This is a genomic window from Burkholderia sp. Leaf177, assembly GCF_001424345.1.
In the GTDB taxonomy this organism is placed as follows: domain Bacteria; phylum Pseudomonadota; class Gammaproteobacteria; order Burkholderiales; family Burkholderiaceae; genus Caballeronia.
Map to the genome: position 1 here is coordinate 57,672 of NZ_LMPF01000022.1, position 230,686 is coordinate 288,357.

Annotated in this window: 181 protein-coding genes and 12 pseudogenes (2 of these 193 only partly in view); 102 read left to right on the plus strand and 91 right to left on the minus strand. The window is 54.7% G+C overall.

From position 1 onward, the window contains the following. Both ASG35_RS19160 and ASG35_RS19165 read left to right on the plus strand, forming a co-directional pair. On the plus strand, nucleotides 1-446 hold the end of the coding sequence (locus ASG35_RS19160; RefSeq protein ID WP_056361100.1) for an efflux RND transporter periplasmic adaptor subunit. Its footprint begins 622 nt before the window's first position; only the last 446 of its 1,068 coding nucleotides appear in the window; the start codon falls outside the window, past its left edge; it ends in the stop codon at nucleotides 444-446. Then, nucleotides 443-3,493: an efflux RND transporter permease subunit gene (locus tag ASG35_RS19165; protein WP_056361103.1), complete on the plus strand. Its 3,051-nt coding sequence runs from the start codon at nucleotides 443-445 to the stop codon at nucleotides 3,491-3,493. Before ASG35_RS19160 ends, ASG35_RS19165 begins: the two co-directional genes overlap by 4 nt. A gap of 288 nt (nucleotides 3,494-3,781) precedes the next feature. Here the strand turns inward: ASG35_RS19165 and ASG35_RS19170 are convergent, their stop codons facing one another. From ASG35_RS19170 to ASG35_RS19180, 3 genes are all read right to left on the minus strand, one after another. After that, entirely contained in the window at nucleotides 3,782-4,870 is a 1,089-nt protein-coding gene (locus ASG35_RS19170) for a hypothetical protein (RefSeq protein ID WP_156393259.1), read from the minus strand. Between the two features lie 886 nt (nucleotides 4,871-5,756). After that, nucleotides 5,757-6,911, minus strand: coding sequence for a cyclic nucleotide-binding domain-containing protein (locus tag ASG35_RS19175; RefSeq protein ID WP_056361106.1), 1,155 nt, complete (start codon nucleotides 6,909-6,911; stop codon nucleotides 5,757-5,759). A 357-nt stretch (nucleotides 6,912-7,268) separates the two neighbouring features. Further along, entirely contained in the window at nucleotides 7,269-8,654 is a 1,386-nt protein-coding gene (locus ASG35_RS19180; RefSeq protein ID WP_056361110.1) for a sigma-54 dependent transcriptional regulator, read from the minus strand. A 565-nt stretch (nucleotides 8,655-9,219) separates the two neighbouring features. On the opposite strand from ASG35_RS19180, the gene ASG35_RS32775 reads away from it, so the two are divergent. Continuing rightward, a complete protein-coding gene (locus ASG35_RS32775; RefSeq protein ID WP_162244422.1) occupies nucleotides 9,220-9,831 on the plus strand; it encodes a hypothetical protein in 612 nt (203 codons plus the stop codon). 350 nt (nucleotides 9,832-10,181) lie between these two features. Here ASG35_RS32775 and ASG35_RS19190 read toward each other — a convergent pair whose 3' ends face one another. After that, on the minus strand, nucleotides 10,182-10,622 hold the full coding sequence (locus ASG35_RS19190) for an SET domain-containing protein (RefSeq protein WP_056361116.1): 441 nt from the start codon (nucleotides 10,620-10,622) through the stop codon (nucleotides 10,182-10,184). A 605-nt stretch (nucleotides 10,623-11,227) separates the two neighbouring features. Between ASG35_RS19190 and ASG35_RS19195 the strand changes: the two genes are divergently transcribed. From ASG35_RS19195 to ASG35_RS19205, 3 genes are all read left to right on the plus strand, one after another. Beyond that, entirely contained in the window at nucleotides 11,228-12,124 is an 897-nt protein-coding gene (locus ASG35_RS19195; protein ID WP_056362099.1) for a hypothetical protein, read from the plus strand. A gap of 69 nt (nucleotides 12,125-12,193) precedes the next feature. Continuing rightward, a complete protein-coding gene (locus ASG35_RS19200; RefSeq protein WP_056361119.1) occupies nucleotides 12,194-12,439 on the plus strand; it encodes a hypothetical protein in 246 nt (81 codons plus the stop codon). 871 nt (nucleotides 12,440-13,310) lie between these two features. Then, the gene (locus ASG35_RS19205) at nucleotides 13,311-13,778 is read left to right on the plus strand and encodes a hypothetical protein (RefSeq protein WP_235527617.1); all 468 of its coding nucleotides are present in this window, start codon (nucleotides 13,311-13,313) and stop codon (nucleotides 13,776-13,778) included. A gap of 402 nt (nucleotides 13,779-14,180) precedes the next feature. Here ASG35_RS19205 and ASG35_RS19210 read toward each other — a convergent pair whose 3' ends face one another. Then, nucleotides 14,181-15,062, minus strand: coding sequence for an H-NS family nucleoid-associated regulatory protein (locus tag ASG35_RS19210; RefSeq protein ID WP_056361125.1), 882 nt, complete (start codon nucleotides 15,060-15,062; stop codon nucleotides 14,181-14,183). Between the two features lie 494 nt (nucleotides 15,063-15,556). Here ASG35_RS19210 and ASG35_RS19215 point away from each other — a divergent pair, with 494 nt between their 5' ends. Next, nucleotides 15,557-16,186: a hypothetical protein gene (locus tag ASG35_RS19215; RefSeq protein WP_056361129.1), complete on the plus strand. Its 630-nt coding sequence runs from the start codon at nucleotides 15,557-15,559 to the stop codon at nucleotides 16,184-16,186. A gap of 254 nt (nucleotides 16,187-16,440) precedes the next feature. Here the strand turns inward: ASG35_RS19215 and ASG35_RS31485 are convergent, their stop codons facing one another. The 5 genes from ASG35_RS31485 to ASG35_RS19250 all read right to left on the minus strand — a co-directional run bounded on the left by ASG35_RS31485 (nucleotide 16,441) and on the right by ASG35_RS19250 (nucleotide 24,721). Next, complete coding sequence (locus tag ASG35_RS31485) at nucleotides 16,441-17,766, minus strand: hypothetical protein (protein ID WP_156393260.1); 1,326 nt, start codon at nucleotides 17,764-17,766, stop codon at nucleotides 16,441-16,443. A 196-nt stretch (nucleotides 17,767-17,962) separates the two neighbouring features. Next, nucleotides 17,963-18,235, minus strand: coding sequence for a DUF1488 family protein (locus ASG35_RS32780; RefSeq protein WP_056361138.1), 273 nt, complete (start codon nucleotides 18,233-18,235; stop codon nucleotides 17,963-17,965). Between the two features lie 137 nt (nucleotides 18,236-18,372). Then, nucleotides 18,373-18,648, minus strand: coding sequence for an HU family DNA-binding protein (locus ASG35_RS19235; RefSeq protein WP_056361140.1), 276 nt, complete (start codon nucleotides 18,646-18,648; stop codon nucleotides 18,373-18,375). A gap of 3,930 nt (nucleotides 18,649-22,578) precedes the next feature. Continuing rightward, nucleotides 22,579-23,541: a ParB/RepB/Spo0J family partition protein gene (locus ASG35_RS19245; RefSeq protein ID WP_056361146.1), complete on the minus strand. Its 963-nt coding sequence runs from the start codon at nucleotides 23,539-23,541 to the stop codon at nucleotides 22,579-22,581. 10 nt (nucleotides 23,542-23,551) lie between these two features. Further along, nucleotides 23,552-24,721: an AAA family ATPase gene (locus ASG35_RS19250; protein WP_056361148.1), complete on the minus strand. Its 1,170-nt coding sequence runs from the start codon at nucleotides 24,719-24,721 to the stop codon at nucleotides 23,552-23,554. Nucleotides 24,722-24,807: 86 nt separating this feature from the next. Here ASG35_RS19250 and trfA point away from each other — a divergent pair, with 86 nt between their 5' ends. From trfA to ASG35_RS19270, 4 genes are all read left to right on the plus strand, one after another. Continuing rightward, entirely contained in the window at nucleotides 24,808-25,782 is a 975-nt protein-coding gene (gene trfA, locus ASG35_RS19255) for a plasmid replication initiator TrfA (RefSeq protein WP_056361151.1), read from the plus strand. A 1,365-nt stretch (nucleotides 25,783-27,147) separates the two neighbouring features. Further along, on the plus strand, nucleotides 27,148-28,299 hold the full coding sequence (locus ASG35_RS19260) for a PDDEXK nuclease domain-containing protein (RefSeq protein ID WP_056361154.1): 1,152 nt from the start codon (nucleotides 27,148-27,150) through the stop codon (nucleotides 28,297-28,299). Between the two features lie 664 nt (nucleotides 28,300-28,963). Then, on the plus strand, nucleotides 28,964-30,754 hold the full coding sequence (locus tag ASG35_RS19265; RefSeq protein ID WP_327019653.1) for a phage integrase family protein: 1,791 nt from the start codon (nucleotides 28,964-28,966) through the stop codon (nucleotides 30,752-30,754). Nucleotides 30,755-30,853: 99 nt separating this feature from the next. Beyond that, nucleotides 30,854-31,144 carry an HU family DNA-binding protein gene (locus tag ASG35_RS19270; protein WP_162244423.1) on the plus strand — a complete coding sequence of 97 codons (291 nt, stop codon included), beginning with the start codon at nucleotides 30,854-30,856 and terminating at the stop codon, nucleotides 31,142-31,144. 842 nt (nucleotides 31,145-31,986) lie between these two features. On the opposite strand, the gene ASG35_RS19275 is transcribed toward ASG35_RS19270, so the two are convergent. From ASG35_RS19275 to ASG35_RS19295, 4 genes are all read right to left on the minus strand, one after another. After that, the gene (locus ASG35_RS19275) at nucleotides 31,987-36,177 is read right to left on the minus strand and encodes a CheR family methyltransferase (protein ID WP_235527618.1); all 4,191 of its coding nucleotides are present in this window, start codon (nucleotides 36,175-36,177) and stop codon (nucleotides 31,987-31,989) included. 1,864 nt (nucleotides 36,178-38,041) lie between these two features. Further along, nucleotides 38,042-38,983 carry a LysR family transcriptional regulator gene (locus tag ASG35_RS19285; RefSeq protein WP_235527619.1) on the minus strand — a complete coding sequence of 314 codons (942 nt, stop codon included), beginning with the start codon at nucleotides 38,981-38,983 and terminating at the stop codon, nucleotides 38,042-38,044. 28 nt (nucleotides 38,984-39,011) lie between these two features. Then, a complete protein-coding gene (locus ASG35_RS19290; protein WP_156393261.1) occupies nucleotides 39,012-40,019 on the minus strand; it encodes a quinone oxidoreductase family protein in 1,008 nt (335 codons plus the stop codon). Continuing rightward, nucleotides 39,997-41,415 carry an amidase gene (locus ASG35_RS19295; RefSeq protein ID WP_056361168.1) on the minus strand — a complete coding sequence of 473 codons (1,419 nt, stop codon included), beginning with the start codon at nucleotides 41,413-41,415 and terminating at the stop codon, nucleotides 39,997-39,999. The genes ASG35_RS19290 and ASG35_RS19295 overlap by 23 nt, the downstream gene beginning before the upstream one ends. 917 nt (nucleotides 41,416-42,332) lie before the next feature. Here ASG35_RS19295 and ASG35_RS19300 point away from each other — a divergent pair. The 5 genes from ASG35_RS19300 (at nucleotide 42,333) to ASG35_RS19320 (ending at nucleotide 53,152) form a co-directional block, all read left to right on the plus strand. Then, a complete protein-coding gene (locus tag ASG35_RS19300) occupies nucleotides 42,333-43,868 on the plus strand; it encodes a hypothetical protein (RefSeq protein ID WP_056361171.1) in 1,536 nt (511 codons plus the stop codon). Between the two features lie 309 nt (nucleotides 43,869-44,177). Beyond that, nucleotides 44,178-49,562: a hypothetical protein gene (locus tag ASG35_RS32195; protein ID WP_056361174.1), complete on the plus strand. Its 5,385-nt coding sequence runs from the start codon at nucleotides 44,178-44,180 to the stop codon at nucleotides 49,560-49,562. A gap of 650 nt (nucleotides 49,563-50,212) precedes the next feature. Then, a complete protein-coding gene (locus ASG35_RS32200; RefSeq protein WP_056361177.1) occupies nucleotides 50,213-50,758 on the plus strand; it encodes a hypothetical protein in 546 nt (181 codons plus the stop codon). After that, nucleotides 50,751-52,661: a phage integrase family protein gene (locus tag ASG35_RS19315; RefSeq protein ID WP_056361181.1), complete on the plus strand. Its 1,911-nt coding sequence runs from the start codon at nucleotides 50,751-50,753 to the stop codon at nucleotides 52,659-52,661. The genes ASG35_RS32200 and ASG35_RS19315 overlap by 8 nt, the downstream gene beginning before the upstream one ends. 215 nt (nucleotides 52,662-52,876) lie before the next feature. Continuing rightward, entirely contained in the window at nucleotides 52,877-53,152 is a 276-nt protein-coding gene (locus ASG35_RS19320; RefSeq protein ID WP_056361184.1) for an HU family DNA-binding protein, read from the plus strand. A 244-nt stretch (nucleotides 53,153-53,396) separates the two neighbouring features. Here the strand turns inward: ASG35_RS19320 and ASG35_RS19325 are convergent, their stop codons facing one another. Next, nucleotides 53,397-53,813, minus strand: coding sequence for a very short patch repair endonuclease (locus ASG35_RS19325; RefSeq protein WP_056361187.1), 417 nt, complete (start codon nucleotides 53,811-53,813; stop codon nucleotides 53,397-53,399). Between the two features lie 787 nt (nucleotides 53,814-54,600). Between ASG35_RS19325 and ASG35_RS19330 the strand changes: the two genes are divergently transcribed. Genes ASG35_RS19330 through ASG35_RS19340 form a run of 3 tightly spaced genes read left to right on the plus strand, consistent with a single transcriptional unit; the run spans nucleotide 54,601 to nucleotide 65,145 of the window. Continuing rightward, nucleotides 54,601-57,135: a hypothetical protein gene (locus ASG35_RS19330; RefSeq protein WP_056361190.1), complete on the plus strand. Its 2,535-nt coding sequence runs from the start codon at nucleotides 54,601-54,603 to the stop codon at nucleotides 57,133-57,135. Continuing rightward, nucleotides 57,132-59,282 (plus strand): hypothetical protein, encoded by a 2,151-nt coding sequence (locus ASG35_RS19335; protein ID WP_056361194.1) that lies wholly within the window; start codon nucleotides 57,132-57,134, stop codon nucleotides 59,280-59,282. Before ASG35_RS19330 ends, ASG35_RS19335 begins: the two co-directional genes overlap by 4 nt. After that, nucleotides 59,275-65,145 carry a DEAD/DEAH box helicase gene (locus ASG35_RS19340; RefSeq protein ID WP_056361198.1) on the plus strand — a complete coding sequence of 1,957 codons (5,871 nt, stop codon included), beginning with the start codon at nucleotides 59,275-59,277 and terminating at the stop codon, nucleotides 65,143-65,145. Before ASG35_RS19335 ends, ASG35_RS19340 begins: the two co-directional genes overlap by 8 nt. Before the next feature lie 1,466 nt (nucleotides 65,146-66,611). Here the strand turns inward: ASG35_RS19340 and ASG35_RS19360 are convergent. From ASG35_RS19360 to ASG35_RS30880, 5 genes are all read right to left on the minus strand, one after another. Then, entirely contained in the window at nucleotides 66,612-67,550 is a 939-nt protein-coding gene (locus ASG35_RS19360; RefSeq protein WP_082508477.1) for an HNH endonuclease, read from the minus strand. Nucleotides 67,551-68,143: 593 nt separating this feature from the next. Then, a complete protein-coding gene (locus ASG35_RS19365) occupies nucleotides 68,144-68,866 on the minus strand; it encodes a GIY-YIG nuclease family protein (RefSeq protein ID WP_056361210.1) in 723 nt (240 codons plus the stop codon). A gap of 10 nt (nucleotides 68,867-68,876) precedes the next feature. Continuing rightward, entirely contained in the window at nucleotides 68,877-69,740 is an 864-nt protein-coding gene (locus tag ASG35_RS19370; protein WP_056361213.1) for a hypothetical protein, read from the minus strand. Further along, nucleotides 69,737-70,885 carry a DNA cytosine methyltransferase gene (locus ASG35_RS19375; protein WP_056361216.1) on the minus strand — a complete coding sequence of 383 codons (1,149 nt, stop codon included), beginning with the start codon at nucleotides 70,883-70,885 and terminating at the stop codon, nucleotides 69,737-69,739. Before ASG35_RS19375 ends, ASG35_RS19370 begins: the two co-directional genes overlap by 4 nt. After that, nucleotides 70,878-71,093: a ribbon-helix-helix domain-containing protein gene (locus ASG35_RS30880; RefSeq protein WP_082508478.1), complete on the minus strand. Its 216-nt coding sequence runs from the start codon at nucleotides 71,091-71,093 to the stop codon at nucleotides 70,878-70,880. Before ASG35_RS30880 ends, ASG35_RS19375 begins: the two co-directional genes overlap by 8 nt. Nucleotides 71,094-72,647: 1,554 nt before the next feature. On the opposite strand from ASG35_RS30880, the gene ASG35_RS19390 reads away from it, so the two are divergent. The 3 genes from ASG35_RS19390 (at nucleotide 72,648) to ASG35_RS31810 (ending at nucleotide 75,701) form a co-directional block, all read left to right on the plus strand. Next, nucleotides 72,648-73,034, plus strand: coding sequence for a hypothetical protein (locus ASG35_RS19390; protein ID WP_056361225.1), 387 nt, complete (start codon nucleotides 72,648-72,650; stop codon nucleotides 73,032-73,034). Between the two features lie 838 nt (nucleotides 73,035-73,872). Then, nucleotides 73,873-74,787 (plus strand): hypothetical protein, encoded by a 915-nt coding sequence (locus ASG35_RS19395; RefSeq protein WP_056361229.1) that lies wholly within the window; start codon nucleotides 73,873-73,875, stop codon nucleotides 74,785-74,787. Nucleotides 74,788-75,317: 530 nt separating this feature from the next. Continuing rightward, a complete protein-coding gene (locus tag ASG35_RS31810; RefSeq protein ID WP_162244424.1) occupies nucleotides 75,318-75,701 on the plus strand; it encodes a glycoside hydrolase family 19 protein in 384 nt (127 codons plus the stop codon). 735 nt (nucleotides 75,702-76,436) lie between these two features. Here the strand turns inward: ASG35_RS31810 and ASG35_RS31490 are convergent. Further along, nucleotides 76,437-77,357 carry a hypothetical protein gene (locus tag ASG35_RS31490; protein ID WP_156393262.1) on the minus strand — a complete coding sequence of 307 codons (921 nt, stop codon included), beginning with the start codon at nucleotides 77,355-77,357 and terminating at the stop codon, nucleotides 76,437-76,439. Nucleotides 77,358-77,562: 205 nt separating this feature from the next. Next, nucleotides 77,563-77,832: pseudogene (locus tag ASG35_RS19410) on the minus strand (Ku protein); the annotation flags it as partial. A 199-nt stretch (nucleotides 77,833-78,031) separates the two neighbouring features. Here ASG35_RS19410 and ligD point away from each other — a divergent pair. Beyond that, nucleotides 78,032-80,002 (plus strand): DNA ligase D, encoded by a 1,971-nt coding sequence (gene ligD / locus ASG35_RS19415; protein ID WP_056361240.1) that lies wholly within the window; start codon nucleotides 78,032-78,034, stop codon nucleotides 80,000-80,002. A 391-nt stretch (nucleotides 80,003-80,393) separates the two neighbouring features. Here the strand turns inward: ligD and ASG35_RS19425 are convergent, their stop codons facing one another. Further along, complete coding sequence (locus ASG35_RS19425) at nucleotides 80,394-80,705, minus strand: hypothetical protein (RefSeq protein ID WP_056361244.1); 312 nt, start codon at nucleotides 80,703-80,705, stop codon at nucleotides 80,394-80,396. 89 nt (nucleotides 80,706-80,794) lie between these two features. Here ASG35_RS19425 and ASG35_RS19430 point away from each other — a divergent pair, with 89 nt between their 5' ends. From ASG35_RS19430 to ASG35_RS19440, 3 genes are all read left to right on the plus strand, one after another. Next, nucleotides 80,795-81,238, plus strand: coding sequence for a LexA family protein (locus ASG35_RS19430; RefSeq protein WP_056361248.1), 444 nt, complete (start codon nucleotides 80,795-80,797; stop codon nucleotides 81,236-81,238). Further along, the gene (locus ASG35_RS19435; RefSeq protein WP_056361251.1) at nucleotides 81,235-82,506 is read left to right on the plus strand and encodes a Y-family DNA polymerase; all 1,272 of its coding nucleotides are present in this window, start codon (nucleotides 81,235-81,237) and stop codon (nucleotides 82,504-82,506) included. Before ASG35_RS19430 ends, ASG35_RS19435 begins: the two co-directional genes overlap by 4 nt. A 90-nt stretch (nucleotides 82,507-82,596) precedes the next feature. Further along, the gene (locus ASG35_RS19440) at nucleotides 82,597-83,556 is read left to right on the plus strand and encodes an SOS response-associated peptidase family protein (RefSeq protein WP_056361253.1); all 960 of its coding nucleotides are present in this window, start codon (nucleotides 82,597-82,599) and stop codon (nucleotides 83,554-83,556) included. 64 nt (nucleotides 83,557-83,620) lie between these two features. Here the strand turns inward: ASG35_RS19440 and ASG35_RS19445 are convergent, their stop codons facing one another. Continuing rightward, nucleotides 83,621-84,022, minus strand: a complete 402-nt coding sequence (locus ASG35_RS19445) for a hypothetical protein (RefSeq protein WP_156393263.1) — start codon at nucleotides 84,020-84,022, stop codon at nucleotides 83,621-83,623. 376 nt (nucleotides 84,023-84,398) lie between these two features. Between ASG35_RS19445 and ASG35_RS32785 the strand changes: the two are divergent. Then, nucleotides 84,399-84,515, plus strand: a pseudogene (locus ASG35_RS32785) (H-NS family nucleoid-associated regulatory protein); the annotation flags it as partial. 138 nt (nucleotides 84,516-84,653) lie between these two features. On the opposite strand, the gene ASG35_RS31495 reads toward ASG35_RS32785, so the two are convergent. From ASG35_RS31495 to imuA, 3 genes are read right to left on the minus strand one after another with little or no spacing between them, the layout of a single operon-like run. After that, nucleotides 84,654-84,791: a hypothetical protein gene (locus tag ASG35_RS31495; protein ID WP_156393264.1), complete on the minus strand. Its 138-nt coding sequence runs from the start codon at nucleotides 84,789-84,791 to the stop codon at nucleotides 84,654-84,656. 21 nt (nucleotides 84,792-84,812) lie between these two features. Beyond that, the gene (locus tag ASG35_RS31500; protein ID WP_156393265.1) at nucleotides 84,813-84,983 is read right to left on the minus strand and encodes a hypothetical protein; all 171 of its coding nucleotides are present in this window, start codon (nucleotides 84,981-84,983) and stop codon (nucleotides 84,813-84,815) included. Between the two features lie 20 nt (nucleotides 84,984-85,003). After that, a complete protein-coding gene (gene imuA / locus ASG35_RS19455) occupies nucleotides 85,004-85,714 on the minus strand; it encodes a translesion DNA synthesis-associated protein ImuA (RefSeq protein WP_056361261.1) in 711 nt (236 codons plus the stop codon). Between the two features lie 286 nt (nucleotides 85,715-86,000). Here imuA and ASG35_RS19460 point away from each other — a divergent pair, with 286 nt between their 5' ends. Continuing rightward, the gene (locus ASG35_RS19460; RefSeq protein ID WP_056361264.1) at nucleotides 86,001-86,399 is read left to right on the plus strand and encodes a response regulator; all 399 of its coding nucleotides are present in this window, start codon (nucleotides 86,001-86,003) and stop codon (nucleotides 86,397-86,399) included. A gap of 280 nt (nucleotides 86,400-86,679) precedes the next feature. Here the strand turns inward: ASG35_RS19460 and ASG35_RS19465 are convergent, their stop codons facing one another. From ASG35_RS19465 to ASG35_RS31505, 3 genes are read right to left on the minus strand one after another with little or no spacing between them, the layout of a single operon-like run. Further along, complete coding sequence (locus tag ASG35_RS19465; protein WP_056361267.1) at nucleotides 86,680-86,928, minus strand: hypothetical protein; 249 nt, start codon at nucleotides 86,926-86,928, stop codon at nucleotides 86,680-86,682. A 2-nt stretch (nucleotides 86,929-86,930) separates the two neighbouring features. Next, nucleotides 86,931-87,161 carry a DUF3717 domain-containing protein gene (locus ASG35_RS19470; RefSeq protein ID WP_056361270.1) on the minus strand — a complete coding sequence of 77 codons (231 nt, stop codon included), beginning with the start codon at nucleotides 87,159-87,161 and terminating at the stop codon, nucleotides 86,931-86,933. Then, complete coding sequence (locus ASG35_RS31505) at nucleotides 87,142-87,453, minus strand: hypothetical protein (protein WP_156393266.1); 312 nt, start codon at nucleotides 87,451-87,453, stop codon at nucleotides 87,142-87,144. The genes ASG35_RS19470 and ASG35_RS31505 overlap by 20 nt, the downstream gene beginning before the upstream one ends. A gap of 181 nt (nucleotides 87,454-87,634) precedes the next feature. On the opposite strand from ASG35_RS31505, the pseudogene ASG35_RS19475 reads away from it, so the two are divergent. After that, nucleotides 87,635-87,930: pseudogene (locus ASG35_RS19475) on the plus strand (type II toxin-antitoxin system MqsR family toxin). Then, the gene (locus ASG35_RS19480; RefSeq protein ID WP_056361273.1) at nucleotides 87,927-88,334 is read left to right on the plus strand and encodes a type II toxin-antitoxin system MqsA family antitoxin; all 408 of its coding nucleotides are present in this window, start codon (nucleotides 87,927-87,929) and stop codon (nucleotides 88,332-88,334) included. Before ASG35_RS19475 ends, ASG35_RS19480 begins: the two are co-directional and overlap by 4 nt. Before the next feature lie 26 nt (nucleotides 88,335-88,360). Here ASG35_RS19480 and ASG35_RS19485 read toward each other — a convergent pair whose 3' ends face one another. Next, a complete protein-coding gene (locus tag ASG35_RS19485; RefSeq protein WP_056361276.1) occupies nucleotides 88,361-88,852 on the minus strand; it encodes a hypothetical protein in 492 nt (163 codons plus the stop codon). Nucleotides 88,853-89,514: 662 nt separating this feature from the next. Beyond that, nucleotides 89,515-90,093: pseudogene (locus ASG35_RS19490) on the minus strand (flavin reductase family protein); the annotation flags it as partial. 996 nt (nucleotides 90,094-91,089) lie between these two features. On the opposite strand from ASG35_RS19490, the gene ASG35_RS19495 reads away from it, so the two are divergent. The 4 genes from ASG35_RS19495 (at nucleotide 91,090) to ASG35_RS31510 (ending at nucleotide 95,065) form a co-directional block, all read left to right on the plus strand. Beyond that, the gene (locus ASG35_RS19495) at nucleotides 91,090-91,959 is read left to right on the plus strand and encodes a hypothetical protein (RefSeq protein WP_156393267.1); all 870 of its coding nucleotides are present in this window, start codon (nucleotides 91,090-91,092) and stop codon (nucleotides 91,957-91,959) included. Nucleotides 91,960-92,015: 56 nt separating this feature from the next. Beyond that, entirely contained in the window at nucleotides 92,016-93,443 is a 1,428-nt protein-coding gene (locus ASG35_RS19500; RefSeq protein WP_056361285.1) for a caspase family protein, read from the plus strand. A 300-nt stretch (nucleotides 93,444-93,743) separates the two neighbouring features. Beyond that, the gene (locus ASG35_RS30890; protein ID WP_162244425.1) at nucleotides 93,744-94,658 is read left to right on the plus strand and encodes a GH25 family lysozyme; all 915 of its coding nucleotides are present in this window, start codon (nucleotides 93,744-93,746) and stop codon (nucleotides 94,656-94,658) included. Between the two features lie 233 nt (nucleotides 94,659-94,891). After that, nucleotides 94,892-95,065 carry a hypothetical protein gene (locus ASG35_RS31510; RefSeq protein ID WP_156393268.1) on the plus strand — a complete coding sequence of 58 codons (174 nt, stop codon included), beginning with the start codon at nucleotides 94,892-94,894 and terminating at the stop codon, nucleotides 95,063-95,065. A gap of 232 nt (nucleotides 95,066-95,297) precedes the next feature. On the opposite strand, the gene ASG35_RS19510 is transcribed toward ASG35_RS31510, so the two are convergent. The 11 genes from ASG35_RS19510 to ASG35_RS19565 all read right to left on the minus strand — a co-directional run bounded on the left by ASG35_RS19510 (nucleotide 95,298) and on the right by ASG35_RS19565 (nucleotide 109,096). After that, the gene (locus ASG35_RS19510) at nucleotides 95,298-97,043 is read right to left on the minus strand and encodes a zinc ribbon domain-containing protein (protein ID WP_056361291.1); all 1,746 of its coding nucleotides are present in this window, start codon (nucleotides 97,041-97,043) and stop codon (nucleotides 95,298-95,300) included. Continuing rightward, entirely contained in the window at nucleotides 97,043-97,759 is a 717-nt protein-coding gene (locus tag ASG35_RS19515; protein ID WP_156393269.1) for a hypothetical protein, read from the minus strand. The genes ASG35_RS19510 and ASG35_RS19515 overlap by 1 nt, the downstream gene beginning before the upstream one ends. A gap of 521 nt (nucleotides 97,760-98,280) precedes the next feature. Further along, on the minus strand, nucleotides 98,281-101,157 hold the full coding sequence (locus tag ASG35_RS19520) for an LPD7 domain-containing protein (protein ID WP_235527620.1): 2,877 nt from the start codon (nucleotides 101,155-101,157) through the stop codon (nucleotides 98,281-98,283). Nucleotides 101,158-101,179: 22 nt separating this feature from the next. Next, nucleotides 101,180-101,599: a plasmid mobilization protein gene (locus ASG35_RS19525; protein WP_082508481.1), complete on the minus strand. Its 420-nt coding sequence runs from the start codon at nucleotides 101,597-101,599 to the stop codon at nucleotides 101,180-101,182. Further along, nucleotides 101,599-102,162 carry a PH domain-containing protein gene (locus ASG35_RS19530; protein WP_056361299.1) on the minus strand — a complete coding sequence of 188 codons (564 nt, stop codon included), beginning with the start codon at nucleotides 102,160-102,162 and terminating at the stop codon, nucleotides 101,599-101,601. The genes ASG35_RS19525 and ASG35_RS19530 overlap by 1 nt, the downstream gene beginning before the upstream one ends. A 36-nt stretch (nucleotides 102,163-102,198) precedes the next feature. Further along, entirely contained in the window at nucleotides 102,199-102,819 is a 621-nt protein-coding gene (locus ASG35_RS19535; protein ID WP_235527621.1) for a phospholipase D family nuclease, read from the minus strand. After that, a complete protein-coding gene (gene ssb, locus ASG35_RS19540) occupies nucleotides 102,816-103,253 on the minus strand; it encodes a single-stranded DNA-binding protein (protein ID WP_056361302.1) in 438 nt (145 codons plus the stop codon). The genes ASG35_RS19535 and ssb overlap by 4 nt, the downstream gene beginning before the upstream one ends. A gap of 458 nt (nucleotides 103,254-103,711) precedes the next feature. Next, complete coding sequence (locus tag ASG35_RS19550) at nucleotides 103,712-104,158, minus strand: hypothetical protein (protein ID WP_056361307.1); 447 nt, start codon at nucleotides 104,156-104,158, stop codon at nucleotides 103,712-103,714. A 2-nt stretch (nucleotides 104,159-104,160) separates the two neighbouring features. Then, nucleotides 104,161-104,865, minus strand: a complete 705-nt coding sequence (gene stbB, locus ASG35_RS19555) for a StbB family protein (RefSeq protein WP_056361310.1) — start codon at nucleotides 104,863-104,865, stop codon at nucleotides 104,161-104,163. 63 nt (nucleotides 104,866-104,928) lie between these two features. Continuing rightward, nucleotides 104,929-107,310: an LPD7 domain-containing protein gene (locus ASG35_RS19560; protein ID WP_056361312.1), complete on the minus strand. Its 2,382-nt coding sequence runs from the start codon at nucleotides 107,308-107,310 to the stop codon at nucleotides 104,929-104,931. Beyond that, on the minus strand, nucleotides 107,303-109,096 hold the full coding sequence (locus ASG35_RS19565) for a type IV secretory system conjugative DNA transfer family protein (protein WP_082508524.1): 1,794 nt from the start codon (nucleotides 109,094-109,096) through the stop codon (nucleotides 107,303-107,305). Before ASG35_RS19565 ends, ASG35_RS19560 begins: the two co-directional genes overlap by 8 nt. Here ASG35_RS19565 and ASG35_RS32205 point away from each other — a divergent pair. After that, the gene (locus ASG35_RS32205; RefSeq protein WP_235527662.1) at nucleotides 109,025-109,300 is read left to right on the plus strand and encodes a hypothetical protein; all 276 of its coding nucleotides are present in this window, start codon (nucleotides 109,025-109,027) and stop codon (nucleotides 109,298-109,300) included. The genes ASG35_RS19565 and ASG35_RS32205 overlap by 72 nt on opposite strands. 19 nt (nucleotides 109,301-109,319) lie before the next feature. On the opposite strand, the gene ASG35_RS19570 is transcribed toward ASG35_RS32205, so the two are convergent. The 15 genes from ASG35_RS19570 to ASG35_RS19640 all read right to left on the minus strand — a co-directional run bounded on the left by ASG35_RS19570 (nucleotide 109,320) and on the right by ASG35_RS19640 (nucleotide 123,061). Continuing rightward, nucleotides 109,320-109,667 (minus strand): hypothetical protein, encoded by a 348-nt coding sequence (locus tag ASG35_RS19570; protein ID WP_156393271.1) that lies wholly within the window; start codon nucleotides 109,665-109,667, stop codon nucleotides 109,320-109,322. Between the two features lie 29 nt (nucleotides 109,668-109,696). Further along, on the minus strand, nucleotides 109,697-110,848 hold the full coding sequence (locus ASG35_RS19575) for an ATPase, T2SS/T4P/T4SS family (protein ID WP_082508482.1): 1,152 nt from the start codon (nucleotides 110,846-110,848) through the stop codon (nucleotides 109,697-109,699). Next, nucleotides 110,826-112,109 carry a type IV secretion system protein VirB10 gene (virB10, locus tag ASG35_RS19580; RefSeq protein ID WP_235527622.1) on the minus strand — a complete coding sequence of 428 codons (1,284 nt, stop codon included), beginning with the start codon at nucleotides 112,107-112,109 and terminating at the stop codon, nucleotides 110,826-110,828. The genes ASG35_RS19575 and virB10 overlap by 23 nt, the downstream gene beginning before the upstream one ends. Then, complete coding sequence (locus tag ASG35_RS19585) at nucleotides 112,109-112,969, minus strand: TrbG/VirB9 family P-type conjugative transfer protein (RefSeq protein WP_056361322.1); 861 nt, start codon at nucleotides 112,967-112,969, stop codon at nucleotides 112,109-112,111. The genes virB10 and ASG35_RS19585 overlap by 1 nt, the downstream gene beginning before the upstream one ends. After that, the gene (locus ASG35_RS19590; RefSeq protein ID WP_056361325.1) at nucleotides 112,966-114,030 is read right to left on the minus strand and encodes a virB8 family protein; all 1,065 of its coding nucleotides are present in this window, start codon (nucleotides 114,028-114,030) and stop codon (nucleotides 112,966-112,968) included. The genes ASG35_RS19585 and ASG35_RS19590 overlap by 4 nt, the downstream gene beginning before the upstream one ends. A 66-nt stretch (nucleotides 114,031-114,096) precedes the next feature. Continuing rightward, the gene (locus ASG35_RS19595) at nucleotides 114,097-114,420 is read right to left on the minus strand and encodes a hypothetical protein (RefSeq protein ID WP_056361328.1); all 324 of its coding nucleotides are present in this window, start codon (nucleotides 114,418-114,420) and stop codon (nucleotides 114,097-114,099) included. Between the two features lie 49 nt (nucleotides 114,421-114,469). Next, nucleotides 114,470-115,129, minus strand: coding sequence for a type IV secretion system protein (locus ASG35_RS19600; RefSeq protein ID WP_235527623.1), 660 nt, complete (start codon nucleotides 115,127-115,129; stop codon nucleotides 114,470-114,472). 49 nt (nucleotides 115,130-115,178) lie between these two features. Then, nucleotides 115,179-116,063: a type IV secretion system protein gene (locus ASG35_RS19605; protein ID WP_162244427.1), complete on the minus strand. Its 885-nt coding sequence runs from the start codon at nucleotides 116,061-116,063 to the stop codon at nucleotides 115,179-115,181. A gap of 44 nt (nucleotides 116,064-116,107) precedes the next feature. Next, nucleotides 116,108-118,549: a transporter gene (locus ASG35_RS19610; protein WP_056361332.1), complete on the minus strand. Its 2,442-nt coding sequence runs from the start codon at nucleotides 118,547-118,549 to the stop codon at nucleotides 116,108-116,110. Further along, a complete protein-coding gene (locus tag ASG35_RS19615; RefSeq protein WP_082508484.1) occupies nucleotides 118,549-118,962 on the minus strand; it encodes a VirB3 family type IV secretion system protein in 414 nt (137 codons plus the stop codon). Before ASG35_RS19615 ends, ASG35_RS19610 begins: the two co-directional genes overlap by 1 nt. Then, nucleotides 118,959-119,264, minus strand: coding sequence for a hypothetical protein (locus ASG35_RS19620; RefSeq protein ID WP_056361335.1), 306 nt, complete (start codon nucleotides 119,262-119,264; stop codon nucleotides 118,959-118,961). Before ASG35_RS19620 ends, ASG35_RS19615 begins: the two co-directional genes overlap by 4 nt. 59 nt (nucleotides 119,265-119,323) lie before the next feature. Continuing rightward, nucleotides 119,324-119,992 carry a lytic transglycosylase domain-containing protein gene (locus ASG35_RS19625; protein ID WP_056361338.1) on the minus strand — a complete coding sequence of 223 codons (669 nt, stop codon included), beginning with the start codon at nucleotides 119,990-119,992 and terminating at the stop codon, nucleotides 119,324-119,326. Further along, nucleotides 119,989-120,195: a hypothetical protein gene (locus ASG35_RS19630; protein ID WP_056361341.1), complete on the minus strand. Its 207-nt coding sequence runs from the start codon at nucleotides 120,193-120,195 to the stop codon at nucleotides 119,989-119,991. Before ASG35_RS19630 ends, ASG35_RS19625 begins: the two co-directional genes overlap by 4 nt. Further along, nucleotides 120,195-122,306, minus strand: a complete 2,112-nt coding sequence (locus ASG35_RS19635; RefSeq protein ID WP_056361344.1) for a DNA topoisomerase — start codon at nucleotides 122,304-122,306, stop codon at nucleotides 120,195-120,197. Before ASG35_RS19635 ends, ASG35_RS19630 begins: the two co-directional genes overlap by 1 nt. Before the next feature lie 125 nt (nucleotides 122,307-122,431). Then, a complete protein-coding gene (locus ASG35_RS19640; protein WP_056361346.1) occupies nucleotides 122,432-123,061 on the minus strand; it encodes a hypothetical protein in 630 nt (209 codons plus the stop codon). Between the two features lie 289 nt (nucleotides 123,062-123,350). On the opposite strand from ASG35_RS19640, the gene ASG35_RS19645 reads away from it, so the two are divergent. Beyond that, the gene (locus ASG35_RS19645; protein ID WP_056361348.1) at nucleotides 123,351-123,743 is read left to right on the plus strand and encodes a helix-turn-helix domain-containing protein; all 393 of its coding nucleotides are present in this window, start codon (nucleotides 123,351-123,353) and stop codon (nucleotides 123,741-123,743) included. Between the two features lie 486 nt (nucleotides 123,744-124,229). Further along, entirely contained in the window at nucleotides 124,230-125,597 is a 1,368-nt protein-coding gene (locus tag ASG35_RS19655) for a helix-turn-helix transcriptional regulator (protein WP_162244428.1), read from the plus strand. A gap of 994 nt (nucleotides 125,598-126,591) precedes the next feature. Here the strand turns inward: ASG35_RS19655 and ASG35_RS19665 are convergent. Both ASG35_RS19665 and ASG35_RS19670 read right to left on the minus strand, forming a co-directional pair. Next, complete coding sequence (locus ASG35_RS19665; RefSeq protein ID WP_056361358.1) at nucleotides 126,592-127,962, minus strand: hypothetical protein; 1,371 nt, start codon at nucleotides 127,960-127,962, stop codon at nucleotides 126,592-126,594. A 365-nt stretch (nucleotides 127,963-128,327) separates the two neighbouring features. Continuing rightward, nucleotides 128,328-128,912 carry a DUF7713 domain-containing protein gene (locus ASG35_RS19670; RefSeq protein WP_056361360.1) on the minus strand — a complete coding sequence of 195 codons (585 nt, stop codon included), beginning with the start codon at nucleotides 128,910-128,912 and terminating at the stop codon, nucleotides 128,328-128,330. A gap of 317 nt (nucleotides 128,913-129,229) precedes the next feature. On the opposite strand from ASG35_RS19670, the gene ASG35_RS19675 reads away from it, so the two are divergent. Then, nucleotides 129,230-129,559, plus strand: a complete 330-nt coding sequence (locus tag ASG35_RS19675; RefSeq protein WP_056361363.1) for a nucleoside 2-deoxyribosyltransferase — start codon at nucleotides 129,230-129,232, stop codon at nucleotides 129,557-129,559. A 205-nt stretch (nucleotides 129,560-129,764) separates the two neighbouring features. Here the strand turns inward: ASG35_RS19675 and ASG35_RS30900 are convergent, their stop codons facing one another. The 4 genes from ASG35_RS30900 to ASG35_RS19690 all read right to left on the minus strand — a co-directional run bounded on the left by ASG35_RS30900 (nucleotide 129,765) and on the right by ASG35_RS19690 (nucleotide 133,756). Beyond that, complete coding sequence (locus ASG35_RS30900) at nucleotides 129,765-129,917, minus strand: DUF2256 domain-containing protein (RefSeq protein ID WP_200945756.1); 153 nt, start codon at nucleotides 129,915-129,917, stop codon at nucleotides 129,765-129,767. Nucleotides 129,918-130,305: 388 nt separating this feature from the next. Continuing rightward, nucleotides 130,306-130,938 carry a 3-isopropylmalate dehydratase small subunit gene (gene leuD, locus ASG35_RS19680; RefSeq protein ID WP_056361365.1) on the minus strand — a complete coding sequence of 211 codons (633 nt, stop codon included), beginning with the start codon at nucleotides 130,936-130,938 and terminating at the stop codon, nucleotides 130,306-130,308. 14 nt (nucleotides 130,939-130,952) lie between these two features. Continuing rightward, nucleotides 130,953-132,365 carry a 3-isopropylmalate dehydratase large subunit gene (gene leuC, locus ASG35_RS19685; protein WP_056361367.1) on the minus strand — a complete coding sequence of 471 codons (1,413 nt, stop codon included), beginning with the start codon at nucleotides 132,363-132,365 and terminating at the stop codon, nucleotides 130,953-130,955. Between the two features lie 8 nt (nucleotides 132,366-132,373). Beyond that, the gene (locus tag ASG35_RS19690) at nucleotides 132,374-133,756 is read right to left on the minus strand and encodes an MFS transporter (RefSeq protein ID WP_056361370.1); all 1,383 of its coding nucleotides are present in this window, start codon (nucleotides 133,754-133,756) and stop codon (nucleotides 132,374-132,376) included. Between the two features lie 182 nt (nucleotides 133,757-133,938). On the opposite strand from ASG35_RS19690, the gene ASG35_RS19695 reads away from it, so the two are divergent. Further along, nucleotides 133,939-134,895: a LysR family transcriptional regulator gene (locus tag ASG35_RS19695; RefSeq protein WP_235527626.1), complete on the plus strand. Its 957-nt coding sequence runs from the start codon at nucleotides 133,939-133,941 to the stop codon at nucleotides 134,893-134,895. Between the two features lie 185 nt (nucleotides 134,896-135,080). Here the strand turns inward: ASG35_RS19695 and ASG35_RS32210 are convergent. Beyond that, nucleotides 135,081-135,343: pseudogene (locus ASG35_RS32210) on the minus strand (IS3 family transposase); the annotation flags it as partial. A 1,263-nt stretch (nucleotides 135,344-136,606) separates the two neighbouring features. On the opposite strand from ASG35_RS32210, the gene ASG35_RS19700 reads away from it, so the two are divergent. The 14 genes and pseudogenes from ASG35_RS19700 (at nucleotide 136,607) to ASG35_RS19760 (ending at nucleotide 151,800) form a co-directional block, all read left to right on the plus strand. After that, the gene (locus tag ASG35_RS19700; protein WP_235527653.1) at nucleotides 136,607-137,452 is read left to right on the plus strand and encodes an amino acid ABC transporter permease; all 846 of its coding nucleotides are present in this window, start codon (nucleotides 136,607-136,609) and stop codon (nucleotides 137,450-137,452) included. 12 nt (nucleotides 137,453-137,464) lie between these two features. Next, nucleotides 137,465-138,229, plus strand: coding sequence for an amino acid ABC transporter ATP-binding protein (locus ASG35_RS19705; protein WP_056361376.1), 765 nt, complete (start codon nucleotides 137,465-137,467; stop codon nucleotides 138,227-138,229). A gap of 48 nt (nucleotides 138,230-138,277) precedes the next feature. Continuing rightward, nucleotides 138,278-139,114 carry an ABC transporter substrate-binding protein gene (locus ASG35_RS19710; RefSeq protein WP_056361379.1) on the plus strand — a complete coding sequence of 279 codons (837 nt, stop codon included), beginning with the start codon at nucleotides 138,278-138,280 and terminating at the stop codon, nucleotides 139,112-139,114. 51 nt (nucleotides 139,115-139,165) lie between these two features. Then, nucleotides 139,166-140,488 (plus strand): MFS transporter, encoded by a 1,323-nt coding sequence (locus ASG35_RS19715; RefSeq protein WP_056361382.1) that lies wholly within the window; start codon nucleotides 139,166-139,168, stop codon nucleotides 140,486-140,488. Between the two features lie 3 nt (nucleotides 140,489-140,491). Then, nucleotides 140,492-141,733: a Zn-dependent hydrolase gene (locus ASG35_RS19720; protein WP_056361387.1), complete on the plus strand. Its 1,242-nt coding sequence runs from the start codon at nucleotides 140,492-140,494 to the stop codon at nucleotides 141,731-141,733. Nucleotides 141,734-141,820: 87 nt separating this feature from the next. Continuing rightward, nucleotides 141,821-143,299, plus strand: coding sequence for an aldehyde dehydrogenase family protein (locus tag ASG35_RS19725; protein WP_056361389.1), 1,479 nt, complete (start codon nucleotides 141,821-141,823; stop codon nucleotides 143,297-143,299). A 100-nt stretch (nucleotides 143,300-143,399) separates the two neighbouring features. Then, nucleotides 143,400-144,785 carry an aspartate aminotransferase family protein gene (locus ASG35_RS19730; protein WP_056361393.1) on the plus strand — a complete coding sequence of 462 codons (1,386 nt, stop codon included), beginning with the start codon at nucleotides 143,400-143,402 and terminating at the stop codon, nucleotides 144,783-144,785. 255 nt (nucleotides 144,786-145,040) lie between these two features. Beyond that, nucleotides 145,041-146,195: a porin gene (locus ASG35_RS19735; RefSeq protein ID WP_056361397.1), complete on the plus strand. Its 1,155-nt coding sequence runs from the start codon at nucleotides 145,041-145,043 to the stop codon at nucleotides 146,193-146,195. Nucleotides 146,196-146,288: 93 nt separating this feature from the next. Beyond that, entirely contained in the window at nucleotides 146,289-147,545 is a 1,257-nt protein-coding gene (locus tag ASG35_RS19740; RefSeq protein WP_056361400.1) for a M20/M25/M40 family metallo-hydrolase, read from the plus strand. A 108-nt stretch (nucleotides 147,546-147,653) separates the two neighbouring features. Next, nucleotides 147,654-148,673: a LacI family DNA-binding transcriptional regulator gene (locus ASG35_RS19745; protein ID WP_056361403.1), complete on the plus strand. Its 1,020-nt coding sequence runs from the start codon at nucleotides 147,654-147,656 to the stop codon at nucleotides 148,671-148,673. A gap of 197 nt (nucleotides 148,674-148,870) precedes the next feature. After that, nucleotides 148,871-149,881: pseudogene (locus tag ASG35_RS32215) on the plus strand (UvrD-helicase domain-containing protein); the annotation flags it as partial. Nucleotides 149,882-150,144: 263 nt separating this feature from the next. After that, the gene (locus ASG35_RS32220) at nucleotides 150,145-150,576 is read left to right on the plus strand and encodes a 3'-5' exonuclease (protein WP_235527627.1); all 432 of its coding nucleotides are present in this window, start codon (nucleotides 150,145-150,147) and stop codon (nucleotides 150,574-150,576) included. A 47-nt stretch (nucleotides 150,577-150,623) separates the two neighbouring features. Continuing rightward, nucleotides 150,624-151,064, plus strand: a complete 441-nt coding sequence (locus ASG35_RS19755) for a hypothetical protein (RefSeq protein WP_056361407.1) — start codon at nucleotides 150,624-150,626, stop codon at nucleotides 151,062-151,064. Between the two features lie 88 nt (nucleotides 151,065-151,152). Next, entirely contained in the window at nucleotides 151,153-151,800 is a 648-nt protein-coding gene (locus ASG35_RS19760; protein ID WP_156393273.1) for a hypothetical protein, read from the plus strand. A 453-nt stretch (nucleotides 151,801-152,253) separates the two neighbouring features. Here the strand turns inward: ASG35_RS19760 and ASG35_RS19765 are convergent, their stop codons facing one another. The 4 genes from ASG35_RS19765 to ASG35_RS19780 form a co-directional block, all read right to left on the minus strand. Further along, nucleotides 152,254-152,574, minus strand: a complete 321-nt coding sequence (locus ASG35_RS19765) for a DUF4148 domain-containing protein (protein WP_056362130.1) — start codon at nucleotides 152,572-152,574, stop codon at nucleotides 152,254-152,256. A gap of 254 nt (nucleotides 152,575-152,828) precedes the next feature. Beyond that, complete coding sequence (locus ASG35_RS19770; RefSeq protein ID WP_056361412.1) at nucleotides 152,829-153,011, minus strand: CsbD family protein; 183 nt, start codon at nucleotides 153,009-153,011, stop codon at nucleotides 152,829-152,831. A gap of 163 nt (nucleotides 153,012-153,174) precedes the next feature. Beyond that, nucleotides 153,175-153,390 carry a hypothetical protein gene (locus ASG35_RS19775; RefSeq protein WP_056361416.1) on the minus strand — a complete coding sequence of 72 codons (216 nt, stop codon included), beginning with the start codon at nucleotides 153,388-153,390 and terminating at the stop codon, nucleotides 153,175-153,177. A 99-nt stretch (nucleotides 153,391-153,489) separates the two neighbouring features. Then, on the minus strand, nucleotides 153,490-153,963 hold the full coding sequence (locus tag ASG35_RS19780; RefSeq protein ID WP_056361419.1) for a bactofilin family protein: 474 nt from the start codon (nucleotides 153,961-153,963) through the stop codon (nucleotides 153,490-153,492). 740 nt (nucleotides 153,964-154,703) lie between these two features. Between ASG35_RS19780 and ASG35_RS19785 the strand changes: the two genes are divergently transcribed. From ASG35_RS19785 to ASG35_RS19805, 6 genes and pseudogenes are all read left to right on the plus strand, one after another. Continuing rightward, nucleotides 154,704-155,252: a hypothetical protein gene (locus ASG35_RS19785; protein WP_056361429.1), complete on the plus strand. Its 549-nt coding sequence runs from the start codon at nucleotides 154,704-154,706 to the stop codon at nucleotides 155,250-155,252. Continuing rightward, nucleotides 155,240-157,561, plus strand: coding sequence for a nuclease SbcCD subunit C (locus ASG35_RS19790; protein WP_056361430.1), 2,322 nt, complete (start codon nucleotides 155,240-155,242; stop codon nucleotides 157,559-157,561). Before ASG35_RS19785 ends, ASG35_RS19790 begins: the two co-directional genes overlap by 13 nt. 71 nt (nucleotides 157,562-157,632) lie before the next feature. Continuing rightward, complete coding sequence (locus tag ASG35_RS31515) at nucleotides 157,633-157,803, plus strand: hypothetical protein (protein WP_156393274.1); 171 nt, start codon at nucleotides 157,633-157,635, stop codon at nucleotides 157,801-157,803. Nucleotides 157,804-158,123: 320 nt separating this feature from the next. After that, nucleotides 158,124-158,675, plus strand: coding sequence for a phospholipase D family nuclease (locus tag ASG35_RS19795; protein ID WP_056362133.1), 552 nt, complete (start codon nucleotides 158,124-158,126; stop codon nucleotides 158,673-158,675). Nucleotides 158,676-158,757: 82 nt separating this feature from the next. Further along, the gene (locus ASG35_RS19800; protein ID WP_056361432.1) at nucleotides 158,758-158,973 is read left to right on the plus strand and encodes a hypothetical protein; all 216 of its coding nucleotides are present in this window, start codon (nucleotides 158,758-158,760) and stop codon (nucleotides 158,971-158,973) included. A 280-nt stretch (nucleotides 158,974-159,253) separates the two neighbouring features. Continuing rightward, nucleotides 159,254-160,952, plus strand: a pseudogene (locus tag ASG35_RS19805) (phage integrase family protein). Between the two features lie 7 nt (nucleotides 160,953-160,959). On the opposite strand, the gene ASG35_RS19810 reads toward ASG35_RS19805, so the two are convergent. The 5 genes from ASG35_RS19810 to ASG35_RS19830 form a co-directional block, all read right to left on the minus strand. Further along, nucleotides 160,960-161,268, minus strand: a complete 309-nt coding sequence (locus tag ASG35_RS19810; RefSeq protein WP_235527628.1) for a hypothetical protein — start codon at nucleotides 161,266-161,268, stop codon at nucleotides 160,960-160,962. A 61-nt stretch (nucleotides 161,269-161,329) separates the two neighbouring features. Next, complete coding sequence (locus tag ASG35_RS19815; RefSeq protein WP_056361435.1) at nucleotides 161,330-163,396, minus strand: hypothetical protein; 2,067 nt, start codon at nucleotides 163,394-163,396, stop codon at nucleotides 161,330-161,332. Continuing rightward, nucleotides 163,389-164,549 carry a hypothetical protein gene (locus tag ASG35_RS19820; protein WP_156393275.1) on the minus strand — a complete coding sequence of 387 codons (1,161 nt, stop codon included), beginning with the start codon at nucleotides 164,547-164,549 and terminating at the stop codon, nucleotides 163,389-163,391. The genes ASG35_RS19815 and ASG35_RS19820 overlap by 8 nt, the downstream gene beginning before the upstream one ends. 540 nt (nucleotides 164,550-165,089) lie before the next feature. After that, a complete protein-coding gene (locus ASG35_RS19825; RefSeq protein WP_235527629.1) occupies nucleotides 165,090-166,190 on the minus strand; it encodes a tyrosine-type recombinase/integrase in 1,101 nt (366 codons plus the stop codon). Nucleotides 166,191-166,270: 80 nt separating this feature from the next. Then, nucleotides 166,271-166,603, minus strand: coding sequence for a hypothetical protein (locus ASG35_RS19830; protein ID WP_056361443.1), 333 nt, complete (start codon nucleotides 166,601-166,603; stop codon nucleotides 166,271-166,273). 266 nt (nucleotides 166,604-166,869) lie between these two features. Between ASG35_RS19830 and ASG35_RS19835 the strand changes: the two genes are divergently transcribed. The 8 genes from ASG35_RS19835 (at nucleotide 166,870) to ASG35_RS31815 (ending at nucleotide 172,089) form a co-directional block, all read left to right on the plus strand. Then, nucleotides 166,870-167,424, plus strand: a complete 555-nt coding sequence (locus ASG35_RS19835; RefSeq protein WP_235527630.1) for a hypothetical protein — start codon at nucleotides 166,870-166,872, stop codon at nucleotides 167,422-167,424. Between the two features lie 245 nt (nucleotides 167,425-167,669). After that, on the plus strand, nucleotides 167,670-167,948 hold the full coding sequence (locus ASG35_RS19840; RefSeq protein WP_056361449.1) for a type II toxin-antitoxin system RelE/ParE family toxin: 279 nt from the start codon (nucleotides 167,670-167,672) through the stop codon (nucleotides 167,946-167,948). A 6-nt stretch (nucleotides 167,949-167,954) separates the two neighbouring features. Further along, a complete protein-coding gene (locus tag ASG35_RS19845; RefSeq protein ID WP_442854850.1) occupies nucleotides 167,955-168,257 on the plus strand; it encodes a HigA family addiction module antitoxin in 303 nt (100 codons plus the stop codon). A 716-nt stretch (nucleotides 168,258-168,973) separates the two neighbouring features. Then, on the plus strand, nucleotides 168,974-169,168 hold the full coding sequence (locus ASG35_RS31520) for a hypothetical protein (protein WP_156393276.1): 195 nt from the start codon (nucleotides 168,974-168,976) through the stop codon (nucleotides 169,166-169,168). Between the two features lie 78 nt (nucleotides 169,169-169,246). Continuing rightward, a complete protein-coding gene (locus tag ASG35_RS19855) occupies nucleotides 169,247-169,441 on the plus strand; it encodes a YqaE/Pmp3 family membrane protein (RefSeq protein WP_056361454.1) in 195 nt (64 codons plus the stop codon). Between the two features lie 851 nt (nucleotides 169,442-170,292). Further along, nucleotides 170,293-170,571 carry an H-NS histone family protein gene (locus tag ASG35_RS19860; protein WP_056361462.1) on the plus strand — a complete coding sequence of 93 codons (279 nt, stop codon included), beginning with the start codon at nucleotides 170,293-170,295 and terminating at the stop codon, nucleotides 170,569-170,571. A 114-nt stretch (nucleotides 170,572-170,685) separates the two neighbouring features. Further along, complete coding sequence (locus tag ASG35_RS19865) at nucleotides 170,686-171,267, plus strand: hypothetical protein (RefSeq protein WP_056361465.1); 582 nt, start codon at nucleotides 170,686-170,688, stop codon at nucleotides 171,265-171,267. Nucleotides 171,268-171,798: 531 nt separating this feature from the next. Beyond that, on the plus strand, nucleotides 171,799-172,089 hold the full coding sequence (locus ASG35_RS31815; protein WP_056361469.1) for a hypothetical protein: 291 nt from the start codon (nucleotides 171,799-171,801) through the stop codon (nucleotides 172,087-172,089). Here the strand turns inward: ASG35_RS31815 and ASG35_RS19880 are convergent. Together ASG35_RS19880 and ASG35_RS19885 are read right to left on the minus strand one after the other, a co-directional pair. Next, a complete protein-coding gene (locus ASG35_RS19880) occupies nucleotides 172,086-172,412 on the minus strand; it encodes a hypothetical protein (RefSeq protein WP_056361472.1) in 327 nt (108 codons plus the stop codon). The two genes, ASG35_RS31815 and ASG35_RS19880, sit on opposite strands and share 4 nt — an antisense overlap. Before the next feature lie 2 nt (nucleotides 172,413-172,414). Next, the gene (locus tag ASG35_RS19885) at nucleotides 172,415-172,735 is read right to left on the minus strand and encodes a hypothetical protein (protein WP_056361476.1); all 321 of its coding nucleotides are present in this window, start codon (nucleotides 172,733-172,735) and stop codon (nucleotides 172,415-172,417) included. 268 nt (nucleotides 172,736-173,003) lie between these two features. Between ASG35_RS19885 and flhD the strand changes: the two genes are divergently transcribed. After that, a complete protein-coding gene (gene flhD / locus ASG35_RS19890) occupies nucleotides 173,004-173,303 on the plus strand; it encodes a flagellar transcriptional regulator FlhD (protein ID WP_082508528.1) in 300 nt (99 codons plus the stop codon). Nucleotides 173,304-173,369: 66 nt separating this feature from the next. Beyond that, entirely contained in the window at nucleotides 173,370-173,594 is a 225-nt protein-coding gene (locus ASG35_RS31530; RefSeq protein ID WP_156393278.1) for a hypothetical protein, read from the plus strand. On the opposite strand, the gene ASG35_RS19895 is transcribed toward ASG35_RS31530, so the two are convergent. Further along, nucleotides 173,566-174,180 carry a hypothetical protein gene (locus tag ASG35_RS19895; RefSeq protein ID WP_056361483.1) on the minus strand — a complete coding sequence of 205 codons (615 nt, stop codon included), beginning with the start codon at nucleotides 174,178-174,180 and terminating at the stop codon, nucleotides 173,566-173,568. The two genes, ASG35_RS31530 and ASG35_RS19895, sit on opposite strands and share 29 nt — an antisense overlap. A gap of 128 nt (nucleotides 174,181-174,308) precedes the next feature. Here ASG35_RS19895 and ASG35_RS31535 point away from each other — a divergent pair, with 128 nt between their 5' ends. After that, nucleotides 174,309-174,527, plus strand: coding sequence for a hypothetical protein (locus tag ASG35_RS31535; RefSeq protein ID WP_156393279.1), 219 nt, complete (start codon nucleotides 174,309-174,311; stop codon nucleotides 174,525-174,527). 592 nt (nucleotides 174,528-175,119) lie between these two features. Here the strand turns inward: ASG35_RS31535 and ASG35_RS19910 are convergent. The 4 genes from ASG35_RS19910 to ASG35_RS32235 form a co-directional block, all read right to left on the minus strand. Next, nucleotides 175,120-175,338 (minus strand): hypothetical protein, encoded by a 219-nt coding sequence (locus ASG35_RS19910; protein WP_056362139.1) that lies wholly within the window; start codon nucleotides 175,336-175,338, stop codon nucleotides 175,120-175,122. Nucleotides 175,339-175,727: 389 nt separating this feature from the next. Then, complete coding sequence (locus ASG35_RS32225; RefSeq protein ID WP_235527654.1) at nucleotides 175,728-176,249, minus strand: DUF4113 domain-containing protein; 522 nt, start codon at nucleotides 176,247-176,249, stop codon at nucleotides 175,728-175,730. 27 nt (nucleotides 176,250-176,276) lie between these two features. Further along, the gene (locus ASG35_RS32230; protein WP_235527631.1) at nucleotides 176,277-176,714 is read right to left on the minus strand and encodes a Y-family DNA polymerase; all 438 of its coding nucleotides are present in this window, start codon (nucleotides 176,712-176,714) and stop codon (nucleotides 176,277-176,279) included. 100 nt (nucleotides 176,715-176,814) lie between these two features. Then, nucleotides 176,815-177,240 carry a LexA family protein gene (locus ASG35_RS32235; protein ID WP_327019660.1) on the minus strand — a complete coding sequence of 142 codons (426 nt, stop codon included), beginning with the start codon at nucleotides 177,238-177,240 and terminating at the stop codon, nucleotides 176,815-176,817. Between the two features lie 605 nt (nucleotides 177,241-177,845). On the opposite strand from ASG35_RS32235, the gene ASG35_RS19920 reads away from it, so the two are divergent. The 3 genes from ASG35_RS19920 (at nucleotide 177,846) to ASG35_RS19930 (ending at nucleotide 182,683) form a co-directional block, all read left to right on the plus strand. Continuing rightward, on the plus strand, nucleotides 177,846-179,483 hold the full coding sequence (locus tag ASG35_RS19920) for a hybrid sensor histidine kinase/response regulator (RefSeq protein ID WP_056361493.1): 1,638 nt from the start codon (nucleotides 177,846-177,848) through the stop codon (nucleotides 179,481-179,483). 103 nt (nucleotides 179,484-179,586) lie between these two features. Further along, a complete protein-coding gene (locus ASG35_RS19925; protein WP_056361496.1) occupies nucleotides 179,587-181,194 on the plus strand; it encodes a hybrid sensor histidine kinase/response regulator in 1,608 nt (535 codons plus the stop codon). Nucleotides 181,195-182,470: 1,276 nt separating this feature from the next. Beyond that, nucleotides 182,471-182,683, plus strand: coding sequence for a hypothetical protein (locus ASG35_RS19930; RefSeq protein WP_056361497.1), 213 nt, complete (start codon nucleotides 182,471-182,473; stop codon nucleotides 182,681-182,683). Between the two features lie 490 nt (nucleotides 182,684-183,173). Here the strand turns inward: ASG35_RS19930 and ASG35_RS31540 are convergent, their stop codons facing one another. Then, entirely contained in the window at nucleotides 183,174-183,497 is a 324-nt protein-coding gene (locus ASG35_RS31540) for a hypothetical protein (RefSeq protein ID WP_156393280.1), read from the minus strand. Between the two features lie 137 nt (nucleotides 183,498-183,634). On the opposite strand from ASG35_RS31540, the pseudogene ASG35_RS32530 reads away from it, so the two are divergent. Then, a pseudogene (locus ASG35_RS32530) lies at nucleotides 183,635-184,445 on the plus strand (nucleotidyl transferase AbiEii/AbiGii toxin family protein); the annotation flags it as partial. A 334-nt stretch (nucleotides 184,446-184,779) separates the two neighbouring features. Here the strand turns inward: ASG35_RS32530 and ASG35_RS19945 are convergent. Then, a complete protein-coding gene (locus ASG35_RS19945) occupies nucleotides 184,780-185,793 on the minus strand; it encodes a LacI family DNA-binding transcriptional regulator (RefSeq protein WP_056361499.1) in 1,014 nt (337 codons plus the stop codon). 192 nt (nucleotides 185,794-185,985) lie between these two features. Here ASG35_RS19945 and ASG35_RS19950 point away from each other — a divergent pair, with 192 nt between their 5' ends. The 6 genes from ASG35_RS19950 (at nucleotide 185,986) to ASG35_RS19975 (ending at nucleotide 194,802) form a co-directional block, all read left to right on the plus strand. Beyond that, a complete protein-coding gene (locus tag ASG35_RS19950; protein ID WP_056361500.1) occupies nucleotides 185,986-187,125 on the plus strand; it encodes an ABC transporter ATP-binding protein in 1,140 nt (379 codons plus the stop codon). A gap of 100 nt (nucleotides 187,126-187,225) precedes the next feature. Continuing rightward, entirely contained in the window at nucleotides 187,226-188,491 is a 1,266-nt protein-coding gene (locus tag ASG35_RS19955; RefSeq protein WP_056361501.1) for an ABC transporter substrate-binding protein, read from the plus strand. A 65-nt stretch (nucleotides 188,492-188,556) separates the two neighbouring features. Further along, nucleotides 188,557-189,462, plus strand: coding sequence for a carbohydrate ABC transporter permease (locus ASG35_RS19960; protein WP_056361502.1), 906 nt, complete (start codon nucleotides 188,557-188,559; stop codon nucleotides 189,460-189,462). 16 nt (nucleotides 189,463-189,478) lie between these two features. After that, entirely contained in the window at nucleotides 189,479-190,330 is an 852-nt protein-coding gene (locus ASG35_RS19965) for a carbohydrate ABC transporter permease (RefSeq protein WP_056361503.1), read from the plus strand. Nucleotides 190,331-190,363: 33 nt separating this feature from the next. Continuing rightward, on the plus strand, nucleotides 190,364-192,337 hold the full coding sequence (locus ASG35_RS19970) for a beta-galactosidase (protein ID WP_056361506.1): 1,974 nt from the start codon (nucleotides 190,364-190,366) through the stop codon (nucleotides 192,335-192,337). Continuing rightward, the gene (locus ASG35_RS19975; RefSeq protein ID WP_235527632.1) at nucleotides 192,313-194,802 is read left to right on the plus strand and encodes a beta-galactosidase; all 2,490 of its coding nucleotides are present in this window, start codon (nucleotides 192,313-192,315) and stop codon (nucleotides 194,800-194,802) included. Before ASG35_RS19970 ends, ASG35_RS19975 begins: the two co-directional genes overlap by 25 nt. A 485-nt stretch (nucleotides 194,803-195,287) precedes the next feature. On the opposite strand, the pseudogene ASG35_RS31550 reads toward ASG35_RS19975, so the two are convergent. Then, a pseudogene (locus ASG35_RS31550) lies at nucleotides 195,288-195,459 on the minus strand (IS66 family transposase); the annotation flags it as partial. A 494-nt stretch (nucleotides 195,460-195,953) separates the two neighbouring features. Here ASG35_RS31550 and ASG35_RS30935 point away from each other — a divergent pair. After that, nucleotides 195,954-196,187, plus strand: a pseudogene (locus ASG35_RS30935) (transposase domain-containing protein); the annotation flags it as partial. A gap of 112 nt (nucleotides 196,188-196,299) precedes the next feature. Here the strand turns inward: ASG35_RS30935 and ASG35_RS19990 are convergent. Then, nucleotides 196,300-198,399 carry a hybrid sensor histidine kinase/response regulator gene (locus tag ASG35_RS19990; protein ID WP_082508490.1) on the minus strand — a complete coding sequence of 700 codons (2,100 nt, stop codon included), beginning with the start codon at nucleotides 198,397-198,399 and terminating at the stop codon, nucleotides 196,300-196,302. 817 nt (nucleotides 198,400-199,216) lie between these two features. On the opposite strand from ASG35_RS19990, the gene ASG35_RS19995 reads away from it, so the two are divergent. Both ASG35_RS19995 and ASG35_RS20000 read left to right on the plus strand, forming a co-directional pair. Then, on the plus strand, nucleotides 199,217-201,586 hold the full coding sequence (locus ASG35_RS19995) for an ATP-binding protein (RefSeq protein ID WP_056361519.1): 2,370 nt from the start codon (nucleotides 199,217-199,219) through the stop codon (nucleotides 201,584-201,586). A gap of 2 nt (nucleotides 201,587-201,588) precedes the next feature. Continuing rightward, the gene (locus ASG35_RS20000; protein WP_056361523.1) at nucleotides 201,589-202,038 is read left to right on the plus strand and encodes a response regulator; all 450 of its coding nucleotides are present in this window, start codon (nucleotides 201,589-201,591) and stop codon (nucleotides 202,036-202,038) included. An 8-nt stretch (nucleotides 202,039-202,046) separates the two neighbouring features. Here the strand turns inward: ASG35_RS20000 and ASG35_RS20005 are convergent, their stop codons facing one another. The 5 genes from ASG35_RS20005 to ASG35_RS20025 form a co-directional block, all read right to left on the minus strand. After that, nucleotides 202,047-203,177, minus strand: coding sequence for a sensor histidine kinase (locus tag ASG35_RS20005; protein ID WP_056361525.1), 1,131 nt, complete (start codon nucleotides 203,175-203,177; stop codon nucleotides 202,047-202,049). 13 nt (nucleotides 203,178-203,190) lie between these two features. Continuing rightward, the gene (gene ehuB / locus ASG35_RS20010) at nucleotides 203,191-204,075 is read right to left on the minus strand and encodes an ectoine/hydroxyectoine ABC transporter substrate-binding protein EhuB (RefSeq protein ID WP_056361529.1); all 885 of its coding nucleotides are present in this window, start codon (nucleotides 204,073-204,075) and stop codon (nucleotides 203,191-203,193) included. Nucleotides 204,076-204,157: 82 nt separating this feature from the next. Further along, nucleotides 204,158-205,327 carry a mandelate racemase/muconate lactonizing enzyme family protein gene (locus ASG35_RS20015; protein WP_056361532.1) on the minus strand — a complete coding sequence of 390 codons (1,170 nt, stop codon included), beginning with the start codon at nucleotides 205,325-205,327 and terminating at the stop codon, nucleotides 204,158-204,160. Nucleotides 205,328-205,594: 267 nt separating this feature from the next. Beyond that, nucleotides 205,595-206,974 carry an MmgE/PrpD family protein gene (locus ASG35_RS20020; RefSeq protein WP_082508492.1) on the minus strand — a complete coding sequence of 460 codons (1,380 nt, stop codon included), beginning with the start codon at nucleotides 206,972-206,974 and terminating at the stop codon, nucleotides 205,595-205,597. 83 nt (nucleotides 206,975-207,057) lie between these two features. Continuing rightward, nucleotides 207,058-207,981, minus strand: coding sequence for a LysR substrate-binding domain-containing protein (locus tag ASG35_RS20025; RefSeq protein WP_056361534.1), 924 nt, complete (start codon nucleotides 207,979-207,981; stop codon nucleotides 207,058-207,060). A gap of 89 nt (nucleotides 207,982-208,070) precedes the next feature. Between ASG35_RS20025 and ASG35_RS20030 the strand changes: the two genes are divergently transcribed. The 14 genes and pseudogenes from ASG35_RS20030 to ASG35_RS20095 form a co-directional block, all read left to right on the plus strand. Beyond that, the gene (locus ASG35_RS20030; RefSeq protein WP_156393282.1) at nucleotides 208,071-208,988 is read left to right on the plus strand and encodes a LysR family transcriptional regulator; all 918 of its coding nucleotides are present in this window, start codon (nucleotides 208,071-208,073) and stop codon (nucleotides 208,986-208,988) included. 523 nt (nucleotides 208,989-209,511) lie between these two features. After that, on the plus strand, nucleotides 209,512-210,651 hold the full coding sequence (locus ASG35_RS31820; protein ID WP_162244429.1) for an ABC transporter ATP-binding protein: 1,140 nt from the start codon (nucleotides 209,512-209,514) through the stop codon (nucleotides 210,649-210,651). After that, nucleotides 210,651-211,535, plus strand: coding sequence for an ABC transporter permease (locus ASG35_RS20040; RefSeq protein ID WP_082508493.1), 885 nt, complete (start codon nucleotides 210,651-210,653; stop codon nucleotides 211,533-211,535). The genes ASG35_RS31820 and ASG35_RS20040 overlap by 1 nt, the downstream gene beginning before the upstream one ends. A gap of 12 nt (nucleotides 211,536-211,547) precedes the next feature. Then, nucleotides 211,548-212,339, plus strand: coding sequence for an ABC transporter permease (locus ASG35_RS20045; protein WP_056361546.1), 792 nt, complete (start codon nucleotides 211,548-211,550; stop codon nucleotides 212,337-212,339). Between the two features lie 81 nt (nucleotides 212,340-212,420). Further along, on the plus strand, nucleotides 212,421-213,482 hold the full coding sequence (locus tag ASG35_RS20050; protein WP_056361549.1) for an extracellular solute-binding protein: 1,062 nt from the start codon (nucleotides 212,421-212,423) through the stop codon (nucleotides 213,480-213,482). A 93-nt stretch (nucleotides 213,483-213,575) separates the two neighbouring features. Beyond that, on the plus strand, nucleotides 213,576-215,648 hold the full coding sequence (locus ASG35_RS20055) for a hydantoinase/oxoprolinase family protein (RefSeq protein WP_056361552.1): 2,073 nt from the start codon (nucleotides 213,576-213,578) through the stop codon (nucleotides 215,646-215,648). 3 nt (nucleotides 215,649-215,651) lie between these two features. Beyond that, entirely contained in the window at nucleotides 215,652-217,403 is a 1,752-nt protein-coding gene (locus ASG35_RS20060) for a hydantoinase B/oxoprolinase family protein (RefSeq protein WP_056361555.1), read from the plus strand. A gap of 323 nt (nucleotides 217,404-217,726) precedes the next feature. After that, the gene (locus tag ASG35_RS20065; RefSeq protein WP_056361558.1) at nucleotides 217,727-218,866 is read left to right on the plus strand and encodes a porin; all 1,140 of its coding nucleotides are present in this window, start codon (nucleotides 217,727-217,729) and stop codon (nucleotides 218,864-218,866) included. Nucleotides 218,867-219,085: 219 nt separating this feature from the next. Beyond that, the gene (locus ASG35_RS20070; RefSeq protein ID WP_056361561.1) at nucleotides 219,086-220,084 is read left to right on the plus strand and encodes a D-2-hydroxyacid dehydrogenase; all 999 of its coding nucleotides are present in this window, start codon (nucleotides 219,086-219,088) and stop codon (nucleotides 220,082-220,084) included. Nucleotides 220,085-220,446: 362 nt separating this feature from the next. Next, nucleotides 220,447-222,009, plus strand: a complete 1,563-nt coding sequence (locus tag ASG35_RS20075; RefSeq protein ID WP_056361564.1) for a methyl-accepting chemotaxis protein — start codon at nucleotides 220,447-220,449, stop codon at nucleotides 222,007-222,009. 222 nt (nucleotides 222,010-222,231) lie between these two features. Further along, entirely contained in the window at nucleotides 222,232-222,531 is a 300-nt protein-coding gene (locus tag ASG35_RS20080; RefSeq protein ID WP_056361567.1) for a DUF4148 domain-containing protein, read from the plus strand. Between the two features lie 136 nt (nucleotides 222,532-222,667). Continuing rightward, nucleotides 222,668-222,991: pseudogene (locus ASG35_RS32790) on the plus strand (methyl-accepting chemotaxis protein); the annotation flags it as partial. Beyond that, nucleotides 222,958-223,260: a methyl-accepting chemotaxis protein gene (locus tag ASG35_RS32795; protein ID WP_442854851.1), complete on the plus strand. Its 303-nt coding sequence runs from the start codon at nucleotides 222,958-222,960 to the stop codon at nucleotides 223,258-223,260. The pseudogene ASG35_RS32790 and the gene ASG35_RS32795, both read left to right, overlap by 34 nt. Before the next feature lie 7 nt (nucleotides 223,261-223,267). After that, nucleotides 223,268-225,163 (plus strand): annotated as a pseudogene (locus ASG35_RS20095) (FAD-binding and (Fe-S)-binding domain-containing protein); the annotation flags it as partial. A gap of 339 nt (nucleotides 225,164-225,502) precedes the next feature. On the opposite strand, the gene ASG35_RS20100 reads toward ASG35_RS20095, so the two are convergent. Continuing rightward, nucleotides 225,503-226,408 carry a LysR substrate-binding domain-containing protein gene (locus tag ASG35_RS20100; RefSeq protein WP_056361575.1) on the minus strand — a complete coding sequence of 302 codons (906 nt, stop codon included), beginning with the start codon at nucleotides 226,406-226,408 and terminating at the stop codon, nucleotides 225,503-225,505. A 148-nt stretch (nucleotides 226,409-226,556) separates the two neighbouring features. Between ASG35_RS20100 and ASG35_RS20105 the strand changes: the two genes are divergently transcribed. The 5 genes in view from ASG35_RS20105 to ASG35_RS20125 are tightly spaced (at most 28 nt apart) and all read left to right on the plus strand, a layout consistent with a single transcriptional unit that may run on beyond the window. Then, on the plus strand, nucleotides 226,557-227,321 hold the full coding sequence (locus ASG35_RS20105; protein WP_056361578.1) for an ABC transporter permease: 765 nt from the start codon (nucleotides 226,557-226,559) through the stop codon (nucleotides 227,319-227,321). Further along, complete coding sequence (locus tag ASG35_RS20110; RefSeq protein WP_056361581.1) at nucleotides 227,318-228,346, plus strand: ABC transporter ATP-binding protein; 1,029 nt, start codon at nucleotides 227,318-227,320, stop codon at nucleotides 228,344-228,346. The genes ASG35_RS20105 and ASG35_RS20110 overlap by 4 nt, the downstream gene beginning before the upstream one ends. Nucleotides 228,347-228,374: 28 nt before the next feature. Next, nucleotides 228,375-229,448 (plus strand): extracellular solute-binding protein, encoded by a 1,074-nt coding sequence (locus ASG35_RS20115; RefSeq protein WP_056362147.1) that lies wholly within the window; start codon nucleotides 228,375-228,377, stop codon nucleotides 229,446-229,448. A gap of 2 nt (nucleotides 229,449-229,450) precedes the next feature. Further along, nucleotides 229,451-230,272 (plus strand): ABC transporter permease, encoded by an 822-nt coding sequence (locus tag ASG35_RS20120; RefSeq protein ID WP_056362150.1) that lies wholly within the window; start codon nucleotides 229,451-229,453, stop codon nucleotides 230,270-230,272. Between the two features lie 10 nt (nucleotides 230,273-230,282). Continuing rightward, nucleotides 230,283-230,686: the 5' portion of a TIGR00725 family protein gene (locus tag ASG35_RS20125; RefSeq protein WP_235527656.1), read on the plus strand. 103 nt of this gene lie beyond the right edge of the window; 404 of the gene's 507 nt are visible here — the first part of the coding sequence; the start codon lies at nucleotides 230,283-230,285; its stop codon lies off the right edge, out of view.

The window sequence follows — 230,686 nt, forward strand, 5'->3', positions numbered from 1 at the left end:
GCGCCACGTGGGTCCGTGCCGGCGACGCCGTGACGCTGCATCCCCTGTCAGCTTCCCTCGCGGACACCGCCGTGACCGGCCGCGTGGTGCTGGTTGGCGCGGCCATCGATACCCAGACGCAGTTGCTCGATATCGGCGCGGCCGTGCCGGTCAACGGTACGCCGCTGATCCCGGGAACGAAGGTTTCCGCCGATATCGCGACCCGCACGGGCGTCCACTGGATCGTTCCGCGCGCTGCCGTGCTGAAGGACGACAAACACACGTACGTCTACCAACTCGCGAGAAACAACAAGGCGCACCGGATCAACGTCGCGACGGTGATTGAAAACGGCGATCGATACGGCGTTGACGGCGCACTCGACGCCACAATGCCGCTCGTTGTGAGCGGCAATTATGAGTTGAAGGACGGCATGAACGTCCACATTGCCGGGGGCGCCGCCCAATGACGTTTGGCTCCTGGATGCAAGCTCACAGGCGTTCGCTGCTGTTCGTGATCGCCCTCGTGGCTATTGCGGGCACGTTGACGGGGTTGCAGTTGCCCACCTCGCTCTTTCCCAACGTTGCGTTTCCGCGCGCGGTGGTTTCACTCGATGCCGGCGACCGTCCCGCCGAACAGATGACCACGCTAGTCACCACGCCAGTAGAAGAAGCATTGCGACGCGTGCCCAACGTGCGCGATGTCACATCGAAAACGAGTCGCGGCGCAGCCGAAATCTCAATCAACTTCGACTGGGGGACGGATATGGCCCAGGCAACCCTGCAGGCGCAATCGGCGATCAGTGAAATCCTTGCGACGCTGCCCCCGGGCACCTCGATGCAGGTTCGCAGGATGGACCCAACCGTGTTCCCGGTGCTGGCATACAGCCTGACCTCGCCCCAGCAGTCGCTGACCGTGTTGCACGACCTGGCGCAATTCCAGATGCGTCCGATGTTGTCGTCGATTGAGGGCGTCGCGCGCGTGGAAGTCACAGGTGGTGCGCAAGACGAACTCGAAGTCGCCATCGATCCGGCGCGGCTGGCAGTCTACAAGTTATCCGCGGCGGACGTCGCCCGGGCGATAGGCGCGAGCAACGTGCTGATGGCGACCGGCCGTATCGAGGACCACGACAAGCTATATCTCGTCATTGCAACCTCGACCGTCGCAAGTGTGGACGCGTTGCGCAATGTGGTCGTGTCGAGCCCCGGCGCCAGCCAGATCCGTCTCGGTGAGATTGCATCCGTCACGCAGGGCACGTTGCCGCAATGGTTGCGCGTGACCGCGGACGGCCATGATGCAGTTCTGCTAAACATCTATCAGCAGCCCGGGGCGAACAGCGTTGCGATGGCCGCCGCAGTCCGCGCCCGTCTTCGGTCATTTCGGCAACAGATGCCGTCCGGTGTCAAGCTGGCAAACTGGTACGACCAGAGTGAACTCGTAGTGGCCTCGGCAACCAGCGTGCGCGATGCAATCCTGATCGGCGTGGTGCTGGCAGCGCTCACGCTGTTCGCCTCCCTGCGCAACTGGAAGATCACGGTCATCGCGGTGGCCCTCGTACCGGTCGTGATGGCGTCGACCATCCTGTTGCTCGACGTTTTCGGCATGGGCTTCAACATCATGACGCTCGGTGGAATGGCGGCGGCGGTTGGGCTCGTGATCGACGACGCGATTGTGATGATCGAGCATATCGTGCGGCGGATGCGCGAAGGCGGCGGACGGCCGTTCCAGGGCCGCGTGATGGCCGCCGCGACGGAGTTCACGCGCCCGCTCGCCGGATCGTCGTCGGCTACGCTGATCATTTTTGTTCCGCTCGCGTTTTTGTCGGGCGTAACCGGAGCATTTTTCAAGGCGCTCTCGGTCACCATGGCAAGCGCCCTGTTCATTTCTTTCCTCGTCACTTGGCTTGCCGTGCCGATACTATGCGATCACTGGCTCACGGCAAAAGACGCGGAAGAACATCGCGAAACCCTTTTTTCACGGTGGATAAAGCTGCGATACGACAAGCTCGTGAAACGCGTGACGACGCGCCCTTTGTTTGTTCTCGCCGGATTGATCCCGCTTGTGGTTGTGGCTGCATTGGCCTTTACGCGGGTCGGCAGCGGTTTTATGCCGTCCATGGATGAAGGCGGATTCGTGCTGGACTATCACACTGAACCCGGAACCTCGATCACCGAGTCGGACCGGCTGATAAAACAGGTCGAGACAATCATCAGCGCGAACCCCAACGTTGCAACTTACTCGCGACGGACCGGCGCCGGGCTTGGCGGCGACCTGCAGGAACCCAACAAGGGCGATTTCTTCGTAAAGCTGAAGCCGGGCAAGCGGGAGCCTATTGATACGGTCATGGAAGAGATTCGTACGTCCATCGAATCACACGTTCCCGGCGTTTCGTTTGAACTGGCGCAACTCATGGACGACCTGATCGGCGATCTCACCGCCGTGCCTCAGCCAGTGCAGATCAAGATCTTTTCCGATGACCAGACTACGCTTGACGCCACGGCCAGGAAGGTCTCCACGGCCATCGGCAAAGTACAGGGGATCGTGGACGTCAACGACGGCATCAATCCGGCTGGGGACGCGCTGGAATTGCATATCCTGCCCGAAGCTGCGGCCGCCGAGGGCATGGACATCCAGAGCATTGCGCAGGCTGTGTCGGACATGGTGGAAGGAAACCTGGCAACGCAATACCAGGTTGGACCGAAGACCATTGGTATCCGCGTGCGCGTGGCGGGTGCTCTGCACATGACCGATACCGCGCTCGGCCAGCTACAGATCCGTGCGCCCGATGGTCATCTCTTCGCGCTGTCGCGCGTGGCCAAGCAAGTGGTGGTCACAGGTCAGCCCGAGATCAGCCGCGACAACCTCAAGCGCATGGTCGCGGTGACGGCTCGTATCGATGGACGTGATCTGGGCTCGACCGTCGCCGACGTGCAAAAGCTGCTCGATGGCAAACAACTATTGCCCGCTGGCGTGTATTACGAACTGGGCGGGCTTTATCAGCAGCAACAGACCGCGTTCAAGGGTCTGATGACCGTGTTCAGCGCTGCCGTGGCGCTGGTGTTCGCCCTGCTTCTATTTCTCTACGAGCGTTTCGTGATTGCGCTCTGCGTGCTCGCCATGCCTCTGCTTGCGGCGGGCGCGGTGTTCATCGGCTTGTGGCTGACAGGCATCGATTTGAATATCTCGGCCATGATGGGGATGACGATGATCATCGGCATCGTGACCGAGGTTGCGATTTTTTATGTCTCGGAGCTGCAGGGATTACTCAAGGAAGGTATGTCCCTGAGTTACGCCATCGTGACGGCAGGCGGAAACCGTTTGCGCCCGATCGCCATGACAACGATCGCAGCAATCCTTGCGCTGCTGCCGCTTGCGTTTGCACTCGGCCAGGGCTCGGCCATGCAACAGCCGCTCGCGATTGCGATCATCTCGGGGCTGATCATCCAGATGCCGCTTGTGCTGTTGCTGCTACCGGCGTTGCTGAAGCTGTTTTTAAAAGAGAAGACTGCCTTCTGAGTTGAATCCGCAATATCAAACGGACTGTTCAAAACTCGAAGAAGCCGAGTCGTTCAGCCGCAGGATTCACCGACACTCGGTTTGGAAATAAGACCGTGGGCTGCAAGCCGCTGTGCTCATCGGGCCAGCGCGATCCGACCGCTAACAATTAGATGCGGATCGCATCAAGGACAAAGCTATTTCAGCAAGATCGCTAATCACGCTCGCCTGCCGGTACTTGCGTGACGGATCGGGTCAGGTCAAGTGCGTCGCCCACATACAGCGCGAGGCGACGCACCCACGTTACATTCAATGCACAGAGAACACTGAGATACCGCCGTTCGGGAACGCCGCGCTGCCCGCTTGGAACGGCACATAGACCTGTCCTGACGGACCATCGACCGCGACCGAATGTGCACCTGTGCCAACAGCGACCTGAGCGACGATCGTCCGACTCGTGCCATCTACAATTGCCATCTCCGGGGTAAATCCCGATGCCGCCGCCGTGCCGTTCGTCACCCAATGTCGCGCGGGCAAGAAATAGCGGTTCAATGTTTTGTCATAGGCGATCTGGTCCACGCCGCCGAACGGTAATTTGGCCAGCACGGCGCCACTCGTGCGGTCGAGGATCAGTGTTATCAGCGGATCGCCGGCGCCAGGATCGCAGCCCACCATGACATCCTGATTCGGTCCGAATGCAAGTCCGGATGGTGCGCACGCGCCGAGGGGAAAAGCTTTGGTCACAGCTGGTTGTCCCGCGGTCACCGAGCTCAAGGGAATGACGTCAAGCTCGCCGTCCGGATTGACTGCGGTACCATCGTTGTTGATCAGGAAGCTCTTCGTACCGGCGTCGTACTCGCACGCCTCGAGGCCCGACGAACCGTTGAAGTTCAGCTTCGACACGACAGCCTGCGTATCCGTGTTGATGAACGTAAGGAATGGTGGCGTGTCTGCCGGATTCGCTACTGCAACGAGGTGGTCGTCCGGATCCAAGCACCCTTCATCGGTGCGATTACCCGTGATCGCGATCGGGATGGACTTAGTAAGAGTCTGACTAGAAGTATTGAAAACCTTTACGCCATTGACGTCACCCGCATACAGCGTGCTTGTCCCAGGCAAGCCAATCAGGCCATCCGGCCCGGAATCCGTGGTTGTTGCGCCATTGCCAGCGAAACCGCCCGGTATCTGTGCGATGAGCTTGTTCGTGGTCGTATCCACAACATCTATGGCCTTGTTGTTCCGGTCGGCCAAGAAGTATTTGCCTTGGTCTGCGTAGCTGATGTCGAAACTGAACGCAGGGCTTGCTGAATTGGGCACCGCAATGTTGGTTATCAGATGGGGCGTCGAACCGTCGCCGTTGTCCGAGCCACCGCACGCGGCGAGCAGCAGAGCGACCATCGATCCGGCGGCGACTAATGCGCCGTATTACTTTATCCGTCTTTTCATTTTTGTCTCCTGAAATGGCAATTGGGTATTCTCAGCTGACCGGCATGCGCGCCTGCCGTCAAATCGATTAACTGGAAGCATTGGATCAACACTCAGAAAAAATGCTCATGGTTATTTAAAAACTTCGTGACGTTAATGCGTTTGATACATCAATCGCTTATCGCCGATCAGACCCGACAATTAAAAATCCGGGACAATCCTCTGGTTGTCCGGAAAAAGACCATCTGATAGACGTCACGCAAGTTGATCGGATCAGGGATGTTGAAGCAGCGCAATAGACAGTGCGCCGACGTACGATGCTTGAGGCTCCCTTAAGGAATGCTTAGCTCAATACGGGGGCGTTAATGTTGCGATAATCAAGCTGAAAGAACACGACACGCGCACGTAACCGGACGTCCCTGATTCCCGGTAAACAGACGACGTCGACGCTCGCATCATCGATGCCCGTCACGGCCTTTCGCAAGTAGGATATGCAGTCAAAAGCTCTCTTGTTGTAACGCTACACACACCACCTTGGATGCAGCGCCATGACTCGAGTCTAAAGATGCGCCTACGGATCATCCCCGTAGTCCATAATGCCGACGGTCCGTTTGAAGTGATTCACCGGCTTCTGAGTTGCTCATGGCCTCTTCGACTCGCCCAAGCAAGATTCGACGACGAAGCACACTCGACTTAGTGAATGCTAAGGGCCGGGGAATATACCCACCGGCAGCAAAAGGACCACAGAAAAACGGCGTGCATTTTCCACAACGAAACGTGTTAGCCGAACTGAGAGGCGCGGACAACTGAGAGAAAACAAGTCTAGAGATTTTGTTAGGGTTGCGATCGCGCTTCTCGCCTAAGTGGCAACCCTCATTGAAGAATCAACGCGTCGGGATTTCAACAGTTTCAGCAAGCGAATAAATTGAAGCTGGATATCTGCACCATCGTTGGCTTCGACTACGATCTCACCTTGTATTATTCGGGATACTTCCAGTTGCTTGGCCCGACTCATCACAGACAGCAGGCGGTCCGAAACTGCACGGTGCCTGGATGAGACCAACATCTTTGCGAGGTCATAGGCGTCAGTCGCCCTTACAGTATCAAAAAGGGTAAGGTCGTCAATCAGCAATAGATCGGCAACGGATTCGATCTGGTCTGCGCGCTGCCCCGTTATTCTTGGTGCGGTCAAACCAGGGATGTCGCCTTGCAACAGCTTTTCGCTCAGCAGTACCCTTTCAAGGTTGATCAACGTGTCAGCAGCGGTCAACTCCGCACAGTTTGTTTCTTTCGGAGTGTGGCCATTCAGGTAGTACTCAACCCAACGTCGTGCGTGCTCAACGATATGCAAATGACTGAACACGAGCGCTTGCCGCACGCCAGCGTCGCTCGTTAGAGTAGGCGCATCCTGATAGATTAAATCGTTTCCGGATTTAACATGCACAAGCCCGAGCGTTTGCATGCATCTCAGCATAGCCATAATTCGCATTTCTGCGTGCCCGGTGATGCCCTGACATTGCCGCAGGAAGTCCTCAATACTAACGCTTACGTTCTGAACGTCTTCGACATCATGTTGTTCAGGCTGCGCCATCAAGCTTAAGATGTGCGAATACGAAACAATGTCGGATTGAGCACCACCCCGACCGTCCATCGAGTAATGGTGTTCGGTGCGGTTATTTTTGCGAATTAAATACCGCGTTAGATAACGAAGCACCGGCGATACGCGATCAAGCTCGTCATTAAGCGTTTGGGGATCGATGACCAACAGCCGACAAAAAGACAAGGCTCGAGCCGTCGACCCGCGCGCCTTCGACACGAGAAGCGCACCTTCGCCGAAGTAATCGTCTTTTCCCAGGACGTCGACTACGACTGCTCCCATCCCATCGCGCTTGGTTGTGATCTTAACTCTACCTTCAGCGATGACATAGATGCATGCGTTTCCCACGTACCCCTCTTGGTAAATCACCTCGCCCGCTTCTACGTTCTGAAACGTCGGCGTACCCTCGTTGATCAATTTGATCCTCTCATTATCGTTGTGCCGCGCGGCTTAATTTTTTTTAACTCGCTGCAAGGCCTGACCCACACGATCTCTCCCACGATATAACGGCGATTTCCAACCTTCCTTTAACGGACCGAGATAGAAAAACGCCCCCGCTATGATTCGCGAGTGCTTCAGTACGCTTGACTATATTGTTCCGGCTGCGGTCGCCGCCGGTTGTTCAGCTAAACGCCGCTAAGAGGGGATCGCACAAATGCCAAGTAGAGCCCTTTTGGTTTAAAGCGTGACGCTACAAAAGCAGCGTTATACCCACCTAGAACCACCTCAAGGGACGGCAGACGCCCATGCGCCCAATTTTCAAAGCAAAATAATTTAATGCGAAGTGTTAGCAGTTGGCCGCGCACCGGTCAGCGGCGCGTCGCTTACGTCCGCGCGCAAACCGTGTGCTGTCAGCAAACGATACAGCGTCACCCGTGAGATGCCCAGCTCCTGCGCAGCATCCCCGAGACGTCCACGATGACGCAAAAGGGCCAGTTCGATCGCCTGCCGTTCCGCAGATTCGCGCGCCTGCGCGAGCGAGACTGGCGCAACTTTCACATAATCGGCGAGTTCGAGATCGCTTGCGCTGATCTGCTGTCCTTCGGACATCACGATCGCGCGACGAATCCGGTTGATCAGCTCGCGCACATTGCCAGGCCAGCCATAGTTATGGAACGCGGCGATCGCGTCAGGCGCAAAACCGCGCACTTTCCGACTTGCGTCCTTCTTGAAGCGATGGAGCATGTGCTTCGCTAGCAATTCAATGTCCTTACCGCGCGCACGCAGCGGCGGTTCATCGAGTTGCAGCACGCACAAGCGGTGGTAAAGGTCGGCACGAAAGCGTCCTTCGATCATCGCCGTCTGCATGTCGACGTGCGTGGCCGAAATGATGCGCACGTCCACGGGCGTTGACGCATGTCCGCCAAGCCGCTCGACCTTGCGTTCCTGCAGGAAACGCAGCAGGCTCGCCTGGCTTTCGAGCGGCAGGTCGCCGATTTCATCAAGGAAAAGCGTGCCACCGTTCGCCGCTTCCACGCGTCCAATCTTGCGTTGATTCGCGCCGGTGAAAGCACCGCGCTCGTAGCCGAACAATTCCGATTGCAAGAGATGTGCGGGAATCGCGCCGCAGTTGATCGCAACAAAAGGCTGGTCTCGACGCGTCGAACGTTCATGAATGGCAACGGCCGTCAGTTCCTTGCCCGTGCCCGATTCGCCCGAGATGAAAACCGGGGCGTCGGTCATTGCAACCTTTCGGATCGAGCGGAACAGGCCAAGCATGGCATCGCACGATCCGACCATTTCGCCTTCCAGATGTCCGTCGCGCGCATCGTCTGCCGTGTTCACCTGCAACGCCACCATGCCGAACGCACAGCCGACGGCATCGACCACGCGGTCATCCGATGTTGGCAGCGTGATGTAGTCGAAACAATAGTCGCGAATCAACCCGCGCGCGGTAGCGTCTTCGAGGTCTTCCCGATAGCCCACCGCAACCCATCCCGTGAGCGAGCTTGCCAGAAGTTCGTGAAGGTAACGAAGATCCGCCGAAAACTCAAGCGATGAGAAGTCGAGGATTCCCGCCGAGAGTTGCCCCCGCCTCCTTCTTGGCACCGCGCCTGGTTCGAGCACCTCGACTTGCCACGAACGCTCGCTAAGGCTCGCCTGCAATGACAACAGCAGCGCTCGTCCGACGTAGTAGAGCGACCTTTTGTCTTGGTGCATTTTCGTCTCTCAATGCCTTATTTAGAATATCAAGTATGCATTTGACCGGTTGCTGCGGGTATCGTGGGCAAACGTTTCATGACGCAATTCTTTAGATGATTAACCAGATCTAAAAGAAATAGAAGTGGCACGTATTACGCACTGAAAGAATCCTCAATGAACAACAGGTAATTGCTGCGCTATGCCCGCTTTCAGACATCTGGTCGCTTAAATCGCACCTTATGTTGCATCGACAAAAACGTGACGTACTGCGAAGTCCTTTCGATTAACGGAGTATGGCCACACGCAGCGTCCGTCACAGGAAAAAAACGAATGTCAGGTTCACTCATTAGTTATCGGCAGTAAAACATCAAACTTGAAATTGTTGAACACTGCGCGGGTGTACAGGCGCGGTCATGTTTCGAATTCTCGACATCACTTTATTGCCTTGCAAGTCGATACACAACCTAAAAAAGGGAAGGATCAACATCAATAAGCATTTTCTCGGTCCATGAAGCATGGTTCGCTGAATGCAGTAACTATCGAACAGTAACTGCGTCAGACGATCGCTGCCCTCCAGCAGAGCTTGAGCATTCGTACTTTTGAGATCGAACATCTGAAGCTGCAAATTGCCAAGCTCAACCGCGTACAATTCGGCCGTAAGTCGGAGAATCTGGACTGGCAAATCGGACGGCTCGAAGCGCGCCTCGAGGATTTAGTGGCGGAAGAAGGTATAGCGGATGCCAACGTTCGCAGTGATCCACCTAGCGCTTCAACAGAACAACAAGGTCGACTCACCAGCCTTTGTTGGAACACCTGCCGCGTGAGGACTATGTGCTCGATTCCGTCGAGGAGAAGTGTCCTGCGTGCAATCGCCATCTCGAGCCGTTGGGCGAAGATGACTCGGAGCATCTGGATACATTGCGACAGCATATGCTCCCATAAACCGATCGTGATCCGCAGGAAGCGCATCCGTGACTATGTCGGTCATACCACTATCTTTTTTGCTGGTCTTCACCTACTACCCCTGCCTCTGAAGGCTCTTGATGACAGTGCTTGCGCTCCGTCAACTTCGGCCAAGACCGAGAAAACGCTAGTCTTTAGTAACCCAAAATCATTCGGAGCTAATGGCGAGCACAGGCGTTGCGATGAACTGCCTTGCCCCCTTTTTCCGCGACACGTACGCTTCGATCAATAAGACTTGAATATTGATACGCTCTAAAGTCAGCACAAGCAAGAATCCGCAATTGAGACTTGAGACGACGAATCCTCAACGAACATGGTAACGCTCATTTCTAGTCCGTAAGAAGCAAATGAGCAGCGGATGCAAAATGATCGGAGTGACTGCTACAGTGAGATTGGTTTAAACCGATAGTGGTGTTCACTGATTGCCGTAAAGCTTTTCCAGACGAGCACGCAATTGCGTGCAGGAAACCTGACGTAAGATGCCAATATGCTCTCTACTAGCTTTGCAAGCATTTTCACAACAATCCAAGAAACAGCTGGAGCAGACGCGCGTAATCAGAATCCCTTGCATCGAACTCCCATTCATTTTACATACAGCATTGTGGACCGGCAATTCTTCGCACCGCACCGGCATGCGTAGGTTGCTTTCAGTGCTTTGCTGGGTCGGCTTCCAGCATCCAGACGATAATCAATGAAAATTTCGTCGCCAACTTTGATCTTTTTGATCGCACGGATATAGACGCGGTCGTTGTCCTGCTCGGCCTCGCAGTTCGGTGCGCAGCTGTGATTAATCCAGCGCGCGGAGTTGCCGGCAACAGCACCGTCGATCACGCGGCCATCGCCGATCCCGAAAAAGAAAGTGTGCCCCGCTTCCGCTTCTGATCGCGCAAACCGTCGATTTGCTTCGCGTTCAGACAGTACCTCGCCCTTGTATTCAAGCAAATAGTCGCCACGCGTCATGACCGCCGAGGCGAATACCCCGCGCCCGTGAATAGCTGACCGTCGTACGTAGAACCTGCGCATGCCCTGCTCCGAAAAATGATGCTTGACGAATGTCCCTCCGATGCAAAATCATACCGTTCCAGACGAGATCACAGCATGCGGCTCATGCGAAAGCGCACCTATTATTTGAAACGCCAGCCCGCTCGAGGTACGCTGGTTCGTTACGACGACCGTGTGGCTGAGGTATTGGGTGGTGCCAGGGGCAATCGGGTCATGATTAGATCCGTGCACGGGGACGGGACGACGCGGATCACCGCGGTGAAGTGGCGAAATCTTGCAGCGCTGGGCGCATCCCTTTTGAGTGACCCGGGATTGACGCATTGTTCTCGCAAGTTCGCAAAGGCTCGTTCATCATGCACAAGCTCCCATCCGAAGCATCGATTAGGGCGTTATTTCGGAACATACGTCGACTCTGGTTAGGTAAGTCACTCAGCCGTTGTCAGCTCTCACCTGCTCCCCAAATCGTGCCACATCTAAAGTTCACCTATGGTCTCAGGGTCAGCACGCGTCGGCTAGATAATCCGCGTTTTTGGGAAATTAATCCGGAGGGTATGCGCTCACCAACGAGGTACGCTGCGACGCGCGGACTCGCTTATCGCATGCTCGATTCAGGGAGGCAAAACGGTATGTTGGAAGCGAAGACAGCAGCGCTAGAGCAGATCGGCACGCCTCAGTGGACAGACAGCGAGGTTGAACGATATTTGCGGACAGGCGAATACGACAGTTTTTTCATAGGATGGCCGGGGTCTAACTTGGCTGATATAGCGACACGTGCGTCCCAGCGCCTTCGAAGCGCCCTTTTAACAGAGACGTTGCGCCGCTCAAGAGGCTCCGAGTCTGTCTCGCGTCTCCCTGTCGACCTCCACGCATGGAGGAGTGAAAAACTGAAACCTATGGTGGATGGTATTTTCGACCCGAGTGAACGCGCAACCGTCATTCGCCTGCTTTCAGATAACGTTGTATTCGTCACCCGATCAAACCTACAAAAAATTCTGCTGACTGAACGGTGGCTCTCTACAGCTTGGGATGTGGCCAACATATTTTTGGAGAGCGTTAAGGCCCCAACGCTATCTGGACAGCCCTGCAATATAGTCGGCTTGAGCCAAGAAACGAGGTGCTACGTGTCAATGGTTTACTTCGACGAAACCGACCCATTTGCCGATTTCGTCGTTCACGAGGCCGCGCATGTCTTTCACAACTCCAGACGCGTGGCTTGTGGGCTAGCCGCAAGCGCTCGCACCGATTACATTCTCAACATTGACTATCGTATGCGGGAGACGTTTGCATACGCCTGCGAAGCGTGGAGCCGGATCAGTTCGGCCGCCCATCGTCGTGATGATAGAAAGGCGTTGATTTTGCAGCATGCCGATAGGGGGTTGCCGAGCGACGACCGAGTGAACCATGACGAATACCTCGATGTCCTTTTTGACGCCGCTCGCGCTCATAACGGTTGGCAACGGATCGCCAAGCGGTGCGAACCAAGACAGCGAGCTTCCAAATCGTTTCAATCCGCTGTCGACTGACTTGGCAAGCTTCTCGGACGTCGGCAGCGCCTAGCAACCTAGAGCCACCCGGCTTAGGAGAAAAACGTAGTGGCTGCTCCAGCATATGTTTATACGATTGCGTGCGTTGCCGTGATGCTGGGCGAACCGGAGGCCTGGTTGGAGGAAATCGCGCTCATGAATCTGGAACCAGAAGACGGGTGTCTACAGATCGTTGATAAACTCGGTCCAGATCGCGAGGAATCGAACACGGTAACCGCTCTTACAGAAGCGGGTATCGAAGCTTTGAGAGAGGCGATCGCAGAGGTGAAGCATGGTCAACGCCGCACGCTTTAGTCGCGCTTGGGATGTTAGCTGACGGGGACGTTACTGGCGTTTCAAAGCGACCTTCGTCCCGCTTTCTAGCTAAAGATCGCGATCCCGACGGTCGTATTGCTTGACAATGCTGAGCTTCGCTTTCCCGTCGCGCCGCGTTTGCTGCGTCGATGACAACCGCTAAAGTTCTCCGCGCATCTTCAAGCTCTTGAACAGCGGCGGTCAACCGGGCAAGCTCAAGCGCAGAGGCTTGTCGTTCACCCGCTTTAGCGAAATGCGCTTCTATGGCAGCAGACGCCGCCTGTACCTCGCGTGCAGCTTCCGCCATCCTTTTGAGCGCCTCCGCTTCACGTTCATTAAAACTCTTGTTTGCCACGGGTTATCAGCCTTAAGACGTGTAAGAGGCTAGCGGGTGCTGTCCTGCATGATCAGCTCGACAGGTGTCAGAGCGATATGTATCGGTACATGCTACTTTTGGTTATTCTATCTGCTGGAAGCGTTCATGGAGGCCAACGCGACACGTCATTATGCCGCTGCGGCCGTTATCTTGGCACCAGGGCGCGACCAAATGGCAGTCGTGCCAAGGCTCTCCGAGACGGTTCTAACTAGCGGACGCCAGCACGGTGACGCTGTCCCTAAACCAACGTACGAGTGATCATAACGAACGACAGGCCGGAATATATTGGCCCGCTTACGACTCGACTTGACTCGCCGCGCCTGCCTGCCTGCCGGCGACCAGCGTCAGATACGCATGACCACGACGGTACGAAGCTTAGTCAATCGCTTCCGCAGTCACACAGTTCCAATCGCTGTTCCGCAATTCGACAAAATTTCGTGATTTGCGTGTCTGTAGAAGCTGCCGCATCTCTCCCAAACCTTGTCGATCCGAAATATGGCCGGAACAAAACGTAAGTCCACCCGCCTGAGTGTTATTCGTAAGCCACTGAGCAAGTCCGCGCTTTTGCCGATGTCGGCACAATCAGCACGGGAGTTGTCGCTCGCTCACCATCTTGCGTTGGTTGCCTGCCGCGGCGACCATGCGAATCGGCATCAAATCAACGAATTGGTCCGTTCGGTCTATATGGCCTACTACCTTCAACGCATGGGGTTCGGTGAGGTGCCGTTTGAGTGCTATGAACACGCAGAAGCGGCGTTCGAAAATGCACTAGCAATTGCTGAAAAAAGTGCCAAGTGGACAATTAGCGAGCAGGACGCGCCCGTCATCGAACGCGTGCTCGCGCTTCACGACAAGCAATTGAGTGAGGCGCCGATGCACCGGGTGGTGGAAGCTGAAAAACAACTGCGCCAGTTCTTGGCCGGCGAGAGCGCTTCGCCGCTGGTTCGCCCGAGCCCGAAATAGCAGCTGGTTTCCTTTTTGATGCGCGTTGAGAACTCAGACACGCCGAACACTAACGTCTTGGTTGCAGTAGACGAAAGTTAAAGCCGTTACTCCTACAGGAATGGATTTGACACTCGAAACCATTTTTTGTGGGCTGTTCTGGCTGACTTCTAAACCCTTCATCCAACGGAACCAATCGATACCTTTGCTGTCAAGAGGAAAGAGAGATCGCAGAGATTGGGCCTTCAGCTGCACAGGGTGTGTTTCCGTCCATCTACGGATTGGTAATGTCCTCGTTCGACCTCGAAGGTACAAGAACGGCAACTATTGACGACGCCTGGTCGACGGGAGCTCTTTACGGGCAATGTTGCGCTCTGCATCGGGGACGAGCGGCCAAGAGGCCGCCCTACTACTCTAGCGCGATTAAACTGCGGGCGCTTCAATGGCTGCTTGGTTAATGCCATTGTCGTTGGCTACAGTCGCTGCCTTCGCAGCATTGCCTGAAGCACTCACCTTCTTTGCAACTCTCTTTTTCGCAGCTGGTCCTGTCTTCTTCGCAGCAACCTTCTTGCTAACAGCAGCGGATTGTATTGGCGTTGATTCCTTCGCCTCATTTTTTGTGGCGGCGGCCTTTTTCACGGTGATTTTCTTCGCTGCAACTTTCTGCGTCACCTTCTTTGCCGCATTCGCCTTCTTGGCTACAGCAGACGCTTTACTCGCCGCTTTGGTCGCGACTTCAGCAACGGGCGATGCACCCTCTTCCTCAATCAGGAATTTGGTGCGATCTCTGACGTTCGCAAGCCATGTTGGCGCGCGTCCTTTGCCGCTCCACGTTGCACCTGACTTGCGGTCGCGATACTTAGCCGGCTGCGGTCCCGTTCTGTACCCACGCGGTTTCGCTGTTGTCGTTGCATCCGCGTTCTCAATTTCGGGAGATGCGGCGTGAGCCACCACCGCATTACCTTGAATCAGGAACCGAGTGCGGTCTTTCGCTTTAGCGATCCAAGCCGGTGCGCTTCCACGCCCGGTCCACGTGGCACCGCTCTTTGGGTCTTGGAACTTGGGCGCGACTTTGGTGCCAAGGGCTTTGGATGCTTTGCGCTTTGTCGCAATACCCAAACCGCTGTCCCCTTTTGCTTCCGGCCTTGCTTTCGCTTTTTCTTCGATATCTTCTGTCGTCAATCCGTGTTCCACCATCAGGCGACGGATTAGATCCAACGCGGACTGCGCTTTCTTTGCTATGAGCACGTCGGCTTGCGCCTGCAACTTCTTAAGCTTTTCTTGAATGACTTCGAGTGTGGGCATAGTGGCCTCCAATAGTGAATGCTTGCACTATGCCACGACGCTTGATTTACGCAAACAAACTTGTCAATTCAAAGCATTACATCTGCGTTCAGCACTACTTTCGGTCCGCAGAGACACCAATCATTTGCCAAGCTCTAATACTTGGGCACGAAGTTGATATTGATTGTCAGTCAAAAAAACAGCGGCACCGTGTCCACTATTCGACACCTTATTTAGACTTTGTGGTTCATTCCTTTGTAGACGCGAGATACGTTGCGCAATCTCAAGGCTTCTTCTTACGTCTATCCTGAATCGAGGATGCGCACATTCGCTGCTGTCCTTCGGATAATATAGGCAAAAGAAGCCTGCCCTGGAGCTTTTGCCGCCGTAAGACCAGACGTTTTTGGGAAGGGTCATCCGGTGAATTAGGTAAGTCGTAACAGAGACCATCATTCACTCAAGCACCGCTTAATCGAGAGTAATATATCGCGCATCTGTTACGCGGGGAAATTCATATGGCTGAATTGAGTTGGTTTAACCAGATCCATCGGGAGTGGCAAGCGCTTAAGGGTCACGATGCTACGCTCGACATCGAACAGTTCTATCGACATGTTGTATCCGCGTACAAATCGGGCTTTGCCCCGCTTGAGTCAATTGCCACGACCGCCAACGCCCTGCTCCTATCTCCAATCCCCGGCGCTCCGTATTTGGGCCGTAAGCTCCTCATGCAGATCGGCATCGACAAGCATCCCGCATTGCGCGTCACCTATGCGCTATCGCTCTTTGCAGGCACGGGCGGAAACAGCGACCCGGAATTGGCCAATCGCATCCTCGTCGATGTATTGAAGGATGAAAACGCGCAAGACAAACTAAAGGGACTTTCAGCAGCGGCGCTGGGCGATAGTGCCCGGCTCGGGCGGGGCGAAGCACTTGATGTCGAGCTCGCGAAGGCAAGATACGAGATGGCATTCGGTTTTGGCCATCGCGACGCTGCGCAGACACTTGCTCTCTACTGGGAGAATCGCTGGGGATGTACGGCGTCAGGGGACTCGGTTCCTAATCGCGCCATTGCCCAGAAGTGGTACAAGCGCTGCGGTGAAAACAATCAAAAGATCTTGCAAACAGCGAGCCCCGTCGGTTCATAGTTGGTGAGCTGAGGTAGAATTTCGGCTCCGCATACTTCGTCGCGCGATGCTGGGTTTGAATGCCATACCGCGAGCCGACTATATCGCTGCTGGTCTTCAATTAGCCCTGGATGCGACGCATCAATCAATAACGGCGTCTGATCCGGCGCAGATTTGCATCAATCTATTTGTGCCGCCCCACACCGCATCCGGTCCATCTAAACGAACCTCATGTCATGATCAATCGAACAGTTGGTCCTTGACCAAAGATTCAATCAGAGCAAAATTATTTGTTGCAAGAGCTCCAACGCCTTGCTTTCGTTCAGAAGCCCAGTGCGCGCCTTCGCAGCAATTGTCTTCAGCAATGCTTCAGCGATGGGTGGAATCCCACGCAAATGCGCAAGGTCGCTCGCCACTGAAATCGAAAGCGCTTTATCGGCCAAGTCTTTCCCGATATTCGACGATTGGCTGTTCTGGTTGGCACCATCAACCGCATCAACAGGTTTGTCGGGTAAGTTTGCAGCGTTCACTACAGTGCTGACATTTTCCATTGGCTTACTTGTAACGTCTTGCTCTGGGACGCTGACGGTTTGCGGTTGAGGCACCGCGCTTGTTTCGTCCACAACATTTTTCGCTACCGCCGCTTGTGGTTTATAACTAGTTGCTGTGGGCGTCGCAGTCTTGCGCTTTCTTGCGGTCGGTGCGAGGAGCTCGTTCACGTGGTCAGGCACATCGTCCGTCTGTCGTGGCGTGTCGAGCCACCCCACCGGGAGCTCCAGTACATCGGTAAAGCGTTTTGCCTCGACGTCGTCCAAACGCTTTTTCCCGTGCAACCGATGCGCCATGTTTGACTGGCTTAGGTTCAACATTCGGCTTAGCAGCGCTTTCGATCCATTGCGGGCAGTCAAGATATGAAGGTTCGCCTGCCGAACCTCAGGAATTGAAGGTGTGCTTGCCAGTTCAAGCGACTGTTGATGCGCTGCCTTGGCCGCTCTCGAAACGCCCTTTGACTGATCGGTCTTCGCCATTGCGCCGGTACCTTTCGGCTCGATCACCTTGCCCTTCTTGCTGGCTGGTGCGGGTGCAGTGCTGGTCTTTCTCGGCATATCGACATCCTTGGCTGTTACAGCTCCGCTCAAAACGGGGTGTTTTGTTGGATCGGCCGACTTATGAGTTGGCGAAGGGTCCGCTGGGTCATCAAATACGCTGTCCGTCGGCCTATTTTCCAGCGGAGAGCGCAGTCGTGCGATCACTTCTGGTGGCAACATGGGGTTTGGATGATCGAAGAAACCATCGGGAAGACCAAGCGTCGTTTCCATGTGAAACGCTGTCTCGGGTGTAAAACGCTCTCCGCTGACCAATTCTGCGATGCGGGCCAGATTCGAGTCGAGACCCAACGCTACATTTTCTGCACCAACAGCGTCGACCAGTACTTTGAACGCTCGAGTCTTGAATATAGATGCCGTCTGGGCGGGATCCTTTGACTGAACGGGTTTCCGGTAATGCTTCTTTTGCGTCTGCGATGCGCTGGTTGGCGGGTGCTGGCGCGCTGGACGTGGACCGCTGCCTCGCGAATCTGGACGTCCAAATGTACGACTCATAGAATTAAACTCCGAATGTTGCGCTCGCAATTGCAGCAGGAGCGAGAGTCCAGTAAGCAGTCAGACTGCTGCCAGGAATCTAGAGATGGCTACAGCAATAAATCGCATCTAAAATTCGCCGAGCCTAAGCATCACAGCTCAACGATTAAACACTCAAACTTATAAAAATTTGGGCGGATTGGAAAATGTAAGCGCCCTACGACGCAAACTCCTCTGCATCAAGGCGGACTTCGGTCGCGCCGCTGCGTAAAGCCACGCGCTGCGTGACGGCCGTTATACGCTGGCGGCCGTCAGCAAATATACGCAGCACGCGGCCTTCGCTTGCATCAGGACCCAACCAGAAGTACTGCTCTAGCGCCGTCCTCGTAATTAGGGCCTTCACCTCGCGACCAGCGGTCACTACCGTGAACATAACGGCTTGGCCATTTTCCACGAGGGATGGTTCATGTGCGTGTTGCGCGCCGTCCATTTCTTCGTCACTTGTCAGATCTAACCCGAATCAACCGAATTATAGGTGCAAATGTATCAAGCTCCGAGTAGCACTCTAGACTGCGAAATGAGCACACACGGAGTGACCAGCAATGATGAACAGTCGAATACGGAGCGTTACTGATTGACGCTGTCCTTGAACGCTTTTCCTGCAGTGAACTTTACCGTCGTAGCGGCCGCAATCTGGAGCGCTTCGCCGGTTTTCGGATTGCGCCCCGCACGAGCGGCACGTGCTCCCGTACCGAACGAACCAAAGCCAACTAATTGAACCGTATCGCCGGACACCACCGCTTGCGTGATCGCTGCCAGCACCTCATCGATGATTTCGCTGGTCAGGCCCTTGCTCGCGCCGGTTTGTGCTGCGACTGCATCAACAAGTTCTTGCTTGTTCATCAGAGGTCCTCTCAACAGTTAAGTTACGTTGATCAAACTTTACCATCATGTATTCGGTGGGCACCACAAGCAGCCTTAAACTCGTCCTTTTTCCTGCGCAGCATTGTCGCCTCGAGTCCTCGCCACCCGTGACATTACAAATTTCATTAGGAATACTATCAATAGCGCTGCAGTCATCAGATAAGGGACCGAGCACTACTTTTAGTCCCCGCTGACACGGCTTAGAAGCTGGCGGAATCTGCTCAATCAGGACAATATTAGAACCCTTAACTTCTCAACGTAATCATTGCGATTGCCGGAATGTGGACAACGACGCTGCAGCGTTCCAACAGATGTAGCAAGCAATGATTCAAAAGTGAAGTCGATGAATTTTTGCCCTCCGTTCCCAGCGACTACAGGATCTATTGGAAGAGAGTGTAAGACCGTAGACTGCAACGGGTCGGGTCAATTATCTGCTTGCCTGGTCGATGGTCGCTTGTTTCAGCGTTCCAATAACGACATTGGTCAGGACTACCGAGGCATGCTGTGGCGCGCGTTTAATTTTGTGGAGGCGTTGAACTCGCATACTCGCCCCTTCGCTCAAATTTTCTGCGACCCGTTGCACATGGAGCATTTTCAGCCAACGACTTTTAGCACGAACGACACCTACACGTCGCTTCAACTCCTTGGTCGGACCGCTACCGGTCGATCGGCTAATCTATTATTTTTTTCTTCATCTGGTCTCATTTTCGCAATGGCCCAGATATATTTGATCACGGTCGTGTTCGGATCTACTGCTTGATGCACAACTGTGATCGATCGAGCTCGGTGCATCCAACCACGGTGCCATCAATCATTCAACCCACACTTAAGCCAAAACGGAACCTGTCGCCCTCCACTGCTTTCATACACGCAAACCGACGATTTACCTCGCGTTTAGAAAGCACTCGCGCTTGTATTCCAGCAAATAGTCAACATACGGTACAACAACGGCAGCGGCCGTTATTCAGCGTCCGGGAAATCGAGGATTGCCATACGCAAGATCTGTTTACGGGTTTGATTCTTAAAACCTCACTGACCCGCATTACTCAAACGCACAACCACGCAAACGGACACGCGTGGCTTTTGACCGAAAGTACAACACCTTCCTGGTTAAGCGACAGCTGCGTTGTTAGATGCTAGTGCGTTCTGACGATCGCATTGCCGGGGCGCGAATTGGTCAATACAGATTAGTGCAGTCGAATACCAAATCCTGGAATCGCCTCGCGGAACGCTTTTTACTGGTGTAATTCAATCGTTCGACCGTCACTGTTTGCTTTTGCACCATTACCCAGTCAGCCAGCCTCGAAACACGGCGGTACGATTCATCAAGACGTTGATGCCACACGTGCTCGATCTGCGATTTTCGTCGTCGAAACAGGGGTTCACAGATGTACGACTCAGTCTCTGTTCGGAAATCGGCGGTACACGCTTTAAAGCCTTCCTCTGTTTCGGCAACTGAGCGGCAGCGGTTAGATTAGTTGAATGGCATCTAGTATGCGGGAAGAGTAGGAACAACAAACCCTACTGTTCCAAGAGCGTGGGTAAATGCTCCGCCATGCTTTGAGCTCGCGACGACGTGGACACATTCTCCCTTGCTGGATCCCACTGGCTCCCGATAGCCAAGATAGGCGACCAATCTTATTGCTCGCTGAGATTAGGCTGATGAATTGAGACAATCGATCAGGCGAAGTCATCAGAGTAATGATATCGATTTGTACACATTGCCTAAAAAATGTATCTTTTGATACGAATTGGGCTTCTTGGCACGGTTAGTAAAATTAACATCTTTATATTTGCTTTTAAAACCGCTTTGCTGGAATCTCGATTTATATTTGCGTGAAACAAACTCAAAATTTTCCGATAACTAATTGATTATTATAGATTTAATTATATTTTTGTCCTCTCGTGTATGTTCCACGGATTTGCCAAGGCTTTCTCTGACCCAGCGCGGCGCCATGTTCAGTCGCTGAGCAGCGTGTTCTTCTCTACCGCATTCCTTAGGTTTTCCAAAATGCGCATTGGTACTTTTGCGGATCTCTAGAGGATGCGATCAAAAAATACCAGCGTGCCAAGGCATTCTTTACTTAGAATGCGGCGCAGGCTACGCAGGCGTCGTGTTTCATCTATATGCGTCATCGAAGCGGTGTGTTTGAGGTAACTTTACCTCGATACTCACGTCGTTTCTGGGACTGATTTGTTTGTCGGTGGTAGCTGAGCTCAGTCACCGGGAGTCTGCGATAACACCGGCTTTTTCGCAGCAAGTTGCGTTATCGTTCTTATCGGCTATTCATTGACGCGCTGAGTCATACCTTCGACTTTTCCTACGTATTAGCTTAGTTATGAGAAGCAGAGCTAGCAACATCCTCGTGACACCAAACCTATAGTCCAATTTGGCACCAATACTTCGTCAAGGTGGTATCGATTGCGGGTCGAAGGACCGGGCAGGCGCGCGTTGGTCGTTGTTGACAGACACTACCTGCGCAGGTTGGCGCCGAGCTGCCCACTCCAGCTTTTACACGAACGTAATCTTTCTGGAATGTACTTGGCAATTACACGATTGAGTGCACATTACAGGTAGTGCCCTTCTCCGAAATGCGTGCTTCTGGTGTGGCTAAACGATCCATTGGTTTGCCTCAGGAGGCGCCAAATTTCTCTGTAACAACTTTTCGCATGCACCGATTCCCCGCATTTAATCTCGGGCTCTTGAGTGCAATGTAATTTGCTCTTCGCCGTCTAATTGCCACCACACAACCGGGCTGCATTACTTCGATCAGTCTTGATATTTTTGTCAGAATCGGTGGGAGACGGATACAAACATCCTGCACAACCGGATTGCCGCATGAGGAAGTGCGCGAGCACGTCTGACTTAAACGCTGTACCTGACCGCCCTCATGGCGTGTCGTCGCCCTTGAGCGATGATAACAAGTCCTGCAATTGTCGTTGCCGCGAGTTACAGAAGTCAGAGTTGGAAAAGCTATACAGAAGGGATCTAGCCGCTCATCGCTGATAAGCGCTGAACAAGATTGGCGGCCACGAACGGTCTGCCCTACGCCGCTGCAGTGGAGCATGCCCCTCCTTTCGATGTCAACTGCATGCCGGCCACGCCTAACGCGAGGCGGCAACTGTTTTGATTTTTGCATCCGTCGGCCTGAACGATGTGCTGTTTTGATACTGATTTACCGCCTTGCCCCAAATTAACGGGACTGGACCGGCCCATTGCCCCTGGTGGGACATTGCCGATTGACACTGTTCAGAAAAATCACGGCGCCAGGAGCACCTTTTGGCGTTCTAAAGGGATCGAGCGGAGTCTGTCTATTGGTTTGCTGTCTGTTTAACGCGGCCGGCTCGGATTAAAAGAGTCGATGGATGGCTTGCGGCAGATGATCTGATTTTCCTGCGCAAGCGCGCAGGCTGCCTTACGAGTCACGCGTCCTACCTGTCGTGCTTCTGCCGAGCACAATAACGGCACTGGTCGCTCATATAGCTGCGACAGACCATTCTACGCGATTCAAGAATTCAGCATCGCGGTCCGGCTTGTACAGGCAACCTCTATTACCGCCTGGGTGGCTGCACTGGGGTGCCGTCGATGCCAAGAGTTGCGCGACAGCTATCTAATTATTGATTGCCCGTGTGCCCCGTCGAAATTCGACTGCGGGAATCTGAGCACGAAATACTAAGCAATCGTAGGGGGTCTGAATAAAAACAGGTTCGCCGGCCTGCAATTGGTTACTCATCGGCAACCGTTGTACCAGCAAACCGGAACCGATCAACTGTGATGCTCATCAAGTGATTGTGCTTTGGCGGGGCGCGTATTCATATTTCTAAGGATTGTTCTAGCTGCAAACCGCGAATCATACATTGGTTTTTGCACCCTAATTGTGAGTTGCCTGATCAAGTCCCAGAAAGAGTTCACCCGGGTGAACCTGCATTCGAAAGCGACCCTATAAATTGTCGAAGAGCTTTTATCTCGGCATCAGACAACGACGTCTTCGCTATCTCGATAGTTATACGTTGAGTGGATTCCGTCCACACGGCCGCTGGAAAGTTCACCCGGGTGAACTCTTCAGCCTGGCGGTTTATCAGCGATTCGAATACCGCCCGAGCCGACATCTTCTTTCCTTTGAGGCTCTTAGCAGCCTCAAGCACGGCCGCCGCGTCAGCTTCAATTACTCTTCGCAATTGCTCCGCCCATTTCGGCTGAATGTCGTTAGGCGATTCAAAAGAATCCACCACGGCTTTAGGCAATTCCGCCAACGCGCTATATCGACTAACAAGGCTTTTGGTCTTGCCCAAAACGGCAGCGATTTCAGACCAGTTTTTGTACAGCTTCAGATCGATCCCGCGCTTGTAGTGCAACGCTAATTCATAAGCCGAGAGATCCTTGCGCAGCTCATTTTCGCGGCTCATTTCTTCGAACAACGCCTTGTCCGTCATTCCGTCTTGAATAAGCGCAAGCACCTCGATCCCAAGCTCAAGGCAAGCACGATGACGCCGATGACCAAACACTATCTCAAATAATCCATCGGCTGCAGGCCGGACCTTTATTGGCTGAACGTTCGTTCCTGCGCTCGCAATCTCTTGCTTGAAAGCAACGAAGGAAGCGTCATCAAACGAACGTTCCGTGCGATTCGCAAACCTAGAAGGTCTAATTAATTCAGGCCGGATTTTTCGCGTAGGAAGAGAACCTTCGTACAGTGCCAATTTTTGTTGTGTATCCGCAAGGTTCTTTTCAACCTTCCCAAGCTCGCCAGTAAAGTCGGTGACTGCATTCATCGCAACGCGAGGTGCCCTTCGTCCAATGCGCGGCAACATATCCGGATCCAACGCGGCCGCGGCCAACTGCATCGCCTCTTCCTTTTTGCTTGTCATCATTTCGTGTCCTTTATCCTAACGCCCAAACGCGACGGATCTGAGCTTCAACCTGGTCAATTGCGGCGTCATACGCGACGCGCGCCGTCTGGTAAGTTTTTGCGCTTCCCGTGTATTTTGTTATGTCGTAAACAGTCGAAAATTTCGTTCCTGAGGAACTAGAAACAACAGTTTTAGGGATCTCGCCCGTCATTAATTTGTCGCCGTAAGCGACCTTGATCCACTCACGCACCACGCTTTCATTGACGTTGCCTTGGCCTTCAGTCATGCACAACAAAACGTTTATAAACTTCCAAATTTTTTCTCCACCCGCTTGCTCCGCGATCGAAGTTGCCAGCCCCGAGAATAGCGTCCAAAATTGACTCGAACTCGCGAAATCCATTCCCCGTGGTGGAATAGGCATAATTAATCCGTCAGCCGCGAAAAATGCGTTTAGCGACAGATACGACAAAGTAGGGGAGGTGTCGATCAGAACAACATCGTATTCAGCCCGGAGGTCTTCAAGTCCCTTGTTTAGCACGTCGTAAAAGCGGAATCCAGATTCTCGTTTTGATTGCCGACTCGGGATGTGAAATTCCGCGGCAAAGGCTACAGGACTGCAGCCGACCACATCCAATCCGTCCCAGTAGGTCGGCTTGATTGCGTACCGAAGTGAAGTCTCGTCGCCAGCACAAAGAGGCAACACGGTATCCTCCTCCTGCACCTGCGTATCTGGAAGATAGCCGCACAAACTAGTCAAAGACCCCTGCGGGTCTAAGTCAATACACAGCACCTGGTATCCCAATAACGACAAACCTTGGGCCATACACATCGTCGTGGTAGTTTTGCTAACACCACCCTTACTGTTGCCCGTAGTCACAACAACGGCACGGTCATCTGGCTTACGGCGATACGATCTGCCATACGCCCGCGCCCATAGACGGGCTTCCGCAAGCGTAAAATCACGTTTAGCCTTATTGATTTCTTTTCCTGCTGGAAGATCTCCTTTCGCGATGCGTCGCATCAACGCGCTTCGATCGATCCTGCATAGTGCAGAAAGTTGCGTTACAGAAAAAGTCGGCGCTTTCTTTAAGTAGTCAGGTGAAAATATACTGTTTCTGACCCGTTCAACGACATCTGCAACCCGATTTGCCTGGTCCTCAATGTCGCTAATTGTGTAGCCGATGCGTAGAGGATCTATCATTAGTTAACCCGATCAAAAATTGTTGTTGTCGCTTTAAAAAGTAATCGCCACTAGAATACTCGATCACGAGCACCTATCAAAGCCAAATGAGCCTAAAAAAGACTTCCAGCCTCATCTCAGCCGAGTTTTTCGGGGATGCTCAGGCGATCGAAACAAACTTGCCGAAGGAAACGGCATTGGATATCGTTGCGCGGCTGGAAAAGTCGATGGTTCAACGCAGAGCGATGCCGACCGAAACGCCGCGGGTCCATACGCGCGTACAAATTCCGTTGTGGTCCGAAGAGCATCGTCCAGTGCTTCATGACCTTGTACGGTCCGCGCTTTTTACATGCGGACAAAAAGATGCACGCATGGACCTGAAGGCCAAGCCCATTTATGCCTTAGAGCACATTCGCATTACCTATACTGGCGAAGAACTTCGGCAGCGAGACTATGACGTCTACCTGCAGATCCTTCACTTGTCGCGTGGCATAACGGTTGATAGCCGGCAGGAATGGGTTGAATTCGATGCTCGGGCGCTCATAAAACTGCTCAGATGGACGCAAAACTCCCGAAGTCTTCTCGAACTGCGGGAAACCATCCGGCGTCTAACAGCGTGCGCCCTTGAAGTTACGCGTGCCCGCACAAAAACCAGTGTCCCCGTGGTGTACGGTGGCCCACTCTTGCTTAAGTACGCTGGAGCTCAGGAAGGCAGCTTCGACGAGGTAACATTTTGGAAGGTTCAAATCAATACCGAGGTTGCTGCCCAACTTAAACCCGGTGACTACACTCGAATTGATTGGAAGATACGTTCTCAGTTGTCGCCACTCGAGAAATGGCTCCATGCCTTTTACTCAACAAATCAGAATCCTTATCCCATGAAAGTCGAAACGATCCACAAGCTCTGCGGATCGCGAATGGCCGAGATCAAATTCTTTCGACGCGCCATTAAAACAGCGCTTACGCACCTAACTGACGTCGGCTTCCTCAAATCTTGGCAAATAGACGACACCGACAAAGTGAAGGTTACTCGTAGTCAATTAGTCACCGCGGAAGGCATGAGCGCTGTCGACCCCGGCTAAGTGAACAATTTCCCCCCGCGCTGTTCAAGTCAACTTCAAGTCGAATGGTCACTACAGATGTAATGGCAGGTGAGCATTTGACTCGGTGATCCCCTGAAAGTAGCGGACAAGCTGTATATTTCTAGTCAAATACTCACCAAAACCCACACCTTGACGTTCAAATGGAAAAATTTCGTGCAGATCCACGTGGCACGTCGCAAATGGCGGGCGCTAACAGCAGCTACGAATCGAAACTTATGTTATCCACAAGCTAATTAGTCGGATGGTCACCTGATTAAGTCAGATGAACACCTAAGCCAGTCAAATGGACACCCGGGCCAGTCAAATAGACACCCACGCGAGTCAAATACACACTGAATAATATTCTAACCAATTGATTATTAAGTATAAAACAAGCAGTTTCTACGCAGCTAGAAGGTTTTAAGAAGGTTCTAGAAACTCTTAAGTTCGCTACGCGATTTTTTAAAGATATACGAACATGCTCCAACCCATGGTGCATGGCTGCACTATTGCTGTGTCCTGCAGTAGCCTGCTGCACAGTCTCGCTACCGTACTCATTTTGCGCAGGTTATCTTGCTATTTGCCGTCGCACTTGATCGACGCTGCCGGACGGTACCAACACTCTGTACAACAGCCGCTTAGTGTGATTGCTGTACATGAAAGGAAAGCCGCAGCTTATGCAGATCTTGCGACCACTTGGCGGCGCGTTCGTTGCTGGCTGCCGGTAGCCACAACCCGATGAACACCGACGATAATCTGAATAAGCGTTCACTTCGTGCGATCGTTTCAAGACGGATCGCCGCAGGACTGCAACGTGACGACTTGACGATTGCGCGTCGAGAAGGGCTCAATGGGCCTAGGAATACCCATAGGCCTCAAGCCGGTAGGCAAGGGCAAAGACAGACTTCGAATGGCCCCGCTATAAGGGTATTGCGGAGTCACATCACACGGGTGCTCACCGGCATAGTCAGTGTCGAAACGCAAGGGTAGATAATCTGCAACTAACGGTCTGACGCACCTTTCGCTGACTAACAGCGTTTCAGAACGACTAACGGGGCGGCCTGCTAAATTAAACAGCAACATCTGCCCCATTGCTGATCCCGTTAACGCACGGCTCTAATTTGTCGAGATCCAAGGGCAGACGATGTCGAGCAAAAATAACGCCATCGAAGTCGATCGAAAAGATTTCTCGGGGGCCGCGTACGATTCAAATGAGGCCAACATGTACGTGAGATGGGTCGATGAATAAGCAAATAGCGCCGTCAAATCCAAGCAATGGTTACAGCCTCGGAACCGTTATGCTTAAGTTCAGGGGATTTCTAAGCCGGCTGCCGGACATTCTTTTACAACAGTATATGACCATCAATGACTGAGATCGTTTTAAGCGGCGCTGACTACAAAGGCATTCACAGCGATATCATCGCGATTCTGGAGAGTAGCCGCCGAGCCGCAGCACGCAGCGTGAACGCGGTGATAACCGCAACTTATTGGGAAGTTGGCCGACGCGTTGTCGAATTTGAACAAGGTGGAGAGAACAGGGCAGCGTATGGCCAAGCGCTACTTGTTCGACTATCTGGCGATCTAACCAAGCGGTTCGGCCGCGGTTTCGGGGTAGACAACCTAGAACTGATGCGCCTGTTTTATTTGACCTATCCACCATTGGCAATTTCCGAATCTCTGATTCGGAAATCCAAAGATAAGGGTGTAGGCACAAATTCCGAGTTGATGATTCGGGAATTCGACCTTGAGCAATTGGCAACGGTCTTCCCTCTCTCGTGGACGCACTACGTGCACCTGATGCGACGCACTCGTTCGACTGACGAGCGCACGTTCTACGAAACCGAAGCGCTTCGAGGCGGGTGGAGCGTGCGTCAGCTCGACCGGCAAATCGCCTCCCAGTTTCACACCCGCGCCATGCTGTCGAAAAACAAGCGAACAATGTTAGAAAAAGGGAGCAAGGCACAACCGAGCGACTTCGTCACACCCGAAGAGGCGATTAAGGACCCCTATGTTCTGGAGTTCCTGGACCTAAAGGACGAATACTCGGAATCCCAATTGGAAGACGCGCTCGTCCATCGCCTCGAAGATTTCTTGCTCGAGTTGGGCGGCGACTTTACGTTCGTCGGACGTCAGCGTCGCTTGCGAATTGGCGAAAGTTGGTTTCGGGTCGATCTACTGTTCTTTCATAGACGCCTGAGATGCCTGGTCATCATCGATCTGAAACTAACAGAACTGAACCACGCCGACGTAGGGCAAATGCACATGTACTGCAACTACGCCCGTGAGCACTGGACTTTACCTGGGGAAAATCCGCCGGTCGGATTGATCTTGTGCGCTCGCACCAATGCTGCAGTCGCACGGTACGCGCTAGAAGGGCTTCCAAATAAGGTTCTCGCCGCGGAATATCACACAGTGTTACCGGATGAAAAGCTCCTTGCAGAGGAACTTGCGAAGGCGCGCCTCGAATGGGAAGCGCGACGTGTGAACGAACTTGCGAACCTAAGAGCTGGAAATTAACCTTTTCATCATGATTTCTTGGTCCTGTCATACGGCAGTGACTACAAAAAGACTTGGGTCACGCCGAGTAAACTCGCACGAGGTGCGATAGATGCTCGCCATAGATCGCGCGCGTCTTATTCAAGGACCCACGTCATCAAAACTGCAGGCTGTAGGTCTACTGCAGCGCTGGCAGAACGTGTGTCAGATTCGAACATAAACACGGTTGGCATTGGTGACGTAGGGTGCAAAGTAACTAGCTTTAATAGTTATTGAGTGCTGAAGCGAATCTGCCTGTACAGGCCAACACATACAATCCTAGACGCGCGAAGTCACATCTCTTGATGCCGGGCCTCACGACAAAAAATATGGACTGCTAATTGATATTAGCAGACAAGCGTTTAATGCGTAAAATTAAGGTAAATTCACTTCGCGCCTCTCTCAGAGCTAATGATCTGCTTTAATTTGCGGGTTTTCCCGAATTCGTCGGCTGATGAGCAGACGGGGAGGGCGCGTGGCTAATCAGGCACAACAACTCCCGCTGCCGACGCCGCGGACCTATACGCGCACCGATTTCGCCGCACTGCGCGCGTTTGTACAGCACATTGCGCCCTCGGTCATCGCGCACCGGTACTACGATCCGGATGATCGAGCGGTCTCGCCGCAAGCGGCGAGCGCCGATGCAATGGAGCGTTTTCTGCGCGCCATGCTTGACGACCTCGTGCACCTTGCACTGCGCAACGGCTCAGCTGCGCTCGCCGCGCACCTGAAAGCATCGATCAAGCAGCACGGCAGCGCGAAGCTCACTGCAGTTACGTTACGCATGGTCGAGCAGGCCTCGGTACTCGCGGCCGCGGCTCCCGCGGCGGATCATCACGTTGGCCTCTGGCTGCGACCGCTGGTGACCAAACGACTGACGGCCGAGCGGATTACGACACTCGGCGAACTCGTTGCGTATTGCAATTCGCACGGCGGCAGTTGGTGGCGCTCGGTGCCGCGCATCGGCGCGCACCGAGCGAGCGTCCTGGTTGCCTGGCTGCGTCGTCACGAGCCGGCGCTCGGAATGCGAGTTGATGACGATGTAGATGCGGGTCCGCTTATGCCGGCGATAGGTCTCGGCAACGTCGTTGTGATCGGGGGATCGATCGACGCGCCACTTCTGGCACCGTTCGAACGCCTTGCCATTCCGACCGTCTTTTCGGGTGCACACGGGACCAATCGCGCGCGTGAGTTCGCGTTCATCCGGGCGGACCACGACCTCGCCGCAGTCCATGCTTATTTGAATCGTTACCGCGATCGGCCGCCAACTTTGCGCGCGTACACGCGTGAACTGGAACGCCTGGTCCTGTGGCTCGTGATTGTGCGCGGCGTCGCGCTCTCGTCGATGACGGTCGAAGACTGTGAGGCGTACAAAGATTTTTTAAAGGCGCCGAGCGCGACCTTTGTTGGGCCAAAACGGCCGCGGTCGAGCGGGCGATGGCGACCGTTCGCATCGAGCAGCTTGTCGCCCGACAGTCAGGCGTACGCGGTGCGTGCGATCCGATCAGCGTTCGCGTGGCTGACGTCGGTCCGCTACCTGGGCGGCAACCCGTGGAGCGCAGTGACGGATCCGGCGACCCTCACGCGTGAGGTCGAAGTGCAGGTCGAGCGAGCGCTGCCCACCGATCTCTGGACGCGGTTGCGCGCAGAGTTGGATGCTCGATGCAACGACGAGGAGCTGGGGGGTCTTACACCAACCAAGGAAGGAGCGCGCCAGTGGCGCATCGCGCGCGCGGCAATTTTATTAATGGGAAACTCGGGCGTGCGCCGTGACGAAGCAGCCAATGCCCGGCGTGAAAATCTGAGTGTTGCTATGGTTACGGCGACTGGCTCGTCGATCGACTCGTCAGCCAACTCAGCGAACGAGCAGCGCTCGGTGTGGGCTCTGACCGTCGCAGGCAAACGCCGCAAGCAACGCACGGTACCCGTGAGCGTGACAACCGTCGCAGCGCTACGCGCGCACTGGGCAGACCGGGGACTGGACTTTAACGAAGCGTGGGCCGAGGGTCCCTTGATCGCTCCGGTGGTGATCAATGGGACTGATGCGTCGATAGCGAAGCATGGCGACGCATCGCATGGCAAGCGCGCGGTTGATCACGAAATTCATGTCCCCTACGCGGCAGACGCACTGGCGAGACTCGTGCGCGAAGCGATCCGACGCATCGCGGAAGCGTTGTTGCGAGAAGGTGCACTGTCACACGGTGCGCACGTCAAACTCATGGCCACCTCGGCTCACGCGTTTCGGCATACCTTTGGTACCCAGACGGTTGCTCGAGGTATGCCAATCGATGTAGCGCAACGGATTTTGGGACACGCGTCACTGCAGACAACGTCGATCTATGTGCGGGCCGAGCGCCAGCGGATGCTTGATGAAGCGGCGAAATATTATTCGGAAGACGAGGGCGAGTACGCTTTGGCGAATTTTGCGACGAAGTAAATACGCCGCGGCTTCCAAGAGCGGTGCCGCTGCGAACAACGCGGTTGTTTGGGTAATGTATCCTGGTGCTCGGCACGCATTGCGGCTCCCACTCAATCAATGGAGAAGACGGACATGAACAAGCAGGAACTGATCGACGCAGTAGCAAATCAAGCGGGCATCGCGAAGTCAGCAGTAGAAGAAACGATCAACGCATTCTTAGAGACCGTGACCAAAGCGGTGATCAAGGGTGATGCGGTCCAGCTAATCGGTTTCGGGTCGTTCGGCACGGGCTCACGCGCTGCGCGAGCCGGACGCAACCCAAAGACCGGCGAGCCTCTGCAAATCGCTGCGTCGAAGACCGTCAAGTTTACCGCCGGCAAAGCGTTCAAGGACGCGGTGAACAAGTAGGGCAATGAGCAGGTGTTCTCCCTGCGCCGATGCGGACCACCCCATTAATTGAAGCCTTGGGTCTTCTCTCACTCGTGTTCGGTGAAATATAAAGAGACCAGGCATACGGCCTGATCTCCTGAGTCGCAGTTGCTTAGTGACAGGAATTCCCAGTACTTGCTTGCTATTGCCATTTCGGACACTGCAACCAGCAGGACCATCAACCAGACTAACCTCATATTGTTCACCATTGGAACGAGTGGCTAGGTTAGCAACATAGCTGGCAAAAGGATTCGTTTTTTTAGCGAAGTCCTTGTGACTTGGTGGTGGCAGTACCCTTGTCTGAACGCGACTCTTCACCATTGGTGAGCGCACCGAGATCGATCTTTCTTGCCAACAGTTCGAGCGCTCGTGCTTGATGCAGACCGTCTCGACCCAAACAAATGCCCTCTCGACCAGTTACGCAATTGTAGTCACCCTAGAAGGGAGCGTGCTGTCATCATTTTCTTGGATCTTTTACGCCGTTTCCGCAGTCAGCTACCCCTGCCCATATCAGCTTGATGTTTGTCTTCGTCCACCAACTTGGTCTCGTCGTAGGGGTAGGTCGATACATCGATACATAAGTCGGTAGGCATGGGTCCAGAATTAGAGCGGCAAGGGCTGCATGGCGTCCTACGCGGTCCTTTAGGTCCTTTTCAATGCGTCATTGATAGTCGTGGCTTTCGGCACAGAACATTGTGTGCTTGCAGTAATGAATCGGATATCCAGGATTCGTCCCTCTAGTTTTGAAAGCAAGAAAGGGGCTTTTAATCTTTTTATAGCCGTTTAGCAAATGCAATTCATAACGGTTCAGGTGCGCTCGCTTAACGACGCGCTTTATTCGACAAGAGCAATCCTATCGCCTTGATGAGAGCGGGAAGCGGGACAGGTTTGCCAATATGCGCATTGAATCCGGCCTGCAACGCTTTCGCCGCATCTTGCTCGCGTCCGAATCCAGTTAGCGCAATAGCGGGGACCGCGGCATTGCGTTCCGATTTACGAAGCGCGGCGATGAATTCGTAACCGTCCATCGTTGGCATGCCAATGTCTGACAATAAAAGGTCGAAATCCTGCACTGCAGCCTCGGCAAGCCCCTCTATTGCAGATGACGGTGCGCAGATGTGTGCGCCCTCGAGCTCGAGAAGTGCACGAAATGCTTCCAGAGCTTCAGTCGAGTCGTCAACTAGGAGTATGCGCAAACCCTGCAAGATGCGCGTATCCAATACCGTCGTCACGAAAGCAGAGATAGAACCTTTTGAATTTGTTGGAAGCACAAGCCGGAAAGAGGCACCTTTGCCAACGCCTGCCGAAGTCCCGTCGACTTGGCCGCCATGCATTTCAGCCAACTGCTTAACCAGGGAAAGGCCGATTCCCAGCCCGCCATTGTTTCGTCGGCCTCCGCCATCCGCCTGGCTGAACATGTCGAAAATATAAGGTAGAAAATCCGCTGAGATGCCTTGGCCGGTATCAGACACTTCGATGCACACTGCCTCAGGCAACAGACTCAATTCGACGTTGATCTGACCGCCGCGTGAGGTGAACTTAAGAGCATTTCTTAACAGATTCCATAGCATCTGTTCGAAGCGCACGCCGTCAGCGTGTATGATCACTGGGTTAGCTATACCCACTACGTTCAATTTAATATCGCTTTCCAACGCATCACGCAAACTCGCCTCGATCACTGATTGTACGCAGGCAGAAACGTCTACCGGTCCCAACTGCAGGGCAAGCTTGCCCGTCCGTACTCGCGAAAGATCCAGTAAATCATCAATGATCTTTGCCTGACCAACAACTGAGCGTTGGATTGCATCGGCAGCGTCTTGCACAACCGCGATTGAACGGACCTCAGGTGAGCGTGCAAGCAATTCCGCCTTCACGTGGATCAGATTTAATGGGTTCTTAAGTTCGTGCGAAAGGACTGCAAAAAACTCATCTTTGATGCGTAACGATGCCTCCGCTTGTGCACGCACTTCCCGTTCCGATGTTAGAAGCCGGAGCTGTTTGCTATCGGCAATTTTTCGTTCGGTGAGGTCACGTAAAATTTTCGCATACCCTTCAAAGTTATTCGCCTTGAGCAAGGTACTGACACCCGCACAGTAAATCTTCGTGCCGTCACGACGGACATGCCAGCGCTCGTCTTCTGCCCGCCCATGAAGCGCCGCATGGCGGCGTTCGGACGACGGCACACCGTCAGTGACATCGCCAGGCAGAAAAATCAGATCAATGGGTCTTCCCACGACTTCAGCCTCTTCGTACCCGAACACGCGAGCGGCGCCTTTGTTCCAGCTGACGATCATCCCATCGAGCGACTGGACTATGATCGCGTAATCGTCGGTCGTCATGGCTGCGAGCTTTAAACGGTCTTCGGCCGAGCGGACATCTTGCTCCGCTGCTCTGCGCGCTGTTATATCAATCAGTGTAAGTACGGCCCCGTCGATGTGATCATCTGAAGTCCGGTACGGAAGAAGACGCGCAAGATACCAGCCTCCTGCTTTCGTACTGACTTCCCGCTCTATTACCATGAGGGTTTCGAAAGCAGCAGCGGCGTCAGTTGCAAGCTCCGGATAGTTGAGGCGATGAGTGAGATCGAGCAAGGGACGGCCAATGTCGGAATCGATTAGATTGAAGAGGCCAACAGCGGGCGCCGTGAATCGTTTAATACGCATTGACCGATCCACGAAGATCGTCGCAACACCGCTCGAAGCAATCAAATTACCAAGGTCATCGACGGCCTTAGCAGTTTCTACGACCTTGGCTTGTAGTTCGCCGTTCACGGTCAACAATTCTTCGTTTACCGATTGAAGCTCTTCTTTGCTAGTTTCCAGCTCCTCGGTCGCTGACCATAACTCTTCATTGATGGCCTGCAGTTCTTCGTTGGATGCCTTTAGCTCTTCAGTTGATACATTGGCATGTTCAAGCGTTGATTGTAATTGATCCCTAGCCTGTTGAAGTTCGCTTTCCAGATTGCTTACTGTTGCGTTCTCGGTCGCTGATAACACCGAGAGCTCCTCAAACTTTGGTTCAGTCTGCTCATCGAATGAAACAAGGATAACGTCAAGGGCCGACTTTGTGTCGCGATATGGGCGTGCCGACATAGTGACGAAAGTCCATTCTTCACGATATGAAAAGCGCACCTGCGGCGTGGTGACTGTCTTGCCTTCCTGCTGCGCCTGAAAAAGCGCCGTTCGCAGCTCCAGGCGCAACTGAGGGTTTATCAGTATCAACGCGTTTTGCGTCGGCTCTCCTGCCACGTGCGACAAAAATCGTCCTACGGCCTCAGATGTATGCAAAATTTTTGCATCGCGATCGACGAGCAAGCTTGGGGCTGCGTGTTCGCCGATCACGCGCAAATGGATCGCGGAGAATGGGTCGGATGACGCGGAAGGAACATTTGGCAACGTAGCGTTGTTCTCAAAGGCGAATGGACCAAACGATCTAAGTCGTGGTGTCGGCCGCTGTCTAATGGCAAGCGCCTTCGCCTTAAAAATTCGGTGCTTCTTGTCGATGGGCGTGAACAGATCGTTGGCGATCTCAGCGGATTCGGAACTTCCGAGAAACAAATATCCGTTTGGTCTTAGCGCAAAGTGGAAAGTTTCGAGAACTTCCCGTTGTACCGATCGGTCGAGATAGATGAGAAGGTTGCGGCAGGAGACCAAGTCAATCTGAGAAAACGGGGGGTCGCGCAATACATTGTGCTTAGCGAACAAGATCTTTTCACGAAGCTCAGTGTTTGCAACGTAACGCGACTCACGGTGATTAAAGAACTTGTCCACGCGCGCCTGAGTAACATCCGTCAGGATCGAATCAGCATAGTTACCGGCGCGCGCAAACTGGATGGCGTTATCGTCAATGTCTGTAGCGAACATCTGGATCAACGGTCCATTGGAAGCCGCCGCCACGAGCTCGCCGAGCACCATTCCCAACGAATACACTTCCTCACCGGTCGAGCACCCCGCTACCCAAACCCGCAGACGATCATCAGCCGATTTTTCGGCAAGGATCTTGGGGAAGAGATTGTGCTCAAGCGCGTCGAAAGCAGCGCGATCTCGAAAAAAGTTGGTCACGCCGATAAGCATGTCCTTTAACAGCGCCGCCGTTTCGCCAGGATTTTGGTCAATGTAAGTTTTATATGCGGGCAGGTCAGTTAAGGAATTGACATGCAACCGCCGCTCAATCCGACGCAGAACCGTTGCACGTTTATAGTGATGAAAGTCGTGGCCCGTGCTGGTCCGAAGCTGCTCCAGCACTTGACGCAACGTGTGTTCATCTTCTGTCTTCGAGTAATTAGGCGCGAACCGCTGATCTGGGCCTTCATTCTCGATCGGCGGCAACTTCATCGCATGCGAATTTTCCTTAAGCTCGACAAGCTTTGCCGGAATACGGGCGACAGGAAGAATAATATCGACGGAACCCGTAGCAATAGCGCTTAGCGGCATTTCGCTGTATTCCGCGTCCTCCGGTGCTTGTACAATAGTAATGCCGGCCTGCTCCTTGATGCGTGCGATGCCAAGAGCGCCATCGCTCCCGGTTCCCGACAGAATGATGCTAATCGCTCGTGACCCGTGGGACTCGGCAAGGCTACGGAAGAGAAGGTCAATCGCGACTGGACGCCCACGCGGACGATCATCTGCAGAAGCAACGAGAAATTCTCCGTCAATGGTCAAGTCACTTGCCGGCGAGATCAAATACACGTGATTTGCCTGCACTCGCGTGCGAGCAACAACCTGCAGCACCGGCATAGCAGTCACACGCTGGAGAACCTCATCCGCTTTGCTGTCGTGTGTCGGCGAAAGATGGATAACTAATACGAAAGCGATGCCTGCATCCGCCGGCATGTGCTCAAAAAAACTCAGCAACGCTCCAAAACCTCCGGCTGACGCACCTATACCTACTACGGGAAAATCGGGGTCTGGCTTCGCCAAAATTACAGAGCCTGGCTCGGGGGGATCAAGTGTCAGCGAAGACTGGGAGGTCATCAAAATTTTCCCGCGGAACAAATGACGAATTTGCTTCATACGAACATTCACGGCACGTAGAGCAAAAACAGGTATCGCGACTCACGAAGATCGCGTCAATTAAAGCCTTTAGACAAAAGGGTGCACATTCTCGCAGCCAGCATAGTCTGTTGGCGGGTCTTAAGGAACAGGAAGATGCATTCATTCGATGCGGCTCAAGTTAATCGGTCATTCATTCTTACTTAAGCCGCGCATGTTGGATTTAATATGGCGTTATCGGTCATTGTGATGCCATCCAAACTCAATCAAAGTCTGAGTGCGCGACCCAAGCACTATGTCCGCGCTCACTGTCGAGTGTCGACTATCCTTGCCGGCCCTCGACCGTTCGGTGATAGTGAACAACGAGCTTCAAGTGGCTAACGTCCTTTGCACTCGCATTCCAGGAGTATTGAAGGTTTAAGAGAATTCGCTGCGCTCGCAACGGCTTATCGGTCAGCTCACCGAATTCGGCGACTCGGTCATACGCGAGTTTTGAGAATGGTGTTCGTGTGCGCATAAGACCAGCGGGGATTGTGGTCAACAGGTTTGGGTACCTCTATCCGTTGATTTTCTGGCTTTTCTAATCCGACGATGGGTAGAAAAAGCGCAATATGAAAAACGTCATGGTCTAGTGAAAACGAGCATAGCTAACGATGATCTGATTTGCCTGATTCTACGCCGCCCTCCGGTTAGTCGACCGCGAACGATGCAATTTTGCTTGACGAATAGGCGAACATCTCTTTTAAATTAAAGTTACTAAGTCGCATTGATCATCGAGAATTACCGATATGGAAAGTCGGGTAGCTGCAACGGCGTTTCGAGGCAATAGATCGAGCGCAGCTGTCGGACGTAGGCGGAACAAAATAGCTACTAGGCTCAGAAATAAAAAAATGTTTTAATGGAAAATCGATTTTCAGCAAGTAGCATGGATTGAAAAAATCAACAATGTTATTTTTGATGTTATAAGCTTAAAAAGCTTTTTAACCGACGAACACCTACTCGAGCTAGGATGAAGATAAGTATTTGCTTATAAAACTATAATTACAACACTAACCACCGAATAAGCGCTAAAGTGCTTCTGGGGTGCGTATAGAGGAAGGCTAATTCATTGCTCGCTGACAAATCTTGGCCAAATCATGGCTATGATGTCTGGCCGCTTTTACGCGTCGATAGCAAATTTTCGTAAAGTACGGATACGGCATGTCTACGATGGGTATAAGTTTAGTCCAAAGTTAGAAAACAAATTGGTAGATTAGATATAAAACTGTTTCTATAAACAATGAACATTTAAAAGTACTTACATGTTGGTTATATGGGGCCGTCCGTTCCTTAAGAGATTAAATGGTTACAAAGTATTTAAAATCTGACTTATTGGTGTTTCACTTATTATTCTTGTTTTTGGATTGATTTTTCAGTTTGTTGAGGTTTAGCGCTAATAGCTAAGATTCAATCTAGCTATCAAAAGGTGAAAGTCCACATAAGATTTCTGATAAAGAGGTCGACGAAACTATGAGCCCTATTAAGCCTAAGATGACGGCGCTCAGTGCCGACGCCGCTCTCGATCATCTTGCACTGGCCCTACGACATTTGGAGCGCCGTGGGCTTAAGATAGAGCTGAACCAAGGGATGGACTTGAACTATTGGTCAAACAGGATCATCAGAGTGATTGATGAAACTTCGCATTTGTCGATGCAGCATGGACGTGCGCAAAACTTGTTAAAGCAGCTTACAGCCGCTAACAAATAGGCTGCTTTCATCGCTCGTGGTCGAAGTTCCAACCTCACCATGTCCGAAGACCTTTAGCAGCGCCTTATTAGTGAATCAGTCATTCGGCATTCGCCTCCGCAGCGTCAGACGTGTTACAGACAAGCGCTCGCCTCTTTTGCTAGGACGGCTGGTCGGCGGAATCCAGTTCACCGAACATCTCCACGAGCCAATCGATGAAGATGCGCATACGCTGGCTGAGATGCCGGTTGCGCGGATATACCACATGGAATGGATATGGCGGCGGCTGCAACCCGTCGAGGAACGCTACGAGCTGACCGGTTGCAAGATAAGGCCGGACCTTGAACGAAAACAGGTGAATGACACCGACTCCCGCCAGACCCGCTGCAAGATGCGCATTGCCTTCGTTCACACTCAAAAACGCGTTCGGCTGCACTTCAATGGCGTCCGTTCCCACGCCGAACGGAGAAGGAACAACACGCCCTGTTCGTGGCGAGATATACCTCACGAGTTTGTGGTTGCGTTTTAGATCGTCGATGCTGGATGGTATGCCGTAGCGGCGCACATATTCCGGCGATGCACACGTCGTCCATCCTGCCCGGCCAACTTCTCTGGCCACGAGTGATTCGTCGAGCATTGGCCCCCCACGAATCGTGCAGTCGATGCCGTCCTGGATCATGTCGTTAAAGCTGTCGCGCACGCACAAGTCCACTTCAACATTCGGATATCGCGCGTGGAACCGGGGAAGGGCTGGAATGAGAAAGCTACTTGCCAGCGAGGCACTTATGCCGATTCTGATCGTTCCCGCAGGATTCGCGTTCTCGAACGCGAACGAACTGTTGACTTCATCCAGGGCCTGCATGATCGGTAACGTTCGATCGTAATAAGCGGCGCCTTCGTGCGTGACCGCGACTATGCGCGTCGTTCTCTGCAAGAGCTTGACGCGTAGCTCCGCTTCAAGGTCCTGTATTAGCTTGCTGGCTGTGGCAAGAGGAATGCCCAGGGAATCTGCGGCTTTGGTGAAACCACCGGTCTCCACCACTCTTGCGAAGACCCGGATCGCCAACAGGTTATTCATCGGTAGCCCCAAAATGAGGTGCATGCCAGTTCATCGAATCACCGGCGCGATTTTAAGGAATTAACGCCAGCTTGCCTTGTGTACTGCGGCTCTCGATTGCGCGATGAGCCGAGCTTGCATCATCAAGCGGAAACCGCGTGGTCGGCAGCGCACTGAGCCAACCCTCTTCGATGCCGCAGATCACTTCCGCCGCGCGTTGTTGCATTTCAGCAGGGTCCTGGATGTAGGTGAAAAGCGATCCGCCCGCCACGCGCGCGCCTTTGAGAATTAACGGATAGATCTGCACGTCGGGCGCGACGCCCGATGCCTGGCCATAAGCGATAGCTGTGCCGCGAGGAGCAAGCGCCTTTACCGTTGAAGAGAACGTCGTTGCTCCGACGGCGTCAAAAGCAACGTCTACTCCACGACCTTTGGTGATCTCGAGAACTGCATCGAGAAAATTACCATCGCTATAGTTCACCGCATGATCAACGCCCAGTGACCGAATCGTTTGCAGCTTGGCCTCGGCGGAGGCCGTCCCGATCAGGACCGCCCCTAGGCGCTTCAGCCACTGGACCAGGAACTGGCCTACTCCTCCAGCCGCCGCGTGCACAAGTACGATGTCGCCCGGCTTGACCTGGTGATACTCGGCCAGCAAATACTGGGCAGTCACGCCCTGGAACAGCAATCCTTCGTCCGCCGTAAAGCTTGATGGTATCCGGATTGCCCGATCAGCGGGCAAGACGAGTTGCTGCGCATAGGAACCCGGGACGTTAATCCATGCAACGCGGGTGCCTATTGGAAGTGCCGACACTCCGGGACCGGCCTCGCGCACCGTACCGACCCCCTCATACCCTGGCACGAACGGCACCGGTTGGTAGTCCACGGCGCCGTTGCGCTGATAAACGTCCACATAGTTGACGCCTGCGGCCTCCACATCGACAAGCACCTCGCCGCGCCCGGGAGATGGCGGCGGCACTGAGACCATCTCGAGTACTTCAGGGCCTCCCGTTCTGCTGACCAGAATCTGCTTCATCTCGCACCTCTGTTTGACGACATCAAAGGGGAGGGCGTCGATCACCGAGGCCGCCAGTGCGTTCCAGGAGTGCACCCAGGCGAAGGATCGTTGCTTCGTCGAGCCACTTCGCGACCAGTTGGATTCCAATAGGAAGGCTTTCCGAGCTAAAGCCGTAAGGCACTGAAAGCGCCGGGAGTCCTGTCACGTTGAATGGCGAGGTCGCGCGCATCACGTGCATCCATGACACCGTTTCACCATTGACGACGAGCTCCTCCGCGCCATGAGGCGTGGCGGTCATCGGATTCACGGGACAAAGCAGGACGTCGTACTTCTGGAAAAATCCGGCGAATGCCGAGCGCAGCGCTTCGGCTCTTCCTTCTGCGGCCAGGTAATCACGAAATGAAGGATCGGGAAACGAGACAATGCCTTTACCGATGTCGTGCAGCTCGCTCTCACGTCCTGCGGCAAGCTCTTTGATGTATGGCACGATTTCTCCATAGACCGTCGTCATCAACGTGGCAAGCGGGTCTCCAAGGAACGGCAGGGTCACTTCCTTGACATCGCATCCAAGCTTCGCAAGCTGTGTTGCAGCTGCCTTCACGGCGGCTGTGATCTCAGGATCGACGGGACCGAACGCGGCATCTGAGACCCAGCCGACGCGAATCGGCTGACCGGCCCGACTGACGTCGCCAGAGTCGGCGTTGCGTGTGTGTACCGCGTAACCGTCGACGCCGTCGGGTCCCTTGAGAATCGAATAACCTAACGAGACGTCGCGAATGGTGCGGGCCATCGGACCGACATGCCACCACTTCGAGATCACCGCTGGATAGTGGCCGGTGTAGGGAATGCGGCCGTGCGTTGCCTTGAGTGCAGCGATCCCGGTGAACGCAGCTGGTCCGCGAACGGATATTGCCACATCGCTGCCAATGCCGATCGGCGACATACCCGCAGCGATTGCTGCCGATTCTCCTCCGGACGACCCACCCGGCGTGCGGTCGAGGTTCCATGGGTTGTTGCTGCGTCCTGTCACAAGGTTGTCGGTTTCCGTCCATGCGGAGAATTCCGGAAGGTTGGTTTTCATAAGCGGGATACCGCCGGCCGCCTTGAACCTTGCGACAGCCGTGGCGTCTTTCGCGGGGATGTTGCCGGCAAACAATTTCGAGCCACGCTGTGTGAGGACGCCTTCGGTATCGAGCGCGTCCTTGATTGAAAACGGCACACCGTGAAGCGGCCCCAGCACTGCGCCATTCAGTACTGCAGCCTCGGCGGTTTTAGCAGCTTTGATCGCATCATCGCGCATCAAGGTCACGACGGCATTGACCTTTGGATTGACCGCTTCTATGCGGTCAAGATGCGCCTTGACGACCTCGACTGGCGACAGCTCCTTCGTCCGGATCAAGCGGGCGAGTTCGGTTGCATCGCGATAAAAAATCTGAATGTCACTGTTTGAAAAGCTCATGGTATCCACCTGTCCGGTTCGTTCGTTCGAGGGAAATATGCGCGTTGTCCGGCGTCGTCGTGCAACGCATGTTGCGTTTATCTTGTTGAGTCGGACGAAGTGTAGGAGCGCGGTGGACGAAGATAAACGCGATTTAGTGGAAACACTCTCCAGTCATCTGGATAGTCCGAACTAAGGCTTCTCGGCGGTGGGCGAAGTCCCCAAGGATTGTTGTAGGCGGCGGTATCGTTGCCTCGTGTCTGCACATGAAAGTACGGAGATTTATGTTTTTTTTGGAGAGTGGCGTACTTCGAGCCAATGAATTTGCCACCTCGTGGTAGTGACCACCCCTGGAGAGTTGCTGCTCAATCCATTCGTAGATCGACTAGCAGAGGAGACGATCTCTGGTGGGATGACTCGGAGCGGGCGCGGACCGACCGCCGGCCGGAAACATCAAGTTTTCGTTCGCCCGCTTCCGGCCATGAAGCGACATTCACTGGAAGACGCAGTTGGACATTCGAGCGTCGGTAGCACTCTGGAAGCGGCCGCTGAACCTGACAGAGTTGATGGCGGTTCATCGGCCTTAGCCGACGATCGTTGCTCGTGGCTGGGACGGCCGCTCAATGAACGGGACCGGTCTCCCAAAGGCGACCATGTCGGACCGTACCGACGCGGCGGCGACTTATAATCCTGCCACGCCGACGGTTCAGGCTCTAATCGAAGAAAGACTATTGGAGGGGATCATATCTGCACTTGCACCTCGCCTGCCCGACCTTCGTCTAAGGTCACGATTTGCGGTCGCACTGGTCGCTTTAAGATGCGAGTGTTCACGTCGGTCGTCGTCGAACGTGGTTATTTACAGCGCAATGCCAGCGACCACAACGGGCGACACTCCGACCGTTGTGCGCGAACACATCAGACATGGCTCGAGTTGAAAAATGAATAAGGCAGAAGCTAAGGGCTGGCTGAGAAGTCGCTACGGGTCAACGGAGTTGTACGCTCAGACTTCAGCCACAACGATCCCAACGTCCGAATTGCTCGACGTTCTCTCGCACATTCCCTCGATAGTGTGTGGCTCGGAGGCCGACAAGCAGGCGCGTCAAGCTTTCCTCTTTGACTTCTGTGCACGTCAGGACAGGTGGCGGATACCGACGCCGTTCACCGTGAAACTGGAGCATCAGGCCAGCTTCCGCAGATGTGTCTCGATGTTTAGTGGATATGAATCCAAGTCCCCTATGAACTCGCCTGTCTTCGTCCTTCATGCGCTGCGCGACGAACTTTACGAGAAGTTCGCTGGTGTGCCTTTGCCCATGACCAGTGAGCGACTAGCGCTACTCGATGAACTTTCACTCCGCATAGGTGCCATCGTTCGGCCTCATACCTCTATAAAAGCTGCGGAATTCGATTCTGAGATTGCGGTCGTCACGAGCATACTTGACGGATTACGCGACGGGACACTTCGCACGATTTTTCGCACGTCGCTACCTTACGCGATGTCCGCACAAACTATCGAACTCAGGACTATTCATCGCGGAATTCAGCTTACAGGCTCGCTCATTCCAAAAATTTCTCAGCCTTCCAGCGTTTTCAATTCGGGCGGCACCGAAACGGTCGCTGCAGAGATGAACACCTCCAGGTGGCCAAGCGGGGCAACCTCTGTGGATCTCCACTTTGCCGCCCTTGTCGACCCGAGCGTTGAGGCACCCGCGCTTCGGATTCCATCTGCTGGCTCCATCCTAGGAGAATCGTGGCCAAACGGCTTCAATGTGGTTTTCGACGTGATCTACGAAGTCTGTTGGCACGTCCGCTATCAGCAGGGCGAGGCCTTTGGATGGATTCCCTCACCTAGCGATATCGGCCAGCTTGAAAGTCGGATGTCCTGCGGTTCAACAAAGGATTTCGGGCTCATCTGGCGCAACAATCCCGCAAGCTTAATGAAGGCGTTCGTACCGCCGTCCGAGCCGTTGGTCGTCGAAGGTGAGATGCGCGCGATGCCGTGGCACCGCAAGTGCCGTGAACTTGCGCAACAACACGCGCGCGTCGGAGATACACGAGAAGCTCTCTTTTGGCTGAACGTCGGCACGGAGTCGCTGATTAACGATAGGATGAGAACCGAAGTCGCGAAATATGGCTCACCGATCGGCCTTGATAGCTTAGACAGCAGCGACGCATACTGGGACGACGCCCGACAATTGGTTGAGACAATCAACAAGGCAGTCGCTGATCAGATTGATTGGCCTACCGATACTCGAAAGCCAAGTCGCTTCAAGCAACTCAAGTACGTCTGCCGCAAGATCAAGGGGGCACCGTCGTTATCGAGTGTTCAGTCAAGCTACTCGAAGGTATCGAAGGACCGCAACGCGCTTTTCCACGGCGAGAACGAATCACCCGTATCCGTAGAAGCATTTCGCGAGGCGACTGCTGGCTACGACTGGCTCGATCAGCATTTCTTTCCTGACGCTGAAAGGCATTGACGGATCGTATAGCTGTCCGCTTTTTACCTAGCTGGTCCACGCGAACTTTGAGAATCGTAGCGCCCATGGCTCGTTCGTGCCGGAGGAGCAATCATCAGGGCGATTTGTCCATCGCCGCGCGCGAGCGGATCTGCCCAGCTGCTTGTCAGCACGAGCGCATGGCCGGCGGCGGTCGTCATAATTACGGGCAGTTGCGTGCAGTGCGGCGCAGACCGAGCGTCAAGCTCTTGTGTGGCACGACTTAGGCGCATAATCGCCCATGATCTGCCAATCGGCTGACGCCTACTCAACGAATTTTTCCAACTATCGATGGCGCAATCACCCGAACTCGCCGGGGGCGAGGGCTTTACCTTTGAGGGCGACGCGGCTGCGTTCTATCTCACCGCGTTGCTAGCCGAGGCGTATGCACCGGGCATTAACGATCGAACTGTTGTCCGAGTGTCGGTTCAGCAGCGCGATTTCGGCGAACCCCTCGACGATGTGATTGTTGATTTTGAGGACTCCACGAAGGGTCCCGCTCGGCTAAGCCTCCAAGTGAAGCGATCGCTCACTGTCAGTAAGGCGAACACGAACACTGACTTTCGCGACATCATTCGCGACAGTTGGGCCACGCTCAAAAAGTCTGATTTCCGCATCAATACCGACCGCTACGGGGCAGCGGTGGGTACGGTTACCCCTGTCAAAGAACGGGCACTAAAGACGCTTTGTGATTGGGCACGCGAAAGCCTAACGGCTGAGCACTTTGAAGCACGTTTTGTGCCGGGTGGCAGCGCCGGCGTCGACATTAAAGCGGTAAACGAAGATGTCGTTTTTCTGCTGGGAGAAGCGAAAGGGGCGCCGTGCACACGGGAAGAAGTGCATCAGTTCCTTGCACACTTCGTACTCGTCCAATTTGACTTCCTTCGAGAAGGCGCTACCGATCCCCCTGACGCAATCAATCGCATCCGAGATTGCCTAGTGCCCGACGATGCGGGCAAAGCTCCTCTTGTCTGGTCGCGCGTCGTTCAACTCGCCCGTGCATCGGCAGGCAAGTCAGGTCAGTTTGATCGTGCACGGCTTGTACGCTCGATTGCATCTGTCGCGCGTTTGCTCGGCGCGACCTCATTGCGCCGCGACCTCGAGAAGTTGATGGAGGTCGCGAAGAGCTACGCGAGCCTCATTCCGGACGATGTTGGCGGAACAAAGCTTGATCGAATCTCGCTACTTGAGGATTTGGACGCAAAGCTCGCTGCAGCCCGAGTTGTCCAGATCCGCGGTCTTCCTGGCAGCGGCAAATCAGTATTGGTGAAGCGAGCAGTACTCCGCGCGCTCGAGCGCGGGCCGATCCTCTTCCTCAAAGCTGAACAGCTCGAAGGCACCAACTGGATCAGCTACGCGGCCTCGCATGGTCTTTCGGATGTGCCATTAGAGCTACTTCTTGTGGACGTTGGAGCCGCCGGCATTCCCATTTTCTTCATTGATGCGATCGATCGCATTGAGAAAGAACACCAGGCAATCATCCTCGACGTCATTCGCACCATCGTAGAGTCGCCGCTGCTCGATCACTGGCGCATCGTCGTCTCTCTTCGGGATACCGGCATAGAGGTGTTGCGCAATTGGTTGGGCGACTTCCTTGATGAGTTGAAAGTCGAGACGCTCGGCGTTGGTCAACTAAGTGGCGAAGAAGCCGATACGCTTGCAATCGCCAAGCCACATCTGAGGCCACTTCTGTTTGGGTCGGCCCAAGTGCAAGAGATCGTCCGACGCCCATTTTTTGCGAAGGTACTGAATCAAAGTTACATCGCTGCCCCGAGCGAGCCGACTTTCGCCCCACAATCGGAAGCCGATCTAATCGGGAATTGGTGGCGGCGAGGCGGTTACAACGAGACCGGGCAAAGCGCGATTGAACGCCAACGCGCGCTGCTTGATTTGGCACGCGTTCGCGCCCGCCAGCTTAGCCAGCCGATCCGCTTTAGTCAGCTCACCTCGGTCGCACACATCGACGACCTTCGATCGGACGGCATACTTCAGAATGCTCGCGAAGGTATCTCGGTTCGATTTGCGCACGATATCTTCTTTGAATGGGCCTTCTTCCATGTCCTGGCCGATCGCGGAGCACAATGGATGGAAGAGATCAGGGCGTGCGGCGAACCGCCGGCGGTCGCACGCGTAGTCGAACTCGTCTCGCAGTGGGAGTACGCCCACGGAACAGACTGGCGGGCGTTCCTCACGCAAACTGAAGGTTCGGATCTGAGGTCACAATGGCTGCGAGCGTGGTTGGTCGGGCCGCTCGGCACTGGGAGGTTCGAAGTTGACGAAGACCAGTTCGCGACTGCCGTGCTTGCCGACGACTTCCGACTTTTCAGGAAAACGCTCGTCTGGTTTCAGGCTGAGAAGACCTCGTCGAATGCGAGCATCCTCGCTGGTACGCTCCCACTAGAGCAACGTCAACGGGTCGCTGATTTCCTCGGTTGGCCTTCGGACTTCGCCGCCTGGCGCCGCCTTATCGACTTTATCCTCCGGCGCATTTCAGACATTCCGCAGCGACTCTATCCCGAGATCGTCGCGATTTTTGAGGTTTGGCAGAACGCCCTAGCTGGCATTAGCAACCCGACATCTCGCGCGCTACTACAACAATGTGCTGCCTGGCTCGCCGCTATCGATGCAATCAGCACCGCTGACGGGCCTGATGAAAACTCTGCATACTGGAACAGGGTTCCCAGCTTGGGCGATTTCGGAAAATCGCTTGGCCGGCTCCTCTTGAGATCGTCCAAGGCCGAGCCGACCCTTGCGGCTGACTATTTGCAACGGATCACCAATTCTGAGCGCATCCGCGACGACGACTTTCATGACATCATCGCCTACTCACCCATCCTAGCCCAATCGCTTCCTCAGTCGGTTGTCGACCTATCGTTGATGTTCCTGCGAAAGGAGTTACCTGACGACGAAGTCGCCCGCGAAGAGAGCGAGCTTCACGACGCAGCCGAGTGGCGCAAATCTGTTTTGGCAAAACCGGAAGCCGAGCGCTCGCGTCAAGAGCAAAGGGCACTTTCGGTTGGGTTTTCCCTGCGAACCATCGGCGATTTCAGCTATCACGACTGGGATAGACTCTCGATTCACGACGACTACCGAAGTTTCTCGCCACCTTCGCCGCTTCGAGAGCCCTTTCACTCACTATTCCAAGCATCGCCCGGCGAGGCACTGCGACTGCTTCGGGAACTCTGCAATCATGCGATGGCCGCATGGCTGCAGTTGCATCGTCACTCGCGTGAACGTGGCGGCAGCCCTATACCGCTCGAACTTACGTTCCCCTGGGGTACCCAAAGATTCTGGGGCACCGACCGGGAGTACCTTTGGTTTCGGTCGACTAGGGCGCCGAAGGCCATCGGCTGCGGGTTTATGGCGCTAGAGGAATGGTGCTTCGCCGAGCTTGTACGCGATCGGTCCGTTGACGAGCTGATACAGCAAATAGTCGAGGGGAACGACTGCATCGCCATCCTAGGTATCGCTGCGATGGTCACGCTCCACTCTGAGACGGTGTCAGAGGCCACATTGCCGCTAATCACCTCGCAACGCCTATTAGCGGCAGACCACAACCGAATGGTGCAGGACCTCTCGCCGACCGCGAGCCTAATCGGGTTCACGGGGCGGACCGACGAGCCGCACGTTGTGGCAATTCAGTCAGCAAATACCCGGCCAGTCCGTAAAGCACAGCTTAGCTGGATGGTGCCAAGGTTCATCTTCACGACCGAGCCACTTCACGACCGAGCCCGCGAAGCGATCCTCAATTTCAAGAATAATTTGCCCTACCAGTACGAAGAGCATCGCAACATTTCGGAGGCTCGGGAGCATCTCACAGCTCAGGCTCTCGGGTATGCCGAGTTGGTGGAACCGGGGAACTATCAGGCCTACCGCACGAACGAGCATTCAGACGAGATTGCGATCGTGCACGTCAGCCCTTCCGCCGCTAAGCCTGAATACGTCGCCCGAGCTGAGGAGGCCTCTAGGCACCTTAGAGAGGTGGCTCTCTGGACGTGGGCGTCCAAATACCTCGAAGAAAAGACGCTGGGCGAAACCTTCACAGTCGAGGCAGCCATCGCGTTGGCAAGCGAAACTGACGCCGGCAACTTGTTCGAGCATTCGGACAACGAGAACGACGACGGGAGGTTGGGTATGCGTCGAGGTGCGGTCGCCGCTACAGCCGCCGCCGTACTCAACTTCCGAGAAAGGCTCACCGAAGTAGACCTTGAGTGGGCTCGTGACGTTCTAGCGCGTGCAATCCGTCTGCCAGAAAAGCCCGGATTAATGTGGTCGCCTGGCTCCATTATCCCGTGGCACCAAGCGATCTACGTGGCGCGTGGCCTCGCAGCAGATCTTCGCGAAGGCACATCGGTGGAAGGCACGGATCACGACCTCCTTGGGTTGATTGCGCATCCGCTTGAAATCGTCTCGTTAGCCGCGCTCGAAGAAGCCTGCAAACTTTGGTCCAAGGACTCGAAGCTGACCTGGGCGGCACTAATTTTGGCATTTTCGCTCTGCCACGTTTTACCGCGGCCGCAGGATCAGCTTCGTCAACACGACGAAGCTCTCCATTCAGTAAGCGAAGCGCAGGGGGCGATTGGCGCGGCACTTGCGTTCTATGAGAATGCCGATGGATGGTCGACCCTTCCATTGCCACCTCCAGCCTGGGTGAAGGTCGAACCCAGCAAGGACCGACAATGGCATCAGAGCCATGACGACTACAACGAAGATGATGCGGCGGATGCAGATGAGGTTTGGAATGAACCGGATGTTTTCTGGCACTCAAAGCAAGCCGCGGAAATTCTAAAGCGCGTCCCGTTCGATGAGATCCTGAGTAGTAGCGCGAAGAATGCTCTGCTCGATTTCCTCGCCAGAGTCCTCGACTGGACTAATCAGAAGAATGCGCCTCCCTGGGTAAAACCAGGACGTCGAGATCGTTCTTCGACACGTGTCTTTGAATGGACCCGCGCGCTAGGCTCTAGCCTCGGACGAGTGGCTGGGCTGCTCCCGCTCAGCGACTATCAGATCCGCTTCCTTCACCCGATATTGGGGCTCGAGGGCGAAAATTGCTGGGCTCTCCTCTCACCATTCGCGAGCACCTACGTCTGCACCTACGTGTACGATGCCCGGGTCGTTCCAGCTGATGCAGTCAAGATGCTCGATCTCTGTCTTGGTCGACTTCTCGACGACCCAACGTTCGATCGCGACGCCTACCGAAGCGGAGAATTCTCAGGCTTCGATCAGCCGGAACTTGTTCGCACATTGATGTTTGTCTCAGTCGAACGCGCGGATTTAGCCGCTCGCTATGTCAATGGAGACTGGTCGGAAATTAGTCGCATCCTGTCCCTGATTGACCGATTCATTCGCGCCGGTGGATGGGCTGCCTCCGTGATGGCCCCGTTCTTGACGTTGTGTGAGCGAGCAAAGACCAACTACCCCGCCGAAGTCTTCGCGGACCAGATGCTCGCGATCATCAGCGACGGGCCAGACAGCCTGAAGGGGTGGCATGGAACATTTATTCCTGCGCGTATCGCTGAACTTGTGCAGCATTTCGCACATCGCGACGCACCGATGAAGCTTGGTCTTGCTCAGAAGTTTCTGCGAATTCTCGACATGTTGGTTGACATGGGTGACCGGCGAAGTGCCGCGCTTCAACTTGGAGAGGCCTTCCGCGAGATTCGTTTGGCTTCCTAGCGTAGCGGCGCCTAACTAAATGTAAATCCCTTGTGTTGTTGCAGTTGGGTGCAAAAGGTTGGTTCCAACTGAGTGAAAGAAAATGCTTCATGCCTCAGGGGCAGACGTATCGATCGCCGGGCAAAAGTTAGTGGACGCCCCCAGCGAGGAAGCAGACGTCGGGAGCAAGCGCAGCTGGTAATCGCTCACGGTCGAGACTAGGAGTTCGCCCGCGCACAAAGCGGCCATCCTGCTGCTCGATGTTGGCGCCGTCGGCAATCTGCCAGATTGCCGACGTTGAAACTACACTCCTCGACTGTCTGCTTTGGCCGAACTCCTGTCTTCCAATACGACTGACGAGCGTCCGTTGTACCTTGAAACCTGCCCTCTACGTCGCGCTGGGTCGACCGGCCGCAGCGGGTCGGCTACGGGCATTCGGCCCGCTTGGAAACGACCAGGCACAAATTTCTATAAGCCAATGCGATGTCGAATCACGCTGGTTTTCCGGACACGGAAACCTGTCAAAGATCAAACCCGTTGATTCATAAAAAGCCTTTGCATTCAATCAACTAGAAGATAATCAAGCCTGCTCTCTCGTATTATCAGGATTGCATTTGAGAGGTAAAATACGGCATTTTCCCATCGCGCCTCTTTGCAGGCCTTGAGTTTTCATGACCCAGACACCGCCCGCAGCCCCGCCCGATAAGGACGCACCTGTCGATCCGGTGACCGCTCGCATCGTCTTGCGCCTGGACGACGCAATTTCGGCGTTCCGTGCAGGGGAGGGGACGGGTCTGCACGCCTTAGATTCGGCCAGTCGCCTCATGGGCGAGCTGACTGACGATGCAAGTACGACCGCGGCGGCTCGGCGGGGTGAGCGACCCCGCGTTCCTCGACGGCCCGACCGCGTAGAGCTGGCAATCCTTACGGCGCTCGCCGATACGTACGGCAACGAGATCCTGACCAACGCATCGCTCGGCTATGCACTGCGACTAGTCGCGCAACATGGAGGCGTGGCGCTAGTGCAGCGCGTCTTATGGGGCGAGTCCGCGTCCGATGTGCAACTGGCCACGATGCTCGGTGCGGCCCGCGCGGCATTCACCCAGATCGCCTTCGCGTTCAGTGACGATCTCCTCGCAGAAGCGAACGGCGTGCTGTCAGGATTCCGACCGCAGCCACCGGGCGGCCCAAAGTCGACCCGAGGCAAGCGTGGCTGAAAATCTCACGCTCACCTACGGCTACACCGCGAAGGATCTCGCGGCGGTGCGCGCGTATGTGCAACGGGTCACGCCGGCGATCATCGCGCGTACTTACTACGACGTCGATGAGGATAGCTTCGCGGCCACGCCCTCGGCGATGGACCGGCACCTTCGCACCATGCTTGATGGCCTGGTGAAGGTGGCGATCGAGCACGGGTCGGCCGCGCTTGCGGAACATCTGCGCTCGTCGATCAAGAAACACGGGCAGCCAAAGCTCACCACGGTGACGTTTCGGATGGTCACTGAAGCAGCGGCACTGGCGACAGCTTCCCCCGCGGCGAACCACGCGATCGGACGATGGTTTCGCCCGCGCATCGCATCGCGCTTGAAAGGGGAGGGGATCACAACGATTGGCGAATTGATCGCGTTCTGCAATCGGCGCGGCGGCAGCTGGTGGCGCTCGGTGCCGCGCATCGGAGCCGGGCGCGCGGCCGTCGTCGTGGCTTGGCTGCGCCGGCACGAATCGCACATCCAACTGCGCGTCGACGCCGACGTGGACACGCGCGATCCGCTGGTCGCCGATGAAGTCGTCCAGGTGTGGCCGGCCGAACCGGTTCTGACTGATGGGGATGGGGTAGGGCAGTCGGAAAAACCTCAGAAGAGGTTGTCGGATCGGCTCACCCTAGCGCCGCTCGAACGGATGGCCGTGCCGCACACGCTGTCGGGCGCCGAAGGTGAAAACCGCTCGGTTGCCTTCTGTTATATCCAGGCGCGCCACGACCTTGAAGCCGTGCGCGCATACCTGAATAAATACCGCGATCAGCCGAAAACGCTGCGGGCCTACACCAAGGAAGTCGAGCGCTTTCTCTTGTGGTCAGTGGTCGTGCGGGGCAAGGCGCTGAGCTCGCTGGTGGTTAATGACTGCGAGGCGTACAAGGATTTCTTGAAAAGTCCGGATCCGCGTTTTGTTGGCGAACGGTTCAGCCGCAACTCGCCACGTTGGCGCCCATTCGCTTCTGACAATCTGTCGCCCGAGTCGCAGCGGTATGCCGTGCGCGCGCTGCGTGCGGCCTTCACTTGGCTGGTGGACGTCCGCTACCTCGCGGGCAATCCCTGGAAAGCGGTCAACGATCCGAAGATCGTTCAGCGTGAGACGGCGATGCAAATCCATCGTGCGTTGCCGGCGGACCTGTGGCGGCGCCTTCGCAATGAGCTCGATACACGCTCCGACATGGACGGCGATACCAAGCTTGCGGTGCAGTGGCGCGTGGTTCGCGCAGCTCTTTTGCTCATGGGTGACTCGGGCCTGCGCCGCGAAGAAGCCGCGGATGCGCAGCGCGGCAAATTGCGGGTGTCGATCTACGGTACGCTCGAACGGCCGGTGTGGGAGCTGACTGTCGTCGGCAAGCGCAACAAGGAGCGGACGGTGCCGGTGAGCGTCTCGACGCTCGAGGCGCTCAAAGCGCACTGGTCGGATAGGGGGCGCGACTTCATGGCGCGGACGGATCTGCTCAATCCGTCCGCGCCGTTGTTGTCGCCGGTCGCCATCCCCCAGACGCCCGCCTCACGCGTCAAACATCATCAGCGCAGCACCGAAGGCGAGCAGGGCTATTCGGCCGACGGAATTAACCGCCTGATCTCACGCATGTTGACGATCATCGTCGAGACCATGGATGATCTGAGTTTGGATGAGCGCGTGATCCTGGGCTCCGTGAATGCCCACGCGATGCGTCACACCTTTGGTACCCAGTCGGTCGCCGACGAGGTGCCGGTCGATGTCGTCCAAAAAGTGTTGGGTCACGCGTCGCTGCAAACGACGTCGATCTACGTGCAGGCCGAAAAGAAGCGCGTGCTCGAGGAGGTCGCCGGCTACTACGCTCGGCGCTCGGAAGTGCGCGCTCCATCCGGACGAAACGAGTAACCCGCTGTTTGCTTGTTCCCCACAAAGGAGACAGCAGTCGAATGAATGGTGGTTCAGATCCGGATGGCTAAGCTACGAGCAAGAAAATCCCCTCAAGAGGACAAACTCACGTTCGTCCCAACAGGTTGGTTTGCGTCGCAGCGAGTGTTCGGTAAGGTGGGGATCATGCATTTGCCGGATGTTTATGCCAGTTTGATTAATGTGAAGGGAATTAAATGAACAAACAAGAACTTGTCGACGCCGTTGCAGCCAAAACCGGCGCGAGCAAGGCGTCCACTAATGAAGCAATCGATAAAGTATTTGCGGCCATCATCCGCGCGGTCGTTGCCGGTGATACCGTTCAGTTGATCGGTTTCGGTTCGTTCGGCACTGGTGCACGTGCGGCTCGCACCGGTCGGAATCCAAAAACCGGCGAGGCTCTGCAGATCGCGGCGGCCAAAACGGTGAAGTTCACTGCGGGGAAAGCCTTTAAGGACGTCGTCAACAGCTAATGCACAATGCGTTTGCCGTTCAGGATAAAGCGTCGCTGAATGAATTGGACGTGGCCTGTCGCTTCATCCGGAATGGGTGGCGTCAGAGTTAAAAAGCTCGCGGTCGAGCCCTGCGGTAGCGGTCCATTTCCGCGGGCCGATCGGCTCCAAATTATTTTACGAACAGAGCGAATCATGAGTCTAGGATCTAAATCCTCACCGAGGAGCTCGACGACGCGTCATCCGTCTTATACTTGGCTCAATCTTAGAGGGGGCGTCCCTCTAAAAAATTTTCCACCTTAATGGATACCACGTCATATCCGGTCTTGGTCAGCTCGCATTCCCACAAAATTAAGCATTCCCATCCCATCGCTTCGAGCGCAGTGACGGCTCTTTGGTCGCGAATTTGGTTTTTACTGACCTTACGAGACCAATAGAGCGTGTTACTTTTTGGGATCCTTGCGCCTCGGCGGCAAGTGTGACTGTGCCAAAAGCAGCCATGCACGAAGATCACTTTTCGGCGGCCCGGGAAGACAATGTCCGGCGATCCAGGCAGGTCTTTACGATGCAGCCGAAACCGGTAGCCTCGCGCGTGCAAAAGACGCCGCACGAACAATTCCGGGGCGGTGTCCGTGGAACGAACCGCCTGCATGATCTTTCGGCGTGACTCGTCGGTCATCATCTTTGTAAAGGGGCTGCTGATCGAAGAGGTTTTTCGATTCGGTGACGCGGCTAGTTGTCCGGCCAAACGCAAAAGTCAACAAGGCCATAAATTGCGCCAATGTTGCAAGGTATCGAATAACTGTAAACCCGAGGGGGCAACTACTCGACAGTCGCCGGGCGATTGGACCAAGAAGTCAAAATGCAAGGGTGCCGTTTGTTGTACGCCCGGGTGATTTTTTTGGCGCAACCGTAGATTGCCGCCTCACGGGCATCGCCTAGATCGACCATCTTGACCAAGGGCGCTCATAAGCCATTGCGGCTGCGAGCTTCTATCGGTTCGGCGGCGTCCAAGCCTCGATTTTGCAAAGTGCTTACCGCCTGAATAAATGAGCCTCTTGGCCGTCGAGGCGATCCTCACGCGCTGAGCTTATTTTAAGTTTCCGGCATGTCTGCCGATAACTGGAATGGAGGTAGTCTTACGCTTCGTTTGAACATACGTGTCTCGTTGGTCGATCGGGATCCCAATATCCCGTTTCGTCCCTATTCGACATGGACGCATCGACAGCCCGCCGGCTTAGTCTTACACTAAATTCTGCGGAAGAAAATCGAGGAAAGTGACCGAGCTGGCTTTCGAGACGCGCGCGCGTGAGACGTGCGCGGGATTTGGACTAAACGTTTTATCTGGAAATGGATTGCCAGGTTGCATCGCAATTCACGAGAGTATTTGGGGCGATCGATGCCGGACTGAGAGCGGCGTCAGATGACGGAGTTAAAAGACAGCAGGACAACCGTGTGCTCTAAAAATAATGACTTGGCAGCCACCAATCACGTTCGACGCGTGGGAAAAGCATTTAGTTGAGCGGTTTTTAAAGGTCGATGACAGCGGCGATTCGACTGACATTCGTTCCTTCGAAGTAACGGCGACGACTCTGGCGGATGCGCTAGGAGCGCCCCCGAATTCTGAAGCCGCTGTCGTTGACGCATTTCAAAAACTGCTTCACCGCGATCCACTTCTCGTAACATCGCTCTCGACGCAATCGCAGCGGGTTTCGAATGCAAACGTACCCTGTTGCTTCGTTTATCTTGCCGCGACGCTTTTCGTCGACAGCATGCTCGACGGCGAAGATCTCGGAGTAGGCGCATTTCGCGAAAAACTCGCTAAATGGCTCGACATCGACAATAGTTTTCCTCAACTCAAAGGTATTGCGAGCATGTGGGAGATGTTGCGCGACTGGATAAATCTCAGGTTGAGTCTCGGTGAGCCCTATAGACGGGTGGTCCTCCCCGATCCGGGCGCATGGACTCACATAGGGTATACGCGGCGGTTATCATTTCCAAATCGATCGGATGCTCGGGCGCTTAGACAGTTCATTGCAGACCACCCGACAGTTCGAGACAGGCCGCTCGCGACAATAAACTTATTCGACAATTATCGACTCAACAAGCATATATCGTGGGGATTGAACCGAGCGTTCGAGGACTTTAGGGACGCCTATTTCAAACAGCGGCGTGCGCTCGCCGACCATCGTTTTTGGCGGTTGATGTGCCGAGTATCTAACAACGGCGATGCTAAACAAGGGGTGGCGGTTGAAATTGACATGTTATTCGAGGAGGACGGAAGTCGTCTCTTCGTCAGCCCGGATCAAGGCGTTAAAGATGGGCGAGCTTATCAAAATCTAACTGACGCTTTAGTCGGCGAAAAGGCAGCTCAGAGCATAAATCTCTCGACGGGCGTTAAAAAGGGAATCCTGTTTTTTAGAGCTTCGGGCCTTGGTCGTTGGTCTATCGAAACGGACCCTCGCGAATCGTATACCGGTATCTATGTCGCCTTAGCCTTGAGCCATGAAGCGAAGATCGGTACTCGATTGGGGCCGCTACGCTCAGAGAAGAAATGGCTTGTCACCTCCGACCCAATTTCGGTAAGGAAGGCCGTAGACGCGCTCATTTCAGCTCGCCTGCTTACCTCCTCAAACGACCACGTCTTTCGAACATCGGCATCTGACGGAATCCGGGTTGGAGGCGCTTGGCTCGGTAGACCTCGCTTCCTTCCCCGGCTCGACTCCGACACGGAACGCTTCGCTGTTACGTCGAATGATCGCGAATCGGAACTACGTGTATCTGCAGACGGGCAATTTTCGTCCGAAGGAAGCTTGAACGGATCGTTCACCATTCGGCCGGCACTTGTACACGGTGAGTCTCAGCCCCAGTGGAGTCTTCGACTCGCCTTCACATCAAAAGCAACTCCACATGCAAAAGCGGATGGAGCTCGATATCGGCTTGATCTTTTGAAGGATTGGCCCTCTGAGTCCAAGGCGTTGCGCTCGATCGGAATCAATCATCCGCTCACTTGGGAAGAAGGTGAGATCGAGTGTGGGGATTTGATCGAAGCTTTGTATGCCGACGGCGCTAGTGGATGGGAAGAGGCGGCTCTGATCCAGCTACTAGTGCGAGCCTGCGACAGCCTCGACGGCTGGTCTTTGTTACGAATTTTGCACGATGCGGGGCTTGTCGAGCCTCGCTTGCGAGGCGGATGGCGAGGCCGGAATTGGACTCTGATTGCACCGCATCTTCTTGTCGTTCCCTCGGATGCCGGAACCTTAATTGTTATCGAAGGCGCCGTGTGTGAAAGCCTCGTGGATAGCTTTCGCTCAATTGTTGATGCGGAGGGCGGGACATGCTTCCGACGCTTAGGCGTGGGACCATGGTCCCCACCCACGTTCGGCGCGGTTGATGTTTCGGCCGAGAGGATAGCGGAACGCCTGGACTGGCCGATCGTCACGCGGCCCGCGTTTGCCTCGGCTTATCCCCTGGGATTTGAAAAGACGGAACGTCTGGCTTTAGCGTACGAGCCTGCCGATTTCTGGGATTGGAGAGCGAAGCGATTTCTAAGTCGACCCATTGAACCTGGAACAACAACACTGTCTCGTCTCGTGCACGTTTCCCGACGAGACCACGACTTGTTCAAGGTGGCGAGTGACAACCGGACTGTTCTATATCTATCTCGTACCGCGGCGATAGTGGCGGCGCATGCGGCGGCAGGCATTCCTCTATTTCGTCAACGAGGCGAAGTGCTTGTTCGTATTGCAAATGACGGAGGCCTTCCTGACGCACTTGCGAACGATTTAAGACGTCGACAGATGCGGACTGCCGGTATCGTAGAGGGCGTCTACGCTTACCCGTCAGCAAACGAAGATGTGCAACTATTAAGGCGGCTGCTTCCGAGGTGTATTGAAAGCATCGAAACGGTTAGTGAGATATCGGCAACGCGATTACTTGGGGCGTCTCGACGTTCTGAGGGGCGGACTCGGCCTGTTTGGCGCAATGGAAAAATAATTTTATGATCGACAATAGGCTGAACCGGCCCACGGACTCATCGTTACAGGTCTACGCCGGTCGGTGCACAAATCGACACGATATCATCGCGAATATCGCGATTACCGTCCGCCGCACAGATTCCGTATGGACCGCAATCGACAATCCGCAAAAGCTTTTTCCGAAATCGGGAGAGGTCGAGATACGTGGTGCCGAAACGAAATCAATTCGCTTGCATGATTGGGTCGCACTACAAGTTTCAAAGATAGGACTAGGTGGCCGCGCGCAATGGAGGGGCATTCATCATTGGCGCCTTTTCCCCATTGTTGACCTGTCACATCTATCGTCCTTAGACGACGTTCGCCGGGTTTTAGTAGTTGACGGACTGCCTATTTCTGGAAACACAGGGTCCTGGATCGTTCGCACCCGAGAAGACGCGGTCACGAAGGTAGAGCTGGTTCGCGCCGGAAACGTCATGCGGCTTGCGGCAAACACAGTCGCCTTAACCGTATTCGCATTTGATGCGGAGTGCCAGATTCAAATGCCCGACGTTGGGACAGAGGTGTCGCTGTACGGCATCGCCCCGGATGCGCCTTCGATCGCAGTCTACGACTGGACTCCGGACAATGGACATGTGTCACGCATAGTCCAAGCGCTATCGGGAGCGAACGACGTACGTATTGACGAAATAATCAAGTGGCTCGAACTGTATTCCGATAGGCGAAACGGTCGCTTATCGGTGAACGGGTCAGATTTGGCGGAAGCTCATGAAGCGCTACGGTCCGGAGAGCTCGCAAAGCAATTGTTAGCAAACAAACAGTTGCTCAGAGCTTACGCTAACGCGCTGCGAGCGACGCCTTCCGTTGCGTTTCTGATCGACGAAGAGATAGCTGCGATTGCCGACGAAGAACGTTCGTTAATTCGCGCACGCGCGGAGAAAGAGCTTGCCGCCGAGCTCACCAACGCGCGCAAAGCGCGACTCGTAGATCTAGGAAAAGAGTTGGCAACATATGAAGAAGAAGCGAAGGCGGCTCTTGAAGCCAAGCACGAAGCGGCGATCGGAGAAGTCGAAAAAGAAATTGCCGAAATGCGAGCCGCGAAAGAGAAGCTTATCGACAAAGATTTGCGAGCGGTTAAGAAATCCTTAGGCCAAGACATTGAAGCGATGTCACAGCAAAGTTCTCTTCTTAAAGAGGGTATTGATCGGCTTACGCTCGAAGAAAGGAACATTGAGGAACAGCTCAGGGCACTAACGGATCTGCACGCTATAGCATCGACCAGATTGCAGGAAGCGTTGATGGCGGAAGGCGCGATAAAGGCATTAACGAAAGTGGCGAAGCCAACGGGATACGTTACGGCGAACCTTCCCCACCGTGCAAATCCAGTAGCAGGCTCGCAAATACGCGATGTCATTGACGCTTGCGTGCTCTTGACGGACGCGGGAAAAACTCTCATGGCTCACTTTGTGGCGCTGATCATGGCTGGAGATGTCCCAATTTTGACTGGTCCAGAGGCCAAAGATTTCATCCGTATAGCGGAAGCGCTGATTTCTTCGGGTAGGTCGGCAAGGTTGGTCGCTGACCCAACAATGATCTGTTTTGAAGATCTATGGACGCGCGCTGGATTACATGTGTCAACGACACTTGGTCAGGCGCTGGAGATGTCATCCGGAGAGAATCCGGTCACCGTATTGGCGGTCATTGAAAACGCGGAAGCATCCGGCGCGCGATTTTGGTACCCGGCTCTTGCGGATAACGCGCGCGGAGGCAAGTTGCCTCGACATTTTTTCGTCTGCATTACTGTCGGAGACAGCGCGTGCGAGGAAGCCAAAGTGATTGGTGACGAAGGCGTGCAGCTGGATATTCGGAAAGCTATAGTTCCGAATGCCGCCGCGATTTCGCCAGCGTTATTGGGACCGGCACTGTTTCGCGAGGTTCGGCCAGCGGAGTGGATAGTAGATATCGCCCCGGGGGTGGGTGCGATTGGCTCGATCACGGCACATCTCGATATCGACACTGCCATCCGAGCAGCTCGGGCCGCCCTAGAGGCAATGCGCCTAACTAGTTCAAGTGCCGCAGAGTCGGCCGCAAAATCCGTCGTAGCGTTGTTCGCACAAGAAGAGTCGCGCGGTAATTCATCGCTCTCGTTACTTTCCCGAGGAAATACAGGTGCTTGATCCAATCGGCGGTTTCGCCCGCATTAAGAACTTTTTTATCTCCTACGTTGAGACGAACTTCCGCATCTCCGACGCCGACGCCGCCGATCATCGACGGACCCTCCTGGAAACGGTCAACGTTCTTGCTACTGAACCGTATCTAGAACCTGTCCTTCGATATGAATCGCATGAAGAGAAGCTTGAGGAAATGGCGGCACGAGCAGACGGGCCGCTTGCCCCTCTTTCTGGCGAGGGCCGCTGCGCGTTTGCGGAACTAGCGCTTTCCGGGTTGTTCGAAGGAGAGGATCAAGACGGGCCGATCCGACGCCGGTCCAATTACGCACCCTACCGGCATCAAGTGGAGATGCTCGCGCGTGGACTGCAATCCGGTCGTCCCGGCATCGTCACATCAGGCACCGGTTCAGGAAAAACCGAAAGTTTCATGCTACCCGTGCTTGCTGCGCTTGCGAATGAAGCGGTTAATTGGAAAGCGCCCCACGATAAATACCTTCAAGATGACTGGTGGAAAAAGCCAGGCTCCAAATGGTCCGGGAGGCGAGCAGGCGAGACGCGTCCTGCGGCAATTCGAGCGCTGGTGTTATACCCCATGAATGCGCTAGTCGAGGACCAAATGGTTCGTCTACGAAGAACTTTGGATTCCGAAGACGCGCGACATGTAATGGCCGATCGGTTCTTGGGAAATAAGATATTTTTTGGTCAATACACCAGCGCAACGCCGGTGACGGGTCATGAGACCCATCCGCGACTCGCGTCTGATAAAAAAGAGAAGGAACGACGCTCCCGTCGGGGAACTAAGCTGCGTGCGGCCATGCATGAAATCGAGCGTAACCAGTCCGCGGCTCGAACGCATGACGAACGGCAAAGGATACAGTCGCAAGAAAGCGGAGATCGAAGACCGGATCTCACACGATACATATTCCCGTCCGCGGACGGAGGTGAAATGTCCTCGCGCTGGGACATGCAAGAGGCACCTCCAGACATATTGGTAACGAATGCGTCGATGCTTGGGGCAATGCTCTCACGCGAGGTAGAAGATCCTATCTTCGCTAAAACGCGCGATTGGCTTCTCTCGGGCGACCAATCCTATTTCTACCTGGTGTTTGACGAACTGCATCTTGTAAGAGGCTCCTCGGGGACCGAGGTTGCATTCCTCATCAAGGCGCTTATTGAGCGCCTAGGCTTGGATGCTCCGGAGCACCGCTATAAGCTTAGAATCCTTGCGTCATCGGCGTCGCTCCCGATGGACGGTGATAGGGGCACACAATCGCGCACATATTTGCGTGACCTATTCGCTCCCTTTGGAACGAGTCGAAATGCCTTGGACGCGGGATCAACGTCGCCAGATTTTTGGGCCGATTGTGTTGTGCGAGGTGTTGCATCAGTTCCTGAGTGGTCAAAAGGCAAACTCGACGCAAGCCCATTCGCAAAACTTTACGAGTCCGCGGCAATCGGTGCAGACGGATTTGTGGGGCGAATTAAGGATAGCCAACAGCTTGACCAGCCCATCCGTGACGCCGCGCGTGCAGTTGGCATCGTAAGCGAAACAATAGAGGACGTCGTAAAAGAGCTCGCGGTGGTCGCCGCCACGGTTTTAACGCAGGCATGTAGGGACGGCGCGGGCGTTCGAGCTACCGCCACTGACATCATAGCGAAGAGTATCTTCGGTGACGAAGTTGGTGAGCGTGCTACCGCGCTACGTGGTCTGATGCTCGCGCGCGCGCTGCCTGAATCGGATCTTTGGTCCGCACGGATCTCGGCCGAAACGCCGGCCTTCCGAGTTCACACATTTATCAGGAACATTGAAGGATTGTTTGCTTCTCCCCAAGAAGTCGGTGGGAAAGTCGAATTTATCAATCTGACCGTTGAGCGAGGCATTTCGCACGCGGCACGCTCAGACGATACCAAGCGTGGAAAGCGACTCTTTGAGTTGCTTTACTGTGAAGCGTGCGGCGACCTCTTTATCGGGGGACAGCGCGGTCAGAAGAGTGCATCTACTGCCGCCACGGAATTGCTGCCGGCGTCAGCTGATCTGGAAAATCTACCCGAAAAGGCTGCGTCGGAATACTACGACAGCATGAAGTTGGACGAATTCGCAGTTTTTTGGCCAAGGCGTAGTGATTGGGCACCTTCTGAAAAGGACTTCGACAAATGGGAGATGGCTCATTTGCATCCTGAAACAGGGGTCGTAAGGCGAGGCATTCCTATCCCCGAGGGAAACATCGGTGGATATTTGTATTTTCAAAACGACTCGGCTGTGACCGAGAAGGGCAAGGTCGTAAGACGCCCGTCAGCGCAACCGTTCTGCTGTCCAAAGTGTGGGACTGACTATTCCAATCGACCAGCGTCGAGCCGGTCTCGCTCCCCCATCCGCGCATTCAGGACCGGTGTGACAAAAGCCTCTCAGCTCGTCGCAACCGAGCTGTTCGAGCTGCTACACGCGATTGGCGCAGAGCCGAAGGGCATCGTATTTTCAGACAGTCGTCAAGACGCAGCGAATCAAGCATTGGAAGTTGAGCGTTTGCACCTAAGAGACCTCCGTCGAGAAGTGCTTGTCTCCGTCGCTCGTGAGGCGGTAAGAAGGAACGCAGACGAATGGATGACGGCCGAAGAATTCACCGCGCGTTTTCAACAGTTCGCGATCGCGAACAAGCAAAAAGAGATGGGTGAGCTGGCAGGTCAGTTCGCAAAACAGGGCGGTGGCTCTTCCAGGCATAGCTCCAAGGTCCGACTCAACCAATTGCTCCAAAACGACGACGGAAGCCAAAGAGTCGGCGATCTCGTGGGCGAATTCATCAGAATGGGGATCCACCCGTTCGATGAAGCAGGACTGGAAAATTTCGAACGTAAGCCATGGCATCGGCTTTTTGAAAAAAACGAGAACGGATACTCTTTTTCGGGAACTCTCTCCCATGCATCGAGAGCGACTCTAAACGGAAAATTGCTTGAAAAGCAATACGAATTAACAGACGACGTTATCTTCGCAAACACGTTCTTTGCATTAGAAGAGACAGGTCTCGCCTATCCGTCGTCCTCGAGCGAATCCGGAAATGAGATAGATGAGCTTGATGCCTGGCTACGCCTGTTCGCAAGCGCAACGCGGGTCAGGAACAACAAGTTTGTAGATCACGACCGCCTTGTAGAGTGGACATCAGGAAATGACGTTAAGCACAAGCGGACAATTCGATTTGCTCAAAAAATCTTCGGTAATCTTGATTACGTCGACGGACTGTCTTCGGTTCTTCAACGTTTGTCAGATAAAGGTCACAAGAGCGGATTGTTTGAGATTGGCGACTTGTATCTGAAGGTGGCGAAAGAAAACGATCCGTTCTGGAGGTGTCAGAATTGTGGCCGAGTTCACATGCACTTGGGCTTAAGGCGATGCACTCGTTGTGCTGAAGACCTCGTATCAGAGCCATCAGGCACGGTTCAAGAGCTTTGGAAAACTAACTTTCTTGCGAGACGCATCGTTCGAAGCGACGACGAGAATGTGGGCAGGTTTAGGCTCAGGGTAGAAGAACTTACTGGGCAGACCAACGATTTCGCAGCCCGACTACGTCGATTTAAGGGAATCTTCGTGGACGGTGAAAGTGATATCCAAAGACTGGCCTCCGAGATTGATATGTTGTCTGTCACGACGACAATGGAGGTCGGTATCGACATCGGTGCATTGCAAAGCGTTTATCAGGGAAACATGCCGCCTCAGCGATTCAACTACCAACAACGAGTTGGTCGCGCTGGTCGTCGGGGGCAAGCTTTTTCGTTCGTTGTGACCTTCTGCCGAGGCCGCAGCCACGACGCATATTATTTCGCTCATCCCTCCGCCATAACCGGCGACGCGCCTCCGCCTCCGTTTCTTGCCGTCAGTCACGATCCGATTCCGCTTCGGTTACTCAGAAAAGTTTGGCTCCGGGCCGCATTCTCGGAACTACGCGAAGAGTGCAAAGCGAAGGGACTTTTATATCCTGGCGATTTGCTTGTTCCACCCGATGTGCACGGGGAGTACGTTACGACAGGTGACTACTATTTTGATTTGTCGGGGAATTGGCCCGCCCGGTTGCGAAATGCGCTCGAAAATACGATTGGACACCGCGACAACTATCTGCAAACAGCGACCTTCAATTCTCACCAACGCGAACGATTACTTTCACGAACATCCGTCGACGAGATATTGCGCGAGATCGATTTGCTCAAGCCGCAAGCTCCTAGCGCACCGTTCGGATTGGCTCGTTTCTTTGCCGAGCAAGGGCTTTTGCCCATGTACGGAATGCCGACTCGCGTCCGTGAACTCTATCTGGGACTGCGATCAGACGACGATGGTTCTTCCTCGGACTATGAATGGTCGACGATGGACCGCGACCTAGATCTTGCCGTCTTTGAATTCGCACCAGGTTCGATATTGGTCAAAGATAAGCTTAAACATCGCGTTGTCGGATTCACGGGAGCTCTGACCGAACCACAGCGGCGCAAAGGCGGTGCCGCGGAGGTGCGAACAGTTTCATACTGGAAGGAGTCCGAAAACTACGTAGCGGTATGCCGCATGTGCGGCTCCGCGAAGCATACCGACCATATGCCACCGGCTGCGTTGACCTGCGACGATTGTGGTGAGCAAATTGAAGCTGACCATTTTCAACTCTACGTGACGCCGGCGGCCTTCCGAACGGACTTCCATCCGAAGAGTGATTTTGAAGATGGAGGTCGAATGGCCGTCCGTACTGTTGCAACCGTGTTACACGAAGGGGAACGGATCGATTGGGGAGGAATAACGATTAGGCGTGGTGCAGACGCGACCATCATGCAACTGAATGACGGCGTACTGGGGGAAGACGAGGTTGGTCTACGCTTCGATATTGACATTGCCGAAGACAACGCGGTTCCTACCCCATTTGGCACTCGCCCGATTACGATAAGCGGGGATCAGGCAATCGACACCGCCTTCTTGGAGAAGCAACGCAATGGCCGATGGGCAGTACAGCCGAATTCGCGCGAGAGATTCGGGTTAGTTTCAAAGAAAAAAACCGAGGCCTTATATCTCGAGCTTCGAGAATTCGATCAACGCTTAACGCTCGATATGGTGGCTCGCCTCGGACCTTTGTCGCATCTTCCGACCCGGGCGGCGGCAATTAGCGCGACTCAAATTCTTGTACAGAAAGCGGCACTAGAGCTCGACGTCTCCGCCGAAGAATTCGAGGCGCTGGAACCTCGATTGCGTTCGGGGCGTCCAATGCTCCAGATGGCCGACGCGCTAATCAACGGGTCTGGGCTTTGTCGTCGGCTCGGTGAGTCGGTTAGTACTGGCCGACCACCACAGATTGTTGAGATGCTAAGTGCAATCCTAGCCAATGAGTCTGCGTGGCCGCTACAAGATTTTCTTAAGATAGACCATGACGGAGCGCATGCGGAACGCTGCCGCTCATCTTGCTATCGCTGCATTCAGCGTTACGGCAATCGTCGATATCACGGTCTCCTTGATTGGCGTTTAGGATTATCCTATCTAAGAGCAATGACGCTTCCATCTTATAGCTGCGGGCTCGATGCAAGCGATCGCGACTACCCGGAAATCAAAGGCTGGATGAACTGGGCCCATGAGATAGCGCAGACGGTGACCGATATGCGTAAAGGCGCACTTGCCTACGAGTCGCTAACGCGTTCAGGGTTACCATGCCTCATTGAGAGTGATCTGCAGGGCAATGAAACGGCGAGAATTGTCGTCGTGCATCCGCTTTGGCGAATTGATGAGGCTAACATGAAGGCGTTGCTTGCAGACGACTGGTCCTGCACCTTCAAATATGTCGATACCTTTAATCTGGAACGTCGTCCCTTGAGAGCGCTAGCAAAAATTTCCAACAACGCTTCTTCAGTTTGAAGGGCCGTTGTATTATGCAGATCCCGGCAGTGACATCGCTCGCAACAGCGGTGTCACTGCCGGATTTTTTTAGGGTCTTGTCATCGTTGTGCAAGTAATAAAATGTCATTAACCGATGCGTCTCGCAGCTTCGTGGCGAACATCCCTATGACAATATTTGCGTAATTCGCGATGCTTAAGACCTTTGTTCACCCGTCGAAGACACCCTCTACGAACCTGACCGCACGTGGGAACAGCGACACTCAAGACCAAGTTCGATGCAAGCCCCGGAACATGATCTATGGCGTTGGCTTCTATGGCATGGAGGCAGTTCGCATCCTGGCTAAAAAAGGATGGCCGATCGTCGCGGCCGTTAACCGTGCGCGTCCCAAGATCGGACATGATCTAGGACGCCTCGCTGGTCTGAACGAAGATCTAGCGATCTTGTTTAGGATTGCGAAGTTACCGACTATGCCGCGTTAGGGGCGGACATCGCGCTCGTTGTTCAGCCTGAAAGGCTGAGTCTGAACTTGATGGCCTACCAACGTCTTCCAGGCGCTGGCATCAACGTTATCTGCCACGGTTCCCATTCCTACTTCCCACATGGCGCTGGTCCGAAACTGGCCGAGAAGATCGACGCCTTGGCCAAGCAGGGCAGTGTCACGTTCACGGTCACCGGTATCTGGGACTTCTCGAGTATCTGGCCGGGCATCCTAATAGTTCCTAATAGCAGGGCCTTGCAGTGAACTTCGCTCGCTCAAACATCACAGCCTCACAAACGCTGAGCCAGCGAATGAGCGAATGAGCGGATGATGCGAGCCGATGGCGTGGACATGACGCAAGCCGAGTTTGCGCAAAAGGTGACCAAAGACCAAAGTGCCTGGCCAACTAGGTGAATTGTACAAAGGCATTCCGCACCACGTGATGCACGCGTTTGGCTTCACCATTACGAACGTGGTCGAACGGTGCGAGCCGGTGCTATCCGATCAACCAGTGTGGTGCCGCATTCTGAATAGGTTGCTAGACCCCGGCACCTCGCTTGGCCTAAGGATCGTCGCGTCAGTCGAAACCGCCGCAGGTCCAACGGCAAGCGCGCATATCGAATTGCGCATCCTGGCAGAGGGCGAGGCCGAACACTTGATGTGGGCGGTCGACGGAAGACCGTCATCAAACATCCGGGTCGACCGCGCGGACGGAGTGCACACCTCGGCCGCATGCATGGTGAACCGCATCCCCGAAGTTATAGCCGCTCCGCCACTCCGCCGGGTGTGAGATTGATCTCGCAGCATGGTCCCTTGCGGCCTTCGCTCACGTGGCTGCGGCCATCCGGCCCCTCGCTGTAGCGTCTCGCGCGCTATAGCGAAGGAAAACGGCCGGTTTTTTTGCGAAGTCCGGATGCCGTTGAACAGAGCTCGGAGAGCGCTAGAAAGCCCGTTGCGGAAATGAGAGCGAGATTGCAGGCTAGGCATAAACTTGGATGGTTACTACTATTTTGCATAGCCGGTAGCCGCCTGGTCTACGTCCAACGCGAAACTGGTAGGCTCTTCACGCAAACGAAAAAGCTCGCGATGCCTTGCAAGAAACTTCGGATTTGGCCAGTCCTCACGCTTTGCGGGAAGATGAATAATCTCGCCTTCTTTCACGAAGAGGGATCGAAGCTCCTGGGGTATTTTGTCCCTATGTGAGGTGATGCGGTAATCGTCCGACAACGTCACCAAATGCCTGTCGAATAGCCAGTGCACCGTTGCGGATAGCGCTAGTCCATTCTGCACTATGTCTGGACCACCATCAGCAACTGGCCAAATATGCGCCGCTTGGGCCTCCGATCGCCCGTAATGGTCAGTTATGCGGAGGCCTGAGATGGCGCAGCGGTGACCATAGCTTAGGCATACAGAACGTCTGAAATTGGCATCCCGGACAATCCTATTGGTAAGGGCTGTCTCGATGCGCCATATCCGCTCTTCAGCTTCGCCTTCGGTGTTGGTAACAGTTTCTGCAAGTACGCGCGGAAAATCGCCAAGACTTTGAAAGAGACCCGTACTAACGATGACGATGAAGTCTTCCTCATCCAAAAGACGGACCGAACGCCCTCGCAGGTAAACGCCTACCTCGGCTTTCGGCAATGCGCGGAGAGCTTGTTCTGCGTACGCACCCTTACTCATCCATGCCACTGGAGCGTCGAACGGTAGGTAGTCGGCCAAAAAGGCGTAGCTCATGCCAGCCTTGCTCGTGTCGGGCTTGACCGCCGTGACCTTAGCCGTGGCGAAATAAGCCAGATCTCCACCATCTGCGCGAGGTCTTCTAAGTATGATCCAGTCGCCGACACACTTTTCGACGGTGGCAAGATAGCGCCGAGGAAAATGGTAATGCTGCGACGTATCGTCGTCGTACGATGAAGTCGGTTTAGTATCGAATATAGCTTTCATTTACGAACGAATTTAGAACGTACGTTTTTATAGCAAAGATTTTGGCAGCCTTGTGTTTAGCGCACTCGACTGCCTAGTCTCGCGCTCCTAGAGCACCTCAACACTCCACGCCGCTTAGTTCAGAGCATTGCTATCGCATCCGACGCTCTTGGCGAAATCTTGGTTCCCGAACTCAGACCATGATTTTGCCGTTAGCCATGCATTCAGTATCGTGCTACCAATTTCCGGTACGGGAACCTCGGGCGGTGAATGTGCGATGCGTTGCAGTATGCCCCCCAAATTGGCAACGATCGCAAGAGAGCGTGCGAGCCGGTTTGCTTGGGGGGATGTGCGCCGTGCGAGATGCAAGAACTGTCCATGTTCCGGAAGGACGGCTGTCGCGAACTGCTCATCAAGGCCGTAACGGCCGCCGAGAATCTGCCGGAGGTGCGCAGACCGCACGACGTTGCGGTCTCAATGAACCCGCTCATGTCAGACACGGCGATTGGTGGCGAAGAACGGACGTTCACAACTTGGAATATCGTGTTCGTGACTGAAAGCCCGCGAACATGTTATTTTCACACTTGTAGCTTAGTCGGGCGATGTCAGCGTGATCATACATCTTCGTCGGTGTCTTTCCCCTCCTTACTTACGGACGTTGCGCCGCCCAGCGCTTCGTATCTACGCTGCGCTAACCATTGAAGTCGTCGAGCTTGCGCGAGTAGAACGCGCCGCAACCCGCCCTGAACCTTCCGCTCGGAAATAACTTGAGCGAGCCGGGAGATGATTAACGCGCGGCGAGCAAGCCGAAAATCAGGATGCGACCTGAGTTCCCACACCCTTGGCGAAACTATCCGGTCCCGATACGAGGGAGGGATTTCGGTCGTATCGATGCCAGGTGGAGGATCCTTCTCATTCAATATTACCTTGAACTTCGACATCTCGACCGCTCTTGCTGTGATGACGCGCTCTAGCGTGTTGAGATGGTGTCGGGCAGCAGAGTCACCGCTCGGTGTCCTTTGGAATTGTGGAAGCGGCCAAACTTCAATTTCGAAAACCTCAAACGGATCAAGGACGGACATTGCGACAGCGTCGGTCCGTTGATTAGTGAGATGACGTCGAATGCGAGTACGCAATGCTTCGTTCGTTTGGCCAACATAGATTGGCTCGCCGTCGTAGTCGAAGAATGCGTAAACACCCCATTTATAATTCCCGACCTTTATCAAGGTACCTGAGGGGTCGGGAAACGACGCGTCGAGAAAGCGCACGAGGTTGACGCGAAGGTCCTCAGTCTCAAACGGAGGCAAATTTACGTAGTCTGGATCGAATAAAGTCACTGCTTACCTTTTAGACGCGACGGATAGCAACCATCTTCGATTCTCTCTGGATAACTCCCGCTCGCCGTACGGTTGTTTTGCGAACTACCCCACTGCCCCGGGACGATAAATCAAAGTCGACATAGCTTAGTTCTTCTGCTCTTCCAAAAAAGCAGGAACTAAATGCGCCGAGCAATTCGACAGAAGAGAGGGCCTGCGCTCTCGCGCTCGGAGCATCTTGAGTAGGTATGGATGCGGGGAAAAGATAGATGCAAGGCGGCGGTGTTCTAAAGGGACCGACCTCTGTCATGCGCGACGACGAGGGTCCTTCGTTGACAACCTTTGGGCATGGGCGTCCGATGGTGCCGCACATCATGTCCCAGACCACTAAGCCGTCTACTCGTTGATTACGAGATAAAATTTCTGCGCTCAGACGCGTGTGTATTCCGGACCAAGCGTTGCGTCGTGGATCAGCACCCGGATTCGTACAGATGCTCCAAATGACGAACTCGTCAGCGATCGCCGGTCGCTCAAAGATGTTGGTGTTGTTTCCGTCAAGGCAACCCTTAAGGTCGATGATCGCTATCTTTCCGCTTGCTAAATTGACCAAATAATCATTTCGATTAGCATCTTCCGTCTTTTCCCATCCGGCGATGAACTTGCCATCTTCCATGTGGTTGAGAACGTGCTGGACAAACTCGCGCTTGCTGCGCATCGTTGCCGAAAATTGTCCGCGCACGCGCTCAACAGCTCCCCGAAAAAGCCCGGAGTTATAGAAATCTTTTTCATCGAGGCCGTGCTTGCCGAGCTTGTGAGCTTCAGTTTTCAATACCTCGGCAAATGCTTCGATTTTAGCCGTCAGCGCCTTATTTTGATCGCAAGGAGTAACACTCATGCGGCAGCTTGTTGCTGAACTTCGACCGAAACACCCAAGAGAGACTCAAAGATATGGTGGGAGAGGTGGCGGACGACAGGAACGGCAACACCATCACCTGTGAGGTGGTAAGCCTCGTTGTAGTTTTTTGGCAATTTATAGCTCTCGTCCAGGCCCATCAAACGAGCCGTCTCACGAGCGGATATCAGCCGCGATCTGACACGATTGCCATCAACCACGACAATGACTTGTCTGCTAGATCCCCCGGACGGCGTCCGTAAGCATCCGGCAACATCGTCAAAACGAATCTCCGCACGTTGAAATTTGACGCCACCTTCGACTCTAGTGCGCCGGTAAACGCATCCAACCATCCTTCGACCAGAACGCTTCGCTGCCTCGAGCTTCGCCCGGTGAATCGGTGCCATCATTCCAATAAGCTGAGAAGTTTCGGCTGCCGTATGCCAGACGACACTTGCGGGGCGTTCTTCAATAAGATCAGCAAACGTTGAATTGCGATGTGCTGGGGTTGGTACATTCCACCACAGCCACTTTTTCTGAGTTTTGGCTGAAATGCAATCGAATGCATTACGGAGCCCACGCGTGTGGAATGGTTCGATTGGTCCGGGCGAAATTAACGCTGGATCAATCTCGATATCTTTTCTAACGCCGATAAAAAAGAGCCGCGGCCTCGATTGCGGAACAAACAGCGCCGCGTCAATGACCATGGCGCCGAATCGGTAGCCGGCTTTAGCAAACGTATCGCAAATCGCTGCGAAGTCCTGGCCGCCGTGGGAAGTGAGGGCACCGCAAACATTTTCGAGCGCGATGATTTTGGGCGCACGTTTGTCCGCAATCAATCCGTTAATTACATCCCAGAAAGGATAAAACGTGCCTGACCGTTCACCTTTCAGACCTGCACCTCCGCCAGCAAGAGACAAGTCTTGGCACGGAAACGAGCCCCAGATGAGGTCGCCGTCACCGGGTATGTCGGCAGTCTTAATCTCTTTGATATCGCCGATTTTTAGCTCGCCAGAGGTGCCCCAATTAGCCTGGTAGGTCATCGCCTTTTTGTGATCGAAATCATTCGCGAAAAGGCAGCTCCAGTTGGTACCCAAGCCGGCCCTTGCCATGCCTGCACCAGCAAAAAACTCATAAAAGCTAGCCATGAGACTTTTGCCCTCCGCTGTGTAGGTTGACTTCGATGTGTTCGCGAGCAAGCTTTTCTCTTATCGCCTCTGCAATCCACGTGTTACGAGAAACGATGCCTGCTCGGTGGGCGCGCGCCGCATCAATCGCTTCAACCGTATCTTCCGGTAATCGAAGGTTCAGACGATCCAAGGTGCACACCGTTAAAGGTCGAGATTCGAGATTCATTGCGCCATTTTGGCGCCATTTTGGCGCACTGTCGAGTAGCTCCGTGCGAATAATCTCACTTAGCGAAACTGTGATTGGGCGGTGGCTAACGATGCCTGCATCAGGTTAGCCGCTTCCATCAAATGCAGACCGCTTTGTAAAGCCGTGACTGGCTCGATAGTGGGTCGACCGGCGCCGGCGACGGATTTACGCGCGGTAGGACGTATCGCCAGTTCGATGCTCGTCTGTGAGACGCGGCCATCCTTCTCGTCGGCGGGTACCTGGGTTATAGAGGGAAGGCTCGCATTCGTTGCCCAAATTGCAAAGGGTTTTTGTCGCTGCGCTCTTTCAATCTTGCAAATGTCTCCTGCTCACCACTCAAAGTAACGACAATGATCGGAATTGGAGGTGGTCGATCTGCCACGCTCTCAATGTTGAACGGTGGAAAATCCCGATGTCTATCGCCGCGCATCCACCTAACATAAAAAGGTTGGTGAGGTAAAAGTGCGATGAATGCCGATGCGGCGAATGTCAAGAATGCTGATCCAATATGGATTCTACCCTGACCGTATTTCGGCATAGCGACTCCGGCATATGCGCCACGCAAATCGGACACAATGTCAGACCATGCGTCTATTGGCTGGGGCCGGGGCAAGACCAGGCGGCCTGCGGTTTCTTTTACGCCAACCTCCGAGACCGCTTCCGTAAAGCCTATTGGTCTCTTGAGAAAGGGGGTCAGCATAGAACTCGGCCAACCCACTTGATAAGGTGGAAATGCGCTTTTTGCATTGCTCTACAACGCACCTTTTGGCGCGAGAAGATAACGAGCGCAGTCGTTCAGGCCGATTGCCGCCCCGGACGCCTCAGCGCCCAGCAAGTAAGTATTGATAAGGTTGGTCCGCGCCGTGTCTCTATGCAAATGAAGAGGTATAAGCCGATTAACTTTTTCAAGAAGTCGCCGCTCAAGCTTTGTAGACGACCCGCTTGTTAGTCGATTAGATTTTGGAGTGATTTTGGCTTGGAGCAGCAGCGCTCGCTCGGATAACAAGGTCCCATTCGTCTCTTCCTTCCTGACAATCAGCAAAAGGTCGGCAAGTTCGCAGTTCGCCACCTTACCCGCTGAGTCAGTGAAAGTCGTCTGAGGGGTCCCATCCACCCAAATAGATTCTGCTTGTACTACGAGACCTGGACTCTGCGCGGCAACGCGGGCTGCAAGGACGGATAGTGACGAGCGTCGGTGAAGAAATTTTAAGGCCTCTCTTTCACGTCCATGAGGCAGAAGACCTGCCACTTGTTGAGTGTGCAGTCGATTCCAGTTGATCCATCCAAAATGAGCCACGAGTTCTTCCAGTTATCATCGACGTTGCAAAAGCAATCACTTTAACGAAAGGATTGCCCGGGAAAATGTTTGGCCTTGAAAGCTGCGGTATCCCCAAATTATCTCGATCGGCAGGAGCGGACAAGCCTAGGCCGTAATACAAAGGCGACGCCGACGAAGGTTCACGGGGAAGTCTATTTGAACGACGTGTCCACAGCACCAGGACCGCACCCCGACGATCTTTAATAGGGAAATCGATGCTTGTCTACAAATACGTCCCCAACGAGCGCTTTTTTGAAAACTTTATGTTTCGCTTTACGCCTGCCGAAGACCTCAACGATATGCGCGAACTCGTTCCTGATATCCGTCTGAGAGACCCTTTTGGTTACGCCAGAAACATAGTAGACAGGAACATACAACACACTTACCTGAAGCTCCAGATTGCGCACCCGCACTTGACTTCTGAGGAGGTGTGGCAGATGTGCCGCAAGCTAACCGACGAGCATATGCAGCGATTCGACGTTGACGCCAATAGGGAGGAGATCTTCGATAAGTTTATGACGGTCACGAATGCAAACGTGGGCGTGTTGTCGCTAACGGATGGATCCACAGAACGATGTAATGTGGGGGAACTACGCTGGTAGCAACCGCGGTTTCGCCATCGCGCTTGACTCTGAAAGCGACTTCTTCCAGCGAAAGCGGCGCTGCTGGCGCGGCTTGCCATTGGTAAGATGATTGACTGCTGGGAGTTTGAGGAGCAAAGCCGCACTGTAGATTAACCAAGGATCAACCAATTTTTGGTCTTCACTCCTTGTCAGTCGTACCGCTTCGTCACCTGTGCGATTCTGTCAACGAACGATCTCGCGAATCAACGCACGAAGTCATCCGTGCGTCTGTCGGCAACAGCACGTTCCAGCCCGGATATTTCTCACAATTCGCTTTCGAAATGTTCTATACCTTAATCATTCGGAAAGGTTACGCGACCTAATTTCTCATACTTCGTATGTATCGTCTCACGTTCGGTTAGTTCGCGACTTGGATAGGAACCCTGAAGAAATTGCGAGCGATCACTGTTTTGCTTTCTGTTCGCCGTGGCGCGGCTCTATCGTGACTGGGCCGCACGGAGTTGTCGGCACAAATGGTGTTTTAATTTCGCTCGCGGTGACGTCTCCCTTCGCACGCGAAATTCGATAACGGTGCGTTGGCCTACCAGAGGCGAGTGTGTCGCCATTACGAGTCTATTTGCGGTGGTCGCAAGCAAGGATGGCTTCACATGGTGGGCCTGCCTGATTGGCGTTCTCGGCGTGGGTCAAAGCGTAACGATGAGGTGGCCCCACGCGACACAATGAGCGGCGTGAGCCTTTCAGTTCGCCACGCGCATTTGCTAAGACTTAAAGATTTGCAGCGCACGGTCGAAGCGCCATTAACGCTCCCAATCTGAGGTTTCCAAAAATCGACTTGGCTGGATCAAGGAAGAAACGCATGCGCACAACGATCTTAATGCTGTCCGTGCTTGTCCTAACCGGCATTTGCACGCAAGCCGATGCAGTCGATTGCTTTGGGCCGCTAAAGACTGATCTGGGTGTTAAAGGCCTGTCCCGGGCGCTCGACGACGGCGGCTATATTGCGCTTTCGACGATGAACATTAACCTCGATGGCGCGAGCAAGGCCTACCAACGCCAAAATAAGGACGGCGGTGCGTTGATCCATCTCTGCAACGCAGGTCGAGTCTACTTGCCTTCGGGCGAGTCTTACAATCCCGCGATGAAGACACACTGCACCGGCCGCTTCATGGACGATCTGGCGCGCATCGAGGCAGCAGGCTGGAACGATCCGTCAGTTGGAGCAATCCACTGGTTCGGAATCGTTGGCGAGGGAAAGACTGTCGTGGCCGGGAAGGTTGTCAGCGACGTCAAGCCTTTGACAAATTCGTCGGGATTTTATGTCTCGCCGACCTCTCTCTTCGATTTGTCAATTGCCAATCGAGGCGATCAGAAGCGTTACGTTGATTCGATCGTCGTGCGGTCAGCGGTTGTCCCCAAATCAATCTTGTTGTACGCCCCGTTGGGAAGCTTCGGCGTCGCGATCGACAACACCAAGCGCATCGCGGTTCCATTTATCGTGGGAGACGTCGGTCCGAGCGTTGGCGAAGGAAGTATCGCGCTAGCGCGCGCGGTCGCGGGGCTTTCGCAGAAATTGGATATCACTTATTCCGAACGCTTGAGCGGCAGCCAAAGCAAACCGAGGGTTCTGTGGGTATTTTTCGGCCCGAAATACGGCATCGGGAAATACGACGGCACTCAGCCTCTCCAGTCAAACGAAGCTGCGCAAGCCGCTTACGATCGATGGGGCGGAGAGCAGCGACTGGAAGCCTGTCTTGTCAGAGTACCCCATTGACGTCGTGACCGGCATGTTCGCTGCGGGGCATTTCGGAGCGGCCAAACGCGCAGATGTATCGGTATTCCTTCGACGAGATCACGCATTTGAGATGGCCCACGAGGTGAAGATGATCTTTACGACAAAACTAGGTAGGGCTCTTGCCAGTCCGGTTCACCACGTTTTAACTTGTTTTCTGTTGGCAAGCGCATCTTGTCTTCATGTCGCCCACGCAAACGCAAACGCTGGGACGTTCGAACCAGATCGAGAATGGTTCTTTAAAAAGTGCAAGACAATACATAACTTCAAGAAAATTTCGGATAAAGAAGCCATTCGGATTTCCGCTAGCCGGCTTGACAACAACGCGATCAAGTCGATCAATGGACTCTTCGACGTCTGGCGCAGTTATGGCGACAACGACAAACGGAAGCTCGCGTACATTCTCGCCACAGCTCGGAGAGAGTCGGACGGGACATGGCAGCCAATCAGGGAAGCACCGGGTTGCAGAACTGACGAGATCTGTCGTGAAAGGGCGATCGGAGCCCTCCTTCATGATCGTGCCGCCGCCAAAGGAAAACCCGACCCCTGATAATTATGCGAAACCGGCGTCGAATGGCAAACGTTACTACGGGCGGGGTTTTATCCAGCTGACTTTCCCAGGCAACTACAAGAGAGCAGATGAACGCCTTGGAACGGGAACCAGTCTCTATGACAATCCCGACTCTGTGATGGAAGAGAACACAGCTCAGACGATTCTAGTGAGAGCGATGATGGAGGGATGGTATGGCGCGAAGAAGCCTCTTTCTCAATGGTTGAATGCGAGTTCGGAAGACTGGCTGAATGCACGGAACAATGTCAATCCGCATTCGCCGAACAAATCGATCACCGCGGAATCCGCAAAAGAAATCAATGGATGCCTCGAGGCGGTGCAGTGAACATGCTCGTCGGCGAATGGCGCGGGCTAAGCGTCACGTCCTTGCGTGCACGACTAAGGGACAATGGATGCGTGCAAGCGGAGGTCGACGTGTCTCGCGTCGCGACTACGGAGAAGAAGAGTTCGAAGCTAGGTACGTTTGGCGCCTCCGCTTGATTTGATCAATCTGTAAGTCTGACTGGGTCCAAAATCGATAAGGTCGATTGTCGACCAGTCCGTTTCGTCGATTGAGCCAACTGTTGAACTGACGGTTCAACGCGGGTTTGAGGTCAGACTCGACCCATACTGCATGAATGTGGCGCGGTCCTTTCCAGCTGTCTGTTCCGGGGTTTCGAAACCAGGCGACGAAGCCTGCATCCGCCAACCGGCCAAGCAACACCCGAATGTTTTCGTCGGACAGACACCGCACGCTAAGGTCGACCGCCGCCGTGTAAGCGACCCCGAGAAATTTACCATCGGGTCCGTGCACGTTCCCGCGATTCGACGAAAGATTGATCGTCTGTGTAATTCGCTGCCGTAATTCCAGTTGGTCGAGGGAGGCTAGCATGGTCGGGTTTAGCCCCGCAGTCCGTGATCGTTGTAGCGCACATTTGTGCTCAGGTGACCATGGTGAGGCGACCTGCTGACTTTGGCTTACGCTAGACCAAGCTAGGAGGAGGGCTACGACGGCAAATCTTGTCAACATACAAGCTCCTCGTCCAAGGCTCCTGAAGGTCACACGCGAAAGCGGCATTGCTCACTGCGCCCAACTGGTAATGCAAGCCTCAACTGCACTCGCTGAAACTGGAGCCAGGGTTACTGCAGGGCGGTGTTCGAAAGCCTCCCGGATCGCTTCAACGCGCCGGCGCTCACTTGATCCATCCTTCTGCGGCACGCGGCACTTGTGAGCGATGTATTGATCGAGTATGCAATCGACCCGCGACTTTTCGTCACCTTTGCTACTGCACGCTGCCAGAAGATCTGTTGCCTTGCAGTGGAACTGATTCAACAGAACAGCCATCGCCACATTGCCGTATTCGGACTCTAGTCCCAGTGCCTTGGCTTTCCCAATGCGCTGGTTAAAAGACTTGATTGCAAAATCGAGTTGTGCTTTCTTGAAATCCGGCTCTGCAAGACCCCGCTTAAACGCGGCCCGGAAAGTCGGATCGCAATTCAGATAGCCATTGCGGTTCGCGTCACATGCCCATTTCGGGTCCACGCAGCCGTCTTTCATCGGGATCCCCACCGGGCCGAAGATCTGCGTATATCGTTCGCGATTCCGTCGCTGGAACTGTTGCAGCACCGTGCCGAGGTTGGTCTGCGTCCAGTCAAGAATTCCAAAAGTCATCCCGTCTAGACCGTAATATCCCTCGAAGGATTTCTGTGTGCAGCTATCGGATACGGCTTGAATAAACGGTCCGAACGCACCGGCTGTGGTGCATTGCGCAATTTGTCTACACACGTGGTCGGTTTCTGGACCATAGCTGTACGGATTTGGAGGGCACGCCGTGATCCACTGACCACCTTTGACGACCAGTTTTCCGTCGGGAGCGGTCGCTTTGCATCGGCTATCGGGGAGGGCAACGCAACTCCTGGCGACCGGAGTCGGCTGCGCAACTTCTGCTGCAAAAAGCGCGCTGCAAAAAATTGCCGATCTCCATCTGGCTAGCGCTCTCATGGTCGGCCTTTCCTTGCGCGGGTCGGCCAAAGTCGCCTACCGTGCGCTATTGATCTCCTTACGGTATAGCAGATGTGGAAAGCAATCAGTCAGGTATTTCCCTGGCGAACTGTTCGGTATAGCACTGACGGAATGAATGTCGTGAAGAAGTGAAAACTGGAAGCGCGATTAAGAAAGCCACCCGTACTTCGCACCACCACGCGCAGTGAGTGGCGCCTTCCTCGAGCGCCTTCAGCTCTTCGGGTGCGAAGACAACGAAGTTGCCTTTTTCAAACTCGTAGCCTTTTTTCATGTCGGCACGAGCGACGACCTCGCCGGTGGCCTCGGAAATGTATTGCTGCTTGACCCTTCCGCCTTCAGGCGTCAGAAGGTTAAAGCCGACCCCGGAGGCGCTCTCGGTCGCTGAATACAGCTTGACCGGGATGGAAACCAGGCCGAAAAAAAGCGTCAACGAAGCAATCGAGCGCGCTGCCATGGTTTTCTCTCCTGGTCGCCGGCGACAGAGCGCGCGGCTGCGGCATACGAGGGACGGGCGAGCAACCGAGCCCGTTGGCTGTTTAGTTTCGATTTTCTTGATTATTAGCGCAACCCGAGAGCATGCAATATGCCCGGCACTGGTCCTGCGCCCTGACGGGCACGGACTGTGCACTTCCCCTGGACCGAGGAGAGCCGCCATGCCAGGACGATGGAGCACGACGCAAAAGCGCGAACGCCCGGTCGCCAACGATCCGCCTGGCGCGATGCCTTCGATCATTGAACCGGAGCTCGCGACACTGGCGAGTCGTCCACCGGCATCCGGTGACTGGTCCTACGAAATTAAGTACGACGGATACAGGATGCTGATTCGCATCGAAGGCGGTTCCGTCAAACTCTTCACCCGGAACGGACACGACTGGACCGATCGGATGCCGAAGCTACGGGCGGCGGTTGAATCGCTTCCTGTCGAAAACGCATGGCTCGATGGAGAGGCCGTAGTGCTGAACACCAGCGGAATGCCAGACTTCAATGCGCTGCAAAACGCGTTTGACCGGAGAAGCACGGCCAAAATCGTCATCTTCCTCTTCGACATCCTTTGGCTCAATGGGGAAGACGTTCGCAGCGAGCCTTTGCGCGCAAGGCGCCAGTTACTCCACGACCTGCTCGAAGAGGTTCACGATCCGCTTATCCGATACTCCGCGGACTTCGCTGAGGATCCGCAGTCGCTGGTCGCCTCCGCCTGCAAAATGAATCTTGAGGGAATCATCGGCAAGCGCGGCGATGCGCCGTATCGCTCTGGACGCTCAACCAACTGGGTCAAACTCAAATGCAATCTTCGCCAAGAGTTTGTGATCGCTGGCATCTCGCGCAACAAAGGCGCGAAATCCGGGGTCCGCTCGCTTTTGCTGGGTGTCTATGACGCCAGTGGTGTACTTCATTACGCGGGCAACGTCGCGCCTTCAGTCAAAGCATCACGCAACGACGCAATCTCCAAGCGTATCGAGCCGTTAAAACAGAAGAAGGCAACATTTTCCGTTGCTCCCGAGCCTGACCAGGACCGTGACTACATATGGTTGAAGCCCGAGCTCGTATGCGAAGTATCGTTTCTGGAATGGACCCCAAGCGGCGAGATCCGGCATGCGGTTTTCTATGCAATGCGCGAGGACAAACCTGCTCACGCAGTTGTGAAAGAGCAGGGCGCGGTGATACCCGGCGAGGAAGCAGCGCCTGACGACTTGAGGTCGTCTCGAGAGCGGACGGGTATGAAAGGGTCTGTCTTCATCGCGAATATCAAAGTAACGAACCCCGCCCGGGTTATCGACGGCACTTCTGGCAAAACAAAGGTCGAGCTTGCTCGATACTACGACGACATCTCGGAGTGGGCGCTTCCCTATCTTCACAACCGGCCACTCACATTGGTACGGGCGCCCGACGGCATCAACGGCGAGCTGTTCTTCCAAAAGCATTCCGAGCGTGTGCGCATACCGGGTGTCGAAGAGCTTCCGGTTGAGCTCCATCCGCGTCATCCGCCGCTGCTCGTTGCAAACAATGCAGAATCGCTTGTAGGACTCGCCCAGATGAGCGTGGTCGAGCTGCATTCTTGGAACGCGGTCGCACCAGACCTAACCCATCCGGATCGCGTCATCTTCGATCTGGATCCTGACCCGTCGCTGCCCTGGTCGGCGATGCTCGATGCGGCCTCGCTCACCAAGCTCGTGCTTGACGAAATCGGACTCAAGTCATTCGCCAAGACGAGCGGCGGCAAAGGGTTTCATATTGTCGTTCCGCTCACACGTAAGCAGAGCTGGGCGGAAGTTAAGAGCTTCTCGCAAGCGCTTGCGCAACACATGGCGAAGGTCTTGCCCGATCACTTCTCAGCAGTCTTGGGGCCGCGAAACCGGGTTGGCAAAATCTTCATCGACTATCTGCGGAACAGCCGCGGCGCAAGTACGGTTGCCCCGTTCTCTGTTCGCGCGCGGCCCGGTCTGGCGGTGTCGATGCCCATTGCGTGGGACGAGTTAAAAGACGTCACTGGTGGCGATCAATGGTCGATGAGCTCGGCACTTGCCCGGCAACGCTCGCTTAATGCTGATCCGTGGGAAGGCTATTGGCGAACCCGGCAGGGCATCACGGTAGCGATGCGCCGCGCCATCGGCATGCAGCGTTGATATGTTTGGTCACACTCGTCGGTAAGCAGTTGCATACGGCTACGAGCGCTGCGCGATCGCATCCGCGCAGATGGCCAAGACGCGCTGCACCATGGTACTTGATAGATTCAATGCCATATCTCCCGTGAATAACGCTTGAACGTGCGCCTGCCGGATCACGACCTTGGCTTTGAACAGGTCGCGTCTCGCGTCGTAACGCGAGCTGCCCCAGGTTGACTCGCTCAAGCCACGGCATCTTTACAGCGTTTTATCTGAGCCAGAGCCGGCAACTCTCGACCACGTGGTCGACCCGCCATTCACTGGTTAAGCTATGCGACGCTGCAGCGGTCACGACCAGGAAGCACAACAATTCGGCGCGCCGTTCATTCTCTACAAACATGCAACTCCTCGTCTAGCGTTTCTGTTGGTCTTGCATCGTCTGGGTCATGCGCTGACTGCATCTGATCGCGGTTCCGATGCAACTTCCGTTACACCCGTCGCAATAGTGACGATCGCGAACGTCCTCGGACGCCTTCCATGCGTTGTGATGGTCGGCTGGCGGCGTACCGACCGTGCGCCCGTTTTCGCGCGCGTAAAACGTCGGCTCGCCGTTCTTCCCGCGAGACACCGCTTCGTCCACCGAATCGCCGAAGGCCGCTCGTAGCTCCGCGACAAAGGCCGCCATCTCCGGCATGGGATGCGTTCGCCGAACAAGCATATCCATAACAGCCTCCACAATCGACTAAAAAGGGGCAATTCAGCGGTTCAAAACCCGATATAGAATACTGTACATCCATACAGTGTTGTCTGTCCATGAGCCGCCCGATCCCGATTACCGCCGACGCAGCAGGCTCATTTCTCATCGAAGTGCTGGCAAAGGTGCCGGCAGGGTTTCCCAGTCCGGCGCAAGACCATACGCAAAAGCGCATTGATCTCAATGATGTGCTCGTCCTGAATCCGATCGCTACATTCCTGTTTCAGGTCGAAGGGGACTCGATGATTGATGCCCGGATTTTTGATGGCGACCGGTTGATCGTAGACCGTTCAATCGAGCCGGTGCATGGTCGAGTGGTCCTTGCCTGTGTCGATGATGAGTTCACGGTCAAGCGCTTGTACAAACGCTCGGGTGTCGTTCGTCTGCATGCCGCGAACCCGCTCTATCCCCCGATCACGTTCGTCGAAGGGCAAGAGATGAGCGTATGGGGTGTGGTCACGTGGAATTTGCGTCAGCTGCTGCATCCGCAGAAACGTCGATGACCACCTTTGCCCTTATCGACGGCAACAACTTCTACGTCTCGTGCGAACGGTGTTTTAAGCCATCGCTCGTCGGAAAACCTGTTGTCGTACTCAGCAACAATGATGGGTGTGCAGTCGCGAGATCACAAGAAGCCAAAGATTTGAAAGTGGGAATGGGGCAGCCGTATTTCCAGATTCGCGACCTCGAGCGCACCAACGGCCTCATCGCACTCAGCTCAAATTACGCCCTGTATGCTGATCTCAGCGACCGCATGATGTCAGTGATCGGCCAGTATTCGCCGGTCCAGGAGATCTACTCGATCGACGAATGCTTTCTCGACCTGGGCGGGTTTCGCTGTGACCTGACAACCTATGGCCTTCAGATCCGCGCGCAGGTGCTGCAATGGATTGGCATTCCCACGTGCATCGGCATCGGTCCCACGAAGACGCTCGCGAAAATGGCGAACCACATCGCGAAGAAGAATGTGGGACGCGTCTGGCATGGTGTATGTGACATCGGAATACTGACGGCAGAAGAGCGCGACAGTATCTTTGCGAGCGTGGACGTTGGCGAGGTCTGGGGCGTCGGCCGCAAGATTGGCGCCCGTCTGCATGAGATGGGTGTCGAAACGGTGCTGCAATTCAAACGCGTGAGCCCCTCGTTCATTTGCAAACAGTTTTCCGTGGTGCTCGAGCGGACTCTGCTCGAGCTCAATGGCATCGCGTGCTACGGCTTTGAAGATGCGGGGCAGCCGCAGGAGCAAGTGCTTTGCTCGCGCAGCTTCGGTCATGTCGTTTATACGCTCGATGAGCTGACGCAGGCCGTCACGCAATTTGTCGCGACAGCGGCCGAGCGATTGCGTCGGCAAGCGTTGCACGCCAATCAGGTCCAGGTCTTCATCCGAACAAGCCCGTTTAAACGCGACGACCCGCAATACAGCCGTGCCATCAATGTTCCGCTCGTTTCACCGACGTCGGACACCCTGACGCTGGTCGACTCGGCGTTGTTCGGGCTGCGTCAGATCTATCGGCAGGGTTTCCGGTATGCGAAGGCCGGGGTGCTGCTTCACGAATTGCAATCGATCTCAATTGAGCAAGGCGAGCTCTTCGGTCGCGATGCCAGTCGGCAAGCGAAGATGATGATTGCACTTGATGCGATCAACGACAAGTACGGACGTGGGACGTTGAAGATCGGCGCCGTTGAGCAGCGCAGAACATGGCACATGAATCAGGACAGGCGCAGTCCCGCCTACACGTCTGACTGGGCAGCACTTCCGATTGTGCGATAGGACCGGTCGATGGAACGGTGATCACCTCTTCGACCAGCGCTGGCCACGCGGGTATCATGATTCTCGAACAGGAGATGGAGAGCATTCATCATGTGTTACTCGGCTCAGATCACTGCAGACTATCGCAAGTACGTGCACGTCTATGGCGCGGACATCGACATCGATGAATTCTTTCGACTGTTTTGGGACCGTCGCAGCGGCAGCAAATCGAAAATCCCGAAGGCCATGGAAGCGCCTTTCCTGACGCCGCAAAACGATGCAGAGGTGCGCATCAAAGAAGCGATCGTCGAGTTTTCGGCTGGCAAAACGGCGAAGCTTGAAGAGGACCTGTTCAAACAGCGCACGCGCTTGGCCGACGCCGAGCGTACGCTGCTGACGAAGACCACCAAAGCAGCGACCGAAAGCCAGCGGATTGCGACCGATAAGATCGCTTGGATCCGCAGCAAGCTGGAAGACTTCAACCGCACCGAACTGAAGGACCGTGATTCACGGATATTTCCTGGCCAATACGCGCCGGTGATGGTTGTCGAAAATGGTCAACTTGTGGTGAAGCCAATGCGGTATCAATGTCGACCCGCCGGCAAGCCGGCGTTCTACGACACCAAGTATCCCGGAACGTACAACGCGAGGCGAGACAACCTTGAAGGGTTCTGGAAGGGGCTTTTCGGATACACACACGGCGTGATGCTGGTGAGCGCATTTTATGAAAACGTACCGCGTCATCGCGTTGAGGCTCGTGAGTTGGCTGAAGGCGAGAAAGAAGAAAACCTCGTCCTTGAATTCAAGCCAAACCCGCCGCAGGACATGTTGATCGCGTGCCTATGGTCGAAGTGGACAGGCAAAGGTGAGCCGGACCTGTTGTCGTTTGCGGCCGTCACCGACGATCCCCCTGCGGAAATCGCGCTTGCCGGTCATGACCGCTGTATCGTGCCGATCAAGCCCGGGAACATTACCGCCTGGCTCAATCCGGACCCGGCTAACCTGCCGGCTCAGTACGCCATTCTCGACGATCGTCATCAGCCGTATTTCGAGTATCGCCTCGCAGCTTGAGCCGAGGACAGTCACGAACGCGTTCGGCGAGTGAGGCAACCAGCAGCGTGGCTGCGGGATAAGTTCAAGAGCGAGCGCGTCTGATTGCTTCCACTGCCGTCGCGCTGGCGAGGTCCGCGTAGAGTTCGGCGCACTTGCCAAGGAGCGATGAATCGTCGATGAGGAACAGGGGGTGTTCAGCCCATACACTGACTATTGGTCCCTTCCAACCCAGTTCGAAAATACGAAGGTCTTCGTCGTCGCTCACGCCCGAATCGACCAGGTCGACGAAGGACGCGAGGTTGTACAGAGAGACTTCGAGCGGCTCGATGTCAAAGAGCGCCGCAAGTACCGATGTCGCCCGCTTGGACGCGGCTTCTCGGCTGCCGGCCATCAGGAAGACGATGCGTTCGTCGTTACTGTTGGGCTTGCCGAATATCACACGGTATAGGGATGTCCTGCACCGATTGCTTAATTGCGTGCTCATTTTAATTTTTGTCCCGACCTAATGTCGAATCGTCCAAGGGTCGATTGCGCTTCGCCGAAACACGGCCTGGTCAAAGTACAATCGGCACAGAGCGGCGCACTTAATTACTTTTGCCATATCTTCGTTTTCGGAACGGCCGGAGCCATGATCGGTCGAACTCACATTACTAATCATAGAAGAAAACACGACCCACATGACGGACACTGGATACCGCGCCCTGCTTGCGCAACGTGAAGCACTGGAAAAGCAGATTGAAGAACTAAGAAACGCCGAGCGCGGTGACGCGATCGAATGGATCCGCGAGCAAATGGCCCTATACGAAGTCAAGCCCGAAGACCTCGAGCCACGCAGTAGCCGCGGCCCGCGGAAGCAATCGGCGCCTGTCGCTGCGAAATACCGTGATCCCGCATCGGGCGCGACCTGGAGCGGTCGCGGAAAGCCCCCTCGCTGGATCGCGGACCAGGATCGCGACCAGTTCGCTATCACTGACTGACCCTTGCCACAATACCGAGCCCACGATGTTGTCCACACAATTTGTGGACAGCGTTGTGGACAACATCACTCGAAAGCCCATAAGTCGTTGTAGTTCCAACATTTATCGAACCCGCCTCGATGTGCGTCATGGGCCCCGTCAGTCGACCAATGCAGGTTCGGGCTCGGGCGGCTCAGATGGCTTCGTTCCCTTGGGCGCCGGCTTGATCTCGGCGAGGACGGTCTGGCGCAGGTGCTGCTTGACCAACACAACCCGCAATTTTTCGATTGCGATCAATTCGCCGAGATTTTCCTGTCGTTATGTGCGATGAATGATCTTGAAGTAGTCGTCGATTTCGTTGATCACACCCCGGCTGAACTGAACCTCCAACACGAGCCGCTCGATATCTTCGTTGCTCCGGTACTTCTTCCAAAGCGAACGCAGTTCCTTCAGGCTCAGTGGCGCAAACTCAGGGAGGGTTTTGGCCATCGCATCGATCTCGGTACGAACTATTCGGTGATCGCGGTGTGCTCGACCGCAGGCACGGGCAATTCGACGGTGCGCCGTTGGACGCGACGATGCTCGCTGATCAAGTTGGGCGACGGAGAGAGTTTGACCATAATCGGCGCCGGCGCCGCGGGACCTTTGCGCTTAATCAGTTCGACGGCGACGCCTTCAGCGACGCCCCGAACAGCAAGTCTAAGGGGCGCCGGCGACGAGTCCTGGGCACGCGCCAGCGGCCGCATGACGACAAACAGCATCTCGGCGCTCTGCGCGGCCAGCAGCAGGCGCCTGAGCGACTCGGCGCGAATATGTTGCTGCCAGAGCACGAGGGCGCCGCAACTGCCTGCCTTAAGGATCTGTTCCGCGGCCCACAGCGCATCGGAAGACTTAGCAGGCTTCAGCCATATGAGCTTGCTCGGATCTATGCCCATAAAGGCGTAGCCGTGCGCATTGGGGATCTGCTGCGGGGCGATCAGTGCAATCGAGCGCTTATCCGATACTGCCGCCATGGCAGGAGCCAGCAGGCGCATTTCGCCGATCCCCGGCTGCTGTAAAAGCAGCTCGGTCGTGGTTCCCAACGGCCAGCCGCCGCCAGGCAGCTCGGCTGATAGCGCTGCGTAACCCGTGTCCACGGTACGCCCATGGGCACGCGCCAATTGCGTCCCTCGCCAAAGGCTTGGATGGATCGATTCGATATGGTTTGGTAAAGCGCTCATGCAAAGTACTGTACATATATACAGCTTATATAGCTACGGGCAAAAATAGGTCCAAATGAGAGTTATCGGCTTGGGGCGCTGCTTTCTCCTGTTCCACACTAATACTTGCCTACAAAGGTTTTGGGCAGATTTGCCTCTAGCTGCGCCCAGCTGATCGGCGGAACGTCAAGGGCGCCTTGTTGAACTTAAGCCATTGATTGTGCAGAAGAAACAGTTGTAGTCTGTTGCATCATTGGCATTCTTTTTGCGTAACGATGCATCTGCTTCCAACAACCAAGGACACCACATGCAAATTCTCATACTGGATGATGACCGCGATCTCGCCGCCAGTCTTGCAGCGCTTGCTGAGAAGCTTGGACATGCTGTCACGGTCGCGCACGATTGTGAAACCGCGCGCGTTCTTGCTTATTCACGTCCATTTGATTTCATCTTGGCGGATGTCGAGCTGCCCGATGGTGACGGCAGAGTCGCGTGTGAGAGCCTGCGTAGCGAAGGAGCCTCCCAAGACGCATATATGATTGCCATTACAGGCCGGGCCGATCTAGGCGACGCCGATTTTGCCCCATTCGACGGGTATCTTCATAAGCCCATTACCTTCGATTTGCTGGCGCGGGTTCTGCAAGAGTGGCAAACAGCAGCAGGTTTGTCTCCCACAGCGCCCGGGGCAGCAGAGGGTTTGATTTAGCCGCAGTGTTGCGCTGCAACCTTCTGAAGATGGAGATCGAGGAGATTAGCGAGGCGGGGCCACTGAAAGTGGCCTGCTATCTTGGTTTGATGGTGGGCCGAGCCGATGCGTGGCAGATGTATGGCGCGACGTGCTTGGTTGGAAGACCTTCCTCGAAATAAAACGAAATCGATCGACGCGCCGTGTGGCTATGGAGCAGTGTGTTTGAACTTGCTGTCGACGCTTCGCTCGTGAATGATAATACCCGACAGCATCTCCAGATACTCATCCAACTGAACTCTCATTCGCTGGCAAATTCTTGTCCTACCAAGCGATGAAAATCGTGGGTGGCGGTCCCTAGGATCGCCTTACACATGGCTTGAAATGATCCGACCGAATGCTTTTGTGAGACCGTTCGGACAGTCCCTATGTCGATCGTGTCGTACAGAACCACACCGTTCGAATCGACGAGGGAGAAATCAAATTGCCAGTGGTCAATATCACTGTCGTTGCCGACGCTTGGATAGGCACGATTAAGTACTGCTCGCATCTTTAGTGCCCTGACGATTGTGCTGCTTGCGTAAGACCCACCTCGACGGCACGAAGTTGTTCTGCGGTGAACGTACCTGCGGAAACCGATGACGCATGGTGGTAGATCATTAGTCCGTAGACATCGGCTAAGACTCGCGCACTTGCGCAGAGCGCGGCATCTTCCCCAGTCGCATCGTGAACACGCCAATAGTTTATCGCTGCTTCGACCTGCTCAATCGTATAAACAGTCATAAGGCACACCGTCAATCTTCATAAATACTGTATGGATGTACAGTACATTATCGAAAAATTCGGGACCTGCATAGGTCGCGGTGAAAATATGATGACAGGTGCAATCTGGCGCGCCTGATGAACCAATTGCCGGTGTATTGAAAGCCCGCATCGTAGAAGTTGTATCGGCAGCGGTTTCCCCCGAAGCCACCGTTTGCTCGCCGCGATAAGGAAGAACAAGGCCGCAGCGAACGCCCAGCTTCGCATTGGCGGTACCAGCTGGCTTCCGAAGGGCTGACAAAGCTAGAAGCATCGGAAAGAACTGCAAATGAGAACCGGATCAAGGAACGGGCATATATGAAGGATGACCAATTCCGTATTGATCGCGTTAGTAGCGTAGTCAACAAGAAAGCACCGTACGCGATTCAGTAGTGTAATACCTTAGTGCCGACTAACCTACTTGCCAAAATTAGCCTATTAGGTTAATGTTCTTCATGGGCAAGAATACGCCCCATTGCAAGCTATCCATCGTCAAACAACTCGTAGAGGCGGATCAGGTTCGTACCACACGGTCGGCGCGTGAAGGCGCAGCAGCTTTAGGTTTTGATTTTGATGAAATGCTGGCTGTGGTTATCGCACTGACGACCAAAGATTTTTTAAGAGCATGACAACATATGATGATCACAAGGTATGGCAGGACGTGTATCGGCCCGTGACGAGCGCCGGGCCGGTGTACCTCAAGTTGACCGTCACCGGCGATGTGCTGATCGTATCGTTCAAGGAGTTATGAGCACGAAATGCCCGTCTTGTGGTGCGGCAAAGCTGGTGCATGAGACTCGCGACCTACCGTATGTGTACAAGGGTCAAACGTTATCCCTTGAGCAGGTGACCGGTGACTTTTGTCCGGCGTGCGACGAGGCAGTTCTCGACGCTGCGGAGTCACGGCGCACGATGGCGCTGATGAAGGAATTCAACGTAAAGGTGAATTCTGAGCTTGCCGATCCTGCGTTTATCTTGAGCGTGCGAAAGAAGCTGAATCTTGACCAGCGCGAAGCAGGAGAGATTTTCGGCGGTGGCACGAATGCATTTTCTCGCTATGAGACCGGAAAAACGAAACCACCTGTTGCATTGGTGAAACTGCTGAAGGTGCTGTATCACCATCCCGAGTTATTGCAAGAGGTAAGGGCCGCGTAGGTTAGTCAGTCAGTTGGCCGCCCAAGTTACTTAGCATCGAGTTTGTCGTAAGGCGTCGGATGAAAAAGCCTGTCACGCGCTTTCCGGCGCTGTTGTTTTTGTTCTGCAGATAATGAGCGCGATTGAGCCGGTGTCAATTCGGCAGTGAGCCAATCGTTCGGCAAGTGTATCGACTCGCTACGCTTCACCAACTCCCCCCGCTGCAAAACCGGTTTTTCCAAGGACTGATTGCGCAACGGCGCATTTTCTAAAATAGCCGTTGAAGATAGGCCGTCTGCGGACGGCCTATCTTTCTTTTCGGCTCGTTCTTTACGAACTCGCATCAGCAACACATTGAATGTGTTTTGTTTAATCTCGAGTCCCAATCTCGCCAGTTCGTCTCGCGCCTGAGCGCGGGTCACGCCTGCCTTTAGGGCGAGTTCGATTCCTTCAAATGCATCTCGAAATCGCGAGGCAGTCGACCGCTCCGTTTTGGCAGCGAAGGCTGCAAAGTGATCGCGATATGCAGATTTGTCCATTGGTCGAGTAGCAAATCAAAGTTAAGTTGTACTCTATCTGAATCTCTCTTGTACTGGAATCAAAACCTCTAGTCGCTGGAATGTACTTGGTCTATGACTGATTTGAATCCGATGTGTACCTCTAGTGCAAACTCTGGATCGGCCGGAGGCACGATGCATGTGTAAACAAAAAATGCTCCGCACTTTTTCTTTCCACATGGTGCCCAAAGGGAGAACCCTTTGGAAACCCCGACGGCTACGCCGCCAGGAGCGCGCCCACTGGTCGCTTCGATGGGCCCATCGGTGTTCTGCAGAACGGCAGCAGACGGCGAGACGGCTATGGATGCAATTCGCTCCCAATAGCGCCTGCGGTACTAAGAACCCGCTTGCGTGGTGGAGATATGCTCGCAGGGAAAGTTAGCAGCGGCGGATTCTGTCGGCAGGGACCTACGCCGCAGGCATTTGCCAACAGCGGAAGTTGGACAGCGTTTTCGAACGCATCCGCATCCGCGTCTGCATCGGGAAATGCATAAGACGGACGGGGTCGATCAGAGCCGGTGGTCGTCCGCCCGGGTTCGGCCAGAAGCGGCCAGTCGCAAACGCCGTTCAAATCTTCGAGACCGCTCTAGGTCGCGATAGGTAATGCTTGACAGAAAAGCCTGCACGGAAGCTACACGCGCAGATCACACCTTGGACAGCGGCGCGTATGCCTGTTCCGGTATTTCCGCGAGTCGGGACGGGCGCACTTGGCCGCTGAGGCCGTAAAACTTTTGAAAACTCATGATTAACGGTGACCACCTGTCCAGATCGATCCGATTGGCATGACCGTCCACAAGCAGATCGGGATGGACGTGAACGCGTTGGATTTGCACCTCGATCAAGCTTATGAAGCCACGCAATTGGTCGCTATCCTCGCCGATGCCGTGGACTGCCGCGACGACAGCCTCGAGTTGAATTGGACATTCAAGTGCCCGTGCGGCCGCTACCGTATCGGATGCCACCCTCGTCATTCCAGCACGGCCGAATTTGTCGGGTTCGTAAACGTAGCCCATCGCGCGCCTGAATTCAGGAACAGGATAAACGCCCGTAGTGCGTGCAATCCGATCGACAGCGCCTACCTCTGTGGCAGAGGGGAGATTTAGCACGCATTCGCGGGTGCGAACCAGGTTGCGCGTGGTCTGTGAGCCGGACGCAATACCAAGCACGCCTCGCCAGCCCAACCAGAACACTGAAGAAATAGGTGCGAGGGAACATGCGATATCTCGAGCGTAGTGCCCAGTCACCAGCAAATCTGGGTCGACTTGGCGAATGCTCCCGACTGGCCGTACCCGACCTGACGCTGAACGAAGCGAGTCGGTCGCTGCAAGTCATTCGGCGGCTGGCGGAAGTCGGCCACCTACGGCCATTGGTTGGTGCTTTCGCGCGACCATCCGCGCGTCGCTTCCTCCCCAGACAACGGACGTTCACACCTCGCTTTTACATGGCACGTCGTCGGTCCATAGCGGTCCCTTTTCTCTAGCCTGCCTTTGAAAGCCACCTCAACCCTTGCGTCTCGCGACATCTGTTCGAACCTGCTGCAAAAGCACGCCCCTTAACGCTCGGTCCGCGAATGAAGCGATGGCAGCGGGAAACGGCAATCCGAGCACCTCGTCGAAACCATAGGGGGATTTGTGTTCGCTAACAAACAGACCGCATACCTTGCCAAGTGAGACCGTTAGACATCAGAGAACGTTTGCGCACGCTTAAAAGAAATTTAAAAAAGATTGTAGATTCGTTCATTTCGACCATCAAAGTTGGCCGCAGTTTGACATCTGTCTTTCAGTGGTGGTATTGGTTCTACCGATTAATGAGCTGTTGACTTAATCAACTATCCAAAGTGCGCGTAACTCAACTTCACCGGAGTACAAAAGCGCACAATCGTACAAAAATTTTATCAGACGCCAAGTCGCTGGTAGCACGCAAAATCTAAATTGTCGTGCATAAAACGCCATGGTGTCGATAGTGAATTGATGAAATGGTTATCGGAAGAGCATCTTTTATCTCCAAAGCTTCTGACGCCCTCAATTTCGCTAGTTATTCGAAAGCCGCACGGCTTTCGAACTAATAATTATTGTTTAACGGACGCTCGCTTGAGGCTGGCTTAATGTTTAGATAAAAAATTTAATGAATTGAAGCTAAGAAAAAAGCGAGGGATCACTATGCGGTATCTAGTCCGTTTAGCCTGCTACTCTTTAATACCTACGACATTGTTGGGATGTGTGAGCATCGAACCCCTTGATTATGTAGATTCGTCGAAAATGGCTGACGTTCTACACGCAGTAAAAGATCGCCAAGAGAAATATCTTACAGCAGCAGCAAGGTATAGGTACGCAACAGCAAGTTACGATGTCCCTCTAATTGTTCTCGCAGTTGGCAGCGTTGCCGCCGCGATTTTTACTCATGGCGCCGCTCGCGGGAACTGGCTTGCCGGCATTGGTATCGGAGCCGGCGGCCTCACACTTGGCTCAAGTTTGGTCAACGCGCAGGCCAAAATGGATGCCTATCGGGTAGGAGCGACCCAAACCAGTTGCCTCTACGCGAGCGCTCTGGCATTTGATCCAAGCGATCAAACAATCATAAATGCTGTGACACGGGTAGAAGGAAAAATAAGCATCATTAACACCGGCATCGCGGATGCATCAAAACAATTGGAAAAAGTAGCACCCGATGCTCTTAGCGAGGGGGAGGTTGTGACTGTTCGCAATGCTGAGTCGGCAATTGCTCTCGCTCAACATGCGATCGCCAGCGGCGAGATAGAACTATCTGCGTACCGCCGCTCCGGTGCAGTTGTGTGGGCCGCACTGACGCAGATTGATGCCACGGTGAGCCAACTTAGCAAGGAGACACCAATTACATGGAACGCGGCGGTGAGTTTAATCACACAATACGCAACCGTACAAGCATTGGTTCCGCAAACGTCGCCGATTCCGGTGGCAAAGTCAACCAGTCGCAACCTTAATGCCGAGCCGATCGTAGAGTTAGAAAGATTAACGTTGCACCTTACTGAAGAAAGCAAATCCCTTGAGGCGGAAAAGCCGTTTTCTATACCGACAGCAAAGATAGCGGCTTGCACGATTCTAAGTAATTAATCTAAGCGAGGCAACCAATCTAATTTCTCGATTGTTATATCGACAGGGAGTACAAAATGAAACACAAGAGTCTGCTTTACCACGACCTGGATATTGGTGGAGCCACGTATAGCCCGGCTCAAAAGATTTTATATATTAAAATAGAATTATTCAAAAAAATCGTAAATATGATAATTGCATGCGGAATATTCTTGATTGTCAAAAACGCCGACGCACAATCACTTAATATGGTAGCGCTTGTGATAGGGAATGGAAATTATCAATCTGTTCCGCAACTTAGTAATCCGACAAACGACGCTGATTTGATTGGAACCACACTGCAACGCATCGGCTTTCGTCTTATAACCGGGGGGGTCGTGCATGATGCGGATCTACAAAATTTTAATGCAGAACTTAACTCGTTCGCGTCTGAAGCGCAAGCTGCGGACGTTGCAATTATCTACTATGCTGGTCATGGCCTTCAAGTCAATGGCACAAATTTTTTGGTACCGATTGACGCGAACCCGAACAACGTCGGGGATGTGGCGGTGCAAATGATTAACGCTGACAAGGTTCTTGATATCTTGGATAAAGCGAAGATTAGACTGAAATTTCTGATTTTGGACGCATGCCGAAATAACCCGTTCGCTACGCGTGACTTATCTTTGTCCGGTAGCGGACTTGCCAACATGTCGAGGGGATTGGCAGCCCTCAATGTCCCTGAAGGAACAATGATTTGGTACGCAACGCAGCCTGGCAATGTGGCACAAGATGGGACCGGAAATAATGGCCCTTTTGCAACCGCGATAAGCCGCAACATCGGTATTCCAGGTCGGGATGTGTATGCTGTCTTTAACGCAACGGGCACCGATGTCGTCAAAGTGACGAAAGAGCGTCAGCACCCGTGGATCGCAGCTTCTTCAATAAAAGGGGATTTTTATTTTATAAATAAAAGCACTGGACGAAGCATATTTACAGACGTAGACAGCGATCAGCCAACAAAAGACCGAATTGCCGATATCTTTCTGAATAACGCGTCTTCGTCTAATCGAGCGTTTTCTTTTGGGGAGAATTATGTCGACGTAAATAAGTCCCTCGACGCGCCATTCGCATTACCCAAATATTCAGGGCTTCCGCAGGCCAAAGAATATCCTGACGCCGACATACGCTATTTGGCCGTCCCAGTCAGCAATCTCCCTTCGTTCGCGAGTGCATTGTTACCAGATGGCGTCGGCACGCATTGCATCGCGCCGGGCAGCTTCTTCATTTTCTTCTTCAAAGACGAAAAACTGTTCCATGTGTCAATAAGGTTTGCAAAGAACAATGCTTGTGCGCCTTACGACTGGGCATGGAATCCATTGTTCCCGGACAACAGCAGATCGCGAAAAATTGACATCGGGAACGATCAAATTTCGATTCTTTCCCATGAGCTTCCCACGTATTCAGTTTTGGAGATAACAAAGATCGGAGTGGCAAACGAATCGGCCTCAATTTTTCAGGAGTGATTTTAGAGTGAGTAAAACAGTGTTGGAAGTTTTTGAATATGCGCCATGAACAAAGACGTGGTCTGTAGCAACGCACAACTTCGCTGTTGCATTAGTATTTTTTGATGAATTTAAAATTTTGACACACCCTTCAATTTTTTGAATAATTTTATGACTACAGCAATGCTTGCAGTGTAACAACCAATATTTTGGTGTATCTGACGTGTTCATAGGAGCGCTGCAATGGGTTCACTCTCATCCAAGTTAGTCTCTGTTTTGATTTTTTGTGCGTCGTCTGTCTCATTCGCAGACGAACCCCTCGTGAATGATTGGTCGCGAGGCCAACTCTTTTCCACATATATTTTACCGACAGCGGCCGGCGGCAAAGCGGTACGCTCGCTCGATAGAGACTTCGTATTCCCAGATGATGTTGCTGTGTACGCAAAAAATGGAGATGCGGCGCAAATCGGTATTGACGTATCGCATCATAACTTGGATGGATGTAATTGTTCGATAAATTGGTCTACTGTATATGACCAAGGCGCACGCTTTGTATATATTAAGGCGTCCCAAGGCATTTCAGGCTATGATCCGCGGCTTGTTGATTACTGGAAAGGCATCGATGCACTGCCCCCTTCAAAAAAGCTTTATAAAGGTGCCTATCATTTCTTGTCGGCAGACGGGAGTGGAGAAATGCAGGCGAAATGGTTTCTCAAAAATCTTGATGCCCGACTCGCTTCGATAGGAAACCAACGCAAGATCGATGACTTACCTGCGGTTGTGGATCTGGAATGGGACCATCGAGTAAATAAAAAGGGACAACAAGTGCCCTGCGCTGATGGGAAGATACATAACGATTGTTGGCAGATCGTTGCTCCCAATGAGATCATCGCCCGCTTGACCGCGTGGGCTACAGTGGTCGAAGCTGAGACCGGGAAAAAACCGGTTATTTACACCGCTAAGTCATGGGTTCGAGAACGTATAAAAGATGAAAATAAATTCTCCAAAATCGGAACCGCAAAAATATGGATTGCCGATTATGTTCCACATGACAAAAATGGCAGAGATACCCTCTTAACTGTAAAACCACGAGTACCGCAAGGAACCGTAGCTTCGCTTTGGCAATTCAGCGATCGAGCTCAATTCTCTAACAAAGCGAAGCCACAAAGGGTTGACGCCAACCTTTTCAAAGGCACGGTCGATGATTTTAAGGTGGCGTTCCAACTACCAAAGTAAAAACCAGGCTCAATGATCAGGGTGCCTACGCTTATCCGAAAAATGTCCTGGCACGCTTACCCGCACAGTCCGCCGGTCACTTCGAGGAGCTTTTGCCTCATCGCTGGTGCCCGGCCTCGCCGTCGTAGCGAACGTTCGAGTTTATTAGGCGCGGACGGGCACGGATCGTCCAGTCGTCGGTCCGCCGAACGGCCGCTGCGGCCAACACTGTGACAGTAGCTGCGGAGGTACGGATGACTGCTGCGGTTCGTTCTAAAGCTGCCGTTCATTTAATGAACATCGAACGGCAGAAGTGGGTCGACTTCCGCCCGACGCGGACCGATCAATCGCCCCTACTCTGCCAGTTCAACGTCGGAACGGGTTCGGCCATCATCAGCCGTTCATCCGGCACCGCCGCATACACCTGAACGTCTTATTCGCATCTCACTGCGGTCATTCGGCTTGAGAACCGTCGGTTTCCTTCCGCGAATTGTCTTGCCGGCAGTCAATGAGATCGCCGCGTACGGGCTGAGTATCTTTTCGCATCCCAGAAAAGCGTCGCGTACAGCAAGGCCGTGGCTTTTTTCGAAGGCGATGGATCTGAAGGCGCGCCGCGGTAAAAATCTAATTCCACTCCTTGAAGTCGCATGCCTCTCGCGGTTATCCCGAAATATACTCATCCGCAGCATTTTTTATTATTCTTGATCGAACATCCTTAATGTAGTCAATAGCCATGAGCTCTTCGCGACTCGCTTGAACTACGTGACCCACTTTCGGGAACCGAGGGCGAATTCGCTTCTTCATACTCGGTGATATCGACAACTCATCAACACCATCCTCTAACAAACCGGATATTACGGAAATGCTGTCGTTGACCTTGCATCCGCATTGTGCACAGAACTTTGCATTGGGCATTAAAGGAGTCGAGCACTGAACACAATTTTCACCCGACGTATTTAGCTCCGTTACGTACGAGTCGAGGTTCGCGTCAGAAGCAGAAAATTCGCGGTAGTCCGTTAAGCTAATAGAATCAAGGTTCTCTTTGAGGCCTCCCATTGAAAACACTCTTTCACTAAGCAACAAAGCAATGTTAACGACGTACCGCTGCCCGGTTTTTTGATTCGCAATTTTCACGGTTCCCTTGCTTAGGAGGGTGCCCGAATAGCATAAAATGTCTATAGCGAGTCGGAGATTTGGCGAGACATCTCGGATCGGTAAGGTAAAGGCCGCTGCTTGATAGCGACTTTTTGTCTCTGAGCGATTTTTTTTCCTGATTTCGGGGATGATATAGTGCCTGAGCATCTCCATTCCGACGCGAACATGAGAGCTGTATTTTGGAAGCCTTTTTTCCAAATTTGAATGATAGGGAAGCAGTTCTTTATCGACATAGTCTTGCGCTGCCAAGGAAATCGCTCGAGCGCTGAAGCCAGTCCGAATTACTTCATTCAAGATGTGCAGGAAAGCGCGTGGGTTTCCGGTCGAAATATCGACACACAGATCCAGCAGCTCTCCGCGGGCAAAAATTTCCTTGCGTTTCTTAGAATGCGGCGGCAGCCGTTTGTCGACTATCTCTCGAAATTGCTGCCTATACAAACGTCGAGCAGTGCCGGCTGGCTCGTAACGGTCCATGGAAAGAATTAAAGCATCGTGCCCAACTTCAAAGTTTCGTCCGTAGGAAGTTACCGTTGGATATACGGCTGCTTTACACGATATCTGCCCGCCCTGCAAATATTTGAACAACTCAAAAAAAATCTCCTGTTGCGACGGAATGAATGTGTGAGCGGCCTCGTCGAACAGCAGAACGGTCCGATTTAACGAAAAGCGCTCGGTAACTTCCTTTAGCACAGATCCTAAGAAAGAAGGATCAAATAAGTTATCGAGAAAATCTTCGCCCAATTCGCGCTCGACCGCTGCCCGGTCCGTTGCAAACGCAAGTTTTTGAATTTGATGTAGCTTTGTGGTAAGGAAGGTGCCTGTCTGTTCTACCCCGGAAATACCAAACACACGCTCGTATGGGTCGTGGGTGTCTTTCCCGCTCAGCAGACTAAAACTGACTAACTTCTCATGAACACTCTGAAGTATTTTCGTATTAACCCAGATTTGGAATGCGTTCTTCTGCCCCGCGGAAATACCCTCAAGGAGGGTACTCGTTTTGAAATTTATGTAAACTGCCAACACCCGACTGTGCGCGAAGTCGAAATCTATCTCCGTTTCCGCCAATCTCAACAATGTGGTCTTTCCGACACCCCGAGCACCCTGAAGCAGATGTGCGCCAGGCCCTTTCAGACTGTCGATAATATCCCGTTCAAACGCTGTTACTACACCCAAATCACGAACCTCTTGTGATTTGAGATCCTCAGATCGGGCGGCTTCAAGATAGTCTGGAGGCGATGAGTTTGTGGCCATTATTTTTTGGGTGCGCTGGTCAATATGTCGTTAAAGTCGGGAAAACGCCAACAAAGGATGGTTGCAATGATTTGTTGCGTCTCCACCGCATAACCAAGGGTCTTTCGCACTTCTTCGGGATCGGCCGTATACATCCGCTCCTGCGTTGTCGAAAAATTGTATGGCTTCGGGTGAACGACGTTGCTGAGAACAGAATATAGCCGCTCTAGCGTTTTGATGGTCGGCTTCACGTCTACCTCTTCCGACTTTCCTTGCTTGCGACACAGCGTCGTGTAGCCGTCGCTCTCAATATAGGCGCACAGTGTTGTGAAGCGGATATCCCCATCGTGTTCGCGCCAATTCCAAAAATCGACCGGAGCATCCCAGTAAGCAGCAACCACCAGACCGAGTTCTAGCGATCGGCGCAATAGCATCCGAGCAGCGACGTCTAATCCGCAGCATGAGAGATAGGTGGCGCACATCGAGTCGCCGAAGATCTCGTCGATATATTTTGCTAGCTCATGCTGATGAATAGCATCGCCAGCCAGGCTATCAAGCCGCTTGCCTGCTAACGACAAGGCGCGGGCACGTGCTTCGAGGGTACCCGCCAGAGAGTGGATCGTGCGGGTGTTGGAGAAATTTGCCGAGAACTTGGAATGAAGCGCGGCCAACAACTCTTCTGCGGAAAGAGGCCGCGCGTCAGGTTTTCCGTTGACATTGTGGGCTTGATGGTCCAAAGCAAACCTCGGTGTCGGATGTTGGGAGGCTGGAAGTATCGCAGCCATGCAAGCCGATCAGCAAGCGTGGTTTACCGATTGCAATCATTCATTGATGCCGTTGTCCGCCGTTACGCGAGCAGTAGCGATAAAGCGCCCATCACTTGCAATCTTCTGCCACTCGTTGCAGAAGAAAGTGAATCCGGTGCGAATGCTGCTAAGCCCGGCGGCATTTGCCTTCAACCGGGTATTGTCAGCGAAGCAGGAGTTATCATATGGCCGAGAATTCTTGAAAGCTGCCACTCGCCCGTCGAGACCTTGCACGGCACCTGTGGGTCGACTTCTGCCAGCCGCTGGCCAAGGGGAACCTAGCTCACAGCAGACTCGAAAAACTTGCCGCTCGCTGTCGACCAGACGACAATGGAGGGCAAAGATAACCTCCTTTGTCGGCGCGCCCATCGTCCCTTGCGCAGCCGATCACAGCAACTCGCGGCAATGATTTGATCGGCTTTTTAAGCGGCGAGCTTGCGCAATCCGTACCGTTATAACGTATGACCAGACCGGCTAGACAGCCGTAAGTCTTCATCCGGCGGTGAGTTCACGCCAAGGACGGGATCAGGCGCATGGTCTTTACCTGCCGGCGTCGGCTTTGCTGGCGCGTCGCGCCTGCGTGAGCGATCTTTCGATCGCGTCTCAAGCACCGTCGCACGGTCTGCTATCAACTCGACGCGCCGGGCGTACATGATGTCGTTAAGCAAATTGTCGGAAAACTCCACGTATAACCCCGCTTCGGCGGCGACTCTCGCTGCTTCCCGCTGCATCTCCACGGGCCCTTGCAACTTAAGCACGGGTCCGAACTTCGCTTGCGAGAGGCGCAATGCCGCTTCGATGGCTGCAGGATCCGTTTTCAGCACGCGAACAGCGGATCCGTGATCGCGAACCACGCTGCGCCCATCATGTTGATAGGTCACGACGCCGTCCCGATGCACTTCGTAGCTCAAGTGCGGCACCCGGTAGATGATTTGGTTGTCATAGCCGGATTCGCTCGCGGTTGCTTTGTCCTCTGCGGTGGGCGCTTGTCGCTTCCCGCGCGCGTGCTCCTCGCCCACTGGCATGATCCAGTTTTCTTCGGGCTGAGGTGGCTCCGGGGTCGTCGGCCGTATCCGGCGCAGCTCGACCAATGCGCGGGTGTCGCCGGCTTGTGCACGTGCTTGCAAGAACTCGCCAAACGACGCGCCTTGACGCGGACCGTACTTCGCTATCAGCGCATCGCGCTCGAGTTGAATCTGACCGCGCAACGTTTGTTCTGCGTCTGCCTTAGTCATTCGGGCAATCGACACCAGTGCGCGTCGGCCGGACGGCCGCAAATCAAGATTGTTGCGTGCTGCGTCGCGAGCAATATTGAAGGTCTGCTTGATCTGAGCGCGGCGTGATTGTTCGCTGGTTTGCTGTGTCGCCATGGCGTCCTGTCGCGCGCGCCTGAATACGTCTCGGTCGGTCGTGTACTCGCGCCAGAGTGCGGCCCGTGGAAGCTCGTGGGTCATGGGGATCGCTGCGCCCGAAATCTGGCGCTGGTACGAACCACGGAGGATATCGGACGCGTCGCGCCAGGGCAGGTGAAGTTCCTTGGTCAGAAAATCCGAGACGTTTAAATGCCGTGCCCCGGCGCGAATCCGGCTCGCGCCATCGCGACCCTGCGTGATCCCGTATTTCTCCGGCCGCACGCCGTGGCTGTGCGAGAGCTCAGCAAGAAGACGACGCGGATCCAGGTTCGAGCGAATGACCGAATACTCGTCGCCGGCGGACCGCTGCACGATCCGTTCGCGCTCGTCGCGCATACGCTGGGACAGCACGCTATCGGCGCGTCGGCCGGTTTTCCTTACGCCTGCTCGCTCGCGATGGCTATTCCGTCGCACGCTATCCGGTGATACGGCGCGTTCGTGCTCCAGCTGGTGAAGTGCATGATGCGGCACCAGCACTGCACGTCGTAGGGTGAAGCGGTCCACAGGGACGCCGGACATACCTCGCATACCGTTGAGGGCCGGGGTCGGCGTTCCTTGGGAATCTGGGAAAGCGCCATGCTGCTGGCGTTCGGTAGCGCCGCGTGGTCCGCTTCGGACGTCGCGACGGGCATCGGGCGGGAGTCCCGCAGGGCTTCCTGATCCGGGGCCGCGTGGGTATTGGGCATCACTCCCGCCATCGAGCAGGGGATCGACTCGAGATCTGATTTTAGGACCTCGGTCGAATTCATGTAGTCGTCCATCGCCGCGAAAACGTCGGTCGCCGGCGCCGTGTTCGTTGACTCTTCGCGGACTGACTCGCGTACTTCCGCCAGATGCGCTGCTTGGCGTGCCACCTGATCGTCCGCTTGATGGTCGTTCTGATCCTGACTCATGAAGATCCTCCAAATGTTTTGAATAGAAAGCGTCGCGCCGTTGTTCGAGCATGGCCATGCGTTCATTGACGGACGCCGCCTGATACGCCGGGAAGCTTTTGGTGTTGCCGTTATTCAGATATTTCACTTCGAGCGCGCGGGTCATATGCCACTGCGCGAGCGTTTTGAGAATCGCCGGCGCCGTCTCACGCGAAGTACCGCTCGACTCGTATTTAGGTTGAATATCGGCCGACAGCTGCATAAGCTTTTCAGCGGTCGGCAATTCGACGAACGCGCGCGAGAACACGTGATCTTTCAAGTTCACGCCTTTCAACGCATCGGCCACTTTGACGTTCGGATACTCGTTTTCGCGCCCCTGGTTGCGCAGGCGCGTCTGTCCATGCTCAGCGAGCAACGCCATGAAATCGTCGTACTGCTCGATCTTCCTGTCGAGCATCGAACCCAGAAGCGTCTCCTTTAGATCACGGCTCGAACCTTTAAAAAGATCACCCTTGTATCGACTGATCATCTCGGACGCGTCCGAGAATTCGATACGACGGTTATCTTTCGGGCTGGCTAGCCCATATTTCGCGTTGATGTGCTCTTGAAACGCATCAATGAAATCGATGTTCGACTTAACGAAGCCCAACGGTTCAAGATGACCGCCAGAGATGAGATTTGTTTTCGGTATCACCACATGGATATGCGGTTTGCGCTCAACAAGCTTTCCCGACGCATCGTCGAGATAGCTTTTGACCTTCGGCAAATGGGCTTCAGCGTAGAAATTGATTTCGTCCGGGCGATAGGCGGCAGAAACGAACGCACGAAATTCCTCGGTGATTGCGAGAAGTGTTTCGCGACTCACTTCGTCTTCCTTGAAGCTCAAGGTGACAGACAAATACCGGTCAACATTTGACGCGACGTTGATCGACTGAATGATCGAATTGGTTAGCTCGAGATCGCCGACGAGAATGACGCGCTCATCCATCTCATCACGTTCGAGCTCGCGGCCAAGTTTGCGCCCGTCCTCAAGATATTTTTTCACGCCATCGTGGCGCCCTTGCGGTCTAATCAACATTCTTCAGGTGCGCCCGTAGCAGCAATTCGATGCTTTCCAACGTATCGAGCGCAGCCAGATACGTGGTCTCAGAAGCACTTTGATCAAGTCGGGCAGCGTTGAGCACGTGAGCGATCTGGTTCAAATTATTTCCCGCCTTGTTCACAACAAATACGGTGCGATTTCGATCGATGCTAGGAGCCGCTCGTGCGATAACCTTCGTGCGATTCGTGAGCACGCACTGACGAAAGAATTCAGCCTGCGTTAATCCCGACTCATGAACCTTCACGAGAAAAGCAGTACGATCCGCAAGTGGCAACCTGAAAGCGATTGGCTTATCAAACTTTGTTTCTTTGCGTGGCCGACCGCGCTTGATCTCAGTCGTCACTCGCTGAGCCGTCACTTGCTCAGCCGTCACTCGGTCGGCCATCACACGCGCCCCATGTTGACTTCGCGAATACCTTTGGCGTCGCGCCGCGCGATCGCTGCAAGATTCATCCATTCTCGCAAAGCCTCGACATCAGGCATGCCACGCAAGATCCATCGCGGATGATTGACGTCGCTGCTCTCGACAACCAGCGTCCCGAAGCCCATCAGCCGTTCCCACCAACTGCTCACGCACTCAACGTTTTGGACCCGGTACATCTCAACGCTTGCGACGCGTCGGCTCAAAATGCCATAGCGCATGGTCATGCGAACGCTATCTATCGCGATGTTCGTCTGGGCTGTCGTCGCCGCACGCAGGCCGATAGCGATAGCGATTTCGATCGTCCCCGCCATCAACAGAAAGAGCGGAACGAGCGTGGGCCACGCGGCTGACTTCCACACAACTGCCAAACCAATGAACAAGGCCAATGCGCACTTCAAATAAAATGGCAGGTTTACGGCCCAGCTTGGCGATCCATGAAACTCGACTACTGCGGGCTGATCGATGGACAGCGGGATTGCGATGCCGCGAACGTTTGAACGACAATCATGGTCGGTTCGTTTCATTGTTTGTTGGTCTTCAAATATGGGGATCAGCGCTCGCTACGACGGTTGGTAATCGACGCCTTGATTCCAACGGCTTTGCCAGTGATCGAGGAACGCCTTCGCGGTCGCAGGGCAATTCCAGATCACCACTGCGTTCTCACTGTTGCACCGTGCGGCCGAGTCGTTAAAGTTGCATGAGTCGGTTTCGACGGTCTCCCCGTCAACGACGAAATCCTTGTCGTGGACAACGCGATAAGCAGCCAGCGCCCGAGTTGGAATGCCAGCGGCAACCAGTGCATTGAGAGCTGCATGGGTGCGGCCCGAACGGTCATACTCGACGTTGCTGCGTTCATCGACCACTACTGCGACATCAACGCCACGGCGCTTTGCATTGATGAGCCGGCGCACAACCTCACGTGAGGTGAACGAGTACGCCGCCAAGCGAATCGAGTGCTGCGCGCTTCCGATTGCGCGATAGACCCATTGCTCGGCACTTCCTTCTGGCGAGAAGCCCGAGTCAAGAAAACAAGCAGGCTTATCAGCGGCCGACACCGGTTTTGAGGCGGCGGCGGGCCAGTCTAAATAGCCTGCCCTCCGCGCAATGCGCTGCACGGTCGCGCTGGTTTGAAGCGCTACACACGCGACCACGGCACCGACACCAGATAGAGGATCTTTCACTTTGCGGTACCCTGGGAAACCGCTGCATCGTCATACGCACGAACCCAGTCGTCATCGTCGCTCGACAGTGACGGGCCCGCGTCGGTGTCGACCTCTGACACCGCTTGACCACGTGGTGCACCGATCATTTCGAGGGATTCGACAACGATCTCAGTTGTATACCTGTCCTGTCCATTGCTGGACCATTTGCGGGTCCGCAAGCGACCATCTATATAAATCCTTGAGCCCTTCACCAAAAAGTCTCGTGCGATCTCGGCGTGACGCCCGAAGAACACAAGGCGGTGCCATTCCGTCGCCTCTTTCATGGTGCCGGTCGCCCGGTCCTTGTAGTAGTCAGTCGATGCGAGCCGGCAATTTGCTACGACGCCCGCGCTGAGGTCTTTCACGTCCGGGTTGGCACCCAGGTGGCCAGTCAGCGTTACTCGATTCACCATGATTTGCTCCTTGTTAACTACGTTGAAAAACTACTTTCGCGTTATGGCGTTATCTTCTTCACGCGGTTCTACCGAGTCCGGGATTGCCCACTGCGGCAGTGGTGCGTTCACGGTCCACGGTTGCAATTCAGCGTATGTGCTGAACTGTTTTTTAGTAAATCGGGTCGTCCAAAAGTCAAGCTCCGGGCGCAGCTGACGTATGTAGATGTACGTCAGGAACCAACCGTCTCCGGCGCGCGCCATATCGGCCCATGGGCTCGCGTGGATATCCGATGAGTACGCTTCCCACGCCACGCCCACCGCATCCACGCCCTAGCCCTCGATGCCGGCGTGAAACGCCTGCAGGGTGGCGATCGTCGCGCGTTGAGCGACCGACCATGCGTGACCCGTGAGGGCCTGCGCGTCAAACTGGAATCCTGCGCGCGTCGCATCGAACTGGAATGGCATAGATGGGTGCATTAACGAAACATCATCCAGACACCGGCAAGCGTGCCCGCCAGCGTAATCGCACCGGTCGCGACGGCGACCACCGACAGCTCGACGAAGCGCCGTTTTGACAGCATGGAGACTGTCCGAGGCACGTCCTGCAAGGTGTTTTCAAGCTTGCCGAGTAGCGCGCCCATCGACTCCTTGAACGCTTCTTGCGCTTGAGTGCGCGCTTGCAAAGCGATTTGCGCGAACGCCGCTTCACGGGCGTGGGAGAGCTCACCACTGATTGCGCGTAGCTCCACGACGCGGGTGGCGAGCCGCTGGTCGGTGTCGCTCACGATTGACGAAAGATCTTTCACGGATTTGTGCAAAGTGAGCACATCGCCCAAGAGTTCGCCAATCAGCGCATCCTTCTGCTGCTGCGATAGCGCTGTCGGACTTTTCGTGTCGTCGGAATGTGTCGGAACCGCGCTCATGATCAGTCCAGCAGGGCGAGGTAAGCGCGATCAATTTGGGCACTGACGCCGGCAGCCAGCGCCGAGTCGGCAAGCAACTGGGTCCACTCGAACCGCTCGTCGGGGTCCGTTATCGTGCTCAGTTTTGCCTTCAGCTCATCGCGGCTCGCGGCGAGTTCACTCACCGTTTTTCCGGCAGCGCCCGCCGCACTGTAGGCGGGGCTTTGCATCAGGACGGCTTGCTGGTTCAGGACAAACGTGCGCGCACGCTTGTGGTATTCGAACAGAGGTGCAAATTCATCGGAGAGCACACTGTTTTTCTTCGCCCGATTAAACAGGAGACGAATTTTCGAAGGTTCGACATCGAATGCGGCAAGCTCTTCAATGGTCGAACGCGTGTCTTTCTGTTGCTTCGCATCGGGCACCGTCGGCACGACGTACAAGTCGAATATTTCCTGCGATCCCGCATAGTCGGACATCAGCCCAATGAAATCCTCTACATTCGATGCGCCGACGTCGACCACGGCATCGTCGACCGACAGCAACCATGCGTAGAGCTTTCCGAATTCTTCACCACGCAGCGTTTTTTGAGTCGCATCCTTCGTCTCATCTGAGTTGATTGACTCGATCGCACGCACTTGCGCGTGCGGCATATGGGGAGCAAGCATGTGACGTACGACGGTGCTTTTGCCGACGTTTCCAGAGAAATTGATGACAGCGATTTTCATTACATGTTTCCTCGTTAGCCAGGCGCCAGAGCTATCTACAGTTGCGCCCGGCGATCATCGGGATTAGCGAGCGACGCTCGGCGCGCTTTGCTTGGCAACGTCGCGCTCTGGGTTGCGTTTTGGTTTGGGCACTTCGGTGACCATTTGACGAGCCTCGCGGTCAACATCAACTTGCGCTAAGCGCGTGTCGATCGCAGGCTTCAGGTCCTGCGCGGCAGAGCCGGCTTTTTGATGCTCAGCCTGCACCGCGACTCCGGCCTGTAGGCGTTCTGCCAGCCGGTCCATCACTTCGCGCACGACGTTATCGGGCTGACCCGCAAGCGCCTTCTCGACTTGCTCGCGCAAGCCTGCGACGTTCATCGCGACGGCTGCTAGGTCCTGGCTTCCGGGTAACTGCTTTTCTTGCTTCTGTATCTCCCAGACGTTCAGGCGCGTATCGATCTGATCGATTCGGATGACCTTTCCGTCGACATCCTTGACTGGCCGGTTGACGGTGACTGGGCGGGAGCCAAGATTTTCAAGTGTCAGTGCATCGCCTGGTTGCACGCCTGAGTCGCGGACTGCTCGCTCCAGATCCTTTCCCCACACGGTCTTCGTTGCCCCGTCGGGATCGCTATAGGAAACGTAGTAGCTGTCAGCGTTGTCCTTGTCATTTTTATATGGCGCGGCACCATGCCCCAACAGCACGCTTTGACCAACTTGCTCTGGCGCGGGGCGCGTTTCGTCAGCGGCGCGTCTGACTGGGGCTTCAGGAACGGTTGCCGCCGCTGCCACTGCCTGCGATGAATGAGCCACAGGAGCCACAGGAGCCACAGGAGTTGCACGGGAGGCAGCAGCGGTCGCGGCATCAGTTGATTGCGGCTCCGGAGATATCGCCGCTTCGGATGTGGCTACGGCTGGCGCGACATTAGAGGGTCCGCTGCGTGCGTCGTCCGGGGCCTGTTTCGGCGCCGGTGTGGGTGTCAGCGCGAATGTCGATGGCGACAACGGCTGGGGGGCTGAAGGCGAGCGCTTGCCGGCCGTGATGATCAGCGCGTCGCGTTCACGCCGTGCCTCTTCAAGCATCGCTCGATCCTGCTCTTGAGGCTCAAATCCGTGCGTTTTCATGCCAGCCAGCGTGGCTTCCATCCACATGTTACGGCGAAACACTTTGGTTCCCTTCAGTGTGACCTGTTGCCAGCCCTTCGCTATCGCGACGGTCACCATGTCAGCTGCCGTACCCCGGTCCTCTCCACCCGTGGCCAAGCGGGGGCCTTTGTCGGTGAACTTCGGCTTGTGGTTATCGGAGTTACCGGGATCTTTTTCGTCGAATCGCCAGAAATCGCCATCGCGCACGACGTATCGCGAGGCAATAGCCTCAGGTATGGCGTAGCCGTCCTTGGTCATGACCGCCGGCGAAAATATTTCGTTACCGCTGTCCGGGCGGTCACGACCAATAAGCGAGCGCGTAAATGCGTCCAGCAACCACGCTCCAGCATTGCGACGCGGCGCCTTGTCTTCCGCCTCACGACGCTTCTCAGCGTCCGACACCTCATTGGGTGACTGTTCGAGCTTCGGTGCCGGTACCGCCTCTATGGCGTTTTCTTCGACTGCCTCGCTGGTGGCCGCGGCCGGAGTTCCGCGCGGTATTGCTTCCGGTGTGGCATCTGTGGCATTTGTCTCCTGCAAATTCGCTGGGACGTCGACAGCTGAGACGGGATCGGAGGACGCGGCGACCCCTAACGGTTCAGCCTGCGGACCGCTCGCATCAGGTGTCAGGGTTTTCGTGGCTGACTCCGACAGTACACCGCTCGGCGTTGTGTCCGCCACTTCACGAGTTGCCTGGGTTGGCGCAACGGGCTCATTCGAGTCGACGCTGTGCACCCCACCGGGGGCGGCCGCAGCAGGTGCTTCCACAACGCCGTCGATCCCCAACGCCGGTCCTTCAACATCGACTTCTCCGCGTGCGATGAGCACCCGCAGTGCCTCGCGCTCAAGACCATAATCGACCAGCGACAACGCTTCGCGGTATTGCGGCATACGCATGTTGTCGACAATCGTTTCAAAAGCTATCTCGCGCGCTTGCGGATCGGTGATCGCCTTCAGATCTTCGGAGTCCCCTGACGCCCACACCCGGTAGGCTCTTTCTCCTCCCAGGTCCGATAACACACCGACGGCCAGCAACCCGTCGCCGCTATTACGCGAAGCGATCCGCTCCTGAGGGGACGCGATAGCGTCCGGCAAGCCGTTCGGATCAGTTTGGCGTGCTGGCTGAAGCGCTGGTGTTACATGTGAATCATCGGGGGCGGCACCTTCAGGTGCTACGCGGCCGTCGCGAGCCCTCGCAAAGAAGGCTTCGCGGGCCTCCCTCACTGCGACCACTTCGGGCGTTTCAGGTGTGTTCGGCGCTGCACCGGTAGCATCGTTGCCTTCCCTCGATGCATTAACAGGATTGTTTTCAGCCATGAGTCAGTTCCTCTTGGATAGGCGAACGCGTGCCATCAGGCGCACTCGCCCGGCTAGCTGTATCCGCAAAGTTAAATTGAATGCCGGTCAGTTCCAGCAAGTCGGCATAAACGCCTTCAGCGAGCGCGGCCGCGAGCGCAACCGACACCTCGGCATCCCGCATCGCAACGAGATCCGTCGCACGCGCGACGCGCGTACCATCCGCACGGCGTGCTACGGTTGCGGTGCGCCGCTTCGCTTGCCATTCGATCGGATCAATGACCGGCACATCGCTCGTGCAGAGCTCGTTTGCGCCAGCGGCTTGCTTGAGCTGCGCCTCAGTTGGCAGTTCATCGCCCAAGGCACGGAGCGATGGGCTCATTTCCTTGAGACGGTCGACAAAGAGGGGATCGGTATAGTAAAAAGCCTTCTTACAGCGAATCGGCTTGCCGAAGCCCATCAGGATCTGCTCGTCCTGCGACATCTCCTCGAGCTCCTGCGGCATCATCAACGCGCGCTTTTGGTCGGAATGGTTTTCGCCGCGCGGCTTGCCCGGGGTTCTGCTTTTCGATACCGAGGTCTCGGTGAAAAACCCAAGGGCGTCGGAAAGGTCCTTCGCTTCGCCATGATCCTTGGGTGGATAGACGACTTTGGCTGCATGGTTCACCACCAGCGTGCGCGTGCCTTCTTTGCCATACAACGAGGGCCGCTCCATCTGCGAAATCGCCTGGATAATCGTCAGCAGCCGCAGGTTAAAGCCCGCGATAAAGGCGTTCGATGTATCGATGATGTTCACCTTGCCGATCGCCGTGAACTCGTCCAAAACCAGCGTGCACTGGTATTTCAGCGAAGGGTCGTGCTCAGGTAGGACCGATGTGTTCAAATCGGTCAGCTGCGAGAAGAACAGGTTCACTAGCAATCCGGCGTCGTCGAGCCGGTTCGGCTGAATGCCGATGTAAATCGTCATGCGTTGGCGGCGCACTTCGTTAATGTCGAATGATGAATGGCTGGTTGCGGCGTCGACGATTGGGTTATCGAAGATCAGCAGCGGCGCATTGAAAGTCGACAAGATCGAAGACAGCACCTCATCGCCCGACGCGAGGAAACGGTTCAATGCACCGGTGCAGGCCTCAGACAGACCTTTGGTGGCCCGCAACTGCGTGATGTGCTCCTTGATCGGCTTGCCCATGCCGGACGACTGACGGAAGATCTCGCCAAGCGTGCAATAGCGCTCTTGGGTCGCGGTCTCCATGAGATAGAGACTCAGACCCACGAACAGATTGCGCGCCAGGTCATTCCAGAACTTGGTTTTAGCCTCGACATTGGTCGGATAGAACTTGAGGCCAATCGCCTGCACATCACCAATGCGAAGATGCTCCGGGCGATGCGCGATCGAGTCGAACACGTTCCACCCGTGCGACTTGCCATCTTCCGCAAAGGGCGCCCACAGGAATACCTTCTGCCCATACTTTTGCCGGTAGGCGGACGTGTACTTATAGTTCTCCAGCTTCAAGTCCAGGACGACCATCGAATCCGGATAGGTGAGGAGATTCGGGATCGCCACTGCCACGCCTTTCCCCGATCGCGTAGGCGCGGCGAGCATGACAAATTGCTGGCCCGGAAAAGTCAGATATTTGCCTCGATACTTGCCGACGATCAGCGCGGGCTTGCCGTCTTCGCCATCGAGTAATCCGGTCTTGCGGATTTCATGCGCCTTCGCGAACCGAGCACTGCCATGAAGCTCGCGTTTGGCCGTACCGAACGCAGCAAAGCAAGCAGCCGTGATCGCACCAACGGGAATGGCCATCGACACAAACGTACATGCGGCAAGCGCTTTCTTGACGGCAGGTACATCGCCATAGGCATGCCAGTAGTCGCGCAACGTAAAGATGCCAACCACCGACGACGGCAAGTGCTGCATTTTTGCGAAGAGCGCAGCGCCCGCGTACTGGCCGCCCACCGCAACGGCCGCTACGCCAACGGCCGCCAGCGCGCTCACGAGGATTCTTGAATGGTTTCTCATAGGTGGCCTAGAAGAAGTTGACGGCCACGCCGGGACCGAACTGGCGAAATTGGCAAGCCGATATGCAAAGCCCGTCAATTTGGTCGACCACGCTGCAGTCGAGGCGTTCTCCCGTACGAACCTGCGCCGGCGTCGGCAGTTCACGATGGCCACCACTACGGAAAGTCAGGCAGAGACCTGAGCGAGTGCCGACGACATCAAATGCGACGGCACCGACCATGCCGGACTGAAACAGGTTGCAGGTGACATTGATTACTAGTCCCACCACCGCTTCGATGCTCGCAGCCATCTCTTCAATTTGAGCGGCCCAATCACCGGCAGCGATCAAACCAATGGCAGCATCGAAATCGAACATGGGCGTTTCGGACGTTTCGCACCGGGTATTCATGCGAGCCCCCTCAGGAGCTTCCACTTCTCCACCGGGTCATAATGGATCTGGGTCAGGCGCTTTTTCTCCATGAAAAGCACGAGGTCAATCGTGGTCTTGACCTCGTGCAGGATGTAGTTCCAGTCGAGCGTTTGACCGACCTGGCTTGCCTTTACCAGCGTCGCGATGCGTGAGAACGCAGACGCGCAGTCGTTGGCGTGAACCGAGGTCATGCCGCCATCCGTACCGGTATTGAGAAGCGTGAGGTAATCCCAGGTCTCGTCGCCGCGCAATTCGGTCAGGAACACGCGGTCGAACTTCATGCGCAGCGTCGAGCGGACGATCTCTTTTGCCGGCAGGTTGTCACTAAAGAACATGTGCACGTGATTGAGGTGATTCGGCAACGACAGCTCATGCGTGTCTTCAATCGTGCCAATGCGCGTCGTGGCTGGCACGAGGTCGGCCAACATTTTCATGAGGGTTGTTTTGCCAGACCCGACGCCACCCACGGTCACAATGTTGAGCTTGTGCTTGATCGCAAGCTCTAATAGCCGTGCGACGTTGCGCGACGCTTTGGCCGCCAGCATCTCCAGTTCAAAGTGCGCGAGGGCGACGCCGGCCGGCACGAAGTCAATCGGCGCGGCATCCTGAAAACTGTTCTCCAGCAGATCCGGCAGTTTTCGCGCAGCGATTCTCGACGAGAGAACGGAAGGGGACATATCGTCAAAGCCAGCCAGCGTTCCCGCACGCACATAATCGTCCATTGAAAATCGAACCGTGCTCGGAATCCGGATAGTCATCGAGACGGTGCCCGACTCGCACGCAGGTGCAATCATGACTTGACCACGTTCGCCATCCGGTAGGCGCACCGGCTTTATCGGCGCTAACACCGATAAGGGCGGCGTCGCCTTGTTGTAGATCGCCAGCGCGTCGGCCAGTTTCTTGCAAAGATCAAGCGAGAGGGCGGGCGCTGCGTGCTGCTGCCAGCCGCTCACTGACTCGGTCCAGATCTCGTGCGGACGGTTGATCGATACTTCAGTGACGCCTTGTGTTGCCATTAAGTTGGCGATGCCGGTCGACGCCAGATAACTGCGGACAGTCTTGCTCGAATCGTAGTGGGTTGTCGGCAGGACGTTACTCACCACGTTACTGTTGATGTTCGAGGTCATAGACGCTCCTGAAGTTCACATCGCGTGCCACGAAAATGTTGAGCGCGGAACCCTGATTCGAATACGCGGTCGGCGGGATATCGACGGTGTTTTTGAGGGTGTCGTCGGCCAGACTCTGGCCCGCAGACGAGGTATTAGAAAATTGGATTTGATTGTTGCCACTGCCGAGCGACCGATTGCTCGCGGCCTGTCCGAAGTCGCCAATGAGGCTCACCATGATGGCGCCGCCGAAACGGTCCCAGAAATGATTGTCGACGTAGGCTTCGAGGCCGCTTGCGCCAAGCGAGTCGGAACCAGGCGAGTCGAGCGGGATCGTGACGCCATTGGGCATATCGATGCGCGACCACAGGACGAAGATCCGCGCCTGACCCTGCATGAGGGCGGTGCGCTGCTCGCCAGTGGCCTCACTGCCACGCTCAACCAAAAGTGTCCGGCCGTCAGCGGAATACACGTCTTGGGTGACGATGCACGAGGTCATGCCAGAGTAGGTCGTGACGATCTTGGTCTTCTGGGCACAGGGAATGATGATGCCGCGCTTGAGGAGATAGTCCAGATCCGGCAGGAAGCTCGCCTTGACGCTGGGCAAGGCCGAAGGGGTGAGCCGGTCATCCAGTCCGCCGGCGACACCGCGCGCGACGACAGGGACAAGGCTTGCGCTTTTGCCTTCGCTATTTCTGGCACCATTTGCCCCGCCTTTGTCGTCGCCGTTGTTCAGCAACACGTCTCCATCGAGGCGGCGCTCCGCAACGGTCTCGATGTGTGGCGCGCTTTGGGCGGCCGCCCCCGCATGACCGCCAGCGCTTGTCACGGCGACAGCGCTTGCTGGTGCACCGCTTGGCACGGGCATCGACGCCCCTGACTGGGTGGCTGAGATCGACGCCTGTTCGGCGGCCGCCGCCTTCTCGCGCTTCAAGCGGTCTGCATCCACGGAAAAGTCATGCCCCGTGTCAGCGCCCATTTCTTTCGGCGCCGTGCGCGCATCGGCCTTCGCCTGGTTGTGCTGGTCCTGCAGTCGCTTGGCGAACATCGCACCGCCTAACGTCACCGTAGCAAGTGCGATTACGGCGATTGCAACGGCCGTCAATTTGTTGACATTCGCTTTCTTGCGCGTCTGCTTGAGGTTCGGCATTCCGCGGTCGCCGGCCATGTTCGCTGCGCCGGCCGCACCCGCCTCATTGGATATCGAAGACATGCCCGATGCATCGCTGTCGTTCCCATGACCTTCGCCTTCATGCCCCGATCCAGCTTCAATTCCGTTCATTACTCGTGCTCCTTCGTAATCCGCACGGTGCCGGGAACCGTGGTGCCGGTCGTATTGAACTGACCATCTGGCGTATAACCGTTGTTGCGAACCCCCAGCACCGATTTCCCCAGCCGCAACATGAATTTGGCCGCCGTCTCGTGCACCACGACCGTGTCGCCATCGACATGCGAATTAACCAACGCTTCGGATCCGTCAGGCAGCACGCGGTTGATGTCGGGTAGGTCGCGGGTGGTGGCGTAACGGAAATACGTGAAGCGACCGTCATCCCACATCGACGTGGGCGCGAGCACTGTGTCGCCCTGCATTTCGTAGTTTTCGTTCGCGTGAAGGGAGGTCGCCGCGCTGCTGCGTGCACGGTCGGCAGCCAGCGCCTGTTTCCTGGCTGCTGCGCGTGCCTCGCGCGAGCGCGTGTCCGGATACGTGAAGTTCAACGACCACACGGCGGCTTCGCCTCGATCAGCACTCACGAGCTCGATTGCATAGCGCCGGCGGTCTGTGACCACGATCAGATTGGTATCTGCATGTGCTTCAGTAGGCTTGAACAGGATCCAGTTGCTCTTTGCGCCCACCTTCCAGGCTTTCGAATCGCCCATGCCCATTCCGGACGCGGGACCATCGATCACTTCACCCGACTCCAGCTGTATAAGCGTCGCGGTACCGGCCCGAAATGGCACGCGGTAGACTTCGCTCGAATCGAACACGGCACATCGGATATGAGCGTCGGCGCCACAGGGCCCAGGCGTGGTCAACGCATGGGCGGGGAGGGTATACAGGGCGGCCGCAATGGCCGACGATGCGGCCAGCGCGTTCGCGCAAAAGCGGCATTTCGATCCGCGCGATTTCAATCTGATGGTCATTGCGCAGTACCTCGCAGACCATTGGTAGCCGCAGCGCCAGCGGCTACCGGGGACACGGGCTGCAGGCCGGTTGAAGCGGGTAGCACAGGGGCAGGGGCGTCAGACGCACGCGTCCAGTCGCGGTCGACGACGTAGCTCGTAACGCGAAAACCTGTCGGATCCAGTTCAAGCTCACTCGCCTTTTCAGGGAGGTGGTCATGCCGGTACGCAATGGTCGCAACCCAATACTCCGTTTTGGGCGGCACGGTGCCGCTCAGCGAGATCAGCTTGCGCGAGAAGAACACTTGCGCTGTGCTCCCGACGAACGTGATTGCACCCACGCGCGCGATGACGCGGTACTGGTCTTTCAGCACCTTTTGCGGGGCGTTAGCCAACGCGTACATGGAGATGAACTGGTCACGCTCCTTGTCGGCCGACATCAGCTTGACGGCATCGAACATGTCCTGAATCGTTTCCCAGTCGTAGCTTTCGCGCATCTCGACATAGCGGCGCAAATCAGCCCGATCGTTCTTCTCGGTGAAGATCTCCCGGGTGTTCGGTGTCACGTTCAACACGTCGACGACACCCGTCGTATCGTTCATGCGCAAGACCGCAGGTGGATTCGGTCTCTTTAGTTGTACTAAAGCAGCCGAGCCAATAATAGATACGACAGCGATTGCACCCATGCCGATCGCAACACGCCACGCGAGTTTGGTTTGCTTGGCTTGTTGCTCCTGCTTAGACGTTTCGAACTTCAACGCCTGCTGCAAGTACCAACGCCCGGTTGCGATCGCAGGTCCGTTCTTGTCGCTCGTCGGAGCTTCCCCGGCGTCGGGTGCGGTAACGGCATCGCTGCTCATCACAAGCTCGGAACCCGGCGAGTGCTTGCGTTTTGAAAACATGGTCATACTCCCTTGGGCGCGGTCGACAATGGCACTGAGGATGACGACGGCAACGACGACGGATGATTGACGGGCACCCATGCCCCCGACGGTTGCGGTGGCTGAGGCGGAGAGCACCCCGCTAGGAACGCGACGACGAGCGCGCTGATCGATAAGGATTTCATAGGTCCAAGACTCCATGGGTGAGCAGAACGAACTTACGGTGACCGGCGAAGGCTAACGGAGTAATCCCTGCCGACTAATCGCTTATTTCGACATGTGTTCCAGCTCCTCGCCGGGGCGAATCAGATGACCATTGGTCTTATCGATAATGAATCGCTCGGTGCTATAGCCCCGGTTTGCAACCAGTACATCGCCGTCCATCTCACCCGCATACGTCGGGTATTCACCGGTCAGCGCCTGCACAGATTCCTTAATGACAAAGACGTTGTCGTGCTTGAGGATCGACAGATCCGGGCCATTTCCTGATACCTTTGTCCAGGTTCCAACGTACTGATCACCGGATTGCTTACATCCGGCGAGCACCAGGGGAAGTGCAACGACAAGTGAAAGGAGGATTTTTGCTTTCATGATGATTGAGTCCAATGTGTTAGAGATGGAGCATGCGAGCCTTCGCTGCTCATTGGGCAGGCGCGGTGTCGCCCATCATTTGCGAGCGAAACGATTCGGCGGCCTGCTTCTGCGCAAGCGTGGTCTCAACGTCCTGAAGGTGCGATGCAAGGTTCAGCCGGGTTTGCTCGTTCTGAATCATCGCGTTTTCGGATTGCAACCGATTTTGTAGATCCGCTTTTGCCGCTGGGTCTTGCGTTAGATCGGATTGCTGCATCAGGTTTTCGATGTTCTGTAACCGGTCTGCCGACGACTGATATGCCTGCATCGTGATCGCCTTGTTCGTGGCCAATACGTCGTTGTAGCGTTGCTGAGTCGGAGAACTCGCCGTCATGCCTTCCTGATTTTCGACCTGCTGCGCGGCACTGGTTAACCCCTGCAATTGCCCTGACTTAACCTGCGTATAGACCGATTGCCATTGCAACGGTAGGTAGCTGGTCAGCGACGGATTGTTGAGGATCTGACCCAGACCGCGATTTCCCACGAGCGAGGTGTACTGGCTTTGCATCGTGACAAGCTGTGACTGGAGGCTCTTCGCCATCACCAGGTCCTGCGCCAACTCGCTCACGCTAATAACAGGGATGCCTTGCGCAAAAGACGGTGCGCCGTGGAGTGCGACCATACACGCCGTAAAAAGCGCAATTTGACGAGCATGTCCAACGCTTTTCAAAAGGTTTTGCCTCATATCCATTTGCCTTTTCGTTCAGTACTTGATTTGGTTAGCCATCGATTGAGCCGCCGCTCCCGCGGCCGGCTCGCATCTTTGCGGCTTGAAATGCCTTCCCGATGCCTTTACCCGCAAGCTTCGCAAACGGCCCAGAATGCTGTGCCATCGCGGATATACCGACACCGCCCGCGAGTGCGGACGCAAGTGCGGGCAGATTCATCGAAACGATCCAGAAAACGATGCCCATCATCGCCATCTTGGCCGTGGTGAGAAGGTCACTGAACGACCCAGCGGGCATATTGTTGAGCGCGAAATTCACCTCGATCGCGCCCGCCGCAGCAAAGAGTGCAGTCAGGATTGCGTAGTTCAGACACTGCGCGGTCCATGCCTCGAAGAACTTACGCGTGCCAGGAAATAGCGCCGAGGCGATGAACATGGGCCCGATCGCAAGCAAAAGCCCTAAGGCAAATTTCGCAAGGATGATGTACGCCGCAGCAATGGCAAGGAATGGCATACCCACCAGCAAAATCACGAGCGCCATAATGGTGGCGGTGATGTACCCGCCGATATCGCTCCAGGTCAACGCCCCGAACATGGTCTTGATCGCGGTGAGGTAAGCGTTTAGCACCGTATCCAACGCCGTGCCCGACGTAGGACTGTTCGTAATCGCTTGCGCGACGTCGTCACCCAATCCATTGAAAAACGGTACGACATACTCGGTGTAGTACTGGATGTTCATGCCGGCAGTGATAATGAGTCCCCACGCGGCAAAGCGCATGAAGAAATCAAGCACCGGCTGGTCGGTCGCACCCCGCCAATACGACGTCATGATCAGCAGCATGTAGACACCAAGCCCGGCCGCGACCAACGGGCTGATGAGCGAGATCAAGTTCGCAGATCCCGTCACAATGGTCTGATTCACCGTGTTGTCGAACATGATGATCAACGGCTGAAAGACGACAACATTGGTCGGAGTGACACTCATGAGGTTGCGTCCTCCTTGATGCCGGCAGGGTGCGCGGGTGTCTGCGAATCAGCCATCGCATGCCGATCGAACCTGGCAGCCTTCTTCTTTCCCTTGCGCCGTATTTGAAAGACCGCCATACACTTGTCGATATCAGGCCCATATTCCGCCCATACTTCATCCCAAATTGGGATGTTGTCCGTTGTGCCGGAGAGAACTGCAAGCGCGTCTGACATGCCGTATAGGTCAAGCGTGGCGAAGACTGATTGATTACTCTGTTTGATGAGAAACGTCCGGGATTCCTTGTCGAGGCTCTTGAGGACGTCGAACTCCTTTCGGTTCATGTTGCACACCTCGTAAGCCTCGAACCGCGCGTCGGGGTTCGGCAGATAGATCTTGGTGGCCGTCTGCTGTTGAATTGCGGCAAAGATCGGGCTCGCAATGGCATCTTCCGGCGACTGCGACACAAGCAGCACGAACTCTTCAATCTTTCGACCGGTTTTGAGCGACTTCAAAATTAACTCTTGCGTCACGGGGTACTGCGCTGGCAACCAGAATTCCTCGACGATCGTCACCAACAAGCTGCCGTTCTCCTGCATCAGCTTTTTCAGGTAGAAGAGGTAGGCAAGGACTGGCTCAGTTGGCTGATAGTTTTTCTGCAGGAAATCGGTGACGTCAAAGCCGATGCGGTGCTGCTTCGTCACATCGATCATCGTGTTCGGCACGTTGTCGAGCGCCCACGCGAATTCGCCGTCGGCCGCATGGCACCACTTCGACAACCGCGTCCAGAGCGAATTGGGCGTGCCGTCATCCGCAACGTTTTCGAGCAGACGGCTGAACACGCGATCTTCGACCCGCTCGATCGCATAGATGGCGTCGACCGCGTTCTTGACTTTGACCGCATCGGCGTCATTAATCTGTCCGGCCGCGTCACGCCCGCACGACCTCACCAAGCTGTACAGGAACTGCAGGTTCGCTTCGGTGGGCGGCAGTTCGAAAGGCGCAAGCCCCGTTTCGACACCGGCCTTCAACGGCAGATACACACCGCCTAAGTTACGAATAAAGATCTCCATGCCTCGGTCGAGGTCGAGTGCGAAAATCTTCGGATCAAACCGCTCGAGAAATCCCACAAGCGACAGCTGCAGCGTGGTCTTACCTGTGCCGGTCGCACCGAGGATCAGGGTGTGACCTGCGAATTTCTCGCCGGTGTTGTCCTGATCAGGCAGCGACGCATGGAAATTGAAATCAAATCGACCTTTGCCGATGGTCGAAAGCGGCATGACCGCAGTACCGTCGCCGATCGGATTGCCTCGTGCCTTGCCGGTCGAGTAGTTGTGCATGGAGGACGTCGACGCCAGCGTGCGCGTAGACCGCGGACTGGGTCGCGGCTTCTTGGTCGCGCCTGGCACCTGACTGAAATAGGTCACTGGCGCCGACAAGGTCGCAGGCATCCAGCTCACACCGCATTCATTGAGCGACTGCGCGGCAACGTAGGTCCCGTTTTCGATTGCCTTCTGCGCACTCGATCCGTATACCACGAGCGCACCATGGTAATCACCGAACGCAAGCTCACGCGCAGCGAGTAGGGCCTGCGCGTGACTTAAGTCGTCAATTTGATGAACGGCCTTGTCTTGCACCGACGTAAGCTTGCCAATCTGTGTTTCGATCTTCGCGTTCGCCTGATGCGTGCCCAGAAATCCGAACGATTGCGTCAAGGTGAACTCGACTGGCACGGTCAGCAGCGAATTCATCTGGCCCCAGCCGCTCTTCGGCAAATCCTTCAAGTCATAGCAAACTGCGTATTTGGTGTTGTTGTCGGAGCGCACTTCCAAAACGTCGTAGCCGAAGTGCATCCACGCATTGGGAATTGCCTGGTAGCCTGGCATCTCGGTCACCGGCACCCGACGCTCGACGCCATTGATCAGCTCGCCGATGAATTCAAAGGTTTCGGAAAACATCACGCCATTGCGCTCGTAAGCGCACAAGATCTCCGGGTCGTACGCGTTCAGGGCCTTTACGATGGTCTGCAAGAGCTCTTCCATCTCGGCCACGCCTTCCGCGAGAGCGTCGTGCTTAAGCACTACGCTCAAAAAGTAAGTGTTTTCGAAATAGTCGGTTTTCTTGAAGCGCGCGAGATACTGTTCGCTAAAGTCCTTCATAAACGACGAGCGAAACCCGTACGTCTGGTCGTGCGCCATGCGCCGGCGCTTGAGCGTCGTAGTGATCGACAGTCGATTGCCTTTGGTCGCGCCGAGAGACGACAAGAAGCGATTGAAGGAGTCGAAGCGGTTTTCCAGAATGGAGTCCGTCACCGACTCGAACGGGATGCCCGGCAGACGAATCACGCCCAACGTTCGATCATTTCCGCAGCTCGTTACATGCTCAGACACCGCATGGCCGACCTTGGGCATCTTGTCTTCGACCGCCGGTTGACGTTTCATTTTTTCGTAAATGGACATCAGTTTTCCTTGTGCTGCGAGAACGCGACGCGAAACTGCTCATGGGCCACCAGCGAAGGCGTGCGCTCAAATGCCGCTCCGAACGTGTCGAGCCGGTAGCCATACTTCATCGGACTGAGCGTGTAGGTGTTGCCAAACATTCGGGCGTTCGTGCGTCCTAGAAAGCAACGCACTTCCAGCAATAAGATGTTGAGCGCCTGATCATCGGTCGCACACACCTGTTTGATGAACATCACGGGTGCGAGGCAGGGGACGAACAGGAGAAATCCTGCTGGCCCGAAGGCAAAGCCGCCAACCATGGCAACGGCGACGCTGATTCCGAAAAGGATCAGGCCGGCCATGAGGGGAACGCCCTTAATCATGGCAACGCGGCCCAACCCCGCGTACGACGAATACAGGGCTTTCTCGCTCATGATCCGAAAACGGTCCAGGCCCATGCGGCGAGAACCGGAACGGAGCCGACGGCCGCGACCTTGGCAATGGCGCCACCAAAGTCATGCACCCAGTCGGCCTTGTTGCTCCAGCACTGAATCCCGACCCAGAGCAGGTAACAAATCGCGAGAATCCCGCAAATCGTAAAGAACCAAACTTCAAAATTGGTGATCGCGCTGGTCCCGGCTGTCAGGCCGCCTGCATGCGCGCTTGCGCTTACCAGCGATACAGCGAAGCCAATCAACGGCGATACAAGCAGGGATAATAGTTTGGTACGTTTCATAGTTGTCCTGATAACAAGTTAGTCAGTTGGTTGCGAAAAAAGAGTGCTGGATCAAACAATCAAAAATCTCCGAATGTGTCCCAGGATGGGTGGGTATGCTCGGATTGCGCACCCCGTGATGTCGAAGGCGTTTTAATTGCTGCCGGTGCCCCTGTATCAGGGTCGAGTCGCGGCACGGTTTGCCGCACCGTCTCGGGCGCAGCGACTGGCACGACAGCAATGGGCCGAACATCTCCCTTAGCCGTTTCCGGGCCTGTCGACGCTACGAAGGAAACAACGCGCTGTACGTAGCTCGATGTTCCGGAATCACGGACAAACCCACGCTTGAAATTCCCGCTGTAGTAGCAGCTGAACGCCGCGCGCAATGCGTTCTGGCCAGCACCCATACGGGCCGACGCACGGCTATAACAGTCCGACAAGATCGCCGAGCCGGCGCGCAGATTTGTGCAAGGATCGAATGCAGCATTCGCGTCCATGCCATAACTCGCAAGGTTGTAGCGATTCACTTGGCTTAAGCCCATGCTGTAGTTCCAGCCTCCCGCGTCGAACGCCTTAACAGTGGCCATCGCTTCATCGCGGTTCTGCGGCTGACGCACGAGGCGACCTCCTACGACACCGATCGCAAAGGGGTTGAAACCCGACTCGGCGTGAACAATCGCCTGTAAAGTCGTCGGATGAACTCCAGGAGCGCATTGCTGCGCGAGGCTATTGAAGTCGGCGGGCATCATTGGGTGGATTCGCTGTCAACGTCCGGATCTTCGTCCGGACGGTCTAGTTCTGCATTCAGGAGCGTGTTCAGAGACGTCGTTTTTTCGACGCCAGCCGCATCCGAAACCATCGTGTTTCCGGTTGCTGGCTTTTCATCATCTGACGGCAGGTAAGCTTCTGTCGCAAAATCCCACACGCGGCCTTTTTTAGGTTGCTCAGCCATTACATCGCTCCCACTTTCTTGAAACCAAAGCCCTTGCTCCTGGGCTTCAGTTTCGACGTGAAGTCTGGTGCTCCGTCACGGTCCGGATAGGACGCGGAGCACTTCGGCTCCGCCTGGAAATTCGAGCAACCCCAAATGTGGTCGTCATTGCCCGGGATTCGCCGCAAGCGGCCCGATGTACATTTCGGACATGCTGGTGCGGGTGCCACGGGCAAGTTCATCTTCGAGGTCCGCAAGCCCGCGATCACTTTGGTAATGAAAGCGACGTTGCGTTCAATGAACTGGTCGTACGTGATTTGCCCGCTCGCTACCGCGTCGAGCGCGATTTTGAACATGCCGGCCATTGTTGGATCCGTGACTGGGCCGGGCAGTGCCGTAAGCAACCCCCGGCCGCTTGCGCTGCACGTCAGCTTGTTTTTAGTGCCCTTGGCGATCTCGAGGAAACCACGCTCGCGCAGGTCCTTGATGATCCCGGCGCGTGTGGCGCTTGTACCAATGCCTTTTCCCTCTTTCAGACGCGCTCTAGCAGCCGGGTCGGTCGTAAATTTGTGAAGGTCAATCATGGCGGTCAACAACGATGCTTCATCAAAGCGGGAAGGGGGCTTCGTCGTACGGCTCGTGGTGTCACATGTCGTGCACATCGCGGGGTCGCCCTGCGCCATGTCCGGGAGTGTCTGTTTGGCATATTCAGTTTCGCCGTCGACCGGCGTTTGCACAGCCGCTTCCTCGTGCGGCGCATAGACCTCACGCCAGCCGGCGGACACGGGCGTCTTGCCGTTCGCAGTCAAGCGCTCGCCGACACATGAAATTTCGATGCGTGTTTGCATAAATACGGCGGGCTCAAAGAATTGGGCGAGATAGCTGCGCACGACCAGGTCGTAGACGTTGCGCTCAATCTCATTTAGCGCGGATAGGTCCGTTACGCATACGGTCGGCACGATGCCGTGGTGCGCTTCACCATTCATCTTCTTGTCGTCGAACGCAGCCGATTTGCGTTTCGTGTCGGCGCAGCTGATCAATGAGCCGAGCCCGGGCAGGTTTCGGCTAACCGACGCCAGAATGGTCGGCGCTTCATCGTGCTGCGCCTCCGACAGATAACGGTTCTCCGTGCGCGGGTAGCTTGTGACTTTGTAACGTTCGTACAGCACTTGCGCCGCGGCCAACACTTCGTCACCCGTGTAGCCAAACTTGCCGCATGCGGCCACCGTCAATTCGTTCAGGGACAAAGGCAGCGGCGGCGCCTCTCGCTTGGGCGACTTGTCATACGCTGATATCTCTGCCGGCTGGTTTCGCATACGGACAACAAGCGCACGCGCAACGGATTCGTCCATCAAACGGCCCGCATCGTCGAGACCGGCTTGGTCTTCGCGCGCCTTCCAGTTGGCGACAAACAGGCCGTTCTCATGCTGCATCTTCGCCGCGATAGTGAAATAGCCGGCCGGCTTGAATGATTCGATAGCCCGATCGCGGCCATATACGATCATGAGAGTCGGGGTTTGGACGCTCCCGACGGTCAATACGCCGTCGAATCCGAGCTCACGAGCGCGTAATGTGGCGGCACGCGTTAAGTTCAGACCGAAGAGCCAGTCGTAACGCGAACGCGCGAGTGCCCACACAAACCACGCGCGAAACTGCGGCTCCTCGTTGCTGTGCATCGAGTCAAGTGCCTGACGGACCTTGGCCGGGTTGTAATCGTTGACGAGCAGCCGTAGGACGGGCTTGGCGTTGCTTAGATAGATCAGAACTTCATCTACAAGAAGCTGGCCTTCCTCATCCGGGTCACCCAGATGCACGACTTGATCGACCTCGGACAAAAGTTTTTCTACCGCGCGGACGTTGCGCTGCAGATCGCCGCGGGGAGCCATTAGCCAGTCGGTCGGCACGATTGGAAGGTCTTGATAACGCCAGATCTTTGAACCGCTCTTGCTGCGTGGTAGGTCATCGGGAAGATACTCGTCTGGCATGGCCTGTTCGAGTGCGTGACCGGCGAGCGGCACGAACGCATCGTCGCCGATATAGGTCACCACGCCGTCGCGACGCGGCGTGCCCGGCAAGACTGCGACCACAGCTTGCACGAGAGATGACTTTTCACCGATGAACAATCTTCGCACCTTGCATACCTTTCAGTTGTACTAATTGCATCATCGAAAATTTGAAGTGCTTGTTCTCAACTTTGAATTACCCGCCGCAGGCCTACTGGTGATGACAACGGCAGTTTGATTCGGAATGTGCAGAGTTAGTGGTTGCCGCCGCTGCCTACGGCAGTCGCGCTACCAGACCCTGGAGCATCTGTTTTTGACAAGAACTGCTGCGCAGATGAGGCCGGGTCATAGGGCACTGTGGTCGATCCTTGCCCATAGAACTCAGTAACGGTGGTTTTGCCATTGATACCCCACCACACGCGCGTAAAAAGCTGGTTGTCGATGGTGATGTTGATCGCTCCACGTGCGCCGCATGTGAGCATGCTTTGCTCGGGCGGACCCCAGAAGAGGAGATTTGGGCTGCAATAGTTTGGCCCTGCGCCTACATTTTGGGCGCCAGTGCCTTGCCCAGCATTACGCGCACTCGCGGGCACCGAGCTCCTGACATCGGGCGACAGATTCGCCGCGCTGCTATTCAGGTCGCAAGTGGGAAATGATTTGCCGTGCTCAAGCGCATTCCAGAGCTTTTCGATGGGGGGCTTGCATTCTGACTCGGTCTCCGGCCCGCGGGGGTCGGCGAGGCACAACAGCACTTGGCAGCCCCACTCATCAGCAAAGACCGGGGAAGGCGACGCAATGTAGATGGCGCCAGACGCCGCAACCCAAAGGAACTTACGATCCAGTTTTTGTGAACGAACGTTCTCAACTATAATGGTTTTAGCCATTTCGATTCCTCAACAGTCCTGCAATGGTCAGGCCGATGGTGGTGTTGGTAGCACTCTCATCGGCCGCTACAACTTATACACGCCTAGGTTCGACTGGGCTGGCGCTGCATGCGCCCCCACGAGTCGCGCTGTAACCCCCACGGATGAGTAGAAGCTCTTCGTCGTTCATCCTCTGCATGAATCTCATCGAAAACTTCCGAGGCATTTCCCGCCTCTTATAATAGCGTTGGAATGGACCATTAAGGCCATTCTGGGTCGTTTTGAACCCAATGTAAATAATAGGTACGTTATGACGCAAAGTATTGGTGCTCGTCTGCTGAGCGAGAGGGAGCGCAAAGGCCTAACACAAGGGAGAATGTGCGAAATCACCGGGGTGAGTCGGAAGACCCAATTCACATATGAGACCGGCGCACGTCTGCCAGACGCGTCATATTTGGCTGCGATTGACGCCGCGGGGCTAGACCTCTTATACATCGTGACCGGTCGCCGCACTAACGGGTCGATCAACGACGCATTGCTGCAGGATGTGCTGACCCGCGTCGATGAAGCGATCAATGGGTTAAAACCTAATATGGCTATCGAGGTCAAGGCGCGACTTATATCGTTGGTTTATCTGACTGCGTCCGAGAGCGGACGGGTGGATCCTGAAGTGCTTAACAAAGCGGTTCAACTGATTTCCTGATTGCTCGCTTGGCGTAATGAAGGCGTGCCGTCAACCACCTCGACACCCTAGCGCACGGACCACACGCATCTCGACCCGCATGGGCATGATCTCTCCAAGTTCGGCGACTGCATCGTCCAGCCGCAACCATTTCCGCGGCTCTTCCCCAACATTCGAGAACAGCATCTGACCGTCTCTTGCGACGACTAGCGCGTGCCATCTGATTCTGTTGCCGTGTCGCAGCTGGAGAAAATCAACATGGGTTATGACGGCCGTTTTACCCCACACGCTTTGAAGCAAACTGAAGTTGCTGAGTGGCATTGTTATGAGCCTCGCGATCGCTGATAACTCATCGTAGATGCGAAGCACCCCCGAGGTGTACCCCCTTGACCTCGGGGGGCGATATGTAGTAAGCGCTGAATGCAACCCTTTGTAACATCGGATGAATTCGTTGCGACTCCGCGTTTACATTGATGCGCAAGTAATCGCGCAAGGGATGAGATGTCGATGTTGAACGCAGAGAGTGTTACGTTTTCGGCTGGCCATGAGACGGTTCATTTAAGGGCACGGCTGTCGCAGTTTGGAGGTCTCCTCGAACGCGAATCGTTATTGCGCCTCGGGCGCAACGGCGAGACGCGATTCACACAGGTTGTCCTAGCGAACGAGGCAAATGTCCAAGATCTACAGCGTACCGAGCCACACGAAAAGATAAGAGACGCTATCCCGCGTATGGCGCGCGAGCCTTTGGCTGCAAGCGCGAAAAAAGTGCCGCTTGGTCACGATGAAGACGTGATCGAAATGATTCGTCATCTTGCCAACGCGCAAGACGAAGCAGCTCTCCTCAGGCAACTTGAAGATGTCGTTCTTCGGCTCGGTGCCCGAACAACATTTTTCTGTTTGACGGAGAAGGGCACAGATGGTGCCCATCAGTCATACCGGGTGTTGTCGGCTTCCGGTGTAGACCTTGTTCAGAAGTATGCGGAAAAAAGGTGGTACGCGACGGACCCCTTCATGACGCATGGGGCACATTCTCAGCAGCCTTTCTTTTCCTCCGACGTCGGTTCGATTAAATACCTGGATGGAAGCCGGCGTGAGATGGCCGAATTCATGCGCAGTTTCGGCGCCTCCAGCTGGATCACCATCCCGGCACACGGCCCAGAAGCGCGTTTCTTCGGCGTGCTCTATGTGGCGATGCCGGACCTGCCTGAAGATGGTGGGGAAGAACCGCTTCGTAAAAACCGCTTATTGTTCAAACTAATTGCTGGTGAAATTTTTGATTGGTACGACCGGGGAGAACGGGCATCCTCCTGGAGCAGTAGCGGATTAACCCGGCTTGAACTCGACATGCTGTACCTGTCGGCACAAGGTGCGTCGTCAGCCATGATCGCTGAATCGCTGGGCCTATCTGCCAATGCCGTAACACGGCGTCACTTTAAGTCGATCAACGCTAAACTCCGCACTAACTCGATCACCGAATCGGTCCGTCTAGCCGCAGCTCGTAACCTTCTGCCGATTGCGAGTAATCGCAAAGTTGCCTACGTTCTACATAGTCCTGTCTACGGCATCTTCTTGGGCTGCGACCATAGCGTGCCATTTTGGTCAGGTGTCATGCCCTCGGGGATGGACGAAGCGGCGGTTTTTGCAGACATCGAATCAGCCGAAGCCGCCTTGTCCGAACTCGGGCTCCCGCATGGGCACGACATAGAACTCAAACGCGTCGATATTCATCAAGCTGCCCAAACGGCAACAATCAATGACTGTTTGCGTGCAGGTTTGCCAGCTTGGGATCCGCTTGTACAAACAAGTGGCGCACCAGCGGATGATTCCGCGACGCCTGGCGAAATCGAAGAAGGACCGCCGCCGTCTTACCATTGATAAAATTTACGACCGAAACTGGCAGTTGCCATGACGTGCCGTCAGTAAAGAATTCGTTGACGGTGAGACATGCGCTCGCAAGGAAATTTTGGTTTAAATTACAACCCTGCTTGCGCCAGCGATTGTAGCTGCTCGTTCGCGTGTTTTTATCACGTGCATCTCTGATGGAAAGAGCGGTGAAATCAACGTTGCCTGTTACTCCGGACAGTCGCTACTTTGTTGTCAGAGGACGCCTCTGGCGATGTACAAACCCGTTCTTATCAGCCGAGGTAAAAAAGGTTTTGGTAGACGAGTTGATGCAAGCCCGCCGCGAAAAGGGTTCAGCATTACGTTGTGGCGATAACGCGGGACGCGAAGTCGCGCGTCACAGAATCGATGAGATCAAAAAGCAGCTGGGTGAGCGAGGTCCCGTTTGGTGGTCGGACGGCGCGCCTGACTGGAATCGGCAAATGGCAAAGAACACCCCATATGCCGATTGGTATGCTGGGCTACCTAGCTGATACCCTCATCAAGTCGTAGGTATGCTCTTGCGAATTTTGTCGTTTATTTCGGGCTGGCCGATCTTGACCGGTTCAGCCGCTTTGCGACTTGGGCCATTTGGGGAACGGCCAAATGACTGCAGCTGGCTCAGTTTTCTTCACGGCAGTGTCGGAAGTGCGGCATCCGCATGACGTTCGGAGGCCGCTCCTTACGTAACTCGATGGGAAGATTTTCACGGATCCGCAATCGCACTGGAAAGACCAACGCGCCCCGTTCTTGCCGTGATTCACGTAATGGGATGCAGTGAGACGGCCAAAGCGTTGGCCGGGCGCAATGTCGATCTGGCGCAAGCAGCCACACGACAAAGTCTTGCGGTACCTTACGCTACGAACCTCGATAACCTTTTCGATGCCGCACGCGCACTTGAAACGCCAACGAGAACCGTCCTCGCGGGCAATCGCAGTGAGCCTGCCAAAGGTCCGACCGGTTAGATCAACTGCCATATCAAATCAGGTCAAAGCAATACGGCTTGCCGCAACAGTTCCAACGCTTTCAGTTCGTCCAAGCGACCGGTACGTGCCTTGCCCGCGAGCGTCTTGAGCAGCGCCTCCGCGATTGGTGCAATGCCGAGCAAATGGTCCAGACTAGTCGCAGGAATGAGAGCGTACGGCTGCCTGCTGCCTTGCGCTTCAGGGGACGCTGCGAACTCCTGCTGAGCAGGGGACGACGAGACGCGACTATCGACGGGTTGCAGAACTGCTGATTCGGCGACGGACGGGACCGCTTGATCCTGGTGCTTAACGACCGCCGCTGTCTCAAAGACTACGCCTGTTGGACGGCCCGTGCCATTCGCATCATCGACCTTGGCGATTCGAGGCTCCGCCTTCCGCGCTTTGATATTCGCAGGCGTCTTCGCCACTAGCGCTTTTGGTTCGGCCACAGGCGGCAGTTCTTCATGACTGACCGCACGACGATCCGACGAAGGGATCAGCAATTCCGACACCGACTTGGGAATGTCCGTTACTGTCCGGGGAACGTCGAACCAGCCAGTGGGCAGACCGAGGCGTTCCGTGAACCGGTTCACTTCAGCATCGTCCAAACGCTTTTGCCCATAAAAACGATTGGCCATGTTGGAGTCGCTAAGTTCCATCACCGCGCCGAGCCGCGCCTTTGATCCTTTGCGGGTCGTGAGCACATGAAGGTTCGCACGACGGATCTTCTCCAAAGCGGCGACATCATTCAACGGCAGTGATTGCTGAGATGCCGACTTGGATGGCACTTTCGTTTTCCCAGGTACCTTCTGCGGTGGCGTGACCTTGCTAGGCTGTGCAGCAGTCGTGTTGCTCTTCGCGACGGCCTTAGGCGACCCGCCATTTGTTTTCTTTGGCATTTCCGGGTCTCCGGGCGGATGATCAGTAAGGGTAGGGTGGTGATTGAACTGTGTAGAAGGAGCTGGCCAAATCACTTCAACGTACGCCGATTCCGGTTCAGCGTTCACGTGAATAAAGTCTAGGGGCGACCTCAAGCGAGCAATGATTTCAGGCGTGAGGACCGGATTGGGTTGATCGAAAAAACCATGCGGGAGGCCAAGCGTCGTTTCCATGTGAAAAGCTGTCTCGGGCGTAAACCTCTCGCCATTCACCAATTCGGCTACGCGCGTTAAATTAGAGTCGAGTCCGAGTGCAATGTTTTCTGCGCCCACTGCATCAACTAGCAATTTAAACGAACGCGTTTTGAAGATGGACGCCGTCTGAGCCGCGTCTCTTGCAGGCGGCGCTTTAACGTAAGGCTTGTTTGTTCGGCGCGGTGTTGCATCTGATTGTTGGCGCGATTGATACTGGCCCTTATCTCGAGATCCAGAGTATCGCCCGTGTGGTTGACTCATAAAGTGGGCTCCCGGTCGTCAAATCACTAACAATTTCCCATTATAGGGCGAGGGTGTACCTACAGCGGATTCCCTATAGGGAAAGAACCCGTCCTCAGGATTTCACTTTCACTGTGCTGCCGTTGGCGCCAGTTGATACCGGATCGAAGGCAGCGCCCCATTAAAGATACAAGATGTCGAACCTCGCCGACGCGGGGCCCAACGTTTAAGGATGAGTCGACTACATACCTGGGAAGGGCGTACGCAGTGTTCGCTGGCGGTCCTGATGCGCTCGCTGGGCTCAGCAACTAAGCGAGACGGGCGTCAAGATACGAACCGTCTAATCTACACGACAGCTATCGGAACTGTTGAGGGAAGCTCCCATCTCAGATTTCGTCACTTGGATCGCGCAGTTCGAGTTTGAACTGCCATCCTTCAAACGTCATTAGCATGCGCCCGAGCTCGTCCCATTCAACACGGCGCCCATCTACGACGACGCATGGCATACGCGAATGCTCGTCACCGTCCCATTCGATTCTGCCGCGGATTGTCTCGTCGACAATTTGCAACCCGAGATCACCATCTCTTACGTGCACAACCGCAAGCAAACGACGCATCTTTTCAATCAGCCTTCCAAGCAAAACAAATTGATCCGCTTCCGCATCTCCAAGAATCTGAAACCGGTAGCCCGATGGTTGATTCTCGCTAGTCGCGTCGAATGCCTCCAGAGAAAGTTTGTCGCCAAACAGCAGACTTCGAAAACGAAACTGGTGAACATTTCCGCTGGCGTCTGACAGGTGCATCGGATCAAACTTTGTTTGTTCAAAATTGTCGATACCGGCGTGCTTTGCCATTTCGCGGTTAAAGCAGGCGGTGCACAGCAATCGGTCGCTGTGCTCGTCGCTTCCAGTATGGATGGTGTCGTACTGTGGCACGGTGGCTTTGCAAGCTGCGCATTGACTGACGGACATGACGGAACTCCACGAAATCAAATGAGCGGCGCGTTTTGCAACCGATGATACTTCGCGGGCCCGATGCGGTACGAAAGATCGGCTTTGTTCGCGACGGGCCCATTTTGTCATGCCAGAACGGCCCTGCAACTATATGCGGCCGATCTATTTTCCTGAGAGCGCTTTTGATGTACAAATTTGTTGTAGCTTAAGTGGCATACAACGTCTCACATCAATCAGGTTCCGCCTTAACAGATTGTCTGACTGCCGAGAGATAATTGCTCATGTTACGAGTTTATTGCGCGGGTCCGCTTTTTAACCCAAGCGAGCGCGCTGAGATGGTCAGCATTTCCAGCACACTGGAGCTGTCTGGCTTTTCAACCTTTCTTCCGCATCGCGATGTCGTTGTGGCGAACTTGAACGGCAGAGTACCCGATGAGGGAACAATCGTCGAGGCGACGCTCGCGTGCCACTCCGGCAAACCGCTTGTGCTGTACAAAACGGACGTACGCTCGATGCTCGGCGGTTCTGACAATCCGATGGTGACAGGACTTGGCGACTTCGAATCAATCAACGATTCGTCCGCTTTGCCGGCTGCCGTAGAGCGAGCCGTCGCCATTCACAGCTCAGAAAATTATCCGAAACCATGGAATTTGGCGCATCCATAGCGACGCTTCGGGACAAAAACGACAGCGTCTGCGCCGTCGCGGCGGTACTTTACCAAAATAAGCTTTCGAAAAAGTAACTCGAGGCACCATACCTATGTTAAGGACCTCTGATAACACTGGCGGTATTTAAGTAGTTATGCAACACGAACCGAACGTTGTTGATCTTTGCAGATCAACTGTTAGTACAACGGCTACAAAAAGAGGATCACCTTACAGCTGTGCCGCGTGCGCTACGACACTTATCCGAGCAGTATTTGACGCTGCTCCAATCGCGCTTCCATTTCTTGCGCCATGTGAATGTGCGCCCACAACTCGCACAAACCTTACTTGGGAGGGTATCTTTTTTCTGCATGCGCATACGGGACCTCCTAAAACCGTTGTTCAATGACACTCATTCTGAATCACAAGTCATGCTTGTGCAAAGAACTGCAATATCCATACGCCCGCAATAGCCAGTCGTTCAACGAAGAAACCTAAGCGAGCCGAGGTCAAGTAAAGTACTTAGGAATACTTATACAAATCGCTAATTATAAGCTTATGTAAAGTTCGAATCGACCTATGTCGTTCTGTTCACGTGCTGCTTGCGCTGGGCGCTGCTTTGAACTGGCGCGTGGTCCGCCGCACTAGTGGCGCGACTGGACAACGTCTAGCAAGAAAGTATGCACGTACGTTGCGGCAAGCGAAGCCAAGACTGTGTCAGCAGTCATAGCAGCTTTGCCGCGGCATGTTCTGATACTCTGAAATCATCAAAGCCACGGTCGTTGACTTATTCTCTTTTCTTCGAACGCTTTTATTTCTTCCGAGAACAACAAGGTAGCACCTACTTCGTCGACGCCTTCCAGAAGATTCTTGCGCAGCATTTCCGGCATGTCGAATGAAACGTGCTGACCATTCGCCCAGCTCACCTGACGCGTTTCCAGATTGACAGTGAGACTAAACCCGAGGGTGTCTTCAATCTCCGCTCTTAATGCCTGTATTTGTTCATCGGCCAATATGACTGGAAGGATGCCGTTCTTGCAGCAGTTATTGAAAAAAATGTCAGCAAAACTGGTTGCGATCATCACCCGAATGCCGAACTGATAAAGCGCCCACGGTGCATGTTCACGGGAACTTCCGCAACCGAAGTTTTTCCCAGCCAGCAGAACCGACGCATGGGCGAAGCGTGGGAAATTGATTGGGCATTTGGGGTTGGGAATGCGCTCGGATGAAGCCTTGCCGTAATAGCCTTCGTCCAGGAAACGCCATTCGTCAAATAGATAGGGACCAAATCCGGTCCGCGCGATCGATTTCATAAACTGCTTTGGAATGATCGCGTCGGTATCGATGTTGTCGCGGTCTAGTGGCAATACAATTCCGGTGTGTTCGGTGAACGGTGTCATGGCTGTACCCTGCTTTACCGGAACAAGGCGCTGACGTCGGTGAAGTGGCCTCGCAGCGCGGCTGCTGCGGCCATCGGCGGACTGACCAGATGAGATCTGCCGCCGGCGCCTTGCCGGCCTTCAAAATTACGATTTGATGTCGACGCAACGCGTTCGCCCCGGTCAAGCCTGTCGGCATTCATTGCCAGGCACATCGAGCATCCCGCTTCACGCCACTCGAACCCGGCAGCCATGAAAATCTTGTGTAGCCCCTCCAATTCCGCCTGGCGCTTAACGGAAGTGGAGCCCGGTACTGCAAGTGCGAGCTTGATATTTGGCGCGATCCGTCCGCCCAGTTTCGTCAATACTTCAGCCGCAGCGCGAAGGTCCTCGATGCGGCCATTGGTGCAGGAGCCAATAAAGATCTTGTCCAGGGCAATGGAAGTTATTGGCGCTCCGGCATCGAGACCCATATAGTTGAGCGCGTTCATATACGACGTGGACTTGGCATGGTGTCCGCCTGCAATGGGATCGGGAATGCGGCCGGACACATCGACTACCATTTCGGGAGACGTTCCCCAGGTAACCTGAGGCAAAAGTGCGGTGACATCCATGCGCACCTCCGCATCGAACACGGCGTCGTCATCTGAATGCAGTGCCAACCACTCGGTTTGCGCACGCACCCAGTCCTCGCCACGGGGTGCACGCGCACGCGTTTCGCAATACGCCAGCGTGGTTGCGTCCGCCGCGATCAGACCGGCTCTCGCGCCAGCTTCAATGGACATATTGCACAGGGTCATGCGTGCTTCCATTGAGAAAGCGCGCACCACCGGGCCCGCGAATTCAATCGCGTGTCCTGTCGCGCCATCGGTTCCTATATGGCCGATTATGGCGAGGGAGACATCCTTCGCTGTGCAACCCGCAGGCAGCGTGCCGTCAACGGTGATACGCATTCGTTTGCTTCGGCTTGTGACCAGCGTTTGCGTACTGAGCACGTGTTCGATTTCCGACGTGCCAATGCCGAATGCGAGAGCACCAAACGCGCCATGCGTACTGGTATGAGAGTCGCCACAGACAATCGTCATGCCGGGAAGGGTGCTGCCAATCTCCGGTGCGACAACGTGCAGGATGCCCTGTTCGGGATGAGTCATGCCAAAGTGATCAATGCTGGTCGCGCCAGTATTTTCCTGCAAGGTTAGGACCTGCGTGCGGGAAGTGGCGTCTTCAATGCCGTGGGAACGGTCGGTCGTGGGCACATTGTGATCTGCCGTCGCGAGATTGGCGCGCGGACGCCACACCACACGGCCCTCCTGACGCATCGATTCGAACGCCTGGGGGCTCGTGACTTCATTCACGAGATGGCGGTCGATGTAGAGAAGGGCGGTGCCATCAGCCCGGCTTCGGACTACGTGAGCGTCGAAGATCTTGTCGTAGAGCGTTCGGCCCATTTTCGCTCCTAGCCTTGAACAGCGTTCGAATTTTCAGGGAGCGCATCTTCTGGTAGACCGAGGTCCTTTGTTTCAGGAAGAAACCAGGGAAGAATCATGCCGATGACATACACCGATCCAAACATTAATGCCGCATGAGATACGCCGCCCAGCGACTTGATCATGGAGCCGGACAGAATCGGGAATACCCAGGCAACCAGGCGGGCAGAGTTGAAAACGAAGCTCGTCGCGGTCGAGCGGACAGACGCATTGAACAGCTCGGCTGGGTAAATGGCCAGCCAGGCGAACGTACACCCCAGGGTGAAGAAGCCGTTGATCGCGGCAATGGCCAGCATGCCTTCGACGGAACTAATCCAGCCGTAAGCCAGGACAGTGGTCGCTAATGACCCGGCAAAACCCAGGAAGAGGAACCATCGGCGCCCCACGCTATCGATGATGAAGCCTGACAGCATGTAGGCAATGATCGCGCCGACCGTGTAGACAATCGATACCGAAGATATCCAGTGACCGGCGTTGACAACATGTTCCTGCTTGGCCAACTCTGCCGTGCGTGCCGGAAGCCAACTGGAAACAGCCCACCAGCCCACGATCGTCACAATGGACAACACGGTTGTCAGGACGATCCGGCGAACCGACTCTCGCTCGCTGAATACCTGCTTGAGGGTGAACGGGCGCTTGGCGTGTTGGTCGCTCACGGCGGCAGAGCCGGTTGCGCTCCATTGCTTGTTGCGCACGGCTTCCTGCCATTGTTCCGATTCGTCCACGCCGCGCCGGATATAAAGAACAAAAAACGCGGGCAACGCGCCAATCACGAATATGACGCGCCAATTGTCTGCACCGAACGGGTCGGCGCTGGTCAAGGCATACCAGGCCACGGCTGCAATCAGCGTGCCCCATCCAAAACCCGACTGCAGAAAGCCGGCGCCCTTTGCCCTCGCTTCACGCGGCCACGTCTCGGCAATCAGCGCGATACCTGTGCTCCATTCGCTGCCCATAGCAAGGCCCGTCAGGAAGCGCATTGCGCACAAATAGACCAGGCTGCCTGAGAACGCTGTGCATCCTGTCAGTATTGCGTATGCGAGAACCGACCACATCATCATCGGCTTGCGTCCGACATAGTCGGCAAGAACGCCGCCCACCAGGCCGCCAATACCCCAGCCGAGCAGGGTGATTCCGATAACCAGTCCTGCGTAGAGCGGCAGTGAACTCATCTGGCCACGCGTCAGCACCGAATGCATCAAAGCGGGCAGCACCATGATGAGCGCGAGCGCCTCATATCCGTCAAAGATCCATCCGAGAAACGCACCATTCAGCGTGAGCCAGTGTTTCCTCGTCAATTTTGCATACCAGCGGGAAGATGGTGCAAGTTGCGTCGGAGAATCGTTCGCCATGTCATTCACGGATTTGTCTCGATTTTATATTTTGAAGGGTTTGCCAGATGTCCGCTCTTTGGTTTAGAGCGTGCCAGCCCTTGGCAGCGTTGGAATTGAATGCGGAAGTGCTTGCCGAGGCTGGATTATAATGTTGACAAATAGTCAAAACTATTGCTCTCTCACGAACAGAGCCATCGTCCATGACGATGCGTGACACTGTTCTTTCCAAGGGATCCATGCGCATCGATATCGAGTCCCTGAGAGTCTTCCTGGCAGTGGTGGAAGAGGGGAGTATTGCAACTGCATCCCGGGCATTGCATCTGGTGCCTTCTGCCGCTAGCAAGCGGATCTCGGATCTCGAGAAAGATGCTGGCTCGGCCCTGTTTTACCGCCATAGCCGCGGTGTTTTGCCTACGCCAGCCGGCATTGCACTGTATGGCCATGCAAAGCAGATTTTCGAGCAGATCAGGCACATTGATACGCTGTTAAGCGAATACTCTGGCGGTATCCGGGGCCATGTGCGGCTGTCCGTGACGTACACAGCCATGGTGCATTACTTGCCGGCAGATTTACGCCGTTTCGCGAGCTTGCATCCGGAAATCAAAATCGATCTGATTGAAAAGCCAAGTGATGTGGTGGTACGAATGGTTGAGAACGGGGTCGTCGATTTCGGCATCTGCGCCATGCCCGACCCGTCCTTGAGGTTGATTTGCTTGCCGTACAAGGTTGACCGGCTGTTCGTGGTGGTGCCAGTCGATCATGCTTTTTCCAAAAGGAAGTCAATTGGTTTTGAAGAGACGCTGGATTGCGACTATGTTGGCATGCAAGAGGGCGCGTCGATTCATACGCTTTGTACACGCGCGGCGGACGCTGCCGGCAGACGACTGAAGCTCCGAATTCAGGTAACGAATTTCGAGGCTGTTCGCAACATGGTTGCCGCCGGTCTGGGGATAGGCATCTTGCCCGAGGTGGGAATACCCAAGCACGCGAAATCACGATTAGTCAGTATTCCTTTGGATGAACTGTGGGCTGAGCGTCCCTTGAGTATCGTATGCCGTGAACTTGAGAACATGCCAGCTCCCGCTCGCATGATGGTTGAGCAATTGATGCAGGAACCACCTGGATTCGGCGCTGCCGGTGCGTTATCGATGATGTAGATTGGGAAGCAGGTCATCGTCTTGCTTTTGTGCAAACGCCTCCGCAAACTACTGGATATCGGTTTTCCGTTAGCTCGGAAACCGTGAAATCGAAAAACCCAATCTACGCTACATGAGACGGTTTTCGTTAACTCACGCTCTTCGCGTCTTGAATTATGCTGGAAACTGACCCACTGGGGTTGCGACTAACATCTCGGACTGGTTTGTATTGCAATTCCATGACATTCACAGTATTCGGGGAGGCTGAAAGAGTTAAGCGAGACCTGATACGCGTTGCGCTGTACCAGCGGATGTCAGAGTCAAGGACCTGGACGTATTGATCAATGGTCGTATCCCGCAAGTCAAGAAAATAAAACAGTTCCGTCTTGAGTCTCCCGAAGAAGCCTTCACAGGCTGCGTTATCGGGCGAGCATTCTTTGCGTGACATCGAGCGAACAGGCCTGACATCGCGCATCCAGATAACAGTGTCGTCGATTTCTGCCGTTGGAGGAGCCGAGAGCAACTTTGACACGCTGCTCTAGCCTTCGCCCCTTGGCACCGCCCACGGCAAAGCAACATTTAACTACGAGTCCGGGAAGTCTCCAAATTTCTGTTTTTCCAGTCTTACCAAAAACGCCTCAGTCTACCCAATTCCGTTTTCCTGCAAATCATATTGTTCGAAAGCGACGATGAGCAACTAACGCGATCACGTTGCGGTCTGCTGGGGCGAAGTCCTATGAGTGCACTTTTCTGGCTTCGTATACTGCCGCGACATTACATCTCTTAGTTATCCTACTAAAAATTGTTAATGTTAGTTACGTTCAATCCGTTGGCTTGCCGAGTTACGTTCTCGTGGACGCGTTCTACGCATTTTTTGTTGGTTCAGATTTAGATGCAGATCAACACACAAGCTAAGCCTCCTGTCCTGTCATGAGGCGTTTGGAGCGTAGGCATCATGGGACGCGGTATAGCTCAACATACGAAGCCCTTTCCGGTCGAACCAAATAATTCACCTTTTAACTGCACACCGCTGCTAGGTATCGTGATCGTGTTCGTCGCGATCGAACGCACAGTTTTGGGAAACATGATGGCGTAGGGGTAATTTACTGGAAGTCGGTCGGCTGGGCACTGTCGAAGTCTTCGCGCTCTTATTGAGAGCGGCATGTTCCGCGTGGCTGTATCGTCAGCTATTCTGCGCGATTCTCCAAGCGACGTGACCGAGTGCGGTTCGGAACCTACAGGAGGAAGTGAGTTGCTCTTGGTCGTCGGCTTTGAACCACACATACAGCGGACTTCGTCTGTAGGAGAGAGAAGGCAGAAGATCACGCAGTGCTTAGCTTTTGATATCGCGTTGACCGAGCCATGCCGAGCCTCAGGCAAAATTTCTAGCGTCAGCACGTTGCGTTGAGGCCGTAACATGATGCACAAAGCCCACAGTGTGTCTGCCGCTCAATAATCGAAGTCATACCTCTACCTCTTAGCTGGTAGGCAGCGGGGCCACATCCAAGGCTGCAGCGTTATCTGTAGCCCCTAGACGGTCTGCGCCAATTTTTTGGTGCGCCTCTGGTTTTCCCTAACCGCCTATTTTTTCGTTGACAGCAATTTTCGAGTTCCGTAAAGTCCAAAGGTAAATCGATTTACCGAGCAGTTTTTGACATTTTTAATGCTGCCAGAAACCTTTTAAAGCGAGTCCGCGATGTTTGGAACAATCATGGAAAAACGGCAAACAGTTATGCCGGTTGGCTTATCAGACGAATCGCAATATCAGCATGTGCCCCGACGTTATTACGGGCGCATCGTTTCGTCCGTGGTCGTCTCGGCACTCCTTGCCTGGTTGGCAGCAGCATTTGCGCACGGCCAAGTCGAATGGTCCTATGTTGGCCGGTTTTTCACCGCGCGGACCATCACGACCGGATTAGTGAACACCATTGTCATGACTGCTTTGGCAATGAGCTTAGGAATACTGATTGGTGTGCTAGTAGCGATTGCCCGGCTTTCACCGAATCCCGTATTACGGACTGTCGCGTCCGGGTATGTTTGGTTTTTTCGCGGCACGCCAGTTCTCTTGCAATTGCTGCTTTGGTTCAACCTCGGACTCATATTCCCAACGCTCGGAATACCGGGGCTATTCCAGGTGCCAACAGTTGACATCATGACGCCCTTTCTGGCGGCCCTATTAGGATTGGGCATTAACCAGGGCGCCTATACGTCCGAAGTAGTGCGGGCTGGTCTCCTCTCGGTTGACCCCGGTCAATACGAGGCTGCGAAGGCCATCGGAATGCCACGTCTGCAGGCGCTGCGCCGAATCATTCTCCCTCAAGCCATGCGAGTTATCGTGCCGCCAATTGGTAACGAACTCATTGGGATGGTCAAACTTACGTCTTTGGCAAGCGTCGTGCAGTACGCGGAAATGGTGCATAGCGCTGAAAACATCTACTACGCAAATCAACGAGTCATCGAATTGCTGATTGTGGCCGGCATTTGGTATCTCGTGGTGGTGACAATCCTCTCGGCTGTCCAAGCGCGTATCGAGCGTCGCTTCGCTCGCGGAGCCGGACGCGCCCCGGCCAAACAGTAAACGGGAGAAATTATGTCGTCCATTATTAAAGCAGTTGATATTCATAAGTCGTTCGGGAGTACTGAGGTGCTCAAGGGTATCGACTTGGAGATGGCCGAAGGCGAAGTCCTTTGTATCATTGGTCCTTCAGGGTCCGGAAAGAGCACCTTTCTACGGTGTATCAATCAACTCGAAACCATAAACAACGGTGCGTTGTGGGTTTGCGGCGAACTCCTGGGTTACCGACGGGTCGAGCGCAAGCTCTATCAACTTTCAGAGAAGCAGGTGGCCCGTCAACGCCTCACGACAGGGATGGTCTTTCAGCGCTTCAATCTCTTCCCACATAAGACGGTCCTCGAAAATGTCGTCGAGGGTCCGGTACAAGTATTAAAGCGCGATAAAAGCAGCGCCACCCGCGAAGCACGGGACCTTCTGGAGCGCGTTGGACTTGCACAAAAATGTGATGCCTTTCCCGTCGAGCTTTCGGGAGGGCAGCAGCAACGCGTGGCGATAGCTCGTGCGTTGGCAATGCAGCCGAAATTGATGTTATTCGATGAACCGACGTCGGCGCTCGACCCAGAGCTGGTGGGAGAGGTTCTCACCGTTATGCGTGACCTCGCTAAGACGGGGATGACGATGATTGTCGTTACACACGAGCTTGGATTCGCTCGCGAGGTCGCTAGTCGCGTTCTCTTTATGGACCAAGGTCGGGTTATCGAAAGTGGGCCGCCCGACCAGGTGCTATCTCACCCGCAGCACCCGCGCACGCAAGAGTTTATTTCGGCGGTTATTGCTTAGCAGCGACTGCCCAGAGCCAAGACTGAAGCTAACTAAGCATGGAGTTTTATGATGCATAAGCATGTCTTTCGAGCCCTTGCTGTGGCTGCGTTTACTTGTCTATTAGCAGGCCCAGGTAGCGCAACGGCACAAACCACAAAGTCGGCTGGCGGGACGCTAGTCGTAGGGACTGCACCCAAATATCCCCCGTTTGAGAGCAAAGACCCCGAAACAGGCAATACGGTCGGTTTTGACGTAGACATTATTGAGGCGGTGGCCGCGAAGATGGGCTCGAAGGTCGAATGGCAGGATACCAATTTTGACCAACTGCTCAGCTCCATCACGACAAAAAGACTAGATTTGATTGTTGGCGGCATGGCGGACACGCAGGAACGGCAAGCCAGCGTAAGTTTTCTTGACTATCTGCGGCTTGACTCCATCTTTTACACGCTGAAGACGCAAGCATCGAAGTTTCCGAGCATGGATGCGTTGTGCGGAAAGAGAGTTGGTACCGCGCGAAGGACAATCTGGCCAGATGCAATCGCGGCTTGGAGCGAGGAGCACTGCGTTAAGCAAGGCAAACCTGCCGTCGTGGTGGTCGGCACCGACGGCTCCCCTGACACCCGTCTACAGCTTAACCAGAGCCGCATCGATGCTGCAGTTCAGGGTGCACCAACTCTCCCATATCAAAATAAGCTGGAGGGCAATAAGTACGTCCAGGTAGGTACGCCCTTTCTGCCTCAGTTGATGGGTATGGGATTCAGAAAGAATGACGCCGAGTTCGGGACGAAGCTGAAGACAGCCTTCAACGCAATCATTGCCGACGGAACCTACAAAAAGATACTGACCAAGTGGGGGCTGGAGGGCAGCGCTGTCGACGCCGCACGTATCAACGGCAAGCAATAGCCGAGGCCGTTTTAAAGTAGCAATTTTTTCGTGATCCGATAAGGAGTACTTATGGATAGGGCGACTGCGAGGAAGCAATCGACGCGCGCAGCTGCGGCTGCGTTTATCGGGACGATGATTGAATGGTACGACTTTTACCTCTACGCGACCGCTTCAGCGTTGGTGTTCGCAGAGCTTTACTTTCCATCTCACGATGTTTTCATAAGCACCATGGCGTCATTCGCAACGTTCGCTGTCGGATTCTTCGCTCGCCCTATCGGCGCAATATTGTTCGGGCACATGGGGGACCGAATTGGGCGAAAGAGTGCCTTGATGACGACGCTTATCCTCATGGGCTTGGCAACCATCGGTATCGGTTTACTCCCCAGTTACGGGAAATGGGGATTGGCGGCGCCTTTGGCGCTTGTCCTGTTGCGCATCTTGCAAGGCATCTCAGCGGGCGGAGAGTGGGGAGGAGCGGTTCTTATGGCTGGCGAGCACGCGCCTACTGGTCGACGTGTGTTTTATGCGTCATTCGCTCAACTTGGAAGCCCCGTCGCTCTCATTTTGTCGCTCGTGGCTTTCCGGCTGGTCATCTCGATGCCGCACGATGACTTTATCCGGTACGGCTGGCGCTTGCCCTTCCTGGTTAGCATCGTCCTGCTCATTGTCGGTGTGCTGATACGGAAAGGTGTCGATGAATCCCCTGAGTTTGAGGAGGAGAAAAACGCGGGCAGTTTGCCTAAGATACCAATTGCAGAGGCATTCCGGGGCTCAAGCAAGTTGATAGCGTTGTGCATTGGTGCAAATACGCTGGGAATCGCATGCTCGTATTTTACGAATACCTTCATGATTACCTATGCGACGCTAACCCTCGGCGTCCATAAGACAATTATTCTTGACTGCCTCTTCGCCGTTGCTATCGTCCAGGCCTTAGTTCAGCCGGTTGCAGCCTGGATTTCAGAAATGGTCGGCGCTACTCGCTTCCTCCTCCTAGCTTCGTTCTTGGCTGTGCTTTCGCCTTATCCAATGTTTGTACTCGTCAGCAGCGGACGACCGAGTCTCATGTTCCTTGGGATATCCATCGCTGTCGTTTGTATGGCGAGCTTTTACTCTGTCATCGCAGGGTTCGTCAGCAGGGTCTTCCCGATAAGGGTGCGTTACACGGCCATTTCCATCTCGTATCAGGTTTGCGGCGCTGTTGCGGGTGGTTTAACTCCGCTCGCCGGTACATGGCTTGCACATGAGGCCGGCGGCAGATGGTGGCCCCTTGCTGTCTTCTACAGCGCACTGGCCGCGACGTCTTTCGTCTGCGTGTGGGCACTCGGCAAACATAAGCATCAGAGAGCGGATGCAACGGACCGCTCCTTTTCCGACATGTACAAAGGATTGTGAACCATGAAAATCAACGATGAACGCTTGTGGGACAGTTTGATGAAGATGGCCGAGGTTGGCGCTACCCCATTGGGCGGCGTTTGCCGGCTTGCACTCACGGACGAGGAACGTCGTGGCCGCGACCTGTTTATCACTTGGTGTCGTGATGCTGGATTGACCGTTCGCATTGATGAAATTGGAAATATTTTCGCCCGGCGTGACGGACGTGATTTGACTGCCAAGGCCGTCCTTGTCGGCAGCCACTTAGACACTCAGCCGAAAGGTGGACGTTTCGATGGAGCGTATGGCGTATTAGCAGCCCTTGAGTTGATACGGACCCTCAACGACGCAAGCGCCGTGACCGATAAGCCCATTGAAATTGTGTCGTGGACCAACGAAGAGGGAGCGAGGTTCACGCCTTCAATGGTTGGTTCGGCAGTCTTCGCCGGAGCAATCGAATTGGGCAAAGCATATGGATTAAAAGATAGCGATGGCGTTTCCATCGAAGGCGCGCTCACCCTTTGTGACTACAAGGGCTCGGGCGCACTAACCAAAGACGATGTGGACTCGTATTTCGAAGCTCATATCGAACAGGGTCCAATCCTTGAGCGTAACGGCACAGAAATCGGCGTCGTCTCAGGCGGCCAAGCGGTGCGTTGGCTCGACATCAACGTGTCGGGCTTCGCTTCGCATGCAGGAACGACGCCGATGGAAGCCCGCAAAGACGCGATGTTTGCAACCGCAGAGATGGCCTCTTCGCTTGAAAGCATCGCGAAACGATTTGGTCTAAAAGGTCTGGCAACAATCGGTGAAATCTCCATAGCAAACGCGTCCCGAAACACCATCGCGGGGCAGCTCTATTTCAGCGTCGATATCCGTCACCCTGAACCCGCGAAAATTGACGAGATGGAGGAGGCCGTGCGGCAGGCGTTCGAGGCGATAGCTAATTCTCGAGGCGTTATCGTCAAAATCGATACCTATCTGTCGATTCCGGTTACTACGTTTGACCCCGTCTGTGTCGAACTCGTCCGGAAGGCAGCGGCGGACCTCGGCTATTCGCACGAGCCGATTACAAGCGGCGCAGGGCATGACGCCATAAACCTGAGTCGCTGTGTTCCGTCCACCATGGTTTTCATACCGTGCGTTGACGGTTTGTCCCATAACGAAGCCGAGGAAGCGCTGCCGAACGATGTCAGCGCAGGAGCGAACGTACTGCTTCACGCAGTCGCTTCAAGGGCGGGCTATCAAAACCAGGCGGGTGCTTAAGTGAAACGACAGCCTTCAGTCGATATAGGCGTTTAGCTAGTCCACGACGCTGTCGAGTTGCATCGTTACCAGTTTAAGGAGTTTGAAATGAATCAGTTCGACCCAAATACTATCAAAATTCCGCGTGGACACTTCATCGGAGGTGAACTGGTTGATGAGGGGGACGAGCGAATTGACGTCGCTCGTCCATCTGACGGCGTTGTGTATGCGTCCCTTCCCATCGCAAATGCTGCGATGGTCGACCGAGCCGTCGAGAATGCGTGGCAGGCATATCAAACGAGCGATTGGGCGCGTATCTCGCCACGAGAGCGCGCAGCAGTCCTACGGCGATTTGCTGACCTCATTGTTAGCGACGTGGAGGGTCTGGCGCCCCTGGAGTCGCTCGGGTCGACGCGTCCGATACGCGATTCCACCGCGTGGGACATCCCCTTCACTGCCGAAGGTTTTCGCTTTTACGCAGAGTTTGCGGACAAGGTCGGCGGAGAGGTTATTGCAACGGACCAAGACCATCTGGGGATGACGATTGCCGAGCCGTACGGTGTGGTTGGAGCAATCGCCCCGTGGAATTTCCCGCTAGTCATGGCGTCTTGGAAGCTTGCTCCGGCATTGGCTGCAGGTAACGCAGTGGTGTTAAAGCCGTCGGAGATGACGCCATTTTCCGCGATTCGGCTGGCGGAGCTCGCTGTGCAGGCAGGCGTTCCAAAGGGCATCTTCAACGTTATCCAGGGCGATGGTCGTACTACAGGCGACGCGCTGGTGCGGCATCCGAAGGTAGCGAAAGTGACGTTCACCGGCTCTACAAGGACCGGTGCGGCAATCATGTCTGCGTGCGCCGAATCGGGAACGAAGCCGGTCACGTTGGAGCTTGGCGGAAAAAGTCCTCAAATCGTATTCGCCGATGCACCCCGACTCGATGACGTTGCGCGTCGGATTGCGGGTGCAATCTCGGCGAACGCTGGACAAGTCTGTGTTGCGGGGTCGCGACTTATCGTGGAGCGTTCTATCGCCGAGTCTCTTGCCGACCGAATTGCTTCACATTTTGCGCTACTGAAAGCCGGCAACACCTGGTCGTCAGAAACGACACTCGCCCCCATCATCTCTGAACCACAAATCGCGCGTATCGAATCGATTGTCGACCGGACGAAAGCGTCGGGTGCATCGGTTCAATGCGGCGGCCTCCGTGTGTCAAATCAAGGTGCTGGTACGTTTTTTATGCCGACCCTGCTAACTAACGTAACGCCCGCTTCGGAAGCGGTGACAGATGAAATTTTCGGACCCGTTCTGACGCTACAGGTGTTCGATAAAGACGAGGAAGCCCTGTCACTAGCGCAGCACCCGGACTACGGTCTGGCAGCGGGGGTGCACACGGCAGACATTGGTCGAGCACTTCGGTTCGTGCGCCGGTTGGAGGCGGGAACCGTGTGGGTGAATCGCTACGGACGTACATCCGACTTCATGATTCCCACAGGCGGTTACAAACGTTCCGGTATCGGAAAGGACCTTGGACGACAGGCGTACGAGGCAAACCTTCGGTTCAAGAGCGTGTTGATAGATATGCGTCAGTGAAGCGCGGGCAACCACTATCCCATCCCCGGGTAAGCACGGGGCAGAGCATTGGTTGAAGCGTTGACACATTTGCTGAAACCGCATTCGAAGACAATCTGAAATGAACGAAATTAACGCATTACTTAGCACGGACCGCAGTCACTTTATGCACCCCTCGACGCATGCGCACGACCATGCGAGCGGAGCCCTTCCGGGACGCATTATCACGGGCGCGGATGGCATCCGGATTCGCGACCATGAAGGACGTGAATTCATTGATGGTTTTGCCGGTCTTTACTGTGTCAACGTTGGGTATGGGCGCGCTGAAATCGCAGAGGCGATTTACGAGCAGGCGAAGAAGCTCGCTTACTACCATACATATGTAGGTCACTCGACCGACACCATCATTGCGCTGTCGGAAAGGGTAATCGAGTGGTCTCCACCCGGCATGAAAAAAGTGTACTACGGCATGTCCGGGTCCGACGCCAATGAAACGCAAGTGAAGCTCGTCTGGTACTACAACAATGTGCTGGGTCTCCCAAAGAAAAAGAAAATTATCTCGCGTGAGCGTGGCTATCACGGTTCGGGTCTGATGACGGGTAGCCTGACAGGCCTGCCTAGTTTCCATGAGCATTTCGACTTGCCGTTTGACCGCGTCAAGCACACCGTATGTCCGCACTGGTATCGCCAAGCGCCCGCTGGGATGGGTGAGGAGCAGTTCGTCAGCTACTGCGTGGACCAACTTGAGCGTCTCATTGCCGCAGAGGGCGCGGAGACCATCGCAGCATTTATCGGCGAGCCGGTAATGGGCACCGGGGGCATCATTGTTCCGCCCAACGGCTACTGGCCGGCAATTCAGTCCGTACTCAAAAAGCACGACATCTTGCTCATTGCCGATGAAGTTGTGTGTGGATTTGGACGGCTTGGCTCCCCGATGGGGTCGCAGCATTTCGATATCAAGCCGGACCTCATTACCGTCGCCAAAGGTTTGACGAGTGCCTATGCGCCCTTGTCGGGGGTCATTGTTAGCGAGGGCGTCTGGGACGTTCTTGAGCGCGGCTCCATCGAAAATGGGGCATTGGGTCATGGCTGGACGTACTCCGGCCACCCGCTATGCGCGGCTGCCGCGCTCGCAAACCTAAACATCCTTGAGCGCGAAAACCTGACACTGAACGCAGCGGATGTCGGCGCTTATCTGCAACAGCAGCTACGTGCGACGTTCTCTGGCCATCCGATGGTTGGCGAGGTCAGAGGCACCGGCTTGCTCGCAGCGATTGAGTTTATGGCGCAGCCGGTCGAACGCATTGCGTTCGACCCATCTATCAAGGTCGGACCCAAAGTTGCGGCGGCATTGTTTAAGCGCGGTGTCATCGCTCGCGCAATGCCACATGCAGACATCCTCGGATTTGCCCCACCGCTCATCCTCACGAAAGAGGACGTCGATACGATTGTGGCGCACACGCTTGGCGCGGTGAACGAAGTCGCGGACGAGGTGTTGGCGAAATAACGCGGTGCGTTTGACGGAAGCGATTTGAGGGGTGGTGCGTAAAACGTTCAACACGACCATGTGCAACGATCTCTCCTCGAGCGCTAGGGAATAAAAGGGGAACGCGCACGTGCTACGCCGGTCTCTTCGACGTTGCATAGGGTACATGCGCATGAACCTCTATGCACCCCAAATCTCTAAATTCATTCAATTAGTACAACAAATAAAAATGCGTTTCTTAGTTAGATAGTTTTTTCGACAACATTGGAGAATGTCATGAAAATAGTCTGTATCGCAGTGTCAGCTTGCGTCGGCATAGTAGGGTCGGCTCACGCTCAAAGCAATGTCACCCTGTACGGAATCGTTGACGCTGGATTCCTATATAGCAACAATAGTGGCGGCCAAAAGCTCTACGAGACAAGCGGCGGTAACATCCAGGGAAGTCGGTGGGGCCTTAAAGGAAGCGAGGACCTCGGCGGTGGACTGTCAGCAATTTTCGACTTGCAGAACGGTTTTAATGCTTTCACCGGGCGTCTTGGACAAGGCGGCGATGAGTTTGGGCGAACGGCATATGTCGGGTTGTCGTCTGCACGATACGGAGCTGTTACGTTTGGTCGCCAATATGACTCCGTAGTGGACTATGTTGGGCCATTCATGGCCGCCGACCAGTGGATGTCGTTCTACGGAGCCCACCCAGGCGACCTGGACAACATGAACAACACTAACCGGGTCAACAATTCCGTTAAATACGCAAATACCATTTTCAGCGGCCTCTCATTCGGCGGCCTTTACAGTTTAGGCGGCGTAGCGGGCCAGTTCAATCGGAACCAGATTTTTTCGCTTGGGGGTAAGTATGCTCAGGGACCGGTTTCTTTTGCCGCCTCTTATCTTAACGTCAAAGACCCGAATTATTCGTTCTTTGGCAACAACGCGGCCTCCAATACCGCCACATCGAACATGACTGGAAGTCGGGTTTATTCCGGCTACGCCTCGGCGAAGACGCAGCAAGTTATCGCTGCTGCGGCAGCTTACAACTTCGGTGCCGCCACTGTTGGCGCTACGTATAGCAACACGCAATTCAAGGACATCGGCACGGAGGTAGGTTTGCCGCGTGTTGGCGCTGGCGGCGCAGCTAAATTTCATAACGCCGAAGCTAACTTCAAGTACCAGTTGTCCCCGGCCCTCGTTCTTGGCGTCGCGTACGACTACACCAAGGGCTATGGCGTGAACGACGCCAAGTATCACCAAGGCATGTTGGGTGCGGACTACTTCCTGTCAAAGAGAACCGACCTGTACCTGAATGGTGTGTTCCAGCACGCGTCTGGGCGTGATTCGAGTGGAACAACGGCGGTGGCCAATATCGCCGGCCTGTCCGCTTCGTCCACGTCCAACCAAACTGCCGTGATTGCTGGCATCCGTCACAAGTTTTAAGCGGGTAATAAGCACCTGATTCCGAGTGAGCACCTTTCGTTTGACGCTACCCCGGTTCAGTGGTATTTTCAAGTAAATCGTTTTACTTCAGCCATGACTAAATCAGAAATGCTTGCGGCTATCGATGCCGACCGAGATGCCCACGTCGCGTTTTTGCAGGAGTTTATTCGCACTCCATCTCCGAATCCGCCAGGAGATACGCGTGACGTTGCGGATGTTGTTGCGGGGTATTTGAAACAGAAAGGTGCTGATTCCTCAATTGTCGCGCCCAATCCCGACATGCCGAACGTCGTCAGTGAATTTAAGGGCGGAAGCGACGGCCGTCGCCTCGTGCTCAATGGCCATATGGACGTGTTTCCGGTAGGGGCAGGTGAGGGTTGGACAAAGGACCCATGGTCAGGAGAGGTCGACGGTGGAAAGGTGCACGGTCGCGGCGCAAGTGACATGAAGTCTGGCACAGCAGCTTCCATCATTGCGTTCACGTATCTTCATCGGTTTCGCGATTTGCTCAAGGGCAGCGTTGGTCTGACAGCGGTATCGGACGAAGAGACCGGCGGCAAGTGGGGTAGTCGCTGGCTGCTTGAGAACGACACGCGCTGGCATGGGGACTGCATGCTGAATGCAGAACCTGGCGGTATCGGCACCATACGTTTTGCCGAGAAAGGCACCCTTCGATTGACGTTTGTTGTTCGTACCGAAGGCGCTCACGGCGCTTACGTGCACAAGACCGAAAGTGCTAGCCGCATCGCCGCCGAGGTCATCTCGAAACTCGGCGCAATTGAGTCCGTCGTGCCGAACTTGCCCATCGACTTGGCCGCATATTTACAGCGCAAGGACGTTCAGGCTGCGGCAGATGGTGCGATGGGTGCAGGTGCCGGCCTGATTCTCGCGCGTCCCACCCTCAACATTGGAACTATCCATGGTGGCTTGAAGGTGAACATGATTCCGAGCTCATGCACATTCGAAGCGGATATCCGGCTGCCAATTGGTTTGGATGCGGACCGTGCGATGGCATTTATCCGCGAAATTCTTAAAGGGTATCCACAAGTCGAAGTATCGGTTCAAGAGGCCGCCAGTAATCCGTCGAATTCATGTGCGCACGACCATCCGATGGTGGGCATCCTTGCCGACAACGCATTTACAATAACCGGAAATAAACCGCTGGCAATCCCTTCGTTGGGTGCCACAGACTGCAAGTTCTGGCGTTACCACAAGGTTCCTGCCTACATCTTCGGCCCGTCCCCGAGTGGCATGGCCGCACCTAACGAAGCCGTGTCTATTGATGAGTTCATGACGGTCATCAAGACGCACGCCCTGTCGGCGTGGGACTACTTGGGAGGGGGGCGATAAGGCGTTGGGGACGTTATGTTCTTTCCGCGTTCTCGCTCAACCAGCTTATGATTGCGGTTTCTGGTTACGAAGGTCCACCGGCGCCTTCTCGAAGCGAGGATTTGAAGTATGGCCGCGAAGCGCGTCACCATCTCAGATGTTGCAAAAGCAACGGGCGTCTCGGCCGGTGCGATTTCGCGCATTCTTAACAATGACCCCAGTCTGAATGTGCGCGAGGAAACCAAGACCCACGTCCGGGAGATGATAACGAAGCTCGGTTATTCTCCGAACCCGCAGGCAAGAGGGCTTCGCATGTCTCGCTCCGGCACCATCGCCATGATTGTGCCGGAAATAAACAGTCCGGCATTCCCTGCCATTATTCTCGGTGCGCAAACAGCCGCTCGAGAGTTAAGCTACTCCATGCTTCTCGGCGGAATCGGCGCGGAGGGCGAAGACCCTACACTTGCCGCAAGAATTCTGGAACGCAATCGAGTCGATGGGTTCCTTGTATCAACAGGGTTCCGGGAAAAAGAGCAGTTTGCCGCTGTAAAGAAGCTGAGCGCACCAGTTGTGCTGGTCAACCGATATGTCGATGATTCGGTGCCTCACGTCATCTTAGACGACGAGGACGGCGTGCGGGCCATGATTGTATATTTATTCAACCTTGGGCACAGGCGGATTGCGTTTTTAGGCGGGACTCTTCGATTTCTTGGAAGCAGACGCCTTAATGGGTACAAGCTCGCGCTGAAAGAACTTGGTTTGCCATTTGATAACAGTCTCGTCATCGATGCCGGTTACGACCGGGAAGGTGGTGAAAAAGCCGCAAGCCAACTTCTACAATTGCGACGACGTCCGACCGCTTTATTTTCAACAAATCAGTTGGTCGCTGCGGGCGCAATGCACGAGGCACACCGGCGCGGATTCAAGGTTCCAAATGACGTGTCCGTGGCAAGCCTCTACGACGGTGCGGTCGCAGAGCTGCTAAATCCAACAGTCACTTCAGTATCCTATCCTCTGGACCGACTGGGCTACGAGGCGGTATCTCTGCTCGTTGCTTTGGTGAATGGACGCTCACCCGGTGAAGCCAGCATAACGATTCGGCACGAGAAAATTATAGAACGACAGTCAACTGGCCCCGCGCCCGAATAACCGAGGCCGAGTTCGTCCCTGCTTAGTAGTATCAAGAGAGGCTTCGACCTCTGCGCATCAGCCAACCCAAAAATCAACGCGCTGTGACCGCCCCCATTGTCTGAGCGGCGGCATAGGGGTCGATCACGGTCAATCATTGCTCGCGTGGAGATCAGCACTCTAGGCACATAGCCAGACCCTCAAGATGCAAACCTCTTATGTATCAACCGCGGTTTAAGAACGAGATACCCTATTATTTAGGTTTCCTACTAAAAAGTGTTAATTCTATTTATGTCAATTTGTTAACGAATCAATCTGGTGGTTCGCGTATTCGCGCAGTCGTGCTCCACACGAAGGATGCCGCACTCGAGTTACGTGAGCGCATCCTGGCCACCGCCGGCAAGGCCGTCAAGAAACGTTTGATTGCCGGAACCTTCCACTCGCTTGCATACAAGCAGTTACAGCGGCCTGGCAGCCGGCCGCTCGATATCGCATCCGACGGCGACCGACTTGGATCGCTCATCCGCGTGATGCAAGAGATAGGGCGGGAAGGAAAGGCAGAAGACGTCATTCCAACGATCGAAAAGATCAAGACGAACTTCGGCGAATTCGATCCGCAAAGTGAAGACGGGCAACTGTACGCGGCCTACCAAGACGCGTTGGCTAGAAACGGCAAGATCGATTTCCAAGACATGCTGCGCTTGGCGGTCGAGGGCATGGAAAACGGCACGATCCTCCCGTATCCCTTCACCTTTCTCCTCGTTGACGAGTTTCAGGATACCGACCCGCTGCAGTATCGCTGGATCGAGCTGCATGCAAAGGCAGGCTCGATCGTGACGGTCGTCGGCGACGACGATCAAAGCATCTATGCATTTTGCGAAGCGCTGGGCTACCGGGGCATGGAAGCGTTCATTAAGCAGTTCGATGCTAAGCCGGTGGTGCTTGGCAGTAACTATTGGTGTCGCTCCGAGATCTTGGCGGCCGCCGACCGCGTCATACGCAACAACGTCGATCGCATCGCGAAGGTGTTGCGCGCGGAGAAGGGCATGGGTGGCCGCGTGACGGCTTCGCGGCACGCCGACGAATACGACGAGGCCGTCGCTGCGGTCGAGACACTGGCACCACTTCTTGCCGCGAAACAGTCGTGCGCCATTCTCGCTCGCACGAACCGCATTCTCGATCCGCTCGAAGCGGTTTGTCGTTCGCATGGCGTGAAGTACTACCGTGCGTCGGGGTCTTCTGTGCTGAGTCGGCCAGAAGGTGCGCTCATGTGCAATTTGCTGGAAATTGTCGAGCGGGTCAAAGAAACCGGGCTGGACTCGGTGCTGGCTCACCTTGGCCTTCGCGCCGAGCAATTGCGTGAGCTCCACGCAAACATGGGCGCTGAGCTGCAGCAGCGCGGCAGGGCTGATCTGGTCGAGTTGGGCTTGCCGGAAGACGTGGCCACGAACTATCGCGAGTTCATGAAGCGGCTCGCAGAGTGGCGTGGCTTGTGCGATCGAAAGTTCTACTCGTTGACGCTTTCCGGGGTCAGCGAGTGGATGTTGAAGTACGCGAAAAAAGAGCAGGCAATCCGCGCAATTCAATCGACGTACGACGTGCTCTCAAGGCTCTCTGGAACGTTCACCGAACGGCTGCTGTTATGCGTCAGGAGAACAACCACCCCACACCCGGCGCACTAATTCTCACGACGATGCATAGCGCGAAAGGCTTGGAATGGGACCACGTGTGGATTGCGCGCGCGGAAGAAACAATCGCGCCCGATGCCAAATCAACTGAGCCCGAGGAGCGTCGGTTGTTTTACGTCGCGATGACGCGTGCACGTGAGTCGCTGATGATTTCGGGTACGGCCAAGAACTTCGCGTCCAGGTTCGTGACCGAAGCACAAATCGAGGCGCCAGCTGAGCCGGCGCTTGCCGCATAGCAAGGGCATTCGAGCAGCGAAGTGCTACACAAAAACACGGGAAAAAAATGAAACAGAAACTAATTTTTGGGCAGAAGGCAATCGGCGCAGCGCTTGTCGTGGTGGCCGGGGCAACCGTGATTAGCTCCGCAATCGCTTTCACGTCCTTTGCCTCGAGTTCGGCCGCCACACTGGCAATTGTTGGCGAGGCGGCCAACTCCTCCCAAGATATGCGCACGTTGCAGATAGTTCAACGGTTGACGGGCGATGAGCGGGAAGCTGTTCTCGCGCAGTACGGTTTTCAATCTCTCGCCGAGTTGAACCAAAAGCTCGAAAAGCGGCGCATAACATTCCAGCAGCAAAGAGAGAACGTCGTACGCGCTCAATCCGCATCGCAGTCGTCGTTAATATTCTTTGTAGCGGCCCTCATCGCTTTGTCGTTCTTGTCGGCGAGGGCCGCTACCCTCTTATTTAAGAATGCAAACACGCGACGTGCGGTCCCCACGTAAACGGCGGAAATGCGCGACAAATCGATTTAAAAATTTCGAGTCAATCGACTCGATCTCGATACCGTAATTGTGGATACAAGGCTACCTGATGAAAAAAAGTTTCTTAATCGCGCTTTCCGTTTGCTACGCGTCGCTTGCCTGCGCGCAGACCTTGCCTTTACAGGACACAACGATATCCGTGACGGGGACGCCCAAAATCGCACCTGCGGACGGGCAAAGCATCCAGGTTGTGAACACCAAGGGAACCGTGACCCAAGTTAAGGTGTCTGCTGGTGATTCGTGCTCAACCACTGGCCTCCTGACGGAAGGTGCGGCCGGGAACGCTTTGCTCACCTGCGCCAGTGGTAGGTGCCGTGACTTCAGGAATCTGGATCAAGCCGCCATTCAAATGACAATCGATGGGCCCGACGAAGGTACGGTTTCCAGACATATCCAGTACGCGTTCGTTGCCCGGGTTGGGATCCCGACCCTCCACACAACCGAGGAAGCCGTAGTTAGGGCATTTCGCTTGCAATCGGGGTTTGTCCAGCCGACCGAGACTGCCAACAGCCTTTATGTGGATACGAATGTATTAACTTTTAATCCGGATAACAGCGCCCACTTGCTCATCAAGCTCACGTCGGTGGACGCTGGTCATGACTGGACGCAACGGGTTGATGTGACGGTGCCGGTTGGCGTCAAAACAACGATTGCGAAAGATGCGCTAGGTGCTGAATACGCCGTTCGGGTGACCTAACAAGCATCGTAAGGCGCAATGGAAAAAGGCCCGGACGATGCCGGGCCTTCAAACCAAGGTGGGAACCCCCGTTACCGCATTGGTGGTATTTCTCTCGTAACTGACCTGTTGCCTCTGCGTATTGGATTTATCGTCGGGCGTTTGTTGTCGGACAGCCAGTACATAGTAATTGGCGCGGAATGGGTGCTATGTGGGTTACCCCACACTGCGTTTACTTTTCGTTACAGGTGTTGCTAAATGTGTACGGAACGCTGGCAAGCACTTCAACGTTTAGTCAGCGTGCTCCTACAGCAGGGCCGAAACCGAGGCGCGGCATAAAAAACGCCCAGGCACTCGCGCTGGGCAATCCACCGGCGTCTAAGCCAATGGGGAGGTCCTAAAAAAGCAAAATGGCTGCTGTCGGTTTCGACAGCAGCCATTTTTTTGCAGTCAAAGCCGAAATGCGGGGTCGCCTTAGTGGGCGCGGTAGACGGGGTCGACCTCGGTAGCACCTGTATGTGCAGGCGCGTGGTAGCTACCTGAAGCTGAGGTGCCGTCAGCAACACCACCATAGCTCGATTGGCCGTTCTGCGCGCTAACCTTGGCTTCAGCCGCCTGAATTTGCGCCGGATAGGTTGTGTGATCGCCCGTGCCCGGGTTGTAGCCTGCGTTTTCCAATTGAACCAGCTCCGACTTCACTTGAGCGCGCGTAACCGGCGCTTGGCTGGATTGAGCGAACGACGACACAGCAGGGATTGCGAGCGCTGCGGCTACGATGATGGATGAGAGTTTCATGATATTTACCTCCGGATCTTGTTTTTCGCGCAAACACCCGTTTGCGTTATAGTGATTCGAGTGTAGGTAAACGCTCGCTTAAGATTAACCGCGAAAATGACAAAGGATTATTGCCGTTTACGTGTTAACCCTTATATCTCTGCCGGTCGTATCGCGAGGCATAAGGATCAGCTAGAGAGTGCGACTTTGCGCAGCGCAGAATAAAAAACGCCGGGAAGCCCGGCGTTTTTTTACGAGCAAACATCCGCTTACGGCTAGCGCTTCTGCGCATCCTTTACGTCTTCCTTCAGATTGCCATATTGTTTCTGCGCCTCGCCGGCACCCTGCTGTAGCTGGCCTTTCGCCTTCTGGCTTGGATCGTCCGTGGCGTTGCCCACAGCCTCGTTGACCTTGCCCTTCACCTTTTCTGCTGTTCCTTTCACTTGGTCCTTATTCATAGCAAACCTCCGATTTGGTTATGCGCCTGAATTTGGCAGCGAGGAGAATGATGCAAAAAGCGATCCCGACGAAGCAGATACGCTAGACAAAAGAAAGCCCGCTCAGGTGGCGGGCACAATCCATATCAGTGGAGACATGGAGGAGACGGGGTAAGTATAAACCCTACTCCTCCAAGTGCAAGGCTTTTTCCAGCAGGTCGGCCAAAAACGTTTCGGGCAGGACGAACGGACTGCGGTGGGCGATTTTGTAGGGCATCGCATGGCGGTTAATAAATCGCCCGTCAGCAAGCATGCAAAAACACACATCCGCGAACGCCGCTTCCTGCGCTGCGGCTTCCCAGGTCTCGCATCGGTAGTCGGTGTCGGGTTTTGTAGTCATTGTGATTGCGACCAGGTGTGAGAGGCCGCGATCCACGGCACATCTTTCAGGCGGATCGTCGCCGACGCGGGCTTACTGGTCCGTTCGACAAGGCACGGTTCAGAACGCTGCGGTGCGGTGGAGCTCAGTCACATTCGAATCGGCTTTTTCTGCGGCGCCGACGATAGGGGCAGTTGGAGACGGTGCTGCGGCCTCTTCTTGTTGCAACGCCGAGTTGCTTCCTGGAGCCGCATTGATCGTCAACATTCGAGTAACGCGCTTGAGCGTGCCGTTAAGCGACGCGTTGGGCCCCAAGCGAATCGTGCCGCTATACAGGATGTCGCCAGATACGTGACCGTTGACCTCGAGCGAATCGCGGGCGTGGACATTGCCGTCGACGCGCCGGTCGATGCGTACGTGCTCGCCTTGCGTGCTGCCCTTGACCAAGCCGCCTTCGCCGATATGCAGCAACCCGCGCGTCGAGATCACGCTGCCCGCGCACAAGCCAAAGCAACTGACGCCATGATCGACAATCATGTCGCCGTTGATTGCACAGCCGGGGGAGATAAGGGTGATGCTAAGTTCTTTTTTCATGTTCAAGCTCCCTAGAACATCTGTACTTCGTTCGATCTTGTCCGGGCCGCCGGAGCGGATGGCGTAACAGCGCGCGGTGACGTAGTCGGCTCAGCGACGCTTTCCTGTTCCACTCGCGGCTTCGAGATCCGATGACGGGCCGGATGCGTCTGTTTCGTTGCGGGTACGGCGGGTGTTGTGCTGACAACTGGAGTCGCCTCGCTCGCCGCAACGGGCGCGACGCTAACCGCTTGCTGAGGCACTTGTTGCACGACGACAGGATCCGCTGGCTTTGCTACTGCAGCAGGAGCGGGTGAAACCATCGGCGCGGCCGAGTTCATCGTTGTACTGGGGATAGACGTTGGGGCGACAGTGGGTGCGCTGCTGGTGCGCGAAGTGCTGCGGTGGATGGGGGAGAGCGCGGCGCGCTCAGACTCGGCTGTCAATTGTGCGGGTGTCGAAACGATTGAATCTCCGGACGCAACCGTCCAGATCGTTTCATCACCGGCCTCGTGGCTCAAGGATGATCTTTTTGCAGCGTGAGCTGCCAATCCAGTGAGAGAGGCCATTACGGCTCTCTCACTTGTGAACACGAGCCGTGTTCCGATAGCCCGCGAGGTTATCGAAACAAGGTTTCACCGCGTCCTGGCCGCATCGATGTAAGCAACACCCTTTCTCAGCAGTTTCAATTTTCTTCACCCTGGCGGGGAGCGATCCCTAACGGGCGCACTCCGTCATTTCTTTCTTAACGGAGTGCAATCATGTTTGGCCTTTATCCTGCCGGATCCGATTGGATTCGTACCTTTGCGTCCGAGCATCGTCCGGCGCGCGAGATTCAAAAGTTGTTAGTCGACCACGCCGGTTTCACCGCGGCGATTTTTCATCAGCCGTTCGGCGACCACCGCGGCGCTGTCATTGCGCAGTCCGGAAAAGTGCTTGTGATGTCTGCAACTGCCCCTGGCATTTGCAACATCGCCGTGACGCCAACGGTAGAGCTGCAGCACCTTCTCTGGTCGTATCGTGAAGGCTACGCAACCCAGTGGTCCGCGATGGAGATTCGCACCCTGACCGGTCACCCGGGCTGGGATGAGCTTCTGATTAGCGCCCGACGCGAGTTTGCGAAGGTCTGCGATTTGGTGAGCGCCTCAATCGATGGCACGTTGAGCGCGCCTCGCTTGCCCGAACCTGTTGCCGCACCTGCCGTTGGGACCGTTCACGACGCGTTTCCGGACGATGACAACGACGGGTTCTATGCGCAATGGGTTGAGATGTCGCAACAAGCATCGGAGATGCCGCCATGCGCCCACTGAAACTCACGTTGGAAGGGTTTTACGGTGTGCGAGATGGTATGCATCGCGACAGCCTCACGCTTGATCTGGAAAGCTTGCCGGAAGGCCTGATTGCGTTGACCGGACCCAATGGGGCCGGGAAAACGACGATCATGGACAACCTGCATCCGTATCCGATCATGCCGTCGCACGCCTCGAAGATGTCGGTCGATGCGTTCTCGTATTGGGACCATATCTGCGCACCCACTGCGCTCAAGGAACTCGAATGGGAACACGATGGCATCCGCTATCGATCCTCGTTTTCGTTTCGAAAGCCCTGGAAGACTGGCAAGGCCGAGTACTACCTGGCTTATCGGTCGATGGACGGCACGTGGCACCCGGTGTCCTTACCGGATGGCACCGTCTCGGACGGCAAAGCGGATACCTACAACCGCTGCGTCGAAGCGATCAATGGCTCACTCGACACGTTCTTCACAAGTGTGTTTTCGGCTCAAAACCGGCGACCGCTTGCGTCCTACGGATCAGGTGAAATCAAGACATTGCTGGCCGAATTGCTCGGGATCGAGAATCTGAAGGCGTTGTCGGCGAAAGCTGCCGACGTTGGGAAGATTTTAGGTCGTGCGCTCGACGCGACCAACGCTGAGATCTCGGCTTTGGTGCTTAAACGCGAACGCGTGTCGGATGTTCAGCGTTTGGCGGACCGCGACTTTGAAGCACTTCGATCTACCCGCGCGGAGCGTGATAAAGCGGTGGCCGTCACAACAAGCCTGACTCAGCAGCGCGCGACGCTTGCCGCCAAGCAAAGTGAGTCGGCCGCAATCGAGGCTCGCCTTCGGCAACTCGGCGTGCGGCGAGACGAGTTGAATGGAGCCCTGAAGACTCTGATTGACGACGACACGGCTGCAAGGACGCGCGCGCAACAACGTGTGTCGGCGCTGAACCGGTCGGTTGCCACCCATCAAGCGACGTTGACCCAACGAGAAGCAATTCTTGGAGCGGCAGCGCAGCGTGATGAGGCGCAACTTTTGATTGGCCGGGAGGCCGCGCGAGTCGAGCCTTTGCAAATCGAGATTGCAGCGCTGCAGGCGAAGCAGGTCCAGCACGCAGAGTTGCAGGGCAAGTTGCAGGGTCTTGAGAAGGAAGGGCCGACCAAAGCGGCTCATTTTGAAAACCTCAGGCAGCAAGCTGCGGTGGTCGACTCCGTTCCCTGTGCTGGCCACGAGATGCACACGAGATGTCCGCTGTTGTCGCAGGCACGTGAGGCGAAGGTACAGGCAGAGGTTCAGCGGATCTCGGTGGCCCAACTACGAACGACTTATTCGGAAACGAGGAAGTTGGCTGTGGAATTGGCGCCGGCGCTCGAGCAGCTTGCTGCAAAGCGCGCTGAGTTGAAGTCGCTAAACGACGCGATTGAAACGACCCGTCAGAAGCTTGAGAAGGCGACCGAACTGGCTGCGAAGAAACCGTTGCTGGAGGCTGCAATTAGTGGCCTCGAGGCGGCGCAAACGGAACTCAAGGCTTTGGCCGAAGAGGAACGGGCACGCCTGCTTCGTGTCGAGGCTGATAGGTCTCGCTTGATGGCGCAGCTCACGGAGATTACCGAGGAGGTTACGCGCCTGGGTGCAGTCGATGTGACCGCCGCGATCGCTGATATCGACCGCCAACTATTGGTCAATCGCGAAGGTGTTGTGGCGCTGGATGCCCGAATTGAAGATCTGATTCGGTCGCAAACGACGTTGCAAGCTGAATGCGAAAGGCTGAAGACGGAAGTGATCCCGTTTGTCGCGACAGAAGTCCGCGCCAATCGCCTCTCCAATGAGATTGCACATTGGAAGCTGCTGGCAAAAGGTCTGGGCAACGATGGTGTTGTTGCTCTGACGATCGACGACGCGGGGCCGGCGCTGACGCAAACCGTGAACGAGCTGCTGTTGGCGTGTTACGGCAGGCGCTTCACGGTTGAGATTCGTACGCAACGAGCGTTGGCCAGCGGTGAAATGCGCGAGGGGTTTCAAATCCTTGTGCACGACGCCGACAACGACAGCACCAAACTGGTCGAGGTGATGTCGGGTGGCCAGAAGGTATGGATTAACGAGTGTTTGACGCGAGGCATTGCGTTATACCTCGCCCAAAAAACCGGGCAGCCGTACCAAACCCTCTTTAGCGACGAATCGGACGGCCCGCTTGATCCGCAACGAAAGCTGCAGTTCATGCGTATGAAGCGTGAAGTGTTGCAACAGGGCGGGTACCAGCGGGAGTTTTTTATCTCGCAAACACCCGATCTTGTCGCGGAGGCTGACGCGATTATCGACGTCCAGGCGCTTGCAGCCTGATCAACTTTTTTAACCCTTGTGGGGAGCTTCCCTGCAAGGGGTGCTCCTCGTTTTCCTTTAGGAGCACCCGCATGCAATCCCTCGAAGGCGGCTGCAAGCTGGAGCCGTCGCTTTTAACTGAAAAGGCTTCCGTCACCGAAACACCTTGCGTACGTGAGTACCGTTTGAACGGCTCTCTCCTGCGGGACGTGATGGTGCAAGGCCAATGGCTCACGGTCGGCGTGTTGCCGTTGCTTAACTAACCGTCGACTCATCGGCGGCATAACCCCCTCTGGCGCCCACTGCGGCGCCATTTTTATTGGTGAAAATCATGGCAAATCTTTTGATGCTGCTCTTGGCTGTGTCCAGTGGTCCCTCGCATTCGCATCCGCCAAAAGCGCCGCGTCCACCCGTTGTTTCGCCGCACTCGGATGCACGCGCGGCGGTACCGCTCCGACACACGCTGGAGCGTGCACATTCATTGGACATGCAGCGACTTCGTCGCTGCTGAGACCTGCCGAAGCCCCGCGATCCATTTGGACGCGGGGCTTCGGCAATAAACCTTCCACTTCAAGGAATGTTTATGAAGAGCTTTCGTTCCTTCTGCGTTGCTATCGCGCTTGCAGCTTGTGCGGTCTTTCCGGCGTCTGCATTTGCGGGCGATGCGGATGTGCAGGTCGCCTTTTCTCCCGATGGCGGTGGCGAGGCACTTGTTCTTTCAACGATACAAAGCGCGCGGCAATCCATTCGGTTACTTGCCTATTCGTTTACGGCGGCGCCCGTGGTCCGGGCGCTTATCGCGGCCAAACGGCGTGGAGTCGATGTGGCCGTTACGGTCGACTATCGAAACAACATTCAAGAGGATCGCAGCGGCAAGGCGCGTGCTGCGCTCGGTGCACTGGTCAATGCCAGCATTCCAGTGACGGTGGTGAGCGCATACCCCGCTCAGCACAGCAAATTTCTGACCGTCGACAGCGCTGTAATTCAGACAGGTTCGTACAACTACAGTCAGCAGGCAGCTTTGTACAACTCGGAAAACGTGATGGTGCTTCGCGGTCGGCCAGACATTGTGCGCGCTTATCTTTCGAACTGGAACGATGTAACCGCACGAGGGCAGCGGTACAGCGTCCAATAACTGGCCATACACCTTTTTAACCTATTAACCCAGCGGGTTCGCAGCCCGTTTGGGGCTGCTCCGCTTTTTTCATGGAGCAACAATGGCTTACTCGTGCAGTGATTTCACAGATGACGTGCTCAACACGCTCATCGGCCTGGGCTTGGTTGATCGTGATGCGATCGCAGACAACGATCCGCAGGCGCAGGCGGAAGTCGCGCTGAAGGCGATCGTTGAGCAGGCTCGTAGGTCTGCACACGCAGATCGCATTCTTGACGGAGCGGGCAAGGATGTTCCGAGGGGACTGTCACTGCCATGACCACCGAACACTCTATTCCGCAGTGGCTTGGGCCTTACGCACGTGGTGAAAAGGCGGGTTGGTCGCAAAATCACATGGCGTACGCTGAGTAACCGTAACCTTTGATGCTGTTACATAACGATCTGAGCCTTAAGCGCGGTTCCGAGCGCAGTAGTTTTCGCATGGTGAGCTGCTATTTCGATAACAGCGGTTATCAGAACAGCGCCGTTGGCGATGCGGGATAGGCAAGGTAGCCGCCATGGCATAGTCTGTGGAACCGCTGTACGCGTCGGAGGCGAACGTGAAGCAGTCCCATCGCATCGATCAACACGGGCAAACGTATGACGCGTTTCCCGACTACGCTTCCCTCGCGGCACTGCGCGCGTGGTGTGAGGGCCTTCCGGCGCGCACGGCCGTCGAACGCTATTTGTCGCACAGGCGAGTTCAGGCGCAATCCTCTCGCGGCATGCTTGGCCGGATCGGACGCCGCTTGATCGATATCGCGGAAGCAAACGGGCGAGACGATCTTGCCGCTGTTTTCAGGGATCGGTACACGAAGCACGCACGACGGGGTATGAACGTTCACCGGGCGATCGAGGCGTTGCGTGAGTTGCAGGACCGCGAGCCGCAGATCAGCGACGATCTCGATCTGTGGTTGGCGCCGCGAGTGAGCCTGGCGTTGAGACGAATGGGTGTCAGGACGTTTGCCGAGCTGACATTGCGCGTACCTCGCCGTAATCGCTGGTGGAGTGAGATGGTGGGCATCGGCCCGGCGTCAGCACACCGTATCGAAGCGTTCTTTTTGCGTTACCCGGCATTGACCGAATCGGCGCGCCGGCTGGTGGAGCGATCGGAACGGACGCAACGCGTTATTTGGAGTGCTGTCATGGTCGCCCGCAGTCGAGATGGTTCTAGAGGGCGATATCGCGCGCCCAGGGCGAGGTGCCTGCTCAGTGTCACGACCGACCGCGAGGCGATCGAAGCATGGCTGTCCTTGCATGAAGCCGCCACAACGTCTCGGACGTATCGCAAGGAAGCCGAACGGCTCTTACTCTGGGCCAATGTTGAGCGCAAGCGAGCGCTTTCATCGTTGAACACCAGCGACGCCATTGCCTACCGAGCGTTCCTGCGCTCCCCGTGAGCCACGAGATCAATGGATCGGTCCGCGGCAAACGCGTCTGTCTGATGGATGGTGCCCGTTCTTCGGACGTTTAAGTCCCTCATCTGTTGCCTACGCATTGTCGGTGCTCTCAGCCATGTTCCGGTGGCTGGTCGAGCAACAATACGTGGTTGCCAATCCGTTCGCCGGCGTGAGCGCAGGTTCCACGCGAGCAACCGTTTCCAGAAGCGTGCGATCGCTTCATGACGATGAGTGGCAATTCGCTCGGCATGTTGCCAATGATCTGTCAACACAACATGGCTGGTCGCTCGAGGCAGCTCAACGGCTGCGCTTCATCCTTGACTTCCAGCTGGCGACCGGCCTTCGTGCGAACGAGTTGATTCACGCGCGGATCGGCGACTTGATCTTCGGGGACGCTGCGGACATCTGGCTTCGCGTGGTTGGGAAGGGTCGCCGCAGCGCACGAGTCGCTTTGCCCCCACTTGCCATGCAAGCCCTTCAAACCTATCTTCATCAGCGAGGACTGCAGGATGACCCGCGCCATCGCAGTCGGAGCCTACCGCTTGTGCCCGCACTCGGCCGCGATCATTCGGTGAGCATTTCCGGGACGCGCCTTTGCGCCGTGCTAAAGCGATTCTTCCGTCTTGTTGCCGAACAGATCCGACCGATGGATTCCGTTGGGGCTCGTAAAATCGAGCAAGCCAGCCCCCATTGGATTCGACATACTCATGCGACGCGCGCGCTCGCTCGTGGCGTGGAACTGCGCAGCGTTCGCGATAACCTTCGGCATGCATCGATCGCGACGACCTCGCGATATGTGCATGGTGACGAGCGGCTGCGCATGCAGCAAGTGAGCATCGCGTTCGCTGCCGAGGGGTGAGTTCGGCTCACTGAGATGCTTTTTTCAGGCGAGCGGTCAGCTGTTCGTTTTCTTTGGCTAAGCGAAGGTTGATCGACTGCGATTTCACCAGATCGCTTTTCAGCTGCTCGATCGCCTGGCGTGCTTCTTTGAGCTTTCGTTGAAGCACATCGGTACTGTCGGGAAGCGATTTTCTCTGGTGTCTGCTAGTCTTAACATGAAGTGCGTGCACGCGTTCAGCGATGTCTGGATATCGGTTGTGTATCGTCGAATTGCTTAACCCGGCCTCTCGCGCAACAGCCGCGATGCTAATCCGTTCACCGGTGCCGGACTGCATCCTGCCAAATTGCAATCGGCGAAGTGCGAGCTCCAGGCGACGCCGGGTTGGGCTCTTGCGCTCAGTTCGCACGACGTATTTTTTTGGGAAGTTTGAAGGGCGGCACTTCGGCACCGAGGTCTGCGAGTACACGTTCGGCTTTACGAAGATGATCGACACTGCGCTCACGTGACGGCCTTCCAAGGTCAGAGCATTGCAGCACGTCAATCTGCTGTTGCCGGATCCCTTTCCAGATCTCAATGGGAGTCGAATCAATCACGCCTTCACCGCACGAGGTACATCGCACTGCATCGTAGAGACCTTGACCCCCGCAACCGTTACCGCTCGCCATACACCATGAATGCCCGGTTCCTCGGATGAAGACACTTTCGCCAAGTTTGCGGCAGAAGTCGCGCATATCGCGAACGGTCTTAACTTCGCCCCGGCTACGGAATGCCATGATGCGTTGACCGCCCATGCCCGAGAGGCCACTGTGCGGATGCATCCAGCTTTGAATGATCATACTTTGCAGTTCATCACGCTCCGTCATGATGTCGTTAATAAGCGTGCGATCTGCGCCGCTGTCATACCGGGCGTAATAGAGGGTCATGTCGAGTGACCAATGCTTGAAGTGTTCGCGCAGATACCGGACGTCGCCGAGCACGTGCCGGGCAACATAGACTGCAAAGGTTCGCCTAAACTCGTGCGGAGTGAGCGGCCATGGATCCCCAGGTCGAATCCGATCTCGCTTGATCACGCCGTCCATGTCCTGCTGTTCGACGAGCATATTTGCCATCTTGCTGAACGCCCTCAAGCTATATCGGGCACTCACACTTCCTACAACAGAAATACTTCCATACTCCGGGTTATATACGGCCATCAAAGCGTTGCGATTACGGCGAGCCCGTTCAAGATTGACTTGGATCTTTGCGCGGGATTGCTCATCGAGGTCAGGTGCCTTCGCTGCGCGCTCCAAGACTTTGATCCGTTTGTCTCCCCGCGCACGTTCGGGCTCGCCACACCGAGTTGCTACGGCAACCGCTTTTCCAACAATCTCAGGCACCATCCACTCGGCCGGCCGCGGTTCATGCTCGTGCTTGTATGTCGTTCCCCGGAGCCAGAAGAACGTCTCACCGTCGAAACCTTTTCTTTTAACGAAACATCCAACTTCGAGCGACGCCAGTTCCGAGTCTCGCATGCCTGAGAAAGCAGCGCATACGATGTAGCAGGCGGTCCGCAGATGGAGGAGGTCGGCCGTTACCTCCAGCCGCTGCTTATAACCATGCGCGGCGATCAGTCGTCGCTCCTCCGGCGAACTTTGATGGTTCGCCTTGCGACGAAGGTATTCAGCTTCAGTGGCATATACACTTGAGAACCCCTTTGGGTGGGTCTTACGGTGAGCCGCTTTGACCCGGGTCAACTTGCTAGCTGCGTGCGCGGCCAGCTGGTCACGCAAGGTCAAGAGTGAATCCGCCCGATTTTCAATGTAGTCAAGCGCCGTACGCACTAGCCTGCTCATCAGCCGCTGAGGAATGACTTCTGTTCTCGCCTGCTTCCAGCTTTGCAGTCTTGGTTGGCGACCGCCCCGGGCAAGACGTGTCGTACCGCCATGTTGATATTTCCATGGGTACTCCGGGATGCGATCAACGAGGTGGTCGCCAAGTTCGTAGTAGCTTGTAATCGTGCCAAGAATACTAGCAGCTGTTGTTGGCTGCAGTGCTCCAACGAGGGTTGACGCAAAGCGAGCACAGTGGTCGGGCGTCAACTCACTGAAGGCAGTCAGGTCCTCATCTGTCATCCACACAAGCAGTTTTTTGAGCTGATTCCAGTTACTTATGAGCGTACCTGCCATTACGGGCCTACCACGCTGTCCACTGGCTGCACGCCATCGCGTGTACAAGAAGCGTTTCGCCGATGCGATCAGCGGCGCGTAAGCGGGATCCGTGAGTCGACCGTCTTTGTTAAGCTTGGAAGAGAACACGATCCGAACGCCCGTCGTATTCTTTTGTGCGACGTATGGCGCGAGATTCCAGACCTCGTCGCCATAGCGGGAAATGATCGTGTTGCCTTGCCGACTGACGATGACCTGATTCAGTTCGTCATCGTTGATTGAAGCCAAGTCTACAAGTTGGTGGGTCGAGTTAGCCATGGTTTTGCACAAGGAGCATTGATCGATCGCGCCACATCGGGTGAGGTTCGACGAGCGCTTTTCCCTTCGCCTGCTTCATGACTGCCGCTGGAAAGCGGGGCGCAATGACCCGGTCGATTTCCCTGATCACCCACCCGTACACCTTCTGCCATTGACTCCTGCCAATCAGATTTCTTTCCTTCACAAGCAGCCAGTAGAAGCTGTACATACGGTAAAGGTCGCTCTCCATCACTACCTGGTTGGGACACCGGAAGCAGTGAAGGAAGGCTGAGCATGCGGTGTGGCCGTCTTTGGGTGCATACCGGCCATCGAGTGGCGAGGAGCATCGGCCAACACCTGTATTGTTTTCTCCCGCGACGATACGTTTTGCTTCGTCGAGGGCGACGTTCATTTCCTTGGCCAGTCGCGCTAGCGTTGGCGCATCCTTTGCGGTCCCGCGCAAATCTATTTCCAGACATTTGCCGAGGAAGTGATGGTTGCGAACCATCTCGGGTGTCACAGCCAGGTAATGGGTATCCGTGACATTAGGTCGGTTGCCGAGCAGGTTCGCAGTCATGGCGACGTCACCCCCGGTTAAATGCCATACCCGAGATGCAAACGTCTTCCGTAGCCGCATGACAGACAGCGCTAGTGGGACTTGGCCACCTGCCCGTTCGTCTGCGTCGTTGACGAACAGTTGATGTCGCCCGACGAACCGTTTGATGGACGTGGAAAGGACTTTTTGGGAGAACACCGACACAGCGCCCCAGCGTGCCAAATGGGGAGAGCGACGATACAACCACAGGTAGTTGCGCAGCTCTGGCGGAGCGAGGACGACCAGCTCGTGAGTGAGGTCCAACACATCGCGTATAAGGGCGCTTGTGTGTGCAGCAAGTACGCTGATCTCTTCGACCTTGTGGGGCTTGCCAATCGACAGCGTCAAGATGCTGTTGCCGCGGCGCTTATAGGTAGTCAGCAGCGAATGCGTCTGCGGTTTCAGAGGATGAGCCCGCACGGCATCGCGTGTCATCTCAAAGAGGGAAGTCGGATTCCGGCCGGTTCTGGCTGCGACGAGAAGGAAGTACACAAGCAACCGATCAGCTTCATTGCCAGAAAAGAACCCGGCCCGGATCGATCGGAGGTCATTTGCTAGCGCACCCAAGAGTTTCTGCATTTCTTCCTTGGTATACGGCGAGGGTGCCTTGCAGGCGCGTCGAGCGTTTGGAAACGGCTGTCGCGGGAAGCAGTCCCTTCGAAGCTCGCCCGTCGCAACACATTGCACGAGCACGGTTTTCAGGCCCCCGTATAGCGATCGTGCAGTTATCGGAGACAGTCGCCCACTCTTCGTGTTGGCGGGTCGACTTTGTAGCCAGTCAACGAAAGCCTGCAGCGAATGACGATCGATATCCGATATGCGGTGCATAGAAAGACGTGAGCCGATGGTTGAGTCGAGGAAATCGAACCATCCTGTTAGACTGTTCCAGTAAATGGCCGTGATAGTGTTATCAGCAAGAATCGGCTGGAGACGTCGCAGCCCTTTTGTCATCGACAGTAAGAGTTCGTCGCGACCAGCGTCGATCTGCGTTCCTGTACGACATCGCCACCGACCGAAGTCCAAGGTCGTCTTCGCTGTAACGACCCGTAGATCATCGTTTGTCGCGCCAGGCGCTGCACGCTGCCTCGGGACCCCGGTCGAGTTGATAATTCTTCCGTTTCATCGCGTATCTCCCGCAAAAAGCAGTTCGTCGATTTCTTGCTCGTACCGGTTCAGATGCTTTTCGCCAAGCATGTCGAGGCAGTGAACGTATGCAGTTGTTGTCCAGATAGATGCATGCCCAAGTCGGTCACGTACCCACGCGAGTGCATACCGAAGGTTACGGTGCTGACTCTCCCCGTACAGCTCGAAGGTAGCGAAGGTGTGGCGCAACATGTGCGGCGTCACCTTGAAGTCGAGCACAGGCCGCGCAGGCGCAGTCGGCTTCCACAGCTTTCGATAGGCGTTACACAGTCCTTTCTCGCTCCAAGGCGCCCCAAACCGGTTGAGAAACACATATGGGGAGGCTGCACCTTGAGCCGTTCGATAACGCTTAGCCCGTACAGCGCCTTCGCCGAAGTTGGCGAAGTCGAACAGATCCTTCATGAGTTGCCCGGATGCGTAGACGCGGCGAGGTCTGCTTCCTTTGATCTTCATATCAGACGGTGACAGGTCGATCGCGACCTTGCGCCAACGCCTTTCGGTCGCTGGGTCGAAGAGGTATTTCATCGGAAACGTTCTACATTCCTCGCTGCGCAAGCCGGTCTGAAGCATCAGCTTCGTCATCAACTGCACAGTGCTGCTATTGCAGTTCTCAAGAAGCGCGCGGCACTGCTCGGTCGTGAGGAACCGGATCGGCTGGCGGGGTACCCGGGGAAGGGTCGATGCCCTGATCGCATCGCGAAGCGATTCGTCTCCAGTGCGCGATAGATGAACGTCCCACGGAACATGGGCGATACGATTGTGCGTCGCGGCCCACTCATAAAAGCGCATGATCTGCGACAGCCGCTTGCGTACCGTACTCGGCTGCATGGAGTGTCGGCTGGAGTTCGCGTCGAGCACGCCGAGCGACCAGTTACGATACAGCGCAAGGTTCGATATTTCGCCGAAATCTTCAGAATCGATTTGCCATGCGTCCCAGTCAAAAAAGTTAGTCTCAAGCCAAGCGAAATAATCGTAAATCGCTTCTGCGTAGCTTTTCCACGTCGCGTGGCTTCGCGTTCGGCCGTTTTCGAGTGCAACCCACAGCAGATAGTCGCTCGCCGGTTTGACGAGTTCCATGCCTTCCGAGCATAGGAAAGGTATGCCCGGGTACGACCGCCCTTTGTAGAAGAAATCGTGCGTCGTGTAGAAGAGTCTCATCAGAGCGTCCCATCGGTACTTTCATGGGCATCGATGCAAATCTTTACGGACCGGACAAAGTCGAGCCCAGTGATATGGGCGGCAAGATCGATCGCTCCCGCACCGCCTCTCCCTCGTTTGGTAGGCGGTGTCAGTTCGTTGACCCATTTTTCGTTCGTGAAGACAAACCGAAAGTCGCGGCCGCGGTGACCGACCAGGACGGGAATGCTGTCGCCAGAGGTGGCGGATCTATATTCGCGATCCAGCTTGTAATACGCGCCTATGAAACGCAGCAGCACATAAAACGGCACCGCTCTGGCTAATTCAATTTCCTCTGCAGTCCAAGGTCCCATAAAAAAGCACTCCTGAACAACACTGTTGCAATTGAATATAGGCGATGGTTGAGCCTTTTGTGTAACTGTTACAAGGTTACAGTCCTGAGTATTATGGAGTTGATGGATCAGCCGACGATGGCGAGTGTGAAGAGCGCATCGCGATGCACCGCCCGCCTATGGTGGGCTATGCGAGCCGTACGGGGACCCGACGGAACCTGGCTGCTTTGCGCGATGCCGGGTGGCGGCTTCTCGTTTCCGCCAAAGGCGAGCTTCGCACCGAGGGCATGCGTTACGCCCTGGACAATGGCGCCTGGTCGGCGTTCGTTCAGCAGCAACCATTTGATGAGGACGCGTTTCTCCTTGCCGTAGATCGGCTCGGTGAGGGTGCAGATTGGATCGTGCTGCCCGACATCGTAGCGGGTGGTCTCGCATCGTTGGAGTTTTCGTTGCGCTGGAAAGAGCGGCTGCGCGGCATGCCAACAAGGATGCTGCTCGCCGTGCAGAACGGGATGCAAATCAACGATGTTGCAAGCTTGCTGTCACCGGCTATAGGCATCTTTATTGGTGGCACGACCGAGTGGAAGGAAGCCACGGCGCAAGCCTGGGGTTCTGTTGCGCGACGGCGGCACTGTCACCTGCACGTCGGGCGGGTGAACTCAGCTCGTCGGATTCGCATTTGCGCGGCCGCCGGCGCTGATAGCTTTGACGGTTCTGGCGTAAGCAGATACGCAAAGGCGTTGCCGCGACTCGACCGTGCTACACGGCAAGGCGATATGTTCGCCGCCGCGGACGATTCGCTTGAGGTAGCACGGCAAGCAACTGCTCAGCTGTTTTTGTAGCAACTTTCGACAATCCCCAAGGCGCTTGCCTCGGGGATTTTTCTTGCAGGCGTAGGTGCGCTGCATGTGCCTCCAGGTACTTTCCGAGGTTCACTGACCCTTCGCTGACCAGCGGGCGGAAAAGCGGCCGTTATTGAGTTTCGCCTCTGAACGCGTACTGAAACCATCGTGTTGAAGAATTGCGCCAACACCTAGCATCCACTAAATTCATTGTAGCACGTAGCGATACGCGCTACAATTCACGCATGATAATCAGTTTTCGCCACAAGGGACTTCAAGTCCTCTACCGAACCGGGTCAGCTCGTGGCATCCAAGCGGCGCACGCTCCGAAGGCGTTACGTATTTTGGCTGCGCTCGATGCAGCCAGTTCGCCGGCGGAGCTTAATCATCCGGGCTACAAGCTTCACCCATTGAAGGGCGAATTGAAAGGATACTGGTCGGCATGGGTCAACGGGAACTGGCGCATAACGTTCCGCTTTGTCGGAGCCGACGTCGAGCTAGTTGATTATCAGGACTATCGCTGAGGGAAAATGAAAAACATGATGAAGAATCATCCGCATCCCGGCGAGCTGTTGCGCGAAGATGTTTTGCTGCCGCTCGGGATTGAAGTTACAGACGCCGCAACTCGGCTTGGAATATCGCGCACGACGCTCTCGCGAGTCCTTCATGGGCATGCGGGTATCAGTCCGGACCTCGCTGTGCGTCTTGAGCGAGCGGGTGTGAGCACCGCGCGATTTTGGATGACCTTACAAAGCAACTACGAACTAAGCCTGGCTGAGCAACGCGGCCAGCCAAACGTGATTCCGTTGCAGTCCGTCGGGTCGTCTGTTTGATCGGAAAGCTTGGAGAATGTATGAGTCGTAAGGTTCTTTTTCGCGTCTCTCTATTCTGCGCGATCCTGATGACCTTTGCCTTAAACGTTAATCTTGTTGCGTACCTCAAAGGGTTCCCTGTGCCAAGTCAATCGTTCGCCGTCGCCTGCATGGTCGTGCTACTGGCGTTCTTCATCTCAGGTACTTGGAAATATCGCTGAGAGGGCTCAGCAATCAGTAGTGCCCTCAATCTGACCTGGACCATCGAACGCATCAGCAACTGGGGCAATCTGTAACAAGGAGAAGAACATGCATAAAGGGTTTCGGTTCGCGTCGGCCATTGTTGCAATGAGCTTATGCAGTTCAGCGAACATCGCAGCTAGCAAACGAGGCGCACATATTGGATGGCAGGTTCGTCAACCCGTGCGTTTCATGATCTCTGCTGTGTTGCGTAAGAACGGAACAACTGACGTTATAAAGCCCGTTCATGGGATTGTTACGGCGGAAACGAATGAGTCTGCTGTGGCAATTTTTGTGAAGACCGCATCTGCGCAATACTCTGGCTATACCTTAATCGCTACTCTGGCATCGCCAGTGCCCGCTACGGGAAGGTGCGAGAACAGCATTTGATGTCAACACGGAAATTACTGTCTTGAATTCGAACTATGTATAGCCTAGATCTGGACAGATAACGGTTCGCCGCAGATAGACCTGCCCACCATAGGGCAAGAGAGGCAATGGCCGAAATGGCAGGTTTTCTCATAGCTTGGGGCGGAATGGTTACAAAAGTTGATGTTGGCTTGGCTACGGAACGATATGTTGTCAAGGATCACAGAGGAATAGCCATTGAGGAGGAGCAAGCGTTCGCCTGCAGAACGCAAGTATCCGGAGAAAACAAGGCGATTGCGAAAAAGATTAAAGGTTTTTGCTAGCTCGTCGTTATAACGAGTCTCACTGACTTACGACCATCGCCACTGCCTTTGATAGGCGTTTTTGACACGGACCGAAAAATGCGTCTCTTACTAGCAATTATCCTTCCTTGGCTCCAGTTCTTCACTATTGGTCGTCCAATCGCCGGAATCATCTGCCTGCTTCTTCAGATTACCCTCATAGGTTGGATCCCTGCTGCGATCTGGTCGGTATATGCTCTGATTCAATATAAAACGGATCAAAAGATTGAACGCGCGTTGGCTGCTCGCGGTTGATCTACCCGCAATTCTCGCAGCGCGCGGCAAACATCGCCGCGCTCATGTCGATGTCCTTGCGGGAGGCGTCGTTGAGCTGAATACTGCTCTCGCGGCGATCTAGTTTCTTCCGGCGAATTAACGAACGGAAAATTTATGGGTGAAACGGATTCAAGTTCGTCTTTGAGCGCTGTGTCTTGGGTGGGGCCGCCGGCGTTGGGCTCTAAACCGAGAGTGTTCAAACATACTGCACAAGGAACAACGGTCCCTACTGGCTGTGTCAAGACGAAAGAAGGGGATCTCACCGAACATAACGCCAACGTTTTGCGTCACCGTGAACTTGCAATGAGCACACGAAGATAAAATCGAAATGGACACGTCCACGGCCCAGCTCTCACCATTAGCTATCGTTCAGCGTCATAGCTCAATGACCGCGTCGACTAGCACATCGTCGTTGACCGCAAAAACCCTGCCGCCTGAGATGGCAGTCACGCACCGGACTACTCTTGCGCCGAACGCAAAGTGGCCAAGCGACGCGCAATAAGTTCCGCAACAACCGAAGGGTGCATTGAGCGATAATTCAGGCTTTGGAAGGTAATTGTCCGGCTACGCTCACAAGGTCGTTGCGTGGGTTGTCATTCGTTGCAGGCTACGGTTTAGAAACGGTCAAAATTCGTGAAGGGATTATTTAAAATGAGCAAGATCGCAAGACTGTTAGCTATTCTAACGGTGGTCAGCCTCTTAGTCCCATTGACGGGTTGCAACACAATCGCGGGGGTGGGGGAAGACATATCCGGCTCTGCAAGGGCCGTTCAGCACTCACTGTAAGTCTGCGCAGTGATTATGAAATACGCATTGAAAAAGGATTTGGATTGAACTACAAAGAACTTTTGGCGCAAGCTGCGGAACTGGAGCGTCAAATTGCTGCGGCTCGTGAAATCGAAGCAGCAGGCGCGTTGGCTGAAATCAAAGCCAAGATCGCCGAATTTGGCTTTACTGTAAAGGACGTATTTTCCGAAAAAAAGACGCGGAAACTGCGCGAAGCAAGTGGCCCGAAATACCGCGATCCTGACACGGGCGCAACTTGGTCGGGCATGGTACTTGAACCCTTGTGGCTCAAGGGCAAGGATCGGGCGTCCTTCGCGATCTAAAATAACTGACGACCGCCCGAGAAACGTATCCGTTTCTCGTGTAACTATGCAATCGTCAGGAGAGCTGGCGCCGAGCATCGTTATGATCGAAGACATTCAGAGAAGAGAGTTCTTATGCGCCGCCAAAGCGAATTTCAAATTGTGTGCGGCTTGTGGTTATCTCCCGACTTCTCTGATGCGCTTGCGGGACGGAAAGAACCACCGTGGGTCAATCATTCAAACGTCGATTTCTCCGCGCTGCATCGTACCTTGTCAGATCTATTTCCTGCAGGTCTTCGCGTTGAGATCCAGGTACCAAACGACACTATCGATCAAGTCGCCGTCCACGTCCGGCAAGACGGCCGAAGAGGGAGGTCGATTCGCTGTGAAGATTTTGGTACCGCACTTCTGCAGGCAGCAAAGCGAGAACACGAGAGCGTCATCGACGTAAGGGAATCCTGGGCGCCGCTGCATGCGCTTAAGACGCGTTCCAAAGCTCCTCCCCCGGCAATCTTTCCTTTTGTTGTGACGGCTCCACATTTTGACAACGCGATGATTTGGGTGGCAAGCACCCGTCCGTCGTTGGGCTTGCCTGCGGTGCCATACCCCGACCAAGAGAACAAATACAACGGTACGTTGCCGACGGCGTTTACTCAACGACTCGGCAAGATCTTTGGTGTACCGTATGAGCCGATGTGCGTCCTCGATTGCATGTGAATGGACGAACCGCCCGCAGGCACGAGCTAGCTTGTCACGGGAGCGCCGAGATCGAATTTCACTGGCTTCCGAACGCAGGCCTGTTCAAAGGGCCGCGTCCGTTTGTGTGTGGCAATGGAACCCGCTCAGAAAGTTAGTATGTCTCGCCTTCGCAAGTCGGTTGGCGCAGGCGTCCCGGTAGATTTACTTTGTTTGATCTCTGACTACAGGCGACTTGCACTGGAACTTGACTCCTTGCCCGCGCAGCGGACTGATGGTATTGCGGTCTAGCCTAATCAAAACATTTCGACGGCCTTCCGAAGGCTCGTCCAGCAGCCTCAAGTAGGAGCTGTTACCAACTCCTTGCCACACGGCGCGGACGTCTTGCGTGCCCCATTGTGAGGTTTCGGGAACGCTGCGGAAGGACACTTGCAGACCGCTAATCCTCGCGGCCGCAGTCAACTGTGTGTGTGCCGAGTCGGAGAAAAGGATCATCTCGCCTGGAACTGAACGTACGCCAAGGTTGACCATGGCCAGGTTCAAAAGCCCGGGGTGAGTCGGGACGAGCAAGGCAAAAATGGAGACCACACAAAATCCTGCGGTAAAGCGCCGCGCACGCGGCTCCACCGTGAGCGGGAGTACCCCAAAATAGTCGTGATGAGCATGCCGGCCGCGATGAAAAATAAGAGTGTCCCTCGAAAATTCATATCGGGTGCGGCTCGTCCGTACAGCAGCATTGCAACAAAAGGTACGGCTACTAAAAATGACATTACCGACAACGACGTGTTGCTGATCGCGCTGTGTAACGTCGAGTTTGCCGACAAGCCTTTCCTCGCTCGCTAACGGGTTTGTATGGTCACCATCAGTTTAACCAGCCAAACGGTTGCGAACGCGCCATAGCCCAATCCGACGATAGCGATCGCTGCGATGGACATCGCAGCGGAAGCAAGGAAGAATGCGTCGCCTGTAGTTAGACCGTCAGGCAAGATGTTTTCAAAGTAGCAATAGGTGACCAGCACTAGGCCACCTAGCACGATGACAGCTTTCCAAGCGAGACCGAACAGATGTGGGATAAATGTAGCGAGTGATTTAAATGGTTTCGCGTAAGCAAAGGCGTGAACAAGGTCGGCAACGACGAGCCGGCGTTCAATGAGCCCATCGACCAAGGCTAGACCATCTCCATAGCCTCGGGGTCTTCCTCCCCGCGGCGATTGGTCGGGACATACAGCCCTTGGAGATTGCCAAAGCGCGAGCGCTCCATCATGTAGAGCAGACGCGTCTTTTCCATCGCAACAAGCTGGCCGCGCCCTTCGGCCTGCCACACCTTGAGGATGGTCTGGAAATAGTCCTCGAGCTCGTGGATGAGGTTGCGGTTGTGCTGGATCTCAAGCAGCAGCCGCTCGATGTCCTCGTTGCCGCGGTATTGCTTCCAGAAGCGGCGCATTTCCTTTAAATCAACCGCAGCAAAGTGGGGAAGCTTCTTAGGCACGCCGGCATCGAAAACCTGTATGGATGAACAGTATGCAGCGGCATGCGGATGTGAATAGACGCAGCATCTGAAATGCACGGAATGTCTACGAGGCCGGCGCACATCCAGCAATACATACCGCTTAAGGGTTCGCTTAATAAGATATATTTTTCAGCGCTGTTGCGTAAAGATCAGACGGAACGGAGAATGAGCTATGTTACGAAATGTAACGAGATACTGGAAAAGTTGCCGGTATGCCCAGGCTGATCTCGAAGTGAAAGGTAATGACATGAACTCCGGAAATGATTCTGCTGACTCCATTCGAGAAATTAACCTCTCGTACGTTCTGCTCGCGCAAAAATTGCTGCGCTTGGACCGTTCGGTAGGCGAGGCTCGACTTGGCCTGTCAGGCCAGGTGGCCGATATCCTCGTTAATTTGACGATGGCACAAATCGTGAAGCTTGCAACAGCGCCGCATTTGCTGTGCGCTTTCCGGTTTGATGATCAGTCTATGCTGTCATCCTTGTCTCGGGCCGACGATCAGATGAAAGCGGTGCCTACCGAATCAATGTTGGAATTCGCCCACTAAGCCCCTGAGAATATGGGGTTCTGCGTGATTTGATTCGTGGGTGGCAGGGCACTAAGCGGGGATGGAATGGACAGTGAGTTGCCATTGTTTGGTGATGCCGAGCTAACCGCGCAGGCGACCGCTCTCGCTGAAACTGTCGTCGCAATTCGCATTGCACAGGGAAAGACCATACCCCGAGATCTGCCGGTTGATTCGCCCGATTGGGAAACAATCGCGCTTGAATTTGCTAAAGACGTCGAACGGGTCTTAACAGCTGAGGCAATCAAGACCAGTGTTGATCGTAGTAGGTGATAGCCCATTGCCGAGCACAGTTCACCGCCTCGTCCAAGGTTGAAAAAATTCCTAAGTCCGGCGCGTACTTTTCCTGCTCAACCATATCGTCCACGCCAACACGCTTAAGTCGAGCGCGCGCACGAAAGCCCGTAGCGGTGATTTGGGGCGACGCATCAATGCTGGCCTTCTCGTACGAAAATTCACGGTCAATCACTGAAAGTTTAGAATTTTTATGCAAGCCTAAAGGTTGCATTACTTTTGCATATTGGCGCTCCTGCTCGGAGCACAGGCGGTGGACTTCTGCCGGCGTCGTCGCTCGCCGCAATAATCCCGCGTCAATTTGAAAGTGCTTAGCAATCGCCTGACAGGCAGTGCTGGCGGGAAAATATACCGCGAGATACCGATCTTCGTCTTCGACGTCATTCCAGACGATGATTGCCAAATCCCACGGGTTAACAGCGTCCAATTCCGCGATCGCGCGCGGATCCATGGCGGCGGCTTCGATTTTCCCCTTGGCAATATCATGCTGCAGGCTCTTCTGGAACACCTTCACAAGGTCCCATTCGGCCGTCATGACTTCGACAGTAACAACATATTGCTTCATCGCAAACCTTTCTCGTTGTGAAAGCGGCGAATCGAATCGCCGCTGGTCCGCCCGCGCCATTGAGGCGACGCGGCCGAGTTAAATGGCGCCAACTATCGCAAAGCGCCTTCAACGGCGGCGCTCAACGCGTGACGCGCCCCTGGCAACGCGATGAAGCCAACGGAGCCCCCGACGACGTCCTTCCTGTCGATGCTCACGGCCTGGGTCGTGCCCGAGCCATGAACAGCGGAAGCGTTGCCGCGTTGATGAAACTCGTTCGCGTCGAAGTCGATCGGGTATTCAACGACGCCATCGTCTGTCTCAACTACCAGATGCACGTGATCCACGCGTACGCCGATGAATTGTAGGTCAATGATCTTGTTCAGCGCGATGTCAATAGCGGCGTCGATCCCTGAGAAGACAACGCAGGGTTCGCGAAACGATCAAGATATGACCAGTCCCCGTTAGTAGGTGGACGATTGACGAGCTTGTTCGGCTGCGGCTCGATCAGTAAAGGAGTTACGCCTGGCGGTTCCTTCGCGGCGCGTCTGGGCGGTTTCTTGTTTGCGTTATTCCATCGCCCGACCATGGACTAGCGCTCCGTGGTTTTGCTCATTCCGGAGTTTGCCCAGGCGACGAGATCCGGGCGTGACAAAAATTCAGGATTTTCGAACCAATGCGTTAGATGCTCGTGGGCATCTCCAAGGAAGTGTTCCTCAAGTTCGAAGCGGCCCTCGAACTACGGATGATCGGCGATCAAATGCGCGCCTACTACTCCTGGCCATCGCAAAAAATCGCGGTATGCTCGGTGATGTCGGCAGTCGTGCCGGGCGGCCGATCTTTGAGGGTTGCCGTAAATTCGTCTTAAACGTGAGCGAGATCCATGTTCAGCGGTGGGCTCCGCAAGCAACAAAAACGATTGTTAACAATGGCTGCAGCAGAGACCCACTACGCTTGCAGTTACTTACCTTCGCTACCCTTCAAATCGCCATGCTTGTGCGAATGCGTTGCACCATATTTCAGCTCAAAGTGAGCACCTTTGCCGCTTCGGGTGGGCGGAAAGTGCTCGCCTTCCACACACGTCACTTCAAACGTTCCCTTTCCGTCATCGTGGACCACCGAGTAAATTCCGGAAACTTTCACGATGTCGCCGGGCTTATAAGAATTGTCGCCTGCCATGATTTGTAACTCCGATAGTTGGTTCAGGGCATCAGCAAGCGCCGTTCCGAGGCCGCTGGCGTTTATAGCGGACACTTCATTGCATGGCGGATGGAAAGAGACAAAAAACATAGCCGCCCGATTTTTATATGCGGGCATGGAAGTCGCTTGGCTACAGCGAACTAAGTGAGGCTTCCATGACACTATTTCACAAGCGCAAAGCGGTTTCCCAGGGAATTGCTAACAGTCGGTCTGATCGATGGATTGCCGTTAAGTTGGTAGGAGCCGGCATGGCTGTACCGATCGCGGCTCTCGCAACGCGGGCCATCGGACACTTATGCTGATGGATAAATGCGGCAGATGAATACCCACGCTTTTATAGTCGTGTGGGGACGGTGGATTTAAGGTCGTCATCGCACTTTCGGAAGCGCGGCCCAGTCGGTTGTATAACAGGGACTGCGCCGGTCTTGATTCATGTGCCACGTCCGGCGCTGCTCAATCGCGCCAATCTTCATGGTGCCTCGGCCATACTTGTCGTTGATCGCATCGAGCGCGACCATTAGCTTGGCCTGACGTGTCGCGTCCCGTCCAAAGAGCTGCCCTTGCTCGACCGACGTCGCCTGTAGCTCATGAAGCAGCGCGCCTGCCTTCGCGTACCGGAATCCTTCGCGGTATATCTGGCGCAGTCCGAGAAGGGCAGAGTCTACGAGAGTAAGGGTGTCGGACGTCGGTGACACAAGCGGAACATTGATCGCGCGGCTGTATTGCGGGTCGTCTTTTTTGAACGGGCTTGTGCGAATGAACACCTGTACCTGGTTGGCCTTTAATTCTTGGCGACGTAACCGTTGCGCGGCTGTCGCGACAAATTGCGTCACTGCCTGGCTAAGCTCGTCGAATGTATAAACGACGTGGCCAAAGCTACGCGAACACAGGACCCGTTTTTGGGGCTGGTTGGCATCTTAGAATCCATAACACGCGATGCCGTTTAGTTCGAACAACGTTCGCTCGAGAACGACCGAGAATTGCTTTCGGATGAAAGACGGGCTCACTTGCTTGAACTGCAAGACTGATTCGATGCCCATTTCTTTCAGGCGCGCACCGATCTTACGTCCCATGCCCCAGAATTCATCGACATCAACAAGTGCAAAGATGCTATCGCGTTCATCGGCGTTGAGCGTACCGATATCAGACACTCCGTTCCAGGCGCGGCCGACGTTTTTCTTGGCTAGGTGGTTCGCCATTTTTGCCAGCGGTTTTGTGGGGCCAATCCCGATGCAGGTTGGGATGCCCACCCGTTGCAACACCTGCGCACGAACTTGAAGCGCGTACGCTGTCAAGCCGAAGCGGAATCCGCCAAGGTCGAGAAAACATTCATCGATCGAGTAGATCTCCTGCACCGGTGAATACTAGCCAATCACCGACATCATTCGATCGCTCAAGTCTGCGTAGAGCGCGTAGTTCGAGCTCAATCCAATCAAACCGTGGGTCCGCTCCAGTTCACGAAGCTGGAACCACGGTTGTCCCATCGTTTCTCGAGCGCTTTGGCTTCTTGAGACCTTGCGACTGTACACCCGTCGTTGTTGCTAAGCGCAACGACCGGTTTTCCGATGAGCGATAGATTGAAGCACCGCTCGCAAGAGACATAGAAATATTGCCGTCAATCAAAGCGAACGTGGTCATCCTTGCTTTCAAGGATGAAGCAACGGCCGCATATTCCACGTGACCACGCCCCAGACCGTCCATCTCTTGACTTTCGACAAACGTAATCGGTGCATACGCCCGGTTCGCGGCGTGCACGCGCACGATCCCAGCCCGTTTGTACAAGCGTTTCACCGTGAACTCATCGTCAATGCATGCAAGGACGATACGTCCATGTGCTGCTTCGACCGATCGATCAACGATCAGACGGTCGTCATCGAAAATCCGGCGTCGACCATCGAATCGCCTTCATCCTGAGATAGAAAAGTCGCGATGAGATTCAGGACCAGCACGTCGTTCAGGTCAATACGATTTTGCGTGTGGTCCTGTGCGGGGCTCGGAAGCCCGCAGGCACCTTGGCGAGCACTTCAATGAGGTATGAGCCGTCAGCATCGTCGGTAATCGGGATAGGGCGGCTAATAGACGAGGATTACTGTATGGATGTACAGTATTCTATAACGACGTTTTGCTTCAACGATTTGGCTCCTATTACAGCGTATTAAAGTTTTTTCATGCATGGAACTGCGCAACGCAAACCATAACTAATGGCCGAAATGACTGCTTTCTTGGCCTATCGGCCGCAGTCGTTCTTGCGTGTTGGTCGACGACGCGGTGGCTTGACTGAAAGCTTGTAAAGCAACTTTTATACGCGGTGAGAAACAAGTGGCACGTGTGGGTCGGATCCGATTTTTCTCAGTCCGAGCCTCTCTTATCGTAATCCCGTCTGTCTTTTCGAGACGGCGCGTGTTGGCATTGCTTATCACTTGCCGGTTAGGAACACAGATTGCGGCTTAGCGATTTACTATCCTTTTACCCTGCAATGCTGCGCTATGTCGACCGTCTCTGTACTTACCGATTTACGTCGGCTTTCGCAATTGAAATCGTTGGACATTCTTGGCAAACCAGCTGAGGCACACTTCGATTCGTTAGTTGAGCTAGTCGCGTCGGCCTTGCATGTACCAACTGCCTTTATCAACTTTGTGGATGACGTGCAGACATGGTGTCACGCTGCATGGGGAACCGAGCGCAAAAACCGCACCAACGCACATTGCCTTTGTCCCGCGGCCATAGAGTCCGACGATGACCTTTTCATTTCTGACACGTTGCGCAATCCAATCACTGCAAATCACCCCATTGTTACCGACGAACGCCAGGTGCGTTTTTATGCGGGAGTGATACTTCGGTTACCGGGCGGTCTGCCGCTCGGCACGCTGTGCGTGACTGACCAGCACGCACGTGTAGTGGGAGACAGAGATATTCAGATTTTGCGCAAGTTCGCGCAGCAAATTATAAAGCACCTTGAAGGTGTTCAGGCCGAACGAGAAATCCGCTCGTTACGCGATCGCCTTGACCACGCCCAGCTTAACCGCGATCAGTTTCTCGCGATGCTTGCTCACGAGCTGCGTGCACCGCTTGCGCCGATACTGACTGCCGTCCAGCTTTTGCAACAGGTTGAGGTGACGATCGATCAACGGATCTGGGCTAAGGCATTGATTGACCGACACGTGCGGTACATGAGCGAGATCGTCGATCATCTGCTTTCAGCCTCTTTGGTGTCGTTCGGCGCAGTGGAGCTTGAACTCGTGCCTGCTTCGACCAAAATGATTGTGGATCAAGCCGTCGAGATGAGTCAGGGATTCATTCTGGACGGCCGCCATGCCTTTTCGTGCACGATCGTGGACGACCCGTGGGTACATGCGGATCTGATTCAGTGTCCGTTGCTCGTTTCGAATTTATTGACCAATGCAGCGAAATACACGCCAGAGGGCGGCAACATCGATCTTACCGTGCAGGCATCTGAAGAGGGCGTCGAGATTCGAGTCCTCGACTCTGGCATTGGCATCGATCCCAAGGACATTGACGAAATCTTCGAAGTGTTTGGTCAGAGCAAGCAGCCCCTTGATCGAGCCAAGGGGGGAATGGGTTTGGGACTGGCGCTTGCACGTCGCTTAGCCGAATGGCACGGTGGCTCGCTAAGGGTAGAGAGCGCAGGGCGCGGACAAGGCAGCGAGTTTATTTTGACACTTAAAGCAGCGGATAAATCGACAAATACATTAACCGAAGTCAATGCCGATTTCACCTACACCCTAGACATTGTCATCGTTGAAGACAATGTTGATACCGCTGACGCGTTGGGGCTTTACTACCGCATCTCCGGGCATTCGGTTCGGGTCGCTTATCGAGCACAGGATGCGTTGGCGATGATGATCGCCAGGCAGCCTGACGTGGTGATTAGCGATATTGGGCTGCCCAGTACGGACGGTTACGAGCTAGTGCAAGAGCTCGCTAAAATAAACTCTATGTCGCGCACGGCGTTTATTGCAGTGACTGGCTATGCGAGTGAGACGGATCGGGAACGAGCATTTAGAGCAGGTTTTGATGCTCATTTTGCAAAGCCAGTCGATCTGAAGGCGCTCGATACAGTCCTCGCGCGCTTGACACAGGCGAAACATGACCACCTCCGATGATATTTCGAGCGTAGTCAACTAGATAAACCAGACAAATCAATCAGTATTCCGCAAATTGGTATCGTACAACCATCTATTTACGCATTTGGCCCGCGCGCACGTCATGACCAGACCGTCCCAAGCAGAACATCCAAACGTTAGCGATACAACCCAGTCAATCGACGATCATCACAACGACATTTTCTTCGCTGCGGTGTCGAAAACACGTATGCCGATGATCGTAACGGATCCTCATCAGCCCGATAATCCGATCATCTTTGCCAATCACGCATTTCAAGCGATGACCGGCTATGATCAAGACGAGCTTATCGGGCACAACTGCCGATTTCTGCAAGGCAAGGATACGGATCACGAGACAATCCGGGAAGTGCGCGAAGCGATAGCCGCAAAGCGAGATGTCTCCACCGAGATCTTGAACTACCGAAAAGATGGTTCGACGTTCTGGAATGCTCTCTTTATTTCACCAGTGCACAACGAAGCTGGCGACGTCGTCTATTTCTTTGCCTCGCAACTTGATGTGAGCCGCCGGCGTGACGCTGAAGACGCTTTGCATCAGTCGCAGAAAATGGAAGCGCTGGGTCAGCTGACGGGTGGAATCGCGCATGACTTCAACAATTTGCTGCAGGTGATGACCGGGTACCTCGACATTCTCGACTTGGGCGTCGATCGCGGTACGCCGGCGTCCACATTACATGGTGGAATTGATAAAATTCGTGGCGCCGTGTCTAAGGCCAGCACCTTGACGCAGCAACTGCTGGCATTTGCCCGAAAACAACGGCTAAGCGGCCGAGTGGTGAATCTCAACGCACTTGTAGGTGGGATGGTCGAACTTGCGAGTCGCACCTTAGGCGGACATGTCACGCTTCATACTATCCTGCAACCGAACTTGCGCAACTGCCGGGTGGACACGACGCAACTTGAAGTTTCACTGCTGAACGTGTTGCTCAATGCCCGCGATGCCTTAAGCGAACAGTCGGATGCGCGCGTCACGGTGCAAACCAGCGATGTGGAACTGGAAAAACGCCAAGTCGTCGGATTTGCAGATTTGCCTGCTGGCCACTACGTGTCGATCGCCGTCTCAGACAATGGCCCAGGCATTGCGCCGGAGATTATCGATCGAGTCATGGATCCATTTTTTACGACCAAAGAAGAAGGCAAAGGAACCGGCTTGGGGCTATCGATGGTGTACGGCTTCGCCAAGCAATCGGGGGGAGCCGTCAATATCTATTCCGAGGTCGGTATCGGTACAACGCTGCGGTTTTATTTTCCCGCAGTTGCGGACGACGAATTAGGCCACGCACCACCTGTCAATTTAATTGAACAAGGTGGAACAGAATCCATCTTGATTGTTGATGATCGGCCCGAAGTCGCGGAGGTTGCCCAGGCGATGCTTGATCAACTCGGGTACGCGACTCATATCGCTTTTAGCGGAAAGGAAGGGCTGCAAATTCTTGACGAGCACCCAGAGATCAACATGGTGTTCACCGATTTGATCATGCCGGGCAATATGAACGGTGTGATGCTCGCGCGCGAAGCCCGTAGGAAGAATCCTGCGATTAAAATCCTGCTGACGACCGGATACGCGGACGCGTCGCTCGAGCATACGGATGCGCGCGGCTCCGAGTTCGACGTTATTCACAAGCCGTATGGTCGTGCTGAACTGGCGCGTAAGGTTCGTATCGTCCTGAACGGACACACAGGTGTCGCGTAGAACAGCAAGTAGCGGATGAGCGGGGCGGATCAGATTGCCTCCTAGCGCGTGTCGAGCAAGAGTGCGCGCAACTGAAAATTGAAATAAACCTAATGACCGAATAAAAACCACCAAAATCATGGGCGGGTAAGCTTCAATGCGTTCTGCCTGACGTCGCGCCCGCCACGACGATCATGCGGAAACGCTCCAGGCGCCAAACAATCGAAAACCGCATTAAAACTTTCGACACACTCTGCTGTACCTTTGTGAGATTAGAATCTGTACTGACAGAACCATTGCGGTACGTGTGCGGGGCTTGGGAAGCCCGCAGGCACCTTAGCGACCGCTCGATGAAGTGTGAGCCGTCAGCATCTTCGGCAATCTGGACAGGGCAGCTCATAGACGGACCTAACTGTGTGGATGTACAGTATTTTAAAACGACGCTTTGCCGCCACGGTTTGGCCCTTTGCTTATCGCAGTTTCTCACGGGTGGATCAGCGCAACGCAAATCACATTCAATGCCTGAAATGACTGCCTTCGCTGCTGGACTATGCAGCGCATTTGGGGCTTCGGTCGACGAGGCAGTGGCTCGGGGGAAAAGCAGGAAAGCCGACCTTCTTTTGCGCGTGAGAACGGCCGTCTCGTGGGTACGCCATCGGTGGAGCGTTACAACACGTGGACTGCCGGTACGGATGTGTTGAACCGCCGCTTCTGCCGACGGTGTAACGGAAGCTCCGTCGGTACCTCCATGCGATGCAGTCGGCGAAACATCCCGGCTAACTGCACCACGTACTGCTGTTATGGGGCAGGCCCCTTTGTTTGTGCTTTTGTGTGATAGCGACAAGCCGGCGCCCCCTGAAAATTGAGAACATACGCAGCCTTGAAAACAAACAAACTCACTACGCCGGACGGTCGCTACTTCGTTGTTAGAGGGCGGCTGTGGCGATGTACGAATCCGTCCATACCGGATGAACTTAGACACACGTTAGTTGATGAGTTGATGCGAGCTCGCCGCGAGAAAGGAATAGCGATTCGCCTTGGCGACCACCCCCGCCGCGAAGCAGCGCGACAGCAAATTGACCTGGTAAAGAATCAACTTGGGGAGCGAGGTCCCGTCTGGTGGTCGGACGGCGCGCCGGACTTAAATCGACATTTGGCTAAAAATACGCCTTATGCCCAATGGTTGGCTGAGCTTGACGTCGAACAGCACGACCGTTAGGGGGAGCACGGTCCGCGACTTGGTGCAGCTCTACAATTACGACACCTTATTCTTTCTATTTCGAGAGGAATTTGTTGGATGGCAAGCAAGATTGAGCTTTACGTGACAGATCATTTGCCGGCGCAAAAAGGTTGGATCATGATCGACGGCAGAAATCGTGGTGAGTGGAGAGTGATCGATAATCAGGTCGTCGCACAAGTCGACCACGGCCCAGTGTTCCAGGGAACGATCAAGGAGGTTATAGCGCAAATTGAAGTTGCATCTAGCAACGCGACAAACACGCTGAATTAAGACCGGATTGACCGGTCTGAGCCCTTCGCGAGACGCTGCTCTGGTGAAAATTAAGCGTCTGGCGCAATCTTGCGGCGGTCCGATGGCTCGACAGCCCGAGCACATTACTGTCTTGCTCGTTGGTGCATCCCGTTGCGATATGCTGGCGCCCATACGTGTTTCGAGGAAGGTGGGGGCTCATATCGGCCGCTGTAACGTTGATCGTACCTAGCGCGCTTTTGACGCACTTTCCTAATGTGTCGTCTTTCATCGGTTTGCTCGTTGCTGTTGCCACGACAAGTAACGAGTCGAGCATGCAAGCAACAGCGGGCTGAAACGTATTCGCGAAGAACATCGACGCAGAATGGCTCGAGTGGCACACGCCGAGCGATGCGCGGTCCACGTTTCTCGATGTACACATCAGATCGAAGACCGGCAATGTCCAGGTCATAAAGGTCAAGTTGCCTGCATTCGGCCGACGCAATACCGGTAGCTAAAAACAGGGCGACGATCACCACGCTTCGAAGCTTTTTGAACGGAGCATCCGCTGGCGCGACACACACATTTTGCGGGCGTTCGTGGTCTTCCTCCGATGGAATACCGGAGTGGACTCGTCTTCTGGCCAAGCCTGGCCAACGAGCATCAACGAAGCGGGGTTGTCTTTGCGCACCTCCATTGCCACCAGATGACGCAGGACGCGGTCAATCAGCTTGAGGCAACGGAGCTGCGTCGTCGTATCTTGGCGCGCTTCACGGACAAGCGCGTTAAATAAACTTCCTAAAAGGAGATCGACGCCCGGTCGAATTATCGTTTTCAAATACGGCGTCAATCGCAAGCACCGCTTCGTCTCTGCCACACCCGTTGTGGCTGAGGCGGTGCGCCGGGCCCCAGAGCTGAATACGAATGACGATGCTGACAGATTCCAGCAGCTTCGCGTCGCTTTTAGAAAACTGAGGGCGGTGTGCCGGGCATATTCGCCCTACGTTGGCAACTGATGCGCCGGTCAGCAAAACTAGGCTTCACGACATTAAGGCCCCGGTCGCCACGCGTGGTGTCGACTTAGCAGTCTGCGCGGTGAGTTGGGAGTTGCACAACACGCTGATCCACCTGCTATTACAAACGCAGCGATTTAGACGTCACCCGAAACAGCAGCAGAAGTTCTTGTTCAAGCGCAGCCGGGACGACTACGAGATCGAGCTCGACGTAGTTCCCTTCGGCCAAATCGAAGGGCCACCCGGTGAGATCCACTGGCCACCGGGCGGCGATATTCTGATGACGGTTCATGGATTCCAGGAGGCGGTCGATACAGCAGAACCCGTGGACGTCGGCGAGGACCTCGGGGCGCCCGCGGTGACACTTTCCGCCTCGTCCTGCTCAAGCTCTTCGCGTGGAAAGACCGTCGTCTGCAGAAAAACACGGACGCTGGGGACATCCTTTTCGTCCTGCGCAATTACATCCAAGCCGGCAATATCGAACGGAGCTTTGAGCAAGCCTGGACCTTCTGGAAGCGGTGGGTTCCGACCCAGCGCTGGCAGTCGCTGAACTGCTCGGGCGCGATGTACGCAATCTTGCAAATTTAGAGACGCAGGCAGCGCTACAAACGTTGCTCCACGCGCCAGAGGACGCAGAAAGCCTGCGGGCGGACCTTAAGGCACGCGCCGCCACGCTGCTGGGCGGCTTTGTCAGTGATTCCGACGCCCTCCTCGCAACGTTCATAAAGGAACTTTTGTCGATGGGCGACGCGAACGGGGACCGCGCAAAAACGAGGAGCCTAGCGGGCCGGCGGCTGGCGCCTGAGAGGCGTGGCGCGGACTGCGCTCGAACCGGCTACCCACTACGCGGTTCCAGACCGACGGAGGTCTTCTCTGAGGGAACGTTTTCCGCACGCACGACGGTCCGTTTAGCGGTCGGAACCAATCATCCATTGTGCAATAATAAGGATATCTGAATAGGGACTATTAACGAGTCTGCTTATTTAAGCTGAAGTCAATTAGAGTCTGCAAGATGTGCTTTGCAACCGGCCCTGAATGCATCAGATGCTTCCGAAGGGTCATTCGTTGCGATTGCCACCGCTGCGAGGACCGCTTCTGCTCCAAGGTGTGCGCATGCTTTTGCTTTCAATAGGCGCGAGGACCTGTCGAAGCCCGCACGACTAGCTTCGGCTGCGGTGCGATCACCATAGATGGCGGTTCGCCGCGCGCGTCGATCAGTTTGATGAGACTCTGGACCGACAACTCTGCAACTGCCTCCGCGTTGATTGCGATCGTTGTTAACGCTGGATGGACTTGATGACACAGTTGAATGTCCGTTATGCCAATCACCGAGACGTCGTCAGGTACGTGCAATCCCTGTGACAAAAGCGCTTGAACTGCGCCAATTGCGAGTAAATCATTGGTTGCGAATAGAGCGGTCAGGTGCGGCATAGCGGTCATAAGTTGCATACACGCGGCGTAGCCTGAGTCAATTGAGTCGCGTATGGTAAGCGTCGCGCGCACGTCGACAGACAATCCGGCTTTATGCAGCACTGCTTTAAATCCGCTTGAACGTGCATCCTGCAGACCACCTGAGCCGTCGCCAACGAGCATGCCAATGGCGCGGTGTCCAAGCTCAAGCAGATGACGCGCCGCGAGCGCTCCCGCATGCGCAAAATCTACAGCGACGCAAGGCAAAGCGGGTGGATCCTCTGGATGCTCCCACATCGAGAGCAGGATCGGGGCACGGTGCATAGCGGAGACACAAAGTTCGTTGATAGCAATGTCCGTGTTCATCACCAATACACCGTCAGCAAGCGTGCCGGCAATCTGATTAAGATAGGCGCGCCCAATATCGGCATTGTCATCCGTGTTGCACACCATCAAAAATCGGCCCGCGCGGCGCGCTTCGCGCTCGGCTGCAAGCACAAACTCAGGATAAAACGGGTTCGATAGGTTGGAGAGCATCAATGCGAGCATCGACGAGCGTCCCTCTGCTAGGGCTCGCGCATTAAGGTTTGGCCTGTAACCAAGTTCATTTATTGCGTTGAGTACACGCTCCACAGTTTCAGGGCGGACCTTGTCGCGGTTGCGAAGGACATTAGAAACTGTCGCTGCAGTTACCTTTGCTAATGCAGCGACTTCTACGAGCGTTACCATTAATTTCCCACATATAGGGATTGCTATTCAAATGTTGCGCAACCGGTGGCGCGTTGCTAACTTTCTACGAAACACATTGGAGACAAAAAACGATGACTTTCCTTCTAAACCTCAAATTTAAGCGCTTAAACTCGCTGTCCGCAACCTAAATTTTCCGCGTCGGTAATTTAAGCGCTTAAATTCGGAGGTGATGTGGCAGCGATTTTTCTTAAAGACGTTCAAAAATCTTACGGAACGAACGCACCGGTGATTAGGCGGCTAACTCTCGACATCGGTCAGCATGAGTTCTGTGTGTTCTTGGGCCCGTCCGGCTGCGGAAAGTCGACACTGTTGCGTATGATTGCGGGCCTCGAGGAGTTGAGCGAAGGCGAACTGCTCATCGATGGTCGGCGAATGAATGAAGTACCTGCCGCCGAGCGTGGGATCGCGATGGTGTTTCAAAGCTACGCGTTGTTCCCGCACATGACGGTGTTCGAAAACATGGCGTTCGGGCTACGGATAGCAAAACAACCGAAGGACTTGATAGAACGCCGTGTACGAGAAGCCGCCCGCGTCCTGCAACTTGACGCGCTCCTTAACCGACATCCGAAAGCGCTATCGGGCGGTCAGCGTCAACGCGTGGCTATCGGCCGGGCAATCGTGCGTAAACCCGGTGCGTTTCTCTTTGACGAACCGCTGTCCAATCTGGATGCGGCATTACGAGGCCAGACACGAGTAGAAATTGCACGACTTCACCAGCAATTCGCGAATGCAAGCGTGGTGTATGTAACCCATGACCAGATTGAAGCCATGACGCTCGCCGACAAGATTGTGCTGTTGCACGCGGGCGCCGACGCGGAACGGTTGGGCAGCATTGCACAGTGCGGTACGCCACTTGATCTGTACCACCATCCGCGCTCAAGGTTTGTTGCCGGGTTCATCGGCTCACCGCGCATGAACTTTATCGACGCGGTCGTGGACGCTACCGAGCCGGGCAGCGTAAGCGTGAAGCTCGCACAAGGCGAAGGCCGCCTCGTCGCGCATGTAAATGGTGAGCGCCTGCGCCGCGGCCAGCCTGTCACAGTCGGCGTGCGGCCCGAGCATCTGCGCCTAGAGGGAGACGATCCCTTGATAAATACTACGGTGGCGCTGGCTGAGCGTCTTGGTGAACATAGCTACATTCATGCCGAGCACGCGAACGGCCTTTTGATTACAAAGGCACCGGGAGATACAGCCGTGCGAGCGGGCGAGCGCATGGCCATTCACGTGCCGCCCCAAGCATGCCATTTGTTTGATTCTGACGGCGTCGCGCACACGCGCGCGTTGCGCACCCCAGCACTGATTGCAGTGTAGAAGCAAACGCATACTAAATTGACAGCCATCCGCCATAGAGCGGGTTCACCCGCCGCGTGCATTCGCAACCGGCAAACAAAGTAGTACAGGAGACAAAAAGATGATTGCAGACCGGATTGAAGGCCGTATTCGTCGCTTAGCCGTTGCGTCGGCCGCAGCGACTGTCCTTTTAGGCTTTGCGCCTATAGCGTCGGTCGACGCTGCTACACTAACAGTGAACGTATCAGCACGCGGAAATCAGCGCTCGACGTGGCAGGACGCGTTCGACAAATTCAAGAAAGCCAATCCTGATGTTGATCTTAAGGTGACCTATATCACCGAAGAAGCATACAAGGTGCAGATGGGCGGTTGGCTCGCTACCGATCCGCCCGACGTGGTTTCATGGCACGACGGCGAACGCATGGCGTATTACGCACAACGTGGCCTGCTCGAAGATCTGACGCCGGACTGGAGCAAAGGCGGATGGTCGGAGCAGTACAAATCAGTCAAAGAGGCATCGACATACAAAGGTAAGCAGTACGCAGCTCCTCTTGGTTACGATGCCTACGGGTTCTTTTATCGAAAGGACCTTTTCGAAAAGGCAGGCGTCAAAAGCGAGCCAAAAACCTGGGAGGAGTTTCTCGACGCTTGCAACAAGCTAAAGGCGAGCGGTGTAGCACCGATCGCCGTCGCCGCGCGCGACAGTTGGACCCTTGCCGCATGGTTTGACTACCTTGACCTACGCATCAACGGCAACGCGTTTCACCAGCAACTCATGGCGGGGGAAATTCCGTACACAGACGCGCGTGTGAAAAAAGTCTATACCGTCTGGAAGACGCTCATTGAGGACCACTACTTCATCGATAATGCGCTCGCCTTCGACTTGGACGCTATCGCGCCGTTCCTGGCCAATGGCAAGGCGTCCATGATGCTAATGGGCACCTTCTTCTCGGCGAGTGTTCCGGCGTCGGTCAAGTCGCAGACTGGATTCTTCCGCTTCCCCGTGATTGACACGAAAGTACCAATGGCGGAAGACGGTCCGGTCAACGTGTTGTTGATTCCCGCTAAAGCGAAGAATAAGGCCGACGCACACAAGCTTCTAGCATTCATGGAACAGCCCGAGATTAACGCCGGCCTCGCCCAGGGATGGGGGCAGTTACCGTCGAACAGTAAAGCGGCGGCGCCAGACGATGCGATCTCCCGCGTGGGCTTCCAGATCTTATCAAGCACGCAGGGTGGCATCGCGCAGTTTTACGACCGCGACATGACGAAAGAAATGGCTGACGAAGGCATGAAGGCGATGCAGCAGTTCTACAGCGATCCGTCGCAACTTGACAGCGTGCTTGCCCGGCTTGAACAGACGCGCAAGCGCATTTACAAGAAGTAGCTCTACGCGCCGCGGGTGTCGTCACGATGCTCGCGTTCACCTTTTGTCCTCCGCGAGGCAAATCTATGTCTGCACCCATGGCCGCCCGGTTGCCGGCGCAACAGCGTCCACGCACGTCCAGTACGCGGCACCGTCAGCACCGTGCCGCGTTTTTATTCTTGTTGCCAGGCTGCTTGCTATTTTGCTTGTGCGTGATCTATCCAATTGTAAGCAGCATCTCGCTTAGTTTTTATAACTGGGACGGCATGACGCCGAAGAACTTTGTCGGTTTAGATAATTACATTGAGCTGTTTCATTCAGACACGTTTTACACGGCGCTTAAGAACAACCTCATTTGGCTAGCGTTCTTTTTGCTCGCACCCCCGCTTGGGCTCATGTTCGCGCTGTACTTGAACCAACAGATACGTGGAATGCGCCTTGTGAAATCGTTGTTCTTCGCGCCCTTCGTGCTTTCGGGCGTGGTGGTTGGGCTTGTATTCAGCTGGTTTTACGATCCAGCTTTCGGGCTCCTACGTGTGCTTGTAGGGCACGGAATCCCAGTTCTTGGCGACCCCCACACCGTCGCCTTTGGCATCATCTTCGCCGCGCTTTGGCCGCAAACACCCTTTTGCATGGTGCTGTATCTGACGGGCCTCACGTCGATTAACCCCGAGGTCGTGGAGGCTGCTCGCATGGAGGGCGCGGGAGGGTTGCGCCTTCTCTGGCATGTAATTTTGCCGCAGCTGCGCCCGGCCACATTCATGGCTGTGGTGTTGACTGTGATCGGTGCGCTGCGCAGTTTCGACCTGATTGCCGTGATGAGTGGGGGTGGCCCCTTCGACAGTTCCACCGTGCTTGCTTATTACATGTATGACCAAGCTATCAAGTACTACCGAGAAGGTTTTTCAGCCGCAATCGCCGTCGTGCTGTTCGCCATCATGCTTGTCTACATCGTGTTCCACCTACGCCGCATGCTGCGCGAAGAACGTTGATTAATGGAGTCATCCTATGTATCCACTTCCTGTTGAACGTTGGAAACCGATCAACCGCACGCTTTACAAGGTGTCGCTTCCGATCGCGCTCGTGATTTGGCTGCTGCCAATGCTCGCCGTACTGGTGACCTCTATCCGTTTGAGCGATGAGTTGACCCAGGGCGACTACTGGGGCTGGCCCAAGCACTTCGCACTGTTTGAAAATTACGGGACAGCCCTGGCGCAGACTCCAATGCTGCATTACTTCGCAAATAGCGTGTTGATCACCGTGCCGTCGGTGATCGGCGCGATAGTGCTGGCGTCTATGGCAGGTTTTGCGCTTGCAACGTACCGCTTTCCTGGCAACACCGCGGTTCTATTCACGTTCGTTGCTGGGAACTTTGTTCCTATTCAAATCCTGATGATCCCCGTGCGCGACATGGCGCTGAAAGTAGGCCTCTTCAACACGGTATGGGCCCTTGTAATTTTCCACGTCTCGTTCCAGACGGGCTTTTGCACGCTCTTCCTGCGTAACTTCATTAAGCAGTTGCCATTCGAGCTGATCGAGGCTGCGCGTGTAGAAGGCGCGAGCGAGTGGACGGTTTACGCGCGCATTGTGCTGCCGTTGATCCGGCCCGCACTTGCTGCGCTTGGCATCCTGGTTTTCACATTTGTGTGGAACGACTACTTTTGGGCGTTATGTCTCACACAAGGTGATGAAGCCGCGCCGATTACGGTCGGGGTGGCCGCACTTAAGGGTCAGTGGACCACAGCATGGAACCTTGTCGCCGCGGGCTCCGTGCTTGCTGCGCTACCTTCGGTATTGATGTTCTTTGCGATGCAAAAGCACTTTGTCGCGGGGCTGACATTCGGTGCGAGCAAGGGTTAAAGGCCAACCTTTTCAATTACTGTGAGATTTTTTATGCAACTTGGCGTGTGCTACTACCCGGAACAATGGCCCCGCTCAATGTGGGCCGACGATTCAAAACGGATGGCCGAAATCGGCATCACTCATGTGCGGATTGCGGAATTCGCATGGAGCCGGATGGAGCCGAAAGCAGGCGAGTACGTGTGGGCTTGGCTTGATGAAGCCATCGAGACGCTTGCCGCAGCCGGCCTCAGAATTGTGCTCGGGACACCAACGGCATCACCGCCAAAATGGTTGATCGACGCATACCCGGACGTCCTGCCGGTCCGTGCCGATGGTACGTCCTGGAATTTCGGCTCGCGCCGTCATTACGACATCACAAGTGCAAGTTACCGGCGTGAATGCTTGCGCATTGTCACAGAGATGGCAGGACGTTATGGCAAGCATCCAGCAGTCGTCGCCTGGCAAACGGATAATGAACTTGGCTGCCACGAGACGGTGCCGAGCTACTCACGACAAGCGCTCACGCGCTTTCAGGCGTGGCTAGAACAACGCTATGAGCGCATTGAAAGATTGAACGAGGATTGGGGCAACGTGTTTTGGAGCATGGAATACCCGAGCTTCGGCGCGATCGGCCTACCAAACCTCACGCCGACTGATGCCAATCCTATTCACCTGCTCGACTTTCGCCGCTTTATGTCGGCCGAGGTCGCGAGCTTCCACCGGGAGCAGGTCGACGTTTTGCGGCGGCTCGCACCGGCAGCGGATGTGCTGCACAATTTCATGGGCTTTTTTACCACGTTCGATCACTACGAGTTCGTCAAAGACAAAGCGATCGACGTGGCCGCCTGGGATAGCTACCCGATTGCGCGCACCGAATCAATCGGCTTGCCTGAAGAGCAGAAGGCGCTTTACGCCCGCACCTCACACCCCGATGTCTCGGCTTTTGACCATGACCGCTATCGCTCGATTGGCGGTGGACGATTCTGGATCATGGAGCAGCAGGCGGGACCGGTGAACTGGGCGCCGTGGAACCCGGTGCCCGCGAAAGGCATGGTGCGGTTGTGGGCCCTTGAGGCGTTCGCTCATGGCGCGGAACTCGTCTCATATTTCCGATGGCGGCAATGCCCGTATGCGCAGGAGCAGATGCATTCGGGCCTTAATTTGCCGAACAACGAGCTGTCTCCGGGCGGATTAGAAGTCCAAGAGGTGGCGCGCGAGATCGCAGCGTCTAGCGTACTGTCGCGCCTTCCTGCAACGACACCAGCGGACGTCGCATTGATCTTCGATTACGAAACGCAGTGGATATGCGAGATACAACGTCACGGCAAAACTTTTGACTATCAAATGTTGGCCTTCGACTATTACGAGGCACTTCGCGAAATGGGACTCGACGTCGACATCGTTTCGGCACACGCGGACCTCTCTGCGTACCGCATGGTGGTCGTGCCGAGCATTGCCGTCATCGACGATGCGCTCGTCGAGCAGATTGAACGCAGTTCCGCGCAATGGGTGTTCGGTCCACGCAGCGGCTCTAAGACGCCACAGTTCGCTCTTCCTGCCGGTCTGCCGCCTGGTGTCTTGCAGCGCGTGCTACCCATGCAGGTACTTGAAGTTGAGTCGCTACGGTCGAGTCTTGCGCCTACAACGTCGATAGGCGCGACGAAGGGCACTGCGGTGCATTGGCGCGAACATGTAAGGGCCAATTCGGACAGCGTAGTGAAAGCACGTTTTGGTGACGAATGGCCGGCGGTCGTTGCGAAAGGACGGATTCGCTACGTAGCTGGTTGGCTCACCCACGCCCTGCATCGCGCCTTGCTGGAACAGGCGGCGAATACGGCAGGGCTACGTGTCACCATGCTGCCCGAGGGCGTGCGCATCCGTCGCCGTGGATCCCTTACTTTTGCGTTCAATTTTGGCGCGAAAACGGTCTCTTCGCTAGCGCCGGACGGAGCGCACTTCGTGCTCGGCACAAATCGCCTCGGCACTGGGGACGTGTGCGTGTGGGAAAACGGATCCGCAACGTGACTGCAAGCCGAGCACGACCTTCCCTGTGTGCGCCGGTTGATGCTTACTCGCTGCCGACGTCCTCCGACGTGCAAACGCTTCTTACGATAGACGTGAGTGCGCCAATCGATCCACCGCGCGCCGGGCTGCTCCAGCTGGGAACAAACCGCGCGCCGGGTGGTGCAACGATTGATATCAACAATCGGTACCTTCTCCGTGACGGCAAGCCGTGGCTCCCCGTGATGGGCGAGTTTCACTATTCGCGGGTGCCTGAAAATTTATGGGATGGCGCATTGGCGAAAGTGAAAGCCGCCGGCATCGAGATTGTCGCAAGCTATGTCTTCTGGAGCCACCACGAGTCCGAGGCAGGCCGCTTCGACTGGCGCGGGCGACGTGATCTACGGCGCTTTGTAGCGGCATGCGCGCGGCAAGGCTTGCTAATGTTTGCACGCATTGGCCCATGGGCGCATGGAGAAGTGCGTTTTGGCGGTGTACCTGGATGGGTTGTTGACCAGACTCCCACGCGATCAAACGACTCGCTTTATCTTGGGTTTGTTGCGCGTTTCTACCAGCAGATTGCGGAGCAATTGCACGGTGAACTGTGGAAAGACGGCGGACCGGTAATCGGCGTGCAGCTCGAGAACGAGTACAACTTGACTGGCCCGGGGCAAGGTTCCGTACACATTGCCAAGCTAAAAAGCCTCGCGCTTGCCGCTGGACTTGATACACCGCTCTACACGATTACGGGCTGGGATCAGGCGGTATTTCCACACGGCGAGGTGGCCCCCGTCTTCGGCGGGTATCCGGATGTTCCCTGGGGCATTTCGCCAACTATATCCGCTCCCAATGAGGTTTATGCCTTCCGATTCACGAGCCGCGTGGGCGGGGACCTGGGCGCGCAGACGCAAGGTGCAGGCGAAGGCGACGCCGACAAAGTCGTCAACGACACGCCGTTCCTCGGCGCTGAATACGGGGGTGGCGTGCCAACGATGTACCGGCGGCGCCCGGTTATCAATGCGGACGACATTGCCGCGATGCTGCCGGTTCAACTTGGGTCGGGGGTGAATCTCTACGGCTATTACATGTTTCACGGTGGCCGCAACCCGCCAGGTGAGCGTGAAGGCCAAGAGTCCACTGCAACTGGCGGATGGAACGATCTGCCAATCATTAACTATGACTTTCAGGCGCCATACGGTGCAAATGGCGAGGCACATCCGGTGCTCGGCAAGCTGCGTCCGATGCATGCGTTTTTGCATGAATGGGGCGAAATGCTCGCGACCTACGCAGTTCATGCGCCCACTAAGCAGCCAAAGGGGGCCAATGACCTTGAGACACTGCGGTTCTCGGCGCGCTCCGATGGCAAGCGCGGGTTCCTTTTTGTGAACAATCACGTGCGGCAGTACGCGATGCCGACTCAACAGGGCGTGCGATTCTCGGTACGGCTGAAAACCCGCACCGTGTTATTACCGAGTTGCCCCGTCGACGTCGGATCGGGTGTCTACTTTGTTTGGCCTGTCGCATTTCAGATGATTGACGCAGAGCTACGCTATGCGACCGCGCAGCCCATGACTCGCCTTGCCACACCGGAGGGCGATATCTTTGTGTTTAGGGCAGTCGAGGGAATCCCGGCTGAATTTGCTTTCGAGCCTGAGACGTTGCACGAGTTGTCACCGGATTTGGAGTCGCGGCTTTTTGATGGCGCTCTAGTCGTGACCCTGATACCGGGTGTTCGCATCAAGGTGATCACGGCGCACGGTCACACCCTTACGCTGCTTCTTCTTTCAGCGCACGATGCCGAGCGCACATCTGTTTTGCCCTTTCAAGGCATGCGGCGGCTCGTGCGAACCAACGCCGAAGCGTTCGTGTTGAACGGTCAGATCGTGCTTCGCACGACGAATACGGCGCTGCAAGTCGACTTTTATCCGCCGCTACAGGTCATACCACCCGCAACGCTTCCGCTTACGCGTGAGGCAACTGGCGACGGGTTCGATAGTTACGCAGCGCAATTCAACTTGAGGTCGTTTGATGTTCAAACGATTGGGCTCCGGCAGGCGCAGAACGTGCCGCCAATAAAGAAGGGTGGCCCAGCGAACGCGAGTGTTGAACCTGCGCCCGAAGCTTTCGGCAGATCGGCGGCATGGCAGATCAATCTGTCCCGAAACGCGCTTGACGGATTGAGCAACGTTTATTTATCGATCCAGTATCGAGGTGACGTTGCACGCCTGTTCGCAGGCGCTACGCTCATTGACGATCATTTCTTTAACGGATTGCCGTGGCGAATTTCGCTTTCAGATATTCCGAGTGACGTGTTGTCCGTACCGCTCATGGTGACCATCCTGCCGCTGCGCACAGACGCGCCGATCTATCTCGACGCGCGTTACGATCCTCGTCCCGAGGCAAAACGTCAAGGAGCCTCTCAAACGGTGGCACTTGACGACGTATGCCTTGAGCCGGAATACGAACTTCTTATCGGCTCGCCTATATAGCACGTGTCATGCACCGGCTTACTTACAGTATGGCTCGCTGTTTCGCATTCATGAGATAGCATGCATTGTGAGCCGTCAGACAGGACGACTGTAAGCGCGCAGTGAAGGCGTATTCAATAGAGGACCGAGAGCCGACGAACGAACGTCCGCAGGGTTACGTGCAGCAGCTAAGCAGCTTGCCGCAGTAACGCCCGGCGATAGTCCGATCGAAGTAGCAGGTCCGGGACGGGTGTCAAGACTTCGGACATAAACAGCAGTTCGACACAGGACGCGACTCCGTGGCGCGGAGCAGCGCGGTTAAACGCACGGCGCGCAGAATCGAGTTGGGACCGGTCGCCTTCAGCCACTGCGCGGATTGCCTGTCGTTCAGCTTCGCTTAGGATTTGCATATCGGGGCTCTTTGCTTGGTGTTCATGGGTGCATTGTACTTGTCGTCTAGCGAGCGGGGACCAAAGAGTTGGGGACGTTACGAACGTGGTCAATTTTCAAGGTACCCATTGCCATATATGCGATAGCAACTGCTCGATACGGCAAGCCGGTTGTGTGGGAAGTCGGTTTAAAACGTCTTTCAGTTAAACATACGTTCAGCTTGGCCGATTGGATCAGACTCATCACTGCGGGCTGACGCCGGCCCGCGCGAGCTGACCCCGCGAAGAGCAGTTTGCCCGTTTATGGAGAACTCTGCATATAAGATCGAAATATCGCAAGCGATTGGATAACGACGTCCCCAACAGGGTGGCGACAGATCAGAATTGACACGCGCCGACTGAACGTAGAATAGTCGCATACCGCACGCAAGCGGCCATCGACTACAAAACACATTGGGGAACCTGGCGTGTCAACGTTACTAGAATGTCTTAAGTCGCTTCCTGACGACTTGGTGATGCGTGATCTTGCAGCCGTGCGCAACGAGGTTGCCACTGTTGCGGAGCACATAGCTCGGCTGCATCGAGATGAAGATGGATACGAAGTGCGCAAAGAATCGCGCAATTACGGGCGAAACGAAATCACAGCGGTCGGCCTTATCGGTGGTCCGGCCATGTATAGGCAGGTTTGACAGTGCCCCGCTTGGCCTAGAAACTCTAAGGAAAAAGCGCGGCATAGTCATCGGGCGTTGAAGTGAGAGGTAACTTCACGAACAGCGAGACGCGAACTATCTGTTTGCCGGCGCCGACCAGAGCGACGAAAGTGCGGCCGCGATCTACAGTCTTACCAGCACGGCAAAACTCAATAACGTCGATCCCGACGCGTATCTGCGTTTCGTGCTCGCCCACATCGCTGACCTCGCGATCAACCGGGTCAATGAACTTCTACCGTGGCAAGTTCCCAAGCTCCACGACGTTCGTTCAAAACAAAGTGTATCGGTTAGAACAATGGCGCCGTGATCAACGCCTCCATCACTGACAAGTCAAGCCGCAATTTTTTTCCCCAAGCGCTTGCGGTTTTTAAAACGATGGGCGCACTGCGGCACAAATCAGCTTCCGATTAGATCTCGAATTAGACTTCTAGAGGCGGCTCGCCCAAGCTTACAAATCGAGCGAGCGCTTCGATATCAAACGGTTTGGCGAATACCTTGAGGCGCATTGCCCGCGCACGGGCCATCTCGTCCGTATAGCCCGTCATCAAGCCAAACTGTTGTGCTGGCCATTTTGCGCGCACTCGAGTCGCCAAGTCGATGCCGTTGAGGTTGCCTGGCATCTGGACGTCGGAAAGAATCACGTCGAACTTCTCCCCGCTCTCGAGCGCAGCGTACGCGGCATCTGCCGTAAGCTGATGCTGCACCAAACACCCGAAGGTCTCCAGTACAGCTTGAATGCCCGCAGCCACACCTTCGTTGTCTTCCACTAGCAAAACCGACCTAGTGGACGGAACAATTTCGGATCCCAAGTGTTCAGTCGTGGGTGATTTGCACAGTGTTGCTGGCTGCCGGCTTTTGGGCAGATATAGGCGAACGGTTGTACCCTTGCCGACCGTACTATCGATTCGAGCAGAGCCGCCCGATTGCTCGCAGGTTGAGAGGACCTGCGAGAGACCCAGTCCAGTTCCCGCATCTTGCGACTTGGTTGTAAATAGCGGCTCAAATGCTCGCTGACGCACCGCCTCGGACATGCCTACGCCATTGTCCGTGAATGACAGCAGCACGTATTCACCAGCTGGAAGGAGCCCATCGGTTGTCGTCATGCTGATGTTCTGCGCACGGATCACCAGCAGGCCACCGCTCGGAATAGCGTCCCGCGCGTTGGTAGCGAGATTAAGCGCGGCAGATTCAAGTTCCGTAGCGTCACAGAGCACGCACCATAGGTCAGGCGGCAGGTTGACCTGGACATTAATGCGCGCACCGACGGCCGCGTTCACGAGTACACGCGCGGTTATGATCCAGTCATTCAGGTCGATGGATTCGCGTTTAAGAGGGCGCTTCCTCGCCACGCTGAGCAGACGGCGGCCAAGAGCTTCGCCGCCTTGAACCGACGTTTCTATGGCATCGATCTCGCGCCTTATATCAGAGAAATGCCGGCGCTTGATGAGTGTCATGTTCGCCGTGACCACCATCAGCAGATTATTAAAATCATGGGCCACGTTTGCAATCAGATTGCCAAGCGCACTCATGCGCTGCAATTGCCGGCTGGACGCTTCAGCAGACATCCGCATCGCGACTTCTGCTTGCCACCGTTCCCAAGCAGCTTGTTCCGTAGCAAGCTGACGCAATGAGAAGAACACAAGCAACGATGAGATAATGCTGGGCACTAGAGCGATCAAGGATGCTAAAAGCACATCTTGAAGCCATGCTGATCTGATCGCGGCAATCGACATTCCCGCCGACACATACAGCGGGTAACCGGCAACTTTTCGAAAGGATACATATTTTTCGAGGCCGTCTATGCTCGAAATCAATTGGAATTGACCGTAGGCCTGGCCTTCGCCAAGCGCGTGAGCAAATTCCGATGCAGGATTCTGAATTTTGTTATCTGCTTGTGCAGGAAAGCGGGCGAGGACATGTGCGTCTGAGCGAAACAGTCCGAGCGCGAGCGCGGGATTGCCATTTTGAAGCTCTCGGTAGAAAGTGGAAAAATACCGCCGCCGCAAGGCAATCGTCACCACACCCAGAAACTTTCCGTGCGCGTCCATGCGGGCAACAGTGGTACAAAAAACAGATTCGCCGTCAGGGGCATGTGTGGAGTGAGAGATGTAAGCCGGGCCTTCCAATTCGCGTGCATGGACAAAATCTTCGCGATTGGCTACCGAAAATGGCGGCGCGGGAAATATTCTGCTGGTTACCAAAAGTGCCCCATCAGCATCAAAGACCGAGATGGCGCTTACTTGCGGGTAGCCACCGCCCAATTTGTTAAGCCGTTCGTACAGTTCTTTCTGTTTTTGACGTATGGCGGTACCGTCGTCGTTGTTTAACACATCCACAACTTGAGCCTGAATGACGCTATTGAGGTCGAACACTTTGACCGCCTGCTCCTCGGCGACGCGCGCAAGCCGGTCGGTTGCGTCGTTAGCGTCGTCGAAACGTCGTTCATGATCAAGGTAAGTAAATAGGAGGAGGCAAATCAGCGGAACGGCAATGGCGCCAGCGAGAATCAGCTGTAGCACGCGTCGCGTCGTTCTGAAATTTCGGATGGGAAGCTGAAATTCGGTGTCGTGAGAATACGCGATAGGCACAGTGCACTCTAAGTTAAGAGTAGCGTTCTAAAAGACGCTATTCGCGATTTTGCGTAAGGCTGTGTCCAGGCCACCGGGGTCGAGAATCAATGCAATTACCTTCTGACAAAAGTACGATAACACGATGTTTGTCGATTACCAACTTGTAGTGACTTGCCGTGTCATAGGTAAGGAACGGATCAGCAACTCGGGGTCTTAACCAGCGAGACTACAAAACCGGAACTTCTGCGCCTGTCGCACCCAAATTCGGAATCTTAAATCGCATTGGGCGAGGGGTCTATGACTGAAGTTGGGCGCCGGTTATCGCGTAGCGCCGACGGGTATACCACCTTCAAAAAATGGCAGGCATGGTCGATGGTATCCGCCAATACGAAGACCTGACTACAGCCTTAACTATTTTGCAGGCACGGTCCGCCAATGACGCCAATATTTCCACGTCTACAAGCTCTTTCTCCCGAGCTTCGAGCAGACCACGTCGCCTATGGCCACAAGTGACGTTATCATCGACGCAACGGTGAATGAACAATTGCTTTGCAACTGTAAAAAGTGCATTTCACTTGTGGCTCACTCAGCGGCGAATATCTAAGCGCTAGGGCTGAATACGATTTGTACTCGATGAACACCTCGACGCGAACGCGGATCGCTTAATTTGCGCACGCGTTTGTGGGAATAAACTTTGTTTCTGCCAAGATGGTCGGTGTTGCTGCGTTGATATGGCAAAATCCTGGTATCACTATCAGGATACGCCATGTCAGATGTCGTCTCGAATGTATCCGCAAGCGCAGACCAGGCTTGCGCCTCTGAACCGATCCATACTCCCGGTGGTATCCAGCCGCATGGTGTCCTGCTTTGCGTGAACGATGACGGCGACGTGCTTCAGGTGAGTGGAACCGTTGAGCCAATCTTGGGAATAAGCCCGGTCGATGCTTTACGCAAGCCGTATGCTGCTGTGATTGGGGAAACGGCTGCTGGGATGGTGCAGACCGTAATTCGCGACCGCTCGATTGAACGGGCTCCCCTGTACGCAGGTGCGATCGAAAAGATCGGCGAACGTGTACTTTTGGGCGGCCCTTTTGCTGTTGTCGTGCATCGCTTCCACGGAAAGACAATTATCGAATTAGAACCCGCGCGGGGGACGGTGGACGTCTTCGCTTCGATGTACCCGCTTGTTCGTAACTTCGTGAATGACTTGCAGCAACAACGCTCTGTCGTTCAACTGTCTCAACTGGCCGCAAACGAAATCCAGCGGATTACCGGCTTTGGCCGCACTCTAGTCTATCGCTTTGACGAGCAAGGCCATGGGCATGTGCTTGCTGAAGCGCTGGAAGGGGATTATCGATCATACCTGGGTCAACGCTTCCCAGCTTCAGACATCCCTTCCCAAGCACGTGATTTATATCGCCTCAATCGCATCCGCCTCATCGCGGATGCAAACTATAAGGCTGCACGTCTGGTTCCCGCCGATCATCCAGACGACGGCAAACCTGCCGACCTTACTTACGCCTCCTTGCGCAGTGTCTCGCCCGTCCATTTGCAGTACATGAAGAATATGGGTACGCTCGCGTCGATGTCGATGTCAATCGTGGTTAACGACCAGCTCTGGGGGCTTATCTCGTGCCATCACGCCACGCCTCGCTTGCCGCATTTCGAAGTTCGAACTGCATGCGAACATATTGCTCAAATCCTCTCTCTGCAGGTTGAAGCGCGTGAAACGCAGGCTGAATCAACCTACCGTTTGGAACTGCGTTTGACCTTAACCCGGTTGCTCGCGTCGATGGCCGACCGAGACAGTTTTGTTGATGCGCTGGTCGAAGATGCTGCGGATTTGCTGAGTTTTACCGCTTCGAGCGGAGCGGCAATTGTGTTTGAAGGCCAAACGCACCTCGTTGGACTAACACCGAGCGCTACCGAAGTCGATTCGCTGGTGAGCTGGTTGGATGCGCGTACCGCGGATGTCTATTCCACCGATTACCTGACACAAGATTGCGATGCATTCGAAGCGACCGCCGACTACGCAGGATTTCTTGCTGTGTCCGTATCGAAGGTTTTTCGCAATTATGTAATTTGGTTTCGAAAGGAAGTGGTTCGTACGGTCGATTGGGCAGGGGACCCGCGGTCGAAACTCTCGGACCTTCCAAGCGCGCGATCACCTCGCGAGAGCTTTGAGACATGGACCGAGACGGTGCGTAAGCGAACCTTGCCCTGGCGCCGTGCCGAGATTGAGATTGCAACTGAGTTTCGCACGGCGCTCCTTGGCATAGTGCTAAGGCGTGCGGAAGAGCTGGCGCAGTTGGCGCTGGAACTGGGGCGTGCCAATAAGGAACTGGAAGGCTTTTCTTACACCGTGTCACACGATTTGCGCGCACCATTGCGTCATATCACTGGTTTCGCCGACCTGATTGCAGAGATTGCCGCAGACGATCTCTCGCCGCGCGTGAAGGGCTACTTGAGTCGCATCCGTGATGCAGCGATGTTTGGTGGTGAGTTGGTCGATGATCTGCTAGCGTTCTCTCAATTGGGTCGTGCGTCGTTGAAGTCGCAAACAATCGACGTTCGGGCAATGGTCGAGTCGCTTGTTGCGGAGCATCAGGTCAATGCTGAAAGCGCGAAGATTGATTGGCAGATTCGCCACCTGCCGCCGATCAAAGCCGACCCAGTGTTTTTCCAACTCGCCATGCGCAATCTCATCGGAAACGCTGTCAAGTTCAGCGGCGAGCGGCATGATCCGGTGATCGAGATCGGTGGTGAAATGGTGAACGACAGTGGGCGGCCTTGCGTACGGTATTTTGTGCGCGACAACGGCGTGGGTTTCGACATGCGCTACGTGAACAAGCTCTTTGGCATCTTCCAGCGCTTGCACAACGACAAACAATACTCAGGTACAGGCATCGGATTAGCGACGGTTCAACGCATTGCGGAGCGGCACAGTGGAACTGTACACGCGCAAGGAACGCCTGGACAGGGCGCGACCATAGGCTTCACATTGCCATGCAACGCGAAACCCGAAAGTGGGGCGAAGTTTGAAACAGCCGCCGCAGCATTTGCTCGACTTTCTGCTGCAGGCAACGGCGCGTGGATCCAGGGTATCCCCAAAACCGGCAATATTGAAGGACACTAAAAATGGCAGAGCTACGACCGATACTGCTTGTCGAGGATAACGACAACGATATTGAGCTGACGATGGTGGCGCTGGAAAAAGCGAACGTCTCTAACCCAATCGATGTTGTGCGAGACGGCGTGGAAGCGCTTGAATATTTGCGGTGCGAAGGCGAATGGGCCGCCCGCTGCGACATTTACCCAGCAGTGATCTTGCTCGACAAAAAGTTGCCGCGTCTTGATGGCCACGAAGTTCTTCAGAAGATCCGTCAGGATGGCATGCTGCGACACATTCCGATCGTGATGCTAACGTCATCGCGCGAAGAGCTCGACCTCACCAAGAGTTATGAGTTGGGTGTCAACGCCTATGTGGTCAAACCGGTAAAATTTAACGACTTCATGGACGCCGTGCGGGATCTAGGGGTCTTTTGGGGGGTGCTAAACGAAGGGCCTCCACTAAGCTTCAAGAAATAGCCGCTACCTTAGGTGCCACGGGTTAGCGGTTCTGAATCGAGTAGCGGCAGGTGGACACGAAAAGTAGTCCCCTCACCGATCCCGCGACTTAGAACCTCGACGGTGCCCTTGTGCATTTCAATCAGATTCTTGACGAGCCAAAGCCCTAAGCCAAGACCTCCGATGCGCCCTGCCACGTCGGAACGCGCTTGTTCAAAGCGATCAAAGACGCGAGAGACCACATGGGGCGCAATACCGCAACCCGTGTCCTCTACGCTCAGGATAGCCATGTTCGCATCATGTCGAACCGACACAAAAATCGCGCCCTGATCTGTGAATTTGATTGCATTAGACATCAGATTCCATACAACCTGCTTGAGCCGCGCCTCGTCGCCCAGAACTGAGCATGGTTCCCACTCGCTATTAATGCTTAGGCCTTTGCGTTGCGCGTCCCACGCAAGATCGCTGACCACGTCATGCGCCAAAACATTTAAATCAACGGGGCGGCGGTGGACTGAAAGTTTTCCTGACACAATTGCACCCGTATCCAATAGGTCGTCCACCATCAAATGCAGTTGTCGAGCATTGCGCTTCAGGGACGACGCGGCTTGCTGCAAATGGGTCGGATCCTGAGTTCGGTCGAGCAATTCCGCCCACGAGGTGATTGCACTAAGAGGCGAGCGTAATTCATGAGTTACCGCACTTACGAATTGATCCATTGCTAGAACATTTCGATCACTTTGCTCACGCGCATCGCGCTCCTGCATGGCCTCCGATGCAAATCGCAATTCTGTTTCTTTACGTGCGGTGATGTCGATTGTAAAGCCCAGAATTGAAGCGAGGGAGCCGTTTTCCCTATATTTGCCTTGTCCCCGCACTAATAACCAACGTGTTTCGCCCACGTTGTGTTCAAGTCGATATTCGGCTTCAAAGTGTTGATGTGCAGCGTAGTAGAAGACAAAAAGTAAGACGATGACGGGCGAACTGCGCCAAAACTCAATCACGGATGTGACAGCGCCCCTGCGCATTCCTGTTGCGCTGTATTGCAGGATGCCGAAAACCAATGCGAAAGGAACACCGTAGGCGAGGCTATATAAGGTGACTTCCACCGTAACGCCAAAGCCCTCCCAAATTCCAGCGAGGATTGCGAAGAAGCTCACTTGACGCAGTCTCCTAATTCTTGCTAGTGCAAATGGCGGAGGCAGTCAATCCATCCGGGGCTTTTTCTTCAGGAGCGAAACCATATCGCACCAGGATCTTGGCGATTGTTCCGTCCGCCTTCAGTTCGGCCAGCCGTTTATTGAAAAGCTCCCGCAGATCATTGTCTTGCAACCGGAAAACTGCCGCTTCGAATGACACGACCGGTTTGCCCGACGAGTCGGTGCGACCGGTAAAAGGTTTCGCCCGCTCCACAGAGGCAGCAAGTTGAGGCGTAGCCAAAAGCGCGTTGACTGTCCCCGAAGTAAATGTAACGCCGTCAACGCGTCCCGCCAGTAACGCGGATACGGTCGACTCCGTATTTTGGAAAAGCTGAATTTGGTCTGGCGGCACGCCGGCAAGTGAGACGTTTATAGCTTGTTGGCTACCGCGGCTTCCACCTATTTTTAGCGCGGAATTCTTGATGACATCGCGATAGCTGGTGATGTGCTGTGGATTTCCCTTCTTTACCAGCAGGGCGTCGATGCTAGTAAGCTCCGGGTTGCTGAAGCCCACCAACTTGCAGCGTTCCTGGGTGATCACGACGCTCGAGTCCACGATATCAAACCGGTTCGATATAAGTCCCGGAATAAGAGAGCCAAAATCACCAACGACAAAATCGATATCTTTCACACCGAGAGGCTGAAAAACCGCCCGAACAATATCGACATTGAAGCCCTCTACACTGCCGTTGGGCAGGCGATAAGCCCACGGCTTCCCATTGTGTATCCCAACCGTCAACTTTTTTTCGGCAAGGATCTTATCTTTGGTGGTGGCCGCATGTACGGGCGTCAAGAACGAGCCAAGGGCTGCAGCGATAAAAGTCGCCGCAGCAAAAGAAGACCGCAAGCCCATAACCATATAAACCTCTTTGCCCGATGGGCATCTGTAGCAACGTCGTATGTCGGTTCGATCGATGAAAGAATCGATATGCATCACCTTTTCAGTGGGTCTTCACCGTATCCCACAAGTACGGCTTTACCACTTCTTGAACCAAATTGATTCCAAGTCCGGGAAGATCCGGGATATCTACCTTTCCGTTCTTGATGCGCGCCTCGGGCGGGTTGTCGGTCAGCTCGACGTAGTCTGAGGCGGTTTGCCAATAAGGATAGACTTCTTGTATCGCAAAATTGGAGATGCAAGCACCGAGTTGAAGCGCTGCTGCCGTTGCCACAGGGCTCCCGCAGACATGCGGTTGGACCCGCATGTTGTACGCTTCTGCCATAGCGGCGATCTTCTTGGTTTCCATCAGGCCGCCAGTGAGACAAATGTCTGGTTGTACAATGTCTACAGCTTGCGATTCAAAGACCTTACGGAAACCATATCTCGTGTAAAGGCGTTCCCCGGCTGCGACCGGTATGCGCACCTGGTCAGAAATCTTCTTGAGCGCGCCAACATCGAACGGATCACATGGTTCCTCGATGAAGAAGATGTCCAGATCTTCCAATTTTCGGCAGAATTTGATTGTTTCGTCCGAGCTGAGGCCACCGCTGAGGTCGAGCATAATGTCAATATCCGGCCCAACCGCCGAGCGCAGCGCCTTCACCTTTTCAAAGGCTAATTTCAAAACGTGCTTATCCAATGATCGCAACGATGGGTGCTTTGACGTCGCACGCGGATCCGGGTCTCGATAGGCAAAGGGATAACATTTGAGAGCGTCATATCCCTCCGCCACTGCGCGTTCGCCAGCATCTGCGAACGGTTTCACTTCCATGTGATCCTGTCCAAAACCGTTGTTGTAGACCCTTACTTCGTTGCGGAACTTTCCCCCGAATAGTTCGTAAATCGGGACACCAAGCACCTTTCCCTTGATGTCCCAGAGCGCCATCTCAATAGCGCTAATTGCTGCGAAGACGATAGGTCCTCCGCCTTTGGCCCAAAACGTGTGGTCATACATTTCAGACCAAAGGGGCTCGATTCGAGACGGATCTTGTCCAATAAGGATGCGTTCGGCGATGTCTTTAATCATACCTGCTGCAGCCGACTGGCCCAGGCCGTAAGCGATTCCCGCTTCGCCGACACCGACTACACCATCGTCCGTGATGACCTCAATTAAAACTGGGTGCAGGCGAGCCATCTTGGTTCTATAAATCTTGACTTCATTGATCTTCATTCGTACTCCAACGTGATTTAGTAGGGCTTAGTGAGCTAGCTGCAAAATGCGGATTGCTCGTCGTCCCTAAGACTCGCTCAGTTCATACTCGTCAACGTAGGTAACGCAGCCTGCCGGCGCGGGGCAAGGGGGATTTTTTCGCAGTCGCTTCTTTGATTTCGGTGTTCCCTAGTTGCTCGCTGATATAAAGAAATCTGAAGCAGCCGAATGCCAAAGGCTTGAGCGCCGTAACGGGTAAGGCCGCGACCTGCGAGGTAGATCGCCCGCTTAACTCAACTCGGACAAGCAAGCCTGCAACTGCCTCAGATCGCCGTCATCACGCAGCCGCTCGATGGCGCCGAACACCGACCTCCGTTGATCATCGCTCAACGCTGACTGCGTAACCGCGGTGAACTTGTCTTCAAGCTCTAGCCAGCTAAGGGGATCGCCCCCTTCGCCTCGTGGCGCAGTAATCTCGGACGTGAAGCGCTGTCCCTTGCTGGTGATCGTGACACGCGCGAGCGTTTGTGCCGGAAATTTCGAGTCAATCTCCGCGTCAAGAGTCACTGAGACTTTTCGCGCCAAGTCAGGCAAAGCTTCAAGAGTCAATACGTCCGATGCAAGAGGAAGGAGCGCGGATGGACCATATACGGCAACTAGGGCGAGGCAGAATGGAATACTGTATTGGACATCGACGAGACTGATAGGGTGAGTCTTGTTCGTGATCCGCAGTGCGCCGCTGTATGTCTCAACGTCTATTTTTTCGATATCTTTCGCATCGATAGAATGTTGCCGAATTAATTGCAAACTTGCATCTATAGGCGGGTGGATGTGTCGACAGCATGCATACAGCTTGAAGTAAGAGGTACAGATGTGCTGCGCCTCGCCCAAAGCGGGTGCGTTGCGGAAATTATAGAAAAGGGTGCTTTCCAATAGATTTCGAGGGCCGGTAAATCCCTCCTCGGCCAACTCGAGTGCAAGCATGCCGGTGACCACTGACCATGGAATGCCTTCTTTCAGGTCGCTCCCTTCAGGCGTCGGTAACGAGAACGGTGGCGCGCTGCTGAAAAGTTGGTTGGGCGCGCTTTCCCCGGCAATCGCCAGTGCATGCTCAAGCACATCTTGCGGAGTTCCGCGCAGAGCTGCGCATGTGGCAACCACGGCATACGTTGCCCAGGTTCCGGTACTGCCGTACGCGGTACGGGCAAAAGCTATAGTCACACCGACTTCGTAACCGATAACAATCGCGGTGATCAGCTCCTCCAATCCGGCACTGGTCTCCTCTGCTACGGCAAAAGCAGCGGGAATCACTGCAGCCCCAGGATGCCCCCGTGCTAGCCGATGACCGTCATCCAGGTCGAGTGAGGAGGCTGCCGCACTATTAGCCCATGCTGCGGCTAAAGGCGATCCAGTCACGCCCGCGAACCATACAGGAGCGGAACCGGCGCCGAGAAGCTTCGTAGCTGTAGCTCGAACTGCGATTACTCCTGGCTCCGACTTGCCAGCCGCCGCTGCGCTCAACAGATCATAGATTCGCTTCAGCGCGGATTCCCTTGCGAACTCTGAAGAGCGCTTGCTGCGGTTCTGGACGACGTACTCCGCGATACGGCTAACGACGCCGTGGTCGGGAAGGCCGGCTACTCCGAGGTGATTCGATGGATCGTTCATTTCAACACACGGGATTAGTTAATAGTGATGTGTGCTGTAATGCTACGAACGTCCATTTTTGGCGTCGAATTCAATTTTTTCGGTCAGGCATAGCTCGAGGCTATACACATCGGATCCGCCTCAATTTGGCTACCAAGCTTCCGTGATTCATCGGCGAATGCTTCCGCCAATCGTGAGAGCTTGCGCGAACGGGGCGATGCCATCACGATTTCTTCATTTAATGTCGGGACAAGGGGGCGAATTGATAGCAACGGGGCGCACATTCCTATATGAAGAGGGTTTACGATAGCTACGCCCAGACCACGGGCTACGAATGCACAAATCGGAGGGGCCGTCATGGATTCGAGAGCAATGACGCGCGAAACCTTAGCCCGTTCGAAAGCTAGGTCAGTGAGACCACGAAGCTGAGTCCCCAAGGTGAAGCATGCAAGGCGTTCATTGCGGAGATCCGCGAGACGGATCTCTTTTTTTTGTCCTAGCTCGTGGCCTTTCGGCAAGATACAGACAAGTGGCACGCGGCATATCCGTTCCACTCTGAGGTCTGCATGATCGATAGACCTTGATGTGTATAGCAGCTCGATTTGCTGCATTGCTAACTGCTCGACGAGCTTAGTTGTTTCGCGTGAGTGAAGTTGGGTCTTAATCCCAGGGTGGGCTGATTCGAGGCGGGATAGGACTTCCTGCGCAAATCCAAACGCCATCCCCGGCATCATTCCAATCGAAAGGGTACCGCGTCGCAATGCCCTTATTTCGGCGACGGCCTGATTGATTCGTTCTGCGCCTTGGAATACTCTTTCAACTTCTTCATAAAGCAAGTGAGCCTCGGCGGTCGGTGTGAGACGACCGCCTTCACGGGTAAACAAAGGCATGCCAACACTGCGCTCACACATTTGCAAGAGCTTGGTGGCGGAGGGCTGCGCGATGTGAAGGCGGGCCGCAGCTTGCGTTACGGTGCCCGTTTCCATTACGGCTTTAAAAGCTTCGATCTGGCGTAGGTTCATGCCCATAGAATACGCCAATGATCAGTCTTCGATACCTAGAACCGTGTGCTTGCTGAGTTCAACTCGTAGCTACGGTGCCCTTGCAGGGGACGAATGTGACGCCCAAAAATATCGATCTTAACCTTCTTCGAATCTTTGATGCGGTGATGTCGGAAATGAGCGTGACGCGCGCAGCGCGGAACTTACATATGTCGCAGCCTGCAGTCAGCAACGCGCTAAACCGACTGCGCTACCTCACGAGTGATGATCTCTTTGTAAAGACACATGGTGTATTTTCCGCGACTCCACGCGCGAAATTAATGTGGCCGGCAATTCATGAGTCTTTGGCAAAGCTTGATGCGGCTGTAGATCCGGATATATTTGATCCTGCATCAGCAATCGCGACACTCAAATTTGGAATGTCAGATTTTGTTGCTTCACAAAGCGTCATCCCGTTATATGTAATTTTGGAAAAAACGGCTCCCAACATAAGTATTAACCTTTTGCCCCATAACGTGGAGGATATGACGCAGTCGCTCGAGAATGGATATTTGGACATGGCCGCTGGCGTGCATCGAAATATCGAAGACTCTGCGCTTCGTACTGCTCCGCTCGGGGCCGTCCCGTATGTGTGCGTAATGCGACGTGACCATCCGCTGGCTAAAGCAAGATTCGATCGGGAAGTCTTTTTAAATGCACGGCATTTAGTTGTCAGCACTTCTGGGCGTCAGGGGTTTATCGATCGACAATTAGAAGAGCAGGGATTCAAGCGCAAGATTGGTTTGATTGTGAATCATTTCGCAGTTGCGCCGCATGTACTATTGCAGACCGACCTTATAAGTGTGCTACCTAAGAAAACTGTTGAAACAAGTAATTGTTTTGAACAGTTAGTTATTGTTCAGATGCCTATAACTATCCGTCCAGGAATTATTCGGCTAGCGTGGCATGCACGTACCGAAAATATTCCGGTCCATCGGTGGATACGAGAGTCTCTGTTTGCGCTATGTAAAGTGGCGGCGGTGAAAGAAATTTAGAACTGTACCAGACGCAATTCAATGAAAATTATCGGTTGTTCGAATTAAATTAACCGCAACGAAAAACGTAGTGTTTCCATAACTATACATGATAGCTGGCTTACTGCAATCGAATTAGCTGCAATCATATATTTTGCTTTGAGTGGGCAGTTCAAGCTGTGAGACTCAAACCTATTACATTGCTCAAATGCGCTGTCGCAATCGGTAACGGCGCGCTCTGATATTGCCAAGCGCCCTCCGTAAGTTATCGGTTGTCGCTACGACGACGTTTTAGAAAAACAACGCCCCTGAAGCACGGTCAGGAATTCTAAGTCTACAAACGCCACTGTTAGCCGGCACGCCGCCGATCTTGCGATCCGGTGTCGAGCTACCCCGCCCAAAATGCGCATCCTCATTCATGAGAGTGATGAGGCACATGTTTTTGCCCTATTAGACGTTATGAGGCGAGGCGGCTAGCATCGTAGGCAGATGATGTTGCGAAAAAAATGCGGTCATTCCTCGTTGGTTTGCCGCGAATCGACAGATGCCAGATTACAAAGGTAACGGTATGCCCCATGACGGATCGGTCGCGTTTATCAACGTGACCAAGCGATACGACGGCAGCGACGCGGTGAAGGACGTATCGCTGGACATTGAGTCGGGCGAGTTCTTAACGCTCTTGGGCCCGAGCGGGTGCGGAAAGACTACGCTGTTGCGGATGCTTGCAGGGTTCGAAAGCATTAGCAGTGGCGAAATCCGGATTGCAGGGAAAACTATGAATGTCGTGCCGCCCTACAAGCGGCCGATTGGCATGGTCTTTCAGAATTTGGCTTTGTTCCCGCACTTGAGCGTTGCGCAAAATATCGCATTCGGCCTGAAGGTGCAAAAGGAGAAAGGAGACGCGGTCCGCAAGAAGGTTGATAAGACATTAGAACTTGTCGGCCTTCCTGGGTATGGCGATCGTCGTATTGCTCAATTAAGCGGTGGACAACAGCAGCGCGTGGCACTGGGTCGTTCTCTCGTCCTTGAGCCATCCGTGTTGTTGCTTGACGAGCCTTTTAGCGCGCTAGATCTCAAACTTCGACGTCAGATGCAAGTTGAGTTGAAACAAATTCAGCGCCAGGTCGGCACTACCTTTGTGTTTGTCACCCACGATCAGGAAGAAGCGCTCACGATGTCTGATCGTATCGCCGTTATGAAGAATGGCTCGGTCGAGCAAATTGATACGGCTGAGAACATATATGCGCGACCAAAGACTAAGTTCGTCGCCGATTTCGTCGGTGAGACGAATTTCATGCAAGCCAGTGTGATTGCGCACGCAACAAATTGTCTCCGGGTTTCGCTTGATGATTGCAATGTGGAATTTGACATGCCTTTAGGCGCATTTGAGGCGTTCCAAGGGAAGGGCGCATACCCATCTGTCGGAACTCGCCTCGCAGTGTGCGTCCGCCCAGAAGCTATCGTACTTGGAGACAGCGCTAGTCTTTTGCCTGTTAATTTCGAAGTTGCTGTTACGAACCGCCAATTTACCGGAGCCTCAGCTCGATATGACGCAGCCGCGGGTACACAAAAGTTTATTGCGCGACTCCCCAGCAGTATGACTCCTATCCGGGTGTCTGACCGTGAACGAATGGGATTTTCGCCAGAAGCGGTGGTTGCGCTTGAAACTGCTGAGAACTGCTAATGTCGAATATGATGACTGCTCAGCCACGTGAGGTAGACGTTCCGTACGCACCGCCTCCGACAAATGTCTCTACGATGGTCTACCGCGCGGCCTTGCTGGCCCCGGTTTGTCTGATCATCGGTTATTTTGTTTTTGGTCTGGTCCACATCTTTTCGCTTACGTTCGCCGACGGCATCAAGGCTTACGCCGATCTATTTACTCGCCGCGATTATTTAAATGCTCTCATCAGAACGCATGAGCTTTCCGTCGTATCCACATTTATATGCGGAGTTCTTGGTTATCCTCTTGCATTGTATATAAATCAATACGAGGGAAATAAGAGCAGATTAATCGTTCTAGTGATCACTCCGTGGTTGGTCAGTATAGTGGTCCGGTCTTATGGATGGGTCGTGATCCTCGGATCGACCGGCTTGGTGAATAGCCTTTTGATGCAGATGCATCTGATCGAAAGCCCAGTGACGTTAATATTCAATTCAATTGGTATTATTGTAGGGATGGTGCACGTATTCTTGCCGTTTATGGTGTTGTCTGTTTTAGCAGTGTTGGGGAAGATTGATAGTTCAGTTGTTGAGGCTTCTATGAGCCTTCGAGCTGGACCATTAAAAACATTTGCTAAAGTGATTTGGCCGCTTTCGCTGCCGGGCGTACTTTCTGGAGCAATCTTAGTTTATCTAAGCTGCACCGGCGCTGTTGTGACCCCCCTGCTTCTCGGAGGCATAGGACAAAATACGCTCGGCTCGCAAATCTATGTTGAAATCTTTTCGACTTTTGATTTCGCCAAAGCTTCAACGCTTGCTGTAGTCCTCGTTATTACGTCCGCAGTCATTGTTCTACCGTTGATAATCGCTGAAAAATTAGTTATACGTCGACAAGCCCAAAGTTGATTAGGATCAGATATGAAAATTCGGAAACCGTTGCTATCTGGGATCGCTTGGTTAACCATAATCTTCCTCCTTATTCCGGTTGTGGTTGTAGTATTAGCCTCGTTCAGCCCGAACGCTAACGTACGGATTCCGCTTCAGCCTCTGAGCCTAAATAGTTATCGAGCGGTATTTAGCGATAGCAAATGGGCCGAGGCCCTCGGGGTAAGTCTTTTATTAGCCACCGTCGGTTCGATAATTTCTTGCGGCGCCGCGACAATGGCGGCTTTGGCGAACAACAGGGTTACCTACACCGGAAAAAACCTTGTAGAAGGGGGACTGCTTGCGCCGCTTATTTTTCCGCATGCAGCACTTGCGCTTGCACTCTACAGTATCGCCGACCAACTCAATTTGATCGGAAGTTTTATCGGGGTATTGTTAGCCCATATTGTATTAACAGTGCCTTTCGCATATCGCCCAATCAACGCAGCCGTATCGAAAAACGACAAGTCGATGCAAGAGGCCGGTATGAGTTTAGGCGCGCGTCCACAATATGTTTTCTGGAAGCTGACTTTTCCTATGCTTAAGTCGGGCATTATTACCGCGCTCCTGTTTACATTCATTATTTCTTTCGATGAAGCAACAATAACTTTGTTTCTGAAAGGTCCAGATTTTACAACGCTTCCCGTAGCGATAATGACGGATATTCAGGAGGGAACAGGACTAGCCGTGCCGGCTATCTCGGCCATGATGGTCGCTTTCACACTGCTTTTTATCTTCCTTGCAGATAAAACGGTCGGACTCAGTACATTTTCTGAAAAACGATGAACAAGCGCTAATTTCGGCGCTGGGACTACCGAGCCTGGTTGTAGGCTAATTTTTAAGCACTAACTACGCGGGAATGAAGATATGAATCGCAGAGAAAGCATCCTCGCCCTTGCGGCAATTACTGCCGGAGCTGGCGTCGGTCCTGGCCTAACAGTTGCGCGCGCAGCTGACAAGCCGTCGCTGCGCTTTTGCAGTGACTCGTCCGCTGTCTCGAAGGATTGGAAGGAGGCTTATGCTGACGATTTCACCAAAGAACAAGGTACGCCGATTCTTTTTGTGGATGTCCCGAACTCAGCTGCCGCCGTGATCGGTGCAAAAGGGCGGGGCACCTATGACCTAGCGTATTTAACCTATATCTCTGCGATCATGCTTTCGGACATGGACGCGCTTGAACCTTTGGACGAAAAGCAGTTTCCGAAGCTCAAAAATATTCCCGAGCGGTACAGACTCAAAGATAAGGCGGGCAATCTGATTGCTATTGGCGCTTATCAAGCCTGGTACGGGATCGCGTATAACCACTCTGTAGTAAGTCCAAGTGAGGTCGACTCATGGAAGAAACTTGCAGAGTCGAAGTGGAAAGGTAAGCTTGCACTTAACCGACCGCTGTGGACTGCGGCTTATGACTTGACGATTCTTTCGCACGCAACCGGCGGTACTGACGCAAATGTCCAGTCTGCCATCCCGCTCTTTACCTCAATCGCAAAAAATGCTGTTACGTCATATTCTTCTAACAGCCAAATGGCGCAACTTTTAGAACGTAAGGAGATTGTTGCCGGCCCATACTATTCGCATCGGATCATGACGCTCCAGCGCGAAGGAAATGTCGACTTGGCGATAAGCGTTCCTAAAGAAGGCGCCTTATCTTTGCCTTATTGTATTGGCATACCGAAAGGTAGCAAAAATAGAGAAGCTGCTATGGATTTCCTTCGCTACATGATGGAGGAAGGTCCGATTCGCCGTATATCGAAACTCGAATCTGTTATCACAATGGATCAAACATTATCGTTCACCGCGGAACAAGAACAAAAGATCGGGATGAAGTTAGAAGACCTCAGTGCCAGGATCTATGCTCCGGACTGGCGGGTTATCTATCAGCAGTGGAAAGATCGCACCTCAACTTGCGAACGAATTTTTGCTAGCTGAATGATAAGAAAAAACCTTTGTTTGCACCAGTTTGGTACTTAGGATACCTAATGTACAACGTAACGGTATTCCAAAAAATCAATTGGATTTGAAATGATCAAGCTAAGCAACGACTCATCCGAAAAATATCGAATTGGCTTTGATGTTGGTGGAACGTTCACCGATTTCACTCTCTTGCGCGAACGAGATGGTACGTTGAACTACTTCAAGGTTCCGTCAACGCCACACGATCCCTCGATAGCTATCGCAGAAGGCATTGCCCACTTGATAGACGCGCATAGCATCGTGCCTCGCAACGTCACTCATGTCGGCCACGGAACGACTGTTGCAACCAACATGGTCATCGAACGCAGAGGGGAAAGAACTGCGTTACTCACAACGCGCGGTTTTCGAGATGTGCTTGAAATTGGGCGCCAGAGCCGGCCGTCCTTGTACAACTATGATGTCCAAAAGCCGATTCCTCTGGCAGCGCGAGAGTTGCGGTTCGAAATCGATGAGCGTATCAACGCGGCCGGGGAGGTACTTCGCCCCGTCGATACAGAGTCTGTTATCAGAGCTATTACGGAGATGAAACGGACGGGAGTTGGAGCTATAGCAATCTGTTTCCTCCACAGCTACCGAAATGCTAGTCATGAGCGTGCAGTAGCGGAGATGGTTCGTGCCGAGTTGCCTGACGCTTACGTATGCATTTCCTCTGAGATTCTCCCTGAATTTCGCGAGTATGAGCGCATGTCGACCACGGCGCTTAATGCGTATGTTGGGCCGCGGATGTCAACGTATATGCAGAAGCTCCAGGGATCGGTCGAAAGGATGGGTATCAATGTCGAGCCTCAAACTGTTCATTCTAACGGGGGCCTAATGTCACCGGCTGCAGTCTGCGTTGCCCCTGTCCGGACGTGCCTCTCGGGACCCGCCGCCGGCGTCGTAGGAGCTGTCGAACTTGGCCGTGTGGCAGGTTTTCCCAACTTGATCACCTTCGATGTAGGTGGAACAAGCACAGACGTCTCACTGATTGCTGAGTCGGCGCTCCTATACACGCAGGGTCGCACGGTGGCCGATCACCCAGTGAAAACACAGATGATCGACATCCATGTGATCGGAGCCGGTGGGGGCAGCATCGCGCGGGTCGATGAGGGAGGGGCCCTGAAAGTCGGCCCTCAAAGTGCAGGTGCGTTTCCGGGACCTGTTGCTTATGGTAGAGGTGGCGAGCTTGCCACCTTGACGGATGCGCACGTCGCATTGGGTCGGCTGGATCCTGTTTCCTTATTAGATGGAAGGATGAAAATATACTCGCAAGAGGCTCGTAAGGTGATCCAGCATCAGATCGCTGAGCCGCTCGGGCTGACTGTAGAGGAAGCTGCTTATGGAATGCTAAAAATTGCGAACGCAAACATGGCTCGGGCGGTACGTTCCGTGTCAATGGAAAAGGGCTATAACGTTCGGGATTTCGCGCTGTGTTCGTTTGGAGGCGCAGGGGGCTTGCATGCTTCCGAACTTGCCCGCGACTGCGGGTTGCGGAAAGTACTGATTCCGCAGGAGCCGGGAACGATGTGCGCGAGAGGTATTCTCTTGTCAGATATCTCGATGGACTTTGTGAAAACGCTGCTTGCCCGGGGGGACGAAGACGGTTGGGAAGCGTTGTCTAATGCGTTAGCAGAACTCCTTAAGAACGCTAGTCAATGGCTTGAGCACGAAGGGATCGAGCTTTCAGCGCGTAGGATACTTCGCCAGGTCGAAGCACGCTATCTCGGCCAAAACTTTGAAATCGCGATTGATTTTGAAGACCGAGACCTGCCTACTCTGCGAGACTTCCTAGGGCAGTTTAGCGCAGCGCATATCCGAGAGTACGGGTACGACGCCGATGCGGGCGTGGTTGAGCTGGTGAATTGTCGGGTACGTGCAGTGGGCGCTGTCTCCCGAGCGCCCTGGAAACGGGTCGACAGTAGTAACTCTTTAGAAGCTGCGAAGAAATCAGAACGCCCGGTGTTTTTTGAGGAAACAGGGTGGTCCGACACGCCTGTTTATCACCGGCCGCTTTTGCCGATCAACTTACCTTTTGATGGCCCCGCGATTATTGATGAGATGAGTTCGACTGTCGTCATCCTCCCGAGACAGACGGTCGAAGTTGATGATTTTGGCAACCTTATTGTGAGCGTGAGTATCTAGATCATGAAAAGAAAAGCAGAGCAGGCATCAGCCAGAGAATTTGATCCGATCGCAATGGAGGTATTCAGCAATCGTTTGATGAGTATCACCGAGGAAATGGGTAATACGCTGATTCGATCGTCATTCTCCAGCAATATCAAAGAACGCAAAGACTGCTCGGTTGCGCTATTCGACCGTATGGGGAGGCTTGTTGTTCAAGCCGCACATATTCCGATTCACTTAGGATCTCTTTCTGGGGCGGTCGCATCGGTCATTGATAAGTATTCGGTAGGTATGCTAAAAGAAGGAGATGCCTTCGTCTCAAACGATGCGTATCTTGCTGGCGGTAGCCACGCGCCTGATATTACTGTCGTAACACCGATATTTTGGTCTGGACAGGTAGAGTTCTTTGCTGCAAATATCGGCCACCATAGTGATGTAGGCGGGGCAGTCCCGGGATCAACTGGATCAAACCTAAAAACTGTTTGGGAGGAAGGCCTTCGTATTCCGACAACCAGGATCGGGATAAATTATTGCCCAGATTCCGATATCATCGAATTGATTGCCCACAATTCTCGTGAACCGGAAACTCGCGTTCATGATCTCAATGCTCAGATCGCGACCAATACACGAGGTGAGAAGCTCGTTCATGAGCTGATCGGAGCGTCTGGTCTCGAAGCAGTGAAGGGTTCAATAGACGACATCATCGCCTACACCGAGCGCCGACTGCGCGCACAGCTGCGCAAGCTGTCTGGAACCAATTCGTTTGTTACCTATATGGACGACGACGGTTTAGGAGGTGATCCAGTTGCGATCAAAGCCACGGTAACCCTTGAAGGTGATCAAATCCTTGTTGACTTTGACGGGTCGGGTCCGCAGGCGCGCGGCGCCTTCAATGTCCCACGCAACGCGCTATTGGCCAGCGTGTATTTCGCAATCAAGGCAATGATTGATCCCGAGCTGCTTCCTAATAGCGGGATGTTCGCTCCAGTGACCGTCACCGCGCCAGCGGGATCCATCCTAAATCCTGATTTCCCAGCATCTGTTGGCGCGCGAGCAACCACATGCCAGAAAGTCGCCGGAAGTGTAATTGGCGCGCTCTGCGGATTGCTTCCGGACCGAAATCGGATGGCATCGAGTAACGACGTTATGCCAGGAGTGGTCTTTTCTGGTCCGTCTCGTGTGCAAGGCAAGGGAACATTTGTTTATCTCGAAGTGATTGGCGGTGGCGCAGGTGCGCGCGTTTCTGCAGACGGAATGGATGGGATCCAAGTTCACTGCACCAACTCATCCAATATGCCCGCTGAGGCTTTAGAGATCGAATATCCCCTGATTGTGGAGGAGTACGCGCTTGTTCAGGACAGCGGGGGTGCAGGCAAGCATCGCGGCGGGATGGGAATAGCGCGCCAGATCCGAGCGGCGGGCGAATCTCTCATATGCTCGGTGCGTTGCGACGGCGCTCTCTTCGGCCCGGCGGGAAGCGATGCGGGCTTACCCGGGCGCCCAGCCCACGCATATCGAAATTTCGGGCAACAAAATCAAAAAGATATTGCAGCGAAAACTGTAGGTATGACATTGATGCCGGGTGATTCTATCCGGCTCGAAACGCCGGGAGCAGGCGGCCTCGGTGCGCCCTCGGAACGTTCGATCAGCATGCTGGCCGCAGACCTTAGGGGCGGAAAAGCTTCACGAGAGCGGGCCGTAACTGACTACGGGATCGAGCTTGTTTCAGCAGCAGACTCCTTCAATGAGGCTTATTGGAAAACCAGAGGCTAGTTTGACGCGACCGATCGTTTGGAAGTGGCTAGCCAAGCTCTAGAAAAGGCAGGCATGGTCGTCAACTGTCGCACCACCCTCGGACAGTAGCAAGCATGACGACCTTGACTTCAATGTAGCAAATGGCCTATCCAACTCAACGGCAGAGCTGTGGAGTATTAGCCAGATTGCAAAACGCTGTATTAGAGGCGCTGATACCTGAGAGATACGACATGGCCTGGACGCAATTGTCGATCAAATAATAAATCCATACGATTCGGGGTTCTCCGGACCCGAATCGATCCCGTACAAAAATTTCTGCTTAAAATGAATAGGAGTACAGAATGAAAAAATGGGTTTCGACTTTAGCTTTGGGGACAATTGCTAGCGCGGCCAATGCGCAGAGCTCGGTAACACTTTATGGGACTGTTGACGACGGGCTCCAGTACGTCAGTCGTTCGGGCGCGCATGATTTGTTCAACACGCAGAACGGAGCGCTCGGAAGCAGTAAGTGGGGTTTAACTGGCGCGGAAGATATCGGTAGCGGCACGAAGATTATTTTTAAGCTCGAGGCAGGCTTCGATCCAAACTCAGGGAAAGCTACCGCCTCGGGCTACGAATTCAACAGACAGGCCTACGTCGGTGCAGAAGGCGCTTTCGGAACCGCGAAATTAGGCCGTCAGTACGATCTTTCTTACCTTGAAGGGGTTGGAAGGCTTGCCGCTCCTGTCCGCGTTGCAGGCGGACTCGGAACTCACGCCGGCGACATCGATGATTTGTTTGGAACAATCAACTTTTTTAACGCAGCATCGTATATAACACCCGATCTGGGAGGCTTTCGCGTCGGTGGGCTTTACAGCCTTGGCGGCGTGGCAGGCGCGTTCAGCGCACGGCAAGCGTTCAATATTATTGGCACGTTCACCCGCGGGCCAGTCTCATTTGCCGCAGGTATCACGAGAATAAACAATCCGGCCACCTCAGTATGGGGCGGTGCGGCCGATCCTGTCGCGAACACTGCGTTTGCAAACCCGCTTACCAATCCAATCAGCAGTGGGTATGCCTCAGCTCATTCTGTGCAGATCATTGACGCTGCAGGATCTTATAAATTTGGACCCATGTCGTTTGGACTGGTCGCTACGCAGGTGAATTATCAAAACGTTGTACGTACTACTACAACGCCGTTTTCAGGCACCGCGATTTTCCGAACAGGGGAGGTAAACGCAAACTATTTTGTAACGCCTTCTTTGAATCTAGGAATAGCCGCGAGTTTTACACGATCGGATACTGCTCATTACACCCAATTAGATTGGGGTCCGAAGTATCTTTTGTCAAAACGTACACTATTTTATGCAGTCGGAGCATGGCAGCGTGCGTCCGGGACAAATTCGATTGGTAAGCGAGCCGTTGCGGACATCTCTTCACTTACCGCATCTAACACTCCTAATCAGGTCGCGGTACGCGTGGGCATCCGACACGATTTTTAAGCAAAGAGGCGCACTGTCTTGCCTGCAGACGCCTCGGATCTTAAAGACGGGTCGCTGGATTGGAGGTGATGCTGCGCGCTAACAGCAGATCACCTTTCAATTTAGGAAGTCGTTGCTCTGGTCGTGTGCTGGAATTAAATTCGCAAGCGCAACTATAACTCGTAAGCAACATTGCTTATGCACCAAGCATCATTAGTTGAAAATTCAAAGGAGATTCCAATGGCAGATCTGCCCTTTCGCGATCCGTTGCACGTCTACATTGAGAACATTCGAGGACGTAACCCAGCCTATCGTGTAACGGAGGAAGCGGTTCGGCTCGCGTTGACAGGCGTGGGTGAGCCTCTTGTAATCGTTGAACGGTATCGAGATGAGACCGACGCTGAGGTTTTACGTAACAGCAACCTATTTATTGGTTCGGCTTTTAACACCAAAGTGATTAGCGAGAGCGGACAGTCTCTACGCATGATCCATTGCACAAGTGCTGGCGTCGAAGGCTTGTTTCCTCTCGATTGGGTGCCAAATGGTTGTGTTTTAGTGAACAGTAGCGGCGTGCATGCCGAGAAGGCCGGTGAGTTTGGCCTGCTGGCTCTGCTCATGCTCAACGATAAGATACCGCAGCACGCGTCAAGTCAACGTGCACATTTATGGAACCGCACACTTAGCACGCCAATTAAAGGCAAGCGCGTTCTTATCTACGGCGTTGGCGCGTTAGGCCGCGCAGTGGCGGAAAAAGCCAAACTGCTCGATATCGAGGTTTGGGGAATACGACGATCGGGGAAAGCCGCACCCTTCGTTGATCGTATGTTTTGTCCTGAAGAAGTTGACGCAATCATCGGAAAGGTCGACTTCGTAATTGTGACGGCCCCGCTTACAGACCTGACACGTGGAGCAATTGGTGCAGACCAGATTGCACGCATGAAGTTGGGTGCGGGCCTGGTTAACATGGCGCGCGCAGCTATCGTCGACTACGACGCAGTTGCCGCCGCTTTACGGGAAGGCCGTTTGTCCGGGGCGGTGCTCGATGTTTTTGACACTGAGCCTTTGGCACCTGAAGCTATTTGGTGGGACGTTCCGAACCTTTCCGTAATCCCGCACGTGTCGTCCGACAGTCCCGTAGATTATGTGCAAAAGTCGCTTTCAATCTTCGCAGAAAACGTTAGGCGATTACGCGCAAGGAAGGACTTGATGAATGTCGTCAATGGCGAATCAGGTTATTAGTTGCTAGGGGCATGCCCGCGCGGCCGTCCAGTTGGATAGGAGGAGTCTTTGTAAAAACGCGAGCTAAGTAAGCTGGAAGCCCTGCACATTGCCCTGATCGAAATATAGCACCTAAGAAATTTTAAACTTGGTGGACTAGTGAATACAAAGATACAGACGCTTATGTCTTTTAGATCGAGATCAGGCAGTTTTGGGAAGGGTGGAGCGTTGATTCCGCGAATGCGAGTGGCGACTGATGAATCGGGAAAGATATTTTCAACCTTGGCTACTGGGGGTCACAAATTTTTCACCCGACCTGACTCCAAGTGGCGCGCACGCCTCTGCGCTATTCAGTCTCAAGCTTATCAACCTGAGACGTGCAGATGAAACGCATCTCTCTGAAAGTGAAGCTATGGGCGACGATGCTGTTGACACTTATCGGCCTTCTGCTTTTGGTGAGCTGGGCCGCGATAGAGTCCCGAGCTACGCTGCTTGCTGAGCGCAAATATGCGGAACAGAATGTTGTTGACGCGGCCTACGGAATCGTCGCTGACTACGCTAAACAGGTCGATGCTCACAGGCTTACGCTACAGCAAGGACAGGACGAAGCAAAAGCGCGGTTGGCAGTCATGCGGTTTCCCAACCTCGGTTACATAATGATCACAGATACGAAGATTGTCCTCATGCATCCAACGATGCCTGAACTCGTGAACAGCGATTTGAGGAACTTCAAGAATTCTGTGGGCGTACTCAGTCTCGTTGAGATGGTCAAGGCGGCTCACGGAGGGGAAGGGTTCACCACTGGAGCGGCACGCCTTCCGAATGGGCGGTTGACATCAAAAATTTTTTTTACCAAGCGATTCGCGCCGTGGGACTGGTACCTTAGTTCTGGCGTGTATGTGTCCGATATAGACGATGCCTTTATAACTGCACTCCGGAACTACATATTGGTTGCGGTTGGGATCGCAGCGTTAATCTCGATTGTTATGGCCAAGATCATCAATAGTGTGATGGCTAGCCTCGGCGGTGAGCCGATGGATGCGGCGCGCATCGCTTCTCGCATCGCTGCGGGAGATCTGACTCAAAATATCGTCCTGAGAGCTGGGGACGATTCCAGCATGCTTCGCGCAATGGACGACATGCAAGGCCGGCTCGGGAGCACTGTAGCGACTATCCGCCGCGGTGCTGAGACAATATCGGTTGCTGCTGGGGAGATAGCGGCTGCCAATCTTAATTTGTCCGCTCGGACCGAGGAACAAGCGGCCGCGCTATCCGAGACTGCAGCAAGCATGGAAGAGATTACGGCAACGGTCCGCCAGAACGCAGGCAATGCGGGTGAGGCCGATAAAATGGCTGTCAAAACCTCTGAAATTGCTGACGCAGGTGGGCGTGTAGTGCAGAAAGTTGTCGATAGCATGCAACGCATCTCTGCTAGTTCGGCACGTATTGTCGACATCATCTCCGTTATTGACGGAATTGCATTCCAAACGAATATCCTAGCTTTAAACGCTGCGGTCGAAGCTGCTCGCGCCGGTGAGCAGGGGCGGGGATTCGCCGTCGTGGCGAGCGAAGTTCGTAGCTTGGCGCAGCGGAGCTCTTTGGCTGCGAAGGAAGTAAAAGACCTTATTGGAAGCGCAGTGCAAGACGTGGAGAGCGGGCGTCAATATGCCGAGCACGCTGGAAACACGATGAAATCAGTTATTGAATCGGTTCGTCAAGTTACCCATCTAATAGGCGAGATATCCGGCGCATCGGATGAACAAACCAAGGGTATTGAACAGGTTAACGTCGCAATTATTCAAATGGATGGAGCCACACAGCAGAATGCCGCAATGGTGGAACAGTCCGCGGCAGCGGCCCAAGCCTTGGAGGAGCAAGCAGTAACGCTTAGGGCTGTTGTTGACAAATTTCGGATCAGCCCAGCTCACGTTGATCCCTTAGCTTGAACGCCAGCGCTTTTAACTCGGAATCGATGGGGTCCATCCGACCAGCCCACTAGCAACAAGGCCGAGACTCTAGTTTGTTACGGGGCAACGTATCCGGATATGTAGGGCGGGAATAAAGACACTACAAACAACAATTTTTGCGTTTTGGAAGGAACCGAGTTGCAGCTTTCGTGTTGACAACTGCATTTAAGATATTACGAATGTTCACAAGGAAATTGAAAAATGATCATTAAGTCGATTTTTTTAGCTACGCTTATCGCGTCATTACTAGCTGGAGCGAGTGCATCAGCAATTGCTCAGGGATCGGCCGCATTGGAATCTTCATCGAGCTTTAAGGCTGCGGTGAAAACTCAACATAAGTCGGAGCGGAAGGCGCGGCGCGCCAAGAAGAATGCCGAACTGAGCGTGCTGGAAAAAAACGGGTATCAGCCCGGAGGAGACCAGGCCAACTACCCCGAGAACCTTCAAAAAGCGGAGAAGGATGCGGAGACAGCGAAGGTGAAGGGTGCATCGTCGCAGTAGCAGGGTTGTTTTTCGCTGTTTGTACGTTCGCCGGCAAGGTGTCAAAGGATGCGAGGCGTGAAGAGGCAGGGTTGCCTCGCGTCAATGTCTCGGCTCCAGACGGACAGGCCCGTCCGACGCATCTGGGGGCGGCGACCTTACTGTTTGTCTCCCGGTAACAGGACACGACGAAATTACGGGAATATGCCAGTCGTTCGACAATTTCGCGGAAGCGCTTTTGAGCCTTATGAGACGTGTTCGCGAAAACAGCGAAGCAATGAAGATCGCTGCTACGCAAATTGCAGCGGGCAATCAGGACCTATCAGACCGCACGGAAGCAGCTGCGTCAAGCGTCGGTGAGATTTCATCTTCGATGGAACACATAGTGCGGATGGTGGAGCAGTCGACACGCTCCGCATCACACGCCGAGGAGCGATCGCAAAATGCGTGTCTTTCGCTCACGAAGGCGGGGGTGCCGTAGGAATCGCCGGAGTGAAGATGAAGGAGATTGTTGGCGCTTCGAACAGCATAAGCGCAATCACCGCGGTGATAGATAGTATTGCATTCCAAACCAATATTATTGCGTTGAACGCTGCAGTAGAGGCTTCGCGCGCAGGGCAAGCCGGGAGGGGCTTTTCAGTCGTCGCCAGCGAGCTTAGAGATCTTGCAACCCGTAGCGCTCAGGCCGCGAAGGAAATTAGACGTCTGATAAAGGAAACGACTGTCAGCGTTGACTCTGGCGCCGGCTAGTGCCGTCGAAGCGCGCGCGCAGGCGGATAAGGCGCGGGCCTTCTTTCTGTCGGGCGATGGCGGTCCGGATATCTCCGGCTTTATCGTCGAGCAGGCGACGAAGCAGCAACAAATTTGGTCGATTCGCGAGACGTGTGCATCTGCGATTGCGTTATCAATCGATTCATCGAAGCCCGATCCAATCATCGGCTGGGAAGATGCTGCCGTCGATCCGTTACGCCTTGGTGACTATTTGCGGCGCTTTCAGGCGCTGGTCGACCGATATGGTTATGAGACGAGTCTCTATGGACACTTCGGCGATGGATGCGTGCATGCGCGTATTACCTTCGATCTGCGCAGCGTCGAGGGTGTGCAGACGTGGCGGCAGTTCCTCCGCGAAGCCGCGGAACTTGTAGTGGAGTTTGGCGGCTCGCTCTCGGGCGAGCACGGCGATGGTCAAGCCAAAGCAGAATTCCTACCGATCATGTACAGCGCCGAGATCCTTTCTGCAATGGAACGGTTTAAGGAAATTTGGGATCCAGCTAACCGGTTGAATCCCGGCAAAGTCGTGCACGCGTATCGCGCCGACGAAAATCTTCGCATGGGGCCGGCTTATAAGCCGGTCCAGCTGCGCACGAAGCTTGCGTTCAGAAGCCAAGAAGGCGACGGTATGCAGCGTGCGGTCGAGCGTTGCATCGGAATGGGTAAGTGCCGTTCGCGAGATGGCGGCACGATGTGCCCGAGTTATCGAGGCAGTGGTGAAGAGCGGCAGTCAACGAGGGGCCGCGCACATCTGCTTTGGGAGATGATGCAGGGCGATATCATCAAGGACGGCGGGAACAGCGATGATGTGAAGGAAGGGCTCGATACGTGTCTGTCGTGCAAGGGCTGCCGCAGCGATTGCCCGACCCATACGGATATGGCGTCGTACAAGGCTGAATTTCTCTCGCACTATTACGAGCAGCACCGACGGCCGCGCCAGGCGTGGCTCATGGGACGTATTGGACAATGGGCACCGCTCGCGGCACGCGCGCCTAGGTTCATCAATTTGATGACGTCGTTCAAGCCGCTTGCCGCAGTTAGCAAGTGGATCGCAGGCGTCGCATCCGATCGTGCGTTGCCAGTGTTTGCGCCGCATACGTATCGTTCGATGGTTTCACGCGCGAACGCGTCGGCCCTTGCGGACGCGAAGAGATCGTCCAAGGGCAAGGTAATTCTTTGGGTTGACACATTTAACGATCACTTCACGCCGGAAGTCGCGGTGGCCGCGCATGACGTGCTGAGTGCGATCGGTTATGAGGTTGGCTTGCCGTCGAAGAGGCTGTGCTGTGGCCGTCCGCTTTATGACTACGGTCTCCTCGATGAAGCGCGCGACTTGCTGAGGGACGCGCTCGACATCATGGCCGACGACATTTGCGCAGGCGTGCCGCTTGTTGGACTGGAGCCTGGTTGTTTGTCCGTTTTCAAGGACGAACTGCTCAAGCAACTGCCCGATGAAGCGTTGGCAAAGTAGCTAGAACAGCAGACCTTCATGTTCGCTGACATCGTCGCGCAGAGCGATTTTCCTTGGGCGAAGCTCGATGCGGATGTGATGCTGCACGGCCACTGCCATCAGAAGGCGCTGTTCGGAATGAAAGGGGAAGCGACGCTACTTGATCGTATTGGCGTTCGCTGGACGCTGCTCGATACAGGCTGTTGCGGCATGGCCGGTTCATTCGGCTTCAATGCGGCCCACTACGATCTGTCGATGAAGATCGGCGAAGACAAATTGTTCCCGCTTGTCCGCAAAGCCTCTCCCGACACCCTGATCGTGACAAACGGCTTTAGCTGTCGAGAACAAATTGAACACGGTGCGGGACGGAAGGCGCTACACATTGCTGAACTTTCGCGGATTTCGCTCGGCCGCAAATTCCCCCAGACGTGAAGCAAAACCGGTCTAGCGAAAGTCGTTAGTCTTGAGCACGCTTCCACTAGCTTTCGATTCCGAGAAAAATGGAAATTTTTTCCCTATTAACCAACTTGTCGAATTGTACAAACGAACGATTGCCAAAAGACGAATGTTTACTGTGCCATCTACGGTGTTTAATGCCTTGTGCGGGGTGCAAAGGCGATATGAGAACAGCGGCCGAATTCCTTAAACCTCGAACGAACGAAAAGCCTGTTGTAGTCGATATTTCAAGCGTTTTCGTTCTTTGGTTGAGCTGTTCGTGCGCTCATAACGCCAAACGGGCTTTGCAATTGTCTTCAAAAACCTCAAAAGAAATTACGGCCGGCTGCTCTTCTGCGAATTTCCCTGGGCACGAATCCACGTACGGAATACTGAGAAAGCAGGGCGGTCCAGGCGCGCACTCTCGAAGCACAAGTAGTGCCCGTGATCAAGTTCTAAGGGTTGTCCAAGGGTCAATAGAACCCGATGGGTAACCTCTTCCTCGACCAGAATTTTAGGGACCAATGCCATGCCAAGTCCGCTGATAGCCGCCTGGATAATTGCTGAGTATTGGGCAAATCTGGGCCCGGCCAAGGTCAGGGTTTCGTCGATTGAATGAACCTGCGCCCAATGGCGCCATGCTAGCGGTGCCTGCTCGTGGTGCAGCAAAGTTTCTCCGGCTACGTCTCCAGGATATTTCAATAACCGCCCTTTGACTGGAATCGAGGGTGAGTACACGCATACAAACTCTTTCCCGGCAATGTAGTCGGACTGAACCCGAGGCCAATTTCCGGATCCGTATCGGATCGCTGCATCAATATCCGATGGGAGCGAGTCCGACTCACCCAAGTGTTGACTAAAGCTGAATGTGACATTGGCATGAAGTCGCGTAAATTCGTTAAGCCTTGGAATGAGCCATTTGGTGAGGAAGGTAGGGACACTCGCTAAGGATATGACGCCGGCCCCGTTACGACCCGCACGAAACTCAAACGTCGCAGTCTCGAGGGATCGCAAACTGGGGGAAACCCTTGCCAAATACTCACGTCCCGCCGTGGTCAATTTTATGCCTCGCCCATGCTTTTCTAACAGCGGGCGACCTAAATATTGCTCTAGGGCAGAAACTTGTTTGCTCACCGCGCTGGCCGACACACAAAGGGAAATGGCGGCTCGCGTCAGGCTTTCGTAGCGTGCCACAGCATCGAACGCAAGGAGTTCTTGGATTGTTGGACAGGTCCGTTTCATGACAGGAGTATGCCTTCATTGCTTCCATTTGCTCAAGTGTTTGATCCCAATATTCACTAGTCGAAGGTTGCTCTAGACGTTAAATTACCTCCTCGATCTTGCCGGCAGTAAGCGGCCGTAAAGAGACTAAGCCCGTGGAGAAATCACTGTGATTCGTGGCATTACCGTAGCGTACGGTATCTATCTTGTCCTGCCGATATTGTTGCTCGTTTTGGGCAGCGGGGGGGCGACTTGGACCAACACCATGCTTCCAGTGGGACTCACGGGGCACTGGTACGCAGACTTGTGGCAAAACTCGTCTTTCCGCAAGGCATTTACAACCAGTTTAATTGTTGCGTTATCGACATGTGTTATCGACACTTTTTTGGCAGTGCCTCTTGCATACAGCCTCTACAACGGTGCCGGTCGACGTGGAAGTGTCGCCGCGAAGATTGTCAGTGCGATGCCTGTAGCTGTGCCAACGATCACACTGGGATTTGGCTACATCATTGTTTTCAACACTGACGCCATGCCCTGGCTCGGTACGCTTTGGTTGCTCATTGCTGCACACGCAGTCCACACACTGCCATACCTGACCAACACGCTTCTTGCCGACCTGCGGCACCTCGATCTTGGGCGGTTCGAGCGTGCGGCCGCCACCTTGGGGGCACGGCCCAGTCAATCATTCTTTGGCATAGTCGTGCCAAACCTACGGCAGAGTTTGATGAGTGGTTTAGTTATGGTCGCGGCGATCTCAGTCGGCGAGTTCGGGATTTCAAACCTACTTGCCAGCTTCCAGAATCGCACCTATCCCGTCGTCCTGCTTCAGGCGTTCTATGGCGCGACGGGATTCGCCTGCGCAGCAACCGTTGTTTTGCTTCTGCTGGCAAGCGCATCTGCCTTCCTGTCGTCCACCATCATGAGAAGAGCATGAGTCTTGTTCTGAACAATGTCAGCTACCGATACCCTGGAACGAATCAGGGGTTGTCGAATGTCAATATTGATATTCGTACAGGCGAGCTTGTCGCGATAATTGGTCCAAGTGGATCAGGTAAGTCAACACTCCTCAAGCTCGTCTCAGGTCTTGAAAGCGGAAATACCGGTTCAATCCTGCTTGATGGTGATGATCTATCGAAAAAGCCGGTTCATACGCGCAACATTGGCATGGTGTTTCAAAGCTACTCTCTGTTTCCGCATCTGAACGTAGCGGAGAACGTAGCGTATGGGCTAAAGCTGAGGAGAGTCCCGAAAGATGACCGGTTGCAGAGAGCGAACGAGTTGTTGGAACTTGTCGGCCTTGGCGAATTTTCAACCAAATCGGTGGCAAAGCTATCGGGTGGTCAGCAGCAGCGGGTGGCTTTGGCCCGAGCGCTTGCGATCAATCCCAAAGCGCTGTTGCTCGACGAGCCTCTAGCGGCTCTTGACGCCGGCATTCGAGGGCACCTGCGGGACCAAATCAAAACACTTCAACAGCGCTTCAATGCGACGACGCTTCTGGTAACTCACGACCAGGAGGAGGCTTTAACGATGGCCGATCGCGTTGCAGTGATGAAAGACGGGAAATTATTGCAATTAGCTACTCCACGTGAGATTTATGAGAGACCAGCGACAAGTGTAGTTGCGGAATTTGTCGGCCTTTCGACGATATTTCCCGGCATAGTAGTGGACGACCGTACGATTGATCTCGGCTTTGCGAGGGTTAGTACGCAAACGGAGGGGCGGGCAATTGGAAAATCGATATTTGCGATGATCCGTCCGGAACATATCGTTGGTGATCCCGTAGCTGGTGCGCCGAACGCGTTCCAAGGAAAAGTGGCAACGCAGCGCTTTCTTGGTTCGGTAGTGCGATATGACTTTTTGATCGAGGGTGCACCAAAACCCGTATTAGCGGAAGCCAATTCGATCGCCAAAGCGTCAATTTCGTTTCCTCCCGAACACATCCGGTTACTAGATCACTAAGCACCTATTCCACTCAAAGCGAATGACAATGAAACGACGCCAACTTCTTGCCGCTCTTGCAGCCTCACCGCTGGCAGTGAGCATGCCTGCGTTCTCATTTGAGGGCGCCGAACTTTACCCAGGTGAAAAAACGCTTTACGAGGCTGCAAAGAAAGAGGGCTTTGTCGTTTCTTTTGACACGGGGCCAGAATGGGTCAACTGGAAGGGGCTCTTTCGGGATTTCAAGCAGCGTTACCCCGAAATTGACCTTACTTATAATGATATCGGATCAGCCGCTACTGTCTTCGCGCTGGAAAAGAGCCGTCGTAGGCCCCAAGCCGACACCGCGTACTATTTTGCAGCTTCGGCAGTGGACGCGGTCAAAAAGGATGTGGTCGCTCCTTTTCAGCCCATCAATTTCGAGAAGCTCCCGCTGGTGTTCCGTGAAGCAAGCGGGAAGTGGTTCACGATCCATACGTTGAACGTCGCATTGTTGGTTAATAAGAAGCTCGTAAAAAGTGTCCCCACTGGCTGGGCTGACCTCCTTAAACCGGAATATCGTAATAGCATCGTCTATCTCGATCCTCGTTCCACGGGTGTTGGCCAAGTCATAGTCTTTGCAGCTGCTTACGCAAACGGGGGATCAATAGACAACATAAAACCCGGTATCGAATATCTAGGAAAGCTCCACAGCGGTGGCAATGTTATGCGCGTCGAAGGTACGACGCCCTACGCCAAATTTCTTAAGGGCGAGATACCCATCTGGATCGGGTACGAGAACGATGGCCTCAAGGCTAAATACGTCGACGGAATGGGCGACGCCGCTGAAGTGATTATTCCCAAGGAAGCTAGCGTCGCTGCGCCGTACGCAATCAGCTTGGTGAAAAATGGCCCCAATCCCAACGCAGCCAAGTTATGGTTGAATTTCACGATGAGCGATGTTGGCCAAAGCCTTTTTGCACAGGGCTTTGTCCGCCCGGCGATTCCTAACGTTCGCCTGGCACTCGATGCGCAATCCAAGATGCCACCGGCCCCACAACTTCGGCCCCTGGACGTCGTGAAGGCCTCTGAACGCAATTCTGAGGTTAGTAAGCTTTGGGCTCAAGCTGCGTTGGGGAAATGATCATGATCCGTTTCGGAGGTATTCCGGCTTGGATCTTCATGCTCATGTTTTTTGCGCTGCCGGTTCTGGCGTTGGCGCCAGAGGCTTTCAGTGACGGTGGCTCCGCTTTTGGCCGGATATTCGGAGATGCGCTTTTCATAGGTGCCGTGCGCAACACGGTCTTGCTGGGTCTGATTGCCGGCGCGCTGTCAGCACTGGTCGGCGCCGCTATAGCGGTCGAGCTTGCTCGACAACCCGAAGGCCGACGGCAATGGATGATGACGTTTTTGGGACTGCCGTTAGCGTTCTCTGGCCTTGTAATCGCGTACGGGTTTATTTTGGCTTTTGGCCGTGCGGGTCTCGTCACGCAGTTGCTTGCTGTGCTCGGGGCCGATCCCGCGCGGGTGGGTAGCTGGATTTACTCTGTTGGCGGACTGGGTTTTGCATATGCTTACTATCTGATTCCCAGGGTTGCACTATCGCTCTATCCAGTGTTTGCGAACCTGGACGACCGTCCTTTGCTGGCTGCTCGAACTTTAGGCGCATCCCGGCCGAGAGCTTTTTGGGACACCGTTGTTCCCGAGGTAGCCCCATCCGTTCTTTCAAGCGCGTGTTTGGTCGCCGCACTTGCGATGGGTACATACGGGACTGCATTGGCTTTGGTGGGTACTCAACTCAATATCGTACCTTTGTTGCTGTTGGCGAAGGTGTCCGACTCGGGTGGCGATTTTCCTGAAGCGGCTGCCATGTCTATTGTGCTGCTTGGTATTTGTATTCTTGTTTTAGGGGTAGGCGATGTCATTACAAGTCGGCGCGAGCAAGCATCTCTCGAACGCGGGCATTAAGGCTCTGGAGATGTTGGCTGGAATCCAATCCGGGACACGAAGATGTCCGCTACCGGTCGCTATCATCGGTCCAGGCGATGGGGGCTCGAGAGAATGCACGGCTGCATATGACGTCGCGACAATTCTCGCTTCGGGAGGCGTCCCGATCATATGTGGGGGCCGGGGCGGGGTAATGGAAGCGGCTTCACGGGGTGCGTCAGATTCGAGAGGCATCGTTGTGGGAATATTGCCTGAAGAAGATTTATCTGGTGCGAACCGGTACTTGACGATTGCTATCCCAACCGGCATCGGCGAAATGCGCAACGCCCTGATCGCTCGAAGTGGCATCTGCTTGGTGGCGATTGGCGGAGGTATGGGTACGCTTTCAGAAATTGCGCTGGGGCTCAAATGGGGTAAGCCTGTCTTCACGTTATA

Excerpts from the sequence above, each read along its gene's own strand:
- ASG35_RS20115 (WP_056362147.1), top strand. The coding sequence starts at position 228,375 with ATGAAACGACGCCAACTTCTTGCCGCTCTTGCAGCCTCACCGCTGGCA.
- ASG35_RS19760 (WP_156393273.1), top strand. The coding sequence starts at position 151,153 with ATGAAAAAAAGTTTCTTAATCGCGCTTTCCGTTTGCTACGCGTCGCTT.
- ASG35_RS19445 (WP_156393263.1), bottom strand. The coding sequence starts at position 84,022 with ATGAGCACGCAATTAAGCAATCGGTGCAGGACATCCCTATACCGTGTG.
- ASG35_RS19920 (WP_056361493.1), top strand. The coding sequence starts at position 177,846 with ATGTCGACCGTCTCTGTACTTACCGATTTACGTCGGCTTTCGCAATTG.
- ASG35_RS31820 (WP_162244429.1), top strand. The coding sequence starts at position 209,512 with ATGCCAGATTACAAAGGTAACGGTATGCCCCATGACGGATCGGTCGCG.
- ASG35_RS19275 (WP_235527618.1), bottom strand. The coding sequence starts at position 36,177 with ATGAAGCAAATTCGTCATTTGTTCCGCGGGAAAATTTTGATGACCTCC.
- ASG35_RS19235 (WP_056361140.1), bottom strand. The coding sequence starts at position 18,648 with ATGAACAAGCAAGAACTTGTTGATGCAGTCGCAGCACAAACCGGCGCG.
- ASG35_RS31500 (WP_156393265.1), bottom strand. The coding sequence starts at position 84,983 with ATGGCCAAAACCCTCCCTGAGTTTGCGCCACTGAGCCTGAAGGAACTG.
- ASG35_RS19725 (WP_056361389.1), top strand. The coding sequence starts at position 141,821 with ATGAATCAGTTCGACCCAAATACTATCAAAATTCCGCGTGGACACTTC.
- trfA (WP_056361151.1), top strand. The coding sequence starts at position 24,808 with ATGAGCCTAAAAAAGACTTCCAGCCTCATCTCAGCCGAGTTTTTCGGG.
- ASG35_RS19285 (WP_235527619.1), bottom strand. The coding sequence starts at position 38,983 with ATGCACCTCATTTTGGGGCTACCGATGAATAACCTGTTGGCGATCCGG.
- ASG35_RS31515 (WP_156393274.1), top strand. The coding sequence starts at position 157,633 with ATGCAATCCCTCGAAGGCGGCTGCAAGCTGGAGCCGTCGCTTTTAACT.
- ASG35_RS19730 (WP_056361393.1), top strand. The coding sequence starts at position 143,400 with ATGAACGAAATTAACGCATTACTTAGCACGGACCGCAGTCACTTTATG.
- ASG35_RS20120 (WP_056362150.1), top strand. The coding sequence starts at position 229,451 with ATGATCCGTTTCGGAGGTATTCCGGCTTGGATCTTCATGCTCATGTTT.
- ASG35_RS19180 (WP_056361110.1), bottom strand. The coding sequence starts at position 8,654 with ATGCACCAAGACAAAAGGTCGCTCTACTACGTCGGACGAGCGCTGCTG.
- ASG35_RS20080 (WP_056361567.1), top strand. The coding sequence starts at position 222,232 with ATGATCATTAAGTCGATTTTTTTAGCTACGCTTATCGCGTCATTACTA.
- ASG35_RS19300 (WP_056361171.1), top strand. The coding sequence starts at position 42,333 with ATGAATAAGGCAGAAGCTAAGGGCTGGCTGAGAAGTCGCTACGGGTCA.
- ASG35_RS19705 (WP_056361376.1), top strand. The coding sequence starts at position 137,465 with ATGTCGTCCATTATTAAAGCAGTTGATATTCATAAGTCGTTCGGGAGT.
- ASG35_RS19210 (WP_056361125.1), bottom strand. The coding sequence starts at position 15,062 with ATGCCCACACTCGAAGTCATTCAAGAAAAGCTTAAGAAGTTGCAGGCG.
- ASG35_RS19575 (WP_082508482.1), bottom strand. The coding sequence starts at position 110,848 with ATGACCTCGAACATCAACAGTAACGTGGTGAGTAACGTCCTGCCGACA.
- ASG35_RS19715 (WP_056361382.1), top strand. The coding sequence starts at position 139,166 with ATGGATAGGGCGACTGCGAGGAAGCAATCGACGCGCGCAGCTGCGGCT.
- ASG35_RS19945 (WP_056361499.1), bottom strand. The coding sequence starts at position 185,793 with ATGGTAACGCTCGTAGAAGTCGCTGCATTAGCAAAGGTAACTGCAGCG.
- ASG35_RS19855 (WP_056361454.1), top strand. The coding sequence starts at position 169,247 with ATGCGTCTCTTACTAGCAATTATCCTTCCTTGGCTCCAGTTCTTCACT.
- ASG35_RS19720 (WP_056361387.1), top strand. The coding sequence starts at position 140,492 with ATGAAAATCAACGATGAACGCTTGTGGGACAGTTTGATGAAGATGGCC.
- ASG35_RS19780 (WP_056361419.1), bottom strand. The coding sequence starts at position 153,963 with ATGAAAAAAGAACTTAGCATCACCCTTATCTCCCCCGGCTGTGCAATC.
- ASG35_RS19465 (WP_056361267.1), bottom strand. The coding sequence starts at position 86,928 with ATGCGAGCAGTACTTAATCGTGCCTATCCAAGCGTCGGCAACGACAGT.
- ASG35_RS19510 (WP_056361291.1), bottom strand. The coding sequence starts at position 97,043 with ATGGCCACAAACTCATCGCCTCCAGACTATCTTGAAGCCGCCCGATCT.
- ASG35_RS19500 (WP_056361285.1), top strand. The coding sequence starts at position 92,016 with ATGAAACACAAGAGTCTGCTTTACCACGACCTGGATATTGGTGGAGCC.
- ASG35_RS20065 (WP_056361558.1), top strand. The coding sequence starts at position 217,727 with ATGAAAAAATGGGTTTCGACTTTAGCTTTGGGGACAATTGCTAGCGCG.
- ASG35_RS19835 (WP_235527630.1), top strand. The coding sequence starts at position 166,870 with ATGCGTTACGCCCTGGACAATGGCGCCTGGTCGGCGTTCGTTCAGCAG.
- ASG35_RS19845 (WP_442854850.1), top strand. The coding sequence starts at position 167,955 with ATGAAAAACATGATGAAGAATCATCCGCATCCCGGCGAGCTGTTGCGC.
- ASG35_RS19320 (WP_056361184.1), top strand. The coding sequence starts at position 52,877 with ATGAACAAACAAGAACTTGTCGACGCCGTTGCAGCCAAAACCGGCGCG.
- ASG35_RS31505 (WP_156393266.1), bottom strand. The coding sequence starts at position 87,453 with ATGCTTCTAGCTTTGTCAGCCCTTCGGAAGCCAGCTGGTACCGCCAAT.
- ASG35_RS19625 (WP_056361338.1), bottom strand. The coding sequence starts at position 119,992 with ATGATGCCCGCCGACTTCAATAGCCTCGCGCAGCAATGCGCTCCTGGA.
- stbB (WP_056361310.1), bottom strand. The coding sequence starts at position 104,865 with ATGAAAATCGCTGTCATCAATTTCTCTGGAAACGTCGGCAAAAGCACC.
- virB10 (WP_235527622.1), bottom strand. The coding sequence starts at position 112,109 with ATGAACGGAATTGAAGCTGGATCGGGGCATGAAGGCGAAGGTCATGGG.
- ASG35_RS19480 (WP_056361273.1), top strand. The coding sequence starts at position 87,927 with ATGAGCACGAAATGCCCGTCTTGTGGTGCGGCAAAGCTGGTGCATGAG.
- ASG35_RS31520 (WP_156393276.1), top strand. The coding sequence starts at position 168,974 with ATGGCCGAAATGGCAGGTTTTCTCATAGCTTGGGGCGGAATGGTTACA.
- ASG35_RS19955 (WP_056361501.1), top strand. The coding sequence starts at position 187,226 with ATGATTGCAGACCGGATTGAAGGCCGTATTCGTCGCTTAGCCGTTGCG.
- ASG35_RS19265 (WP_327019653.1), top strand. The coding sequence starts at position 28,964 with ATGGAGCGTTTTCTGCGCGCCATGCTTGACGACCTCGTGCACCTTGCA.
- ASG35_RS19330 (WP_056361190.1), top strand. The coding sequence starts at position 54,601 with ATGACTTGGCAGCCACCAATCACGTTCGACGCGTGGGAAAAGCATTTA.
- ASG35_RS19530 (WP_056361299.1), bottom strand. The coding sequence starts at position 102,162 with ATGAAACGAACCGACCATGATTGTCGTTCAAACGTTCGCGGCATCGCA.
- ASG35_RS19700 (WP_235527653.1), top strand. The coding sequence starts at position 136,607 with ATGCCGGTTGGCTTATCAGACGAATCGCAATATCAGCATGTGCCCCGA.
- ASG35_RS20000 (WP_056361523.1), top strand. The coding sequence starts at position 201,589 with ATGGCAGAGCTACGACCGATACTGCTTGTCGAGGATAACGACAACGAT.
- ASG35_RS20045 (WP_056361546.1), top strand. The coding sequence starts at position 211,548 with ATGAAAATTCGGAAACCGTTGCTATCTGGGATCGCTTGGTTAACCATA.
- ASG35_RS19360 (WP_082508477.1), bottom strand. The coding sequence starts at position 67,550 with ATGAAAGCTATATTCGATACTAAACCGACTTCATCGTACGACGACGAT.
- ASG35_RS19620 (WP_056361335.1), bottom strand. The coding sequence starts at position 119,264 with ATGAAACGTACCAAACTATTATCCCTGCTTGTATCGCCGTTGATTGGC.
- ASG35_RS19965 (WP_056361503.1), top strand. The coding sequence starts at position 189,479 with ATGTATCCACTTCCTGTTGAACGTTGGAAACCGATCAACCGCACGCTT.
- ASG35_RS19435 (WP_056361251.1), top strand. The coding sequence starts at position 81,235 with ATGACCACCTTTGCCCTTATCGACGGCAACAACTTCTACGTCTCGTGC.
- ASG35_RS19840 (WP_056361449.1), top strand. The coding sequence starts at position 167,670 with ATGATAATCAGTTTTCGCCACAAGGGACTTCAAGTCCTCTACCGAACC.
- ASG35_RS19485 (WP_056361276.1), bottom strand. The coding sequence starts at position 88,852 with ATGGACAAATCTGCATATCGCGATCACTTTGCAGCCTTCGCTGCCAAA.
- ASG35_RS19190 (WP_056361116.1), bottom strand. The coding sequence starts at position 10,622 with ATGCGCAGGTTCTACGTACGACGGTCAGCTATTCACGGGCGCGGGGTA.
- ASG35_RS19205 (WP_235527617.1), top strand. The coding sequence starts at position 13,311 with ATGGCCGGAACAAAACGTAAGTCCACCCGCCTGAGTGTTATTCGTAAG.
- ASG35_RS19335 (WP_056361194.1), top strand. The coding sequence starts at position 57,132 with ATGATCGACAATAGGCTGAACCGGCCCACGGACTCATCGTTACAGGTC.
- ASG35_RS19370 (WP_056361213.1), bottom strand. The coding sequence starts at position 69,740 with ATGAGTGTTACTCCTTGCGATCAAAATAAGGCGCTGACGGCTAAAATC.
- ASG35_RS19375 (WP_056361216.1), bottom strand. The coding sequence starts at position 70,885 with ATGGCTAGCTTTTATGAGTTTTTTGCTGGTGCAGGCATGGCAAGGGCC.
- ASG35_RS19245 (WP_056361146.1), bottom strand. The coding sequence starts at position 23,541 with ATGATGACAAGCAAAAAGGAAGAGGCGATGCAGTTGGCCGCGGCCGCG.
- ASG35_RS19665 (WP_056361358.1), bottom strand. The coding sequence starts at position 127,962 with ATGAGTCAACCACACGGGCGATACTCTGGATCTCGAGATAAGGGCCAG.
- ASG35_RS19525 (WP_082508481.1), bottom strand. The coding sequence starts at position 101,599 with ATGGCCGACCGAGTGACGGCTGAGCAAGTGACGGCTCAGCGAGTGACG.
- ASG35_RS19820 (WP_156393275.1), bottom strand. The coding sequence starts at position 164,549 with ATGCAGAAACTCTTGGGTGCGCTAGCAAATGACCTCCGATCGATCCGG.
- ASG35_RS19260 (WP_056361154.1), top strand. The coding sequence starts at position 27,148 with ATGACTGAGATCGTTTTAAGCGGCGCTGACTACAAAGGCATTCACAGC.
- ASG35_RS19565 (WP_082508524.1), bottom strand. The coding sequence starts at position 109,096 with ATGGCCATTCCCGTTGGTGCGATCACGGCTGCTTGCTTTGCTGCGTTC.
- ASG35_RS20040 (WP_082508493.1), top strand. The coding sequence starts at position 210,651 with ATGTCGAATATGATGACTGCTCAGCCACGTGAGGTAGACGTTCCGTAC.
- ehuB (WP_056361529.1), bottom strand. The coding sequence starts at position 204,075 with ATGGTTATGGGCTTGCGGTCTTCTTTTGCTGCGGCGACTTTTATCGCT.
- ASG35_RS19745 (WP_056361403.1), top strand. The coding sequence starts at position 147,654 with ATGGCCGCGAAGCGCGTCACCATCTCAGATGTTGCAAAAGCAACGGGC.
- ASG35_RS32200 (WP_056361177.1), top strand. The coding sequence starts at position 50,213 with ATGACCCAGACACCGCCCGCAGCCCCGCCCGATAAGGACGCACCTGTC.
- ASG35_RS19440 (WP_056361253.1), top strand. The coding sequence starts at position 82,597 with ATGTGTTACTCGGCTCAGATCACTGCAGACTATCGCAAGTACGTGCAC.
- ASG35_RS19590 (WP_056361325.1), bottom strand. The coding sequence starts at position 114,030 with ATGGAGTCTTGGACCTATGAAATCCTTATCGATCAGCGCGCTCGTCGT.
- ASG35_RS19785 (WP_056361429.1), top strand. The coding sequence starts at position 154,704 with ATGTTTGGCCTTTATCCTGCCGGATCCGATTGGATTCGTACCTTTGCG.
- ASG35_RS32780 (WP_056361138.1), bottom strand. The coding sequence starts at position 18,235 with ATGGACGGCGCGCAACACGCACATGAACCATCCCTCGTGGAAAATGGC.
- ASG35_RS19695 (WP_235527626.1), top strand. The coding sequence starts at position 133,939 with ATGACGATGCGTGACACTGTTCTTTCCAAGGGATCCATGCGCATCGAT.
- ASG35_RS31510 (WP_156393268.1), top strand. The coding sequence starts at position 94,892 with ATGACTGCTGCGGTTCGTTCTAAAGCTGCCGTTCATTTAATGAACATC.
- ASG35_RS19550 (WP_056361307.1), bottom strand. The coding sequence starts at position 104,158 with ATGAGCGCGGTTCCGACACATTCCGACGACACGAAAAGTCCGACAGCG.
- ASG35_RS19895 (WP_056361483.1), bottom strand. The coding sequence starts at position 174,180 with ATGAAGCAATATGTTGTTACTGTCGAAGTCATGACGGCCGAATGGGAC.
- ASG35_RS19790 (WP_056361430.1), top strand. The coding sequence starts at position 155,240 with ATGCGCCCACTGAAACTCACGTTGGAAGGGTTTTACGGTGTGCGAGAT.
- ASG35_RS19740 (WP_056361400.1), top strand. The coding sequence starts at position 146,289 with ATGACTAAATCAGAAATGCTTGCGGCTATCGATGCCGACCGAGATGCC.
- ASG35_RS20025 (WP_056361534.1), bottom strand. The coding sequence starts at position 207,981 with ATGGGCATGAACCTACGCCAGATCGAAGCTTTTAAAGCCGTAATGGAA.
- ASG35_RS30880 (WP_082508478.1), bottom strand. The coding sequence starts at position 71,093 with ATGAATCTCGAATCTCGACCTTTAACGGTGTGCACCTTGGATCGTCTG.
- ssb (WP_056361302.1), bottom strand. The coding sequence starts at position 103,253 with ATGGTGAATCGAGTAACGCTGACTGGCCACCTGGGTGCCAACCCGGAC.
- ASG35_RS19825 (WP_235527629.1), bottom strand. The coding sequence starts at position 166,190 with ATGGAACTCGTCAAACCGGCGAGCGACTATCTGCTGTGGGTTGCACTC.
- ligD (WP_056361240.1), top strand. The coding sequence starts at position 78,032 with ATGCCAGGACGATGGAGCACGACGCAAAAGCGCGAACGCCCGGTCGCC.
- ASG35_RS19675 (WP_056361363.1), top strand. The coding sequence starts at position 129,230 with ATGGTCAGCATTTCCAGCACACTGGAGCTGTCTGGCTTTTCAACCTTT.
- ASG35_RS19710 (WP_056361379.1), top strand. The coding sequence starts at position 138,278 with ATGATGCATAAGCATGTCTTTCGAGCCCTTGCTGTGGCTGCGTTTACT.
- ASG35_RS19395 (WP_056361229.1), top strand. The coding sequence starts at position 73,873 with ATGCGCACAACGATCTTAATGCTGTCCGTGCTTGTCCTAACCGGCATT.
- ASG35_RS19165 (WP_056361103.1), top strand. The coding sequence starts at position 443 with ATGACGTTTGGCTCCTGGATGCAAGCTCACAGGCGTTCGCTGCTGTTC.
- ASG35_RS19755 (WP_056361407.1), top strand. The coding sequence starts at position 150,624 with ATGAAACAGAAACTAATTTTTGGGCAGAAGGCAATCGGCGCAGCGCTT.
- ASG35_RS20055 (WP_056361552.1), top strand. The coding sequence starts at position 213,576 with ATGATCAAGCTAAGCAACGACTCATCCGAAAAATATCGAATTGGCTTT.
- ASG35_RS19195 (WP_056362099.1), top strand. The coding sequence starts at position 11,228 with ATGTTGGAAGCGAAGACAGCAGCGCTAGAGCAGATCGGCACGCCTCAG.
- ASG35_RS19640 (WP_056361346.1), bottom strand. The coding sequence starts at position 123,061 with ATGGCTAAAACCATTATAGTTGAGAACGTTCGTTCACAAAAACTGGAT.
- ASG35_RS19610 (WP_056361332.1), bottom strand. The coding sequence starts at position 118,549 with ATGTCCATTTACGAAAAAATGAAACGTCAACCGGCGGTCGAAGACAAG.
- ASG35_RS19645 (WP_056361348.1), top strand. The coding sequence starts at position 123,351 with ATGACGCAAAGTATTGGTGCTCGTCTGCTGAGCGAGAGGGAGCGCAAA.
- ASG35_RS19775 (WP_056361416.1), bottom strand. The coding sequence starts at position 153,390 with ATGACTACAAAACCCGACACCGACTACCGATGCGAGACCTGGGAAGCC.
- ASG35_RS19295 (WP_056361168.1), bottom strand. The coding sequence starts at position 41,415 with ATGAGCTTTTCAAACAGTGACATTCAGATTTTTTATCGCGATGCAACC.
- ASG35_RS19585 (WP_056361322.1), bottom strand. The coding sequence starts at position 112,969 with ATGACCATCAGATTGAAATCGCGCGGATCGAAATGCCGCTTTTGCGCG.
- ASG35_RS19570 (WP_156393271.1), bottom strand. The coding sequence starts at position 109,667 with ATGTTCGATTTCGATGCTGCCATTGGTTTGATCGCTGCCGGTGATTGG.
- ASG35_RS19595 (WP_056361328.1), bottom strand. The coding sequence starts at position 114,420 with ATGAAAGCAAAAATCCTCCTTTCACTTGTCGTTGCACTTCCCCTGGTG.
- ASG35_RS32205 (WP_235527662.1), top strand. The coding sequence starts at position 109,025 with ATGAAGCTCGCGTTTGGCCGTACCGAACGCAGCAAAGCAAGCAGCCGT.
- ASG35_RS19215 (WP_056361129.1), top strand. The coding sequence starts at position 15,557 with ATGGCTGAATTGAGTTGGTTTAACCAGATCCATCGGGAGTGGCAAGCG.
- ASG35_RS30900 (WP_200945756.1), bottom strand. The coding sequence starts at position 129,917 with ATGCGCATGCAGAAAAAAGATACCCTCCCAAGTAAGGTTTGTGCGAGT.
- ASG35_RS19995 (WP_056361519.1), top strand. The coding sequence starts at position 199,217 with ATGTCAGATGTCGTCTCGAATGTATCCGCAAGCGCAGACCAGGCTTGC.
- ASG35_RS19865 (WP_056361465.1), top strand. The coding sequence starts at position 170,686 with ATGCGCCGCCAAAGCGAATTTCAAATTGTGTGCGGCTTGTGGTTATCT.
- ASG35_RS19810 (WP_235527628.1), bottom strand. The coding sequence starts at position 161,268 with ATGCAGTCCGGCACCGGTGAACGGATTAGCATCGCGGCTGTTGCGCGA.
- ASG35_RS19830 (WP_056361443.1), bottom strand. The coding sequence starts at position 166,603 with ATGGGACCTTGGACTGCAGAGGAAATTGAATTAGCCAGAGCGGTGCCG.
- ASG35_RS19460 (WP_056361264.1), top strand. The coding sequence starts at position 86,001 with ATGCAAATTCTCATACTGGATGATGACCGCGATCTCGCCGCCAGTCTT.
- ASG35_RS19615 (WP_082508484.1), bottom strand. The coding sequence starts at position 118,962 with ATGAGCGAGAAAGCCCTGTATTCGTCGTACGCGGGGTTGGGCCGCGTT.
- ASG35_RS20060 (WP_056361555.1), top strand. The coding sequence starts at position 215,652 with ATGAAAAGAAAAGCAGAGCAGGCATCAGCCAGAGAATTTGATCCGATC.
- ASG35_RS19930 (WP_056361497.1), top strand. The coding sequence starts at position 182,471 with ATGGCAAGCAAGATTGAGCTTTACGTGACAGATCATTTGCCGGCGCAA.
- ASG35_RS19250 (WP_056361148.1), bottom strand. The coding sequence starts at position 24,721 with ATGATAGATCCTCTACGCATCGGCTACACAATTAGCGACATTGAGGAC.
- flhD (WP_082508528.1), top strand. The coding sequence starts at position 173,004 with ATGAACTCCGGAAATGATTCTGCTGACTCCATTCGAGAAATTAACCTC.
- ASG35_RS19630 (WP_056361341.1), bottom strand. The coding sequence starts at position 120,195 with ATGGCTGAGCAACCTAAAAAAGGCCGCGTGTGGGATTTTGCGACAGAA.
- ASG35_RS31490 (WP_156393262.1), bottom strand. The coding sequence starts at position 77,357 with ATGAGAGCGCTAGCCAGATGGAGATCGGCAATTTTTTGCAGCGCGCTT.
- ASG35_RS19425 (WP_056361244.1), bottom strand. The coding sequence starts at position 80,705 with ATGGATATGCTTGTTCGGCGAACGCATCCCATGCCGGAGATGGCGGCC.
- ASG35_RS19910 (WP_056362139.1), bottom strand. The coding sequence starts at position 175,338 with ATGGCAGGCGACAATTCTTATAAGCCCGGCGACATCGTGAAAGTTTCC.
- ASG35_RS19670 (WP_056361360.1), bottom strand. The coding sequence starts at position 128,912 with ATGTCCGTCAGTCAATGCGCAGCTTGCAAAGCCACCGTGCCACAGTAC.
- imuA (WP_056361261.1), bottom strand. The coding sequence starts at position 85,714 with ATGAGCGCTTTACCAAACCATATCGAATCGATCCATCCAAGCCTTTGG.
- ASG35_RS19390 (WP_056361225.1), top strand. The coding sequence starts at position 72,648 with ATGCTTGTCTACAAATACGTCCCCAACGAGCGCTTTTTTGAAAACTTT.
- ASG35_RS20110 (WP_056361581.1), top strand. The coding sequence starts at position 227,318 with ATGAGTCTTGTTCTGAACAATGTCAGCTACCGATACCCTGGAACGAAT.
- ASG35_RS19470 (WP_056361270.1), bottom strand. The coding sequence starts at position 87,161 with ATGACTGTTTATACGATTGAGCAGGTCGAAGCAGCGATAAACTATTGG.
- ASG35_RS19960 (WP_056361502.1), top strand. The coding sequence starts at position 188,557 with ATGTCTGCACCCATGGCCGCCCGGTTGCCGGCGCAACAGCGTCCACGC.
- ASG35_RS19270 (WP_162244423.1), top strand. The coding sequence starts at position 30,854 with ATGGAGAAGACGGACATGAACAAGCAGGAACTGATCGACGCAGTAGCA.
- ASG35_RS19170 (WP_156393259.1), bottom strand. The coding sequence starts at position 4,870 with ATGGTCGCTCTGCTGCTCGCCGCGTGCGGTGGCTCGGACAACGGCGAC.
- ASG35_RS19605 (WP_162244427.1), bottom strand. The coding sequence starts at position 116,063 with ATGTTCGACAACACGGTGAATCAGACCATTGTGACGGGATCTGCGAAC.
- ASG35_RS19795 (WP_056362133.1), top strand. The coding sequence starts at position 158,124 with ATGAAGAGCTTTCGTTCCTTCTGCGTTGCTATCGCGCTTGCAGCTTGT.
- ASG35_RS20100 (WP_056361575.1), bottom strand. The coding sequence starts at position 226,408 with ATGAAACGGACCTGTCCAACAATCCAAGAACTCCTTGCGTTCGATGCT.
- ASG35_RS19690 (WP_056361370.1), bottom strand. The coding sequence starts at position 133,756 with ATGGCGAACGATTCTCCGACGCAACTTGCACCATCTTCCCGCTGGTAT.
- ASG35_RS19735 (WP_056361397.1), top strand. The coding sequence starts at position 145,041 with ATGAAAATAGTCTGTATCGCAGTGTCAGCTTGCGTCGGCATAGTAGGG.
- ASG35_RS20050 (WP_056361549.1), top strand. The coding sequence starts at position 212,421 with ATGAATCGCAGAGAAAGCATCCTCGCCCTTGCGGCAATTACTGCCGGA.
- ASG35_RS19430 (WP_056361248.1), top strand. The coding sequence starts at position 80,795 with ATGAGCCGCCCGATCCCGATTACCGCCGACGCAGCAGGCTCATTTCTC.
- ASG35_RS19970 (WP_056361506.1), top strand. The coding sequence starts at position 190,364 with ATGCAACTTGGCGTGTGCTACTACCCGGAACAATGGCCCCGCTCAATG.
- ASG35_RS19325 (WP_056361187.1), bottom strand. The coding sequence starts at position 53,813 with ATGATGACCGACGAGTCACGCCGAAAGATCATGCAGGCGGTTCGTTCC.
- ASG35_RS20020 (WP_082508492.1), bottom strand. The coding sequence starts at position 206,974 with ATGAACGATCCATCGAATCACCTCGGAGTAGCCGGCCTTCCCGACCAC.
- ASG35_RS31530 (WP_156393278.1), top strand. The coding sequence starts at position 173,370 with ATGGACAGTGAGTTGCCATTGTTTGGTGATGCCGAGCTAACCGCGCAG.
- ASG35_RS19770 (WP_056361412.1), bottom strand. The coding sequence starts at position 153,011 with ATGAATAAGGACCAAGTGAAAGGAACAGCAGAAAAGGTGAAGGGCAAG.
- ASG35_RS19815 (WP_056361435.1), bottom strand. The coding sequence starts at position 163,396 with ATGGCTAACTCGACCCACCAACTTGTAGACTTGGCTTCAATCAACGAT.
- ASG35_RS19925 (WP_056361496.1), top strand. The coding sequence starts at position 179,587 with ATGACCAGACCGTCCCAAGCAGAACATCCAAACGTTAGCGATACAACC.
- ASG35_RS19800 (WP_056361432.1), top strand. The coding sequence starts at position 158,758 with ATGGCTTACTCGTGCAGTGATTTCACAGATGACGTGCTCAACACGCTC.
- ASG35_RS19560 (WP_056361312.1), bottom strand. The coding sequence starts at position 107,310 with ATGGCTGAAAACAATCCTGTTAATGCATCGAGGGAAGGCAACGATGCT.
- leuD (WP_056361365.1), bottom strand. The coding sequence starts at position 130,938 with ATGACACCGTTCACCGAACACACCGGAATTGTATTGCCACTAGACCGC.
- leuC (WP_056361367.1), bottom strand. The coding sequence starts at position 132,365 with ATGGGCCGAACGCTCTACGACAAGATCTTCGACGCTCACGTAGTCCGA.
- ASG35_RS19765 (WP_056362130.1), bottom strand. The coding sequence starts at position 152,574 with ATGAAACTCTCATCCATCATCGTAGCCGCAGCGCTCGCAATCCCTGCT.
- ASG35_RS20075 (WP_056361564.1), top strand. The coding sequence starts at position 220,447 with ATGAAACGCATCTCTCTGAAAGTGAAGCTATGGGCGACGATGCTGTTG.
- ASG35_RS19655 (WP_162244428.1), top strand. The coding sequence starts at position 124,230 with ATGTTGAACGCAGAGAGTGTTACGTTTTCGGCTGGCCATGAGACGGTT.
- ASG35_RS20015 (WP_056361532.1), bottom strand. The coding sequence starts at position 205,327 with ATGAAGATCAATGAAGTCAAGATTTATAGAACCAAGATGGCTCGCCTG.
- ASG35_RS31810 (WP_162244424.1), top strand. The coding sequence starts at position 75,318 with ATGATCGTGCCGCCGCCAAAGGAAAACCCGACCCCTGATAATTATGCG.
- ASG35_RS31485 (WP_156393260.1), bottom strand. The coding sequence starts at position 17,766 with ATGAGTCGTACATTTGGACGTCCAGATTCGCGAGGCAGCGGTCCACGT.
- ASG35_RS32195 (WP_056361174.1), top strand. The coding sequence starts at position 44,178 with ATGGCGCAATCACCCGAACTCGCCGGGGGCGAGGGCTTTACCTTTGAG.
- ASG35_RS20070 (WP_056361561.1), top strand. The coding sequence starts at position 219,086 with ATGGCAGATCTGCCCTTTCGCGATCCGTTGCACGTCTACATTGAGAAC.